Annotated in this window: 181 protein-coding genes, 1 tRNA gene, 4 pseudogenes and 3 CRISPR repeat arrays; of the genes and pseudogenes, 105 read left to right on the top strand and 81 right to left on the bottom strand. The window is 42.1% G+C overall.

Going from position 1 to position 215,443, the window contains the following annotated elements:
* Positions 1-398 precede the first annotated feature (398 nt).
* Both AACQ38_RS06840 and AACQ38_RS06845 read left to right on the top strand, forming a co-directional pair.
* A complete protein-coding gene (locus AACQ38_RS06840) occupies positions 399-1,340 on the top strand; it encodes a Kdo(2)-lipid IV(A) acyltransferase (RefSeq protein WP_109791487.1) in 942 nt (313 codons plus the stop codon).
* Positions 1,341-2,072: 732 nt separating this feature from the next.
* On the top strand, positions 2,073-3,611 hold the full coding sequence (locus AACQ38_RS06845; RefSeq protein ID WP_011146090.1) for a peptide MFS transporter: 1,539 nt from the start codon (positions 2,073-2,075) through the stop codon (positions 3,609-3,611).
* 207 nt (positions 3,612-3,818) lie between these two features.
* Here AACQ38_RS06845 and AACQ38_RS06850 read toward each other — a convergent pair whose 3' ends face one another.
* The 7 genes from AACQ38_RS06850 to AACQ38_RS06880 all read right to left on the bottom strand — a co-directional run bounded on the left by AACQ38_RS06850 (position 3,819) and on the right by AACQ38_RS06880 (position 7,285).
* The gene (locus AACQ38_RS06850; protein WP_041380796.1) at positions 3,819-4,142 is read right to left on the bottom strand and encodes a HigA family addiction module antitoxin; all 324 of its coding nucleotides are present in this window, start codon (positions 4,140-4,142) and stop codon (positions 3,819-3,821) included.
* A gap of 17 nt (positions 4,143-4,159) precedes the next feature.
* A complete protein-coding gene (locus AACQ38_RS06855; protein ID WP_036775804.1) occupies positions 4,160-4,447 on the bottom strand; it encodes a type II toxin-antitoxin system RelE/ParE family toxin in 288 nt (95 codons plus the stop codon).
* Between the two features lie 67 nt (positions 4,448-4,514).
* On the bottom strand, positions 4,515-5,222 hold the full coding sequence (locus AACQ38_RS06860; RefSeq protein ID WP_058589488.1) for a helix-turn-helix domain-containing protein: 708 nt from the start codon (positions 5,220-5,222) through the stop codon (positions 4,515-4,517).
* 56 nt (positions 5,223-5,278) lie between these two features.
* Positions 5,279-5,614, bottom strand: a complete 336-nt coding sequence (locus AACQ38_RS06865; protein WP_011146086.1) for a tRNA-binding protein — start codon at positions 5,612-5,614, stop codon at positions 5,279-5,281.
* Entirely contained in the window at positions 5,548-5,739 is a 192-nt protein-coding gene (locus AACQ38_RS06870; RefSeq protein WP_165577743.1) for a hypothetical protein, read from the bottom strand. Before AACQ38_RS06870 ends, AACQ38_RS06865 begins: the two co-directional genes overlap by 67 nt.
* 144 nt (positions 5,740-5,883) lie before the next feature.
* On the bottom strand, positions 5,884-6,240 hold the full coding sequence (locus AACQ38_RS06875; protein WP_232507908.1) for a hypothetical protein: 357 nt from the start codon (positions 6,238-6,240) through the stop codon (positions 5,884-5,886).
* Positions 6,241-6,451: 211 nt separating this feature from the next.
* A complete protein-coding gene (locus AACQ38_RS06880) occupies positions 6,452-7,285 on the bottom strand; it encodes a MurR/RpiR family transcriptional regulator (protein ID WP_011146084.1) in 834 nt (277 codons plus the stop codon).
* A 303-nt stretch (positions 7,286-7,588) separates the two neighbouring features.
* On the opposite strand from AACQ38_RS06880, the gene AACQ38_RS06885 reads away from it, so the two are divergent.
* From AACQ38_RS06885 to iolB, 9 genes are all read left to right on the top strand, one after another.
* On the top strand, positions 7,589-9,100 hold the full coding sequence (locus AACQ38_RS06885; protein WP_165577744.1) for a CoA-acylating methylmalonate-semialdehyde dehydrogenase: 1,512 nt from the start codon (positions 7,589-7,591) through the stop codon (positions 9,098-9,100).
* Between the two features lie 16 nt (positions 9,101-9,116).
* Positions 9,117-11,051 (top strand): 3D-(3,5/4)-trihydroxycyclohexane-1,2-dione acylhydrolase (decyclizing), encoded by a 1,935-nt coding sequence (iolD, locus tag AACQ38_RS06890; RefSeq protein ID WP_201742988.1) that lies wholly within the window; start codon positions 9,117-9,119, stop codon positions 11,049-11,051.
* 365 nt (positions 11,052-11,416) lie between these two features.
* Complete coding sequence (gene iolG / locus AACQ38_RS06895) at positions 11,417-12,403, top strand: inositol 2-dehydrogenase (RefSeq protein ID WP_011146081.1); 987 nt, start codon at positions 11,417-11,419, stop codon at positions 12,401-12,403.
* 115 nt (positions 12,404-12,518) lie between these two features.
* On the top strand, positions 12,519-14,222 hold the full coding sequence (locus AACQ38_RS06900; RefSeq protein WP_165577745.1) for a solute:sodium symporter family transporter: 1,704 nt from the start codon (positions 12,519-12,521) through the stop codon (positions 14,220-14,222).
* 436 nt (positions 14,223-14,658) lie between these two features.
* Complete coding sequence (locus AACQ38_RS06905; protein WP_278249228.1) at positions 14,659-14,781, top strand: hypothetical protein; 123 nt, start codon at positions 14,659-14,661, stop codon at positions 14,779-14,781.
* Positions 14,757-15,890, top strand: coding sequence for a Gfo/Idh/MocA family protein (locus AACQ38_RS06910; RefSeq protein WP_113026313.1), 1,134 nt, complete (start codon positions 14,757-14,759; stop codon positions 15,888-15,890). Before AACQ38_RS06905 ends, AACQ38_RS06910 begins: the two co-directional genes overlap by 25 nt.
* Positions 15,891-15,965: 75 nt before the next feature.
* Positions 15,966-17,870, top strand: a complete 1,905-nt coding sequence (locus AACQ38_RS06915) for a bifunctional 5-dehydro-2-deoxygluconokinase/5-dehydro-2-deoxyphosphogluconate aldolase (protein WP_112872198.1) — start codon at positions 15,966-15,968, stop codon at positions 17,868-17,870.
* 168 nt (positions 17,871-18,038) lie between these two features.
* On the top strand, positions 18,039-18,929 hold the full coding sequence (gene iolE, locus AACQ38_RS06920) for a myo-inosose-2 dehydratase (RefSeq protein ID WP_165577746.1): 891 nt from the start codon (positions 18,039-18,041) through the stop codon (positions 18,927-18,929).
* Between the two features lie 47 nt (positions 18,930-18,976).
* On the top strand, positions 18,977-19,804 hold the full coding sequence (gene iolB / locus AACQ38_RS06925; protein ID WP_165577747.1) for a 5-deoxy-glucuronate isomerase: 828 nt from the start codon (positions 18,977-18,979) through the stop codon (positions 19,802-19,804).
* A gap of 47 nt (positions 19,805-19,851) precedes the next feature.
* A CRISPR array of direct repeats spans positions 19,852-21,081; the repeat unit is 28 nt; unit sequence TTTCTAAGCTGCCTGTGCGGCAGTGAAC.
* Positions 21,082-21,210: 129 nt separating this feature from the next.
* Here the strand turns inward: iolB and cas6f are convergent.
* From cas6f to AACQ38_RS06975, 10 genes are all read right to left on the bottom strand, one after another.
* Positions 21,211-21,765, bottom strand: coding sequence for a type I-F CRISPR-associated endoribonuclease Cas6/Csy4 (gene cas6f / locus AACQ38_RS06930; protein WP_165577748.1), 555 nt, complete (start codon positions 21,763-21,765; stop codon positions 21,211-21,213).
* A gap of 9 nt (positions 21,766-21,774) precedes the next feature.
* A complete protein-coding gene (gene csy3 / locus AACQ38_RS06935; RefSeq protein WP_112872202.1) occupies positions 21,775-22,785 on the bottom strand; it encodes a type I-F CRISPR-associated protein Csy3 in 1,011 nt (336 codons plus the stop codon).
* A gap of 23 nt (positions 22,786-22,808) precedes the next feature.
* Positions 22,809-23,777 (bottom strand): type I-F CRISPR-associated protein Csy2, encoded by a 969-nt coding sequence (gene csy2, locus AACQ38_RS06940; RefSeq protein WP_165577749.1) that lies wholly within the window; start codon positions 23,775-23,777, stop codon positions 22,809-22,811.
* The gene (gene csy1 / locus AACQ38_RS06945) at positions 23,774-25,132 is read right to left on the bottom strand and encodes a type I-F CRISPR-associated protein Csy1 (RefSeq protein ID WP_165577750.1); all 1,359 of its coding nucleotides are present in this window, start codon (positions 25,130-25,132) and stop codon (positions 23,774-23,776) included. The genes csy2 and csy1 overlap by 4 nt, the downstream gene beginning before the upstream one ends.
* Before the next feature lie 679 nt (positions 25,133-25,811).
* Positions 25,812-26,072 carry a type II toxin-antitoxin system Phd/YefM family antitoxin gene (locus AACQ38_RS06950; RefSeq protein ID WP_165577840.1) on the bottom strand — a complete coding sequence of 87 codons (261 nt, stop codon included), beginning with the start codon at positions 26,070-26,072 and terminating at the stop codon, positions 25,812-25,814.
* A gap of 94 nt (positions 26,073-26,166) precedes the next feature.
* Positions 26,167-29,439 (bottom strand): type I-F CRISPR-associated helicase Cas3f, encoded by a 3,273-nt coding sequence (gene cas3f / locus AACQ38_RS06955; RefSeq protein ID WP_165577751.1) that lies wholly within the window; start codon positions 29,437-29,439, stop codon positions 26,167-26,169.
* Positions 29,436-30,410: a type I-F CRISPR-associated endonuclease Cas1f gene (gene cas1f, locus AACQ38_RS06960; protein WP_165577752.1), complete on the bottom strand. Its 975-nt coding sequence runs from the start codon at positions 30,408-30,410 to the stop codon at positions 29,436-29,438. Before cas1f ends, cas3f begins: the two co-directional genes overlap by 4 nt.
* A 210-nt stretch (positions 30,411-30,620) precedes the next feature.
* Positions 30,621-31,428: direct repeats of the CRISPR family, unit length 28 nt; unit sequence TTTCTAAGCTGCCTGTACGGCAGTGCAC.
* A gap of 734 nt (positions 31,429-32,162) precedes the next feature.
* Positions 32,163-32,591, bottom strand: a complete 429-nt coding sequence (locus AACQ38_RS06965) for a hypothetical protein (RefSeq protein ID WP_165577753.1) — start codon at positions 32,589-32,591, stop codon at positions 32,163-32,165.
* A 927-nt stretch (positions 32,592-33,518) separates the two neighbouring features.
* Entirely contained in the window at positions 33,519-33,758 is a 240-nt protein-coding gene (locus AACQ38_RS06970) for a DUF6538 domain-containing protein (RefSeq protein WP_165577754.1), read from the bottom strand.
* 60 nt (positions 33,759-33,818) lie between these two features.
* Positions 33,819-33,906 (bottom strand) — tRNA-Ser (locus tag AACQ38_RS06975).
* 184 nt (positions 33,907-34,090) lie between these two features.
* On the opposite strand from AACQ38_RS06975, the gene tusE reads away from it, so the two are divergent.
* Positions 34,091-34,420, top strand: coding sequence for a sulfurtransferase TusE (tusE, locus tag AACQ38_RS06980; RefSeq protein WP_165577755.1), 330 nt, complete (start codon positions 34,091-34,093; stop codon positions 34,418-34,420).
* Between the two features lie 13 nt (positions 34,421-34,433).
* Here tusE and yccX read toward each other — a convergent pair whose 3' ends face one another.
* Positions 34,434-34,712 (bottom strand): acylphosphatase, encoded by a 279-nt coding sequence (gene yccX / locus AACQ38_RS06985; protein WP_011146063.1) that lies wholly within the window; start codon positions 34,710-34,712, stop codon positions 34,434-34,436.
* A 223-nt stretch (positions 34,713-34,935) separates the two neighbouring features.
* On the opposite strand from yccX, the gene hspQ reads away from it, so the two are divergent.
* Positions 34,936-35,256, top strand: coding sequence for a heat shock protein HspQ (gene hspQ, locus AACQ38_RS06990; RefSeq protein ID WP_011146062.1), 321 nt, complete (start codon positions 34,936-34,938; stop codon positions 35,254-35,256).
* Positions 35,257-35,296: 40 nt separating this feature from the next.
* Positions 35,297-36,705: direct repeats of the CRISPR family, unit length 28 nt; unit sequence TTTCTAAGCTGCCTGTACGGCAGTGCAC.
* A 424-nt stretch (positions 36,706-37,129) separates the two neighbouring features.
* Here the strand turns inward: hspQ and AACQ38_RS06995 are convergent.
* Positions 37,130-37,543 carry a CoA-binding protein gene (locus AACQ38_RS06995; RefSeq protein ID WP_165577756.1) on the bottom strand — a complete coding sequence of 138 codons (414 nt, stop codon included), beginning with the start codon at positions 37,541-37,543 and terminating at the stop codon, positions 37,130-37,132.
* Positions 37,544-37,665: 122 nt separating this feature from the next.
* Between AACQ38_RS06995 and mgsA the strand changes: the two genes are divergently transcribed.
* Positions 37,666-38,124, top strand: coding sequence for a methylglyoxal synthase (mgsA, locus tag AACQ38_RS07000; protein WP_011146058.1), 459 nt, complete (start codon positions 37,666-37,668; stop codon positions 38,122-38,124).
* 122 nt (positions 38,125-38,246) lie between these two features.
* On the opposite strand, the gene helD is transcribed toward mgsA, so the two are convergent.
* A complete protein-coding gene (helD, locus tag AACQ38_RS07005) occupies positions 38,247-40,301 on the bottom strand; it encodes a DNA helicase IV (RefSeq protein ID WP_165577757.1) in 2,055 nt (684 codons plus the stop codon).
* Positions 40,302-40,394: 93 nt separating this feature from the next.
* A complete protein-coding gene (locus tag AACQ38_RS07010) occupies positions 40,395-40,517 on the bottom strand; it encodes a hypothetical protein (RefSeq protein WP_255562395.1) in 123 nt (40 codons plus the stop codon).
* A 23-nt stretch (positions 40,518-40,540) separates the two neighbouring features.
* Between AACQ38_RS07010 and yccS the strand changes: the two genes are divergently transcribed.
* Entirely contained in the window at positions 40,541-42,682 is a 2,142-nt protein-coding gene (gene yccS, locus AACQ38_RS07015) for a YccS family putative transporter (protein WP_165577758.1), read from the top strand.
* A 59-nt stretch (positions 42,683-42,741) separates the two neighbouring features.
* On the opposite strand, the gene AACQ38_RS07020 is transcribed toward yccS, so the two are convergent.
* A complete protein-coding gene (locus tag AACQ38_RS07020) occupies positions 42,742-43,344 on the bottom strand; it encodes a TfoX/Sxy family DNA transformation protein (protein ID WP_011146055.1) in 603 nt (200 codons plus the stop codon).
* Between the two features lie 248 nt (positions 43,345-43,592).
* Between AACQ38_RS07020 and sulA the strand changes: the two genes are divergently transcribed.
* Together sulA and ompA are read left to right on the top strand one after the other, a co-directional pair.
* A complete protein-coding gene (gene sulA / locus AACQ38_RS07025; RefSeq protein ID WP_165577759.1) occupies positions 43,593-44,126 on the top strand; it encodes an SOS-induced cell division inhibitor SulA in 534 nt (177 codons plus the stop codon).
* A 549-nt stretch (positions 44,127-44,675) separates the two neighbouring features.
* A complete protein-coding gene (gene ompA, locus AACQ38_RS07030) occupies positions 44,676-45,782 on the top strand; it encodes a porin OmpA (RefSeq protein WP_011146053.1) in 1,107 nt (368 codons plus the stop codon).
* A 149-nt stretch (positions 45,783-45,931) separates the two neighbouring features.
* Here ompA and matP read toward each other — a convergent pair whose 3' ends face one another.
* The gene (gene matP / locus AACQ38_RS07035) at positions 45,932-46,387 is read right to left on the bottom strand and encodes a macrodomain Ter protein MatP (protein WP_011146052.1); all 456 of its coding nucleotides are present in this window, start codon (positions 46,385-46,387) and stop codon (positions 45,932-45,934) included.
* Positions 46,388-46,593: 206 nt separating this feature from the next.
* Between matP and AACQ38_RS07040 the strand changes: the two genes are divergently transcribed.
* From AACQ38_RS07040 to AACQ38_RS07050, 3 genes are all read left to right on the top strand, one after another.
* Entirely contained in the window at positions 46,594-48,324 is a 1,731-nt protein-coding gene (locus AACQ38_RS07040; protein WP_011146051.1) for an AAA family ATPase, read from the top strand.
* An 83-nt stretch (positions 48,325-48,407) separates the two neighbouring features.
* On the top strand, positions 48,408-48,926 hold the full coding sequence (gene fabA / locus AACQ38_RS07045; protein ID WP_011146050.1) for a bifunctional 3-hydroxydecanoyl-ACP dehydratase/trans-2-decenoyl-ACP isomerase: 519 nt from the start codon (positions 48,408-48,410) through the stop codon (positions 48,924-48,926).
* Between the two features lie 425 nt (positions 48,927-49,351).
* The gene (locus AACQ38_RS07050) at positions 49,352-49,690 is read left to right on the top strand and encodes a hypothetical protein (RefSeq protein WP_058589311.1); all 339 of its coding nucleotides are present in this window, start codon (positions 49,352-49,354) and stop codon (positions 49,688-49,690) included.
* 569 nt (positions 49,691-50,259) lie between these two features.
* Here the strand turns inward: AACQ38_RS07050 and rmf are convergent.
* From rmf to rlmKL, 6 genes are all read right to left on the bottom strand, one after another.
* Positions 50,260-50,427, bottom strand: coding sequence for a ribosome modulation factor (rmf, locus tag AACQ38_RS07055; protein ID WP_011146047.1), 168 nt, complete (start codon positions 50,425-50,427; stop codon positions 50,260-50,262).
* Positions 50,428-50,673: 246 nt separating this feature from the next.
* Positions 50,674-51,237 carry a membrane integrity-associated transporter subunit PqiC gene (pqiC, locus tag AACQ38_RS07060; RefSeq protein ID WP_165577760.1) on the bottom strand — a complete coding sequence of 188 codons (564 nt, stop codon included), beginning with the start codon at positions 51,235-51,237 and terminating at the stop codon, positions 50,674-50,676.
* A complete protein-coding gene (gene pqiB / locus AACQ38_RS07065; protein WP_113026723.1) occupies positions 51,234-52,883 on the bottom strand; it encodes an intermembrane transport protein PqiB in 1,650 nt (549 codons plus the stop codon). Before pqiB ends, pqiC begins: the two co-directional genes overlap by 4 nt.
* A 20-nt stretch (positions 52,884-52,903) precedes the next feature.
* On the bottom strand, positions 52,904-54,151 hold the full coding sequence (pqiA, locus tag AACQ38_RS07070) for a membrane integrity-associated transporter subunit PqiA (protein ID WP_165577761.1): 1,248 nt from the start codon (positions 54,149-54,151) through the stop codon (positions 52,904-52,906).
* Positions 54,152-54,240: 89 nt separating this feature from the next.
* Complete coding sequence (locus AACQ38_RS07075) at positions 54,241-56,151, bottom strand: ABC transporter ATP-binding protein (protein ID WP_165577762.1); 1,911 nt, start codon at positions 56,149-56,151, stop codon at positions 54,241-54,243.
* A 5-nt stretch (positions 56,152-56,156) separates the two neighbouring features.
* Entirely contained in the window at positions 56,157-58,274 is a 2,118-nt protein-coding gene (gene rlmKL, locus AACQ38_RS07080) for a bifunctional 23S rRNA (guanine(2069)-N(7))-methyltransferase RlmK/23S rRNA (guanine(2445)-N(2))-methyltransferase RlmL (RefSeq protein ID WP_165577763.1), read from the bottom strand.
* A gap of 102 nt (positions 58,275-58,376) precedes the next feature.
* On the opposite strand from rlmKL, the gene AACQ38_RS07085 reads away from it, so the two are divergent.
* From AACQ38_RS07085 to AACQ38_RS07095, 3 genes are all read left to right on the top strand, one after another.
* On the top strand, positions 58,377-59,492 hold the full coding sequence (locus AACQ38_RS07085; RefSeq protein ID WP_165577764.1) for a YcbX family protein: 1,116 nt from the start codon (positions 58,377-58,379) through the stop codon (positions 59,490-59,492).
* A 277-nt stretch (positions 59,493-59,769) separates the two neighbouring features.
* Positions 59,770-61,068, top strand: coding sequence for a glycosyltransferase (locus tag AACQ38_RS07090; protein ID WP_165577765.1), 1,299 nt, complete (start codon positions 59,770-59,772; stop codon positions 61,066-61,068).
* 227 nt (positions 61,069-61,295) lie between these two features.
* Positions 61,296-62,591 carry a glycosyltransferase gene (locus AACQ38_RS07095; RefSeq protein WP_011146039.1) on the top strand — a complete coding sequence of 432 codons (1,296 nt, stop codon included), beginning with the start codon at positions 61,296-61,298 and terminating at the stop codon, positions 62,589-62,591.
* 392 nt (positions 62,592-62,983) lie between these two features.
* On the opposite strand, the gene AACQ38_RS07100 is transcribed toward AACQ38_RS07095, so the two are convergent.
* From AACQ38_RS07100 to pepN, 4 genes are all read right to left on the bottom strand, one after another.
* Positions 62,984-63,529: a cell division protein ZapC gene (locus tag AACQ38_RS07100; protein ID WP_011146038.1), complete on the bottom strand. Its 546-nt coding sequence runs from the start codon at positions 63,527-63,529 to the stop codon at positions 62,984-62,986.
* Positions 63,530-63,970: 441 nt separating this feature from the next.
* Positions 63,971-64,981, bottom strand: a complete 1,011-nt coding sequence (gene pyrD / locus AACQ38_RS07105) for a quinone-dependent dihydroorotate dehydrogenase (protein WP_011146037.1) — start codon at positions 64,979-64,981, stop codon at positions 63,971-63,973.
* 342 nt (positions 64,982-65,323) lie between these two features.
* On the bottom strand, positions 65,324-65,491 hold the full coding sequence (locus AACQ38_RS07110; protein ID WP_011146035.1) for a hypothetical protein: 168 nt from the start codon (positions 65,489-65,491) through the stop codon (positions 65,324-65,326).
* Between the two features lie 175 nt (positions 65,492-65,666).
* The gene (gene pepN / locus AACQ38_RS07115) at positions 65,667-68,279 is read right to left on the bottom strand and encodes an aminopeptidase N (RefSeq protein WP_165577766.1); all 2,613 of its coding nucleotides are present in this window, start codon (positions 68,277-68,279) and stop codon (positions 65,667-65,669) included.
* A gap of 345 nt (positions 68,280-68,624) precedes the next feature.
* Here pepN and pncB point away from each other — a divergent pair, with 345 nt between their 5' ends.
* The 6 genes and pseudogenes from pncB to AACQ38_RS07145 all read left to right on the top strand — a co-directional run bounded on the left by pncB (position 68,625) and on the right by AACQ38_RS07145 (position 76,376).
* Positions 68,625-69,839: a nicotinate phosphoribosyltransferase gene (gene pncB, locus AACQ38_RS07120; protein WP_165577767.1), complete on the top strand. Its 1,215-nt coding sequence runs from the start codon at positions 68,625-68,627 to the stop codon at positions 69,837-69,839.
* Between the two features lie 204 nt (positions 69,840-70,043).
* Complete coding sequence (gene asnS, locus AACQ38_RS07125) at positions 70,044-71,444, top strand: asparagine--tRNA ligase (RefSeq protein WP_011146032.1); 1,401 nt, start codon at positions 70,044-70,046, stop codon at positions 71,442-71,444.
* 336 nt (positions 71,445-71,780) lie between these two features.
* On the top strand, positions 71,781-72,926 hold the full coding sequence (locus AACQ38_RS07130; RefSeq protein ID WP_113049711.1) for a porin: 1,146 nt from the start codon (positions 71,781-71,783) through the stop codon (positions 72,924-72,926).
* A 504-nt stretch (positions 72,927-73,430) separates the two neighbouring features.
* Positions 73,431-74,606: a porin OmpC gene (ompC, locus tag AACQ38_RS07135; RefSeq protein WP_278249229.1), complete on the top strand. Its 1,176-nt coding sequence runs from the start codon at positions 73,431-73,433 to the stop codon at positions 74,604-74,606.
* A 221-nt stretch (positions 74,607-74,827) separates the two neighbouring features.
* A complete protein-coding gene (locus AACQ38_RS07140) occupies positions 74,828-76,018 on the top strand; it encodes an amino acid aminotransferase (protein WP_165577768.1) in 1,191 nt (396 codons plus the stop codon).
* Between the two features lie 34 nt (positions 76,019-76,052).
* Positions 76,053-76,376, top strand: a pseudogene (locus tag AACQ38_RS07145) (VOC family protein).
* Positions 76,377-76,444: 68 nt separating this feature from the next.
* On the opposite strand, the gene AACQ38_RS07150 reads toward AACQ38_RS07145, so the two are convergent.
* From AACQ38_RS07150 to ldtD, 3 genes are all read right to left on the bottom strand, one after another.
* On the bottom strand, positions 76,445-77,092 hold the full coding sequence (locus AACQ38_RS07150; protein WP_109791466.1) for an MBL fold metallo-hydrolase: 648 nt from the start codon (positions 77,090-77,092) through the stop codon (positions 76,445-76,447).
* Positions 77,093-77,137: 45 nt separating this feature from the next.
* Complete coding sequence (locus tag AACQ38_RS07155; protein WP_011146027.1) at positions 77,138-77,686, bottom strand: YcbK family protein; 549 nt, start codon at positions 77,684-77,686, stop codon at positions 77,138-77,140.
* Between the two features lie 92 nt (positions 77,687-77,778).
* The gene (gene ldtD, locus AACQ38_RS07160) at positions 77,779-79,503 is read right to left on the bottom strand and encodes a L,D-transpeptidase (RefSeq protein WP_165577769.1); all 1,725 of its coding nucleotides are present in this window, start codon (positions 79,501-79,503) and stop codon (positions 77,779-77,781) included.
* 233 nt (positions 79,504-79,736) lie between these two features.
* On the opposite strand from ldtD, the gene AACQ38_RS07165 reads away from it, so the two are divergent.
* On the top strand, positions 79,737-79,883 hold the full coding sequence (locus AACQ38_RS07165) for a hypothetical protein (protein WP_158536424.1): 147 nt from the start codon (positions 79,737-79,739) through the stop codon (positions 79,881-79,883).
* A 57-nt stretch (positions 79,884-79,940) separates the two neighbouring features.
* Here the strand turns inward: AACQ38_RS07165 and AACQ38_RS07170 are convergent, their stop codons facing one another.
* Positions 79,941-80,615: a TetR/AcrR family transcriptional regulator gene (locus AACQ38_RS07170; RefSeq protein WP_109791464.1), complete on the bottom strand. Its 675-nt coding sequence runs from the start codon at positions 80,613-80,615 to the stop codon at positions 79,941-79,943.
* A gap of 162 nt (positions 80,616-80,777) precedes the next feature.
* On the opposite strand from AACQ38_RS07170, the gene AACQ38_RS07175 reads away from it, so the two are divergent.
* Positions 80,778-82,091 carry an FAD-dependent oxidoreductase gene (locus tag AACQ38_RS07175; RefSeq protein ID WP_165577770.1) on the top strand — a complete coding sequence of 438 codons (1,314 nt, stop codon included), beginning with the start codon at positions 80,778-80,780 and terminating at the stop codon, positions 82,089-82,091.
* 661 nt (positions 82,092-82,752) lie between these two features.
* Here AACQ38_RS07175 and AACQ38_RS07180 read toward each other — a convergent pair.
* The 16 genes from AACQ38_RS07180 to AACQ38_RS07255 form a co-directional block, all read right to left on the bottom strand.
* Positions 82,753-83,844: a type II secretion system F family protein gene (locus tag AACQ38_RS07180; protein WP_339367035.1), complete on the bottom strand. Its 1,092-nt coding sequence runs from the start codon at positions 83,842-83,844 to the stop codon at positions 82,753-82,755.
* Positions 83,845-83,856: 12 nt separating this feature from the next.
* On the bottom strand, positions 83,857-85,419 hold the full coding sequence (locus AACQ38_RS07185; RefSeq protein ID WP_011146023.1) for a GspE/PulE family protein: 1,563 nt from the start codon (positions 85,417-85,419) through the stop codon (positions 83,857-83,859).
* A 21-nt stretch (positions 85,420-85,440) separates the two neighbouring features.
* Positions 85,441-85,983, bottom strand: coding sequence for a type IV pilus biogenesis protein PilP (pilP, locus tag AACQ38_RS07190; protein ID WP_011146022.1), 543 nt, complete (start codon positions 85,981-85,983; stop codon positions 85,441-85,443).
* The gene (gene pilO2, locus AACQ38_RS07195) at positions 85,970-87,262 is read right to left on the bottom strand and encodes a type 4b pilus protein PilO2 (RefSeq protein WP_011146021.1); all 1,293 of its coding nucleotides are present in this window, start codon (positions 87,260-87,262) and stop codon (positions 85,970-85,972) included. Before pilO2 ends, pilP begins: the two co-directional genes overlap by 14 nt.
* A gap of 3 nt (positions 87,263-87,265) precedes the next feature.
* Positions 87,266-88,870, bottom strand: coding sequence for a PilN family type IVB pilus formation outer membrane protein (gene pilN / locus AACQ38_RS07200; RefSeq protein WP_109791461.1), 1,605 nt, complete (start codon positions 88,868-88,870; stop codon positions 87,266-87,268).
* A gap of 4 nt (positions 88,871-88,874) precedes the next feature.
* Positions 88,875-89,216 carry a toxin co-regulated pilus biosynthesis Q family protein gene (locus AACQ38_RS07205; RefSeq protein ID WP_011146019.1) on the bottom strand — a complete coding sequence of 114 codons (342 nt, stop codon included), beginning with the start codon at positions 89,214-89,216 and terminating at the stop codon, positions 88,875-88,877.
* 103 nt (positions 89,217-89,319) lie between these two features.
* On the bottom strand, positions 89,320-89,844 hold the full coding sequence (locus AACQ38_RS07210; protein WP_011146017.1) for a hypothetical protein: 525 nt from the start codon (positions 89,842-89,844) through the stop codon (positions 89,320-89,322).
* A 70-nt stretch (positions 89,845-89,914) separates the two neighbouring features.
* The gene (gene pilV / locus AACQ38_RS07215) at positions 89,915-91,129 is read right to left on the bottom strand and encodes a shufflon system plasmid conjugative transfer pilus tip adhesin PilV (RefSeq protein ID WP_242685532.1); all 1,215 of its coding nucleotides are present in this window, start codon (positions 91,127-91,129) and stop codon (positions 89,915-89,917) included.
* A 39-nt stretch (positions 91,130-91,168) separates the two neighbouring features.
* Entirely contained in the window at positions 91,169-91,963 is a 795-nt protein-coding gene (locus AACQ38_RS07220; RefSeq protein ID WP_011146015.1) for a prepilin peptidase, read from the bottom strand.
* A 157-nt stretch (positions 91,964-92,120) separates the two neighbouring features.
* Positions 92,121-92,693 carry a type 4 pilus major pilin gene (locus AACQ38_RS07225; RefSeq protein WP_165577772.1) on the bottom strand — a complete coding sequence of 191 codons (573 nt, stop codon included), beginning with the start codon at positions 92,691-92,693 and terminating at the stop codon, positions 92,121-92,123.
* A gap of 692 nt (positions 92,694-93,385) precedes the next feature.
* Positions 93,386-93,841 (bottom strand): hypothetical protein, encoded by a 456-nt coding sequence (locus AACQ38_RS07230; protein WP_165577773.1) that lies wholly within the window; start codon positions 93,839-93,841, stop codon positions 93,386-93,388.
* A 131-nt stretch (positions 93,842-93,972) separates the two neighbouring features.
* The gene (locus AACQ38_RS07235; protein WP_165577774.1) at positions 93,973-94,266 is read right to left on the bottom strand and encodes a glycosyltransferase family 2 protein; all 294 of its coding nucleotides are present in this window, start codon (positions 94,264-94,266) and stop codon (positions 93,973-93,975) included.
* Positions 94,267-94,294: 28 nt separating this feature from the next.
* Positions 94,295-95,083: an ABC transporter permease gene (locus tag AACQ38_RS07240; protein ID WP_165577775.1), complete on the bottom strand. Its 789-nt coding sequence runs from the start codon at positions 95,081-95,083 to the stop codon at positions 94,295-94,297.
* A 1-nt stretch (position 95,084) separates the two neighbouring features.
* Positions 95,085-95,897 carry an ABC transporter permease gene (locus AACQ38_RS07245; RefSeq protein WP_242685533.1) on the bottom strand — a complete coding sequence of 271 codons (813 nt, stop codon included), beginning with the start codon at positions 95,895-95,897 and terminating at the stop codon, positions 95,085-95,087.
* A 36-nt stretch (positions 95,898-95,933) separates the two neighbouring features.
* A complete protein-coding gene (locus AACQ38_RS07250) occupies positions 95,934-96,911 on the bottom strand; it encodes an ABC transporter ATP-binding protein (protein ID WP_165577777.1) in 978 nt (325 codons plus the stop codon).
* Positions 96,912-97,666: 755 nt separating this feature from the next.
* Entirely contained in the window at positions 97,667-98,161 is a 495-nt protein-coding gene (locus tag AACQ38_RS07255; protein WP_207631803.1) for a WbqC family protein, read from the bottom strand.
* 169 nt (positions 98,162-98,330) lie between these two features.
* On the opposite strand from AACQ38_RS07255, the gene AACQ38_RS07260 reads away from it, so the two are divergent.
* The 61 genes and pseudogenes from AACQ38_RS07260 (at position 98,331) to AACQ38_RS07560 (ending at position 171,645) form a co-directional block, all read left to right on the top strand.
* The gene (locus AACQ38_RS07260; RefSeq protein ID WP_242685534.1) at positions 98,331-98,582 is read left to right on the top strand and encodes a hypothetical protein; all 252 of its coding nucleotides are present in this window, start codon (positions 98,331-98,333) and stop codon (positions 98,580-98,582) included.
* Between the two features lie 493 nt (positions 98,583-99,075).
* Positions 99,076-100,074, top strand: a complete 999-nt coding sequence (locus tag AACQ38_RS07265) for an Rpn family recombination-promoting nuclease/putative transposase (RefSeq protein ID WP_165577779.1) — start codon at positions 99,076-99,078, stop codon at positions 100,072-100,074.
* 109 nt (positions 100,075-100,183) lie between these two features.
* Positions 100,184-100,480, top strand: a pseudogene (locus AACQ38_RS07270) (ISNCY family transposase); the annotation flags it as partial.
* A gap of 757 nt (positions 100,481-101,237) precedes the next feature.
* Positions 101,238-101,687: a phage tail protein gene (locus tag AACQ38_RS07275; RefSeq protein WP_011145991.1), complete on the top strand. Its 450-nt coding sequence runs from the start codon at positions 101,238-101,240 to the stop codon at positions 101,685-101,687.
* 53 nt (positions 101,688-101,740) lie between these two features.
* On the top strand, positions 101,741-102,817 hold the full coding sequence (locus tag AACQ38_RS07280) for a phage tail sheath family protein (RefSeq protein ID WP_011145990.1): 1,077 nt from the start codon (positions 101,741-101,743) through the stop codon (positions 102,815-102,817).
* Between the two features lie 20 nt (positions 102,818-102,837).
* Entirely contained in the window at positions 102,838-104,286 is a 1,449-nt protein-coding gene (locus tag AACQ38_RS07285; RefSeq protein ID WP_165577842.1) for a phage tail sheath C-terminal domain-containing protein, read from the top strand.
* 48 nt (positions 104,287-104,334) lie between these two features.
* Positions 104,335-105,558, top strand: coding sequence for a phage tail sheath family protein (locus AACQ38_RS07290; protein ID WP_165577780.1), 1,224 nt, complete (start codon positions 104,335-104,337; stop codon positions 105,556-105,558).
* A gap of 13 nt (positions 105,559-105,571) precedes the next feature.
* Positions 105,572-106,030: a phage tail protein gene (locus tag AACQ38_RS07295; RefSeq protein WP_165577781.1), complete on the top strand. Its 459-nt coding sequence runs from the start codon at positions 105,572-105,574 to the stop codon at positions 106,028-106,030.
* Complete coding sequence (locus AACQ38_RS07300) at positions 106,027-106,206, top strand: DUF5908 family protein (RefSeq protein ID WP_165577782.1); 180 nt, start codon at positions 106,027-106,029, stop codon at positions 106,204-106,206. Before AACQ38_RS07295 ends, AACQ38_RS07300 begins: the two co-directional genes overlap by 4 nt.
* Entirely contained in the window at positions 106,193-106,876 is a 684-nt protein-coding gene (locus tag AACQ38_RS07305; protein WP_165577783.1) for a CIS tube protein, read from the top strand. Before AACQ38_RS07300 ends, AACQ38_RS07305 begins: the two co-directional genes overlap by 14 nt.
* Positions 106,873-108,474, top strand: coding sequence for a phage baseplate assembly protein V (locus AACQ38_RS07310; protein WP_165577784.1), 1,602 nt, complete (start codon positions 106,873-106,875; stop codon positions 108,472-108,474). Before AACQ38_RS07305 ends, AACQ38_RS07310 begins: the two co-directional genes overlap by 4 nt.
* A gap of 12 nt (positions 108,475-108,486) precedes the next feature.
* On the top strand, positions 108,487-108,948 hold the full coding sequence (locus AACQ38_RS07315; protein ID WP_165577785.1) for a GPW/gp25 family protein: 462 nt from the start codon (positions 108,487-108,489) through the stop codon (positions 108,946-108,948).
* Positions 108,945-109,361 (top strand): hypothetical protein, encoded by a 417-nt coding sequence (locus AACQ38_RS07320; RefSeq protein WP_165577786.1) that lies wholly within the window; start codon positions 108,945-108,947, stop codon positions 109,359-109,361. The genes AACQ38_RS07315 and AACQ38_RS07320 overlap by 4 nt, the downstream gene beginning before the upstream one ends.
* Positions 109,362-109,581: 220 nt before the next feature.
* Positions 109,582-112,284, top strand: coding sequence for a hypothetical protein (locus AACQ38_RS07325; protein WP_165577787.1), 2,703 nt, complete (start codon positions 109,582-109,584; stop codon positions 112,282-112,284).
* The gene (locus AACQ38_RS07330) at positions 112,281-115,187 is read left to right on the top strand and encodes a hypothetical protein (RefSeq protein WP_165577788.1); all 2,907 of its coding nucleotides are present in this window, start codon (positions 112,281-112,283) and stop codon (positions 115,185-115,187) included. The genes AACQ38_RS07325 and AACQ38_RS07330 overlap by 4 nt, the downstream gene beginning before the upstream one ends.
* Positions 115,188-115,386: 199 nt before the next feature.
* The gene (locus AACQ38_RS07335) at positions 115,387-116,610 is read left to right on the top strand and encodes a tail fiber protein (RefSeq protein WP_165577789.1); all 1,224 of its coding nucleotides are present in this window, start codon (positions 115,387-115,389) and stop codon (positions 116,608-116,610) included.
* Positions 116,611-116,673: 63 nt separating this feature from the next.
* Entirely contained in the window at positions 116,674-118,236 is a 1,563-nt protein-coding gene (locus AACQ38_RS07340) for a contractile injection system tape measure protein (protein ID WP_165577790.1), read from the top strand.
* A gap of 9 nt (positions 118,237-118,245) precedes the next feature.
* On the top strand, positions 118,246-120,312 hold the full coding sequence (locus AACQ38_RS07345) for an ATP-binding protein (RefSeq protein WP_165577791.1): 2,067 nt from the start codon (positions 118,246-118,248) through the stop codon (positions 120,310-120,312).
* A 24-nt stretch (positions 120,313-120,336) separates the two neighbouring features.
* Entirely contained in the window at positions 120,337-121,287 is a 951-nt protein-coding gene (locus AACQ38_RS07350) for a DUF4255 domain-containing protein (RefSeq protein ID WP_165577792.1), read from the top strand.
* Between the two features lie 89 nt (positions 121,288-121,376).
* Positions 121,377-122,369, top strand: a complete 993-nt coding sequence (locus tag AACQ38_RS07355; protein WP_165577793.1) for a hypothetical protein — start codon at positions 121,377-121,379, stop codon at positions 122,367-122,369.
* 191 nt (positions 122,370-122,560) lie between these two features.
* Positions 122,561-123,508, top strand: a complete 948-nt coding sequence (locus AACQ38_RS07360) for a hypothetical protein (RefSeq protein ID WP_165577794.1) — start codon at positions 122,561-122,563, stop codon at positions 123,506-123,508.
* Between the two features lie 619 nt (positions 123,509-124,127).
* The gene (locus tag AACQ38_RS07365; RefSeq protein WP_165577795.1) at positions 124,128-125,000 is read left to right on the top strand and encodes a cytotoxic necrotizing factor Rho-activating domain-containing protein; all 873 of its coding nucleotides are present in this window, start codon (positions 124,128-124,130) and stop codon (positions 124,998-125,000) included.
* A 953-nt stretch (positions 125,001-125,953) separates the two neighbouring features.
* Positions 125,954-126,403, top strand: coding sequence for a phage tail protein (locus tag AACQ38_RS07370; RefSeq protein WP_011145973.1), 450 nt, complete (start codon positions 125,954-125,956; stop codon positions 126,401-126,403).
* A 175-nt stretch (positions 126,404-126,578) separates the two neighbouring features.
* Positions 126,579-127,661, top strand: coding sequence for a phage tail sheath family protein (locus tag AACQ38_RS07375; protein ID WP_165577796.1), 1,083 nt, complete (start codon positions 126,579-126,581; stop codon positions 127,659-127,661).
* 11 nt (positions 127,662-127,672) lie between these two features.
* On the top strand, positions 127,673-129,058 hold the full coding sequence (locus tag AACQ38_RS07380) for a phage tail sheath family protein (RefSeq protein WP_165577797.1): 1,386 nt from the start codon (positions 127,673-127,675) through the stop codon (positions 129,056-129,058).
* 55 nt (positions 129,059-129,113) lie between these two features.
* The gene (locus tag AACQ38_RS07385) at positions 129,114-130,289 is read left to right on the top strand and encodes a phage tail sheath family protein (RefSeq protein ID WP_011145970.1); all 1,176 of its coding nucleotides are present in this window, start codon (positions 129,114-129,116) and stop codon (positions 130,287-130,289) included.
* 52 nt (positions 130,290-130,341) lie between these two features.
* Positions 130,342-130,800, top strand: a complete 459-nt coding sequence (locus AACQ38_RS07390; RefSeq protein ID WP_011145969.1) for a phage tail protein — start codon at positions 130,342-130,344, stop codon at positions 130,798-130,800.
* The gene (locus AACQ38_RS07395) at positions 130,797-130,976 is read left to right on the top strand and encodes a DUF5908 family protein (RefSeq protein WP_011145968.1); all 180 of its coding nucleotides are present in this window, start codon (positions 130,797-130,799) and stop codon (positions 130,974-130,976) included. Before AACQ38_RS07390 ends, AACQ38_RS07395 begins: the two co-directional genes overlap by 4 nt.
* Positions 130,963-131,646, top strand: a complete 684-nt coding sequence (locus AACQ38_RS07400; protein ID WP_011145967.1) for a CIS tube protein — start codon at positions 130,963-130,965, stop codon at positions 131,644-131,646. The genes AACQ38_RS07395 and AACQ38_RS07400 overlap by 14 nt, the downstream gene beginning before the upstream one ends.
* Positions 131,643-133,244 (top strand): phage baseplate assembly protein V, encoded by a 1,602-nt coding sequence (locus AACQ38_RS07405; protein WP_165577798.1) that lies wholly within the window; start codon positions 131,643-131,645, stop codon positions 133,242-133,244. Before AACQ38_RS07400 ends, AACQ38_RS07405 begins: the two co-directional genes overlap by 4 nt.
* A 12-nt stretch (positions 133,245-133,256) precedes the next feature.
* The gene (locus AACQ38_RS07410) at positions 133,257-133,703 is read left to right on the top strand and encodes a GPW/gp25 family protein (protein WP_165577799.1); all 447 of its coding nucleotides are present in this window, start codon (positions 133,257-133,259) and stop codon (positions 133,701-133,703) included.
* Entirely contained in the window at positions 133,700-134,116 is a 417-nt protein-coding gene (locus AACQ38_RS07415; RefSeq protein ID WP_165577800.1) for a hypothetical protein, read from the top strand. Before AACQ38_RS07410 ends, AACQ38_RS07415 begins: the two co-directional genes overlap by 4 nt.
* 76 nt (positions 134,117-134,192) lie before the next feature.
* Positions 134,193-136,895 carry a hypothetical protein gene (locus AACQ38_RS07420; RefSeq protein ID WP_165577801.1) on the top strand — a complete coding sequence of 901 codons (2,703 nt, stop codon included), beginning with the start codon at positions 134,193-134,195 and terminating at the stop codon, positions 136,893-136,895.
* On the top strand, positions 136,888-139,767 hold the full coding sequence (locus AACQ38_RS07425; protein ID WP_165577802.1) for a hypothetical protein: 2,880 nt from the start codon (positions 136,888-136,890) through the stop codon (positions 139,765-139,767). The genes AACQ38_RS07420 and AACQ38_RS07425 overlap by 8 nt, the downstream gene beginning before the upstream one ends.
* A gap of 142 nt (positions 139,768-139,909) precedes the next feature.
* Entirely contained in the window at positions 139,910-140,941 is a 1,032-nt protein-coding gene (locus AACQ38_RS07430; protein WP_165577803.1) for a tail fiber protein, read from the top strand.
* A gap of 188 nt (positions 140,942-141,129) precedes the next feature.
* Entirely contained in the window at positions 141,130-142,815 is a 1,686-nt protein-coding gene (locus tag AACQ38_RS07435; RefSeq protein WP_165577804.1) for a contractile injection system tape measure protein, read from the top strand.
* Positions 142,816-142,824: 9 nt separating this feature from the next.
* The gene (locus AACQ38_RS07440) at positions 142,825-144,909 is read left to right on the top strand and encodes an ATP-binding protein (protein ID WP_165577805.1); all 2,085 of its coding nucleotides are present in this window, start codon (positions 142,825-142,827) and stop codon (positions 144,907-144,909) included.
* Positions 144,910-144,933: 24 nt separating this feature from the next.
* Positions 144,934-145,836, top strand: a complete 903-nt coding sequence (locus tag AACQ38_RS07445; RefSeq protein WP_165577806.1) for a DUF4255 domain-containing protein — start codon at positions 144,934-144,936, stop codon at positions 145,834-145,836.
* 96 nt (positions 145,837-145,932) lie between these two features.
* Positions 145,933-146,088: a hypothetical protein gene (locus tag AACQ38_RS07450; RefSeq protein ID WP_165577807.1), complete on the top strand. Its 156-nt coding sequence runs from the start codon at positions 145,933-145,935 to the stop codon at positions 146,086-146,088.
* Positions 146,089-146,148: 60 nt separating this feature from the next.
* Complete coding sequence (locus AACQ38_RS07455; RefSeq protein WP_165577808.1) at positions 146,149-146,736, top strand: DUF4765 family protein; 588 nt, start codon at positions 146,149-146,151, stop codon at positions 146,734-146,736.
* A gap of 121 nt (positions 146,737-146,857) precedes the next feature.
* Positions 146,858-147,799: a hypothetical protein gene (locus tag AACQ38_RS07460; protein WP_165577809.1), complete on the top strand. Its 942-nt coding sequence runs from the start codon at positions 146,858-146,860 to the stop codon at positions 147,797-147,799.
* Positions 147,792-148,100, top strand: a complete 309-nt coding sequence (locus tag AACQ38_RS07465) for a hypothetical protein (RefSeq protein ID WP_165577810.1) — start codon at positions 147,792-147,794, stop codon at positions 148,098-148,100. Before AACQ38_RS07460 ends, AACQ38_RS07465 begins: the two co-directional genes overlap by 8 nt.
* A gap of 100 nt (positions 148,101-148,200) precedes the next feature.
* On the top strand, positions 148,201-149,151 hold the full coding sequence (locus AACQ38_RS07470) for an Rpn family recombination-promoting nuclease/putative transposase (RefSeq protein ID WP_165577811.1): 951 nt from the start codon (positions 148,201-148,203) through the stop codon (positions 149,149-149,151).
* A gap of 3 nt (positions 149,152-149,154) precedes the next feature.
* A complete protein-coding gene (locus tag AACQ38_RS07475; RefSeq protein ID WP_165577812.1) occupies positions 149,155-149,337 on the top strand; it encodes a hypothetical protein in 183 nt (60 codons plus the stop codon).
* 564 nt (positions 149,338-149,901) lie between these two features.
* Positions 149,902-150,351 carry a phage tail protein gene (locus AACQ38_RS07480; RefSeq protein WP_011145954.1) on the top strand — a complete coding sequence of 150 codons (450 nt, stop codon included), beginning with the start codon at positions 149,902-149,904 and terminating at the stop codon, positions 150,349-150,351.
* 53 nt (positions 150,352-150,404) lie between these two features.
* Positions 150,405-151,487 carry a phage tail sheath family protein gene (locus tag AACQ38_RS07485; RefSeq protein WP_011145953.1) on the top strand — a complete coding sequence of 361 codons (1,083 nt, stop codon included), beginning with the start codon at positions 150,405-150,407 and terminating at the stop codon, positions 151,485-151,487.
* A gap of 11 nt (positions 151,488-151,498) precedes the next feature.
* Positions 151,499-152,932, top strand: coding sequence for a phage tail sheath family protein (locus AACQ38_RS07490; RefSeq protein ID WP_165577813.1), 1,434 nt, complete (start codon positions 151,499-151,501; stop codon positions 152,930-152,932).
* Between the two features lie 47 nt (positions 152,933-152,979).
* Positions 152,980-154,215, top strand: a complete 1,236-nt coding sequence (locus AACQ38_RS07495) for a phage tail sheath family protein (protein ID WP_165577814.1) — start codon at positions 152,980-152,982, stop codon at positions 154,213-154,215.
* Between the two features lie 13 nt (positions 154,216-154,228).
* Entirely contained in the window at positions 154,229-154,687 is a 459-nt protein-coding gene (locus tag AACQ38_RS07500; protein ID WP_149617225.1) for a phage tail protein, read from the top strand.
* Positions 154,684-154,863: a DUF5908 family protein gene (locus AACQ38_RS07505; protein ID WP_165577815.1), complete on the top strand. Its 180-nt coding sequence runs from the start codon at positions 154,684-154,686 to the stop codon at positions 154,861-154,863. The genes AACQ38_RS07500 and AACQ38_RS07505 overlap by 4 nt, the downstream gene beginning before the upstream one ends.
* Positions 154,850-155,533: a CIS tube protein gene (locus AACQ38_RS07510; protein ID WP_165577816.1), complete on the top strand. Its 684-nt coding sequence runs from the start codon at positions 154,850-154,852 to the stop codon at positions 155,531-155,533. The genes AACQ38_RS07505 and AACQ38_RS07510 overlap by 14 nt, the downstream gene beginning before the upstream one ends.
* Positions 155,530-157,131 (top strand): phage baseplate assembly protein V, encoded by a 1,602-nt coding sequence (locus AACQ38_RS07515; RefSeq protein WP_165577817.1) that lies wholly within the window; start codon positions 155,530-155,532, stop codon positions 157,129-157,131. The genes AACQ38_RS07510 and AACQ38_RS07515 overlap by 4 nt, the downstream gene beginning before the upstream one ends.
* Positions 157,132-157,143: 12 nt before the next feature.
* Positions 157,144-157,665, top strand: a complete 522-nt coding sequence (locus AACQ38_RS07520; RefSeq protein ID WP_165577818.1) for a GPW/gp25 family protein — start codon at positions 157,144-157,146, stop codon at positions 157,663-157,665.
* Positions 157,662-158,078 (top strand): hypothetical protein, encoded by a 417-nt coding sequence (locus AACQ38_RS07525; protein WP_011145945.1) that lies wholly within the window; start codon positions 157,662-157,664, stop codon positions 158,076-158,078. Before AACQ38_RS07520 ends, AACQ38_RS07525 begins: the two co-directional genes overlap by 4 nt.
* A 42-nt stretch (positions 158,079-158,120) precedes the next feature.
* Positions 158,121-160,829: a hypothetical protein gene (locus AACQ38_RS07530; protein ID WP_011145944.1), complete on the top strand. Its 2,709-nt coding sequence runs from the start codon at positions 158,121-158,123 to the stop codon at positions 160,827-160,829.
* Positions 160,826-164,179 carry a hypothetical protein gene (locus AACQ38_RS07535; RefSeq protein WP_165577819.1) on the top strand — a complete coding sequence of 1,118 codons (3,354 nt, stop codon included), beginning with the start codon at positions 160,826-160,828 and terminating at the stop codon, positions 164,177-164,179. Before AACQ38_RS07530 ends, AACQ38_RS07535 begins: the two co-directional genes overlap by 4 nt.
* Positions 164,180-164,288: 109 nt before the next feature.
* Positions 164,289-165,506 carry a tail fiber protein gene (locus tag AACQ38_RS07540; RefSeq protein ID WP_165577820.1) on the top strand — a complete coding sequence of 406 codons (1,218 nt, stop codon included), beginning with the start codon at positions 164,289-164,291 and terminating at the stop codon, positions 165,504-165,506.
* Positions 165,507-165,569: 63 nt separating this feature from the next.
* Complete coding sequence (locus tag AACQ38_RS07545; protein WP_165577821.1) at positions 165,570-167,519, top strand: contractile injection system tape measure protein; 1,950 nt, start codon at positions 165,570-165,572, stop codon at positions 167,517-167,519.
* 9 nt (positions 167,520-167,528) lie between these two features.
* Positions 167,529-169,628: an ATP-binding protein gene (locus AACQ38_RS07550; protein ID WP_165577822.1), complete on the top strand. Its 2,100-nt coding sequence runs from the start codon at positions 167,529-167,531 to the stop codon at positions 169,626-169,628.
* Positions 169,629-169,651: 23 nt separating this feature from the next.
* Positions 169,652-170,554: a DUF4255 domain-containing protein gene (locus AACQ38_RS07555; RefSeq protein ID WP_011145939.1), complete on the top strand. Its 903-nt coding sequence runs from the start codon at positions 169,652-169,654 to the stop codon at positions 170,552-170,554.
* 104 nt (positions 170,555-170,658) lie between these two features.
* Positions 170,659-171,645 (top strand): hypothetical protein, encoded by a 987-nt coding sequence (locus AACQ38_RS07560; protein ID WP_011145938.1) that lies wholly within the window; start codon positions 170,659-170,661, stop codon positions 171,643-171,645.
* A gap of 467 nt (positions 171,646-172,112) precedes the next feature.
* Here the strand turns inward: AACQ38_RS07560 and AACQ38_RS07565 are convergent, their stop codons facing one another.
* The gene (locus AACQ38_RS07565; RefSeq protein WP_165577823.1) at positions 172,113-172,982 is read right to left on the bottom strand and encodes a hypothetical protein; all 870 of its coding nucleotides are present in this window, start codon (positions 172,980-172,982) and stop codon (positions 172,113-172,115) included.
* A gap of 188 nt (positions 172,983-173,170) precedes the next feature.
* On the opposite strand from AACQ38_RS07565, the gene AACQ38_RS07570 reads away from it, so the two are divergent.
* From AACQ38_RS07570 to AACQ38_RS07590, 5 genes are all read left to right on the top strand, one after another.
* Positions 173,171-173,866, top strand: coding sequence for a helix-turn-helix transcriptional regulator (locus AACQ38_RS07570; RefSeq protein ID WP_165577824.1), 696 nt, complete (start codon positions 173,171-173,173; stop codon positions 173,864-173,866).
* A 128-nt stretch (positions 173,867-173,994) separates the two neighbouring features.
* Complete coding sequence (locus AACQ38_RS07575; RefSeq protein ID WP_165577825.1) at positions 173,995-174,885, top strand: N-acyl homoserine lactonase; 891 nt, start codon at positions 173,995-173,997, stop codon at positions 174,883-174,885.
* 112 nt (positions 174,886-174,997) lie between these two features.
* Positions 174,998-175,120 (top strand): hypothetical protein, encoded by a 123-nt coding sequence (locus AACQ38_RS07580; RefSeq protein WP_278249230.1) that lies wholly within the window; start codon positions 174,998-175,000, stop codon positions 175,118-175,120.
* Positions 175,121-175,532: 412 nt separating this feature from the next.
* Positions 175,533-176,324: a tail fiber protein gene (locus AACQ38_RS07585; protein WP_165577826.1), complete on the top strand. Its 792-nt coding sequence runs from the start codon at positions 175,533-175,535 to the stop codon at positions 176,322-176,324.
* Between the two features lie 62 nt (positions 176,325-176,386).
* Entirely contained in the window at positions 176,387-177,436 is a 1,050-nt protein-coding gene (locus AACQ38_RS07590; RefSeq protein ID WP_165577827.1) for a fucose-binding lectin II, read from the top strand.
* Positions 177,437-177,557: 121 nt separating this feature from the next.
* Here the strand turns inward: AACQ38_RS07590 and AACQ38_RS07595 are convergent, their stop codons facing one another.
* The 3 genes from AACQ38_RS07595 to AACQ38_RS07605 form a co-directional block, all read right to left on the bottom strand.
* A complete protein-coding gene (locus tag AACQ38_RS07595) occupies positions 177,558-177,719 on the bottom strand; it encodes a hypothetical protein (RefSeq protein ID WP_435369087.1) in 162 nt (53 codons plus the stop codon).
* Positions 177,720-177,817: 98 nt separating this feature from the next.
* Positions 177,818-178,780, bottom strand: a complete 963-nt coding sequence (locus AACQ38_RS07600; protein WP_165577828.1) for an Rpn family recombination-promoting nuclease/putative transposase — start codon at positions 178,778-178,780, stop codon at positions 177,818-177,820.
* A gap of 146 nt (positions 178,781-178,926) precedes the next feature.
* Positions 178,927-179,166 carry a type II toxin-antitoxin system prevent-host-death family antitoxin gene (locus AACQ38_RS07605; protein WP_011145933.1) on the bottom strand — a complete coding sequence of 80 codons (240 nt, stop codon included), beginning with the start codon at positions 179,164-179,166 and terminating at the stop codon, positions 178,927-178,929.
* 243 nt (positions 179,167-179,409) lie between these two features.
* Between AACQ38_RS07605 and AACQ38_RS07610 the strand changes: the two genes are divergently transcribed.
* On the top strand, positions 179,410-180,030 hold the full coding sequence (locus tag AACQ38_RS07610; protein ID WP_165577829.1) for a DNA-binding protein: 621 nt from the start codon (positions 179,410-179,412) through the stop codon (positions 180,028-180,030).
* 38 nt (positions 180,031-180,068) lie between these two features.
* Here the strand turns inward: AACQ38_RS07610 and AACQ38_RS07615 are convergent, their stop codons facing one another.
* The 6 genes from AACQ38_RS07615 to AACQ38_RS07640 all read right to left on the bottom strand — a co-directional run bounded on the left by AACQ38_RS07615 (position 180,069) and on the right by AACQ38_RS07640 (position 188,567).
* The gene (locus AACQ38_RS07615; RefSeq protein ID WP_058589423.1) at positions 180,069-180,752 is read right to left on the bottom strand and encodes an RES family NAD+ phosphorylase; all 684 of its coding nucleotides are present in this window, start codon (positions 180,750-180,752) and stop codon (positions 180,069-180,071) included.
* Between the two features lie 307 nt (positions 180,753-181,059).
* Positions 181,060-185,508, bottom strand: a complete 4,449-nt coding sequence (gene mukB / locus AACQ38_RS07620) for a chromosome partition protein MukB (protein ID WP_165577830.1) — start codon at positions 185,506-185,508, stop codon at positions 181,060-181,062.
* A complete protein-coding gene (gene mukE, locus AACQ38_RS07625; RefSeq protein ID WP_165577831.1) occupies positions 185,505-186,227 on the bottom strand; it encodes a chromosome partition protein MukE in 723 nt (240 codons plus the stop codon). Before mukE ends, mukB begins: the two co-directional genes overlap by 4 nt.
* Complete coding sequence (gene mukF, locus AACQ38_RS07630) at positions 186,208-187,530, bottom strand: chromosome partition protein MukF (RefSeq protein ID WP_165577832.1); 1,323 nt, start codon at positions 187,528-187,530, stop codon at positions 186,208-186,210. Before mukF ends, mukE begins: the two co-directional genes overlap by 20 nt.
* A gap of 10 nt (positions 187,531-187,540) precedes the next feature.
* Positions 187,541-188,320: a tRNA uridine 5-oxyacetic acid(34) methyltransferase CmoM gene (gene cmoM, locus AACQ38_RS07635; protein ID WP_011145927.1), complete on the bottom strand. Its 780-nt coding sequence runs from the start codon at positions 188,318-188,320 to the stop codon at positions 187,541-187,543.
* The gene (locus AACQ38_RS07640; protein WP_125026223.1) at positions 188,298-188,567 is read right to left on the bottom strand and encodes a hypothetical protein; all 270 of its coding nucleotides are present in this window, start codon (positions 188,565-188,567) and stop codon (positions 188,298-188,300) included. Before AACQ38_RS07640 ends, cmoM begins: the two co-directional genes overlap by 23 nt.
* Positions 188,568-188,598: 31 nt before the next feature.
* Here AACQ38_RS07640 and elyC point away from each other — a divergent pair, with 31 nt between their 5' ends.
* On the top strand, positions 188,599-189,438 hold the full coding sequence (elyC, locus tag AACQ38_RS07645) for an envelope biogenesis factor ElyC (protein WP_058589017.1): 840 nt from the start codon (positions 188,599-188,601) through the stop codon (positions 189,436-189,438).
* 228 nt (positions 189,439-189,666) lie between these two features.
* Here elyC and kdsB read toward each other — a convergent pair whose 3' ends face one another.
* From kdsB to AACQ38_RS07675, 6 genes are all read right to left on the bottom strand, one after another.
* Entirely contained in the window at positions 189,667-190,416 is a 750-nt protein-coding gene (gene kdsB / locus AACQ38_RS07650) for a 3-deoxy-manno-octulosonate cytidylyltransferase (protein WP_109791441.1), read from the bottom strand.
* A gap of 3 nt (positions 190,417-190,419) precedes the next feature.
* Positions 190,420-190,599, bottom strand: coding sequence for a Trm112 family protein (locus AACQ38_RS07655; RefSeq protein ID WP_011145924.1), 180 nt, complete (start codon positions 190,597-190,599; stop codon positions 190,420-190,422).
* A 378-nt stretch (positions 190,600-190,977) separates the two neighbouring features.
* Positions 190,978-191,193: a cold-shock protein gene (locus AACQ38_RS07660; RefSeq protein WP_036781154.1), complete on the bottom strand. Its 216-nt coding sequence runs from the start codon at positions 191,191-191,193 to the stop codon at positions 190,978-190,980.
* A gap of 581 nt (positions 191,194-191,774) precedes the next feature.
* A complete protein-coding gene (gene lpxK, locus AACQ38_RS07665) occupies positions 191,775-192,770 on the bottom strand; it encodes a tetraacyldisaccharide 4'-kinase (protein ID WP_165577833.1) in 996 nt (331 codons plus the stop codon).
* Positions 192,767-194,515, bottom strand: coding sequence for a lipid A ABC transporter ATP-binding protein/permease MsbA (gene msbA / locus AACQ38_RS07670; RefSeq protein WP_041380022.1), 1,749 nt, complete (start codon positions 194,513-194,515; stop codon positions 192,767-192,769). The genes lpxK and msbA overlap by 4 nt, the downstream gene beginning before the upstream one ends.
* A 35-nt stretch (positions 194,516-194,550) precedes the next feature.
* The gene (locus tag AACQ38_RS07675) at positions 194,551-196,878 is read right to left on the bottom strand and encodes a ComEC family protein (RefSeq protein ID WP_165577834.1); all 2,328 of its coding nucleotides are present in this window, start codon (positions 196,876-196,878) and stop codon (positions 194,551-194,553) included.
* Between the two features lie 908 nt (positions 196,879-197,786).
* On the opposite strand from AACQ38_RS07675, the gene AACQ38_RS07680 reads away from it, so the two are divergent.
* Both AACQ38_RS07680 and AACQ38_RS07685 read left to right on the top strand, forming a co-directional pair.
* Complete coding sequence (locus AACQ38_RS07680) at positions 197,787-198,599, top strand: 2OG-Fe(II) oxygenase (RefSeq protein WP_011145919.1); 813 nt, start codon at positions 197,787-197,789, stop codon at positions 198,597-198,599.
* Between the two features lie 4 nt (positions 198,600-198,603).
* Positions 198,604-199,239, top strand: a complete 636-nt coding sequence (locus AACQ38_RS07685; RefSeq protein ID WP_011145918.1) for a LysE family translocator — start codon at positions 198,604-198,606, stop codon at positions 199,237-199,239.
* 306 nt (positions 199,240-199,545) lie between these two features.
* On the opposite strand, the pseudogene AACQ38_RS07690 reads toward AACQ38_RS07685, so the two are convergent.
* The 11 genes and pseudogenes from AACQ38_RS07690 to ansB form a co-directional block, all read right to left on the bottom strand.
* A pseudogene (locus AACQ38_RS07690) lies at positions 199,546-199,599 on the bottom strand (hypothetical protein); the annotation flags it as partial.
* Positions 199,577-199,795: pseudogene (locus AACQ38_RS07695) on the bottom strand (PAAR domain-containing protein); the annotation flags it as partial. The pseudogenes AACQ38_RS07690 and AACQ38_RS07695, both read right to left, overlap by 23 nt.
* A gap of 454 nt (positions 199,796-200,249) precedes the next feature.
* On the bottom strand, positions 200,250-200,534 hold the full coding sequence (gene ihfB / locus AACQ38_RS07700; protein WP_011145915.1) for an integration host factor subunit beta: 285 nt from the start codon (positions 200,532-200,534) through the stop codon (positions 200,250-200,252).
* A 65-nt stretch (positions 200,535-200,599) separates the two neighbouring features.
* Positions 200,600-202,273 (bottom strand): 30S ribosomal protein S1, encoded by a 1,674-nt coding sequence (rpsA, locus tag AACQ38_RS07705; protein ID WP_011145914.1) that lies wholly within the window; start codon positions 202,271-202,273, stop codon positions 200,600-200,602.
* Between the two features lie 181 nt (positions 202,274-202,454).
* Positions 202,455-203,138 carry a (d)CMP kinase gene (gene cmk, locus AACQ38_RS07710; protein ID WP_011145913.1) on the bottom strand — a complete coding sequence of 228 codons (684 nt, stop codon included), beginning with the start codon at positions 203,136-203,138 and terminating at the stop codon, positions 202,455-202,457.
* On the bottom strand, positions 203,138-203,326 hold the full coding sequence (locus tag AACQ38_RS07715) for a hypothetical protein (protein WP_158538117.1): 189 nt from the start codon (positions 203,324-203,326) through the stop codon (positions 203,138-203,140). The genes cmk and AACQ38_RS07715 overlap by 1 nt, the downstream gene beginning before the upstream one ends.
* 116 nt (positions 203,327-203,442) lie before the next feature.
* Positions 203,443-204,729, bottom strand: a complete 1,287-nt coding sequence (gene aroA, locus AACQ38_RS07720) for a 3-phosphoshikimate 1-carboxyvinyltransferase (RefSeq protein ID WP_165577835.1) — start codon at positions 204,727-204,729, stop codon at positions 203,443-203,445.
* Positions 204,730-204,978: 249 nt separating this feature from the next.
* Positions 204,979-206,067, bottom strand: coding sequence for a 3-phosphoserine/phosphohydroxythreonine transaminase (gene serC / locus AACQ38_RS07725; RefSeq protein ID WP_165577836.1), 1,089 nt, complete (start codon positions 206,065-206,067; stop codon positions 204,979-204,981).
* 171 nt (positions 206,068-206,238) lie between these two features.
* On the bottom strand, positions 206,239-206,730 hold the full coding sequence (locus AACQ38_RS07730; RefSeq protein WP_207631805.1) for a GNAT family N-acetyltransferase: 492 nt from the start codon (positions 206,728-206,730) through the stop codon (positions 206,239-206,241).
* 8 nt (positions 206,731-206,738) lie between these two features.
* Positions 206,739-207,014, bottom strand: a complete 276-nt coding sequence (locus AACQ38_RS07735; RefSeq protein WP_165577838.1) for a type II toxin-antitoxin system TacA family antitoxin — start codon at positions 207,012-207,014, stop codon at positions 206,739-206,741.
* 169 nt (positions 207,015-207,183) lie between these two features.
* Positions 207,184-208,227 (bottom strand): L-asparaginase 2, encoded by a 1,044-nt coding sequence (ansB, locus tag AACQ38_RS07740; protein WP_011145908.1) that lies wholly within the window; start codon positions 208,225-208,227, stop codon positions 207,184-207,186.
* Positions 208,228-208,365: 138 nt separating this feature from the next.
* Here ansB and ycaO point away from each other — a divergent pair, with 138 nt between their 5' ends.
* From ycaO to pflA, 4 genes are all read left to right on the top strand, one after another.
* Positions 208,366-210,129, top strand: a complete 1,764-nt coding sequence (gene ycaO / locus AACQ38_RS07745) for a 30S ribosomal protein S12 methylthiotransferase accessory factor YcaO (protein ID WP_165577843.1) — start codon at positions 208,366-208,368, stop codon at positions 210,127-210,129.
* Positions 210,130-210,448: 319 nt separating this feature from the next.
* Positions 210,449-211,306 (top strand): formate transporter FocA, encoded by an 858-nt coding sequence (gene focA / locus AACQ38_RS07750; RefSeq protein WP_011145906.1) that lies wholly within the window; start codon positions 210,449-210,451, stop codon positions 211,304-211,306.
* A 55-nt stretch (positions 211,307-211,361) separates the two neighbouring features.
* Complete coding sequence (pflB, locus tag AACQ38_RS07755) at positions 211,362-213,644, top strand: formate C-acetyltransferase (RefSeq protein ID WP_011145905.1); 2,283 nt, start codon at positions 211,362-211,364, stop codon at positions 213,642-213,644.
* Between the two features lie 73 nt (positions 213,645-213,717).
* Positions 213,718-214,458 (top strand): pyruvate formate lyase 1-activating protein, encoded by a 741-nt coding sequence (gene pflA / locus AACQ38_RS07760; RefSeq protein ID WP_011145904.1) that lies wholly within the window; start codon positions 213,718-213,720, stop codon positions 214,456-214,458.
* Between the two features lie 416 nt (positions 214,459-214,874).
* Here the strand turns inward: pflA and AACQ38_RS07765 are convergent.
* Positions 214,875-215,443, bottom strand: a 569-nt coding sequence (locus tag AACQ38_RS07765; protein WP_165577839.1) for an Rpn family recombination-promoting nuclease/putative transposase, incomplete at its 5' end; no start/stop codon positions are given.

A 215,443-nucleotide genomic window follows, 5' to 3' on the forward strand; every position in this document is an offset into this window, starting at 1 on the left:
GGACTAATATCTCTAATAGCCATTTTGATCTTATAGACAGGCATTGTTTTCTCCCTTTGTCACAATGATGATGAGGACGATCATATTAATTGATTAAAGGGATACCCCACAGTTTTTCATGCTCTCCTACATGCATAATTTTTCCCTCCACAAACAATACTGTTCATATAAACAGTAATATTATCTACATAAATTGTAAATAGCTCTGTAAAACTATTTTAATTTTTATTTATCAGTAAATTACGAGCTATCACTCTTTACCAATGACAAAAGCTAAGTGCACCAAAATCAAGATCATAAACATTTCATACTTGAAAACTTCGATATCCCGTCAAAAAATGTCACAATAAGGAAATTGTTTTGTCCATCTTATTGGAACTATAAAAACCTGAGAATCCATGATACAAGCGCCTTCTTTTCAACGTTCACTACTGCATCCCCGTTATTGGCCTACTTGGTTTGGTATCAGTCTGCTTTACTTACTGGTGCTGCTCCCCTATCCCATTATTTACCGGATAGGCACGCGTCTGGGCCGATTTTCTATGCACTTTCTGAAAAAACGTGCCAAAGTTGCCGAAAGAAATCTTGAGCTATGTTTTCCTGATATGCCACAAGAGGAGCGCAACGCGCTATTAATAAAAAACTTTGAATCCGTCGGAATGGGAATATTTGAAACGGGTATGGCTTGGTTTTGGCCTGACTGGCGGATAGAACGCTGGTTTAAAGTGACTGGGCAAGAAAACATTCAGAAAATTCAAACTACTGGGCAAGGAATTATTGTTATTGGTATCCATTTCCTGACACTGGAACTCGGTGCCCGCATTCTCGGTTTGCTCAATCCTGGCATTGGCGTCTACCGACCAAATGATAATCCAGTTATGGATTGGCTACAAACATGGGGACGACTGCGCTCCAACAAATATATGCTGGATAGAAAAGATGTCAAAGGCATGATCCGCTGTCTGAAAAATGGCGAAATTGTCTGGTACGCCCCCGATCATGATTACGGCCCACGAAAAAGTGTATTTGCACCACTATTTGCTGTAGAACACGCTGCAACCACCACCGGCACGTCGATACTTGTGCGCCTCGCTGATCCGGCAATGATCCCCTTTACTCCCCGTCGTCTGCCTGATGGAAAGGGTTATGAACTGATTATTCAACCAACAGTGGCAGGATTTCCAAAAGATGATGAAGTGAAAGCGGCTGCTTTCATGAATAGAGTTGTCGAACAGGAAATTTTACAAGCACCTGATCAATATATGTGGTTGCATCGTCGCTTTAAAACCCGGCCTAAGGGGATGCCTTCTCTCTACGGGCAAGCTGATAAAGTCCATTAAATCTATTCATGGCTGTTTCTTTATCCAGGAAACAGCCATAATCACTTTGGTATCCCTCAATAATTGACTATCTCATTTCAATGCTGATGCCATATTTTTTAATTTAATTTTTTTCCAATCTTTATATTTTATATAAGAAACAAGGATTCATTTAAAATTTCAAAATAAATACTAAATTGACAATCAAATCACGTTACTTTTCTTACCCTTCATTATTACCGTTAATATCTAGCCTTTGAAAAGATACCTTATATACCCGTTATCCTTCAAGTTGCCTCTTTGTTGGCTGCGCTCGCTCACCCCGGTCACATCGTTATCTATGCTCCCGGGGATTCACTCCCTTGCCGTCGCGATGCATCTTGAAATCCATTGAGTATATATTACCGTTATTATTTAATTTATTATTTTAAAATATTTTTTCCATAAAAAAACATCGAATATAAATAGAAATAAGTCAATAGGTTTTATCCTCATTTTAGCCTATTAATTATGAGAAATGAGATTTATGTCGGATTTTGCTCTGAAATATGGAATATAAAGTAAGAGATATCCTACTTGTTAATAAAATTAATCGAAAAATATGTTAAAAATATATTAACAAGATAGGACATTATTTAATAAAAACGTGGCTTTTTTGTTTGCTCTAAACCTAAATTTAAAAGAGCTTTTTAAAAGCTTTATTTGTCACACACACACTGCACTCTTAGAGTGTAGTCTTATAGGAAAACTTAGATGCAATCCTCCATTAACAATACGAAAACCAGAACTTTCTTTGGACATCCTTATCCATTAAGTTCTTTGTTCTTCACAGAAATGTGGGAACGTTTCTCTTACTACGGCATTCGTCCACTGCTGATCTTATTCATGGCTGCAACCATCTATGATGGTGGTATGGGTATTCCTCGTGAACAGGCCGCTGCCATTGTCGGTATCTTTGCAGGTAGTGTGTATCTGACCGCACTACCCGGTGGTTGGCTGGCGGATAACTGGTTAGGCCAACGTCAAGCAGTCTGGTATGGCTCAATCATTATTGCACTAGGGCACTTGTCTATCGCTCTTTCCGCTTTCTTCAGTCATTATTTGTTCTTTATTGGCTTATTACTGATCGTATTAGGTACAGGACTGTTTAAAACCTGTGTCACCGTGATGGTCGGAACTCTGTATAAAAAAGATGATCCACGTCGTGATGGTGGTTTTTCCCTATTTTATATGGGAATTAATATCGGTTCCTTCATTGCTCCTCTGACTACAGGCTTGCTGGTTCGTGACTATGGCTGGCACTGGGGTTTTGGTATCGGAGGGTTGGGGATGCTAGTTGCCCTATTGATATTCCGTTTCTACACGATCCCTTTGATGCGTCAGTATGATAAAGAAGGTGGTTTGGATTCAAGCTGGGACCACCCTACAGTGAAGCGTGAAAACGTCGGCAAATGGGTCTTTACCACTGTTATCGCTATCATTGCTATTATTGCTCTGCTAATCCTTGGTGTAATTCCATTCAATCCGGTAGCCGTAGCCAGCGCAATGGTCTATGTGATCTCATCCTGTGTAACACTTTACTTTGCCTATTTGTTCCTGTTTGCCGGCTTAAGCAGTAGTGACCGTTCGCGCCTGCTGGTCTGTTTTATCCTGCTGGTATCTGCTGCATTCTTCTGGTCTGCATACGAGCAAACACCAACGTCATTCAACCTGTTCGCCAATGATTATACTAACCGTATAGTGATGGGGTTTGAGATCCCGACAGTATGGTTCCAGTCAATTAATGCACTGTTTATTATCCTGCTGGCCCCCGTATTCAGTTGGTTCTGGCCCAGATTGGCAAAAAACAACATCAACCCGAGCAGCATTAGTAAATTCATTATTGGTATTCTGTTCGCTGCCGGTGGTTTTGGCGTGATGATTCTGGCTGCGCAAAATGTGCTGGCAACCGGTGAAACCGTTTCTCCTTTCTGGCTGATATCAAGTTCTCTGTTTCTGACACTCGGTGAGCTGTGCCTTAGCCCCATTGGGCTCGCAACGATGACAATACTGGCCCCATCCCGAATGCGCGGTCAGGTCATGGGCTTGTGGTTTTGTGCAAGTGCTTTGGGCAATCTAGCTGCTGGCTTAATTGGTGGACATGTGCGCGCTGACCAACTGGACAACCTACCTGATCTGTTCTCCCGTGTATCTTTGGCACTGGTTATTTGTGCAGCCGTATTAATGGTATTAATTGTCCCTATTCGCCGCCTGCTTAACAGTGCTGATAAATCAGAAGCGAAAGCTCAATAATATTTATACCCGTTATCTTTCAAGTTGCCTCTTTGTTGGCTGCACTCACTCACCCCGGTCACATAGTTCTCTATGCTCCCGGGGATTCGCTCCCTTGCCGTCGCGATCCATCTTGAAATCCATAGGGTATATCACTCACGTAAAGCTATCTCATCATAAGATGACTTTACGTATTTCAACGCATTCGTATTCTTAAAAACAAACACATTAGTGCATTGCCGCTGTAACTGATAGCTTAACTATCTGTTTTACATTCAGTGATTCCGCTTGATAAGCATGATTACGCACATCCCACAGTTCAACTGAATGTTGAATATTAAGCCAAAACTCCGCTGTATTGCCCAAAGCCGCTGCCAATTTGATCGCCATAGGAACGGTTAGCGAACCTTTATCATGCACAATTCTACTTAATGTATTGCGGTGAACACCCATAGCTTCCGCAAGCACATTAATTTCGATATTCAAAGGCACCAGAAACTCACTCACCAATATTTCACCCACTGTTGCAGGGCGACGTTTTGTATTCCTCATCATTTATTTCCCTCAGTTTAATAGTTATGAGGATCCAGATATGTATCAACCGCAATACCATCAATCCATTGAAAAATAAGCCTATATTGCTTATTTACTCTTATTGAGCACCATCCCCTCAAATAGCCATTCAAGTATTCAAAATGGTTTCCCGGAGGGATTCTTAAATCAGCCTCTTTAACCGAAGCATCCAAAATTTGTAGTTTTCTGTATAACGCACGCTGTAAAGATGCAGGTATGCATTTGTGCGGTAAATCTTGTTCATAAAATCTTTCTAGCCATCTATCCCTGAATTCAACAGCCATAACATCCTCGTTGTTTGTATATTACGCACAATCACATTGTGCATCAAGTCATAAAATGCTGAAAATATCATTTGCCTTTACGCAACCTGGCTGGAGTACAACCATAATGTTGACTAAATGCAAAAGTAAAAGCTGACTGGGAGGCATAACCAGACAGAAAAGCAATGTCAGCCAAAGTCCTATCACTGTAAGCCAACAAATTATAGGCAAATTCCATCCGGCACGTTTTCAAATAAGCCATTGGACTCATCCCTGTTGCATTAAAAAGTTTACGATGCAAGGTACTGGCAGATACTGCGCAAATATTAGCCATATCCATCACCGTCACTTTCTCATGCAGACGCCCAACAAGCCCCCGATGTAGTTTAACTATCAACGCTGAAGATGAACCTACTTGTGGTAGCTGAGCGAGCAGCAAACGGGCAGCATCAGCGTGATTAGCCGGTGGTTGCGGGTAATCATGTAACCACTTAATAAGAGCAAGCGCAGAATCAGGTAATGGTTGCCAGAAAGCATCACTATGTAATGGATTAAACAGTGCCGAAGGCAGCTCCAGCACCAATTGCTGATTTTCACCACTAGCGAAAAAGCTGTGTTTCGCATCCGGTGGGATCATCACAACATTTCCAAAACTAACGGTACGTTGTTGTCCTTCTACGTTTAACTCAAGTTGCCCGTTATAGCCAAAAACGAACTGCCATAACCCTTGGTGGCTATGGCTAATAGTTTCGGCAGAATACCGGCGTAAATGTAATGAAGGTAATTGAACAGCCATATTCATTGTCGCTGATTAAAATAAACTCTATTCATTCGACAACAAAATAGTGTGATTTACAATAACTTATGACCATTTGGGACAGGAAGAGTAAATTCTGCGATCACCACCGCACCATTTTCATCCACACTGCCGGTCAGCAATACTTCCGATTTGACACCAGCAATCCGCTTTGGTGGAAAATTGCACACACAAAGAACCTGACGGCCAATTAATTGTTCAGGTGTATAATGCACCGTTATCTGGGCACTTGAGCTTTTAACGCCCAATTCGCCAAGATCAATTTGTAATTTATAGGCAGGTTTGCTGGCTTGAGGATTCAATTCTACTGAAATAATTGTGCCAACCCGCATGTCGACTTTCTCAAAGTCAGTCCATTCGATCTTTTCCATATATTCTTCTCCTTTAGTGCGAAGTCATTATACCCGTCATCTTTCAAGTTGCCTCTTTGTTGGCTGCACTTATTCACCCCGGTCACATCGTTATCTGTGCTCCCGGGGATTCGCTCCCTTGCCATCGCGATCCATCTTGAAATCCATAGGGTATATACTCACATGCTAATGGAGGAAATTCTTTCGAAAGAGTGTCAATGATTATCGACAAACTGCCTATTTTTCCCGACCAGTCATTCACTTCACTGTCGAACTGCTTTAAGTCACGGTTATTCCCGATCAAAAAAGTTACTTCTGGTCATACCGTTATTCTCTTTAATACGCGCAGTACGCTCAAGATCCTGACGGATTTTCTCATTGACACGATCATTAAACTCTCGGCTCTTCCGATTAAGTTCATCTTCTTTCACCTGTCTTGCCAGTTCCCGCTTCTCCACCGCATTATTATCCGTAATGAGTTTATCCACATCCCAATGCTTAGGTTGAAGATTTTCCCGTTTCTTCAAATAGTCCGCAGATGGCTTATTATCAGCAGGAATATCACTTTTGTAGTCAAAATTTGAAGCAAATGCCTGGAAAGAAATTGCAGATAAAATGACAAAAATGTAACGCGATCCTTTACTCATCATATTGATCCCTTTTCAAAACCATAACTCAGAATAATTATTAAATAATTATCACCAATAAGAATCAACAACATTTATGTCTAACAAACCAGTTTCAATATCAGGTTTACACTCTATTTAAATTATGTGCTTTCTACTGACCTGATAAAGCATTAACCCGCCGGGATTCGCGGGTCAATAGTCATTAGAGGTTCATCGGGAATATACACAATTAAATCGTGTTTCCTTGCCGATAAGCCAGAGAAACAGCCAAAGATTGCACTAAACACAAAGTAGCAGACTGAGAACGGAATGCCTCCACCTGTGCTTCTTTAACCACAAAACAAACATCACTAAAGCTGGCAAGCGGGCTAATCTGGCTATCTGTAATCACAATCTGTTTTGCCCCGGCTTTTGCCGCCCGTTCACTGACCATCAGCGTCTCTTCTGCATAAGGGGTAAAACTGATTGAAACAACAACATCTTCTTCCCCAATTAAATTAATCTGTTCCCTGAACATTCCCCCCAAACCATCCACGAGTAAAGGACGACATTCCAGATGATTCAATGCATAAGAAAGATAAGCCGCCACACTAAAAGAACGACGCAGCCCAATAATGTAAATATTCTTAGCTTGAGCCAATAAGTCTACCGCGTTCCTTAAATCTTCAGGGGCTGTTCTGGCAGCTAACTGTTGCATAGCCTGCACATTTGAACGAGCAAATTCCTGCAAAATATGCTGAGGGTCTTCAGGCGGTTCCTGTTCGCCATCCAGTTCTCTAAATAATCTGGCCCGGTCTGCATAACTGGCGGTTTCTTCCACCATATGCATACGAAATAGCTGTTTCATTTCATTAAAACCACTGAAATCAAACGCATTAGCAAAACGAATTAATGTTGATGGAGGAACATCAGCTTCTCTGGCAATCACCGCAACAGTATCAAAAGCGACACTATTGGTATTATCCAGCACATATCGAGCTACTTGTTGCAGGCGTTTACTCAACCCACTATAACGTGAACGGACTTGTTCTTGAAATTCATTTAGATTCGATGCGACAGACATAAATCCCCCATAAAATTTATCGCCAGCAATTGTAATCGTTTTACCGTATAAGCTGAATCATATTTCATTTTTATAGTTAAAAATGAAACACATAATCCATTCATTGTAATGATTTATTATTACTAATATATTGATTAACATCTAATTAGTCACCGAATTATCGGTCATTCATAAAAACTTTACTCCGATCACACTAATTGCCTTTTATTCCAAATCATATTGAAAATAAAACATATATTTCATATATCTATTATCAACGTTTCCGATTCAGTACTAACATCAAATCCGCAAAAGAGGCTCAGAATGGAACAGGTACAGAATTATGTTAATGGGCAGCTTATTCCCAGTCATAGCACCCGTTTTTCGCCGGTTTTCAATCCAGCAACGGGAAAACAGATACGTCAGGTAGCACTAAGCACAGCCCATGAAGTTGAACAAGCAATTGAAGCCGCTCATCAGGCTTACAGGGAATGGTCTAAAGTTTCACCACTGAAACGTGCTCGTGTTATGTTCCAGTTCAAAACATTACTGGAAGCTAATATAGATAAACTGGCACGATTAATTTCAGAAGAACACGGAAAAATCTATTCAGATGCTATCGGTGAATTAACGCGTGGTCTGGAAGTCGTTGAGTTTGCCTGTGGTATCCCTCATCTACAAAAAGGTGAACATTCCGCGAATACCGGGACAGGAGTGGATAGCCATTCATTAATGCAGCCTTTAGGCGTTTGTGTTGGCATTACCCCTTTCAACTTCCCGGCCATGGTTCCTATGTGGATGTTTCCTGTCGCATTAGCGACAGGGAATACTTTCGTATTGAAACCTTCAGAAAAAGATCCCTCTCTCGCGCTTGAATTAGCATCACTACTTAAACAATCCGGTTTACCCAATGGCGTATTTAATGTTATCAACGGCGATAAAGAAGCCGTCGATATACTACTAACAAATCCACACGTGCAAGCTGTCAGCTTTGTGGGTTCAACGCCTGTCGCTGAATATATCTACACTACCGCCTCAGCTCACGGGAAACGCTGTCAGGCGCTGGGAGGCGCAAAAAATCACTGTATTCTAATGCCAGATGCCGACCTTGATATGGCGAGCAGTGCTATTGCAGGTGCGGCTTTTGGCGCAGCCGGTGAACGTTGTATGGCACTGTCTGTTGTATTGGCGGTTGGGGATGAAACGGCAGATGCGTTAATTGAAAAATTACGTCAACAGATCAACAAAATATCTGTCGGTCCCGGTATTGTCGCAACTACAGAAAACGATATGGGCCCCGTTATCTCCGCCCAACACCAAGCTAAAATCTGTGATTACATCGATAGTGGCGAAAAACAGGGGGCCAGCTTGTTAATTGATGGCCGTCAACTCAAAGTTCCGGGTTATGAAAATGGCTATTTTATTGGCCCGACGCTGTTCGATAATGTCACACCAGAGATGAAAATCTATCAAGAAGAGATCTTCGGCCCCGTTCTGTCAATTGTCCGCGTAGCCGATTATGCCACCGCGCTAACATTAATTAACTGCCATCAATATGGTAATGGTACCGCGATATTCACCCGCGACGGAGAAACAGCTCGCCAGTTTAGCGAAGATGTACAAACGGGTATGGTAGGCATCAATATCCCCATTCCGGTACCAATGGCCTTCCACAGCTTCGGAGGCTGGAAACGCTCAATTTTTGGTCCACTTAACGTTCACGGTAATGATGGCGTTCGCTTCTACACCCGGATGAAAACTGTTACCAGCCGCTGGCCAGCAAGTATCAGGTTAGAACATCATTCCAGCAATTTTGTGATGCCAACAATGGAATAAAATGGAGTTCTATAGCATGAACAAATCAACAATGACAACGGCTCAGGCATTAGTGAAATTCCTGAACCAGCAATATGTGGAAGCAGACGGAGAGCAATACCCATTCATCAGAGGAATCTTTACCATTTTTGGTCACGGTAATGTTGTTGGATTAGGGCAAGCGCTGGAGCAAGATCCTGGTCACTTGACCGTTTACCAAGGATGCAATGAGCAAGGTATGGCCCATATCGCCACAGGTTTTGCTAAACAGAAAAAGCGCAAACAGATTTTTGCCGTAACCTCCTCTGTTGGCCCTGGCTCCGCCAATATGGTCACCGCTGCGGCAACTGCCACCGCTAATCGCATTCCTCTGCTGTTATTACCCGGTGATCTCTTCGCCTGCCGTCAGCCTGATCCCGTCTTACAACAGGTTGAACAGTTCCACGACCATACTATCAGCACCAATGACTGCTTCCGCCCTGTTTCTCGTTATTGGGATCGTATCTCCAGACCAGAACAGCTAATGAGCGCTATGATTAATGCGATGCGAGTTCTGACCGATCCCGCCGATACCGGTGCCGTCACAATTTGCCTACCGCAAGACGTTCAAGGCGAGATTTGGGATTTTCCTGACTATTTCTTCCAAAAACGAATTCACCGCATTGAACGCCGCCCTGCTTCTGTCGCCATGATTAACGATGCGGTGGCACTCATAAACCGCAAGAAAAAACCTTTACTTATCTGCGGTGGTGGAGTGCGCTATTCAGAAGCTCATAACGCTTTTCGTCAATTCGCAGAAAACTTCAATATTCCTTTTGCTGAAACACAGGCAGGTAAAAGCGCCGTCATTGCCGACCATCCCCTTAATTGTGGTGGCTTAGGCACAACCGGCTGTCTTGCCGCCAACCTGATCGCCAAAGAGGCCGATTTGATTATTGGCGTTGGCACCCGGTTTACTGATTTCACCACTGCATCCAAATCGCTATTTCAGCATCCAGAAGTTGAATTTCTCACTATCAATGTAGCGGAATTCGACGCCTGCAAACTGGATGCAATCCCTGTTGTATCAGACGCCCAAGCAGGGTTAAACGCTATTGCAGAACAACTTATTCAATTGAATTATCGCAGTGGTTATCAAGGTGAGATTCATCAGGCACGGGAAACATGGCGAAAAGAGTTAAATCGTCTGTTCGACATTGAATATCAGGCAGATTTCACACCAGAAATTCCCGGTCATCTTGATGATAAATTGGAAGAGTACAGCCAGACATTACAAACCCGCCTGACACAAACCAGAATATTGGGATTATTAGACAAATATCTTGAGCCCGAAGCGATTATTGTTGGTGCATCAGGTTCCCTTCCCGGCGATTTACAGCGATTATGGCAACCCAAACAACCGGATACCTATCATCTTGAGTATGGCTATTCCTGTATGGGCTATGAAATAGCTGCTGCTATTGGCGCTAAACTAGCCTGCCCCAGCCAACCGGTTTATGCCATAGTCGGTGATGGCGCTTATATGATGCTTCATTCAGAGCTGCAAACCGCAGTACAGGAAAATATCAAAATCACCGTGTTGCTATTTGATAACGCGGGATTTGGCTGCATCAATAATCTGCAAATGAGCCAAGGAATGGGCAGTTTCGGAACAGAAAATCGTTATCGTAACCCAGAAAGTGGCAACATGGATGGCAAACTGATTAAAGTCGACTTTGCCAAAAATGCAGAAAGCTACGGTTGCAAAAGTTACCGAGTCCACGATGAGCAACAACTGCTTTATGCGTTACAGGAAGCCCAAAAACAGACGGTACCGGTACTGATAGATATCAAAGTGCTGCCTAAAACGATGACACATGATTATGAATCTTGGTGGCGAGTAGGCACAGCACAAGTAGCAGAAAACCCAGCGATAGAATCTGCCGCAAAAAAAATAAAGGAGATGGTTGCAACCAAAGTGCGTCAGTACTAGACGTTAGTGGCCTGCTATCTTGCAGGCCATTTTCCCTTTCCTCACCGCTTTCAATACCATTTTTGAAATTTTCATTCTGGAAATAAGTGACTCTTTTCCTTTCATTAATCTCTATAACCAAGCGTAACCATATAGTGAGTCGAATGCATATTATAATTTGTTTTTAAAGGACAAATTCTCCACTCCATCCAGTATCAATCTTACTTTACGTGATCTAATTAACACAAATTCAATATTGTTATTAACAAAATGCTACGCCACACTCAAAAATATAATTTCCAAATATTGATAAATTGAAATAAATGTTTTATTTGATATATTTTAAAGTATCTCATAAGCAGATACTTAGGTATCAAGGAGCATCCATGTTCAACATTGCATTATTTGGCGCTGGACGAATTGGGCAAGTACACGCAGCAAATATCTCTCATCATAAAGAAACTTCTCTTTATTCGGTTGTCGATCCCCATCAGAAAAGTGCTGAACTTTTAGTACAGCAATACCAAACAAAAAGACAAACTATTGAACAGGCAATGTCTGACCCTCAAATAGATGGTGTTCTTATTGCCTCAGCAACAGATACTCATGCAGACCTGATCGAACTCGCAGCAAAACATCATAAAAAAATCTTCTGTGAAAAACCGGTTCATCTTGATATTGAACGTGTTCGTCAGTGCCTTGCAACGATTAAACAGTATCAGGTTCCCTTATTTGTTGGCTTTAACCGCCGTTATGATCCGCAATTCCGCCGAGTAAAAACCCTGTTTGACGCCGGCGCGATAGGAAAAGCCGAATCTCTGCTGATTATTTCCCGTGATCCCTCTCCTCCTTCTGCTGAATATGTCAAAGGTTCTGGTGGTATGTTCCGGGATATGACAATACATGACTTCGATATGGCACGTTTCATTATTGGTGAGGAACCCTGCTCGATCTACGCCCAAGGCAGTAATCTGGTTGATCCAGCAATTGGGCAAGCGGGTGATATTGACACCGCCTTTATCGTTATGAAATTCCCATCAGGGGCAATGGCAACCATTACCAATAGCCGTCGCTCCGGGTACGGCTATGACCAACGGATTGAATTGCATGGTGAAAAAGGGCTGCTTAGCGCCGGCAACATCAAAGAAAACAGCGTTGAACTCTGGGAAAACAGCGGTTGTTTAACAGCCAAGCCAGAGCATTTCTTCCTGCAACGTTACCGGGAAGCCTACATTGCTGAATGGGACCATTTTGTCGATGTCATGGCGGGTCGTGCCACACCAGAATGTAATGGCACTGATGGCGAACAGGCACTTTATCTGGCTGATAAAGCTCTCGAATCCTTACATTCAGGTAAAGAAATCAGATTATAAAACAGCCCTACATTTCTAACTGACTCACATTTATTTTCACCCTAAAAACGGGAAAGGCCGCTTTCCCGTCAGCATATTGCTGCCTGAAAATAGTCAATCAGGCTTGGAGGATAGTATGTTAGCTTTTCTCTCATTTATTGGTTTTACCTTATTAGTGGCTGGCTTCGCTTATTACAAAACCCATAATGCTCGTCTGACAGAATCCACTGAAGGCTATTTTCTTGGCGGACGATCTCTCACAGGTGTTTATATTGGTAGCTCTATGTTATTGATGAACCTGTCCACAGAGCATTTAATCGGTTTAAATGGATTAGCATTCCGAACTGGCTTTATCGTTATGGCTTGGGAAGTGATAGCCGCGGTGACAATCGTTCTATTCGCTATCTATTTCCTGCCTAAATATCTGAAACTCGGTATTTCAACCATCCCGGAATATCTTGAACGCCGATTTGATAAAAATACGCTGCTTATTACCTCAATTCTTTTCCTAGCTATGTATATCATTTCACTACTCCCCATTGTGCTGTATACCGGCGCGATTGCATTGGAAAGTCTATTTCAGGTTTCCAATGTATTCAGGATTGATAAAACTACGGCATTATGGATTATGGTTTGGGGCGTTGGTGGATTAGGTGCGGTCTATGCCATCTTTGGTGGTATTAAAGCCATTGCCGCCGCGGATACCATTAACGGCATTGGCTTAATCGTTGGTGGGTTAATGGTAACCATTTTTGCTCTGCTCTATGTCGGCAATGGCAATGCCTGGCAAGGATTAGTTGAAGTTTATCAATCTAATCCTGATAAATTTAACTCCATCGGCAGTGAAGATTCTCTGGTTCCTTTCTCTACATTATTTACCGGCTTAATTGTTTCCAATATGTTTTTTTGGTGTACCAATCAATCCATTGTTCAAAAGGCTCTTGGTGCAAAAAATCTCGCCGAAGGACAAAAAGGCGTCATGTTGTGTGCTTTACTTAAACTCATCATGCCGTCTATTATTATTTTGCCAGGCATTATTGCTTTCCATATTTTCAAAGGACAAATAGATAATCCAGATAACGCTTATCCAGAATTAGTCCATTTAATTCTACCGGAAGTATTGGTTGGTTTCTTCGCCGCGGTGGTGGTCGGTGCGGTATTTTCCACATTCAGCGGCGGACTTAATTCATCTGTAACACTGTTTATCGTCAATATTTACAAACCGCGAATCAACCAAAATGCCACCGAAACTCAAACCGTCGCTATGAGTAAATATCTGGGGATCGGGCTAGCGTTAATCACTATGATCGTCGCACCATTAGTCGCTAATGCACCGGATGGTCTGTTCTATCTCATTCAACAATTACAAGGAATTTTTAACGCGCCAATTCTCAGCGTGGTATTAGTTGGTCTGATGACCAAACGAGTGCCGCCTATTGCCGCTAAACTTGGCCTATTATTCGGGATGTCTGCCTATATTATCTGTAATTTTATTTTAAAAATTGACCTGCATTTTTTTCATCTGGTTGGCATTTTATTTGTTCTCAATGTTATTTTCATGTTGGCTATTGGCTACTTTTTTCCAGCTAAACCATTTGCAGATGTTTATACCGAACAGGTAAATATTACACCTTGGTCTATGGTGAAACCCGTTGCATGGTTAATTACACTATGTTCAATCTCTATATACGTATTTCTTGCACATAACGTTCCCAAAGTAATCATGATTATTTATTACCTTTCTGCTGTATTAATACTATCTTATGCGCTATACCAGATAGGTAAAACGCTATTCAGCAAGCTTGCAATAAATAGTACACCAAAAAGAACAGGTAGATAAAATAAATAACTGACTTTATTACTCCAATATTATTATCAGAATAACTCACTGCCAGGATTTCCCTGCATCCCATATTTGAAAGAGGAAATCCTGGAGATTTGCTAACCAACACACACTCCATATATACCAAGCCATAAATGAAACAAAAATTCTAATATTCTATTTTTTCTGTTCTTACCTCTGAATGGTACCTAACTCGTTAGAAAATTAACCTTATATAACTAGATGTTACCTAAAAACCCTTATCAGATCACAACTTGGAACTAATGTTTTCATTTAAGTTGAAAATGAAACAAATATTTCCTATAACAGGTATACGACAATAACCAAGGCTAACTGGCAAACACTAAAGAATTGACTGCAACAATATACCCTATGGATTTCAAGATGCATCGCGACGGCAAGGGAGCGAATCCCCGGGAGCATAGATAACGATGTGACCGGGGTGAGTGAGTGCAGCCAACAAAGAGGCAACTTGAAGGATAACGGGTATAAACGACCTATCCGCTTCCTTCTATTCGGAGAAACAACTATATGGAAGAGATTCGTATCGGCCTAATCGGTACTGGTTACATCGGACGCACACATGCCATTGCTTACGCACAAGCACCTACGGTTTTCCCTCTGGCAGGAAAATTAGTTTGTGAAATGGTCGCCGAAGTTTCTGCTGAACTCGCGGCAAAACGGTCTGAACAGTTAGGTTTCCGGCGCTTTACTGGTAATTGGCGCAAATTAGTAGCAGATCCCGATATTCATGTTGTTGATATCTGCTCACCAAATTTCCTTCATAAAGAGATGGCTCTCGAAGCGATCAAACATGGCAAGCATGTTTATTGTGAAAAACCACTGGCACTAAATTCAACTGATGCAAAATTAATGGCCGAAGCCGCCAAAAAAGCCGGGGTAAAAACATTAGTCGGCTTTAACTATATGAAAAACCCTACCGCACAACTGGCTAAAGAGATCATTTCGAATGGTGAAATCGGTGAAGTCATTCACTTCTACGGCACTCATAACGAAGATTATATGGCTGATCCACGCATCCCTATTCACTGGCACTGCTTCAAAGATAAAGCTGGATTAGGTGCATTAGGCGATCTTGCTGCTCATATCATCAATATGGCGCAGTACCTGGTTGGTGATATCCAAACTGTTTGCGCAGACATGGCGACTATCATCGAACAACGTCCGGAAAAAACCGGCTCTAGCATTATGGTTGCGGTAGAAAACGAAGATCAAGCACATGCTATGGTGCGTTTCAACGGCGGAGCAATGGGTATTATTGAAACCTCCCGTATTGCCTGCGGCCGCAAAATGGGTTTGAGCTACACCATTACAGGAACAAAAGGTGCTTTGAGCTTCACACAAGAAAGAATGGCCGAACTAAAACTTTACCGTCACGATGAACCGGCAAACCGCCAAGGCTTTAAAACTATTCTTATTGGACCGGAACATCCTGACTATGCACCATTCTGTCACGGTGCAGGTCACGGCATCGGCTTCAATGATCAAAAAACAGTGGAAATCAGAGACTTGATCAATGGCATCGCCAGCAATAAAGAGATATGGCCGGATTTCACCGAAGGTTGGAAAGTCTCACGTATTCTGGATGCCATTGCTCGTTCTTATCAACAGCAGCGTTGGGTGAATGTCACTGAAATTAATTAATTATTTTTATCAATTATCCACTGTCGGAGCTCATCATAGCAACACTTGATGTTGTACTTAATAAGGAATGGTTCAATGGAGCAGCAAAAAAAATTTGATGTCATCTGCATGGGACGAATCGCCGTTGACCTTTACGGCCAACAAATCGGAGCACGTCTGGAAGACATGGGAAGTTTTGCAAAATATCTTGGCGGTTCTTCCGGTAATGTCGCCTATGGTACCGCTCGTCAGGGGCTTAAATCTTCCATGCTAGCCAGAGTCGGTGATGAACATATGGGACGTTTCCTTAGGGAAGAGTTGCAAAGTGTTGGTTGTGATACCAGCCATCTAACCATTGATAAAGAACGCCTTACGGCACTGGTGCTGTTAGGAATCAAAGATAAAACCACGTTTCCCCTGATCTTCTATCGTGATAACTGCGCCGATATGGCAATTACCCGTGATGATTTCAGTGAAGAATACATTGCATCAGCCCGTTGTCTGGCAATCACCGGAACACATCTTTCTCATCCTAACACTCGCGATGCCGTGCTGACGGCCCTCAACTACGCCCGCCGTAACCGTGTGAAAACCGTCATGGATATTGATTATCGCCCGGTACTTTGGGGATTAACTTCTCTGGGAGATGGTGAAACACGTTATATCGCATCGGAACAGGTAACAGCTCAGTTACAGGAAGTGTTATCACTATTTGACCTCATTGTCGGCACAGAAGAAGAGTTCCATATTGCCGGTGGTTCCACAGAGACTATCGAAGCACTACGCAACATTCGTAAACTCACGTCTGCTACATTGGTTTGCAAACGGGGATCACTGGGATGCTCTGTTTTTACCGCTGAAATCCCTAATGATCTGAATAATAGCATTACCATACAGGGCGTCCGTGTCGATGTGCTTAACGTACTCGGTGCAGGGGATGCTTTTATGTCCGGCCTGCTACGCGGCTATCTTAATAACGAAGGTTGGGAAAAAGCCTGTACCTACGCTAATGCTTGTGGCGCACTAGTCGTTTCTCGTCATGGCTGCGCCCCGGCAATGCCAGATAAAACAGAGCTCGATAACTATCTATCACGCGCCAATCAAATACTACGCCCTGATTTGGATGAAACACTTAATCACCTTCACCGTATCAGCGCCCGTAAAAATCAATGGGACGAACTGTGCGTAATGGCATTTGATCATCGTATTCAATTTATCGAATTAGCCCGACAAGCAAACGCCAGTATCAAGCGGATTTCATCATTAAAACAACTTCTATTACGCGCCAGCCGAGAAGTTGCCGCAGAAGCAGGGTTACAAGGAAAAATAGGCCTGTTATGTGACAGCACATTTGGTCAGGATGTTTTAAACGAAATTACCGGTCAAGGTTGGTGGATAGGCCGCCCAATTGAACTACCCGGCTCTCGCCCGCTTTGTCTGGAACATGGCAACATAGGTTCCCAGCTGATTGATTGGCCACTGGAACACATCGTCAAATGTCTGGTGTTCTTCCATCCAGAAGATGCTCACCCACTCCGCTTGGAGCAAGAGAAAAAAATTCGGGAAATTTATGCCGCATGTTGTAAATCTGGTCACGAACTTTTACTGGAAGTGATTCTACCTGCGGGAATGAAACACACTGATGAGTTCTATATTCGCGCACTTAGACGCTTTTATAACCTTGGCGTTAAACCGGATTGGTGGAAACTCCCACCTCTCAGTTCCGAAAGTTGGGATAACATTAACTCTCTCATCCAGCAGCGAGACCCCTATTGCCGTGGCGTCGTTATTCTTGGCCTTGATGCTCCACAAGAAGAGCTGGAAATGGGCTTTAATGCCGCAGCCGGCAAATCTATCGTCAAAGGTTTTGCTGTTGGAAGAACCCTATTTGGTCAACCATCCCTAAAATGGCTAAAAAACGAGATTGACGATAACCTTTTGATCCAGAAAATAAAAACCAACTATCACAACCTGATTAGCTTATGGCGTCAGCGCGGATAGCAACATAATATACCCTATGGATTTCAAGATGGATCGCGACGGCAAGGGAGAGAATCCCCGGGAGCATAGCAAACGATGTGACCGGGGTGAGCGAATGCAGCCAACAAAGAGGCAACTTGAAAGATAACGGGTATAAAATTATTTTATTCAATTAGTAGGAGCACCATCATGGCTGTTCAACTTGGTATCAACCCTCTGACCTGGACTAATGATGACTTACCCACCCTCGGCGCAGACACACCACTGGAAACCTGCTTAACCGAGGGCCGCCAAGCAGGTTTTACCGGTTTTGAATTGGGCAACAAATTCCCTCGTCAGGCCAACATATTAGGCCCAATCCTTGCCGCCCACGATCTCGTGCTGGTTTCTGGCTGGTACTCTGGCGAATTACTCACCCGTTCGGTAGCAGAAGAGATTAAAGTGGTAGAATCTCACCTGACCCTGCTACGCGAACTGGGGGCTAATGTCATGGTATTTGCGGAAGTGACAAATTGCATTCACGGCGATCAAAATAGACCAGTCCATCTTCGTCCTCAATTTCCAGCTAACCGTTGGCAAGAATACGGTGAAAAATTGACTGAATTTGCCCGTTACACCCAAAAACAAGGTGTTCAGATTGCTTATCACCACCATATGGGAACGGTTATTGAAACTGAGGAAGACGTCGATCATCTGATGGAAAATACCGGAGATGAAGTTGGATTGTTGCTGGATACCGGCCATTTGACCTTTGCCGGCGCTGATCCATTAGCTGTCGCAGAACGCTGGGCAAAACGCATTAATCATGTTCACTGTAAAGACATCCGTCCTGATGTGCTCGACGATATAAAAAATCGTAAAACCAGTTTCCTTGATGCCGTGCTGAATGGTGTATTCACCGTACCGGGAGATGGTTGTGTTGATTATCCGGCAATTTTTCAAGTGTTGAAAAAACAAAATTATGAAGGCTGGCTGGTAGTTGAAGCAGAACAAGATCCTGCTATTGCTCACCCATTCACCTACGCAACGATGGGTTATAACAATTTACGCAAATTTGCCAGAGATGCCGGATTGTTTTAATTAATCACAACCTGATTCATGCAAAAATAGTACTAAGGGTAGATAATATGTCCAAATTATTATCAAAATATCATGCACCGGATCAAAACAAACGAACTCAACATATCACGCCGGAATCAGCAAACTGGAAGTATGTCCATTTTGATGTTTATGAGTTGGCTTCGGGTGAAAAAATCACCTTACCCGCATCAGAAAATGAAACCTGTCTGGTTTTGGTGGCAGGAAAAGCCACAGTGACTACGCCACATCAACGGTTTGAGCATATTGGCGATCGCATGCAGCCATTTGAACGCAAAAAACCTTATGCTGTTTACATCACTGCGAGGGAATCTGTTGAAATTATTGCCGATACCGCTCTTGAACTCGCGGTATGCCAAGCACCGGGTAAAGGAATCTCCCCAACTCGACTGATTACGCCACAGGATATTGATGCAGAACAACGTGGCAATGGTTACAACCGACGCTATGTTCACAACATCCTACCGGATAATAAACCTGCTGATAGCTTGTTGGTGGTTGAAGTCTTTACCGATGAAGGCTGCACCAGCTCCTACCCTAGCCATAAACACGATACCGACAATGCACCACAGGAAACCTATTTGGAAGAAACCTATTACCATCGCCTGAACCCTTCTCAAGGGTTCTGCATGCAACGTGTCTATACCGATGACCGTTCACTGGATGAATCAATGGCTGTTTACAATAAAGATGTGGTAATGGTGCCCAAAGGCTACCACCCAGTGGCAACCATTGCCGGTTACGACAACTATTATCTCAACGTAATGGCCGGACCAACTCGTAAATGGCTATTTACCTGGGAAAAAGACCACCAATGGGTTAATAGTGAAGAATATGCACAAAAGCACAACAATTGATGCATATCGAGAAGAAAAAAGGTTGCTTTTTTAGCGCACTCAATCAAGTGCGCTGCTGCCTGTGCGGCAGTGAACATATTTATTCATTATTTATCTCCGGTGCTGATTTTCTAAGCTGCCTGTGCGGCAGTGAACTTGTTCAGAGAAATGCAAAATCAGAAAATATTTTTTCTAAGCTGCCTGTACGGCAGTGAACCTGATGGTGAGGGTATTTATGCAGGCTGTATTTTTCTAAGCTGCCTGTGCGGCAGTGAACCCAGATATTTGAGCGCGGGATGTCGATCTCATTTTCTAAGCTGCCTGTGCGGCAGTGAACGAATACGAAGATAATCCCCCACCCGTCCGTAATTTCTAAGCTGCCTGTGCGGCAGTGAACATGGGCGTGGAAGAATAACTATCTCTGAATATTTTCTAAGCTGCCTGTGCGGCAGTGAACGAAATTCAGGATGTTATCGATGGCGTCAGGTACTTTCTAAGCTGCCTGTGCGGCAGTGAACAGGTGTTCAAGCTCCGCCGAAAAATGTTGCTTTTCTAAGCTGCCTGTGCGGCAGTGAACATCAGGTAGCCAAACGACTACAATCAGCAGAATTTCTAAGCTGCCTGTGCGGCAGTGAACTCATCAATTTGACTATCATCAATCCACAACTCTTTCTAAGCTGCCTGTGCGGCAGTGAACTCAAAGATATAACTGACGGTTTCGATGATGAATTTCTAAGCTGCCTGTGCGGCAGTGAACTGGATGGCAACTTGTCATACTCAATTTCATCATTTCTAAGCTGCCTGTGCGGCAGTGAACGAAAGCGGCATATGTTGGCAACATCAGCCATATTTCTAAGCTGCCTGTGCGGCAGTGAACAAAATCACTTTGATACAGTCAGACAGGCTAACTTTCTAAGCTGCCTGTGCGGCAGTGAACATTTTATGCTCTTCTTTTTCAATAGCATCTTTTTTCTAAGCTGCCTGTGCGGCAGTGAACATGGATTTCTCAGATTGAGCGGAAAGAATAAATTTCTAAGCTGCCTGTGCGGCAGTGAACTACGGCGATAAGCAACATCTTCCTTCCAGGAATTTCTAAGCTGCCTGTGCGGCAGTGAACTTTTAGAAATGGATAAGAATTTCGTTGAGTGATTTCTAAGCTGCCTGTGCGGCAGTGAACGTTGTTTCTAAAGAAAATGCGGATAAGTTAATTTTCTAAGCTGCCTGTGCGGCAGTGAACAACACGAGCACATATACAATTTGCATTGGGTATTTTCTAAGCTGCCTGTGCGGCAGTGAACGGTTAGATACTACCTTTAATTTACTGATTATTAAAGAACATAATGATAAAAAGCAGAAAAACCCTTTTTATTAGCAGCGGCTAATCCCTTAAATAAATCAATAAGTTATAATTAGCCGCTAAAAAAGGGTCAAAACCAAGGGATGGTAGCTGATGAACTTAATCCATACGAGTTAAAAACTCCTGACGTCGGTTTGTCTTGTATTGGCCCTTGTTTGACAAACAACAGAAAACTTTGTCCTGATGACAAGCTCTTAAGGTACAGAAACGGTAAATGAGTGCGTTGTTCCTTGCTGATAGGAATGCGTTGCAAGGCTTGTTCCTCCGTTAACCATCCTTTTTTAATCGAACGACGGCGAATCCTATCAACATTGCTTTTTACCTGCACTCGGCTAACACGACGATATCGAGCATCCTTAGGTACCAGCTTGATATCAATCACCTCAGTATAATCCCTGAGTCCTTTTAACCAAGATAATGTTTGCAAGTCATTCAGCGCTTCGCTTGAACCGTGAATTCTCAGCGTATCCCCCAGTGTTTTTCTCGCACACGGAAAACTGACCCCAATACGTCCGTTACCTACTTGCCCCAAAGCCCGATGCAGTTTAGCAAATAACGCTTCCATAAGGTCTTGCTGGCTAAATTCAGGATCGGGAAGAACACGGATTTCAAAGTAATAATCCATCTGATCCCCTTATTCACCTTTTTCACCAAAAACACCGCCACGAATTAGCGTCGCCATAACATAGTGTTGTTGCTCTACTTCTGGCGTTTTTCCTTTAACAACCCAGTTATCTAACAAAGTATAAAAATCCATTTTTACTTTAGGTTGACGATAAGCCTTACCGCGACTGGTGACAGAACCATAGGGTTCAACCGCTATTGGGCCAAGACCTAATTCCGTAGCGTCTGGATACCATGTGTCAATGGTGCGGAGCGCATTACCCACTTTCTGCGAATGCAATGCAGCGATCTCATTGACCTGATACAACACTTTACTTTTTTTACTGTTACTGTCGAGAACCAACTCTTGAGAAGGGAAAATTTCCTGCCCATGCCCCAAACGAACAAAAGCCTCAACATTGAATAATGTTGATCTATCGCCTGCCAATCCTTCTTCAATTTCGGCAGCAAGTTCAGCTAAATCACCTTCTACCTTACCAAATTCACGTAAGCTGAAATCTTCGCAATCAAACTCCCACCATTTGCCACTCTTACCACTTACGCGAACCTTAATTTCTTCTGCTCCAACTCGGTTACGCCACAAAAACCGTCCATTAGCCAGATTTTCTGCATAACGTGCTGCAAGTGTTTTGAAACCATGTTCAGCGATATAACCGTTAATCACGTTTGCCAGTTCAGCTTGATAATCCTGATCATTACATACTGATGGTGTTGAAAGATTGCCTAAGACCCGTAATGTAAAACTGACTTTTAGGGTATCAGCATCAAAAGGTAATGCGGCAACATCAACACGTTGCAGGTTTGCTTTTTGAATCTCCGCATCCAGTTTGGCTGGATCGCTGGTTAATGCGTTTTTCAAGCGGTTAGAAATCGTACCTCTGACTGCTTTTTCCTGAATAGCAATAGGCTTCCATTCGCCACTGATCTGTTCCCAATTTCCAGCAAACATTAAAGCATCTGAGTTAGAAAGTTTACGTTCAAATGCTAGTACAGAAGCCGTTTTAATAGTTGATTTAGACATGTAGATATCCTTCTTTTAATTAATCAGTCGATTATTCTTACTTTCTTATTGGGTTTGGATTGACGGGAAATAGACTGTTGATTACCACACCTGTATACACCCTCTCCCTCTTGATAGTCATAACACCAGAGTAACTGGCGAATATCGTCAATACGGTGCGGGCTTTTCCATTCACCTACTCCGTAAATTGCTTCTACAAAACAAAATGGAGTATTAGGATCACGAGTTTTATCTACTTTCCCGGCGGGATATAGCGGCGATATTGCCTGATAACCTGTCATCACAGGAACTAAATATCCAGAATCCGGTTTTGGAACATATTCCCAAGATGCAGGATCACCAATTTCAGGTTGCTTATCATCCTGCTTAGGAATAGCCCGCATTTTAATAGTAGAAAAATCAAGCCAGGCATCAATCATCTCTGCTTGAGGGTTATCCTGTTTTAATTCTTCGTAGTGTTTAGCTAACAATTCAGAGCGATCTAGCAAAGCAAAACCCGGTAATAAACGCCGCATTAACTTACGGGTATCCTGTCCTTCTTGCGGAAAAGCAATAACATCCACTTTAGCAATTTCAGTGATAGTACCGCCTGCTAACCTCTGAGTTGGACATATTTCTAGTAAATATTGTTCCAATTCTTTAGCTTCTGTATCACCAGCAATTTCACCAGAACATTCTATTAATAAAGACACTGTCATATGCATTCGACCTTCTTCATTAATCGTTGCCGTTTTTGCTTCTTTGGTTAACGGATTGCGAGTTAATGCAAAAACTTTATCTTTAATTGGATCGGACCGATATGCATGAAGTTGATGGTTATGACAAATTACACCACAATTTTCCAGTTTTAGATTATAGCTTTTTTGTAGCTTACGTGAGATAGAATGAGTAAATCCAAGAAAGTGGGTAATTGCCGGAAAACCATAAGTTATACCCGTAATCGCATTCGCATTTTCTACTTTAATTTTACGCAAAATAATCAGATGGCTCATGGCATAACCTCCGGTAATTCATCTTCAAATTCACGTAACCGCTCTTTAAACACAGAAGCCCACTCACGACGTTCAGATAATCCCATTTCTAACCGCTCATGCTTTAAACTCTGATTCAGCCAGTAACTAAAATCTGCGGCTATCTCTTTTTTCCAGTCACCACCTTCGCGTTCAAATTTAAACGTTTCATCTTGCTGACAACGATAAGGATCAAGCCAGAGTTGTTGAGCACGTTTTAACGCACAATCTTCATTAGCACTCCAGCCTTTAAGCTCAATCAAATTTTGTATACCGACGACATAGTTAAACAAAACATCAATAATTTCATCAACATATTCCTGACGACATTGCTGAATCTCTAACGTGTTCTCATATTTTTGTACACTCAACAAATACCGTTGCATCTGCCAAACAGTGCTACGGACTAATGATACAAATTCACAGCCCAGATCAAAAATAGATCTGTGCTTCATAGGTGGTTTAGTTATATTTTTCCATTCAGGGGCTGAACATGGTAGAAGATAAACTCGTCCACCCCGCATATTGTTAAGATAAGAGGTAATTTGTGGCTTAGTGCTGCCAAAATACTGCACAGCAGTATTGGGATAAACCACGATAGTTTCAGGACGCCAAGATTCTTCTTTTCTCGCTTTGTTAATTTCTTTAGATAATTCACCAAAGCGTGCTTCAGTAATACGCTGATGCATGGTATGCGCTAGAGATGAAGAAAATAGTGGGCCTAATAAGTGGTATTTATCATAGCCGACAGGAAAATAAAGCTGTTTTGCTAGTCTATGTGAAGAAAGTCGTTTATCTGATAAAACTTGCCTAAACCCATTGATCCATAATTCAAGCTGCTGCTCATTTTTCGCCAGTTCAGCTAGTGCTGAATAGTCTGCCCGATTTATATTTGCAAGCAATGAATCACCTTCCCGATATTCTGTCAATAATAATTTCGCAATATCAAGAGCAGCCGCATTTCCTGCCGCATCTATAGCAGGTCTATCTAAAGCTGCCATGGAAAGATATTTAATATCTTCTTTTACATTTGCTTTTGATTGTACCGCGAAAATACTGCTACCTCTTGCATCAGTATGGACAAATTTCAGAACATGTGTCACTAAGCGGATTTGATCTACTCGGCTAACTGCATCATCCAGCCAATTTCTAACTTCATAGTGCTCTTCCAATTCCTTGCGTTGTTCAGCTAACTTTTGTTTAACTGGCGTAATATCCTCCATAGAGGTTAGTTTTGCCAATTTTTTTTCAGCCTCTTTATCAAAAACCTCCAACTTTGACTGTTTACGGCTTTCAATATAATCAACAATAAATCGACTCAATCCATTTTCATTCATAGGCTCTTACCTACCTTATCAAAATGATTATCTGGTTGTCTGCTAAATTTAGCTCAAAAACATGATCTTGTACATCATAAACTAATAAATACTCCAGCTTTGAACTCATCACCCTAACCAGTGTATTTTAATTTATTCTGTTCATTCGCTTTACCAAAATTTTGCCTCTGTGTATTTCACAACAAAATACCTAAAAATCATCCTATTTTCACCCCAAATTATTACAGTGGTAATGAGAAATAGGGTATCAATCAAGTCACGGTATTAAGCTTGTTTCTTCTGCCAATTCAAGATGAATATATCCATAAAACATCTCATCACCAATGACATATTCATTAGACAGTTTATTTCTTTAAATGTTCAATGTATCTTTAAAAAAATAATCTCCCTCCTTTAAGTGCTTTTGAAGGGTAATCCGCAATTTTATATAGAATTTTCATAGTACAGCTCGTTATAAATAGGCTCAATACAAAATACAGGCGTTATCCATAGGCATTAAACTCAGACGAGCATAAAGTCCTTCGGCTTCCATATGTGATAACAGGCAAATACATTTAGTATTTTCCACCTCTAGTCTCGATTCAAAACAATCAATCACATTAAATCACTTCTCACTCGAATCAGTGGATTTCGATCAGATCTCTTTGGACATCCGGTGTTAAACGATAGAGAATCGACATTAGTCGTATTTACCTGTCTCTAGTTCATCAAAAAACGATTCACCATCAACTAGGTTACCTTCTTCAATATCAGCTTTGGCTTGGATTGCTCTGGATTTCAAAAGCTGAATCTTAAGCGCTTCAATGTTTTCATATTCATCTATTGATAGGACAACAGCAACAAGCTTGCCGTTCTTATTAATCTGGATTGGAGCACGCTGCGCTCTTAGCAGCATATCACCAAAGTGAGTTTTAACTTCATTGGCAGAAAATACATACATATTTGTAGTCTCGCAAATATCGTTCGATTCGCTTAATTTGATCAAATCGAACGACAATCACCTCGATCATTACCTAAAAACACCACATATTAATTCAACTAACTTCTCTAAACACCCCTAAAAACGGGTGATAACACCATGCTTCTCCGTCATCTTTTTTCCTGAGGCAAATCTCACCAAAATGTTGGCTTACATTTTTTAACTCCATTTCATTTGTATCAGCCAAATTCTGGTAAATCGTCTCAGTATCAAGTTCAATCCAAGCACTCACACCAAGTGCAAACTCTAATTCTGGCACATAGTCAAACGTGTCGCTTTCTTTTATCCCTGCCTGACCGCTGTCCAGAGCCACAAACTTCGCTTCTTCACCCTCTTCTCCAAGCCACAAATAATGTAGTTCATCAGGTTCTGATTGACGAAATGGTTTATGGCGTTGCAATTCTGCACACCATGAAGCCTGTTCTCGCCACCAAAGAGCTGAGCAGTAACCGTGTTTATTATCAGAGACACCTTGAAGCTCTTCCCATAAACGTTGATGCTCAAGATCGACCAAATTTTCAAACGGTGAACTATCTCCAGCATTATCGCGTTCCTTTATTCTCGGCAATGCACTGATTAGTTCATATTGATAAGGTTCCAGTAATTCATGTAAATCATGACTAGCAAAAAGATAATCTTTCGACTCAAACCCTGGGCGACAATAAACCGGATGTTTTAAATCAGTCGCTTTAAGTGCCTTATAGTTTTTCGCCAGAATATGCAGATTAGGCTCCCGTGGTTCTTTTCGTCGATGACGTTGAATACGTCCGGCAAGTTGTATCAATGAACGCATTGAGCTAGGTTCAGCTATACTCCAGTCGTAATCATGATCCCGACCAACTTCAGCTACAGAAGTTGCCGCTACTACAAAAATATGATCCCTTTCCGATGTCTCTTCTAATACTTTGCGAATTTCCGCCACCTGCCACAACTCTTCTTCATCGTATCGTGTTAACGTTGAATCCAGCCGACGTTCAAGATGAGAACGTATCGCTAAAGGATGCTGGCTATGATAGACACAATAATGGATACGCACATTTTCAGGGGATGGCATTTGTAATAACCGCTGTGCAACAGCAACTAGTGGATTAATATTTGCCATACGGATTAAACCAATAGAGACGGTTTTACCCGATGAGTGGGTTTGATGATGTTCTTCATGCAACTTCAATATAGAGCGATTCATCACTTCGGCGATAGTATTAATAACATCATTAATCTTACGACTTTCAGAAATAATCGGCACAAGTTCAGCTTTACGCAATGGCACTATTTTTTTAAGCCTACCAATACGCTTATTAACGAAAATATTATGCTGTTCCTGAAACTGATATGCATCGACCACATCCTGTTGCGTTGTTTCATATTCATCAAACCAAGCACAACAGATATTCACCGGAGCACCAGGTTGACCACATGCTAATTGATAATCTTGGCGTCCGGCACGATAAGCATTGAACAATGCCTGAGTCAACGCAGGCGGTAATGTGGCAGATGAAAGCAATACCCGCGAACCTAATAGTCCTGCCCAATTCACTAATCGGCATAAAGCCGACAAATCGTTAATATCAAAATCATCAGGTTCATCTAACACGAGATCAGAAGTGAGTAACCTCAACATAGGTGCAATTTGCTTTCCACCACGAATACCTTCTGTAGCTGGAATTAAATGGTCGATGGTCGCCACCAGTACAGGTGCGCTAAGCAGCTTATTAAGTTTATTATCTTTACGTAACCAATGACTCAGACGCCCATCATCTAAGCTACCGTCATAACTAACATACTGGTGTTCAGCAAATAACGCTTCCGCGGATATGCTGCCCACATCAGGCTCAAGCGCCTTTTGGCGGAGTTGATGTAATTCTTTCACTGCCTGCGAGCCAATCAGTACCGCTAAATCATCTTCTTCTAAATGCAATCTTTTACGTAACGCATCACCGGTTTGTAACGTTAACGTTCTTAACCCCAAAGCGATAGAAAAACGGCATCCTTGTTTTTCATCAGCTAATCCATACATGATGCGTGCATTAGCAAAAGTTTTACCACAACCAGTAGAAGCCATATTAATGCCAAAAAAGCCCTGTTCTACTGAACGTTCGCGTAAAGCACATGCGACATCGAATGCCTGATCCTGCCAGCGGTATTTTTCATCTTTACTGCGTTGTTTAAATCCTTTATGCCGGGTAATCGCAGGCAGCGTTTTGCGGATATGCGGCAAACTTCTCCCTAGTAATAAAGCATTCTGCCCAACACCAATATTGTGTTCATCTAATCGCTGTTTGCACTTACCGGTGGTCTTATCAGTATTGGCAAACACATCATAGTTGACATCCTGCCAACCCAAAGTTGCAGGCAACGATGAATAATGATGATCGGCCAGCATTAAAACCAGTCGAGACATATGACTGGTGAAACGCTGGTTCAGATTGCCATGTTGCGATAATGACGTTGATTGCAGCGCTCTTCGCGCAAATTTTTGGGCTTTCTGACGCCAAGTCTGACTGCGGATAGGTGTACCATTTGGGAATGTCCAGACATCACGCTTATCCTGATCACTCCAGACCTTATTATCCATGTTGACTGAGTTCCATGACGGTTCTAACTGCTTAGTCAACCAATTATCAATGTATTCCAGTTGCGGTTCGCTTGAATAATTGGAAGGATAAACAGGAAGACGATGATGAGAGAGGATTAGCCAAGCAACAGTGGTTGCCAATGGCGGTAAATCAGTAAAAGGGTTCGTATATTTTTTACCAATACCATCTTTAACCAAACGGGAAAGAATCTTATCCTCATCACTAGGCTCAATCTGACTTAACGAAGTCAACCACTCCTTATCATTTTGATTATCAACAAATGCCCGAAATAACCGCAGAGATACCCATTCATGTCGATATGGTTGAAACCGCCCATCTCCTCGTAAACCTTGCTGGAACAATGCATTAGCTTTACCAAAATCATGAAATAACCCGGCAATCGCTGCCAATAAGCTGATAGCCTCTACACTATGCCAATGATTTTCATCCTGACTTTTCAGCACATCACGTTGTGTTGTATTAGTGGGTACAACTCCTCGTGAGTTAAAGCGCCGCAAATTCCCGACTATCCATAACAGCTCAGTTTGACCACCACTTTTTATCCAATGGCAAGCCACCGCCGTATTACGACGTGCCGTTTTACGCAATAGCTTACGCAAAGTATTTAAACCTTCCAGGGTGATAGCCGTTTGCCAAGTTCTATCACCTTTACGTTCAGCAAATTGATCCAAAATTCGGCGGGTTTCTGTTAGTGCGCGTTTGTTGCATTGAGAGACTAAAAGAATATTCATCGTGCCACCTGACTCAGTTGCTGAGCAGTTGTTTGCAAGGCATCAATCATAGTGTCCAATGCCTCAGCTTTTTGAAATCCACTAATACAGCGTTGGCGAAACTCCTGTTCATCTTCTCCAACCATTGCCGCAATAAATGCTTGTGGCAATACCAACGCATCTTTAATCAGATCAGCAACATCAAAAACCAAACCACCACGACGGGTTTTACCATGTAACACCGCCAAACCATGTGGTAAACCAATGACCCAAGTCGCAACAGCCGCCAATCCGTAAGCCAGATAATTACCATGATCAAGAAAACGGTTGGCCAAATCGACACCGCCGCCGCGTTTTGCCCGAACAAAATCGCCATAACTCACTGCATTTGCCGCCAGTTTGTATAACGCTTTAGTCATCACTGCTTCTTGTGCCATTAAGTCTTTATTATCGCGACAATTTGCAAGATTCTGCTCATAACGTGTGAGTAATGACAATAAACTCTCACTATTAAATATAAAAGCGTTATCTCGCAACATTCGACTACTTAGCCAATGTTCACGAATTTGTGCGATACGAATTTTTTGAAAAGCAATTGCTGCGGCTAATCGTTTTTCGTCATCAAACCAAAAACTCACCCAATCTTGTAAATACTCCGTAGGGCGATATTCGCTTTGCGGTGTCAGCCAAGATATATCAACTTCATTAGCCGCAAATAGCGGTGTACCTCCACCTCCACAAAAACCAACTAAAACACCCGCCTTAGCAAATTCACGCATTGCTGCCTGAGTAATAGAAGTACCCGTTCCCAACATAATAACGGTGGTATTTGCAATTGGGATATTCCAATACAGGGATTGCTTTCCCTCATCAGTGACATACTCAACGCGGCCACCATTAACTAATACTCGACAATATTGCAGGTAATAAATATTCGAGCGTTTGGAATGCAAAATAGTTTTAAGGTCACTCGGAGAAAAGTTGTTATCCATAATGTAGAATTACCTAACTAATTAATTTAACTTATGGTAAATACTATGTATAAATTTTACATAAGTAAAACATTACAGATGTAAATTAAAAATTTTTACAATTCTTTACTAACTCACAGAATAGTGCCTTCCCTAAACAGGAATGATTATGCTCTAAACTACCTGTGTGGCAGCATGCTCGATAATTTAGGAGAAGAGGATAATTTTCTATTTTTAAACTGCCTGTACGGCAGTGCACATGCGTCTCTATGTACTTCTGGATAACTCTCTTTTCTAAGCTGCCTGTACGGCAGTGCACTTCAGACTTCGATAAACAAGATATTTTAGCTTTTTCTAAGCTGCCTGTACGGCAGTGCACTTTTTGAGTATTAATATTTTCAGGAACTGACTTTTCTAAGCTGCCTGTACGGCAGTGCACTTTTACGAACTACAGTCACTGGACAGCAAACCTTTCTAAGCTGCCTGTACGGCAGTGCACCCGTTTACTCTGGAGAACTGGAAAGGCTATCTTTTCTAAGCTGCCTGTACGGCAGTGCACGTGTAACTACTCTTGTTCCAGCTTCTGTTTTTTTTCTAAGCTGCCTGTACGGCAGTGCACAGTTATGTATAATCTCCCAGCGATCAATAAGTTTTCTAAGCTGCCTGTACGGCAGTGCACACTTTGACAATAATTGTATCTCAGGAACATCTTTTCTAAGCTGCCTGTACGGCAGTGCACAGGTATGGAATGCTCAACCTTATGTTCCCGATTTTCTAAGCTGCCTGTACGGCAGTGCACTAGTAGAAGATACTCGTCCATTGGGTCCAGATTTTCTAAGCTGCCTGTACGGCAGTGCACCACTCCGTTCTCTTGGCGGTAGAACGATGTACTTTCTAAGCTGCCTGTACGGCAGTGCACTAGAAATATAATATAGCGAGAAAATTATGAAATTTCTAAGCTGCCTGTACGGCAGTGCACGGCTCATTAGACGTATAATAATTACATCGAAATTTCTAAGCTGCCTGTACGGCAGTGCACTGTTACATATTAACTTTAACCTGCTGATTTTTAAATAGCATAACTACTAAAAAGTGAAAAACCCTTTTTATAAGAGATAATTAATTTATCCATAAAATCAATAAATTACAACTCACTTCAAAAAAAGGGTAAAAATAAGGTAGCAGCAAAAATACCATCACATACTTAAGTCATCTGTTCTAAGCCTAAGATCTATCCAGTAAGTGAGAATTGTTGCCTGTAAAATGTTCAATGATACTGGAACCATTCACTGAATTCGGTCATCGACAAAAATCAGTACCTCTTAATCTCACAGCCCCTTTCAATAGTGACATCATCCAATATTCCAACAGTTTCATTAATTTCACCATGTACTTAAATATTGAAAAATTCAGTATTACCCAATTTAACAAGTATCCAATTCATATTTTCAGAAATATAATTAGCTTAATTAAAGATATAATCTATATTACATGTTATTATGAGAGCAAATATAAAAATTACAGATAAAAAATGATTCTTTATTATTAGCTAATAATCCTATAATGACTCACCTCCAGAATATACCGCCACCATATCAATATATTATACAAACCATTTTAGCAACCACTCCCATCATTAAATAAAAACATCAGGTTGTTTTCTCATATATCTAATATTCCATTCCATCTTAACAATGGTAGATTATCCTCTATCATTAAGGAAATGCTCTGAAAATATCAGAGCATTTTTTAAGTTAAACGCATTGCTTACTATTAGCGCCGTAGTATGGTGTAAGAAAATATCATGTTACGAAGATAATCGTTGTCAATTTTATTATCAATGATTTCACCGGTCTCAAGAATCAATCGGTGAGTTGGTTCTTTTGAGCAAAGAATCATGAGCCGCATTTTATCTTTTATAAGCCAGCTATCATTGCTCGCAGGACTAAGCCAATGAGATTTTAGCAAGATATTACCCTGACTATCACAAGGCATTTCATTCAATTTCACTGTCCAGTTAGCATCAATTTCCGCTTCTTTATTGATAGGTCCATTCTCACCTTTAATATCAACAGAACCATAAAATAAGAAGTCACCATCAACAAGGTGAACTTTACCGTTACTCCTAGAATATCCTAACCCAATATTTTTAGGGATATTCACTAACGTTTGATATTGAACACCTTTAACTGAATACATCATGTTTCAATCTCCTTTCGTTATATACCCGTTATCTTTCAAGTTACCTCTTTGTTGGCTGCACTCACTCGCCCCAGTCACATAGTTATCTATGCTCCCGGGGATTCGCTCCCTTGCCGTCGCGATGCATCTTGAAATCCGTAGGGTATAGCTACTATATAAAAATAGAATTTAACCACTCTGGATTTAACTAACATATGCAATATTATTATTCTATAAATAATTTCATATTTCTTTAAATAATCCATTGGATATTTTGCCATCCAATATTCTTCACGGTCAATTATTCAATCTATTTATAACTAAATTCACCTATCAATCAAAAACTTTATTAAAGTCTGATATTTTAAAAATGTGATTTTAAATAATCTATATTATTGCAGGTGAAAACCATTTAAATAAATCCATTTTTATGTAAAAATCAAATTAATAATTTATATTTAAAAAATCACAAGACCTTATTTTTAATTCTAAAAAACCACATACATTCCAATTAAAAAATAATCACGGCACTCTTTTCAATATTATTTGAAATTTACCTAACATAAGGATTAATAGAATTAACGGTTATCAAGCATCAATTTGTCATTATTGTTCATTATGAGGTAATTCAATACCTTTGGATACAATGTTCATATTCCACTATTAAATTATTTAATTAAAAGCTAATCAATTAAGCCACCAAATATTATATTTGCAAACTACTGAATATATTTCACATCCAATTACTTTACTAAACCATTTTCACATCACTAATAAACATAAGCATTTAACCACTCATAATAAATATTGATTTTACAGATAAAACCGCTTGTAACACATTCAGCCAAATAACTATAATGATAAAGAAATAATAGAATAAAGATTATATATAAAAACTCCGGTAAAACTTTTGAAACTTACAATGATAGTGAATTTGGCATCCCTACCTTACCCAAGACGCACTCCTGCAAACTTTAGGTCTAAATTTACATCAAGTTGACGAAGACGTATCAGCGCTTCAACCCTATTGGTTGTTTTAAGAGATTGAACTATTTCAGATTTGCTACAAACTTGTACCAAATCAGCAGGTATTCTCCGGCGGAAATAATACATTAGCCCACGACGATAAAGATGAGTACACATACGAATGAACTCTCCAGCACCGTTGGAACGATGTGGTACACTCATGTGCAACAGTAAGGTGTGAATCTTAGGAAAATTGTTTATAAACATAAAGTTAGAAAGAATTGGCGGAGGAGGAGAGATTCGAACTCTCGGATGGTTTCCCATCGGCGGTTTTCAAGACCGCTGCCTTAAGCCGCTCGGCCACCCCTCCGCAATGGCGTGCACTATAAACAGCACCGAGACAGATGTAAAGTATCCTTCTGTTCGATTGCCGTAAATTTACCCTTTTTTATGGTTTTTGGCTTACTTTATCGTCACATGTGCATACCATTCTTGGGTATGGAAGTGATTTTTGCTAAATTACGGCTACTTTTCTTTAATGGTTATTAATGATTATGCTGGTATTCGAAGGTCAAGAAATCGAAACCGATGCGCAAGGTTATCTGAAAAACAGTAGTGACTGGCAGGAAGCAATAGCTTTACTTCTCGCCAAACAGGAAGAAATCACTTTGACTGAACCGCATTGGGAAGTCATTCGTTTTATCCGGGAATTTTATAAGGAGTTTAATACATCCCCAGCTATCCGTATGTTAGTAAAAGCGATCGCACAAAAATATGGCGAAGAAAAAGGCAACAGCCGCTATCTTTACCGTCTGTTTCCCAAAGGGCCAGCAAAACAGGCAACTAAGATCGCCGGGCTACCGAAACCGGTAAAGTGTATCTAATCAATAAACTAGCTCAGTGGCGGACAATAAAATCTGCAATATCCTCCACTGCGCAGGATTGAGATGAAAAGTTATCTATTCGTGCTCCTGGAGGACCACCCTGCTCCAACCAATGGGTTAATGTATTTAGTTGTTCACTATCACCATAAGCTACGATTTTGACACTACCGTCATGCAAATTACAGACATAACCTGTCAGCCTATTAAGTTTCGCCCAACGAAAAGTTTGATAACGAAATCCAACTCCCTGAACCCGGCCATAAACATAAATTGTTACCCCATATTTAATCATAATTACCCCCTAATCAACCAGTCACCTTGCGGTATCGCTCACATATATAGTTAAGCACACGACTCTTGGTTGTGTTTTATATTTACTACAGCTAACCTGAAAATAGATGAAGCCACATTTGCAATTTAAAACAAAAAATGGCTTCAACTACCGGGTACAGCTCTTGTAATTCACCTTACTGCCCTTATATCAATGTCAATACAAGACTTCTTTGGAGGTGACTATGATTATCGCCAGCAAATTCGGTATCGGCCAACAAGTACGTCACAAACTTCTGGGTTATTTGGGAGTCATCGTGGATATTGATGTGGAATACTCACTGGAACAACCCCAAGAGGATGACATTGCATCCAATGCTACCCTGCGTTCCGCCCCCTGGTATCACGTTGTGATGGAAGATGACAATGGTCAACCTGTACATACTTATCTGGCCGAAGCACAATTAGCCTATGAAACATCCGATGAACATCCAGAGCAACCTTCTCTCGATGAGCTAGCAGAATCCATCCGCCATCAACTACTGGCCCCAAGACTGCGCAATTAACCTCCAATATTATACCTAACAACCTAAGGCAGTTATCGCGCTTCTAAGCTGCCTGTACGGCAGTGCACTCATCCTAGCTCTTCAATTGCTTATTATGAATTTTCTAAGCTGCCTGTACGGCAGTGCACTATTTAATTTTGAATGAGATTGCTGATAAATTTTTCTAAGCTGCCTGTACGGCAGTGCACAAAAAATCAGTAGGAGGGGTACTAGGTACAGTTTTCTAAGCTGCCTGTACGGCAGTGCACCGTATATTAAAAACGTTTTATCTGCTGTAGGCTTTCTAAGCTGCCTGTACGGCAGTGCACGCGCGTTCATCGGGCAGAAACAAAATTTGAGATTTCTAAGCTGCCTGTACGGCAGTGCACGAAATTCAGGATGTTATCGATGGCGTCAGGTATTTCTAAGCTGCCTGTACGGCAGTGCACATGACAAGTGTCAATATCGAACCAGCCGAAATTTTCTAAGCTGCCTGTACGGCAGTGCACACAAGCCCAACATAGAACTTTCTTGAGCTCAATTTCTAAGCTGCCTGTACGGCAGTGCACGATATCCTAAGTTAGCGCTAGCTTATCCTGATTTTCTAAGCTGCCTGTACGGCAGTGCACTTTTGCGAGTTGGTCCATTTCCCGTCCCCATCTTTCTAAGCTGCCTGTACGGCAGTGCACATCAAGTTCAAATATCCCGTAGGGGTTTACATTTTCTAAGCTGCCTGTACGGCAGTGCACTCATTGATATCGGCATGAGTATCGATAGAACGTTTCTAAGCTGCCTGTACGGCAGTGCACTTACCATCCGTTTCTTCATCAGCTCCCTGCTTTTTCTAAGCTGCCTGTACGGCAGTGCACTACTACCATAGGATTCTACTCGGTCTCCTAGTTTTCTAAGCTGCCTGTACGGCAGTGCACTTAATTTCTTCCCATCTAGCGTAGCAACAATATTTCTAAGCTGCCTGTACGGCAGTGCACATATTCCCAGTTTCCCCCCCATTGCCCTGAGATTTCTAAGCTGCCTGTACGGCAGTGCACGCTAACAACTGATAAATCCTGCCTTCCTCCAATTTCTAAGCTGCCTGTACGGCAGTGCACGAATGGGCGCTGTGCTAGAAGGTGCCGCAAACTTTCTAAGCTGCCTGTACGGCAGTGCACGATCTGGAAGCGCTGAGCACTCACTACCTTGTTTTCTAAGCTGCCTGTACGGCAGTGCACCTGAGGGCTGACTTGTGGAGGGTAGATAAACTCTTTCTAAGCTGCCTGTACGGCAGTGCACTTTATACGAAATGTGACACTGGCCGTCGGATTTTTCTAAGCTGCCTGTACGGCAGTGCACAGCCAGAACTATCACTCATCACTATTACGAACTTTCTAAGCTGCCTGTACGGCAGTGCACCGTGAACTCTGAAGTCATGCCACGAAAATTGGTTTCTAAGCTGCCTGTACGGCAGTGCACTGTTACATATTAACCTTAAGTTGCTGACTGTTAAAGAATATAGTGATAAAAAATGAAAAAACCCTTTTTTCAGGAGATATTTTATTTTTATTTTAAATCAATGGGTTATTTTTTGATGATAAAAAAGGGTCAAAACTAGGGCACAACAAAAGCACCATATCTTATAGCAATAAAAGTGTAGATTCTGGCAAAATCTAGCAGCAATAAGAGCAACTAAATTTTCCTTAAGATATTGTAATAACTGTAAAAATAGATTTTATAAGATGTCTAGAAAAGTAAACTCAATATCCAACTCAAACATTATTTTGAACACTTGGAACCCGGACACCGTTTCTCATCCAACGCCTTAAGTTTGCATTAGATATTGGTGCCAGGGTCCCTTCATCCACTAATTAGAAACCAAATAACTACAAGCTGAAAAATATTATTTTTCGAGTCCCAATCTTGGAATTTCAATTTTTGGGCAACGATCCATAACAACATCCAGACCTGCTTCCTCTGCCAATATTTTTGCTTGCTCATTAATAACACCAAGTTGCAACCAGAGCACTTTTGCTTTGATATCTATAGCTTCTCGCGCAATGTCATATGCAGCGTCAGCATTACGGAATACATCAACCATATCAACAGCCTGTGGAATATCTGCCAGTTGCGCATACACCCGTTGCCCAAGCAGTGTTTGTCCGGCAAGCTTCGGGCTGACAGGAATCACCTGATAGCCTTGTTCCAGTAAATAAGCCATAACTCTATAACTTGGACGAGCAGTTTTTTCACTCGCACCTACCAATGCGATAGTTTTTACTCGTTTTAGTATGTCTGCAATTTTCTGGTCACTCATTCACTCCTCCTTAAATCCGATATTTTTACTTTGTTTATTTATTACAATGTATATGATAAACGTTGTTATCAATTGAGTTCACTGCATTCGAAAACACAATAACGATTACCAAAGGCATCCTCATGGAATTGACAACCCGCACAATGGCAACCGCTAAAAATATAGCGCTTATTGCACATGACCACTGTAAAACTTCGCTGCTAGCTTGGTCCAAAAAACATAAAAGTTTACTCAAGAAACATCATTTATACGCCACCGGCACAACCGGTAATCTGATTCAGAACGAAACCGGATTATCTGTTACCAATATGCTTAGTGGTCCAATGGGTGGAGATCAACAAATTGGTTCTCTAATCTCAGAAGGGAAAATTGATGTGTTGATATTTTTCTGGGACCCACTTAATTCCGTGCCTCATGATCCTGATGTAAAAGCACTTCTACGCCTTGCTACAGTATGGAATATCCCTGTTGCAACTAATCTAGCGTCTGCGGATTTTATTGTTAGTTCTCCTCTATTTTCTGAATCAGTAGATATTCAAGTACCTGATTATCAACATTATCTGAATGGACGTCTGAAATAAGTCTTTACAACATATACCTACAACTACACGTTTCTCCAAGTCAAATACCAAGAAAAAACAGAGTGGGATTTCCAGGAAAGGTATCCCATGATAGCGTTGAATATTTCAGCCAACGCAAAACCTTAAGGTTTACGTTGAACAGGCACACTTAACTGCTCTAACTGACGTACAAACACCGATGGATTATTCTTGTCTTGCATCAACCACACCTGCTTCTTCGCCCGTGTTAATGCAACATAAAAAAGACGACGCTCCTCCGCATCCGAAAAATCTTCCGGCTGTGGCAATAAAACCCACTCCATCACAGATTCCCTTGCTGGTGCAGGAAAACCATCTTGCCCCTGATGCAGACCAAGAATAATCACATAATCCGCTTGTTGTCCTTTAGAAGCATGGATAGTCATAAATTCTATTTTCAATTTAGGCCAGCGAGTTGCTGCTTTTTTCAGTAATTCAGGTTTCAAATAGTGATAACGCGCCAGAAATAAAATCGTTTCTTGCTCAGTGACATAGCCACTCATTTTATTTAACAAAGGTTCAAGCTGGTCTTCTGGCAGGATAACAATTGATTTTTTATTACCTTTAGTCAAACCATTTAGTGATTTCCTTAACTGATTTGGATTTTGTTGCACAAACGCGTTAGTAATCTCACTAATCCTATCATTAAGCCGATAAGAGATATCCAGTACACATTCAGCACCTTTGCCAAAATAATTAGCAAATGCGCTAGTCAACATCCGCTCCGCGCCACTAAAACGATAAATTGCCTGCCAGTCATCCCCTACGGCAAATAGACAGCTTTGGCTATTTTGGGTTTGCATTGCAGTGAGCAATTTGGCCCATAATGGTGAAATATCCTGAAACTCATCGACCAAAATATGCTTCCACGGGCTGATAAACCGCCCTTTATCCAGAATATTCACTGCCTGATGGATTAACCCTGAGTAATCAACAGCACCTTCTGTTTTCAATTCAGATTTCCACGCCTTTAATAAAGGCCCCATCAGGCGAATACATTTTTGAAACCGATCCAGATACTCTTCCTGAACTTGCTCTATCATTGCTTTCTGACTACCACCATGCATACGCATCAACCCCAGCCAGCACTCAAGCCGATTTGACAGGCGGTTAGCAAGCTGTTCATCGTGCCAAAATTCACCTTCCGGCACTTCCCATTTCAACTCATCTGTCAGCCATTCCCGCCAACCTTTGGCCTGTGCTTTCTTCTCGCTACATTGTTGTTGCCAGTGTTTAATCAGAAAGTCTTTTCTTTTTTGTCCATCTGTTTCCAATACGCTGATTTTTGGCGCTTTATTACTCCCTTGCTGAATGATATGCAACGCCAAAGTATGAAACGTTTTTACTTTAATATCATTCACACCAAGACGACTCTGAATCCTCTCATTCATCTCATTGACGGCTTGATGACTAAAGGCTAACAATAATATCTGTTCAGGAATCGCCTGTTGGAGAAGTAATAACCAACCCGCTCTCGCTACTAACACCGATGTTTTGCCACTACCCGCGCCAGCAAGAACCAGAACTGAATTCTCACCATTAATAACAGCCAGACTCTGAGAACGGTTTAAAGGAGATGCTTCTATCCGCTGAAAAAAGTCACAGTGTTGCTCCAACATACGTTCTGTCCATTGCAGATTGATTTTTTCAACGCACTTTTCGCCATTCTCAAGCCAACGCAAACAAATTTGATACCCATCCCGGCAATGATCAAATTGTTCCAGACGCTGTAATGGCAACGGTAAAGCCTGAAATGTTGCTTGAATTTGTTGTTGTAATTGGAGTAAATCAGCTTTTTTCAACCAACGATTCTGTTGTCCAATTCTGTTGATTTCACTAACCTGAGCTGTCAGTACATTAACACTAATATCACTCATTTCCTGGCTCCATTTCTGCCATTCACCAAGCAGATAATGGTAAAAACGCTGAGTTTGCTGCCATTCAGTACCATGAAGGCGAACCGCTTGTCCATCGGATAGTTCAAACTCTAACTCACCCCAGATGATACCCCGTTTACACTGAATATTAATTAACTGGTTAAATGGGATCAGGTATTGATGCTTTTCACCACTGACTTCAATACCCGCATTCAGCAAGCGCACCCGATTATAAGGATGCTGAGCAAGGCATTGGCCAATTTGTGTTGCTTTAAGTTCCATTATCGAGCGCCGTACCTAAAAAATAGTTGAATTATGTCTTATAAGAGTTTTTTATCACTAATAAACCTTTTATCATAATATACCCGTTATCTTTCAAGTTGCCTCTTTGTTGGCTGCACTCACTCCGGTCACATCGTTATCTATGCTCCCGGGGATTCGCTCCCTTGCCGTCGCGATGCATCTTGAAATCCGTAGGGTATCGTTATTTATGACCATTATTATTACCTCAGAGGTATTTTGTGCTAACTGCTTTCTCTGGTCTGCGCCGTTTTCTTTATAACAGTCATTTTCTCTACTATAACCGTATCCTAATCGCCTTGGCGGGAACAACACTAGTGCCTTGGTTTCTGGATAAAGAGCCTAAAATAACTATCTCATTGACCTTGGGCGTTGTTGCCGCAGCACTCGCTGATCTTGATGATCGTCTGACTGGTCGTTTACGTAATCTAGTCATCACGCTGATCTCTTTCTTTATCGCTTCAGCCTCTATTGAATTACTGTTCCCTTATCCCTGGCTTTTTACCATTGGACTGGCGTTATCCACTTGCAGTTTTATCTTACTGGGAGCTCTCGGACAACGTTATGCCACTATTGCATTTGGTGCGTTGCTGATCGCAATTTATACCATGCTTGGCTCATCTATTTTCCCACTATGGTATCAACAACCCCTATTACTGCTGACAGGTGCAATCTGGTATAACCTGTTAACTCTAACGGGCCATTTACTGTTCCCTATTCGCCCATTACAAGACAATCTAGCACGTTGTTACCAACAACTTGCAGTTTACCTTGATGCTAAAGCTAATCTGTTTGATCCCGATATAATAGAAGAAGGATACCAGCAATCTGTCGTTAATGTGGCAATGGCAAACAGTGTCTTAGTTAACACGCTAAATCAAGCCAAAACCTCCCTACTGACCCGTCTGAAAGGCGATAACCGCCAACGCGGAACTCACCACACTCTGCATTATTACTTTGTTGCACAAGATATTCACGAACGGGCAAGTTCATCTCATGTGCAATATCAGAGCCTATTACATACTTTCCGTTACAGCGATATTCTGTTCCGCTTTCAACGTCTTCTCTCTGTGCAAGCCCGTGTATGCGAACAGATTGCTCAATCGATACTTTGGCACAAACCATACCAGCACAATCCGCGTATCGAACGTGCATTTAACTATTTGGAAAGTTCCCTGCAACAACTCAGTCAACAACAGAAACATAACCTCAAGATTACCGCCTTATATAATTTGCTGAAAAATCTACGCGCGATTGATGCACAATTAGCAAGTATGAGTTCTGGACGATACAATCTTTCCAAAGACAGAGAAGATGAGACTCAACTATCTGACGAAACGTTGACTGGCTGGCGTGATATCTGTCTAAGGCTCAACCGTCATCTAACCCCACAATCAGCCCTGTTCCGCCATGCAATCCGTATGTCTGTTCTGCTATGTAGTGGCTACACCATGATCCAGTGGTTAGATTTACAACATGGGTATTGGATTTTACTAACCAGTTTATTTGTTTGCCAACCCAACTACAGCGCTACTCGCCGCCGTTTAACACTGAGAATAATAGGAACCGTTGCCGGCGTATTGATCGGCTTACCAATCCTTTACTTTGTGCCATCCATTGAGGGGCAACTGGTGTTAATTGTCATTTCTGGTGTATTGTTCTTCGTCTTCCGTAACACCCAATATGCACATGCAACCCTGTTTATCACATTACTGGTATTATTATGCTTCAATTTGTTAGGTGAAGGCTTTGACGTCGCATTACCAAGAATTATTGATACATTAATTGGTTGTGGTAGCGCCTGGTTAGCCGTAAATTTCATTTGGCCAGACTGGAAATTCCGCCAGTTATCACAAGTGATAAACCGGACGATGAATACCAACTGTCGCTACCTTGATGCCATTTTAGTTCAATATTATCAGGGAAAAGATAATGGATTGACCTATCGAATTGCCCGCCGTGATGCCCATAATAGTGATGCAGAACTGGTATCCGCTATTTCAAACATGTCTGCCGAGCCGAAAAGTGACCAAACTTCTCAAGAAAAAGCATTCCAGCTATTGTGCCTAAATCACACCATGCTAAGTTACATCTCTGCGCTGGGAGCACATCGAGATAAATTGGATAATAAAGCTATTCTGGATATTCTTAATGATGCCGTTTGTTATGTCGATACAGCATTAAAATCGATATTAATAGACGACGATAGAATTAAGCAAATACCTGTCAACATAGTGAAAAGAATTGAGCAAGCGCCGGCAGAAAGAAATAGTAAAGAGCAACTGGTATTGCAACAAATCAGTTTATTAATAGAATTGCTACCTAAAATCACCAATATCATTAAACAAATTAATCAATTATAACCAGATTGACATACTGGGGCAGTTGACTGCCCCTTCTTTTAGCTGTTCACGATAAAGATCTAACAAGCCAATTCTTTGTGCCAGCGTAATAAATCATTACGGATCTGTACCGGTAAAACGGCTGAATGGCATCCTTCAATTGCACCAGCCAAAGCAAGTAACAAACTAACATTAGAATTTCTTTTATATTGATGCAGTTTTAAATAACTGGCTTTCGCACCTAACAACCGCAAATCTTCAACTTTACATATTCCGACTTTCCATAACTGACGTTCCAAAGACATTCCAAGATTAGGCAAATCCTTCAAACGCTCTGGTATCTTCTTTTTACCCGCCATTTCAATAAATGAGTAATGATAAGCCAAATACGCATATTGAGATAACAACTCTTGATCTTGCCAAAGTGACTCAACAACTTGATAATAACGCAAAGTTACAGGCACCCCTTTTTTCGAGTAAATATAGTTTTTCATTCCTCTGGCTTTAAATAATACTTCAGCATGGCCATTTCCTCTTAAATATAATTCTCCATCAGCAATAATAGCGAACATAATCCCATCAGCTAACAGGCTGTAACCGCCGAACTGTGGCTTCCTTGTCAGTGCCCCAAACGAAGAAAAACCATTTTTGAGTTGAGTAAAACGTACCTCAGACAAAAACATACAGATCACTCCATGAGTTTTGTGCAAATAAATCTCTTATCCATAGATTTGTTCCAGTTATTAGTAAAATAAATAACAGGAACAAGCAATTAAAAACATACGCAATCCAATTTTATCTGCCAATGGTTAAATGAGTTTACAGCCATTTACAGTCAATATTTGCGAAGCTCTTTGAAAAAATAGACTTGATCTTAGCTTGGCATGAAGATACTGTATATTAATACAGTTAATTATGGCGAGGTTCATTTATGGGCATTCAATCATCCTGGTTTTACCCTTCTAAACATCAGTCAGCCAAAAGAGAGGGTATGGTGAAAGAGGGTAAAGGAGGTATAGTGAGTGAATTGATTTATAGTAATAACCAATATAGTGATAACCAATATAGCGATAACCAAGCGGTCATTAATCGTATATTGCTACCTTTGTTACGCCAATCTGGAAATGAAGCCCGCTGGTTGCTATGGGTTAGTCCACATAAAAAACTGAGCCGCCAATGGTTAATTAACTCTGGATTACCTTTAGATAAGATTATCCAATTAAATCGCATGAGCTCCATTACAACGGTAGAAGCAATGGAAAGAGCATTGGCGAGTGGTAATTACAGCGTGGTGCTTGGCTGGTTACCAACGTTATCGGGAAAAGATACCGTGAGATTACAGGCTGCAGCACAAAAAGGTAATGCACTGGGCTTTATTATGCGCCCACAAGATGTAAGTAAAGAAACTAGCCGTGCTGAATCGCGATCGGATTTACTAAAAATCCACTCCATTCACTACCATTGACTAAAACCAAGCATTATCGCAATATTCATAACACAAAATAGCCAATTCAGACCAAGAACCACTGATCACAATTAAAATCAATTAATTAAGGTAAGATCAGTTGTAAAGAATAGTAAAGTTTTTTTGAAATCATACATTATCTTTTAAATTTTTTACTCTATTAATCAAGGGGCACTTGTAACTTTTTAACTTCGTTGTAGACTTTACACCATAAAAGGTTACTGCACTTACTACCTTTGTATTGTTTAGTCCATCGGTTTTATGGAAGTGCAGTATTCCTAACTGAGTTCTTTAATCAATATGGCTCAACAGCCTATCTTAGTAGATATTAAATTAGTGCAGGCCATTCTTATGGATAAACAGTGAACACGGAAATGCGTAAAATTCAAAGCGTACACACAATAATGGTACCGAAGAATTTGAACACAACTCAGTGTTCGCTTTTATTACAAAGAATGGCAAATGAAATAGCCTAATGGGGTAGGCAGTAAGTAAAAAGGCTCCCAAAGCCAATTGCCTATTGGGTGATGATAATAACGAGGCGTTAAAATGAAAAAGATAGCTATCGCGGTAGCAGTGGCAGTGGCCGCTTTCACAACTGCAACGCAAGCAGCTCCAAAAGACAACACTTGGTATACCGGTGGTAAGTTGGGTTGGTCCCAATACCATGACGTGAATTTCTACGGTAACGGTTATACCAGTGCAATCGGTAATGGCCCTACTCACAAAAACCAATTGGGTGCGGGTGCTTTCTTAGGTTATCAAGCCAATCCGTACCTAGGTTTTGAAATAGGTTACGACTGGTTAGGCCGTATGCCTTACAAAGGCAGCGTCAATAATGGTGCCTTCAAAGCCCACGGTTTCCAAATGGCAACCAAACTGAGCTATCCAATTATGGATGACTTGGATATCTATACTCGCCTGGGTGGTATGGTTTGGCGGGCAGATTCCAAAGCAACTTATAGCGCAACCAATACTCATCTGAAAAATCATGACACCGGTGTTTCTCCACTGGCAGCTATCGGTGTTGAGTATGCGATAACTAAAGACTGGGCTACTCGTCTGGATTACCAGTGGGTTAACAATATCGGGGATGCAGGTTCAGTAGGTGCACGTCCTGATAACGGTCTGTTGAGCGTAGGTGTTTCTTACCGCTTCGGCCAAGATGAAGCAGCAGCCCCAATTGTTGCTCCAGCTCCGGTTGTTGCTCCAACACCAGCTCCAGCACCCGTTGTTGAAAATAAACGTTTTACCCTGCGTTCTGATGTGCTGTTCGAATTTGCAAGTTCTGAGCTGAAAGCCGAAGGTAAGCACAATCTGGATCAACTCTATACTGAGTTAGCAAATATTGACCCAAATCAGGGCAAAGTACTGGTTTTAGGCTACACCGACCGTATCGGTAAAGATGTTTACAATCAGAAACTGTCTCAGAAACGCGCTCAAAGTGTAGTTGACTATCTGGTATCTAAAGGTATCCCTTCCGGCAGCATCAGCGCGGAAGGTCACGGTAAAGCAAACCCAGTCACTGGTTCTACCTGTGATAAGGTTCACAAACCTAACCTAATCAACTGCCTGGCACCAGATCGTCGCGTAGAGATCGAAATTCAAGGTACTAAAGAGGTTGTTACTCAAGCACAATCTCAATCTGCTCAATAATAGCCTTTCTTGGTTATCACTAATCATTAAAAGCTCAGAAAGCCCCATCGTCAGATTGGGGTTTTCTTTTACCGATAGTGAAATTTTATATCAAACTTATTAAGGAGCTTGTGGCGATACCAGCCTATAACAACCTATCACAACTGAAATTACTCTTTCTTACCCAGAATAGCTTCCAAGTCGTGTTTCAAGCTGGACATCTGATTAGCATACTTTTCTTTCCGCTCAGCATCTTCAATTAACTGGATAATAGTTTCAGACAGTGTATTACCCCGTCGCTGAGAAAGTGCAGATAAGCGATGCCACACAGGAAAATCTAAGTCGATGGATTTCTTGCGAGTATGCTGATGTTCCGCATTAAAATGCCGTTTACGCCGAGCGCGGATAGTTTGTTTCATCCGGTTGGATAAATCAGGATTCATATGCTGCTCAATCCATTTCAGTACCCTTACCGGTTCACTCTCAAGTTCAATGAGTTTATCAACGGCTGCATGAGCTGCACTGTTTTCAATATATTTAGTAATTAGCTCGCCTTCTTGATGTTTTTTCATCAGATAAGTCCACTTCCAGCCACATTCCAAATTTTCCAGTTGTTGATATTTCATCTTACTTTCTCAGTGACAGCGTAACTAAAAATAAGCATAACAACTATTTTAGTAAATTGCTTATAGCCAAACTGATTAATATCCGTTTTTTGAAAAAATGATTTTTTACATAAAGTGTCTGCAATAGCAAACATTCAAGCATGTTGGTTTATATCTTAATCTTGTATAATCGACGCTTTCCTACTTTACAACATACAGCGATCACTTTGACCACTAACAAACTAGACTGGCAGGCATTACTGCCGAATTGCGTTCCTTATGATGCGCTTTTTCATTCTGCTTCCCAACAGGCGTCTGCCAGCATGGAAGCCGTTCAATCACGGCTACATAGTGGTTTACAGCTTTTTTGCCGGATGGATTCCCGCCAGCCTTTTATGCTATTGAAAGCCGAAGAATGTGATATTTATTTGTCAGCATTAGCTGAGTCTATCCGTCCATTACTCACGAAAGAGCTTCCCCAAATTGGTGGCAATTATCACATACAGCAACAGAAAATTAGCTGGCAACCCTCAACAGCAGGCCATTTCACACCTGAGTTACGCGTCGCCTATCGTGAATGGATAGAAGCAGAGCAATTATTTGGCCGCTTCCATTCTCACAACGGAGAAATTCACTTACAACCCGGTCTGATTCATCAGGTAAATGGCGGTGTACTTATTCTACCGTTACGTACCCTACTGTCTCAGCCCTTAATGTGGGTTCGCCTGAAACAGATGATTATTCAGCAACGCTTTGAATGGTTGTCTCCGGATAGCAACAAACCGTTACCATTACCTATCCCTTCTATGCCATTAAAGCTACGTCTGATCCTGGTTGGAGATCGTCTAAGCCTTGAAGAGTTTCAGGCTACAGAACCTGAATTAGCAAAAAGCGCTCTATATGGCGAATTTGAGCTAGATATGCCATTTCATAATGAGCAGGATTTAAGCCTGTGGTGCAATTATATCAATGGGCTCATTCAACAATGGCAATTACCTCCATTGCATCATAATGCTTGGCCTGAGCTTGTCCAACAAGCAACCCGCCATGTAGAAGATCAACACCACCTGCCTTTGGATATGCTCTGGCTACAACGGCAACTGACTACTGCGGCACTCTATCAGCAAGAAAATCAGATTACAGCTCAATCAATTAAACAAGCAGAGGAAAATCGCCGCTGGCGTCACAATTATCTGCCTGAACGTGGTTTAGAAGAAATTCATAAAGGCCAGATTCTTATCCATACCCAAGGCATGGTCATTGGCCAAATTAATGGGTTATCTGTGCTAGAGTATCCCGGCCATCCTGATCCAGTAGGAGAGCCATCCCGTATCACTTGCGTGGCCCATATGGGAGATGGAGAATTTGTTGATGTTGAACGCAAAGTTGAGTTAGGTGGCAATATCCATGCGAAAGGCATGATGATTATGCAAGCATTTTTAATTTCCGAGCTAAAATTGGATCAACCACAACCTTTCTCTGCATCTATTGTATTTGAACAGTCCTATGGTGAAGTTGACGGCGACAGCGCTTCTCTTGCCGAATTATGCGCATTGATAAGTGCTCTTTCCCTGCAACCCATTGATCAACAACTAGCCGTCACAGGTGCAGTAGATCAATTTGGTTATGTTCAACCCATCGGTGGTATTAACGAAAAAATCGAAGGTTTCTTTGAAGTATGCCACCGCAGAGGGCTAACGGGTCAACAAGGTGTCATCCTACCAGCAGCGAATATCCATCATTTATGCCTTAATCAACCCATTGTAGATGCGGTAAAAGCGCAAAAATTTCATTTATGGTCAGTAAAACATGTTTCTGAAGCACTGCCTTTATTGACAGGTATCCCTTATTATGATCAACAAGAAACACACTTGTTAGCTATGATACAAGACCGTATAACACAGGCGAATAATCAGGAACGACCTAAATTCCCGTGGTTTCTTCGCTGGTTGGGTTAATTTAGAATGTCTGATCGGAGTTGTTCAGCGTACAAGTGTACTCTATTATTTACCCTACACTAAATATAAGGCTATCTGATAATATGGTTGATAAACTTAAATCCTACACAAAAGAAGATCTTATCGCGTCTGGACGCAGTGAGCTGTTCGGAGAAAATGGGCCGCCATTACCATCTGGTAATATGCTAATGATGGATCGCATCATTGAAATGACAGAAAACGGTGGTACCCACGATAAAGGTTACATAGAAGCCGAGCTGGATATTACCCCTGATTTATGGTTTTTCGACTGCCATTTTATTGATGACCCGGTAATGCCCGGCTGCCTCGGTCTTGATGCCATGTGGCAATTGGTTGGGTTCTTCCTTGGCTGGTTAGGCGGTGAAGGCAAAGGCCGTGCCCTTGGCGTTGGCGAAGTTAAGTTCACCGGCCAAGTATTACCAACGGCTAAAAAAGTCACTTACCGTATCAACTTTAAACGTGTCATTAACCGTAAATTGATTATGGGACTGGCTGATGGTGAAGTGTTAGTAGATGGTAAAATCATCTATACGGCAACGGATTTGAAAGTAGGCTTGTTTAAAGATACCAGCGCTTTCTAATCAATAATCAGTAACATATCGAAAAGGAAGGTGACTGGCTAATTGCTTTTCACCTTTTTTCACTAAAAGCATACTACCAAGTAATCAATATCTTAAAAAAATACCTGGTGCTATTTTTGCTCCCTCAAAGGTAATTCCGGTTATATCTCAGAGTATAGGATTCAATATTCATACAGAAAAAAATCAAATCAAGTCCTAACTTTGGCCTATCTCGACTAGAAATAACACAAATCCGCACCTGAATATCTGCATTACAAACACCCAATTGTCGCTGACCAATCAGTATACAATTGGCAAATTGTGCTATGATCAAATTGACCTGATATATCAAACAAGCTCACCAAAGCATACTGATAACAGGTAAAAGCATTAATAATGATTAAGATTGATGATTAATATTAACAAACACACCGAGGTAATATTATATGAACATCAGAAAAATACTGCTCATAATCATCGCATTGACTCTTACACCAACTGCCATTGCAAAACTCGATAGAATTGACGGTACCGTCGAAATGCTAAAAGCGCCTAACACAAATGGAGATTGCTATGGAAAAATAGCGACACCTACCCGTATCCAGGGATTTAGGTGGGTATGTACGATTAATGGCGGATCGACGCTATTATCATTGCTTCAAACAGCCTATACAAGTCATGAAACTATAACCATATCAGTCGATGGGATTGAAGAATATAGCCGTCTCTTTTGGGTTGAATTACATCATAAATGTTTATCAAACCCATCTTACTGCAATTATTGAATTACCATCATCTCTCGTATTTAGCAAATGGATTATTTAATGGCCGCAATTTCAGTCATCATGTTGAATAGGTTAAATAGGATATGTCACCTAGCGGCCACTCATTCACATATTACCTAATTCGCAAATAACAGCACAACAACATGAAAAAATTGTAATCCTGACATTGATAATACTTATCGATTTATTACATACAATGCATTAAATAACGTTTCATAATTCTGCTACACATAACCTTCTTCAACACATTGTTATACATGAAATTATTGGTGGTATAAAATGCGGCACTATTTTGGAATCTTATTTAAAGCTTTCATTACACGATGCTTTAATAATTTAATAAATAGCTGGTAAGCCATTGACGCCGGGAAAAACTTATTTTACACGGTACGAGCATTTTTACTTTAGTCACAACTGAAAGGAAATCTGGACAGAGAAAACTTACAGGATTCAATCTGACAGATATCTGTATAAACAATCAGTCACTGTCAGATTAAATTTGGGATATATACCACGTTGATAAGGAATGGAGGTTTTTCTCACCTAACCTATACCATCAGTTTGGCAGACTAAGCCATCATCGCCCTGTCTTCCATAGCCTGACGCCATCCTCCTAACCAATGAGAACGGGCATCTAATGAATAATAGGGACAATGCTCCCTTGGACGCCCCAAAATACCTGCATGGTACCCTCTCGATAATGCTCGTGCTAAACGATCTCGTTTCTGTCTCTTCATGCTTTTATTTACCTCATAAGCTAGATCAGTAGAAAGAAAACAGTGGTCATCATTTATCCAACCACAATTTAGAAATACCCCTATAAATTTTGAAAATCAAGTCAAGAAATTCATATTAATGTAATATTTGTTATATCAGTACAAAAAAAACGATAACGTATTAATAATAAAGAAAAATTTTTATCCTACTGATAATACCAATTTTCTCCGAGCGCAAAAGTTTTACACTCGGAGAATGACAGAGGGTTATGATTGGGAAATTAATTGACTGGCAATAGCTTGCACCAACTGACTCCATCCTTTTGCCAATGTGCGGACTAAATCATCGTAACCATCTTCTTCCTGTTTTAGCTCTAGATTAAAGGGCTGTTTAACGACACTCCCTTGATGAGTTAATGTCCAGTAACCTTGCAAAATCACCTTACCATCATAACGACCATGAAAACTGGTGACTATCACGTCTAGAGTATCGGGCTTATTAACCAATGGTTGAGCAGAAACTAAACGCTGAGGCAATGCCATAGTCAACTCAGCTACCAGCACTTGCTGTAACTGTTGTTCAAGTGGACTTGCCCACAAGTGATTCGCCGCACTGACATAACTAACATCACTACTTTGATACACCACACCGGAGGAGGACAGATAATCGGACAACATAACCCGTTGTACCCATAATTGGCGATCATGCTGCACAATAGCACTCTTTTGTGATGCTATTGTCACTACCGGCAATTGATAGTAAGTTTTTTCTGGCTGACGGCTACAAGCAGAAATAAAAATCACTAAAATTAATGCCAATCTTCTCATCATTTTTTAGCCTTTTTCGGTTCTGGATCTTCAATTGGCTTAGACTCAAAAACTAACGCATTGCTCTTATTATTCAACGTCCTCAGAACAGGTCGCAGTTCACTCAATACTTGATCTAATCGCTGCATATTATCCAACATCTTGTTATAAGCCGGTGAGCCAGGCTGCAAACCTTGCATACTGCGGCTAAACTCCTGCAATGTTTTCTGTATATCTTTTGGCAGATCTTTGGTTTCAGGATTCGCCAGCACCTTATTCAATTCATCAAGGGTCTGTTGTGCTTTTCTGATCGCTTTCTGGCTCTCTTCCAAAGTGCGAATAGCCTGATTAAACATTGGCTCAACCGGCATATTATTAATTTTGTCTAACGCTGCAATAACCTTATGTTGAATTTGAGCAAGGCCACCACTGATTGTCGGTAATAGCGGATAACCTGCAATTTCATACGGACCGGCCCACCCTTTTTCATTTGGATAGAAATCCAAATCAATAAACAGTGCCCCTGTCAGCAAATTACCTGACTTGAGGGACGCCCGCAGACCGCGTTTAGTTATGCTATTCAGCTCTTTCTCAACATCAAACCCTTCTCCCAACTCCTTCTCAAAGCGCTCCGGTTCAATCGAGATAAGTACTGGAATACGAAAATCGTTATCTAACCGCTGTCTCATTCCCTCTGAATAGAATGGTACTTTTGCCACAGTCCCCATACGGATACCACGGAACTCTACTGGCGCACCCGGCTGTAGCCCTCGAACGGAATCAGAGAAAAGCAACAGATAATCTTTATGTTCGGTATATAAAGAATCCTGAATGCTTCTTTGGTTGTCAAAAAGTTTATAAATAGCTTTTTCTTTAATTGGCTCTCCCAATTCCCAACCCTTAGGCACATCAAAACTGACACCACCACCAAACAGCGTTGATAACGAAGCCATTTCAACACGTACCCCCTGAGAAGACATATCAAAGGTAATACCACTCTCTTTCCAAAAGCGGACATTGCTTGTCAACAAACCATCATAAGGTGCATTAATAAATAGCTGATATCTCATCAGATGAGATTTCGGTTCAAACTCGCTGGTTTCAACAGAACCAACCCGATAACCACGAAACAACACCGGATCACCCGGATTGAGCTGGCCCGCTTTATCACTGATTAGGATGACGCGGATACCTTTTGCATCAGGTGAAGCCAATGGCGGTGAGTCCAACAAATTAAATTTATCTTCTTCATCACCATTTGTTCCCGGTTGAAGCTCAATAAAAGCCCCAGACAGAAGGGTACCAAGACCAGATACTCCATCACGGCCAATCTGCGGTTTCACTACCCAGAAAGCGCTGTCACTACGCAATAGGTTTTCCATGCCATCATTCAGCCGAGCTTTAATAATAACTTGACTAAGATTATCACTCAGCATGACCCTCTCAACTACGCCGACATCCACACTACGGCTTTTAATTTTAGTTTTTCCAGCTTCAATACCCTCCGCGTTGGAGGTAATCAACATCACTTCCGGCCCTTGGTGGTTGAAATGGTAAAACAATATCCAAGCACCAATAAGCACTGTCACAATTGGTACAATCCAAACTGGCGACCAACTTTTAATTTTATCGATTTTAGCCTGACTCTGGTCTTCAACTTTATCCGTCACCTTGACACCCCTTCATTGCCTTATAACGAATGTTTAACGTTGGCTCTATCCCAAATTAAACGCGGATCAAATGTCATTGCCGCAAACATAGTCAGGATCACAACTAAAGCAAAAATAACTGCCCCCATAGCAGGGTAGACACTCATCAATTTCCCCATACGTACCAGTGATGACAATATTGCGATAACAAATACATCAATCATTGACCAACGGCCAACAAATTCGACAACTTCATAAATAAAATGCATGCGGGAAGAATCCCGTTTACCGTGACCTTTGGCATCCCAACACAACCAGCCAATTGCCAGCATTTTCAGGGATGGCACCATAATACTAGCGATAAAAATGACTAAAGCGACCGGGTATGAACCGACACTCCACAGTAATATCACTCCAGCCATAATAGTGGAATCACTCTGGTTACCTAACGATTCTGTCACCATCATTGGCATGATATTAGCAGGAATATAAAGCATTAAAGCTGTCACTATCAGTGCCATTGTCCATTGCAGACTGTTGCGACGACGGGCATGCCCACGCGTATAACAACGTGAACATACCAATTGGTCTGCCGGTAAAATAGCCGTACAACACTGGCATAATCGAACACCCTGCACTAACCCCGATCTTCCTGCCTGTAACGGTATATTCACCTTAGGTGCGAGTGTTATCTGATTCCATAACCAGTGGCGATCCAAACATTGAAATGCTCTCACCTGAAGAAGGCAGAACAGACAATATGGCAAAAAACTTAAACCTAACCCAATATCACCATAAGCCATTAACTTAACAAAGCTGACTAACACCCCTGCCAGAAAGATTTCAACCATACACCAGCTTTTCATCTGAAATAACATTCTGGCCAACCAGACTTTTATCTTCTGAGAAATAACAACACCCTGGCACAAGAGAATAATCGCTACCATACAAAACGCAGGCACCAGTTGAACACAGAGCAAAAAGAATGTTCCCACACTGACGTAATTTTCATTAAACATCACCTGAGGGATTTGAGATAAGGTAATTTCACTGCTAATTCCCGCCACACTCATGCTGATAAACGGAAACAGGCAAGCCATTAACAGCATAAATAATGCACTGACTGCATAACCTGTTGGCTGATGTTTTGGTTCTTTCCACCATGTGACTAATGTCGTCTTACAACGAGGACAAATTGCCTTCGTTCCCTGAACCCATTCTGGCAATGTCACCAGCAAATCACATTGAGGGCACAATACCATTTCATGATGATGGTTAGCGGAACACAAGATCTTTCTCCTGTTAAGGAAATCGGGAATATCCACAGAATCATACTCAGAAGAATTTCGCAGTATGATTCTGCTAATTATGTTAACTATTAACTGTTTTTCAATGTTTCCAATTCCTGCCAGCGATCAAAAGCCGCTTCTAATACTTGCTCTTTTTGAGACAGTTCAGTCAATATTTTTTGGGTTATTACATGAGGCTGATTAAAAAATTCAGGAGCACTCACTTGAGATTGTAACTGATCAAGCTCTTCTTCCAGTTTCTCCAGCAATGATGGTAATTGCTCTAACTCTCGTAATAAATGGTAACTCATTTTGTTACGAGAGTTTTTTGGCGGTTCCTGAATCTTTTCTACTTTAACTTCCGTTTGAAGTTTTTTCGCATTTTTCTGGCGCAACGATACAACCTGTTCGCGCTGTTGCTGAGCATCGTAATAACCACCAACATAATTATTGATCGCACCATTACCTTCAAAAATCCAACATTCTGTCACGGAGTTATCAACAAATTGACGATCATGACTCACCAGCAATACAGTACCTGTATAATTCTCTACCAGCTCCTCCAGCAACTCTAATGTTTCCACATCCAGATCGTTGGTTGGCTCATCAAGTACCAACAGATTACTGGGTTTCAGGAACAGACGCGCCAGCAACAACCGGTTCCTTTCACCACCAGAAAGCGCTTTAACCGGTGTCATTGCCCGCTTTGGATGAAACAGAAAATCCTGCAAATAACCCAGAACATGACGAGGACGACCATTCACCATCACTTCCTGTTTACCTTCAGCCAAGTTATCCACTACGGTTCTTTCTGGATCAAGTGCTATCCGATGCTGATCAAAATAAGCAATTTCTAGTTTAGTACCACAATGAACACGGCCACTATCAGATTGCAGCTCACCTAACATCAGTTTCAGTAAAGTGGTTTTGCCACAACCATTTGGCCCTACCAGTGCAATCTTATCCCCACGCTGAATTTGCGCACTGAAATTATTGACCAGTTTCCTTTCACCAATTTGATAGTTAACATTTTCCAACTCAAAGACAATTTTTCCGGAACGACTCGCTTCTCCCATCTGCATTTTAGCGGTTCCCATTACTTCACGGCGTTGTGAACGCTCAATACGTAATGCCTTCAATGCCCTAACACGCCCTTCATTACGAGTACGACGCGCTTTAATCCCCTGACGGATCCACACTTCTTCCTGAGCCAACTTACGATCAAATTCAGCATTTTGCATCTCTTCCACACGCAACGCGTCTTCTTTGCTTTCAAGAAACTTATCGTAATTACCCGGCCACGATACTAACTTACCACGATCCAAATCGACAATACGGGTTGCCATATTGTGAATAAATGAACGGTCATGAGAAATGAAAACAAGGCTACCCTGAAAATCTTTCAGGAAATTCTCCAGCCATTCAATCGTATCAATATCCAAGTGGTTAGTTGGTTCATCAAGAAGCAAGATTTTTGGCGAACTCACCAGCGCCCTTCCCAAGGCTGCTTTACGCAACCAACCACCTGAAAGAGAAGAGAGCTTCGCTTCCGCAGGTAAAGAGAGCTGTTTCAATACGTCATTAATGCGGCTATCCAGTGACCATAATCCACGGATATCCAGTACCTCCTGCAATTCTGCCAGGCGGTTAAGGTTTTTCTCATTTGGCTCCTGCTCCACCAAGCGGGAGACCAGATGAAAAGATTTAATATATTCGGCCTGCTCCTGAACACCTTCGGCAACAAAATCAAAAACCGTCCCTTCTACATTACGCGGAGGATCCTGTTGTAAGCGAGCGACAACCAGATCCTGTTGGTAAATAACCTGACCATCATCCAACGGCTGCTCTTTTGCTAATACCCGTAACAAAGTAGATTTTCCAGCACCGTTACGGCCAACCAGACAAACCCTTTCATTTTCTTCTATATGCAATTCTGCATTATCAAGTAATGGTGCATCACTGAACGACAACCACGCACCAGATAAATTGATCAATGACATAGTAATTATTTTTCCTCACCAGCATGACGTAATAGCCAGCAGTTGTGAATCTGACGATTGCGGGCAAAATCCTGCGACTGGGTTTTACTGGTGATTTCCTCTGCCACCAAGCCAACTTTTTCCAGCTCAGCAAAATCCATTTTAAAACCACGTTTGTTATTAGAGAACATCAGCGTTCCGCCACGACGCAACAAGCGCTTAAGCTGTCTCATCAACATGATATGGTCGCGTTGTACATCAAATGTATCTTCCATTCGTTTAGAATTGGAAAAAGTCGGCGGATCAATAAAAATCAAATCAAACTGTTCATTGGCCCGTGCCAACCAAGCGAGACAATCTGCCTGAATCAGCCGATGCTGACGCCCAGTTAATTCATTAGCCTGTAAGTTCCGTTCAGCCCATTCAAGATAAGTGCGAGACATATCAACCGTCGTTGTTGAACGCGCACCGCCTAATCCAGCATGTACCGTTGCTGCTCCGGTATAGGCAAACAGATTCAGAAAATCTTTCCCTTCACTCATTTCACCTAGCATTTTTCGGGCAATACGGTGATCAAGGAACAAGCCAGTGTCCAAATAGTCAGTTAAATTGACCCAGAATTTTGCGTCATACTCATTTACCAGAAAGAATTCCTGTTTTTCTGCCATTCTTTCATACTGGCTTTTGCCTTTCTGACGCTGACGAGTTTTAAGTACTAATTGATTTGATGAGAGTCCAAGAACTTGCATCGTTGCACTGATAACATCGAATAAACGCTGACGCGCTTTATTAGCATCAACACTTTTCGGCGGAGCATATTCCTGAATCACTACTTTATCCGCATAGCGGTCAACAGCCACATTGTATTCTGGCAAATCAGCATCATACAGACGATAACAATCAATCCCTTGCTGTTTTGCCCAGTGAGTTAATTTCTTTTCATTTTTGCGCAGACGGTTGGCATAATCTTCCGCCACATTCACCTCTGATGAATGCGGTTTATCCGACAACAGATAATTTTTCTGTACGCAATCCAGTGGACCATTTTTAGCTTTAAACTCACGTTCAGCCCGTAATTGCAGACAACTCAGCAATTCAGGTGACGCACTGAATAGCGACAGACGCCAGCTAGGGAAACGGCTTTTCATTATCCGCCCAAACAAACTGTGCAGTGCAATCAATGCCGGCTCACTTTCCAAACGCTCACCATAAGGTGGATTACTTAATACTGTCCCAGCAGGGCCTTCTGGTAATGGATTTTCCAGACGACTGGCATCACCTTGCTGAAAAGTGATCAACTGCGCAACCCCAGCTCGACGAGCATTTGACCGAGCCATATCCAGCACTCTGCGATCAATATCAGAACCAACAAAACGGCAAGTTGTCTCCTGAAGACCTTTACGAAAGCGGATCTGCGCTTCTGTGATTACCTCACGCCAAATTGCTTCATCATGTTTTAACCAAGCAGTAAAGCCCCAATGATCACGATGTAAACCCGGAGCACGATCAGCCGCCATCATTGCAGCTTCAATTAACAATGTGCCGGAACCACACATGGGATCAACCATTGGAGTCCCTATCTGCCAACCTGAACGTTGGACAATCGCCGCAGCCAGATTTTCTTTCAGCGGAGCCTGACCAGCAAGATCGCGATAACCTCGGATATGCAAACCATCACCACTCAAATCCAATGCAACACTGGCTTTCTCTTTATTTAGGAAAACATTAATACGAACATCCGGCTGCTGCTTTGCCACATTCGGGCGTTGATCCAACTTACGAGTAAAACTATCGACAATGGCGTCTTTAACTTTTAGCGCCCCATATTGCGTGTTACGTATCTCTTCATTTGTACCACTGAAATGCACAGAGAAAGTGCTATGTACAGAAAAAACCTGGCTCCAATCAATAGACTGAACCCCAAGATAGAGATCTAAATCGCTATAAACATTAAATTCATTTAGCGGTAGCAAAATACGTGATGCCAGCCTACTCCACATCAGACTTTTATACATCACTCTGCCATCACCTTGAAAATGAACTCCACCTTGCACAATCTTGCATGATTGCGCACCCAGCATTTCCAGTTCGTTCTTCAACAATTCTTCTAATCCACGCGCCGTGCTGGCAAACAGAGAGTTCATATGACATATCACCAAAAAGAAAATTGTTACGCATTATAGCCAATCCGGATGACATGTCATAAAGTTGCGCATGTCAGAAAAATGTTTTGTGGAGATTAATGGATGATCACGCTGTCTCGCCTGTATACCCACCCAGTAAAATCTATGCGTGGTTTGCAACTTTCCCATGCATTAGTCAGTGAAAGTGGCCTCATATTTGATCGCAATTTTATGGTCACAACGACAGATGGAACTTTTATTACTGCCCGTAAATACCCTCAGATGCTGTTATTTACTCCGGCTATGTTAAATAATGGTATTTATCTGCGTGCGCCCAACGGAGAAAACGCCACGGTACTTTATCGTGATTTCCTGCCTGAACAGCAACCAACGGAAGTATGGGGCAACCATTTTACGGCTCTCATTGCACCAGAAACTGTTAACCAATGGCTAAGTAGTTTCTTTGACATTCCGGTGCAATTACGCTGGTTAAGCCATGAATTAACCCGCAGAGTAAAAAAACACCCCGAAATGCCATTATCATTTGCGGATGGTTATCCATTTCTGCTTATTAATGAAGTCTCATTTCATTTATTACAACAACGTTGCCCAGCCAGTATTAAATTAGAACAATTTCGCCCAAATATTGTCATTACCGGCGCAGAAGCATTTGCGGAAGATAGCTGGCAATCAATTCAGATTGGGGATGTTATTTTTGACTTACCCAAACCATGCAGCCGCTGTATTCTGACCACGGTCAGCATTGATAAAGGCATTAAAAATCCAAACGGAGAACCATTAACAACATTGCAATCATTCCGGACAGCAGAGAATGGTGATATCGATTTTGGTCAGAATTTAATTGCTCGCTCCAGTGGTATTATTCGAATCGGAGATAATGTCACCGTATTAGCTAAAAAAGACCCACGTCAATATGGCAGCAATGAAAAAGCTGAGAATATTGATGTACCAAAAACAAATGAGCAATCTGTCATTATCGAATATAACAGGCAAACTTTTACAGGTAACAATCAACAAACTATTTTAGAGCAACTGGAACAACAAGGAATAAGAGTCCCTTATTCATGTCGGGCAGGCATATGTGGATGTTGTAAAATTGCTTTAATTAAAGGAGATGTTTTTCCTTTAAAAGCCACAGCAATTAAAGAAAATGGCCACATTCTGGCCTGCTGTTGTATTCCAAAGAATAACCTTATTCTTAATAATATGACGCGTTAGCAGAAATATCTAACCATGTAGAACAATTAATTTTTCAACAAAGAGGCGTTATCTAAATCCTGATTCCGTTATCATCCTCCCCATGTTGGCACTAACATGGCCTAAGGGGAGGAAATTAATGGACCCTTTTCATAACTTCACCAAAAAATCAATCATATTGATTATTGCAATAATGAATTAACTATTACGATAATGAATTTATGTCTACTGTCATAAAATGATTACACTCTAATTAGGAGCTAAAGCAACTCAACCAAAACACAGAAAGGAATAAGTCATGGCACGTATCATCATTGCAGCGCTCGCAACCCCTGGACATGTCTATCCAATGTTAAAGATCGCTCAATCACTGATAGCACAAGGACATCAGGTAACCGTATTCACCGGTGCATTATTTCGCCAACAGGTAGAAGCTTTAAGTGCACAATTTGTCCCTTTTGATGAACAGGTAGATTTTGACTACCGCCATTTAGAACAGCATTTTCCCGACCGTGCTCAACTTCCTCCGGGAAATGTACAAATGGCACTCGCATTCAAGAATTTCTTCTCCACCCCAATCCCATTTCTCGACCATCAACTGCGACAAATTATTCGTGAACAACAAGCGGAATTACTGATAGCCGAAAATTGCTTTTATGGCATATTACCTCTGTTGCAAGAAGAAAAAACCCATCGTCTTCCAGTCATAGTCATTGGCATAACACCTCTGGCTTACTCTTCGAAAGATTCCATTTTCTGGGGACCACGTATCCCACCTGCGGTATTACCACCTGAATTAACACATGAACAGCTCGTCGATAAAGCCGACCAACAACTCATAGCCGAAGTGCAGGATAGCTTCAATAATTCATTAGTCCAGTCAGGAGGCTCCGCATTAACCAGACTTTTCAACGATGAAGTCATCTTTGGTGCTGATCGCTTTTTGCAACTCTCAACTCTGGCATTTGAATATCCACGAGAAGGATTGCCTGATACAGTCCATTTTATTGGACCACTTCCCAACCCTGTACCGACAACAACATCACCTCAATTATGGGAAGAAGATGATCCACGTCCATTGGTTATAGTTACTCAGGGTACTATTTCCAATGCCGATTTAAATCAGTTGATTTTCCCCACATTGCGTGCACTGGCTGCATTACCGGTACGTATATTGGCAACCACCGGTGGCAGATCAGTAGAAACACTGAGTAAAGATCTACCTGAAAACGCGCGTGTCGAAGAATTTATTTCATTTGAGCACTGGCTGCCGAAAGCTTCATTGCTGATATCCAACGGGGGCTACGGAACCATCAATTACGCTCTCAGCCACGGAACACCATTACTTATTGCCGATGCAGGAGAAGGCAAGCAGGAAGCAGCGTTTCGTGTTGTATGGGCTGGATGCGGTACTAATCTGGATACAGCACATCCCACTGAATCTCAACTTAAGCAAACAGTGGAAAATATGCTGAGTACAGACTTGTTTAAACAACGTGCGCAAATTGTCCAAAAAGATTACGCAAGACATGATGCATTAGCAGCAATATCCCGTCACGTAGAACAATTAATTCTTGCACAAAGCCACATTCACTAAACCCTAGATACCTTCTTCTTTCCTCTCCGTTTTGGTGCTAACACAGACCGACAGGGAGAGGAAACCAGCATATTTCATCACATTATGAAAAAATAAATCAAAGTTATTATTGTCATAATTAATTATTATTTTTGTAATGAATTTATAACCGTAGTCATAAAATAATCACACTCTGAGTCAGGAGCTAACTAGCGTAATTAAATCAAAACAGTACAAAGGAGCAAATTATGGCACGAATTGTCATTGCAGCGGTTGCAACACCCGGGCATGTCTATCCGATGTTAAAGGTAACTCAATCACTGATAACACAAGGACATCAGGTAACTGTCTTCACTGGCGCATTATTTCGCCAACAAGTAGAAGCTTTAAACGCACAATTTATCCCTTTTGATGAGCAGATAGACTTTGATTACCGCCATTTAAAACAACGTTTTCCCGACCGAGCGCATCTGCCGCCAGGAAATCTGCAAATGGCACTCGCGTTTAAAGATTTTTTCTGTAGCCCAATCCCATTCCTCGACCGCCAACTACAACAAATCATCCATGAACAACAAGCAGAATTACTGATAGCCGAGAATTGCTTTTATGGCATATTGCCACTGCTGCAAAAAGAAAAAGCTCATCGCCTTCCTGTGATCATCATTGGCATAACACCTCTGGCTTACTCTTCGAAAGATTCCATTTTCTGGGGGCCACGTATCCCACCCGCACTATTACCATCAGAATTGACACATGAACAACTCGTAGACGAGGAAACCCGACAACTCATAACCGAAGTACAGGATAGCTTCAATGACGCATTAGCTCAGTCAGGGTGCACTACGTTAACCAGATTTTTCAACGATGAAGTTATTTTGGGTTCTGATCGTTTTTTGCAACTTTCAACCCTGGCATTTGAATACCCACGAGAGGAATTGCCTGATACTGTCCATTTTATTGGCCCTCTCCCTAACCCTGCTCCGATAACAGAATCACCTCAATTATGGGAAGAAGATGATCCACGCCCATTGGTTATAGTCACTCAGGGCACCATGTCTAATACTGATCTAAACCAGTTAATTTTCCCCACATTACGTGCATTGGCTAAATTACCTGTGCGTGTATTAGCAACCACCGGTGGTAGTTCAATAGAAATACAGCCAGAGAACATACCTGACAACGCACGTATCGAAGAATTTATCTCATTTGAGCACTGGCTACCAAAAGCTTCATTGCTAATATCCAACGGGGGTTACGGAACCATTAATTATGCCCTTAACCACGGTACACCGGTGCTCATTGCCGATACAGGAGAAGGCAAACAGGAAACAGCGTTTCGCGTCGTATGGGCTGGATGCGGTATTAATCTGGATACAGCACAACCGACGGAATCTCAGCTTAAGCAAACAGTGGAAAATATGCTACGTACAAACTTATTTAAACAACGCGCACAAATCGTTCAAGACGATTACTCCAGTCATGACGCATTAGCAGCAATATCCCATCACGCAGAACAATTAATCTTCGAAAATCGTGCTAATTAACTTCAATATCCCCCCTCCCCATCTCGGAGCTAATGTTATCCAAAGGGGAGGAAATTATTAAAATATTTCTTATCTATTTTTCACACCAACTCCAAATGAACAAGCTATAGCTATCACATATAATAGGCAAGTCTCTGTGATAATAGCCAACAGGAAACAGGAAACAGGAAACAGGAAACAGGAAACAGGAAACAGGAAACAGGAAACAGGAAACAGGAAAAGAGTGACTTACTCATAATCAGATGGGAAGATGTAAATGCGATAAAATTTCCTCAAATGATAAAGAACAATTTTCTTAATTAAAAACGGTGATTATCTTCTGACTTGTCGCTCTATTTTCAAAAAGTCTCTTTACTCTTGAAATCACAGAACAATGGGATCTTAAACCCAAATCAAATCGCAGTGCCATAAATTGGCATATAAATAGATTCCACAAATGGCATCAATCGATCATTCATAATCTTAATGGGATCACAAAAGTTCATTACCCGATCGGATAATGTTAATTGTGGTTGAGCTAGCAGACAAAGGCTCGCACTATCCCCGGCCTCTACGACCAAGAATATAGCATCTGTCCCGCAATCCTGGAGCCGTACCTGAATCAGTTCTCCTTGTACCGGCTTCTCTATCATGGCAAAACGAGAAAAATACCAGCTTCTTGGCATCTGTGGCTTAATAAAGCGGAAAGCCACTAACGCATTAAGAACTAATTCAGCTCTGGATTCATCTGAAATATTAATTCGGCGTGTCTGTTCTTCAAAACAATAATAAAGCGTCGCATCTTCTACAGAAAATGAAGTTTCTCCCATTGCATAGGGTATCAACATCTTAGCAGGAAAACAGGAACGAAAAACCATACCATTAGACAGATCGAGCATTACACGGTCATGGTTAACATCAAAATACCAGCGCCATTGGTCATCGGGTTTAATATTCATGAATTATCCTTTTATACCCGTTATCTTTCAAGTTGCCTCTTTGTTGGCTGCACTCACTCACCCCGGTCACATAGTTACCTATGCTCCTGGGGATTCGCTCCCTTGCCGTCGCGATGCACCTTGAAATCCATAGGGTATATACCCGTTATCTTTCAAGTTGTCTCTTTGTTGGCTGCACTCTCTCACTCCGGTCACATAGTTATCTATACTCCCGGGGATTCGCTCCCTTGCCGTCGCGATGCACCTTGAAATCCATAGGGTATATGCCAGGAAAGTTTACATCGCCAAACAGATTGTAAATAACTTGCCAGCTATTCAGTGAAATAAGCCCTGCCATAATTAAAAGATATGCGAAGATACAGATAAAAATTAGGTGATCAGAGTGAATATAGACGAGTTGGGGGCAAAAATAAACCCCCAATGATAAATTAACAGCAAGATTTAGATATGATTGACGATATCTTTGATTAATTTTGGACCATGATAGATAAATCCAGAGAAAATCTGTATTAAAGAAGCCCCCGCTGCTATTTTTTCTCTGGCTGCGGTGAGTGAATCTATTCCACCAACACCGATAATAGGAATTTTATCTCTTAATTCTTGGGAGAGCTGACGAATAACTTCTGTACTACGTAACTGAACCGGTCGGCCACTTAACCCACCAGCTTGTTGGCAATAGTTAAGCCCTTCAACTAAGCGCTTATCTAACGTTGTATTAGTGGCAATAGCACCATCGATATTATGACGAATTAAACTATCTGCAATTTGAATCAACTCTTCTTCAGAAAGATCCGGGGCGATTTTTACCGCAACAGGGACATATTTTTGGTATTTTTGCTGAAGTTCACCCTGTTTATTTTTAATCGCCGATAATAGATCATCCAACGCTTCGCCGTATTGCAATGTTCTTAAGCCCGGCGTGTTGGGCGAAGAAATATTAATCGTGATATAACCAGCGTGAGGATAAATTTTATCCATGCAGATTAAATAATCATCTTTTCCATGCTCTACTGGGGTATCTTTATTTTTGCCAATATTGATCCCAATCACTCCACCATATTTTGCCTTTTTGACATTCTCTACCAGGTTATCAACACCAAGATTATTGAAGCCCATACGGTTAATTAACCCTTCTGCTTCGACGATACGGAATAATCTTGGTTTATCATTTCCTGCCTGAGCACGTGGGGTTACGGTGCCAATTTCAATAAAACCAAACCCCATTGCACCAAATGCATCAATACAATCGCCATCTTTATCAAGGCCGGCAGCCAGACCAAGGGGATTTTTAAATGACAGGCCCATACAAGTCACAGGCTTTGTCGCAATTGACTGGCGGATAAAAAACTCGAAAGGAGTACCGGTAATACGTTTGAGCTGGCGGAAGGTTAATTCGTGGGCGTGTTCTGGATCAAGCTGGAACAACGCTTTCCTGGCTAGTGGGTAGCACATAATTCTAAACCCATTAATTAATTTATAAACATTAAATTACAAAGATAAAGCTACACATGACACATTCAGATACCATTTGGAAGTTTCTGAGCTAAAGAACGCCCATTTTCAACCCCCAATATTTCGGCAGATAGGGTAACCGAATAACATGGGCTGAATCTACAGAAATATACTCACCAGAAGCAAATTTTTTCCAAATGTTGCGCGTGAAACAAGAATACACTGGTGACTACAATCGTTGACATTTTTGCCCAAGATACTTAGCTTCTCTCGAACAACTACAAAGGGGAGCAAACCAATGGATGCTCTTTAATATCTTGAGCAATTTTCATACTACAAGCATCAACCAATAAAAATGTATTTCAATGCCGCAATAACAACAGCAATACCAACTGCTAATGTCAGTTTCTTAATCCAATCTAAATCTGTTTTTATAGTACCAATATCCGTTTTAATGCTCTCAGTAGCAACTGTTAGATCTGCTTTGGTGACAACACTTATATCCGTCATCTTTCAAGTTGCCTCTTTGTTGGCTGCACTCGCTCACCCCGGTCACATAGTTTGCTATGCTCCCGGGGATTCACTCCCTTGCCGCCGCGATTCATCTTGAAATCCATAGGGCATAAATTGGAAAAAATATCGGGCTAAATCACCATTAGCCCGATAACCTGATAAAAAATAGCTATCAGCTTTCTAATGCCTTGGTAATTTTTTCAAATAGATCACCAGACAGATTTTCCAATGCTTTCAACTGTTCCAACGCACTACGCATCATGTTTTGACGTTTTTCATCATAACGTTTCAGGCGAATCAACGGTTCAATCAAACGAGAAGCAACCTGTGGATTACGGCTGTTAAGATCAGTCAAAATCTCCACCAAGAATTGATAACCACTGCCATCTTCAACATGGAATGCAACCGGATTGTTAACAAATGCCCCAATCAGAGCACGCACCCGGTTTGGGTTGCTCATACTAAATGAACGATGATTCAGAAGATGGCGTACATTAGCCAAAACATCTACCGCCGGGCTACTTGCCTGCAAGCTAAACCATTTATCCATCACCAGGCCATCCTGATGCCATCTACCATCAAATTCCGCCATGAGTTGATCACAGCAAGGTAACTCTGCCAGCACCGCGCCAGATAATGCCGCCAACGCATCAGTCAGATTGTCAGATTGATGATATTGATTTGATACCACTTTATCAGCCTGCTCTTGATGACCAAAGGCCAGATAATATAGACAGATATTACGCAGAGAGCGCTGAGCAATATCCTGATGAGCGACGCGATATGCACCGATATTGATAGCGTTATAAACCACCGCGAATTCATTAGCCATTTCCTGAGCCAAAGTACGGGTGATTGTATCCAAAACTTCATGAATCGCTTTAGGATCAATAATCGTAAACAGTTCTGCTATCTCACTCTCTGATGGTAAAGCCAGAATATGAGCAGCCAGAGCTGGATCAATCTCTTTATCCAATAACACCGCGCGGAAAGCATCCACCACATGCATTGGCAGTTCGATCGGCTGCTTCTGCTGGTAACGGATAATATTCAGTTTGATATAGTTTGCCATCAATGACTGAGCCGCATCCCAACGTGAAAACGCATTGCGGGCATGTTTCATCAAGAATGCCAATTGCTGATCACTGAATGTGTAATCCAGTTTCACTGGTGCTGAGAATTCCCGTAATAAAGAGGGAACCGGCAGTGATGGCACATCATCAAATACAAACGTCTGTTCTGCATTAGTCACATTCAATACATTGTGAACCGGTTGACCATCATAACGTAACGGAACCACATGACCTTTGCTGTCATAAAGCTCAATATCCAGGGGAATATGCAGAGGCTGCTTCTCTTTTTGATCGGCGGTAGATGGTGTCATCTGACTGACATGCAACTTATATTGCTGCTTTTCTGCATCATATTCATCGCGGACTGTTAATACTGGTGTACCAGACTGGCTATACCAACGACGGAAAAGTGACAAATCCACATTTGATGCATCTTCCATTGCCTGAACAAAATCATCACATGTTGCGGCACTACCATCATGACGATGGATATAAAGCTGCATCCCTGCCTGGAATTGCTCTTCACCTAGCAGGGTATGAATCATACGGATAACTTCCGCGCCCTTCTCATACACAGTCAGGGTATAGAAGTTATTCATCTCAATCACTTTATCCGGACGAATTGGATGGGCCATTGGGCTGGCATCTTCCGCAAACTGTGCCGAACGCATAACACGCACATTATTAATACGATTAACAGAACGAAAGCCAAGATCAGAGCTAAATTCTTGATCACGGAATACCGTCAATCCCTCTTTTAAACTCAGTTGGAACCAATCGCGACAAGTAATGCGATTCCCGGTCCAGTTATGGAAATATTCGTGGCCGATCACAGCTTCTATATTAAGGTAATCTTTATCAGTCGCAGTTTCAGATTTTGCCAGCACATATTTGGAGTTAAAGACATTCAGCCCTTTATTCTCCATAGCGCCCATATTAAAAAAATCCACCGCAACAATCATATAAATATCAAGGTCATACTCAAGACCAAAACGGCTTTCATCCCACTTCATAGCATTTTTCAGGGAGGTCATTGCCCAATCAGCCCGATCGAGATTGCCACGATCAACAAACAGCTCCAATGCAACTTCACGGCCACTACGCGTCGTAAAAGTATCGCGCAACACATCAAAATCACCCGCGACCAGAGCAAACAAATAACATGGTTTTGGGAATGGATCTTGCCATTTCACCCAATGACGTCCATCATCGGCTTCTCCCTGTTCAACCCGGTTACCGTTTGAAAGCAGATACGGATACTTGGCTCTATCGGCTGTGATACGCGTGGTAAAACGAGCCAATACATCAGGCCGATCGAGATAGTAAGTAATGTGGCGAAACCCTTCTGCTTCACACTGGGTACAAAGCGCATCACCAGAAACATACAAGCCTTCCAGCGCCGTATTTTTCGATGGATGGATCTCATTGACAATTTTCAAAGTGAACTGAGCCGGCAACTGCTCAATGATCAGCGCCCCCTCCTGTTCATAGTAATGCACCCACGGTTGACCATTCACATGAAGACTTTTCAGTGTCAAATCTTCACCATCCAACACTAATGGCGTTATTTCGTGACTCAGACGTTTTATCTGGCTGATTGCGGTGATTTCCGTGTTATCGGCATCAAGATTAACATCGAGTTCAATATCAGAAATCGTATAGTCGGGAGCGCGATAATCCCGGCGGTACTTAGCTTGTCGCTGTTGTGTCATAAGAAACCTTTTGTTTCATGCCTGATGGAATTAATTCAATACTAGACCTTACGCTGCCATAGAAAGAGGTTGAATTTCAAGAGTGAATAACGCACCTTCTGGCGTTTAACATTCATTAAGAACGAGTATGATGTTATGTAAGAAATTTGTTTACTCTTTGGTGCTGGTTATCACTTAATGATCAAATAACATGATAACATTTAACCAAAGGCCCTGTTTAGCTTCGATATTTTGGTGAACTATATGACATTATGTGACTTCAATAACAAAATAATCCCGGTATACTCTTCCAACTTTATCGATTTAGCTAATACGAATACGCTCCGTGAGGATGCATAACGCGCTATGACACTAGACGCTACCCCAATTATTAAATCACTGCTTGATACTGACGCTTATAAACTTCATATGCAACAAGCAGTGTACCACCGCTACAGACACATGCCTGTTGTTGCAGAGTTTCGCTGCCGCGGCGACGAACTGCTAGGTGAATATGCCACAGAATTACGTCATCAAGTTAATATGATGGCTGATCTGGCATTAACCGATGCTGAATTTAATTACCTTTCCAGCCTGCCTTTTTTCAAGGCTGATTATCTGGACTGGTTAAAAACCTTTCGTTTTAACCCACAGCAAGTCAATATTTCTGTTACAAATGGCGGCCAATTAGCTATCCATATTTCAGGATTATGGTATGAAGTGATTATGTGGGAAGTCCCATTACTGGCGTTAATCAGTGAATTAATTCATCGTCATCACTCACCAGATAATACGGTGGAAAATGCCGTCAACCAGCTACGCAAGTTGATCAAACTGTTCTATCAACATGCTGAAAATGAAGGAATCGATCTCTCCAGTTTTAAACTGATGGATTTCGGTACACGCCGTCGTTTCTCACACCGTGTTCAACACGCTGTCGTCAGTGAGCTGCAACAGCATTTCCCTTATCTGATTGGCACTAGTAATTACCAACTTGCACAACAGCTTGGGCTCCCTCCTGTTGGAACACAAGCGCATGAGTGGTTTCAAGCTCATCAGCAAATCAGCCCGGATCTGGCTAGCAGTCAACGAGAAGCATTACAGAGTTGGCTGAAAGAATATCCTAACCAATTAGGTATTGCCTTGACTGACTGCATTACAATGGACGCGTTTCTGCGGGACTTTGATGCCCAGTTTGCCAAAAATTATCAAGGCTTACGCCATGATTCGGGTGATCCCGTTCAATGGGGTGAAAAAGCGATCGCCCACTATCAAAAATTGGGTATCGACCCAATGACAAAGACCTTAGTGTTCTCTGACAGCTTGGACTTTCAAAAAGCACTAGCGCTCTATCGTCATTTCCACAACAGAATAAACCTGATTTTCGGTATCGGTACACAGCTCACCTGCAATATCCCAGGGGTTAAGCCACTGAACATCGTCATCAAACTTGTCGAGTGTAATGGCAAACCGGTCGCAAAGCTTTCAGACAGCCCTGGCAAAACCATTTGTGAAGATAACGAGTTTGTTAACAGGCTACGCGCCGCTTTTGATATACCCCAGGTTAAACAAGCTTGTTAACTCAAGTTTCATTAAAAAATACCACTGTGCTGCTGGCAGATAAAGCAGCAGCACATCTGAAAAGTGCGCTTTCCCCTCTATTTCACCGTTTAAATTGATGATTTCCCCTTGTTTCCTGAAACAGGGCAAGTAACATAGAATAAGTTGCCCCTTGTGGGGATATTCATTTTCATAAACTTGAACTGATAAAGAAGAGAGAAATCTATGAGCGTAGCGCCTGTAGTCGACGTACTGCAAGGCCGGGTTGCGGTTGATAGTGAAGTCACCGTTCGCGGCTGGATACGTACAAGGAGAGATTCTAAAGCTGGCATCTCTTTCCTCGCCGTCTATGACGGTTCCTGCTTTAATCCATTACAGGCCGTCGTTAATAATAATTTGCCCAATTATCAGGATGAAGTTCTGCATTTAACTACCGGTTGTTCTGTCGAAGTGACAGGGACAGTCGTTGCTTCCCTTGGTCAAGGGCAGAACTTTGAACTGCAAGCGACGAAAATCGTCGTGATCGGTCTGGTTGAAGATCCTGACACCTATCCCATGGCCGCTAAACGCCACAGCATTGAATACCTGCGCGAAGTTGCTCACCTGCGTCCACGTACCAACCTGATTGGTGCCGTTGCTCGTATGCGCCATACCCTTGCTCAAGCACTACACCGTTTCTTCCATGAAAATGGTTACTTCTGGGTTTCCACCCCGTTGATCACGGCGGCTGATACAGAAGGTGCTGGCGAAATGTTCCGCGTCTCTACGCTGGATCTACAAAATCTGCCTTTAACTGACAAAGGTGAAGTGGATTTCAACCAAGATTTTTTCGGCCGCGAAGCTTTCCTGACTGTATCTGGACAATTGAACGGTGAAGCATACGCTTGTGCATTAAGCAAAGTTTACACATTCGGCCCGACTTTTCGTGCTGAAAACTCTAATACCAGCCGCCATCTGGCAGAATTCTGGATGCTTGAACCAGAAATCGCCTTCGCTAACCTCAATGATGCCGCCACATTAGCTGAAAATATGTTGAAATATGTTTTCAAAGCCGCATTGGCAGAACGTGCTGATGATCTGCAATTCTTCGCTGAACGCGTGGATAAAGATGTTATCACCCGCCTGGAAAAATTTATTAATTCTGACTTTGCTCAGATTGATTACACCAGTGCCATTGAAATTCTGCAAAACTGCGGCCAGAAATTTGAAAATCCAGTCTTCTGGGGAGTTGACCTTTCTTCGGAACATGAACGTTATCTGGCAGAGAAACATTTCCAAGCTCCGGTTGTCGTGAAAAACTATCCAAAAGATATTAAAGCCTTCTATATGCGAATGAACGACGACGGTAAAACTGTCGCGGCACTGGATGTACTTGCACCAGGCATTGGCGAAATTATCGGCGGCTCACAGCGTGAAGAGCGTCTGGATATGCTGGATAAGCGTCTGGAAGAGATGGGGCTTAATAAAGAAGATTACTGGTGGTACCGTGATCTGCGTCGTTATGGCACCGTTCCTCACTCTGGGTTCGGACTGGGCTTTGAACGTCTGGTTGCTTACGTGACTGGCGTGCCAAATGTACGTGATGTCATCCCCTTCCCGCGCACACCAAGAAGCGCAAACTTCTAATGATTGCGTAAAACAAACATTAAAAAATCATTATGTATAAAGCCAGCAAAAGCTGGCTTTTTTTATTCTTCCAATTCAAGACACGATCAAAAATCCTATTTCATTTACATTTTGCAATATATTATTTTCACTTTATTACAAAAATCGTCACTTTGTATCAATTAAATGATAGATAAAATCCACGGCTAATGAAAAACTGTGCCCCGACTCGGACAACACGATATTTTCATAAATAATTTCAACGAGTTTCTTAAAGGAATTATTTATGTCAGTAACAGTATCCGAATAACACCAATGATGGTCATTAACGATAGTAATTAAATGAAGGTAACAATAATGAAGGGTAGTATCTTTTCCGCGGTCATCCCAGTGCTGTTGACTGCTGGTGTAGCAAATGCCGCTGAAATTTATAACAAAAACGGTAATAAACTGGATTTTTATGGCAAAGTTGATGTACGGCATCAATTCGCTAAAATTACCCAAAAATCAGATATATACCCTATCTATAGTGAAGATGGTGATGCAAGCTACGTCCGTCTGGGTTTCAGAGGTGAAACCCAAATCAATAACCAACTGACCGGTTATGGTCGTTGGGAATACAATATTCAGGCCAACCAAGTTGAGGCAAATGATTCCGAAGGTAATCAAACCCGTCTAGGTTTCGCGGGTCTAAAATTGGCTAAATATGGTTCTCTAGACTACGGTCGTAATTACGGTGTTCTCTATGACGTCAATGCCTGGACTGATGTACTGCCAGTATTCGGCGCTGATTCCATGTCGCAAGCTGACACCTACATGACTAATCGTGCTACCGGTGTCTTGACTTATCGTAATACGGATTTCTTTGGTCTGGTTGATGGTCTGAACTTCGCCCTGCAATACCAAGGTAAGAACGACGAAGACAGCAAAAACAGCCGCAATTCACACAGTAAATACGGTAGTCGTAGTAAGCCCAATGGTGGTAGTAATGGTGACGGCTTCGGCCTCTCTGTTACCTACGATATAGGCAATGGTATCAGCGTAGGAGGAGCCTACTCCAATGCTGACCGCCCTATTACACATGAAAGGCTCGTTACCTCTGTCGCTCGTGGTGAAAGGGCTGAGGCATGGAACGTTGGTGCCAAATATGATGCAAACAACCTATATCTGGCTGCCATGTATGGCGAAACTCACAATATGACCTCTTTCGGCTACCAAGATACTGTCTCTGCAAAAACGCGTAATATCGAATTAACGGCCCAATATCAGTTGGATTCTGGTCTGCGCCCATCTCTGGCATATATTCAATCCAAGGGAACAACTTTTTTCACTCATCAAGACTGGGTAAAATATATCTCTATTGGTTCTTATTATAACTTTAACAAAAATTTGTCTGCCTATGTTGATTACAAAATCAACTTAGTACATGACACCCCCTTCACCAAATATCTCGATGTCAACACGAATAACGCTGTGGGTATAGGTTTGGTATATCAATTCTAACAGTCTGAAATAAATTAGGCGGATTAATAAAAAACCCAATTAACATGTTATGGTGCTCACTAAAAGTGAGCACCACTTCTTTCAAGAATAATCATTATCAGGTATCTGTTAAAAAATGATATACAACACATCAATAAGCATATCAGCAAGTTACATATAAGAAATATGATTGATGAAATAAACACCACATTTTACTCTTTTTATTAAGATCAACAGGTAATTTTTCTCCGCCACTGACTGCGAGTCATTTTTCACTTTTTTGATCAACTGGACCAACCAGAGATTAAAAAATAATCTCTCATTTACATTTTGAAACACTTTATTTCACATTTTTACTAAATTTTCTTTTTTATAGCATTTTGTGAGTGGATAAAAATAACAACCAATGAAACACTTGACAGCGAAACAGACGACACTAAACTCTCACAAATAGTTCCGTAAATTTTTAAAGAATTATTTTTGGCAGTGGCAGGTGTCCGAATAACACCAATGAGGGTAATAATAATGATGAAACGCAATGTTCTTGCAGTAGTAATCCCAGCTCTGTTAGCTGCTGGCGCAGCAAATGCAGCTGAAATTTATAACAAAGACGGCAACAAACTGGATCTATACGGTAAAGTTGAAGTTCAGCACAAATTCGCTAACAACAAAAGCGGCGAAGATGGCGATAACTCCTTTGCTCGTCTGGGTTTCAAAGGCGAAACTCAAGTTAATGACCAACTGACCGGTTTTGGCCGTTGGGAATACAATATCAAAGGTAACCGTGCAGAAGGTACTGACGAAGAAACTAAAACTCGTCTGGCTTTTGCTGGTTTGAAACTGTCCGACTACGGTTCAATGAACTATGGCCGTAACTACGGTGTGGTTTATGAAGTCAACGCTTGGACCGACGTGTTGCCAGTATTCGGTGGCGACTCAATGGCGCAGACTGATAACTTCATGACTGGCCGTTCTACTGGTCTGTTGACTTACCGTAATACCGATTTCTTTGGTCTGGTTGATGGTCTGAATTTTGCTCTGCAATATCAGGGTGAGAACAGTGACAACACCAGCAATGGCCGTGCCGACCGTAAAGACAATGGTGATGGTTACGGTTTCTCCGCGACTTATGATGCAGGTTACGGCATCATCTTCGGTGGTTCATACTCTAATTCTGCCCGTACTTCTGCGCAAAAAACTGCTTTTAACATTGTTGAGGAAAAAGGGAAAAAAGACAAACCTACTGGCTCTACCGCCTTGGGTGATCGCGCTGAAGCATGGAATATTGGTGCCAAATACGATGCCAACAACATCTACCTGGCGGCCATGTACGGTGAAACCCGTAACATGACTCGTTTCGGTGGAAATGTTGACGGTGTAAACTGGGAAAGTATTGCTAACAAAACCCAGAACATCGAATTGACTGCTCAATATCAGTTCGACTTCGGTTTACGTCCATCTCTGGCATACGTTCAGTCCAAAGGTAAAAATCTGCTTGGTGACCTCGATCATGACGGGAAAGAATCCAGCAGCCGCGATCTCGTTAAATATATCTCGGTCGGTACTTTCTACTACTTCAACAAAAACTTGACTACCTATGTTGATTACAAAATCAACCTGCTGGATAGCAATGAATTCACCAGAGAATCGGGTATCAACACTAATAACGTTGTTGGCGTAGGTATGATTTACCAATTCTAATTACCGTTGGTAAATAGATTTAGCTGAACAAGTTAAACATCATTAAGGGAAAGCAGCGCTTATGTGCTGCTTTTTTAGTCTTATGTTTTCTTTCTTTTTCTCACTCCGCAAACTGCCTCACAAGATTATCTTCTTTTTACGACAAATAGTTGGCAAACTGTTTTAGCAGCGTTAACCTGACTGCCCTTTTGGGCTTAACTCTGAGCTTTGGAATTACAAACATGTTTGAGAAAATTACCGCAGCGCCTGCCGACCCTATTCTTGGCTTAGCCGATAGTTTCCGTTCTGATCCTCGTACAAATAAAATCAACCTTGGTATCGGTGTCTATAAAGACGAAACAGGAAAAACCCCGGTTCTGACCAGTGTTAAAAAAGCTGAACAATATTTACTGGAAAACGAAACAACAAAGAATTATCTGCCGATTAGCGGCTTAGCCGAATTTGGCCGCGTAACTCAAGAATTACTGTTTGGCAAAGATCACCCAGTTGTCACAGATAAACGCGCCCGCACAGCACAAAGCCCAGGCGGTACCGGTGCTTTACGTATTGCTGCGGATTTCATTGCCAAACAGACTAATGCTAAACGAGTTTGGATCAGCAACCCAACCTGGCCAAACCATAAAAACGTTTTTTCCGCTGCTGGCCTGGAAGTCTGTGAATATAAATACTATGACGCTGAAAAACACGCGCTGAATTTCGAAGACATGCTGGCAAGCCTGTCCGAAGCTCAGGCTGGTGATGTTGTTCTGTTCCACGGCTGCTGCCACAATCCGACAGGCATCGATCCAACCCCGGCACAATGGGCTAAACTGGCAGACATATCTGCGGAGAAAGGCTGGCTGCCTATTTTTGATTTCGCTTACCAAGGATTTGCCAAGGGCCTGAATGAAGATGCAGAGGGCCTACGTATTTTTGCGAAAAATCATAATGAACTGATTGTTGCCAGCTCTTACTCCAAAAACTTTGGCCTGTACAATGAACGTGTCGGTGCCTGTACTATTGTTGCTAGTGACAGTGATACAGCAGAAAAAGCGTTCAGCCAAGCTAAAGCGATTATCCGTGCTAACTATTCCAACCCACCCGCTCATGGTGCATCTATTGTCACTACCATTTTGTCAAATGAAGACCTGAAAGCAGCTTGGGAACAGGAACTGACCACCATGCGCGAACGTATTCAGCGTATGCGTCAACTGTTTGTCAATACCTTGCAGGAAAAAGGGGCAAAACAGGATTTCAGCTTTATTATTAGCCAAAATGGTATGTTCTCATTCAGTGGCCTGACAAAAGAACAAGTAGAACGTCTGCGTGATGAGTTTGGTATATACGCTGTCAGTTCCGGTCGTATTAACGTCGCTGGCTTGACGTTAGAAAACATGGCTCCACTATGTGAAGCCATTGTTGCAGTACTCTAAATTAACATTTACCTCACGATGAAAAGTCGCTGAAATTCAGCGGCTTGATCACCTCGTGTTGACAGTTAACAACCTTGAAACCAGCAGCTACTTTTATCAACGCGTTCTTGGCATGTCGATTTCTACATGAATATGGGCGGGAATTTGAACCTAAAAGTTCAAACGCCACTGCCCAATTCTGCTGATTTGTGTTTTATCAGCCTATCGTCTATTGGATGAGATTATTCAACATCTGCAACAACATAAAGTTGAAATCCTTGAAGGGCCGGTTAAACGCACCGGAGCAAGCGGAGCTATTATGTCCATTTATTTCCGTGATCCGGATCAAAACCTAATTGAAGTCTTCAATCAGTTATAGTTGCCATCAAACAACTATCAGCCAGCCCTCAGATTGACACTATTATTAAATATAAACGCTACACTACATCACCAACTTGGTACTTCATCCTGTAAAAATGGATTAGTCTGCCGCTCATGACCTAGCGTCGACATTGGTCCGTGCCCCGGAATAAATTCATAATCATCACCAAGTGGCAGAAGTTTATCTTTAATTGAGTTAATTAACTGCCGGTGATTACCGCGTGGAAAGTCACTACGCCCAACTCCTCCTTTAAATAGCACATCTCCCATGTAAATCAGCTTATCTACATGATTCACAAACACAACATGCCCTGGCGTATGTCCCGGACAGTGCAATACAGATAAGTCAACGCCCCCCACCCGCAGCTCATCACCTTCATTTAACCAGCGATCAGGTTCAAATGGTGGACATTCTTCAATGCCAAACATCCGACTTTGAGCTTGCAAGCCTTCGATCCAGAAAGCATCTTCCTGCTGTGGCCCGTAGACCGGCGCATTAAAATGTTTAGCGACCTCCGCTGTTGCACCAACATGGTCAAAATGACCATGAGTCAATAAAATCTGGGTCAATTTCAGACCACGACGTTCTATCTCGGCGATCAATTTTTCTGCTTCACCGCCCGGATCAACAATTGCCGCTTCCTTACTATCTTCATTCCAAATAAGGGTACAATTCTGCATAAAAGCAGTAACAGGAATAATTTGGTATTTCATTATTTCATTTACTCCATAGTCAAAACAAAATAGTTACTCACCAGATTACCACGTCCTGACGGGACCTGTATCAATATGAACGAAATTACTGTGTGGATAGTATCCTACCCCTCCCGCTTTCATTTTCAGAGCAGCCTTGCAGATACGACTAAGCTCAATACCTTCAATATGAAAATCCATCGCCCGCCCGCGAGTATGGTAACTCTGTTTAGCCACGCCTTTACTTTGCTTGCGCAACTGATTGTTGGTTACCAGTGAACGGTAACCAGAAATAAGTTGTACAGGCTTATTAATCTCTATCATCATTTGCAGCAAATAAATCTGATCAAATAATTTAGGATCGATAGTCTTAACGCTATTTTGACGGTAATCTCGAAACAGATGATCCAAGCGGGCCAGCTCTTCTTTGTTGTAACGATAGCCGTCAAAAAATTCGGCTTTAATCGTTTCACCCGTATGTAAGTTGTCAAAACGTAAAATTCGTGGGCGTGGAGTGGCCAGAGTGGCAAAAGTATGCCCCGGCAACAAACTCAAACCTAAAGCAGCGGCTCCCGCACTAAGCCACTTACGGCGATTATGATCGATAATATCCATGAAGAAACATCTACCCAAATTATAGAAAAAATAGGCCAACAGGCAATTGGTCACTGGTCAATATGACAATTAATAACAAAAATTAGTTGCATTTAGTTTTGTAAAGGTAACAACTTTGACAAAAACTGGGCACCTTGTCTCACACTATTGTCGTAATCATAAATATCGGTACGGTACTGAGGTACCCCCTGCTCATCTACCCAAGCAGTTAAATAATGCAAATAAACTGGAATACGCTGTGGGATGTTAACATAAACGGTATTGCCCTGTTTCAGGGTATTATTCACTTTACTCTGATGCCAACCTACATCTTCCAATAACATACTTGCTAATTCTGAAGCCTTGTTAACCCGTACACAACCAGAGCTGATCGCTCGGATGTCTTTGTTAAACAAGTTATGGTTCGGCGTATCATGCAAATAGATAGCATCAGAATTTGGCATATTAAATTTATAACGGCCTAATGAGTTAGTCGGCCCCGGAGCTTGCCATATTCGATAAGGAAAGTTAGCAGGCGTAATCACGTTCCAATCAATAGTGTAAGGATCGATTACACTGGCATCAGCACGCCAATTTGAAAAGATAACGTATCCTCGCCGTTGAAAATATCCGGGATCATCAACTGCTCGTGGTGCGATATCTTTTCTTGCCAGGCTAGTTGGCACACTCCAGGGAGGATTAATCACCACATTATTCAGCACACTACTCATAATGGGTGTCTTCCGGCTTGGGCGACCAACGATCACTTTCGAGTCCAACACTTCCTGATCATTAAGATAATAATGCAATGAATAATCGGGAATATTGACCATAATTCCTGTGGACACATCTCCTGGGATAATACGTAAACGCTGGATATTAAGCGCCATCAATCCTGCTCTGGTTTGAGGCGAAGTATTTAGCCAATCTCTTGTGCGTTTACCGATTACACCATCCGGAGCCAACCCTTGCCAATGCTGAAAATTTTTTACCGCAGTCACCAGTTCAGGATTGTAGATATGATCTGATTGAGCTGTCAGTTCGTTCAACATACCAAGACGAATAAGTATTTCCTTCAACACAGCAACATCAGCGTTATTCTGTCCCGGTTTTAGCACACTTTTACCAGAAAGCTGTGGCCACGGTTTACTATCAGCCAGTTGTTTCATCATCTCCTTGCGCATATTTTCATATTGCGGATGTTGTGGTGCCAGTGCAGCGACATAAGCGGCCACATTATGATCGATAATAGCTTGCTGCCACTGATCTATAACGACTGGTGAAGGTAATACAATTTTGTATGGTATTTTGTATGGTACAGTGCGATAGAGCCAGCGTTGGCCCTGGTGGCCGACATCTGAGACAAATTGTAAATAACCTAGCATAGCATCCGATAAGATGAGATCACGTCCCATCTGACTCAATTGAGCATCATTGAGTTCAATCAGCCATTGACCAAATTGAGGCTGAAACCCAGCCAATGCCAGTTCTGAAAGTTGCTGTTCAAAGCGTTGAACCGCGATTTTATCTTGCCACAAAGGTTGCATCTGGTTAGAGGAGTACAAACTAACCAATCGGTCAAAGAAAACCGGCTTAATTTTTGCCGGTAACCAGCTTCGCAGCATTTTACGGCGTTCTGTTTCTGAAATTGTAGCAGTTTGAATTTGTACGCGTTCAGGTGTTGTTGTCTCAGATATCTTTTCAATCTGCATCTTTGGCAGATTTTGAATATCACCTTCAATAAGCCTATTCTGATGATTAGCTAAAGCATATCCAGCTATTATCGATATGCTACAAATAACCAAAATACACAGTGGCTTTATCGCTCTTTTTACCATATCAACATCCCCACCTTCAGAACATTCTCATGAGTTAATTTTAATTATGACAAACTCAAACTCTAATCAAAGAAAAACAACAAGTTATTTACATTGTAAACTATTTACCTACAAAGGAAATATAATAAGCCATCGCCAACCCACCAAACCAAAAAGACGCCAAATCACCTCGTCTATACCTTATATGCATCGCGACGGCAAGGGAGTGAATCCCCGGGAGCATAGGTAACTATGTGACCGGGGTGAGTGAGTGCAGCCAACAAAGAGGCAACTTGAAAGATGACGGGTATATCCAAAGCATTCAAACCGCTTTCTTAATTCAGCAGAAAGACCTACCTGATAACAGGCAGGCCCTTAATTCAACGCTATTCCTACGATAATTTCTGATTTACTACATCTGCTTACTACAACCTGACTGGTTTCCTACAGCGCGACTATCATGATGAAGAAGTGCTATCACATGAGGAAGTACCATATGCAGCGAGAAATGACTGAACAGCGATAGCAATTCGCTGAGATTTCTCCTCTGGAGTAGGTAAACCAATGCCCAAAGTAGCCTTAAGCCTTGGCGTTCCAATGATGCCATCGATAAACACCTCCGCGGAGATTTTCGGGTCTACTATGCTCAATTTTCCTTCCTCCATCTTTCGTACCAGATATTCAACAAGAAAATTTACTATCTTTTTGACCCCTTTTTCATAATAGATTTTACCTAGTTGCGGAAAACGTTGGGCCTCCAGAGTGACTACCCGATAATTCGCAATCATTGTTTCTGAAAGAATTACCGAGAAAACTTCCTCTGCAAAAATGGTTAACGCTTTCCCAATATCGGGTTCGGGATTCATGGTCTTGTCAAGACCGCCTTCAACTTCTTCTATTCTCTGCCTAACAACAGCGACTAACAGCTCTTCTTTAGAAGGAAATCGACTATAATAGGTTCCCTTCGAAGCATTAGCACGTTTCGCCATCTCATTGATACTGGCACCATCAAAACCCCGTTCTGCAAATACTTGAGCAGCAATTTTTAACAGCTCGTTAACTCGTTCTCCTGAAATTCTAGAGTACGAACGGGTTCTTTTGTGATCTGTTTGGGCTTTAGGTGTATTTGTCATGTAAAAAAACCTAAATTTTTATTGGTACCGAACGGTACGGTATACTATTATTAAGACTATAGCAGTAACACAACCCGATGGCTGTGATCAAATGGTCCTAGCCAGCTACAGTCACCATGATTCTTTCAGAATCACATCGTACTACTTATGGAGAAAAAAGAAATGAACGTTGGAATAATTGGCTCAGGGATTGGTGGAGCATGCCTGGCACATGGCTTGCGCAAAAACGGAATAAAGGTGAAAGTCTATGAACGAGGCTCTGCTACATCATCCATACTTCCCGGTTATGGAATTTACGTCGATACATTCGGTCAGCAAGCAATGCAGGAATGCCTCCCAGAAACCAACTGGCTAAGCTTTAAAAAGATTTCAAAGCCTGTTGGTGGACAGACAAGATTCTATGATGAACATCTGCATCTTCTTCTCGCAGCTCAGAGAGATATTTACCAAGAAAATGGGGAAATCATTACCGAGGATCGGATGTCAATTAGCAGATCTGAACTTCTAGAAGTACTCAATGAGGGACTCTCAGATACCGTTCAATGGAACAAAACGTTCGAGCGTTATGAACACATGCCAAGCGGTAAAATCAGGCTTTTTTTCACAGATAAAAGTCACGAAGATGTCGATGTTCTTATCGGTGCAGATGGAAGCAATTCAAAAGTACGCAAGCAGTACCTCCCCGCGATAAAAAGGCTGGATATTGGCGTCACGCTCACCGTTGGACGTGTGCGCCTTACCCAAGCTCTTGCTGACTCATTGCCTCCCTATTTGCTGGATGGTTCGCCCAACAATATTGTGCCGAAAAGCCCCGGTGGATTGTTTGTCTCTCTATGGCGTGCTCCAATCAATACTCAGGTAAAAGCCACATCGACAGAAATTGGCGATTTTGTCATGTGGGCCTATGCAGCAGCAACGAACAGCTATCCGAATACGATTACTGATTTTCCTGCGAAATCTCTGTGTGATCTGATCTGCTCCCGCATTGCTTCATGGGACCCAAATCTGCATACCCTGATTAAGCAAAGTGATATGGAAAACCTCTCTGTGATTCCGTTACGCAGTATGGATCACCTCTTACCCTGGCGTTCCAGCGCTGTCACGCTACTTGGTGACGCTATTCACAACATGACGCCAATGGTCGGAATGGGAGCAAACATAGCGCTTCGAGACGCACTTTTGCTCACACAAACCCTGACTCGGGTAGCATCCGGTCATGAAGATTTAATCAAAGCGATTTCAGATTATGAACAACAAATGCGGACATATGCGAATGAGGCGGTTGAGATTTCATTACGTACCGCGTTAAATGCAGCCGATCGTTCGATGATCAAGCGAATACTATTTCGAACTGTACTTCGGGTTGCACAAACTTTACCGCCAATAAAGCGAGTGCTATTCCCGATAACAAAATCTGCGCAACACCAGGGAAAAATAAAATTAGGTACTACACACTCTTTGAGTAGTACGCAATAAAGAAGCTTTCACTTTACCGCCAGACAACTTGAATAAACGATTAGCAAAGCATTTGCGGTAATATTGCGTCGGCTCAAGAATAGCGTCTGGTTTTGGTAAACCAGTGAGAACCTCTTTTTGAAAAATAAAGACTTGATAAGGCAGAATCGATTATTTACCATCGTATCGGCCGGAATATCTTTGTCTAAAAAATATAATAAAAATCCACGCCCGGATTATTTGGTAGGTTTTTGCCAAATTTACAATGGCTTAACCCTATACTATCCGGGCCATAAAAACTTAAGGGAATTATGCGTTTGTAAATCTATTAATTCTGTCATTTATAATATCCAGATAATTAATGAAAATAATTAAAAATCAATTATCATTCTTAGCTACAAACATCAATGTTCAGCAATATTTAATCATTTAACCTGGAATATCATTATCTTAAAAATAACAAACATTCCATTAATAGAATCAGATAATGAATTATAGATAAATTTATTATCATTATTATTCTTATATTTTCATTATTATTTCCATCACATCTTTGTCATTAAGCGCTCAGAGGATAATCGGCCCGCAAGTTTTTCTTAGCTCATTCAACACATTCTCACGACATGTATCACACGTTTCTAGTTTCCATATCCCGACTGATTTTCATCAGTTAATCCCAACATTAAACAGAGGGCATAGATAACGACTGCTCAATGGCATTCTCAATGCCAGACACCGCGGTAACCACCAGCATCAACATACCACCGATCATGAGGATCGAAGCGAACAGAAACCCACGCGTCACGATCTGGACTTTAATGATCGTTTCATCCAGCCAGTGCCGGGCGAACTTTGCCATTGATTGATCAAATCCCTGTAGCCGCGACAACAGCCGCAGATAACTGATCGCCTCGTTATCAGGAAAACGGTAACCGGTATCGCGCAACGCCTCACCAAAACCGGCTCCCATTGAGATGTGTTCAAGCGTGGCCGCGATACGCACATACAACCAGCGTGAACCCGCCTGTTCCAGCAACAATTCTAACGCAGATTGCAACATCATCCCTGAGCGGATCAACAACGACACATTCAGTATGAACATACTGCCATGAATCGTTCGATACAGTGACCACGGTGGAAACCGGTCAAGCCCCGTTCGCAATCGCCCCCCAAGAAAAGGTAACGATAATGCTACTAATATGAACAATATCACCAGAAATATCAGTGAATAGAGCCCATAGTCATTAACAAATGTCCCCATCAAATATAGGGTATAAGCCGCACCATCCCAGGTTTCTGGCTTAGAAACCGCAGCCAATTTCGGTACCAGACTGCCTGCTACAATGTGCAACAATACACATATCATCCCAATGAGCACCGCAGGATAAATAGATGCACCAATAACCGCACTACGGATCTTACTACCCGCTTCGATCATGGCGATCGCATCCATGAAAGCACTACGTATATCACCGGAGCGCTCACCCGCGGCAATCACCGCCACTTCATTAGGACCAATCCATTGCAGCAAACTCTCTGACAAAGTGCTGCCCTGGCTCACAGATTCATAGCAACTACTCAACACCAACGCATAACCACCATTAGGCTTATGGCCTTCGTCGCTGGCAATATTGTACATTTCACGTAATGCATCAATCAGCATGACACGATTCTCTAGCATCATAATCAGATGCTCATAGAAACGGACCCGCACTTTCTTACTGAACTGTATCTTCGCCATTCGATAATTCAGTCTGGCAACAAAATCGGTCATTGACATAGCGTTTTACTCGATTTGATAGCTCACCGGGACAATCGGCCCCATCACACGCTCTCCGGCACGGGGATCAATCATTCCGTCATTTATTTTGCGAATAAGTGCATCGATCTTACTGATACCGCCCATCTCCATAATCCAATATCGGGTTGCCTCATGATGATGACCGGTTCGATAAGCTTGCATTAAGCCAGGAGAAGTCTGAACCACTTCCGCCACGACGGTTCGGCCCACAGTGCCACACTGTTTGCAATAGTCACAGCCCTCCCCCTGTAGACAAACCGATTCCGGCTGACAATAAAGATTCAGCCGTTTCAGCAAACGCTCGGAGACTTCTTGCTCATGCCCTTGCAGGGGAACTTTACAATGAGGACATAACACCTGAATCAGCGCTTGGCTGACCAAACCAATCACCAGCCGCGAATCCATTAATAGCGACGCCATCACCGCCTCATCCTGCAAGCGGGGCAAAATCGCTAAAGCATCGTTTGCATGTATCGTGGTCCAAATAAGATGGCCGGTCATGGCGGCTCGGAAAGTCATCTTTGCCGTCACTGCATCGCGTATCTCACCGACCATAATGACATCAGGATCGAGTCGCATTGCATCAGCGATTGCCATTGCCCATTCTTGCTCGATAACCACGCTATCACCCCGATCGCCGGTGATGGGCGATTGATTAGCCCCTTCAATCTCATATTCGGGAGGGTCTTCAAGTGTCAGCAGATGAATGCCGGCCTGCTCGGTTATCATCTTCTGCATCACGACTTTCAAAGTGGTGCTCTTGCCGCTACCCGTCGCGCCGGATAGCAGCACCACACCGGCCCGATGGTCCATCAGCTCTTCCAATATCTGACACTGTTCCGGCAAATAGCCAAGATCGCTTAGGGTGCACACGGTACCGGGGCTATCCGCGTACAGCAATCGCAACACCATTAACATGCCACGATCAAGGGGACGTGTGTTAATCCGTGCCCCAGAAAGCCCGCACTCGGCAAGAAATTCATCCTTCATTCGCGCACGCTGTGCTTGCATCGGCTTAAACGTCGGCTCCGCCACATCACACATACTTTGGTAAATCGTCGCACACAGCCGCAATCCTTCCTCCGGGCGCAACTGTCCCACTGGCCGTAAATAACCATCAATACGGCAACGGATCTCACAATAATTATGACGAGCGACAATATGTAAATCCGACGCGCGTTCCTCAGTGGCTTCGCCAATTAAGCGAATGATATAACGCTGAACATCGGATTCCGTTCCGCCTAACCCATGACTATGATTGTGGCTTTTGTTAAGACGGTATAATTCCAATATGCTCCCCATTCCACAGGTGACAATCTGATAGATGAAACCGTGTCTTTTAACCGTTTCCTCATAGGCCAGCACATGGGGATCAAGGCGATGGGAAGCAGACACCGCCAGCACACACTGCCCCTTTTGCAGAGGCAACTCAATCAGACAGATCAAACTACGGTTCGCTAACTCGATTTCAAGTGCACCGCTCAGGGCGGATAAAACTTTTGCGCCCTGCCTGACCATACACAGCAGATCGGAGCTTGTTATTTCCATAGGAAACCGCCTACTCAGCAATTAACGACTTAACGGCAACGGTGGCGCTACCATAAAATCAAGACTATCCAACAACGATGCATCGTTAGTTGCGGTAAGGCCCACGTCATAGCATCGTCCTTGTTTAGCAAAAGTCACCACCCCCGTATTAATGCGGATCACCTTATAACCATTCGGTAACCAATCACCCGCTTTCACATCCATAATGCCCCCCAAACGAAACCGGAGCGTGGCAATCAACCCACCGTTACGTCCAAAGATTGACTTAACTAAAGGCAAATCGTTATTAACAGCACTGCCTCTATTCACGATTCTGGAAATTTTATCGAGTTCAGCCTGCGCATTTGCCCTTGCAGTTTCGGCTCTAAGTAACATCAAATCTGTCTGTAATTTCTCCAACTGCGCCGCAACGCTATTGTTCGCCGTCACCTCTGACAATACCGGTTTCTGTGCAACAGGTTTCGCTTGAATTGCTGAACGCTCAGTGGATGATACTTGTGCATATGCCAACGAAAATACCGGCACCATCAACAGACTGATCATAAACTGACTAATTTTTTGCATAGAAAACTCCATTGAGTTCCCACTGAGGAAAACCATCAGCTAACACCACTTTGGCACTAGTGACCCTCAATCCAGGAAAAGGCTTACCTGAAAACAAAGCATCTGGAGGTAACTGAGAAGAGAGCGTCCAACTATAAGTCTGCCAATCGGGATTGGCCCACACCTGTGTCTCTCCCTCTGCTCTGGGAGGCGGTGGTGGTGGCAAAACGGAAGCACTCTCAGTCAAAACCGGAGGGGGCAAATCTAGCGCCTGAAAATAAGAGATCAATTCAATCAACGCCTGATCGGACGACTGCAATACATCATCATTATCTGCCTGATCCTCACTCTGCTGCTCAATCGGTATCAATACCTGTGCCTGTTCTCCCCCATTGGAGATCACCGGACCAGCCCGGAAAATATTGATGGCAGCAACCTGAAAAATATTGATCGGCATGCCTTCATGACGTTGATAACTCACGGAAACTGTATCAGTATCCAAACTTATCGATTCAACCTGCCAACCTGCCAGCGACAAGGGCACTCTGGCTAACACTCTCTTCCATATAGAGAATTGCCGTGCCATTTGCGGTTGTGCAAGCCACGGATGCGGTGGTAGGGTTTCCACCACCTCACGGGGTAAATCCGGCACTTCCACCACCCTATTCTGCTTATAGGTATGCCACATCCACCAACCGCCCCCCAACAAAAGTGTTAAACCGGTGGTCATGGCAAAGAGCTTAATTTGATACTTCGACATTTCACCGGTTAAACTTTCTAGCTGACCGACAGACTTTTTCAATATCGATTTCGATAATAGCTGCTCTAATGGCATCTCCGGCCACAGCGATTCAAACTCCTTCGGTGCATAGATGGCATGCCACACCCCATTAGCGTCCTCTACTAACTGCACCGTCTCACGCAACTTCGTCTCGATCTCTTCGCGCGTTCCGATCAAATCACGTCCAGCCATGATTGCACCCTGATGTACTGCCACTAACGCATAACACGCATCAGACAAACGAAACGCGCCGATCCAGTTAGATTTATCCACCACTTTAGCCAAAACAGCAGCCAATGAATAATAACCGGGTTCTCCTGCCTCCTTCGGCGCATAACCAACCTGAACACCTCGTCCAACACGATGGCGAACGGCCAGGGTAAACCCCGCTGCAATCCCATTTCTGCGCATGTTAGCCCGCGCCAGTACAGCTACCGGTGGCCGCCAGATGATGCCAGCCACCAGAGTCTTACCATATAACTTGATTTGCATGACATGCTCCACGCCTATTTCGGTCATCTTTTAATCTACCACTATAGGCGTAATCATGACCACGATCACATTATGATTCCTTTTACCCTGACGGCTCCCTCCCAAGAGCTGATTATCCGGGCTACCTAAACCACTGCGATCACTGGTATCTGACTGTTGCTCGAACCCTGATAACACCAGCGTTTCACCTGAATGCAGCCGTACCTTCTGACTGAATGCGCGTAAATCTATCGTCGGCAACTGCACCTGACCGGTCTCTTCCTTGCCAAATTTCTCCAGCCTCTTTAAATCGCTCAAGCTAATGTTGTACTGCAACAATATTTGCTTATCAGCCATAGCATAAGGCAGCATCAACATATTAAAACCCGTCGTCACTGTTGCGGGCTCAATCCCCACCGAAGTACCGACTTGTGGCGTTGAAGTATTGGAAATGGATGCAACATAACCGGTCTGAGTTGCCACCTGCATCGGTACTGCCTGCAAATTCAACGTAGTCACCGAGGGTTGAGTCACTATGGATACTTTGCCTTGCGCTGATAACGCCTTAATTAGCAAAGCGCTGTCACTGAATGGTCCTTTGAGGATATGAATATTGGTACTGACTCCGCCGTCATCAATAACACTATTCCCACTCTCATTACTCAATCCTATACGAGCACTTTTATAAGCTAGCGACCAATCGACACCATACTGATCAGCACGATCGAAAGTCAGATTCAGGATCTTGACATTAAGCACCACCTGCGTGGTCAGCAATTTATTCTGTTGATCAATGTAATCCTTAATCCTATCGAGTACTTCGGGCGAATCGGTTACCGCCAGCGATGCTGTCGCCATTGATAGCGTTAGCTTACCTTCCCCCGGCGTCAGCATGGCTGATACCGTTTTTTGGATCTCATCCATCACCGAACGGGTCAAAGAAGTTGCCAGGGTTTGAGTACTACCGCTATTACCACTATCGCCCTCACTTACGCCACTACCGAACGTCGCACTCGTCGTCGCGGTCACGCTGGAAGACAATGCATCCGTACCCGGCAATGCATATATTTGAAACACCCGCGTCTCTGTTTTGAAAATATGCACTGCACCATTATGTACTTTCCAATGCAAACCGGACGACGAAACAACCGAATCGAGCAACCCCACTAGCGATCCATGCCAATTCACATGAATTTTCAACACTTCCGGCTCCCCCTCTCCAGATACCGGCTGTGTGCCTGAATTGACCACCACAACACCTCGTTCACTCCCTCTTTCACCCGATGCCGAACCGGGATAGACAGCAAGCCGGGCATCGGCGCTGATCACCACCGGTACACCGCAAATACGTTTGATCTTATCTGCAAACTCACCCAAGGTAATTGGCTCAGCTTCCTCAAGGGTCAACCGGCAAGAGACGGTTTCACTCTCCTTCTTCGAGGGGATCTCCTTAGTTGACACCCAATAACCATGTTCATGCACATGTACCGACATTGCGGCGGCACTATTACGTAATCCTTTAATAATCTCAGTCGCTTGCGCCATCTCGGTATCTGCCTGCTGATCGACCTTCTCGATTGCTGCACAACCTGACAGTCCAGCGGCTACGCAGGGCAACAACAACCATCTGTAAAACGTCAAAAACTGAATAGCCATGTTATTACCCCTGAGCCTGTACATGGACAAGCCGCTGTTCCTGATAAATATCGACGCTGAAAGGACGATTCGCCATTGTGTAAGCGTCGAACAACGCACTCACCGCCTGAATGAACGTGCCACTGAAACGCAGATTAGCCCGGATCGGAAAATCATAGGAGGCATCCCACACCACCTCATAACCGGACCTACTGGCCCACACTTGTATAACATCACGCAGCGTTTGCCCCGACGTTGCTGTCCACACTACCGCCAGAGGAACCGATGTTGGCACTGGTGTGGCGTAAACGGCGACATTTGACAGAGAGACAAGCGCCATAAAAACAGATGCGATTAATTTATTCATCGATCTTTCTCCAAAGGAAAATCAGCAGCCAAACAACCCATTAATGGGTCAGTTGCCCAAAGAAAGCCCGCTTGCGGAATAGCAACCACAATATTTCCACCAGCTACAATATTTCCACCAGCGCCCCGTCAGAAACAAATTCCCGAACATCACCCGGTAATCGTCTGGCAAGTTGGTTTTCTATGCGTTTTCCCTTGCCATCGATAAGCCAAGAGCCACGCTTGAAACCGATTTGATCGGGTTCTGCTCCCCATCTCAGCAATTCCGCGAAAGCCCCGTGCAACAACACATTGTCACCGGCACTGATATTTTTGCGGAAAATATAGACATGAGCCCCTGAAATAAATCCCCCCCAGAGACATTGACTGGAAAAATTGTCACACCAAGCATCGGTGTTTACCCACTCCATATGCAAAGTGGTTAATGCCTGCTGCATATTCCGACGCCTGACCTTTCCTTGAGCATGATGATCAAGTAATTGCACACCGGCTGAAGCATAACTACGAAACAGCGCTGCGACATCGGTCCTGGCACGCACTGACTGCACACGCACTTCATGCAACAACTGACCAAAAATCAATTGCATAAAAAACACAACGACAACGCTAACAATCGCTAATGGCCACATTCTCGTTCTCCTGCAAATTTAAAAACGTAAAAATCCACCCACCAGAAAAATCAACATTGAACACAGCCAATCAGCCGTTCCCTATACCCTGTATTCCGTACTCTATTTTCCGTCCTCTATCTTTCCATACTCCGTCCTCTGCCTTCTGCCCTGCGGCATCTTTCCATTGCAAAATTGGGATACCAAAACCCGCATGCTGGCAAATCAACAACTCTCCCTGTTTACTCATGGATACACTACCTAACGCTGGACATCCCCCACCGGCAAAACTGCCTGTTTTCGTACTTATCACCAAGTTATTACCAACAACCACGTTTTTATCTGCATGAACATCACCGGCAGCCAAGGTGCCTTTCCTCGCGGGATTAGCATTACCATCCAAAATAAACAACGTGCCATGTGTTGGATTAACAACCATTGCACCATCATTACCTTGCGCGATATAAGATTGTTTTTGCTGAAAACGGGAAGCGAAAGCGACCTTATTCACCCCCTCAACCATACCGGTTCCTTGCATCGACAGCGTATCGACCTGATCAAGGCGATTGCCACTCATGTTGATGCTGGTCTCCATCTTATTCCACTCTGGATGCCCATCTATTTTTTGCCGATGAAGCAAATCACCGGCCAAAGTACCGGGACCATAAGTTGATGTATCTCTAACAAATGGGGCGTAAAAAATGCGCCCAATTTCAGTAGGTTGTTGATTGAAAAAACCGGCAAAAGATTCCGGTACATTGACCTGACCATAACTGTTCCAATAAGTGACTGGATTGTTACTGTCACGATCTTGGTAATCGAGATAGAGGCCGCCAACGCCAATCAATTGCACGATTTTCATTGCATGTTCCGCCACATCCGGCTGTTTTCCGCCTTCTATTGCTGGAACGGTGTAAATCAGCGGATCGATGCGTTTTTTGCCATTAGGCAGCACAACGACACGTAATACGCCATCATATTTCTGACCAAGCGGATTGACCGTATTTTGATCCAATCCGGGTGGCAAATAAGGGCGCATCTCCGCCCAATGGATTGGTGCCGACGTGGGCCCATGAGTTAAAGCGGTGTAATTATTATTGACATAATCCACCACGGCATCGCCGAGGTGCTGGATTTGCCCGGCTACCACCTGATTTACCAACATGTCACTCTGCCTATTCAGATAAATCACACCAACCACCATCATTGACGCCAGTACCATGAGTGCAATCGTCACTTCCAACAGAGTGAAACCGGCATTACGGCGGCGTATCATCAATACAGATACAGACTTACCATCATGCATAAACAGCCCTTCTTATTTATAAAGCAGCACCACGGCTAGCTACCGATGACAAAGCGCGACAATTAATCCAGCCACTGCCAGACCCGGCCCGAAAGGTATCTGTGGTGTTTTAATTCTGCGTAACCACCGCATTGCCAGATAACTTACCAGCGTGAACTCCACCGCCAGCAAAATCACAACTGGAAGCGCTTCCAACCCCAGCCAGGCACCGAGCGCCGCCAGAAACTTGGCATCTCCCATGCCTAATGCATCACGCCGAGTCAATCGCCGGGCGATCCACTCAACCAGCCGGAAAAACAGATACCCACAAACTGCGCCAACGACAGCCAAAGGCAGCGCGACAAAACCGGCGGATGGCAAATTAAACAGCAACCCTAGCCATAACAAAGAAAGTGTCAGTTGATCGGGCAGCAGCAGATATTCGAAATCGACTACCGCCAGTACGACCAACATCGAACTGAGCACTAAAAACCCCAACAACGAATAACTCCACCCCAACTCCAAAGCCAGTAAGGAAAAGAGCACCGCTACCGCGCCTTCAACCAGTGGATAACGTATAGAAATCACACCTTTACAGTATCGACAGAGCCCTTTTTGGTGCAAATAGCTCAACAGGGGAATGATATCGCGGGCCGCTAACACGTGGCTGCAACGTGGACAATGGGAACGGGGAAAACAGAGATTAAAGCTGGCAACCTCATTATTGATTTCAGAGAAAATCATCATCGGCAGGCGACAGATCACCACATTAAGAAAACTTCCGACGCACAACCCTAGCAACCCTGATGCCAGCACCAAACACCCAGTAGAAGATTGCAACCACCCTATCATCATGATGATCTCCCGGCAGATTCAGCACACAACGATTGGATAAGGGAAACAACAACAGAACCAGAGAAACCAGCTACTTCCCTCACCAAGAAAATGCAGCTTGAAAAGCCTTCACTAAGCTTGCCAAGCCACACGTCATATCAAGACATCAATCAACGTCCTAACTGGCAGAAACCAGCGTCACGGTATTCTCATCATTGGCATTACATGCCGCTTCAATTTGCGCCAAAGTCGAATCTGATTTAATTTCCGTGGCTGACTGTTGCCCTTTCCCACCTCCACCACCCACGGTCATTTTCGACCAACCCGCCACTCGCAATTTCAGCGAAAGTTGCTGGCAAGCCTCATCAGGCACATTTTGATACTCAATCTTAAAAGTCTGAGCGGTGGTATCTCCCGGAGAAATGGTTACCTTGCCATTCCAACTATTAAAAATAATCCCGGACTTACCATCCTGAGTCATATTGGTCGGCACCACTTTGTAATTAATAGCAATTTTGTTATCCAAACTGTCATAGCCTTTGGCACCATTTTTAATTGACTTCAAATTTGCGGCCATCTGAGTAATATTCGACGATTCTGTTGAGATTTCCGAAGCCCGAAACAACTTACCAATCCCCGCGGCGGCGGCGGCTAATATCACAATACCAACAATCATCACAACTAATGCTTCAATCAGCGTAAAACCTAATTGACGCTTGGCACCACGCAATACATTGACTTTCTTATTCATGCTGACAACTCCAAAATCGAAAAATAGATGTGTTACAACTCGTTCTTAAGAACTTTTGCCGATGAATCACTCACATACTTACAAAAGAAATAAAACATTTACGTTATGATTTCGTTGATAAAAATATTTATAAAACTTTAATATTTCATTATGAAATTAATACTATAAGTTATCATTTAGAAAATAAAATTGTTTAAATCGTTCAAAAATCACGCAATTGATCGATAAAAACTATCAAATTTATTAATTTAGATCGCAAACATCGATTAAAACTAATGATACAGCTCATTAAAAAATCAATGGATTTTATTCTGCCAATCAGCGGAAAATAACAATTTGTAAATATTTTTTATATATAAAATTAGCTTGTTGTTAAGACTTACTGTTGTACCAAGCTGTCACAGATCACATTTTCGTAAAAATAGGACATACAACAGCGTTCTTTGCTAAAGAAAAACACCTTTCAATAACCAAGGCTTTTTTAAATGCCGACAAAGAATTTTTGCTAGTTATTTATCCAGAAAGTCTATCGAGAAAGGCAATAGGGAATTAAATATTCAATTAAAGCCAAATAACACTAGCTCATCTTTTAAATAACAGAACAAAATACACATCATGATCATAAGTTGATCAGATAAATAGAAAATAACGCTATTAATTACCTAACCTGAATTACAAAAACAATATATATCCTATGATCGCGACGGCAAGAGAGTGAATCCCCGGGAGCATAGCAAACTATGTGATCGGGGTGAGTGAATGCAGCCAACAAAGAAGCAACTTGAAAGATAACGGGTATATTTAGTGTGATCTGCTTTCTGATAATAATCCAATTCATTTGGAAAAAAATATGAATTGGATTCTAAAATAAAAAGTTCATTTAGTGGAATTTCATTTAACTCTTGTAAATAATATACATTTGTTTCTATATGAAAAAATTCTCGTAAAAACATGAAAAATATATGTGGTTCGGCACTTCCAGAAAAAATTCCTGTTGGCGAATGATAAGAAATATCCAAGTTAAACGTATGAAGCTCATTAGTACATATATTATGATATTCCATCCAATAAACAAGTGCATTAAAGAAACAATCATATGGACCTAAATGTTCAAAATAATTACCTATAAAATCAATATGTTTACTCATCTATTCACCTTTAATATTTATTTAATTCTGCTAAATTAACATACACTTGATCATATAATCTTCCCATTATATGACGATCAAACGTTACTCCGCGCTTTTTGGCATTCTCTCTCATTTTCATACGCAGAATTTCATCTTGAATAAGAAGCTGACAAAAATCTCTTGCTTGTTGATATCCAGTACACAAAAAACCTGTTTCTCGCAACAGCAATTCCTTGATGTACCATTTTTATATATTGAATTGCCAGATGATTTACAAATTTATCTGTTATTACACGTAAGTCAATATCAGAACCATCATCAATAATAACTACCTCAAATGGAGCTTCCGTTGCCTCTTGATTTACAAGGGATTGTAACGTAATCTCAAGACGTTCTGGCTTATTCCTCGTAATGATAAGAACACTTGCATATACCTGATACATTATACATCCCTCCTTTCTCAACCTTCTCTCAACTACCAGTGCTGGAATATGATTTTAATCCCAATTGCCAAATTATCCTTGATAGGATTAAGAAAAAAATCGAAATGAAAACTGATATTATCCCTAATTCCCATCCAACATTTCCAATTAACGCCATAGCAGCAGGATTCGCAATTAATGCCAGAGGAACCATCATCTTAAAAATAAAACCGAACCCTCCATTAAAGATATCAATAGGAAAACGCGCAATAATAATATTATTTAAAAACAAAGAATCTCTGTGTTCGTTGCTAGGCCACCAAAACGAAGTAGCAGTCCAAATAAACCAAATACTATAGTACGTTATCATTCCAGTCAGTAAAAACAAAATATACAGAAGTAAATTGATAAAATGAAAGCTGAATGAAGCAGAATAATATCCATACATAACAATAAACACACCGCTGATTGTGTTTGTTAATTGTGGGAAGTCAATTCTCCTAAAAGATGCATAAAATTGAGAATCGATTGGCTTGGTCAAATAAGTATCAAGCTTTCCTTCTATAATATCATCTTGAAGCTCCCCCATATTGTTTATCAATAATCCCATCATCACAGAATCAATAATGACGTAAGTACCCAGTAATATAATTATATCTTCCCATGCCCAGCCTGCAATACTATCAACATGCCCATAAATGGCTTTAAAAAGAATAATAGGGACCAAAATCCATAATAATGACGAAAAGACTGCTGCGATAAAATTAGGACGAAATTCCATATCTTGTTGCAGACTTAACATCAGAATTTTTTTCATAAGTTTTAGATATCGAAACATGTTACCCTCCTACCTCTACATACTTTTTCAATCCTTGTTTCCAAACTATCCTTCCTAAAAAGAAGAATATAAGACACCAAATAGCCTGTATGATTAATCCAGATATCACATTGATCTCATCCATATCAGTAAGTAATACTCTTAACGGGAAATATGCAAGATATGGAAAGGGAGTTTTATCAATGACTGCGACAATATTTGAGGGAAGAATATCTATTGGGAAAAATATTCCAGCCAAGCTCATGATAACTATTTCCTTCACAAATAAAATCATATCTGCCTTTTGAGTCCAAAAGACATAGCAACCAATCGTCCAAGATACTAAAAACCACAAGATACAAGACAGGATAATAGACAAGAAACCCAAAAATAGATTATAAACAGATAGTTGGAAATCAAAATAACTTCCAAATATAACCGTCAACAATACGAGTGGAACAGCGCCTAAGATAACATTAACCAATCGATCTCCGATCATTTCCCAAAAATAATAGATTTGCACATCTACAGGTTTTAGTAATAGAGTACTAAGGTTTCCTTCATGAACTTGCTCATGCAACTTCCAATCAATTGCATACCATACAAAATAATTAATAAGCCTGGCACCGATAAAATACATAACCAACTCAGAAAATGTATATCCCTCCAACGTATCACCATTTACATAAATGGCCTTCCACAAGAAAATCATTGCAATCGCTGGAATTAACGCTTCAATAATCATATAAAATACACTAAAACGATATTCAATGCCCTTTTGCCAAGTGATATAAGAAACATGTAGATATTTTCTTATCGACAACTTATTAACCATATAGACCTCCATCTCAACTCTTGAGGTTTTTTATTTTTATTCGTCTTTCGAATACACCTTAGAAATGATATCTTCCATTGATAACTCTTCCACATTTAGATCTTCGACTAAGAATTTTTCTAGAATATTTGCTACTGTTTGTGGTACTCTTTCACGGTCAATTCTCAGTGTAACTTCTAAATCATCTTGATTCGTAATTTCACCGAATAGTTCAAGTTCCCCATTAGTGACCGCATTCTTTAATTTCATCTTTATATATTTATAGCGACTAAATGAATTAATGATATCAATCGTTTTTCCATCATAAATAATAACGCCCTGATGAAGAATGATCAATCGATCACACAATTCTTTTATATCTTCAAGATAGTGACTTGTTAACAAGATCGTCGCTTGATAGGTCTTATTATACTCCCGCAGAAAAGCTCTAATATTTTTTTGAGCAAAAATATCTAAACCAATCGTTGGTTCGTCCATAAACAAAATTTCCGGATTATGCAATGTTGCACCAATTAATTCCATTTTCATTCTTTCTCCTAACGATAGCTTTCTCGTTTGAACCTTCAACAAATCTGTAACATCCAACAATTCTGAAAGTTTATTTACTCTGTTATTAAAATCATTTTTGGAAATATTATAGATATCTTTAAGCAGGCCAAAATAGTCCATAGGTGGCAAATCCCATATCAATTGAATTTTATTCCCCATCACCATAGAGATTTTGTTCCGGTATCTCAAAGAACGCTCCCAAGGTACTTCCTCCCAAACTATAGCCGTTCCACTTGTTGGTGTAAGTAATCCACTTAACATTTTAAGCGTGGTTGTTTTTCCAGCCCCATTGAGACCAATTACCCCTACGAATTCACCTTTATTAATTTTTAAAGAAATATTATTAACAGCACTGTTATATTCATATTTCCTATTAATTAATGACTTAATTGAACCCATAAAACCGGGTTCTTTTTCATGATATTTATACACTTTGGTTAAATTTTTTACATCTATTATTTGCATGATTTTTATAATGAATGCCTTCCGTTTACAAAGCTTCTGTTAATGTTGACATTGACGGGTAGATTACAACTTTATCATCTATGATACGACCTTCCACGAACCTTGATGAAATCCGCTGACTCACACCTTTATTTGTCTGACGAATTTTAAACCGATCAGAAGCAAACCCCGTTCTTACCTATGTTTAACATCATTTACTGCTGCTCATAAAACTTTTCTACATTCACCCTTTATTAAGCGTTAATGTTTACCTGATATCAGATTAAAAGAGTCTGACACTGGCGTAATCTTTCTGGTACATCTAGAGTTATGGGCAAGGATCCTCCACATTATCCGCCCCAACTTATTAACCATCCCCACTACACTAATAGTAACACTGATTGATTCACATTCTCTAAATTCCGCATTTATTCACTAACACACAATAACTTTACTCTTCTCCAATTAATTATTGAAGATAATACCCCAACATGCGCCAATATTGTGAGCTATCGCAGATTATATCGATTAAACAAGAGTCCTCTGTTAGCAAAACGGGCTAAATAGCTATTCAAAATAATAAATCACATGAAGGGAACTCAGTCTGAATTGAGCGATCTGATTAATTACCAGATCAAAACAAATCTCTAACCGGAAATAATGCAGAAAACGACTCACAAAACATGGGATAAACATCATGATGATGTCCTGTGCCAGCGCAGTTTTGCTGTGAGGTAACCGTACTGGGCGACTGTAGCAAATACTACGTAAGACAATTACCCTGAATCATCGGTGTCGCACCGTGTAACATGTTCCAATGTACCACCTTGGAGCAAGATGCTTTTTGAATCCGAGCCATAATTCATAAGTAAATCAAATATCGATAGATTAGGAATAAAACCTTCATTTTCATAACATTGTGTATAAATAGGACAATTCCATTCTATTGGCCTTATACTTATATCATTCTTTTCAAAAAGTTGACGATCTAAATAATTTTCATACCCATATTTACCAGCAATATACTCTGTTGCTCCTATGATCTTGCAAATATCAATTAACAAATCGTTTTTCATGCTACATAATCCCAGCACTGAAGACTTTATGACCATTACATCTGACTTCAAAAAATTAATAACCCACTTTAGCATGATATAATTTATTTCAGATACGTGTATCCACTCTCTTCGGTATACCTCCTCTAAAAATGGGAATATATCATTAAAATACATTGCTGAATTATAGTTATCATAAAATCCCTTTATACCCAATAGATTTCAAGAAGCATCGCGACGGCAAGAGAGCGAATCCCCGGGAGCATAGATAACGATGTGACCGGGGTGAGTGAGTGCAGCCAACAAATAGGCAACTTGAAATCCATAGGGTATAGAACATAATGTTATCAGGCATGGTCCTCAAGTAAGCTATCCTGCTTTTGCGATGGATAAAGAAAAAAAAGAGATAAAGGAACGCGGGGGAATTGTTAAAGCCGTTGCTGAACCCGGCGAATTTCCGGTTGCTATCGTCAGTAAAGGGAAATGGACAATTGCCAATAATATCGATGAACTGGAGCAATTCTATAATAGTATTGGCGCAAAAATGAAAGCAAGCTGGAAACCCGGCGCTGGAAATCCCGGATTCGTTTCCAATCCACAAAAACCAGGAATGGCCCGATTTAGCCGGAAAAGATAAAATAAATTATTATTACGTCAACAACATCCTGCAAAATAAAGAGGATTTTGGCCTATTTTATGTCACTCAACATTACACATGGGAAATCTTTAATACATAAAGATCTAACAGAATTTCCTGAAATTGAAGCAGAGATTTTGTTGCTGCCTAAATAACACTTCAAAATAAGTAATCATCTGGAAAGAACTCAGACAAATTTTTGCGATCTGAACATCCAAGATTAACGGAAATATAAGTAATCGATATTTTGACAAAAGGATTATCATTATTCGAATGCAAGTTAAAAACTGATTGAAATGAATGGCTTTCATAAAGTAGTTGTTGTAAATATAATATTTTCTCGTTTTTCCTTTTCTGATATTTGATTCTTTAGGCTCTTCTATTAATGCATTCGGTAAAGATTTGCCTGAGAAAATATGGGAAGATGTTTTTTGTAGCTTGGTAGAAATACTATAAATGGTAATGACTAACTAATAAGACAGAGAAACAGATTGTGGCAAAGAAAGAAAAACGGCCTCACCATGACGGATTATTCAAATATTTTTTAACGCAGCCTGAAACGGCCAGAGAGTTTCTATCCCTTTATCTGCCCGAAGAAATCCAGTCGTTGTGTGACTTAGCTACATTGAAACTGGAGCCCGGCAGTTTTGTGGATGAGCATTTACGTCAACTGCACAGTGATGTGTTGTACTCGGTCGAAACGGCCCGGGGACAGGGCTATATCTATTGCCTGATTGAACATCAGTCCACCCCTGACCCGTTAATGGCCTGGCGGCTGATGTATTATGCCATGTTAGCCATGGCGGCTCACCTGAAAAAAGGCCATACTGAACTCCCGTTGGTGGCACCTCTGCTGTTTTATCATGGTGAGATTCGGCCGTATCCTTACTCAAACCGGTGGCTGGATTGTTTCACGCTCCCCGAACAGGCGGCTCGCTTATACCGTCAGGCGTTTCCGTTGGTGGACGTCAGTGTGCTCAGCGATGAAGAGATCCTGACGCATAAAGGGGTAGCCCTGATGGAGCTGGTGCAAAAACATATTCGCTGCCGGGATATGCAGGAATGGCTCCTCCAATTGGTGGAACTCTTGAATGCGGGGTATAATACAACTGAGCAGCGCAATGTGGTGTTACGCTATATTTTACTGAATGGACATACGCCGGATCTCTCACAATTTGTCCATCAACTGATTGAACAATCTCCGGAGCATGAAACGATGTTGATGACTATTGCAGAACAGCTTGAACAAAAAGGGCTTGAGCGAGGTATCAAGCAAGGCATTGAGCAAGGTATTGAGCAAGGTATTGAGCAAGGCATTGAGCAGGGTATTGAACAAGGTATTGAGCAGGGTATTGTGCAAGGCCGAGAGGAAGGCCGAGCGGAAGGTAAACTGGAAACGGCTCGTGCCTTATTACGGCATGGCGTGAGTTTGGACATTATTGTCACCAGTACCGGACTGAGCCGGGATAAAATTGAAACGTTAAAGCATTAAATTAATCTTCTCTTTGTACAGCAAAATGCCGATATTTAAGATCGGCATTTTTGTTCTTATTCAGGATGATGGTTACTTTTACGTTTGCCCGGCGAAGCTGAAACCGGTCAGACTGAAACAGCAATCTCCGGAGCATGAAACGATGTTGATGACTATTGCAGAACAGCTTGAACAAAAAGGGCTTGAGCGAGGTATCAAGCAAGGTATTGAGCAGGGTATTGAGCAAGGTATTGAGCAGGGTATTGAACAAGGTATTGAGCAAGGTATTGTGCAAGGCCGAGAGGAAGGCCGAGCGGAAGGTAAACTGGAAACGGCTCGTGCCTTATTACGGCATGGCGTGAGTTTGGACATTATTGTCACCAGTACCGGACTGAGCCGGGATAAAATTGAAACGTTAAAGCATTAAATTAATCTTCTCTTTTACAGCAAAATGCCGATATTCAAAATCGGCATTTTTGTTCTTATTTATACCCAATAGATTTCAAGTTGCAGCGCGGCGGCAAGAGAACGCATCCCCAGGAGCATAGATAACTATGTGACTGGGGTAAGTGAACGCAGCCAACAAAGCAGCAGCTTGAAAGATGAAGGGTATATAGGGAGAGAAATGACACCTTAAAAGTATGGGGAATGCGATTAGGTGAGCTGTTTGCGGAAACAAAATAACTTGTTCTGTTTCGTCAAAACCTTGATGTTCATGCGCCTGATGTAACCGTTTATTATTGATTTTTGCATCCGAACAGAGTTCATAAAAAAGCAAACCATAGGCTCAATACGATCTTTTCCACTCACTCTTTTGATCATCAATTAATCGACAAAATAGAAAATAATCATTCATTCATAATTTTCCTATCCCCAAAGCCAAATAAAACCGCGCTTAATATCTAAAATGAGTAACTCCTACCATACCAATTAATAATTATCACACACTATTAATTAATATTCCCTAAAAATATTCATTACTTATAATCAGGCCGCTTTATTAAATGCGAACTAAATAATCGCGAAATAAATCTTTTCAGCATAAATAATAACCGCCATAAGGCAGGTTGCTGCGGTAGCTATAGCCATAGCTCGGAGCGAATCAAAACCTCAGTATTAATCAAAACAAGGCTATAACGCTTTGTTTATCTTTTAAACGTAAATAACCAATCAAGGAATAAATCATGTCTACAACTCCAGAACAAATCGCTGTTGAATATCCAATCCCTACTTATCGGTTTGTTGTCTCAATCGGTGATGAGAAAGTCCCCTTTAACAGTGTTTCCGGGCTCGATATTTCTCATGACGTCATCGAATATAAAGACGGCACCGGTAATTATTATAAAATGCCCGGCCAACGTCAGGCGATCAATATTACGCTGCGTAAAGGTGTCTTCTCCGGTGATACTAAACTTTTTGATTGGCTTAATTCTATTCAACTTAATCAGGTCGAGAAAAAAGATATTTCAATTAGTTTAACCAACGAAGCCGGCACTGAAATCCTGATGACCTGGAGCGTGGCAAATGCCTTCCCAACTTCATTAACCGCTCCTGCTTTTGATGCCACCAGCAATGAAGTCGCGGTTCAGGAAATTAGCCTGACCGCAGATCGAGTCACTATTCAAGCGGCTTAAGACTCATTTATAAAGCTGTTTACTAAAAATATTGCACAATAATTGGAGGCAACATGCCAACATATTCCTATCCCGGCGTTTATATTGAAGAGGACGCTTCACCCGCACTCTCCGTTCGTTCCAGTGCAACGGCAGTACCAGTCTTTGCTATTACAAACAACAGTTCATTAATATCAGATAAACCCTATATTCGTGTTAGTAGTTGGATGAACTATTTAACACTAAAAGGCGAACCATTTGATCCCAAGAATATCCTTGATGTTTCACTGCGTGCCTATTTTATTAACGGCGGTGGATATTGCTATCTCGTCAAAACTAAAGAGTTAGAAACACAAGTGCCAAAACTTGACGATGTGACATTATTGATTGCTGCCGGAGAAGAGATTAACGAGGTGGCAGGAAAACTTTGTCAGCCGGGCAAAGGGTTATTTGCCATTTTTGACGGCCCACAAAGTGATACCGATATAAAAGAACCAGAAAAAGCTCTCAAGCCTTATTCCCCTACGCCTTATGGCGCAGTTTATTACCCTTGGCTAACCGCTGAATGGGGAGAAAATAAAGCCGCCATTGATATTCCACCCAGTGCAGTGATGGCCGGTATTTATGCCAGTGTCGATAACAGCCGGGGGGTCTGGAAAGCGCCCGCTAACGTTGCTATTCAGGGCGGCTTACAACCTAAATACCCAGTAACCGATGATCTGCAAACGCAATATAACCAAGGCAAGGCATTGAATATGATCCGTACCTTTCCTAAGAGCGGCACGCTGGTTTGGGGTGCCCGTACACTTGAGAACAGCGATAACTGGCGTTATATCCCGGTCCGCCGCCTGTTTAACAGTGCAGAGCAAAATATTAAAAATGCCATGAATGCTATGGTATTTGAGCCCAACAGCCAACCCACTTGGAAAGCCGTCCACAGCGCTATCGATAACTATCTCCATACTTTGTGGCAGCAAGGCGGGTTGATGGGCAATAAAGCCGAACAAGCTTATTTCGTCCAAATCGGTAAAGGTCTCACCATGACCGATGACGATATCAAGCAGGGCAAAATGATTGTCAAAGTGGGTCTGGCGGCGGTTCGTCCAGCCGAGTTTATTATCTTGCAGTTTACGCAAAACATCGCTCAATAATCGGAGGCAACATGCCAGCTATACCAACTACATCAACTTATCCTGGCGTCTATATTGAAGAAGATGCCTCACTGGCTCTCTCCGTTAGCCAAGGGAACACGGCAATCCCGGTTTTTATTGGCCGTTTCTCACCGAAAAAAATCAGCGCAACACCTGAAATAACACGCGTGAGTAGCTGGTTGGATTTCACTAATCTGTTCAATGTGGGTTGTATTAGGTCGGTAGCAATCAAATCAACTGAGTCTACTCCACCCCCTTCCCTTTCTGTTCCTGAGAAAAGCGAAGGTAATGAAAAAACCGAAAGTAATATAAAAGATAAGGACGATGCAGAAACCGAAAACAATACAAAAGCCAAAAGCAATGTAGAAATTTTTGCCGCCCCAAATATTACGCTTTATACAGACGATAAAAATAACCGTGATTCTTACAATATAACTATCGGCACCTACACGACAAGCAGTGATGCCTTAAAGCTTTATTTCCAAAATGGTGGCGGACCTTGTTATATCCTGCCAATTTCTAATTCAGAAGATACCAACACGCTGGCATTAATCCCTGAGTTAATTGAGCAGGCTTTAGAAATTACCTTGATCGTCTGCCCTGAACAGGATCCTGCTTATCAGAGTGCAATATATGGCAACCTGACCCCTTTATTAAAGGCAGGATATTTTCTTATCGCGGATAATCCGAATAAAGAAACTGCACTTAGCGTTAGCCTGCAATCACAAACCGCGACTTATTATCCCGCAGTAAAAGTCTCACAACTTATTCAGGTGGAGGAGAATACCGTCACGGTTTCAGGTTATCAGGATGCAAAAGTTACCCATCTGGCAGAACTCAAACAGCAAAACTCAGGACTCTATAAGCAAGTTATCGAGGCAATAAAACAAAAAATTGCTGATAACAAAAAACTCATTCCCGCCAGTGCAGTGATGGCTAGTGTCTATTGTGCTACCGATGCTCGTCGTGGCGTCTGGAAAGCACCTGCGAATGTGGTTCTCAGCGGGATTAGTGATGTAGCGGATCGACTCACGGAAGATGAGCAAGGCACCATGAATCAAAAAGGTATCAATGCTATTCGCTATTTCACCAACAAAGGGTTTGTCGTCTGGGGCGCACGTACTCTGCAAGATGATGACAACTGGCGCTACATTCCGGTTCGACGCTTATTCAATGCGGCAGAACGGGATATCAAGCAAGCCATGCGATTTGCCGTTTTTGAACCCAACAGTCAGCCCACCTGGGAACGGGTCCGCTCAGCGATTGATAACTATCTCCATCAACTCTGGCAACAAGGGGCACTGGCCGGTAATAGCCCGCAGGAAGCCTATTTTGTCCAGATTGGTCAAGGTGTCACCATGTCCGACATTGACATTAAACAAGGCAAAATGGTGGTTAAGGTTGGGATGGCGGCGGTCCGTCCGGCTGAATTTATTATCCTGCAATTTTCGCAAAATGTAGCACAGTAATCGTACTGAGGCGCGGTTCGCCGCGCCTATTCTGGCAAGGAAATGAGAATGGAAATAAAACAGCCGGGCGTCACCATTACGGAGAACCTGATATCCCAGCAACAAGATGAGGCGTTTATCGGTGTACCGGTTTTTATCGGCTATACTCAACAACCGAGTAAAAACAATCGTGCTAAAAACAATCATGTTAGTGACAAAACCGCCGTCAAGCTCCACAGCCTGACCGATTTTACCCTGTCATTTGGTGAATCAGGATTAACATACTATTCCGTGCGTCACTTTTTTGACAACGGGGGTCAACAAGCCTATGTACTGTCGTTAGGATCGGATAAACCACGAGGCGATTTTCACTCATTGACCACCACCCTACAACAAGATTGGGTTAAACAAGCGATCTCGGCACAGAGTGCTATCACGCTGATTGTGGTCCCCGATATTGTCTATCTGAATCAGATGGATGATCCCGATTCAGAAATCGATCAATACGACAAAATCCAGTTCTGGCTACAATTTTGGCAATCAGTACTTAGCCTCTGCCAGTGCCGACGCGGCATCATGGGATTGCTGGATGCCCCCGATGATCCCGCTCTGGCCGAGAAATGTTTAACGCAGCTCTCTTCCAATGATCGGCAATGGGGCGCGGTATACTGGCCAAGATTGAACAGTGCTTATCAGGAACAAAATCAGCCTGTTGTTCTTTCGCCGACCGCCGCAGTGGCTGCCATCATTCAGCGTAACGATAACCAAATGGCGGTCTGGCATGCCCCCGCGAATGTCGCGTTATCCAAGGTGATAAGCCCAATACGCTCTCACATTGAAGCCGATACCCTGTTTAACCAGAATGGCCCTTCGTTGAATCTGGTTCGCAGCTTTCCCGGCAAAGGGATAAAGATCTGGGGATGCCGCACGCTGGACAATACCCCCGATTCTCCCTGGCGCTATATCCAGACACGCCGTCTGGTTTCCTATATCGAAGCCCATATGACTCAACTGGGCCGGGCCTTTGTGTTTGAACCGAATAACGCCATCACCTGGATGAAGTTTAAAGGTCAGGCTTACAACTGGTTACGTCAGTTATGGCTAAATGGCGGACTGCGCGGTACGCAGGAAGATCAAGCATTTGAGGTGTTGCTGGGGGTTGGCGAATCGATGAGCGAAGCGGATCTACGCGCCGGGAAAATGATCATGAAGATCAAGCTGGCGTTACTCATTCCGGCGGAATTTATCGAGTTGAATCTGACATTTGATACCCGTACCGGGATCACCCATTAAGCAGGGGAAAAATATGAACAATTTATACACCCCGTCGGTGTCACACCGTTTTATCGCCAGTTTTCTGTTTAACAATATCCCCAGTCCACTCGACATTGCCTTTCAACGGATATCGGGACTGAGCCGTGAACTGCAAACCACCCAACACAGCCAAGGCGGAGAAAATGCCAGAAACGTTTGGCTAGCGGAGAAGATCCAGCACGGTAGCTTGGTACTGGAACGCGGGGTTATGACCGTCACGCCGCTGACTTGGGTGTTTGATCGCGTCCTGCGCGGCGAGAAAGCCGTGTATGCCGATGTGGTCATCATGCTACTGAATGAACATTCAATTCCTGTGGCAAACTGGACATTAAGTAACGCGCTGCCGGTTCGCTGGTCCACCGGCGACCTTGACGCCAATAGCAATACGGTGCTGGTGAACGCTCTGGAATTACGTTATCAAGATATGCGCTGGTTAGGAGTGAAAGCATGACTGTTGAAATTAAAGAGCTGATTATTCAGGCTAAAGTGACCGATTCAGCCAGTCATTCGGTCACTCCACGAACACTGGCGCAGGGAGTGCTGGATAACGCCGACCTGATTGAAAAAGTGAAACAAGCAGTATTAGATGCCTTGCGCGAAACAGGAGGTCATTATGAGCTTAATTGAACGCAGCCTGTCCAAACTCACCTTCACCGCTTTCAAAGATCGTGAGGGAAAAACCTCGGTAGGCAGTTTACAGGCAATGTATAACCCCGATACCATCCAGCTCGATTATCAAACCCGTTATCAGCAGGATGAAAGCGTTAACAGTGCCAACCAAAGCAGCCGCTATGTGTTATCCCAACCGGCGGGCCTGTCATTAGTCCTGTTATTTGACGCCACCATGCCCGGCCATAACACCCCGGTAGAAACGCAATTAGCAACGCTAAAAGCCTTGTGTGCCGTGGATGCCAGTACTCACGTTCCCCACTTTCTTAAAATCAAATGGGGCAAAATGCGTTGGGAAAACAAAGGCTATTTTGCCTGTCGGGCCAGTGGTCTCAGCATTCATTACACCCTGTTTGACCGAGACGCCACACCGCTGCGGGCCAGCGCTACCCTATCTCTGGTGGCAGATGAAAGCTTTGTGATTCAAGCTACCGAGCAGCAATTAAAATCGCCCCCGGCTACTGCGGTTAACGTCACGGATATGCTCTCCCTACCGTTGATCGCCTTAGGTGCCGGCGCTTCTTTGGCGGGGGGTATTGATTATCTCTCGCTGGCTTGGCAAAACGGCCTGGATAATCTTGATGACTTTACCCCCGGACAAATGTTGCAAGCACAGGGGAAAGCATGAAGATACCGACGATAACGATCAAAATAGACGGCAAAGTCCTCAATCAATTTACGGTTATCACTCTGACCGTTAACCATCATATTAATGGCATCCCCTCGGCCAATATCACCTTGGGTATCGCCGGTGATGCCCGCCATATTTTTGATGCCAAGGCACAAGCTGAACTGGCAAGTTGCCGCCCTAATCATCAACTTAGCGTGCAGATCGAAAAAGCCGTGGTGTTTAAGGGGATCATCGTTCGGCAAACATTGGGGCTTAAAGGTCAGGACAGCATCATTACTCTGACCGCCAAACATGCGTTGCAAAAATTAACTCACAACTTCCACTCGCAACTGTTCAACAAACAGAGTGATGAGGCGATTATCAAGAAGTTGTTTAGCCAAGCGGGTATCCCTGTCACGATAAAACCAGCCCCTCAGCTTAAAACGGTGCATGAGCAAATGGTGCAATTTCGCTGCAATGACTGGGCTTTTCTAAAAAACCGACTGTTCGCGACCCATACCTGGCTGCTGCCCGGCAACGATAGTGTGACACTGGTCACCCCGGAATCCCTGAATCGGTCAACCGTGCATACTCTCCACCAGCGAGCCAACCCTCAGGATGCGGTGTTATTTGAAGCGAATCTGCAATGGGATAACCAACGCAACCCCAAAACAGTGAATGTACAATCTTGGGATATCGCCCAACAGAAGCTGTCTCCAGCCCATCAGGTAAAAAACAGCGGCCTTGGTCGCAATCAACTCGCCACAGACAACCTGACATCATTGACCAGCCAACCATGGCAGTGGGTTTTCAGCTATCCGTTGGACAATGAACAGGCCAAACAGCTTGCTCAAGGCATCCTGAATAACCGCCGAAGTCACAACGTCTCCGGTAATTTTGAGGTCGAAGGTGATAACCGTTATCAAACAGGGGATGTGCTGGCGTTAAACGGCTTTGGTCAAGGGATGGATGGTCAGGCGATTATCACCGGTGTCAGTCAGACCCTCAATCAACGGCAAGGCTGGCGTACCCGGCTAACGCTGGGGCTATTACCGGAAACAGAGCAAGTTGTACCGCAGGCAAAAGAGCTGCATATCGGGATCGTGGAAAAATACCAGCGAGATAGCCAATCATTGGGCCGTATTCCGGTCAAAATCCCGGCGTTAAACTTAACCAACGGCACCCTTTTTGCCCGCCTAAGTAAACCTTACGCCAGTCATGAAAGCGGTTTCTGCTTTTACCCTGAAGCGGGGGATGAGGTGATTATCGGCTTCTTTGAATGTGATCCTCGCTTCCCGGTGATATTAGGCTCGATGCACAATCCTAAAAACAAAGCGCCGTTAGAACCGAGTGAAAAAAACCCGGTGAAAACCTTAGTGATTAAACAGGGAGAAAATCAGCAAGCATTACTCTTTAATCATAAAGATAAAACCCTCGCATTGAATAGCGGAAAACATACCTTATCTCTGCAACAGGATAAAGATATCACGCTTAATTCCGCTAAGAATCTTATTACCCATGCTCAGGAAATTAAAATAGAGGCGCAAAAATCTCTGTCCGCCGCCGGTAAATCTGGCGTAGATATTAAAGGTGCGAAGATTAATCTAACCCAATAATAAGGTAATAAGATGACAAACAAAGTATTAGCCGATATTTACGGTCGGGGTTGGGCCTTTCCGCTGCAATTTTCTATTAAAGATGCTACGTATAAAGATAGCACGCATCCTGAAATAGCAACCGGCGTCACCATGGCGGAAGGGGCCGAAAATGTCCGCCAAAATATGAAAATTCTTTTTCTCACCGAACCCGGCGAACGAATTATGCGAGAGAATTATGGTTGCGGCCTGAATGATTATCTGTTTGCCAATATCCGTGACGAAATGATGGCAGAAATTCAGACTCGAATTGAAGAACGGGTATTGCGTTATGAACCCCGCGCCGATATTAGCGAGATCCAGGTCAACCAGAGAACTAACCTGCCCAATACCTTGCATATTCAGGTCACCTACACGCTGAGAGGCAGCGAAATCAGCCAGCAAATTGAAGGTGCCCTTGAAGTGAATGAAGGCCGGGTACAGGTGAGTTTATGAGCAAACAACTGGTGGTGGATGGCGACACTTTGCTGTTCGAGCCGTTATTTGGCAACCGACAAGTCACCATTTTGGGGCCGGCAACCATCCGCGGTAGCGGACACCCCCAAATTCAGGGCAAAAAGATTGTCATGGTCGGTGATGAAAAAAAGGTGCAACTTCAAGCGCAATATATCACTCCAAGCCACCCGGTTCCCGGCATGGGGATGGTCACCATTGCTCAATTGGATGCCAGCCAGCAGGTAAACTTCTGCCGTAGTCCAGTCACGGTAATTGTTGTCGGGCAACAATTTATCGCCCGATTTACCCCGACACAGCCAGCCAATAATCCATCGAGCGGCCCGGATGTGACCGCCCCCAGTATGGGCAAAGGCCGGTTTATTGCCAGCCAATATGCAGTCACTGCCGGATAATAACCTCTTCAACTTTATTTTAAATATACCCGTTATCTTTCAAGTTGCCTCTTTGTTGGCTGCGCTCACTCACCCCGGTCACATAGTTATCTATGCTCCCGGGGATTCGCTCCCTTGCCGTCGCGATGCATCTTGAAATCCATAGGGTATAACAATATTTTCAAATAATCATGATCCCTGAAAATTTATCGGGAATAATTACATAACAGGTGGTAAAAATATGGGACAAGCCGAGTTAGAAAATAAACTCTCTGCTATTGTGCCGGATACTGTATTTAGACTTGATGAAAGAAGTACGCTAGATATTTTAAATTGGCTTAAAGCTTACGCTAAAGAAATCCCTTTCGATCAAGAGAAAAAACAGTTCTGGGATAGTTTCTACTTTATTCAGGAAAATAATCCTCAACAATTAGCGGATATTTATCAAAACGTAAATCAAGCCGATGGCCGATTACCCGCTCATCAAGCTTTTGTTTTAGCTTTTTTAAAATTATTAGAAACAACTAATCGATTATTAAATACCTTTCCGGCCCGGCACCGTAATCTTTATTATCGGGAATTATTAGGGCTGAAACCCAAAAAAGCGCAAGCAGATAAAGTTGCGATAGGAATTACCCTCAATCCCGACAGCACAGAATCGCTGATAGCTCAAGGCACGCTATTTGATGCTGGGCAAGACAGCGCCGGCAATCCATTACACTATGCGTCAGATACAGATTTATTGGCGAACCAAGGGGAATTAACCGACTTACGTTGGTATCGGAAAAAAAATAATGGTTGGTTATCGGCAATCGCATTAAATCTTGCAGATAACATGGCATTGCCTGAAAACGGTATTCGACTTTTTAGCCCAACGGCCAATGATGTTCCGGTTCTATCCGGTTACCTGATCACTTCTCCTTTATTTGCCATGTCAGCAGGAGAGCGCACGATTAAAGCCACATTAGCCCGCGAATGGACAGGTAATGCTGAGAACATCACCGCTAAAATGAGTTCGGGCGATCACTGGCTTTCTTTATCTGCAAAAAAAGGACAGAGCAACAATACCCATTATCTTACACTTTGTTTATCAGCTAATAATGACCCCATCAGTTCCCCTGATGGCTTGGATAATATGGCGTTTGATATACCGGTGTTAAAGCTAGGCACCACTCAAGGCCCGACTCTACCCAAGATTACCGACATTGAAGTCAGCATTAACGGTAACCGCAGTGTGCACTATGCCTCTGATGGCGGTATTGAACAGACGGATACCACCAGCTTCCCGTTTGGTCAATCACCGTCGTTAGGCTCCGGTTTTAATCTGATTGCCCCAGAATGGTATGGCTCTGAAAACGCAACATTGACGATTACGCCTCAATGGGTGGGATTACCTCAACAAAACTTTTCAAAATGGTATGGAGGATATGAAACTAAGCCCGACAATAGTGCCTTTAAAGTACAGGGTTACTTAATCACACCTCAAAAGAGAGAAAAGCTTAATGAGGTGCAAGCATTATTCGATGGAAAAGAGGCACCACAAGGGCAAAGCCTGACATTTACCTTACCGGCAATGCATTATCCCCTTGCAGACAGCCCATCGCCCAACGAATGGCCGGCATCCGTGCGCATAGAACTGGCCGGACAAGATTTTATGCACGCCCAATATTGGCAAAATCCCACGGGTAAAAATGTCCCCTATACGCCACAAATCAGTGCATTGCAGATTCAATTCAGCGCTAAAGCTAAGCAATTTTCCATCTATCCACTGACGCCTTTTGGCCAAGGCGAGGCAACAGCAGAAACACCTGCATTAACCCATGAAGCCTTCTATTTAGGCTTTACGGGCGTATCACCGGGACAAACTCTATCTCTCTATTGGCAATTAGCAGGCATTAAATCGCTCGCGTTATCTTGGTTTTATCTCAACAACAGCAATAGCTGGAGCAAATTAGACAAATTAGTTGACGACCAAACCCATAACCTGTTTGACCGGGGTATCTGGCGCACTTTATTGCCACAGGATGCGGCAAATCAGGCGGCCTTGATGCCGACAGGACGCTACTGGCTGAAAGCTGAGATAACGCAACAAACCGATCCGCAAGATTACCCACGCATTAACGGTCTACTGTATAACGCTACCACCGCGACGTTGATCAACGCAGAAGCCGTTGAGCAGACGCACTTTATCAACGGATTAGCCGCCGACAGCATTAAACAGCCGGTAAACACGGTTGTTGCCGTCAGCAACATCACCCAACCTTGGGCCTCTTGGGATGGTCATCCGCAAGAAACCGAGCAAGCCTTCCTGACGCGGCTCCCACCTCGGTTATCTCACCGTAATCGCGCGCTGAGTTGGGGCAACATTGTCACCTTATTAAAAGAGCAATTTGTCAGCCTGTTTGATGTCAAATACCCGTCTGCCAGTGAATTAACCAAAATCCCGGCACCGGAAAAACAGCAACTGATTGTGATCCCTGACAGCCGTTATAAAGATAACGACGATGCGCTGCGCCCAAAATTAAATCCCGCTCGGCTGGCAGAGATGGTCGAGTGGATCAAACAACTCAGCAGCCCTTGGGCAACCCTTGAGATCAGCAATCCCACTTACATTGACGTTAATGTGAACTATCAAGTGACCTTTATCGCAGGTGTTAACCCCGACTACGGATATCATCAGCTACAACAGCAATTAAGCCGAAAATATATGCCGTGGGGCGAAAATGCCGCTATCGGCGTGACAACCGGTAATCACATTGATTACTACCCCTTGTTAGCCACGATCCAGCAATCTTCTCTGGTGGAACGCGTCACTGATTTAAGCCTAACCATTGCTAACCGAACCACCGGTGCCGTACGTAAAAGTATCGAAGCCGCCGATAATGAAGTGTTGATTTTAGTCTGGCCAGAACAGCGTCCCTCAAACCAAGGAGTTAACCCATGAGTCATCAGGATGCCCTGTTTCCCATCGTCAAAGACGATATTACCTTCGATGCCTTACTCGCTCAGGCCAAAACCGTGATTGAGCAGCAATCCGGCCAATGCTGGAGCAATACCAGTGAAAATGATCCCGGCATCACCTTATTGGAAGCCTGTTGTTATGGTGCCTCCGATCTGGCCTACCGCCACACATTACCACTGAGAGACCTTCTAACTCCAAAACCAGAAGACCAAACATCCGGCGACGGTATTTTTCCTCAGGAGTTCGGCCCACAACAAACACTGACCTGTGGCCCGATCACCGCGGAAGATTATCGCCGGGCTTTATTGGATTTACATAGCAGCGACACGATTAATAACACCAGCGAAGGTTATTTTTTCTTTAATGATGTCCAATTAATTCGTGAACCTGAAAACGAACGCTATGAATATTGGTATAACAAACAGAAACGTGAATATAGCTTTAAAAACTCCGGCTCAGATAGCCAATTAGCACTAAGAGGAAATTACTGGCTCTATTTACTGCCTAGTCGGGAAACTGAAACTAATAAAACACTGGCTGAGGAGAGGCTGAAAACTTTCCTAAAAGATAACCGTAATCTGGGGGAATCCGTCAGCAAAATTATCTGGCTGCAACCTGCCGATCTCCCCTTGCAGATTGATATTGAACTTGAAGATAACGTCATCGATCTTCCTGATATCTTCGCTCAGGTTTACATGACGGCGGAACAGATGGTACTGCCCAAGCCCGAACGTTATACCACTCAGGCCATGAAAGATCAGGGTTACCATCATGAAGAGATATTTGCCGGCCCTTATTTACATCACGGTTGGATACCGACCTTACCTCAAACCAAAGATTACACCGGCGATACGGTATTAAATCTCAGCCATCTGGTTAATCGATTATTAGCGATTAAAGGTATTCAGAGTGTAACCCGGCTAGCATTAGCTCATCACGACACAACTATTACGCCATTGTCGAACGATAATTGGTCTTGGGAAATCGCTCAAAAATATTACCCCAGATTATGGGGGAGTGATCCACTGGCATTAATTACCTCAGCAAACAGCCCGCTTACCATTACCGCCAAAGGGGGCGTTAAAATTGGTGTTTCTAAACAAGATATCGAAGAAAAGCTTATTGCAGAACCACTGATTGATATACAGCCGGAATTACTGCATTGGGGTAAATATCGTAAAGTTCTGGATTACTATCCGGTAAGCAATAAATTACCCACTTGCTATGGATTGCAGACCTATGCCAGCAACCAACAGCAAATACAGTTACACCAATTTATGCTCCCTTTTGAACAAATGTTGGCTAACGGCTGTGCCGAACTCGCCCTTTTACCAAAACTATTAGCCTTTAAACAACGGGGAGAAACAGTACACGGTGTGCAATGGCCTTTTAAAACGGGTACAGTCAATCATCGTGTTCATCAACAGATCATTCCTGATTTAACCGCAAAACTAAACTACGATTCACAAATCTATATTGATAACCATATTCAGAAACCAAACTATATAAAAGAGGCGACAATTCTGAATTATCTGTTGGGCTATTTTGGCGCTCAACTTGCCGCCAGACCACTTACATCGAACTCACTACTGGGTTTCAAAGACTTTCTGTCTACTCAGCGCGGCTATCTGGCTCAACAACCGGAACTGACCTATCAACGTAATAATATTCGGATTGATAAAGTGTCGGCACTGCAAAAACGGATTGCCGCCCGATTGGGTTTAGGCGGGGAATGTTTCAGTAAAACACCTAATCTGGATGACCTGCCTTTTTATTTAATTGAACATCGTCAACTTTTGCCGATAAAACCCGACACGAAATTCGACGATAAACAAAAACCTGACGATCTAAAGGTAATTGAAGAGAATTCAGGCTCTAAAAATCATCAACTCATCATCACACAACAAGGTATTGCAGGTCGGTTATTACAAGGTCAGGTGATTAATCTGATTATTATTGAAGATGATAGAGAGTTTATATTACGGAGCCAAATGATCACCGAAGTGACAGGAGATACCTTTTCCCTTAGTACCCGTAACAGCAGCGATTTGGAACGCAATCTGGACAGAATAAGACAGAAATTTAATGATGGTAATCTGCGCTGGCAAAATAGCCCAGTGTGGCTGGAAGATATGGATTATCAATTGGTTTATGCCGATGAGACATATAAAAATGCTACCGACGATCAACGTTGGATTACTTCCAGTGCTCAAAGCCCCTTCCCTGCTATGATTGAAGAAAATGACGAAATCACCCTGAAATATGTGATTACTCCCTCTGGGCCAGATCTAAAAATATCACCTCGTACAGTTATCCCTGAACCGAGAACCGAATATGAACTCAAAGCACGAGTCGTTAAATTTGATCGTATTCAAGGCAAGATATTAATTAAATGCAACCAAGACTCACCGAATAAAGACTTTCCAAAAGAGGCCGAAGCATGGCGCTATCGTTGGTATTTCTCCAGCGAAAAATACGCTTTGGCTGACCGCTTTTCATTTGTGGTTAGCGTAGTAGTGAATCGTCAGTTAATTGAGAATGACAAAGTTGATCCTTATAAGTTGGAATCTTGGGTGAAAACAGAAATATTAGCTGAATTCCCCGCACATATTTCAATGATTATTCACTGGTTATCACCAGAACATTTTAAAGATTTTGCCAACACCTATAAACGTTGGCAAAACAATGACGCCCCTTTAGGAGACGAAGCATACCATATTTTAGAGACCTTAACCTTGGGACGCCTGCCTTCTGATGCAACCGGTATTGGTAATATGCGAATTGCTACTAAACAGCAACGTACCGAGGTCATTGGTGAATCTGGCAATCAATGGAATGCAACAGTCATAACAAGTAATCAATTATTATATGTGCCTAAGCCGTAAGAATAGCTAAACTCAATGCAATTATTAATAAAGACAGTAGCAAAATATAAACTAATTTATCCAATATAAAAACAAATTAATATAGCATCATAAAAGACTTATTTTAATATTAAATATTTTTTATGCTTAATTATACATAAATATCTATAAGATATTTAAATCATAATAATTTAACACCATATAATATAGGATGATAAAAATGGAAAAAAAATCTAATCTATCTAATGCAAAATCCAATATGGAAAACATTAAATCAAATGGCCCATCAGCAGATGATTTAAAAAGGCGCTTTAAAGAAGGCAGTATTCCATTACAAACCGATTATGCCGATCTGATTAATATTGCTGATATGGGTCGTCGGGCTGTTGGTAAAGCGCCCGGTCAAACGGATAACCCAAATTCAGCCCTGAAACTGGATAATGACGGTGAATTAGCGGTAAAACTTAACGACAAAGGCGGTTTAAAGACAGATAACGATGGATTAAGTGTAAAAATCAAGAATAAAAGCCTGTTGGCTGATAATAGCGGATTAGCAGTCAATGCCGGCAGAGGATTGAGAATTAGCAACGACAAGCTTGAATTCGATAATCATCATGGTATTGAAATAGTTAATGAAGGGGTAAAAGTTAAAGCTGGTGAGGGAATTAAGGTAGACGATAAGGGTGTCAGTTTGAAAATGGGAAAACCTATCAACGTAGCCTATTCTCCATTAATATTAGAACCTAAAAATGATGTTTTATCTGTAAAGATGGGTGATGGTTTGGTTGACAGAGACAATGGAATATCAATTTGCCATGGTAATGGCATTGATGTAGGTTACGATTATGTGGCTGTCAAAGCAGGTAATGGTATTACCGTTGATTCCAATGGTGTCAGTATTGATCCCACTAAAGTACTTCCCAGAGGAATGATTGTGATGTTTTCTGGTGATAGCGCTCCTACTGGATGGGCTTTCTGTAATGGTAATAATGGAACCCCAGACTTAAGAAATCGTTTTGTCATGTGTGGAAATGATTTTTCTGATAAAGGAAAAAGCTATTATTGTGCCGGAGGTAGAGGTGATAAAAAAGAATATCCCCAAAATACAAAATCAACTCAAGTTTCTGTCACTGTTAATGTGCAAAATACAACATTAACAGAGTCACAAATACCTAGTCATAAACATATTGGAGGTATGGCTTATCGGTATGGTGATGGAATAAGATATAATTATTCACAATGGTGGAGCCAAACAAAAGAAATAAATAATCACATTAATTCTGGAATAATGACTGAAGATAGTAATCCTTATTACGCATACACATCAGACACAGGGGGAGGACAAGGACATAATCACCAAGCAACAGCATCATCCCCTTCACATTATCATAGCGTTGATGTAGTTCCGCCTTATTATCTATTAGCCTTTATTATGAAACTTTAATTTCATTCCACGAACACAGATTTAAATTACCTATTATTTACTCATTACCAAGGATATATTAATATGACTTCGGAGCCAAATCTGTTAAACCGGATTACCATTACTATTTCAGCTAATAATCAACAGCTAGCTAAAAAAGTATTGCATGGCTCCGTGCTTAATCAGGCCAATATAAATCAATTACTTAATTCATACTTTGATGAATATAACATTTATCAGGATATCTCTTTAGAGAAATTAACTCTGGACCTTGGTGAAATAAGTTTCCATGACTTTAATTCATTATTCCCTGCTCGCCTCAAGGTTGAGCTGAATAAAGCACTTAACCAATATCAGATAAACAACCATCAGGAAGAAACTCTACTGAATAAACCAACATTTAATAAATTTACCGATAACTCTTCCGCATTCTGCGATAATAATTTAATTGATGCGGAGAACTTCATTCACTCTTTATATCAACAAGATTCCCAACCAAATACACTAGAGACAATAACACATAATAAAGACATTCATATTAATAAACTTACTCATCAATTAACACAGATAGAGAACAAATGGATATTGCTATTAGCAAAAAGCTGTCTATCTGAACACGGTATACAACGACTTTTGGCTATCAAACAACCCGCTTTATTCATTGCCATTAATCGCAGATTATCCGAAAAAGTAAACAAACCACAACATCAGGAGGAGCTTGTCTCCTCCACACAACTGATACTCAACGCACTGGAATATCTACAGCGGCATAATATTCAGGAAATACCTAAACCCAATACGAAAATCATTTCACGGATTACCACTGAACTCAATAGCGGTGTATTTAATGCCACATCTGTTATTAAATTATTTCGCCAAGTTATTAACCAAAATACTCCATTAAATAATTGGCTAAAACAACTCTGGCAAACCGTTTCTATTTCACGGCTTTGCCAAAAACATCTGCCGGTTAAGGAGTACCAATATCTATTGGCATGCTTTATGCCAAACCATATAGATAAAAATACATCCGGTAAAAAATCAGCTACGAATAACATTAATTTTTCCGATGTTCAGCAACATCAACCTCTGGTAAATCAGAAGGTCATGACCGAAGATCAGAAAATACTATCAACATCAAACTCTCCATGCCAAGTCAATAATGCCGGCATATTAATGCTCTGGCCGATGCTACCCGCATTGTTTAATCAACTTGGCCTACTTGAGGGGAAAAAGTTTATCCATCGTCAAGCCCAATACCATGCTGTTAATTTCCTTGACTATCTAATTTGGGGAACCGACGAAACACCGGCAGAACGTAAAAGACTCAATAACATTCTGTGCGGACTTATGATCAATGAAAATACCGAATCAATCTCTGTTGAACCAGAAAAACAATTAATCACCACGCAATGGCTGGATAGCGTTATTGCTCAGCTTCCCGGCTGGAAAAAATTAAGCTGCAATGACGTCCGCCAATTGTTCTTACAACGACCGGGTGAATTATTGGTAAACGAGCAAGAAATCAAAATCACCATCCAGCAACAGCCATTTGATGCATTGTTGGCTGACTGGCCGTGGCCATTAAATATCGCCAAACTTCCCTGGTTGGATCGCTCTTTATTAATCGACTGGAAAAATATTTAACAGGTTTATATGAACGCTTTACTTAAAAACAACCATGATATGGCGACAGAATTTCACTGGATTTATCCCCATCTGGAACGTATTGATCTACGATTACAACATTACTATTACCAACATGGAGAAAAATACGATTATTTACCGGAGAGTTTTCTACTTACCGAAGATGAATTAAACCCGCGGATGGCAAAACCACAAGGCATTCCTCATTGGGTCACCAAACAAGATGATATTATTAATTCCCCTGAAATCGACGAAAACCCCAATGCATTATCACAATTAATTGAACGTTTTGAACTGACTGAATTTGAACGAGATGTTTTATTATTAGGTTTATTACCCCATTTCGATAGCCGTTATCATGCGTTATTTGCGGCTCTGCACGGTAACAGTAGAAAACAGTGGCCTAGCTTTGACTTAGCCATTGAATTATTTAGCCAACGCCAAGGTGATCGGCCATTACGACAAAATAGCTTTCTACCGCAAACACCATTAATCAGTCATCAACTATTACGGCTTAATAACCACGAAGAATCTATTTGGTTACAAACTCAATTTCTAACTCACAGCGCTGTCTGGCATTTCTTATCAGGCCAACGGGTTATTTTACCGCCGCTGACAACTTGTGCTTATTGGCACTCTTCTGCCTCACATCGTTGGTATCCACAATCCCTTTACCCTTCACTTGAAAAGATATTATTAAATAAAACTGACGAAATACGCCCGCTGGTAATACTCAGAGGAAAACAAGATAGCGCCAGAGAATTAGCGGTAAGCAATATGATGGCGTTTCATGATATCAGTACATTAACTCTAGACTTAGCTCAACTGCCGGAAGAAAATAACCCTAACTTGCTAATAGATGCAGTCCGGGAAGCACGATTACATGATGCCTGTTTATTAATTCGCAATTTTTCTTTGCTCAAAGATGAAAAGAAAATATTACACAGTGAATTTTCCACGTTATTGAACCAAGCAAAATTACGCGTGGTTTGTCTGGCAGAACCACAAGATTCATTAGTGTGGATTAAACACTTGCCAATAGTGCAAATTAATATGCCAGCCCTGACTCTGGCAGATAAAAAAGCCATGCTGGAAGCCAATTTATCGGATAATATCGCCCAGAAAATAAATATCACTCAATTATGCCAACGTTTTTCATTTACCGCAGAAACATTACCGCAAATTCTTCAAGAAGCAAATCAATACCAAATACTCCGACAACCGGAAGGTCAATTGGAAGAAACCGATCTGCGTAAAGCATTAAGTTTCCGTGCTCAACAGAATTTCGGTAAATTAGCGCAACGAATAACCCCCAAACGCAGCCTTAATGATTTAGTTATTTCAGACGTATTAACGCAACAATTAAAAGAAATTATTGCCGCCATTCATTACCGTGACCAAATTCTGGCTACCGGCTTTCAGGAAAAAATCGGTTATGGTACCGGCATTAGTGCGCTATTTTATGGCGAATCCGGTACCGGCAAAACCATGGCCGCCGAAGTGATTGCCGGGCATCTTGGCGTTGATCTGATTAAAGTGGATCTCTCTACCGTGGTGAATAAATATATTGGCGAAACGGAAAAAAATATCTCCCGTATTTTCGATCTGGCCGAAGCCGATTCCGGTGTACTGTTTTTCGATGAAGCGGATGCCTTATTTGGCAAGCGTAGTGAAACCAAAGATGCTCAAGACCGACATGCCAATATTGAAGTTTCTTACTTATTACAACGATTGGAAAATTATCCGGGATTAGTGATTTTAGCCACCAATAATCGTAGCCATTTAGACAGCGCCTTTAATCGCCGTTTTACCTTTATTACCCGTTTTGCTTATCCCGACGAAATGCTACGTAAAAAAATGTGGCAAGTCATTTGGCCGGAACAGATTAAATTATCCGATACCATTGATTTTACCCATCTGGCTAAACGCGCTGATTTAACCGGGGCTAATATCAGAAATATTGCGCTATTAGCCTCAATGTTAGCGAAAAATGACCACTGTGACCAAATCGAAAATAAACATATCAATCGAGCCATTACACTCGAATTAAATAAAACTGGCCGATTGGTTTTCTAAACATTTAACAAAATTGGAATAAACATGACAATCCTAATTGCTTCTGACAATGCGATTATTGAAGTAAATAATGCATTAAATACTATTTTATCCCAGTATCTGAATATCAATGGCAATAAGATTGATATCCGTTTTGATCTACCAGAAATTAACTCCATTCAATCGGAACCGACAGTCAGTGTATTTCTTTATGACATCAATGAAGATTTACAATTACGTTCTGCCGAACCAAGACGTTATAACCCGATGACCAGCACATTATTACCGGGATGGGTCAATATCAATTGTAACTATTTAATTACTTATTGGGACGCTAATAAACCATCAAGCGACAGTTCAAGCCCGGATAGCCAACCCAATAATCAAGCTGCACAAGTGATGACTCGTGTTCTAAATGCATTAATTAACAACCGTCAATTAACCGACATTCCCGGTGCTTATACCCGAATTATTCCCCAACAGGAGAATTTAAACAGCTTGGGTAATTTCTGGCAAGCTCTCGGTAATCGCCCTCGCCTCTCTCTAATGTATTCCATTACCGTACCGATGAAACTGCAAAATATTAAAGACAATATTACACCCATTAACCAAATTTCCGCTTCTGTGGAGCAGAAACCCAACCTAAATAACTCACAAATCAATCAAGCTCTGGTAGATAAATTATGTGCCGATTTAGGTGGTACAAAAGATGCTCGTCTTGCTTTGGCTAAAGTCAATCTGGTAACAGAACCCGACACAGAAAATAACCAAAATCAAGAAAATAACAGCATTATTGTTGAAGTTTCCGGCATGACCAACGCAGCTTATTTAACACAAATAAAAGATACACTTAAAAAATGGAAAAACAGTCAAGAGATTATCATTAAAATAAATGGTTTTGATATTATTGTTTCTAAAGAAAATTCTGACAGGTTAATTGGGGTTCAAAATCAAACCTATATTAATACAACGAACAATCACTCACCTAACAAATAATTATTTATTTGATTTTTCCACGTTAATAATCCATATATTATTTTCGATTCAAAATTCATAGATATACAAGATATACAGGTGGTAATATCATGCCAATAAATAGCCTTATAAAAAAGTTTGAACTTAATACCCAAAAAGATCAATCTATTGTTTTTCCTGCAAGATCAAACAGTCATAAACAAACTGAGCATCTTGAATTAAAGACACCTAAAAATAGAGGAGATAGAGAAGACTTAAATGCACAAACCACCCCAAATCAACAGTACACCAGAAAGCCAGACACTGAACTAAAGAATGATGATAATAAAAAGAAATTACAGGAACATACACCAGATTTGGAGGTAAAAAAAGAAAGTTCAGTAACACCGAATACCCGTAATAATCTAAATGAAAAAGTCAAAGCTGAAGATATTTTCAACCGATTTAAAAGTAAATTTGATTCTTATGATAGAGAATTACCTTTCGACATAATGAATAAAATAACCAATAATGAAATAAAATTTTCTTCTGAAAAATCGAAAGATGATTATTTAGCTAAAGTAAAAGACAAGAAATTCACACTGAGACATTATACTGCCGGCACTGGGCAAGAAAAACCTACATTTGATGAGATTAGCTCAAACTTTAATTTGGTAAATAAGGGAATAAAAACATTAAATCGTACTCAAGGAAGTAACACCAATGAAGATGATTGGAACCGTTTAGGAAATACGGCGTTTACTTTCTACTTGCTAGCAATAGATGGAGAAGTATCCAATAGAAAATTCTTATCTAATACAACTCATTTTGCAGAAATTAATATAGAAGATTCAGAAGAACTTAAAGAACTTGGCTTAGATCAAGCTGAATTCTTTGCTTCTCCTGATTTACTTCACGAAAAAAATCTTTCACAAGCCCCTGCGGTAAAAGGAAAACTGTCTGATTTGAAATCATTATTATTAAAACGATCTGGCATAAGTTCAGTTCAATTAGGGCGTTTAGATGCGAAAGCAATTTTAAAAAGCATAGACAATGAATTTGGGAATAGTCTCGAAATCAAAATCCCAGGGAATGTTAAAGTGAACAAATGGAATAAAATTTAAAAGTAAATATATAATCACTAATATTGATATTACATTAATATTTTCATTATCAGAGGTAATAATATGCCGACAAATAAATACAGTAAAAATAAAAGCCCAGAGAAAATCAAACAAATTGCAGGTCTTAATCCGAGTGATCTGGAAAAAAACTATTCCAGTAGATTTATTACAAAAAATTAACAGGTAATAATATGCCAAACAGCAAATATAGTGAAAAAGTTAACCACTCAGCAAATGGAGCGGAAAAATGCTCGATACATTCTAACCAATATAATATAAATAACTGTACATTGGGGTTAGGATTGGATTTAAACAAAAAATTAAGAACAGGGAATGAACGAAATATAGAAGGTGCACAACCTTTTATTCCATCCCCTTCGAAACAAGAACAATATAGTACCAGCCCCATAGCAATGGCTGATATATTAAATGAAAACGCACTGACTTCACAACCAATTATTACCGATTTAATTAATCCGCAAAAGATAAAAATGTCAGACGGCGTAAAAAATATTTTAAATAACAAAGAAGGAGGCGGAGATCTAGTGTTCAAGGCACTACAGATTAAACCATCGGATGAAACTCTGCCATTCAATGCATTAAAAATTGTCGATACCTATCAAGAAGAAATGCCGAATAAAGACATGTCTATTTCAGCTTATTGGGCCCCACAAGGAGGATATGTTGATATCCCGGCCCAACCCGATATCAGCCGCCATCCACAGTATGTATTTACCCCAAATTTCAGTGGATGTTCATTTGTAGTTGATAAAATGAATGAAGACACTCTCCGGGTTCGGCACGTACAAGGTGGTCAAGAAGATGTTGAATATAATAACCAAAATATTGATCACGGAATGGGTATGATTACGGCAATGGAATTCCGCGATTATGGATATCACGAGGCTGATGACAAAGTTATAAAAAATACCTATGGTTTTGCATTCTTAAAATTTAACCAAGAGAAAAAACAGTGGCAACTTCACTATCAGAAAATAGCCGCAGCCCCTAATATTATAAATATAAAAACTAAATCTAGTTGGTTGCCATTCAGTAAGCCTTCAATTGAAGCCGATACCTTTACCTTCAAAAATATGAAAGTCCCTGGATATAGTAGGAAGAATATCAATAACAATTAATATATACCCAATAGATTTCAAGTTGCAGTGCGGCGGCAAGAGAACGCATCCCCAGGAGCATAGATAACTATGTGACTGGGGTAAGTGAACGCAGCCAACAAATCAGCAGCTTGAAAGATGAAGGGTATAGATAACTATGTGACCGGGGTGAGTGAGTGCAGCCAACAAAGAGGCAACTTGAAAGATGACGGGTATAGACGTTAAATAGTATTTCATAACTTATATGTAAAACCCGGGGGCTATATTTAATAATATAGCCCTCGTTATTTCCAATGATAATTAATTTTTCAAATCCATGCATTTTGTTATTTTTCTGATTAATCAGATAATTATTGCACCAAAACGTTGATAGTAAAAACAAGACAAATCTGAAAATAGATCTTAGTTAAATACCTATTATTCAACTTTATGATTAAATACACATACAAAATAAAAACGGATAACATTATGCGGTAAGCTAAAACTATTGCACTAAAGAAACATCTATGAGAGTTTGTCTCTCAATCTAAAATAGATGAACTATTTAAATATTTATACTCGTGGCATCACAATTATCTTAATAATCATTCTCAGACAAATCTTAAGCATAAAAAATTTAATTATTATAGAGGACTTATCAATGTTCAAACACTCTACTGCGGACAAAGAACTTAATAAAGGACATATTTCTCCGCTCAAGAAAAAGGGATTATTAGTGGGTAGCGATCATGCACCAATCGACATACCAGTGATAGCGCATCGTTATGATAGCAATAATCAGCTTGCACAAGCGAGATCGTTGAGAAATAGTGACTCTGGTCAGGAGATCCCTTTTCATGATGTTATTACGGGATTTCGTGGTGATCAAGTAACCTCTTTAGAATCTGGCTCGGGAGCTATAGGAAAGCATTGGGGGAAAAATAGATTAGGCCACAATATTACCGGTATTAATGTGGTTAATGGCGCATCGGGAACTGTGGGAATAAAAATTAACTTACGAGATATTCGGCCCGGGTATCCGGTCATTGTCACTTCAGGGGCGTTAAGCGGTTGTACTATGGTGTATGCCGTGAAGGATAATTATTTCTTCGCCTATCATACGGGCCAAAAACCGGGCGATGATGAATGGAAAACCGGTCAGGACGGCGTTGTCACTACCGGTCAGAGTCATAAAGCCCTTTTCTCGGATGGCAAACCAATTGCGGTTAATAAAGAAAATAATGATTTAGTGAATATTTTTGCAGAGTATGATCAGAGTGTTATTACCTATATGGGAAAACAGGCCGTTGTGATTGATAATACCGCAGAAAATGTCAGCGTTTTTAACTATGATGAAATCAAACTTGGAAAACCGGCTATTAGAGCCGGCTATAGCTATGCCCTGTTAGCTAATGATAACGGCAAGGTGAGCGTCAAAGTATTATCGGAGGACGCTATCGTTTCACCTGGCAAGAAAGTCAATAGTATTGAGGTTATCAATTCACTCAAAAAACGGTTGTTATATACCTTATAGATTTCAAGATGCATCGCGACGGCAAGGGAGCGAATCCCCGGGAGCATATACCCAATAGATTTCAAGTTGCAGTGCGGCGGCAAGAGAACGCATCCCCAGGAGCATAGATAACTATGTGACTGGGGTAAGTGAACGCAGCCAACAAATCAGCAGCTTGAAAGATGAAGGGTATAGATAACGATGTGACCGGGGTGAGCGAATGCAGCTAACAAAGAGGCAACTTGAAAGATAACGGATATATCAATAGATTTCTGATTCTATTTCACTATTGCAATACTCAAAATACAACACGGTCATTCCCATAGATTAAATACGTCATTAAATAATCAAAATAATCCATCCCTACCAAATAAACATTTTAATTTATTTTTATGATAATCATTAGTGTGATTACCCTTTCACTTTGCTATTAATTTATCGGTAAAATCATAAATAGAGAAATCAAACCATCCTATTTACCCCAATCAATTACCTTGACTTTATCATCCGCAAAACAAAAAAACCTAAAAAAATAAAATACAAATAGTTACCAAAAAAATATTTTATAGATGTGAAATATCATTTAACATTAAAATTACATTTCGTCATTTATTCTTCCGCGATAGAAAGCAGTAAAAGATTGTTGATAAATAAAATCATTACAATCTGCTATATCAATTAAAAACCACCATTATTATTAATTGATAATCCGTATAAAAATTCATTATCTATAATCAATTCGTTTTACGGAAAACAATTTAGATAATCGTAAAATAAACTATTTAATATAAACAATAACCTCTATAAATCAGGTTGTTGCGGTAGCTATACCCAATTGTTAAGTAATAAGAGAAGCAAAATAACAGACATTTTTATTATATTTCACATGTATACCCTATGGATTTCAAGAGCGAGTGCAGCCAACAAAGAGGCAACTTGAAAGATGACGGGTATAAACAATAAAGGAAAAAACCATGACTATAACTCCAGAACAAATTGCTGTTGATTATCCTATCCCTGCTTATCGATTTGTTGTCTCGGTTGGTGACGAGAAAATCCCTTTTAACAATGTTTCCGGGCTTGATGTTCACTATGATGTTATCGAATATAAAGATGGCACCGGTAATTACTATAAAATGCCGGGTCAACGTCAATCGATCAATATTACCCTGCGTAAAGGAGTCTTCCCTGGCGACACTAAACTGTTTGACTGGATTAATTCTATTCAACTTAATCAGGTTGAGAAAAAGGATATTGCCATTAGCCTGACCAACGAAACCGGCTCTCAAATTCTAATGACCTGGAATGTGGCAAACGCCTTTCCAACATCATTCACCTCCCCCTCTTTTGATGCCGCCAGCAATGATATCGCTATTCAAGAAATAGCACTGGTCGCGGATCGAGTCACCATTCAAGCACCTTAATAGGTCCACAATAACGAGCTATCTCGATGTTTATATTGAAGAAGATAATTATCTGACGGTATTAATTACCAATATGCCAACCCATGATGATCAACATTGTCATGGTTCATCCATCCAACTGAATTCATCATCCCACAGTTTACATAGAATATCGCATCATAACTCGGAGACAATAATGCCAATAACCCCAACTTATCCCGGCGTTTATATTGAAGAGGACGCCTCACCGTCCCTCTCCATTCGCTCGGGTGCAACGGCAGTGCCTGTTTTTGCCGTCGCAAATAACAATTCATTAATACCAGACAATTCCTATATTCGTATTAGTAACTGGTTAGAATATTTAACACTAAAAGGTAAGCAATTTGATCCCACTAATACACTTGATATCGCACTACGCGCCTATTTTATTAATGGCGGTGGATATGCGTATCTCGTCAAAACCACAAATCTAGAAAGTCAGGTCCCAAAGCTTGACGATGTGACACTACTGATCGCCGCCGGAGAAGATATTACGACCGCTGTAGGAACACTTTGCCAATTAGGCAAAGGATTATTCGCTATTTTTGACGGCCCAACAACCCAAATAGCCTCAACACAAGCACCAGATGATGTACTTAAACCTTATCCAGCAACTCAATATGGCGCAGTTTACTATCCCTGGCTGACTGCTGAATGGGGAGAAAATAAAGCCTCCATTGATATTCCACCAAGTGCCGTCATGGCCGGTATTTATGCCAATGTCGATAACAGCCGAGGCGTCTGGCAGGCCCCCGCGAATGTCCCTGTTCAGGGCGGATTACAACCTAAATATCCGATGACCGACGACCTGCAAGGGAGATATAACCAGGGTAAGGCACTGAATATGATCCGTACCTTTCCTAAGAGCGGGACGCTGGTCTGGGGAGCCAGAACCCTTGAGGACAGCGATAACTGGCGTTATATCCCGGTTCGCCGCCTGTTTAACAGTGCAGAACGAGACATTAAAAACGCCATGAGTTTCGCGGTATTTGAGCCTAATAGCCAACCCACTTGGGAAGCGGTGCGCCGGGCGATTGATAACTATCTCCATGCCCTCTGGCAACAAGGCGGATTGATGGGTAACAAAGCTGAACAGGCTTATTTTGTGCAAATCGGTAAAGACGTCACCATGACTGATGACGATATCAAGCAAGGCAAAATGATCGTCAAAATCGGCATGGCGGCAGTGCGTCCGGCCGAATTTATTATCTTGCAGTTCACCCAGAATACCGCTCAATAATTGGAGGCATCATGCCAACAACACCGACCTATCCCGGCGTTTATATTGAAGAAGATGCATCATTATCGCTCTCTATCAGCCACGGGAACACCGCAATACCTGTTTTTATTGGCCGCTTCCAGCCTAAAAAAGCCAGCGCAACTCTAAAAGCGATACGTGTGAGTAGCTGGCTGGATTTTACCAATCTGTTTAATGTCGGTTGTATTACGTCAATCGCCATCACATCGACTAAACCAACGCCAACGCCACCGCCTCCCCCTTCTCCTTCCGGGAAAGTTGCAGGCGATACAGCCACTGCCGATATTGCTCTTGACGCCGACGATACAAACACAGATTACACTTACGCTATAAATACAGTTACCTCTACAACCAGCAGTGATGCGCTAAAACTTTATTTCCAAAATGGCGGCGGACCTTGTTATATCCTGTCCATTGCCGATTCGGGAAATAGTGAAACTACAGCATTACTCCCTGAATTAATTGAACAAGCTTTGGAGATCACCCTAATCGTCTGCCCTGAACAGGATTCTTCTTACCAGCTCGCGATATACAACAGCCTGCCCCCCGCATTATTGAATGCCGGCTATTTCCTGATCGCTGACAGCCAGGGTAAAACAACTAAACCTACAGTTAATGTGCCATCACAAACTGCGACTTATTATCCTGCGGTTAAAGTCTCACAACTTATGCAAACGGAAGATAGCCTGATCGCAGTTTCAGGTTATGAAGATGCAGCATCAAACGAAGTCAAAAATCTGGCACAACTCAAACAGAAAAACTCAACTGTCTACCAACAAGCTGTCCAAGCAATACAGGGCAAAATGAAATCCAGCAGCAACACTATTCCCGCCAGTGCGGTCATGGCGGGGGTCTACTGCGCCACGGATGCCAGCCGTGGTGTCTGGAAAGCCCCGGCGAATGTCGTGCTAAGCGGAATTAGTGATGTCACTGAACGACTTAATGACGATGAACAAGGCACCATGAACCTGTTAGGTATTAATGCTATTCGCTATTTCAACGGGCGTGGCTTTGTCGTGTGGGGCGCTCGGACGCTGCAAGATGATGACAACTGGCGCTATATTCCGGTTCGACGTCTCTTTAACAGCGCAGAGCGGGATATTAAGCAAGCTATGCGCACCGCCGTCTTTGAACCCAATAGCCAGCCTACTTGGGAACGGGTGAAGTCAGCCATTGACAACTATCTCTATTCCTTATGGCAGCAAGGGGCATTAGCGGGAAATAAACCGCAGGAAGCCTATTTTGTCCAGATTGGTAAAGGCATCACCATGTCCGACGACGACATTAAACAAGGGAAAATGATTGTCAAAGTGGGCATGGCCGCAGTACGTCCGGCTGAATTTATTATCCTTCAGTTTTCACAAAATGTAGCACAGTAACCGTGCTGAGACGCGGTTGAACGCCGCGTCTATTCAGTCTTACAAGGAGACGATAATGGAGATAAAACAGCCGGGTGTCACCGTCACCGAAAGCCTGATATCCCCAGAACCGGATGATGTATTCATCGGTATACCGGTTTTTATCGGTTATACCCCCTCGCCGGTCGATAAAATCGCTATCAAGCTCAACAGTCTGGCCGACTTTGCCCGGTCATTTCCTGAATCAGGATTAATGTACTATTCCGTGCGCCACTTTTTTGAAAATGGCGGCCAGCAAGCCTATGTGCTGTCACTGGGTACGGAGCAACAATTAAGCGATTTTTCGTCATTGATCACCGCACTGCAACAAACGTGGATTACCCAAGCGATTTCCGCGGAGAACGACATTACGCTGATTATCACCCCGGATGCTATCCGATTTAATCAAACAGAGGTTTCCTATATCCAACGTGATCTCTGGTTACAATTTTGGCAATCAGTGCTCAATCTTTGCAAAAGTCGGCGTGGCATTATGGGGTTATTGGATGCCCCGGACAATCCCACATTAGCCGCAGAGTGTTTAAAGCAGTTTGCTTCCGCAGATCAACAATGGGGCGCCGTATACTGGCCGCGGCTAAAAAGCGCCTATCAGGACCAAGCGCAAAACCCTATTGTGCTTTCACCTACTGCCGCGGTCGCCGCCGTTATCCAAAATAACGATAACCAACAAGGCGTCTGGACCGCCCCTGCCAACGTTGCGTTAGCCAAAGTGATCAGCCCGGTACACTCTTATATTGAAGCAAATGCCCTGTTTAACCCGAGTGGCACCTCGCTGAATCTGGTTCGCAGTTTTCCTGGCAAAGGCATAAAAATCTGGGGATGCCGAACGTTAGAAAATACCCCCGGTTCTCCCTGGCGCTATATCCAAATCCGCCGTCTGGTTTCCTATATCGAAGCTCATATGACTCAACTCGGCCGGGCCTTCATCTTTGAACCCAATAACGCTATCACCTGGATGAAGCTTAAAGGCCAAGCCTACAACTGGCTGCGTCAGTTATGGTTAAACGGCGGGCTACGGGGTACTCAGGAAGATCAGGCGTTTGAATTGCTACTGGGTGTGGGTGAATCAATGAGTGAAACCGATATCCAGGCCGGAAAAATGATCATGAAAATCAGCCTCGCCGTGTTAATTCCAGCGGAATTTATTGAACTGAGCCTGACATTTGATACCCGTACCGGCACCACCCGCTAAGTTAAACAGAAACAAAAGTTAAACAGAGGCAAAAGTTAAACAGAGGCAACATATGAGCAACCTCTATACCCCGTCAGTGTCACACCGTTTTATCGCCAGTTTTCTTTTTAACAACATTCCCAGTCCATTCGATATCGCCTTTCAGCGGATATCGGGCCTCAGCCGTGAGTTGCAGACCACCCAACACAGCCAGGGCGGGGAAAATGCCAGAAATACCTGGCTGGCCGAGAAGATCCAGCATGGCAGCCTGTTGCTAGAGCGTGGCGTGATGACGGTGACGCCGCTCACGCTAGTGTTCGATCGCGTCCTGCGAGGCGAAAAAGCGGTCTATGCCGATGTCGTGATTATGTTACTGAATGAACATTCATTACCCACGGCAAGTTGGACATTAAGCAACGCGCTACCGGTGCGCTGGTCCACCAGCGACTTTGACGCCAATAGCAATACCGTCTTGGTGAACTCGCTGGAATTACGTTATCAAGATATGCGCTGGTTAGGAGTAAAAGTATGACCGTCGAAATTAAAGAACTGATTATTCAGGCCAAAGTCACTGATTCCACGAGTAATTCTTCCTCACCACCAACCTTAGCCCAAGAGACGCTGGATAATGCCCGCCTGATTGAAATAGTGAAACGGGAAGTGTTAGAAGCGTTGCGTGAAGCAGGAGTCCATTATGAGCCTAATTGAACGGAGTCTATCCAAACTCACCCTGACCGCCTTTAAAGACCGAGAAGGGAAAATTTCCGTAGGCAGTTTACAGGCGATGTATAACCCTGATGGGATTCAGCTCGATTATCAAACCCGCTATCAACAGGATGAAAGCGTTAATAATGCCAGCCAAAGCAGCCGCTATATGCTATCGCAGCCCGCCGGTTTGACATTAGTTCTGTTGTTTGATGCGACTATGCCGGGCAACAACATCCCGGTAGAAACACAATTGGCAACCCTGAAAACCCTGTGTGCGGTGGACGCCAGCACCAGTGTGCCCCACTTCCTTAAAATCAAATGGGGCAAAATGCGTTGGGAAAACAAAGGCTATTTCGCTTGCCGAGCCACTGGTCTCACCATCCATTACACCCTGTTTGACCGGGACGCCACCCCGCTGCGAGCCAGCGCCACTTTATCACTGATCGCGGATGAAAGCTTGGTTATTCAAGCCACTGAACAGCAGTTACAATCACCTCCGGTTATCGCAGTCAACGTGACCGATATGCTCTCTCTGCCGTTGATTGCATTAGGCGTCAGTGCTGCTCTAGTTGGTGGTATTGATTATCTCGCCCTCGCCAGACAAAACGATTTGGACAATCTGGATGATTTCACTCCCGGGCAAACGCTACAGGCACAGGGGGACGCATGAAGATACCGGCAGTAGACATTAAAATAGCGGGAAAAACCCTCAGCCAGTTTTCTGTGATAAGTTTGACCGTCAACCATCAAATCAACGGTATTCCCTCAGCCAAGATCACTCTCGGCATAGCCGGTGACGCCAACGCAATTTTCGCCCCCCAAGCTCAGGCTGAACTGACAAGCTGTCGGCCCAACCAAGAACTGATCGTGCAACTGCAAGAAACCGTGTTATTCAAGGGGATCATTGTTCGACAAGCGCTTAAGTTCAAAGGTCAGGACAGTCTGGTTACCCTAACGGCAAAACATTCACTGCAAAAACTCACTGACGGTTTCCATTCACAGCTATTCAGCCAACAGAATGATGAAGACATTATCAGAAAGCTATTCGATCAGGCAAAGATAACTGTCACGATAAAACAGGTGCCTCAGCTTAAAATTAAACATGAGCAAATGGTGCAGTTTCGCTGTAATGACTGGAAATTCTTAAAAAGCCGACTGGCCGCCGCCAATATCTGGCTGTTGCCCGGTAATGAGGCCGTCACATTAGCGACGCCGGAATCACTTAATCAGTCAACCGTGCATACAATTAAACAACGTGCCGGCGATCAAGACATTGTGCTGTTTGAAGCGGATCTGCAATTTGATAATCGACACAGCCCCAAAACGGTGAGCGTACAAGCCTGGGATATCACACAACAAGAACTGTCTCAGGCCAATCAGGCAGAAAACAGCGGGGTTGGCAGCGGTCAACTCGCGTCAGACAGTTTAGCGACGTTGACCGATCAGGCATGGCAGTGGGTTTTCAGCTCTCCCCAAGATAATGAACAAGCCAAATACCTTGCTCAGGGCATCCTGAATAACCTGCGAAGTGATAACGTTTCCGGCAATTTCGAAGTTGCAGGGGATAGCCGTTATCAGCCGGGCGATCTGCTTGCTCTAAATGGCTTTGGTCAAGGGATGGATGGTCAAGGCATTATCACCGGCGTCAGTCAGACCATCAATCAACGGCAAGGCTGGCGCACCCGGTTAACTCTGGGTTTGTTGCCGGAAACAGAACCGGTGGTCCCGCAGGTTAAAGAGCTGCATGTGGGGATTGTGGAAAAATACCAACAGGACAAGCAGTCACTGGACCGAATTCCGGTCAGGATACCGGCGTTAGATTTAACCAACAGCGTGCTTTTTGCCCGACTGGGTAAACCTTATGCCAGTCATGAAAGCGGGTTCTGTTTCTATCCTGAACCGGGGGATGAGGTGATTATCGGTTTCTTTGAATGCGATCCGCGCTTCCCGGTGATATTAGGCGCTATGCACAACCCAAAAAATAAAACACCAATCGAACCCAGTGAAAAAAATCCAATAAAAACTCTGGTCATTAAACAAGGGGATAATAAACAAGCATTAGTGCTCAATCATCAAGATAAAATCGCCGCCATTAATAGCGGAGAACATTCGTTATCATTGCAACAGGATAAAGATATTACGCTAAAGTCGGCGAAGAATATTATCGCCACAGGTCAGAAAATTAATATACAAGCTAAGGAATCCCTATCAGCCACTGGAGAATCCAGCGTCGATATTAAAGGTAAGGAAATTAACCTAACACAATAATAAGGCAACCAAATGACAAATAAAATATTAGCCGATATTTATGGTCGGGGCTGGACATTTCCGCCGCAATTTTTTGTCAAAGATAATTCTCATCCCAAAATACAAACCGGCGTAACAATGGCAGAAGGTGCAGAAAATGTTCGCCAAAGCATGAAAATTCTTTTTCTCACCGAGCCAGGCGAACGGATTATGCGTGAAGATTATGGGTGCGGTCTAAATGATTATCTATTTGCTAATATCAATGATGAATTGATAGCTGAAATTAAAACCCGGATTGAAGAGAGCGTACTGCGCTATGAACCGCGCGCGGAAATCACGGTGATTCAGGTCGATCAGAGAACAGACTTGCTAAATACCTTACATGTCCAGGTGACTTATGCCCTGAGAGGTAGCGATATCAACCAACAGCTTGAAGGCGTCCTTGAAGTGAATGAAGGCCGGGTACAGGTGAACCTATGAGCAAACAACTGGTGGTGGATGGCGACACTCTACTATTTGAACAGTTTTTCGGCAACCGACAGGTGACAATCTTGGAGCCGGCAACTATCCAGGGCAGCGGGCATGCACAAATCCAGAACAAAAAAATTGCCATTGTGGGCGATGAAAAAGAGGTAAAGCTCCAAGCGCAGTATATTACTCCCGATTACCCAACGCCCGGTACAGGCATAGTCACCATTGCCCAGTTAGATGCCAGCCAACAAGCAAATTTTTGTCACAGCCCGGCCGCGGTGATTATTGTCGGTCAGCAATTTACCGCCCGTTTCACTCCGACACAACCGGCGAATAATCCATCGAGTGGCCCGGATGTCACCACACCTAGTATGGGAAAAGGCTATTTTATTGCCAGTCAATATATCGTCACCGCCGGATAAATAACGCCTTTAACCTTATTTTTAAATAATAACGATCTCCTGAAAAACTATATTCAAACCACAGGTGGTAATAAATATGGGACAAGCCGAGTTATATAATAAGCTCTCTGCTATCGTGCCGGATAATGCATTTAAACTTGATGAAAGAAGTGCACTGGATATTTTAAACTGGCTCAAAGAGTACGCCGCAATTATTCCTTTCGATCAAGAGAAAAAACAGTTCTGGGACAGTTTCTACTTTACCCAGGAAAATAGCCCTAAGCAATTAGCGGATCTTTACCAGAACGTTAATCAAGCGAATGGTCTTTTACCGGCACATCAAGCTTTTGTTTTGGCTTTTTTAAAACTGTTAGAAACACCCAAGGTATTATTTAATACCCTCCCGGCACGACACCGTAATCTTTATTACCGGGAATTATTAGGACTGAACCCCAAAAACGCTCAGGCGGATAGCGTTGCTATCGGCATTACCCTGAATACGAATAACACGGAATTTCTGGTCGCACAAGGCACGCTATTTGATGCCGGGCAAGATAGCGCCGGTAATCCGTTACACTATGCATCAAACACGGATTTACTGGCGAATCAGGGAGCATTAACCGACTTGCGTTGGTATCGAAAAAATAACGATGGTTGGCAATCGGCAATACCACTTAGCCTCTCAGATAACATTAAATTACCGAAAAACGGCATCCAGCTTTTTAGCCCAACAGCCAACGATACCCCGGTGCTATCCGGTTATCTGATTACCTCCTCTTTGTTTGCTATGCCCGCAGGAGAACGTCATATTACATTAACGCTGGAAAATGATTGGCAGGGTAAAGCTAAAAATATCACCGCTAAAATCAGCGCCAAAGATCACTGGTTATCGTTGTCGGTAAATCTTATCGACAAAAAGAATATCAAACTGGTTTTACTATCCACTGATGATCCTATCAGCCCGCCAGATAACCTTGACGGCATGACATTCGACGTACCGGTATTAAAATTAGGCACCATTCAACAACCCACTTTATCCAAAATTATCGGTATTAAAATCAATGTTAACGGCAACCGCAGTGTGCGCTATGCCTCTGATGACGGAACTGAACAAACAGATAAAACCAGTTTTCCCTTCGGCCAATTGCCATCGTTGGGTTCCGGTTTTAATCTGGTCGCCCCTGAATGGTATGGTTCTGAAAACGCGACGCTTACCTTGACGCCACAATGGGTTGGCTTGCCGACAAAGAGTTTTAAAGCGTGGTATAAAGGGTACACCCCTGAACCCGATAACAGCGTATTTAAAGTACAGGGTTATTTAGTCACACCTCAGGAAAAAAAGACCATTGATGGCCTCCAGTCATTATTTGGCGGAACCGATGCACCACAAGGACAAAGCCTGACATTTACCTTACCGGCAATGAACTACCCTGTTGCAGACAGTCCATCCCCCAATGACTGGCCCGCGTCAGTACGCATAGAATTGGCGGGGCAGGATTTTATGCATGCGCAATACCGGCAAGATCCGACCGGTAAAAATTTACCCTACACTCCGCAAATCAGTGCATTACAAGTTACATTTAACGCCACAATGAAAGCTGAACAATATGCCGTGTATCCTCTCACCCCTTTTGGTTGGGGAAATACGAACGCTGAAACGCCTTCATTCGCTAATGACGCACTCTATTTAGGCTTCACCAATGTGTCACCGGGACAAACCTTATCCCTATACTGGCAATTGGTCGGTATTCAAGAACTTGCGCTATTCTGGTCTTATCTGAATCAACAAAACACCTGGCAACCATTAAACCAACTGGTTCACGATCAAACTCACAACCTGTTTGACCGGGGGACATGGAGTACGCTGTTGCCACAGGACGCATCAAATCAGGCAGCCTTGATGCCGATAGGGCGATATTGGCTGAAAGCGGAGATAATTCAGCAGACCGCCCCTGAGAATTACCCAAAAATGCAAGGCATACTGTATAACGCCACCACGGCCACACTAATCAACGCAGAAACTGTTGAAAATGATCACTTTATCAATGGATTGGCCGCCGACAGCATTAAACAGACCGTCAGCGCGTCCGACGCCATCCGTCATGTGACGCAACCCTGGGCATCCTGGAACGGTCGTCCGAAAGAAACAGAACCCGCGTTTCTCGCGCGAATTCCACCTCGGTTGTCCCATCGTAACCGTGCTTTAAGTTGGGATAACATTGTCACGCTACTGAAAGAGCATTTCATCAGCATATTTGATGTCAAATATCCCGACGCCAATAAATTAACTAGAATCCCGGCACCGAAAGAACAACAACTGATTGTGATCCCTAACAGCCGTTACAAAGATAACGATGATGCGCTGCGCCCAATGCTCAACGCTGCCCGGCTGACAGAAATGGCCAAATGGTTAAGCCAGTTAAGCAGTCCCTGGGCCACGCTTAAAATTGACAATCCCAGCTACACTAACGTGCTGATCAGTTATGAACTGGTGTTTGCTGCGGGGATTAATCCCGATTTTGGTCATCATCAGTTACAGCAAGAACTCAGCCGGAAATATATGCCGTGGGCAGAAGACGCTGCAATTAGTGTAACCACCGGTAATCGCATTGATTACTACCCGTTATTAGCCACGATTCAACAGTCGTCTCTAGTTGAACGAGTCACCAGCTTAACGTTGAAAAAATCCACCCAAACCACAGAAGCAGTGGGTGACAGTGTAGAAGCTGGTGATAATGAAGTGCTGATTTTAGTTTGGTCAAAAAAGAATCCATCAAATAGAGGAGCTGACCATGAATAATCAAGACGCCCTGTTTTCCATCGTTAAAGACAATATTGCCTTTGATACTTTACTCACTCAAGCTAAGACGGTGATTGAGCAACAATCCGGCCAACTTTGGAGCAATACAGGTGAAAGCGATCCCGGTATAACTTTATTAGAAGCCTGTTGTTATGGCGCGTCTGATTTGGCCTATCGCCTCTCGCTGCCTCTCATCGATCTCCTTACCCCTGAACAGCAAGAACAGACACCGGGCGACGGCATTTTTCCACAAGAATTTGGCCCACAACAAATGCTGACCTGCGGCCCAATTACCGCGGAAGATTATCGCCGGGCCTTATTGGATTTGCATAGCAGCGATAATATTAACAACAAAAGTGAAGGTTATTTTTTCTTTAACGATGTACAGCTCGTTCGTGAACCTGAGAATCAACGCTATGAATACTGGTATAACAAAGAAAAACGTGAATACAGTTTCACTCAAACTCCAAACAGTCAACAGTTGACACTAAGAGGAAACTACTGGCTTTATTTACTCCCGAACCGGGAAACTCAGGCTGACAATACACTGGCTCAACAAAATCTGGCCACTTTCTTAAAAAACAACCGTAATCTGGGGGAATCTGTCAGTAAAATTATCTGGCTACAACCGACGGATTTCTTATTACAGCTTGATATTGAACTAAATGATGATGTTAAAGATACCGCTGACATCTTTGCCAAAGTCTATATGACAACAGAACAGACGGTATTAGCAAAACCATTACGTTATACCACCCAAGCCATGAAAGAATCAGGTTACAGTAATGAAGAAATATTTGCCGGACCCTATTTACATCACGGCTGGATACCTGAATTACCCACAGCCAAAGATTACACCACGGCTACAGAATTAAAACTCAGTCACTTGGTTAATCGCTTATTGGCTATCCCAGGGATACAAAATATTACCCGGTTAGCATTAGATAACCACGATAACAACATTTCCCCGCTGTCAAATGACAATTGGTCTTGGACAATCGCTCAGGGCTATTACCCCAGATTATGGGGTAATGATCCATTAAGCTTAATAACTTCACCAACAAGCCCGCTCATTATTACTGCCAAAGGGGGAATAAAAGTCTCCATTTCTAAGCAAGATATAGAAAATAAGATCATTAAAGCGCCATTAATTGAAACACAGCCAGAGTTATTAAACTGGGGAAAACATCGTAAGATCCTGAACTACTATCCGGTCAGCAATAAATTGCCGGCTTGCTATGGATTACAAACCTACGCCGAGACCCAACAACAAATCCACTTGCATCAATTTATGCTGCCTTTTGAACAAATGCTAGCTAATGGCTGCGCTGAACTTGCCATCTTGCCGAAACTGTTAGCCTTTAAACAACGGGGAAATGCGGTATATGGCGCACAATGGCCTTTTAAAGACAATACTGTTGGTTATAAAGTCCACCAGCAAATCATGCCTAATTTAATCAAACAGCTAAATAATGATGCCCAAATCAATAATGATGACGGTATGCATTGGCAAAACTATGCAAAAGAATTGTTAATCCTGAATTATTTGCTGGAGTATTTTGGTACCCATCGCGCAGCCAGGCCACTTACCATAGACTTTCTGGATTTTCTCTCTACTCAACGTGGTTATTTAGCACAGCAACCCGAATTAACCTATCAACGTAATAATATCCGTATTGATCAAGTGTCAGCACTACAAAAACGGATTGCCGCCCGTATTGGTCTGGGAGGAGAATGTTTCAAAGAAAAACCCAACTTGGCTAATCTACCTTTCTATCTAATTGAACATCGTCAGCTATTACCGGTCAAACCTGACAATAAATTCGATAGTGAACAGAAGCCCGATAAGCTGGAAATAAAAAGCGTACCCAATTCTAAAAACCAACAATTAATCATTACCCAAAATGGGACAACGGGCCAGCTATTGCATGGTCAGGTCATTAACTTGATTATTATTGAGGGTGACAGAGAATTTACACTACGAGGCCAAATGATTACCGATATTACGGGAGATACCTTCTCGCTTGACACTCTCAATAGCACTGATTTAGAGCGCAATCTAAATCGAGTAGAACAAGCATTTGAGCAAGGTAATTTACGCTGGCGCAATAGCCCAGTATGGATGGAAGATATGGATTATCAACTGGTTTATGCCAGTGACACATATCAAACTGGCGCAAGAGATGAACGCTGGATCACCTCTAGCACCCAAAGCCCCTTTCCCGCCATGATCGATGTGAATGACGAAATTACGCTGAAATATATTATTTCACCCGATGAGTCATCCACAAAAATATTGGCTAATAGTAATTCTCCCACCGATTATCAGCTTAAAGCACGCGTAGTCCAATTCGACCGAATTAAGGGCTGGATATTAATTAAAAAAATATCAGGGCAACAATATGATTTCCCAAAATCAGAAGACGCATGGCGTTATCGTTGGTACTTTTCCAATGAAAAATACGCATTGGCTGACCGCTTTTCATTTATAGTCAGTGTAGTGATTAATCGTCAGCTTATTGAGAATGATAAGATCGACCCTTATAAACTGGAGGCGTGGGTAAAAGTGGAGATCTTAGCTGAATTCCCGGCACATCTTTCCATGATTTTCCATTGGCTATCACCGGAACAATTCAATAATTTTGCTGATACTTATAAGCGTTGGCAAAACAATGGCGCGCCTCTGGGTGATGAAGCCTATAATATTTTAGAAACCTTAACGTTAGGGCGTTTACCTTCAGCGGCAACCGGTACGGGTAATATGCGAATTGCCACCGAACAGCAAAGAATAGAGGTAATTGGTGAGTCAGGTACCGAATGGAATGAAAAGGTAATAAAAGACAATCAGTTATTATATGTTCCAAAAATCTAACCTAAGATTATATAGCACCACAAAAATAGTCATCAATTTCATTGTTAAATAAAATATCCTCTCTGATTGCCATTTTGTGATGTGGCAGTATTTAAATGATATTTGAAAAAAATCAATCAATATTATATACAAGGTAATTAAAATGGAAAAAGAATATAATCTATCCAATATAGAAAACACCAATCCTGAATCAATAGGACCTTCAGTAGATGCATTAAAAAATCGCTTTAAAGAAGGCAGTATCCCCCTACAAACTGATTATTCAGACCTGATTAATATTGCTGATATCGGTCGCCAGGCAGTTGGTAAAGCACCCAATCAAATCGATAATCCAAATTCAGGCTTAGTGCTGAATAATGATAGTGGATTAGCCGTAAAGGTTAACACTAGCGGCGGTTTACAAGCGGATAAAGATGGTGTCAGTGTAAAAATCAAGGATAAAAGCCTATTAGCTGATAATAACGGATTATCAGTAAATTATGGCAAAGGGTTACAACTTGATAAAGATAATGACAATAAGCTTACAATCAATAGTCATGACGGTATTGAAATAGTTGCCGGAGGTGTAAAAGTTAAAGCTGGGAATGGTATCACGGTTAATTCAAGCGGCGTCAGTATTGATCCTAACACAGTACTCCCTAAGGGAGTAATCGTGATGTTTTCTGGCAATAGTGCTCCTACCGGATGGGCTTTTTGTGATGGCAACAACGGAACGCCAGATTTAAGAAATCGCTTTATCATGTGTGGTGAAACCATTTCTGAGACAGGAAAAAGCAATAGTAAAGCAAATGGTAATGGCAACGAAAAAAACTTTTCCCAAAGTACAACATCAACGACGGTTTCTGTTAGTGTTACTGTGCAAAATACGACATTAACAGAACAACAAATACCTGCTCATAAACATATTGGTGGTATGGCATATTCTAATATCCACGGAATACAATATGATTCTGTGCAGACTCCCCAAAATAAATATCAAATAAATGTCAATGATAGATCACCAATATGGGCAAATCCACTATCCGCTAAAGATTACCATTTCTACACATCAAATACAGGAGGAGGACAAGGACATAATCACCCAGCAACAACACAGGTAGATCCCGCATCACATAACCATAGTGTTGATATTATTCCGCCCTATTTTTTATTAGCTTTTATTATGAAACTTTAATTCCATTCCACGCAGATAAATTTAAATATTCTATACCCTATGGATTTCAAGATGCATCGCGACGGCAAGAGAGTGAATCCCCGGGAGCATAGATAACTATGTGACCGGGGTGAGCGAGTGCAGCCAACAAAGAGGCAACTTGAAAGATAACAGGTATATTACTTTCTCATTACAAAGGATACATTAATATGCCTTGGGAGCCAAATTTATTAAACCGGATTACCATTAATATTTCAGCTAATAATCAAAAGGTAGCTAAAAGTGTATTACATGGATCCCTGCTTAATCAAGCCAATATAAACAATTTATTTAATACATTCTTTACTCAATATCCCATTAATCAGGATATCTATTTAGAAACATTAACTCTGGATCTTGGTGAAATAAATTTACATAATTTCAATTCACTATTCCCTGTAAGACTTAATATTGCACTAAATAAAGCATTAAACCAATATCAAATTAATAATCAGGAGAGAAAAATATTCCTAATAAAATCACAATCACAATCACAATCACAATCACAATCACAATCACAAGAAATAACCAACAAACCTTATTTATTATATGTCAATAACTCAATTAATATTGAAGTTTTCATTCATTATTTAAATCAAAAAAACTCCGCATTCAATTTAGTAGAGATTAAAAATAATCATAAAAATATTGATATCAATATTCAACAATTAATTAATCAATTAGCTGGAATAGAAGATAAATGGGCTTTGTTTTTAGCAAAAAGCTGTTTATCTGAACCAAGTCTGCAACGGTTATTAGCGCTCAAGCAACCCGCCTTATTAAGCGCTATTAACAACAGACTATCCGAAGGAGTAAACAGATCACAATATTTGGGGGAGCCTGTCTCCCCCGGAAAACTGATACTCAATGCGTTGCAATATATACAGCTAAATAATACACAGGAGATACCTAAACTGGATGCGAAAGTGCTATCACATATCACCTCTGAATTAGATAACGGTACACTTAATGCAACATCTATTATTACGTTATTTCGCCAGATTATTACTGACAAGATTCCATTAAATAATTGGTTAAAACAGATCTGGCAAACTATTACTGTTGCAAAATTTAGTAAAAAATATCTATCAGCTAAAGAATATCAATATTTATCTGAGCATTTTATTTCAGACCATGCAGATAAAGATAAATCTAGCAAGAAATTAGCCGTAACTCATGTTGATATTAAAAATGTTCATAGATATAAATATTCAATAAATCAGGAGACAATATCAGAGAACCAGAAAATATTTTCAGCATCGAATAACCTACATATTACAGGAAATAACGCTAACCCATTACAGACTACCAATAAAGCACGCGATAAATCGGTTTTATTATCCGAACAAACTCTTCCCTATCAGGTAAATAATGCGGGGATATTGGTTTTATGGCCGATGCTACCCGCATTATTTAATCAACTTGGCTTACTTGAAGAACAAAGATTTATTCATCATCAAGCCCAATTCAATGCGGTTAATTTCCTTAATTATCTGATTTTTGGAGATAAAGAAGTACAGATAAAACAAAATATATTGAATAACGTTCTGTGTGGATTAATGGCTGACGAAGTGATTGAATTAGCCCCCACTGAACCAGAAAAACAATTGATCATAGATCAATGGCTAGATGCCGTTATCAGCCAACTTCCCGGCTGGAAAAAATTAACCCGCAATGACGCTCGGCAACTGTTTTTACAACGGCCCGGTCAGTTACTAATAGACGAAAAGGAAATCAAAATCACGGTACAACATCAACCGTTTGATATTCTGTTAGCCGATTGGCCGTGGCCATTAAATATCGCCAAACTTCCCTGGCTGGATTGCCCTTTAAATATTGACTGGAAAAACATTTAGAAGGTTTATATGGACTACCTACTGACAAATACCCCCTGTATTGTGGCTGAATTACACTGGATTTATCCCCATTTGGAACGTATCGATCTACTATTACAGCAATACTATTATAAAAAGAGCGACCAGTACGATTCATTACCGGAAAGTTTTTTATTGACCGAAGATGAAGTCGAACAATGTTTAATATCACCGCAAGGAGTTCCTCATTGGTTAACTAAAGTAAATAATCCTATTTGTTATCCAGAAATTAAGGAAAACCCTTCCCTTGATGCATTATCATTGTTGGTCGAACGTTTTGAACTGACTGAATTTGAGCGTGATGTTTTATTATTAGGTTTATTACCCCATTTTGACAGTCGGTATCATGCGTTATTTGCCGCGCTAAATGGCAATAGTAAAAAACAGTGGCCCAATTTCGCATTGGCGATTGAGTTATTTAGCCAACACCAAAATGACTGGCAATTACTACAAAACAGCTTTTTACCGCAAACACCGTTAATCAATAACCAACTATTACGGCTTAATAATCACGAAGAAGTTATTTGGCTACAAACACAATTCTTAACTCATAACGCTATCTGGCATTTTTTATCGGGACAACGAACACTTTTACCACCTTTGATAAGCTATGCTAATTGGCATACTCCCGCCTCACATAATTGGTATCCACAAACTCTTTATCATTCACTGGAAAAGATATTATTGAATGAAACCGATAAAATACGTCCATTGGTCATACTCAGAGGAAAAGAAGGCAGCGCCAGAGAATTAGCGGTCAGTAATATTATGGCATATCATGGTATTCATACCTTAATCCTTGATTTAGCCTGCCTGCCCGATGAAGAAAACAGTGTCAAAATATCCAGCTTATTAGCGGATGTAATACGGGAAATTCGGTTACATGATGCCTGTTTATTAATCCGCAAATTCTCTTTGCTTGCAGCGGAAAAGAAAATATTACACCCCGAATTATCTATTTTACTGAATCAGCCAAAATTACGCGTGGTTTGCCTGGTAGAATCGGGAAATGGATTAGCTTGGCTTAAACATCTACCAATGGTGCAAATTGACATGCCAGTAATGACTTTAGCAGAGAGAAAAACAATGCTGAAAGCAAGTTTACCGGAGAATGTCGCTCAGGAAATCAATATTACTCAGCTCTGTCAGCGCTTTTCCTTTACCGCGGAAACATTACCGCTCATTCTTGCAGAAGCTCATCAATATCAAATAATTCGGCAACCAGAAGATCAAATAAAAGAAATAGACCTGCGTAAGGCATTAAGTTTTCGCGCCCAACAGAATTTCGGTAAATTAGCCCAACGCATAACCCCAAAACTCAGTTTCAATGATTTAGTGGTTTCAGAAACATTAGCGCAACAGTTAAAAGAAATTATCGCTGCCATTCATTACCGTGACCAGATTCTAAGCGCAGGATTTCAGGAAAAAATCAGTTACGGTACCGGTATTAGTGCATTATTTTACGGTGAATCAGGTACCGGCAAAACGATGGCTGCTGAGGTCATTGCTGGTTATCTTGGGGTTGATTTGATTAAAGTGGATCTCTCTACCGTGGTAAATAAATATATTGGTGAAACGGAAAAAAATATCTCTCGTATTTTCGATCTGGCCGAAGCGGATTCCGGGGTGCTGTTTTTCGATGAAGCGGATGCTTTATTTGGTAAACGCAGTGAAACCAAAGACGCTCAAGACAGACATGCTAATATTGAAGTTTCTTATTTATTACAACGTCTAGAGAATTATCCGGGGTTAGTGATTTTAGCCACCAATAACCGCAGCCATTTGGACAGCGCGTTTAATCGCCGCTTTACCTTTATTACCCGTTTTACTTATCCCGATGAAGCATTACGTAAGAAAATGTGGCAAAAAATTTGGCCTGAACAACTGACATTATCCGATGAAATTGATTTTGAACATCTGGCTAAAAGATCTGATTTAACCGGAGCGAATATCAGAAATATCGCCTTATTATCATCCATATTGGCAGCAAATGACAATATTGGACAGATTGAAAATAAATATATAGAACGTGCCGTGATACTTGAATTAAATAAAACTGGCCGATTGGCATTTTAAAAATTAAATAGAATTGGAGTCAATATGACAACTATAATTGCTTCTGACAATGCGATTATTGAGATTAATCAAGCATTAAATGATATTCTAATTAAATATTTAGACATTCCCGGTCAAAACATTGATATTCGTTTTGATCTACCCGAAATTAATTCCATTCAATCAGAACCGACAGTCAGTGTATTTCTTTATGAAATACATGAAGATCTACAATTACGCTCTGCCGAATCAAGACGTTATAATCCAGCAACCAATACATTATTACCGGGATGGGTAAATATTAACTGCAATTATTTAATGACTTACTGGGAGCCGAATAAACCATCGAACGACAGCGCCAGCCCGGACAGCCAGCCAGATAATCAGGCGGCACAAGTCATGACGCGTGTTTTAAGAGCATTGATTAACAATCGCCAATTAACCGGTATTCCCGGTGCTTATACCCGGGTTATTCCCCAACAGGAAAATTTAAATAGCTTAGGTAATTTTTGGCAGGCTCTTGGTAATCGCCCTCGCCTCTCTTTACTTTATTCCATTACTGTACCTATGAAACTGAAAAATATTGAAGACAATGTAATCCCAGTCAGTAAAATATCCGCTTCTGTGGATCAAAAACCCAGTCTGGATAATTCACAAATAAACCAAGCTTTAATAGATAAATTATGCGTGGAATTAGGCGGTACAGAAGATGTACGTCTTGCCCTTGCTAAAGTGAATCTGACAATTGAACCTGATACAGAAAATAATCAAAATCAGGAAAACGAAAACATTATTGTTAAAGTTTCGGGTATTACTAGCGTAACTTATTTACCACAAATAAAAGATACACTTACCAAATGGAAAAGCAGTCAAGAGGCTATTGTTAAGATAAATGGTGTCGGCATTGTTGTTTCTAAAGAAAATGCGGATAAGTTAATTGGGATTTAAAATTAATTTTTATACTAAAATAACAAACAATCATTCACCTAATAAATAATTATTTATTAAAATTAATTATTTTTAACATGTTTATTTGAGCTTTACATGTTATATACCCTATGTATTTCAAGATGCATCGCGGCGGCAAGGGAGCGAATCCCCGGGAGCATAGAGAACTATGTGACCGGGGTGAGAGAGTGCAGCCAACAAAGAAGCAACTTGAAAGATGACGGGTATAGAATTAATCCATTAATAATATAAATATCAATTGGTAATTCCATAAAAACAAAGTTTTCCCTAATATATTAAGGAGCAGCGATTATGCCTATATACAAAGACCAAGAAAAAATTGATGAATCTGATAAGAATAAATGGCTAAAAGATAATTCACAGCAACTCTTAGCTTATAATCAACTTCCTGACGATGATGATAATTATGATTCAGATGAAGACGAAGATGGCCCACTACCAGACGACATAATTTCTGGTCAATTTAAGACGTTAGAATATCACGCAGTAGCCAAAGCTATTAATGAAGCAATAGACCCAGAGGCATCTTTCATTTTATATCGTGGAATAAGCAGCAAAACAGCCTTCAACATGTATAAGAATAGTAGTGCTGGAGGAGAACCCGCCAATATTAATACCCCGCCTCCCACAATAGAAAATGTTCGCCAACAAGTCGGAAAAGGCGCATATTTGCCAGAGTTTTCAGTAGATGAAAGCGTATTTGATCGTTTCTCAAGGAACAGATATGGAGTAGTTGTTAAAATAAAATCAAAATATTTATCACCAGGTAGTGAAAGTGAATCAGGCTTTGTCGCAAATAAAGATGCGCCTATAGAAATTTTAAAAATATATGACAGGACATTTGGCAAGACTGAGAAATCTTTACCAAACGCATCATAATTCAGGATAAAAAACATCACCAGCTCTTAATAATTCTTGACGGAGCAACCAATAAATTCAAATAGTTAGATTACAAATTTAAAATATATTTATCACATCAACATAATAAATAGGTGATAACATGGAACACGAATATAGCGAAAAAGAGCAGAAAAAAAGACATCCATTATTACAGTCAAAAAATTCGGCTCATCATGAAAGCAGCTCATTAGGTTTAGAACTAGGGAGAGATTCTAATTCTGTGCCCCACACCGCTGCGGACAGCAAATATAGTAAATGGTTTACTTATGAAAATGATATAGAAGTTGAACTCTCTACAGAAAAAGTAAAAGAAATATTCTCAAATAAACAGCCTAAAATCATTATTGCTGGTGATGGTCATAATAAACCACCATTTCAATACGCAAAAAATATACCTGATGTTAATAGTAGTTTTGATGCTGGCACACTTCAACTTTATATTGAGGCAACAGATGAACAGATAAATAAAAATAAAGCAGAGTATATACCAAAAGATTTTATGGCAAAATCATGGCCATTCATGAATAAAAATAGGCGAGCTGAAATTGTTGGGTGGGAGGATTCAGCGTTATCCAACGCCATGAAGGAAATGTTTGATCTATCGATGACATCAATAAGTGAACCAACGAAGTTAACGGAAAAAGATATTGCTTCATTTTATGAATTCTATATGACTGCTATTCAGAGCTTTTTCCCTAATTTCGAAAAATTAGGTAATGAATTGAATGAAATTATGGAGAAAGCCGGCAGTAAAGGGGATCTGGAAAAAGTTGCGCCAGAAATGCTCCGTTTTACTTCTGGTACATGGCGCGATGAATATATCAACCCAACATTAGCAGAGAAAATCGCAAGGCATGCCGCTGAAAAAGAAAATCATACATTTGTTGTCTCCATAGGAGATGCCCACCTAAGTATTAACCCTATGCAAGAACATTTAAATAAAATGAGGGAAAAATATAATTTCAAACACCAAATTATATTTACCCGAGATAAGACCCCTATACTTTCCGATAAAATAAAAGGCGGTAAGAAAAATGGGTAGATATATAACTCACGGAGATGCTTTTGGGTTCAATTGGGATGCTAATACTAATGGAGTCAGAAGAAAAGACTTACGTGAAAAGCTATTTTTTAATGAAGACAAAGATGATAGAAAAGGAAGTTATTATAAAAGTAAGCCAATACATATCAAAGATGTCAGAAAAATGACCTATCAGGAGATGGAAGAAATTATTAATTCCCCGGATTATCATGTTATTTTAGGCTATTTTTTTAGTCGCAATGATCAGGCTTTGCGCTTTTATACCAATACAAATCCAGTAACAAGTTATGTTGATAATTAACCTGAACTTCGATTAAGAGGGAAATTCAAGACATCACAGTCCGCTCAGTTTCTTGCTTAATATTCATTCAATATAAAAGAAAGTATGCTATTATTCACCTATGAAGAAAAAAAACACACCAACGCCACATGACGCTATTTTCAAACAGTTTTTAAGTCATATTGATACGGCCAGAGACTTTCTGGAGATACATTTACCTGCGACATTACGGGCAGTTTGTGATCTGGATACATTGCAATTAGCATCAGGGTCGTTTATTGAAGACAATCTGCGTGCGCATTATTCCGACATTTTGTATTCACTGAAAACGGTGCAAGGTGACGGTTATGTGTACTGCGTGATCGAACACCAGAGTTCCCCGGACAAAATGATGGCATTTCGATTGATGCGCTATAGTATTTCAGCCATGCAACGGCATCTGGAGCAGGGACATGAAAAATTGCCGCTGGTCATTCCGGTGTTGTTCTATCACGGGAAAATACAGCCGTATCCCTGGAGTACCAATTGGCTAGACTGCTTCGATGATCCAGCTCTGGCGAAGGAGCTCTATTCCGGTCCATTCCCGTTGGTAGATGTGACGGTAATTCCGGATGATGAAATCCTGACGCATAAACGGGTCGCGCTACTGGAAATGGTACAAAAGCATATCTGGCAGCGTGATATGATGGGGTCACTGCAAAAACTGTCCATATTGCTGGCGTATGGTTACCATACGGAAGAGCAGCTAAAAAGCGTGCTAAACTACTTATTACAGGCGGGAGATACCGCCGATCCAGAGGGTTTTATCCGGCGACTGGCAGAGCAGTCCCCGAGGTATGAGGAGGTACTGATGACAATAGCGCAAAGATTGGAACATAAAGCACGTCAGGAAGGACGTCAAGAAGGACTCCAGGAAGGACACCAAGAAGGACGCCAAGAAGGGCGTCAGGAAGGACGTCTGGAGGCAACGTTAAAAATTGCTCATGCATTGCTGAACAGCGGAATCGATCATGAAACAGTGATGAAAACCACCGGTCTGAGTCAGAACGAACTTGAGCAAATACGCCACTAACTCGTGCTGGGAGTTCTTAATCAGTATTCAACGATTCGTGTTAAAAGAGAATCTTACGGTGACTGGCAAAACAGTCACCGAGGTATGAATCTCGACCGTGAAACGGTGATGGAAATCACCAAGGTGAACTTGAACAAACGTCTGACAAACTTACTATTGATACGTTATCGGCATAAAAATGCTTGAGTCAATGCACAAAACGCATAGAAGCGGCACATTTACATGCCAAACGAAAGTCTGGGTTTAAATCCACGTGCTTCTGAAATCGCTGTTCTCTCTTTTCACCCCAATAAGCATTCTAACTCATTTCACTAGCAATCATTTTCATGATTATATTTTTATTCAACAATTAATTTATCGTTGAAATTATTAAAGAATAAAACTACCTGTCAATGAAAAACCCCATAATCGCGTGATATTATTCAACATGAAAATCACACCTGTTATTTACTTTCATGTTTACAGAAAGTAATAAATTAACGCTGATACACAAAATCATCAAAACCCGCCACATCAATTAAAAATAAATATCATTATTAATTGATGCTACCGCTTAAAAATCCATTCTCTATAATCACTTCGCTTTATCAAATGTGATTTAAATAATCATTGAACACATTCTTTAATACGAACAAAGACCTCTATAAATCAGGTTATTGCGGTAGCTATACCCAATCGTTAGATGCTAAGGAAAACAAAGTAATAGATGTTTTTCTTATATTTCAAATATAAACAATCAAGGAAAAAATCATGTCTACAACTCCAGAACAAATTGCTGTTGAATATCCCATTCCTACTTACCGATTTGTTGTCTCGATCGGTGATGAGCAAATCCCTTTTAACAGCGTTTCTGGCCTCGATATTTCTCATGATGTCATAGAATACAAAGATGGTACCGGCAATTACTATAAAATGCCCGGTCAACGTCAGGCGATTAATATCTCACTGCGTAAAGGGGTATTCTCTGGCGATACTAAACTTTTTGACTGGATTAACTCTATTCAGCTTAATCAGGTTGAGAAAAAAGATATTTCAATCAGTTTAACCAACGAAGCCGGCACTGAAATTTTAATGACCTGGAGCGTGGCAAATGCCTTCCCAACCTCATTAATTTCTCCTTCTTTTGATGCCACCAGCAACGAAGTTGCCGTGCAGGAAATTACCCTGACCGCAGATCGAGTGACCATTCAAGCGGCTTAAGATTCATTTATCAAGCTGTCTACTCAGAATATTGCACAATAATTGGAGGCAACATGCCAACGGTACCAACCTATCCCGGCGTTTATATCGAAGAGGACGCCTCACCCGCACTCTCTGTTCAGTCCGGTGCAACAGCAGTACCTGTCTTTGCCGTCGCAAAAGACAATTCATTAATAACCGATGATTCTTATATTCGTGTTAACAGCTGGCTGGAATATCTTTCGCTCAAAGGGGGACAATTTACTGCCACCGATAAGCTTGATATCGCACTACGCGCTTATTTTATTAATGGCGGTGGATATGGCTATCTGGTTAAAACCGCAGAGTTAGAAAAACATGTGCCAAAACTCGATGATGTGACATTGCTGGTTGCTGCCGGAGAAGAAATCATCACTGCCGCAGACGCCCTTTGCAAATCTGGCAAAGGATTATTCGCCATTTTTGATGGTCCAATCGCTCAAATAACCCCAGACCAAAAACCCGATGACGTACTTAAACCCTATACCGCTACAGCCTATGGCGCAGTTTATTATCCCTGGCTGATCGCTGAATGGGGAGAAAATAAAGCCGCCATTGATATTCCACCCAGCGCCGTCATGGCCGGTATTTATGCCCGTGTCGATAACAACCGGGGTGTTTGGCAAGCGCCAGCAAATGTCGCTGTTCAAGGCGGATTGCAACCTAAATATCCGATGACTGACGACCTGCAAGGGAAATATAACCAGGGTAAAGCCCTAAATATGATCCGCACTTTTCCTAAGAGTGGGACGCTGGTCTGGGGCGCTCGCACACTTGAGGACAATGATCATTGGCGTTATATCCCGGTTCGCCGCCTGTTTAATAGCGCAGAACGGGATATTAAAAATGCCATGAGTTTCGCGGTCTTCGAACCCAATAGCCAACCCACTTGGAAAGCGGTCCACCGTGCTATCGATAACTATCTTCACACCCTCTGGCAGCAAGGCGGCTTGATGGGCAGCAAAGCTGAGCAGGCTTATTTTGTTCAAATCGGTAAAGACGTCACCATGACTGATGACGATATTAAGCAGGGCAAAATGATTGTCAAAGTGGGTCTGGCGGCGGTTCGTCCAGCCGAGTTTATTATCTTGCAGCTTACGCAGAATATCGCTCAATAACCGGAGGAAATATGCCAACAATACCAACTTTTCCTGGCGTCTATATTGAAGAAGACGCATCACTGGCACTTTCTGTTAGCCAGGGAAATACCGCAATACCCGTTTTTATTGGGCGTTTCTTACCGAAAAAAACCAGCGCAACACCTGAAATAACCCGCGTGAGTAGCTGGTTGGATTTTACTAACCTATTTAACGTAGGTTGTGTTAGATCAATAGCAATCACATCAACCGAACCCACGCCTCCCAAACCAGAACCGACTCCTCCTGAAAAACCTCAAACAGTCGAAGACGATGTATCAGTCAAAAACAACGAAGGAGTTGAAAACGATACAGAAGTTGCGGCCACGACACAGGCCACAACACCCAATGCAGATGAAACTCCTCCCGGCTACACTTACCAGGTCGCCGTTGATATCTACACAGTAAGCAGTGATGCTTTAAAACTTTATTTCCAAAATGGCGGCGGACCTTGTTATATCCTGCCAATTGCTGATACCAGCAAGGCTAACACGCTGGCATTAATCCCGGCGTTGATTGAGCAGGCTTTAGAAATCACGTTAATTGTCTGTCCTGAACAGGATGCTGATTATCAGAGCCAGATATATAACAACCTGACCCCTTCATTATTAAATAACGGCTATTTTCTTATCGCCGATAACCAAGATAAAGCAACCGCTATCAGCGCTAATGTCTCCTCACAAACTGCAACGTATTATCCCGCCGTGAAAGTCTCACAGCTGATGCAAACGGAAGAGGCTCTCGTCGCTGTTTCAGGCTATAAAGATGCCAATACAACCCCAGACAAAGTGACTAATCTGGTACAGCTCAAAGAGAAAAATCCCGATGTCTATCAGCAAGCGGTGATTGCAATACAGAACATAAGTAAAACGATTCCCGCCAGTGCAGTGATAGCCGGTGTCTACTGCGCCACCGATGCCAGCCGGGGTGTCTGGAAAGCACCCGCTAATGTTGCGCTGAGTGGGATTAGTGATGTAGCAGACCGGCTCACGGAAGATGAGCAAGGTACCATGAATCAAAATGGTATCAATGCGATCCGTTATTTCAGTAACAAAGGTTTTGTCGTCTGGGGTGCGCGTACTCTGCAAAATGATGATAACTGGCGCTACATTCCAGTTCGGCGTTTATTTAATGCGGCAGAACGGGATATCAAGCAAACCATGCAATTTGCCGTGTTTGAACCCAACAGCCAGCCCACCTGGGAACGCGTCCGCTCAGCGATTGATCACTATCTCCATCAACTCTGGCAGCAAGGGGCACTGGCCGGTAACAGCCCACAGGAAGCCTATTTTGTCCAGATTGGTCAAGGTGTCACCATGTCCGACGACGATATTAAGCAAGGCAAAATGGTGGTTAAAGTTGGCATGGCGGCGGTCCGTCCGGCTGAATTTATTATCCTGCAATTTTCGCAAAATGTAACACCGTAACCGTATGAGGCGCGGTTCGCCGCGCCTGTTCTAGTGAGGAACCGAGAATGGAAATAAAACAGCCCGGCGTCACCATCACGGAGAACCTGATATCCCAGCATCAAGATGAGGCATTTATCGGTGTACCGGTTTTTATCGGCTATACCCAACCGGCTAAAAACAATCATGCTAAAAAGAATCATGCTAAAAACAATCGCATTAGTGACAAAATCACCGTCAAGCTCCACAGCCTGACCGATTTTACCCTGTCATTTGGTGAATCAGGATTAACATACTATTCCGTGCGCCACTTTTTTGAAAACGGGGGTCAACAAGCCTATGTACTGTCGTTAGGATCGGATAAACCACGAGGCGATTTTCAATCATTGACTACCACCCTACAACAAGATTGGGTTAAACAAACGATTTCGGCACAGAGTGCTATCACGTTGATTGTGGTTCCCGATATTGTTTATCTGAATCAGATGGATGCTCCCGATTCAGAAATCGATCAACACGATAAGATTCTATTCTGGCAACAGTTTTGGCAATCAGTACTCAACCTTTGCAACAGCCGACGCGGCATCATGGGATTACTGGATGCCCCCGATGATCCCGCCCTGGCCGCTGAATGTTTAGCCCGGTTCTCTTCCAATGATCGGCAATGGGGTGCCGTATACTGGCCAAGGTTGAACAGTGCTTATCAGGAGCAAAATCAGCCTGTTGTACTTTCACCTACCGCCGCAGTGGCCGCCGTCATCCAGCGTAACGATAACCAAATGGTCGTCTGGCATGCCCCCGCGAACGTTGCGTTAGCCAAAGTCATCAACCCGATACGCTCTTATATTGAAGCTGATGACCTGTTTAATCAGAACGGCACTTCGTTGAATCTGGTTCGCAGCTTCCCCGGCAAAGGGACAAAGATCTGGGGATGTCGCACGCTGGACAATACGCCCGGTTCTCCCTGGCGTTATATCCAGACGCGCCGTCTGGTTTCTTATATCGAAGCCCATATGACTCAACTGGGCCGGGCCTTTGTGTTTGAACCCAATAACGCCATCACCTGGATGAAGTTTAAAGGTCAGGCTTACAACTGGTTACGTCAGTTATGGCTAAACGGTGGACTGCGCGGTACGCAGGAAGATCAGGCATTTGAGGTGTTACTGGGGATTGACGAGTCGATGAGCGAAGCAGATCCACGGGCCGGGAAAATGATCATGAAGATCAGGCTGGCACTGTTAATTCCGGCGGAATTTATTGAGCTGAATCTGACATTTGATACCCGCACCGGGATCAGCCATTAAACAGGGACAAAATATGAACAATTTATACACCCCGTCGGTATCACACCGTTTTATCGCCAGTTTTCTGTTTAACAATATCCCCAGCCCACTCGACATTGCCTTTCAACGGATATCTGGCCTCAGCCGTGAGTTGCAAACTAGCCAACATAGTCAGGGGGGAGAAAACGCCAGAAATACCTGGCTGGCCGAGAAGATCCAGCATGGCAGTCTGGTACTGGAGCGCGGCGTTATGACCGTTACGCCACTCACTCTGACGTTTGACCGCGTCCTGCGTGGTGAGAAAGCCGTGTATGCCGATGTGGTTATCATTCTACTGAATGAACATTCAATTCCCGTGGCAAGCTGGACGCTAAGTAACGCTCTGCCAGTCCATTGGTCTACCGGGGATTTTGATGCCAATAGCAATACGGTGCTAGTCAATACCTTGGAGTTACGTTATCAGGATATGCGCTGGTTAGGAGTGAAAGCATGACCGTAGAAATTAAGGAGCTGATTATTCAGGCTAAAGTGACCGATTCAGCCAGTCACTCCAGCACACCACGCACACTGGCGCAGGAAGCGCTGGATAACGCCCAACTGATTGAAAAGGTGAAACAAGCCGTGTTAGATACCTTGCGTGAAACAGGAGGCCATTATGAGCTTAATTGAACGCAGCCTGTCCAAACTCACCCTCACCGCTTTCAAGGACCGCGAGGGGAAAATCTCGGTAGGCAGTTTGCAAGCCATGTATAACCCCGATGCCATCCAGCTCGACTACCAAACCCGTTATCAGCAAGATGAAAGCATTAACAGTGCCAGTCAAAGCAGCCGCTATGTATTATCCCAACCGGCGGGTCTGTCATTAGTTCTGTTATTTGATGCCACCATGCCCGGCAACAACACCGCAGTAGAAACGCAGCTGGCAATTTTGAAAGCCCTGTGTGCCGTGGATGCCAGTACCAACGTTCCCCACTTTCTTAAAATTAAATGGGGCAAAATGCGTTGGGAAAACAAAGGCTATTTTGCTTGCCGCGCCAGTGGCCTTAGCATCGGTTACACCCTGTTTGACCGAGATGCCACGCCATTGCGGGCCAGCGCTACCTTATCCCTAGTGGCAGATGAAAGCTTTGTGATTCAAGCCACCGAGCAACAGTTAAAATCACCACCCGTCACCGCAGTCAATGTAACCGATATGCTCTCCCTGCCGTTGATCGCCTTAGGTGCCGGCGCTTCTTTGGCTGGGGGTATTGATTATCTCTCGCTGGCCTGGCAAAACGGTCTGGATAATCTTGATGACTTCACCCCCGGGCAAACACTGCAAGCGCAGGGGGAAGCATGAAGATACCCGCAATAATCATCAAAATAGGGGGTAAAGCCCTCAGTCAATTTACGGTTATCAGTCTGACAATTAACCATCAAATCAATGGCATCCCCTCGGCTAACATCACGCTGGGGATCGCCGGTGATGCCAGCCATATTTTTGACGCCAAAGCGCAAGCTGAACTGGTAAGCTGCCGTCCGAATCATGAGCTTAGCGTGCAGATCGAAAAAAACGTGGTGTTTAAGGGGATCATCGTTCGGCAAACATTGGGGCTTAAAGGTCAGGACAACCTCATTACCCTAACCGCTAAACACTCGTTACAAAAATTAACTCACAACTTCCATTCGCAGCTGTTCAACAAACAAAGTGATGAGGCAATTCTCAAAAAACTATTCAGTCAGGCTGGTATCCCTGTCACGATAAAACCAGCCCCTCAGCTTAAAACGGTGCACGAGCAAATGGTGCAATTCCGCTGTAATGACTGGACGTTTCTAAAAAATCGGCTGCTCGCGACCCATACCTGGCTGCTGCCCGGCAACGATAGCGTGACGCTGGTCACCCCGGAATCCCTGAATCGGTCAACCGTGCATACTCTCCACCAGCGAGCCAACCCTCAGGATGCGGTGTTATTTGAAGCGAATCTGCAATGGGATAACCAACGCAGTCCCAAAACCGTGAGTGTGCAATCCTGGGATATCGCCCAACAAAAACTGTCTCCAGCCCATCAGGCAAAAAGCAGTGGTCTGGGTCGCAATCAACTTGCCACAGATAGTCTGACATCATTGACCAACCAAGCATGGCAATGGGCTTTCAGCTATCCATTGGACAATGAACAGGCCAAACAGCTTGCTCAAGGTATCCTGAATAACCGCCGAAGTCACAACGTCTCCGGTAATTTTGAAGTCGAAGGCGATAACCGTTATCAAACGGGGGATGTGCTGGCGTTAAGCGGCTTTGGTCAGGGGATGGATGGTCAGGCGATTATCACCGGTGTCAGTCAGACCCTCAATCAACGGCAAGGCTGGCGTACCCGGCTAACGCTGGGGCTATTACCGGAAACAGAGCAAGTTGTACCACCGGTTAAAGAGCTGCATGTCGGGATCGTGGAAAAATACCAAAAAGATAACCAGTCGCTGGGGCGTATTCCGGTCAAAATCCCGGCGTTAAACTTAACCAACGGCACCCTTTTTGCCCGGCTGGGTAAACCTTATGCCAGCCACGAAAGTGGTTTCTGCTTCTACCCTGAAGCGGGAGATGAGGTGATTATCGGCTTCTTTGAAGGTGATCCACGCTTCCCGGTGATATTAGGCTCGATGCACAATCCTAAAAACAAAGCGCCATTAGAACCGAGTGAAAAAAATCCGGTGAAAACCTTAGTGATTAAACAGGGAGAAAATCAGCAAGCATTACTCTTTAATCATAAAGATAAAACACTCGCATTGAATAGCGGAAAACATACCTTATCTCTGCAACAGGATAAAGATATCACGCTTAATTCCGCTAAGAATCTTATTACCCATGCTCAGGAAATTAAAATAGAGGCGCAAAAATCTCTGTCCGCCTCCGGTAAATCCGGCGTAGATATTAAAGGTGCGAAGATTAACTTAACCCAATAATAAGGTCATGAGATGACAAACAAAGCACTAGCCAATAAAGCATCAGCCGATAAAGTATTAGCCGACATTTACGGTCGGGGTTGGGCCTTTCCGCCGCAATTTTCTATTAAAGATAGTACGTATAAAGATAGTACGTATAAAGATAGTACGTATAAAGATAGCACGCATCCTGAAATAGCAACCGGCGTCACCATGGCGGAAGGGGCCGAAAATGTCCGCCAAAATATGAAAATTCTTTTTCTCACCGAACCCGGTGAACGAATTATGCGAGAAAATTATGGCTGCGGCCTGAATGATTATCTGTTTGCCAATATTCGTGACGAAATGATGGCAGAAATTCAAACCCGGATTGAAGAACGGGTATTGCGTTATGAACCCCGCGCCGATATCAGCGAAATCCAGGTGAACCAGAGAACCGACCTGCCCAATACCCTGCATATTCAGGTCACCTACACGCTGAGAGGCAGCGAAATCAGCCAGCAGATTGAAGGCGTCCTCGAAGTGAATGAAGGCCGGGTACAGGTGAGTTTATGAGCAAACAACTGGTGGTGGATGGCGATTTCTTGCTGTTCGAACCATTATTTGGCAACCGGCAAGTCACCATTCTGGGGCTGGCAACCATCCGCGGTAGCGGACACGCCCAAATCCAGGGCAAAAAGATCGTTATGATCGGTGATGAAAAAAAGGTGCAATTTCAGGCGCAATATATTACTCCCAGCCACCCGGTGCCCGGCATGGGGATGGTCACCATTGCTCAATTAAATGCCAGTCAACAAGTCAACTTTTGCCGCAGCCCTGCCACGGTAATTGTTGTCGGGCAACAATTTATCGCCCGATTTACCCCAACCCAACCCGCTAATAATCCATCGAGTGGCCCGGATGTAACGGTCCCCAGCATGGGTAAAGGCCGGTTTATTGCCAGTCAATATGCGGTCACTGCCGGGTAAATAACCTCTTCAACTTTATTTTAAATAACAGGTGATATAAATATGGGACAGGCCGAGTTAGAAAATAAACTCTCTGCTATTGTGCCGGATACTGCATTTAAACTTGATGAAAGAAGTACGCTGGATATTTTAAACTGGCTACAAGAATACGCTAAAAAAATCCCTTTCGATCAAGAGAAAAAACAGTTCTGGGACAGTTTTTACTTTATTCAAGCAAATAATCCGCAACAATTAGCGGATATTTACCAAAATGTAAATAAAGCCGATGGCCGATTACCCGCTCATCAAGCTTTTGTTTTGGCTTTCTTAACGTTATTAGAAACAACCAACCGATTGTTAAATACCTTTCCGGCCCGGCACCGTGATCTTTATTACCGGGAATTATTGGGGCTGAAACCTAAAAAAGCCCAAGCGGATAAGGTTGCGCTAGGAATTACTCTCAATCCTGACAGCACAGAATCGTTGATAGCTCAAGGCACGCTATTTGATGCCGGGCAAGACAGCGCTGGCAATCCATTACACTATGCATCAGATACGGATTTACTGGCGAACCAAGGGGAACTGACCGACCTATATTGGTACCGAAGAGATAAAGATGGCTGGCAATCAGCAACCCCACTGAACCACTCAGATAATTTGGCATTACCCGAAAACGGTATTCGACTTTTTAGCCCAACATCCCATGATACTCCTGTGCTGTCCGGTTACCTGATTACCTGCTCCTTGTTTGCCATGCCGGCAGGAGAACGCCGCATTAAAGTGACTCTGGCAAGCGAATGGGCGGGTAATACTGATCACATCACCGCTACAATCAGCGCTGGAGATCATTGGCTCTCCTTGTCAATAAAATCTATCGACAAAACCACGATAGAGCTTGGATTATCATCCAGTGATGCCGCTGTCACTGCCCCTGATGCCCTGGATAATATGGCGTTTAATGTACCGGCATTAAAACTGGGTACCACTCAAGGCCCTATTCTGCCGGAGATTAAAGGCATCGAAGTCAGTGTTAATGGCAACCGCAGCGTGCGCTATGCCTCTGACAACGGTATTGAACAGACGGATACCGCCAGCTTCCCGTTTGGTCAATCCCCGTCGCTGGGTTCCGGTTTTAATCTGGTTGCCCCGGAATGGTATGGCTCTGAAAACGCAACATTAACGATTACGCCTCAATGGGTTGGCTTACCGACAAGCAGTTTTTCAACATGGTATGACAAATATAATCCGAAACCTGCCAGTAATGGGGTGTTCAAAGTACAAGGTTACTTAGTCACATCTCAAAAGAGAGACGCTCTCAATAACGCTAAATCTCAGTCATTATTTGGTGGAACAGGTACCCCACAAGGACAAAGTCTGACATTGACCTTACCGGTGATGAATTATCCCCTTGCAGACAGCCCATCCCCCAACGAATGGCCGGCATCCGTGCGCATAGAACTGGCTGAACAGGATTTTATGCACGCCCAATACTGGCAAAATCCCACGGATAAAAATGTCCCCTATACCCCGCAAATCAGTGCATTGCAGGTACAGTTCAACGCTAAAGCCAAACCTGAGCAATTCACCGTTTATCCTCTGACCCCTTTTGGCCGGGCCGAGGCAACAGCAAAAATGCCGACACTCACCCATGAAGCCTTCTATTTAGGCTTTACAGGCGTATCACCGGGACAAACTCTATCCTTATATTGGCAATTAGCAGGGATTCAAGCCCTCGCTTTATCCTGGTTTTATCTCGACAAGAGCAATAGCTGGAACAAATTAGATGAATTAGTTGACGACCAAACCCATAACCTGTTTGACCGGGGTATCTGGCGTACCTTATTGCCCCAAGATGCGGCAAATCAGGCCGCTCTGATGCCGCCGGGACGCTACTGGCTGAAAGCTGAGATAACGGCTCAGACCGATCCTCAGGATTACCCCAGCATTAAAAGTCCGCTATATAACGCCACGACAGCGACTTTAGTAAATGCCCAAGCCATTGAACAAGCTCATTTTATCAACGGATTGGCCGCTGGCAGCATTAAACAGCCAACCAGCACATTAGTCGCAATCAGCAACGTCACCCAACCTTGGGCCTCCTGGAACGGTCGCCCGCCAGAAACCGAGCACGCTTTCCTGACACGTCTGCCTGCCCGGTTATCTCACCGTAATCGGGTACTGAGTTGGGGCAACATTGTCACCTTATTAAAAGAGCAATTTGTCAGCCTGTTTGACGTCAAATATCCTTCTGCCAATGAATTAACCAAAATTCCGGCACCAGAAATACAACGACTGATTGTGATCCCTAACAGCCGTTACAAAGATAACGATGATGTACTACGACCAAAATTAAACCCTGCCCGGCTGGCAGAGATGGTCGAATGGATCAAACAACTTAGCAGTCCCTGGGCAACGATTGAAATTAATAACCCCACCTACGTTGACGTTAATGTGGACTACCAAGTGACCTTTATCTCAGGGATTAACCCCGACTACGGCCATCATCAGCTACAACAGCAATTACGCCGAAAATATATGCCGTGGGGCGAAAATCCGACTATCGGCGTGACAACCGGTAACCATATTGACTACTACCAACTGTTAGCCAACATCCAACAATCCCCGCTGGTGGAACGTGTCACCAATTTAAGTATAACCATTGCTAACCGGACCACAGGTGCCATAGGTGAAAGTATCGAAGCCGCCGATGATGAAGTGCTGATTTTGGTCTGGCCAGAGAGGCACCCCTTAAACCAAGGAGTTAACTCATGAGTCATCAGGATGCCCTGTTTCCCATCGTCAAAGATGATATTACCTTCGATGCCTTACTCACTCAGGCCAAAACAGTCATCGAGCAGCAATCCGGCCAATGCTGGAGCAATACCAGTGAAAATGATCCCGGTGTCACTTTATTGGAAGCCTGTTGTTATGGTGCATCTGATCTGGCTTACCGTCATTCATTACCGCTGAAAGATCTTCTAACCCCCAAACCCGCGGAACAGATACCCGGCGACGGTATTTTCCCTCAGGAGTTCGGCCCACAACAAACACTGACCTGTGGCCCGATCACGGCGGAGGATTATCGCCGGGCTTTATTGGATTTACATAGCAGCGACACAGTTAATGAAACAAACAACGGTTATTTTTTCTTTAATGATGTCCAACTGATCCGTGAACCTGAAGAACAACGCTATAAATATTGGTATAACAAACAGGAACGTAAATATACCTTTAACGATTTGGGTGCCGACGGCAAATTAACCTTGAGAGGAAATTATTGGCTTTATTTACTTCCTGGTCAGGAAACTCAGGCCGATAATAAGCTGGCTCAGCAGAAGCTCAACGATTTCCTAAAAAATAACCGTAACTTGGGGGAATCCGTCAGCAAAATTATCTGGCTGCAACCCATCAATTTCCTCTTGCAGATTGATATTGAACTTAATGATAACGTCATCGATATTCCTGATATCTTCGCTCAGGTTTATATGGCGGCGGAACAGATGGTGCTGGAAAAGCCCGGGCGCTATACCACTCAAGCCATGAAAGATCTGGGCTACAGTAATGAAAAGATATTCTCCGGCCCTTATTTACATCACGGCTGGATACCGACATTACCTCAAACCAAAAATTACACCGGCGCTACGGTATTAAATCTCAGCCATCTGGTTAACCGATTATTGGCGATTAACGGTATTCAGAGTGTCACCCGGCTGGCATTAGCTCATCCCGACAAAACCATTACGCCATTGCCGGAGGATAATTGGTCCTGGGAGATTGCTCAGGGATATTACCCGAGATTATGGGGTAACGATCCACTGGCATTAATTACCTCACCAGATAGCCCACTGACTATTACCGCCAAAGGCGGCGTTAAAATTGTTGTTTCTAAACAAGATATCGAGGAAAAGCTTATTGCAGAGCCGCTGATCGATACACAGCCGGAATTACTGGACCGGGGTAAATATCGTAAAGTTCTGGATTACTACCCGGTGAGTAATAAGTTACCCGCCTGCTATGGATTACAGGCCAAAAAACCTACGCCACAGCAAGTACAACTGCACCAATTTATGCTTCCTTTTGAACAGATGTTGGCTAACGGCTGCGCTGAACTTGCCCTCTTACCGAAACTCCTAGCTTTTAAACAACGGGGGGAGACCGTATATGGTGTGCAATGGCCTTTTAAAGCGGGCACGGTCAATTACAACGTTCATCAACAGATCACCTCTGACTTAACCGCAAAACTAAACTACGATTCACAAATCTATATTAATGATGACATTCAGAGGTCCAACTATATAAAAGAACTGGAAATCTTAGATCATCTATTGGGTTATTTTGGCGCTCAACTTGCCGCCAGACCACTTACCCTCGATTTTCAGGATTTTCTGGATACCCAACGCGGTTATTTAGCCCAACAACCGGAACTGACCTATCAACGTAATAATATTCGGATTGATAAAATATCGGCACTACAAAAACGGATTGCTGCCCGGTTAGGTTTAGGCGGGGAATGTTTCAGTGACACGCCTGATCTGGCTAATTTGCCATTCTATTTAATTGAACATCGCCAATTACTACCGGCAAAACCCGATATCCAATTTAATACTAAGCAAAAGCCTGATTCTCTGGTGGTTGAAGATGATCAATTAAGAATCACCCAAAAAGGGACAGCAGGCCGCTTATTGCAAGGGCAGGTCATTAACCTGATCATCACTGACAATGATAGAGAATTTACCTTGCGGGGTCAGATGATCACTGAAGTGTCAGGAGAGACATTCTCCCTTAACACACGCAATAGCACGGGTTTAAAGCACAATCTGGAAAGAATACTGGAGGCATTTGAGCAAAACAAATTGTTCTGGCAAAACAGCCCAGTGTGGTTGGAAGATATGGATTATCAACTGGTTTATGCCGATGCCACATATCAAAATGCTACCGAAGATCAACGTTGGATCACCTCCAGCGCCCAAAGCCCCTTCCCGGCCATGATTGAAGAAAATGACGAAATCACCCTGAAATATATCATTACGCCATCTGGACCATCCCAAAAAACATTAGCCCGTACAGTTCAAGCTGAACCGAAACCCGAATATGAACTCAAAGCACGTGTCATTAAATTTGATCGTATTCAAGGCAAGATATTAATTAAACGCAACCAAGAGTCACGGGATAATTTTCCTTCCGAGACAGAAGCATGGCGCTATCGCTGGTATTTCTCCAGTGAAAAATATGCCCTGGCTGATCGTTTTTCATTTGTGGTTAGCGTGGTAGTGAATCGCCTGTTAATTGAGAGCAACAAAGTTGACCCTTATAAACTGGAAGCTTGGGTAAAAACGGAGATTCTCTCTGAATTTCCCGCACATATTTCGATGATTATTCACTGGTTATCACCGAAACATTTTGAAGATTTTGCCAATACCTATAAACGCTGGCAAAACAATAATGCGCCTTTAGGGGATGAGGCATACCATATTTTAGAGACCTTAACCCTGGGAAGATTACCTTCCGCTACAGCCGGTATTGGCAGTATGCGAATTGCCACCGAACAGCAACGTATTGAAGTCATTGGTGAATCGGGCGATCAATGGCATGAAGACGTGATAAAAGATAATCAGCTATTATATGTTCCTTATACTAAAACGGTAGTATTGGTAAATATTGACTTCAATAAAGAGAATAATAAAGAAACGACTGTTTCAGAACTTCTGTATCAACCGGTAGATAATAAAGGAAAATTGGTATTTTTAACTGATAACAGTCAAATAGGACCTGAATATGCCGTACTGAAATCAGATAATGCATGGACAGATTACCATATCAAAGTGAAAAAGAATAAAAATGGGGTTATTACCGATGAAATATTGCATATTAAAGGAAGAAAAAAAGTTGGACTTAATTTATCATGGACAGCAATGAATTTATATGATCTTGATGCAGATAGTCGCTGGTCATTCTATTATGGATTTGTATTAGGCGATAACCCAGATCTGTCTGGTGCATTATTCCACACCGAAGAACCGCTTATTTTATCACTCAATTACATATCTGACCCTAATGACCTTAAAGGAGAAATACGGACAAAATTCAGCTTTAATTTTACTTATGATGGCAATAACCCCTAACAATATAAAATAAATATCTCACTGATTAACACCTCAAAACATTTCAATAATCTCGCTATTATTTGAATATATTTTAGTATAATAGCAAACATAATATAAGGTGATAAAAATGGTAAAAAAATATAACCTATATAGTTCAGACGCTAATCTGGAAAGTACGAACATTCAATCAACAGGACCTTCCGTCGGTGATTTGAAAAACCGTTTTAAAGAGGGCAGTATTCCATTACAGACCGATTATGCCGATTTGATTAATATTGCCGATATCGGTCGTAAAGCCTGTGGTCAGGCACCACAACAAAATGGGCCAGGAGCAGGATTAAAACTGGCTGATGACGGTACACTGAATTTAAAAATGGGCACGCTTTCCAGCCCAGACTTTTCTCCATTAATACTCGAAAAGGATATTTTATCTGTAGATCTTGGTAGCGGTCTGATTAATAAACCCAATGGAATATGTGTTGGTCAAGGTAATGGTATTGTTGTCAATAATGATAATGTCGCGGTCAAGGCGGCTAACGGTATTACCGTTAATGGTAGCGGTGTGGCAATCAAACCCAATAATGGCATCAATGTTGATACTAATGGTGTCTCGGTAAAATCAAAAAATTCCACGATTAAAGTCGAATCCTCGGGGATATCGGTAGGAATTGGTTGGGGAGTAAAAATAGGGGGTGAAGGATTAGATATTAAAGCCAGTAATGGGATTAAAGTCGATGGTAATGGTGTTTCAGTCAAAGCCGGTTTCGGTATCACGGTTAATTCAGACGGTGTTAATATTGATGCCAATAAATTACTCTCCAAAGGAATGATTGTGATGTTTTCTGGTAGCAGTGCTCCTAGCGGCTGGGCTTTTTGTGATGGTAATAACGGAACCCCAGACTTAAGAAGCCGTTTTATCATGTGCGGTGAAACTGTTTCTGAAACAGGGAAAAGCAGTAATAAAGCCAGTGGAAGTGGGAGTGGAAAAAACGTTTCCAGAAATACAACATCAACTGCGGTTTCGGTCAATGTTAGCGTGCTAAACACAACATTAACAGAATCACAAATACCCAAGCATAAACACATTGAGAGCCTGCCTTATTATACCACTCTGGGATTCGCATATGATCATACGACTATAGGAGCAACTAACAACAAAATAGATAACTCAGTTAACGGACTTATATGGAAAAGGACATCTGGGCCAGACTATCATCCATACACATCAGATATAGGAGGTGGACAAGGACATAATCATAATGCATCAGCATCATCGCCTTCACATACTCATAACGTTGATGTCGTTCCGCCTTATTATCTTTTAGCTTTTATTATGAAACTCTAACTTCATCCCACACAGAAAGACTTAAATTATCTATTTTTTACTCATTACCAAGGATATATTGATATGACTTCGGAGCCAAATCTGTTAAATCGGATTACCATTACTATTGAAGCTAATAATCAACAGGTGGCTAAAAAAGTATTGCATGGCTCCCTGCTTAATCAGACCAATATAAATAAATTACTCAATTCATATTTTGATGAATATCATATTCATCAGAATATCGCTTTAGAGAAATTAACGCTGGACCTTGGTGAAATAAGTTTCCATGATTTTAATTCATTATTCCCGGCTCGCCTCAAAATTGCGCTGAATAAAGCGCTCAGCCAATATCAGACAAATAACCATAGGGAAGAAACTCTACTGAATAAACCAACATCCAATAAATTTACCGATAGGACCTCTTTATCCAGTGAAAATCATTTAATTAATGCAGAGAATTTCATTCATTTCTTATCTCAAAAAGGTCCACAATTCAATCCAATGGAGGTCATAACGGATAATAAAAATAGCGACATCAAGATTAAGCCATTAATCAATCAATTAATGCAGATAGAAAACCAATCAGCATTATTATTAGCGAAAGGCTGTTTATCTGAACAGGGTCTACAACGGCTTTTAGCTATCAGACAACCAGTCTTATTACTCGCCATTAACCGTAGATTATCCGCAAGAATAAACAAACCACAACATCAGGAGGAGCGTGTCTCCTCCGGGCAACTGATACTTAATGCACTGGAATATATACAGCGGCATAATACTCAGGAAATACCTAAACCTGATGCGAAAATCATCTCGCGTATTACCACTGAACTCGATAACGGTGTACTTAACACGGCACCTGTTATTACATTACTCCGCCAAGCTATAACCCGCAATATTCCATTAAACAATATCCCATTAAATCGTTGGCTAAAACAACTCTGGCAAACCGTTTCTGTTTCACAGCTTTGCAAAAAGCATCTGCCCGCTGACGAATATCAATATCTATTGGAATATTTTACGCTAAACCACACGGATAAAAATATATCCGATAAAAAACCAACCATTACTCCTGTTGATATTTCTAATATTCAGGCATACCAACACTTGCCGAAATATTTTACTGCAAACAATGCAGGCAAGAATAAATCTGATACAGAATCAACCATGAATAACGTTAATTTTTCAAATGTTCAACAACATCTGACCAATCAAAAAATAGTATCAGCACCCGATAAGACACCTATTATAGGCAATCATTATAACCCACATCAAACCAGCAATAAGTCACACTCTGGATGGGCTTTATTAACGGATAAAAATACATCCGATAAAAAATCAACCATTACTCCCATTGATATTGCTAATATTCAGACATACCAACATCAGGCTAATCAGCAAGTCATCACCGATGATCAAAAAATAGTATCAGCACCGGATAAGACACCGATTACAGGCAATCATTATAACCCACATCAAACTATCAATAGGCCATACTCTGGACGGACTTTATTATCGGAACAATCCCTGCCATACCAGATAAATAATGCCGGCATATTAATTCTGTGGCCGATGCTACCCACACTATTTAACCAGCTTGGTCTACTTGAGAAACAGAAATTCATTCATCGTCAAGCTCAGCTCAATGCTGTTGATTTACTTGACCATCTAATTTGGGGAACCGAGGAGAAACCAGCAGAAAGAAAATTACTGAATTATGTTCTGTGTGGGCTAATAGCCGATAAAGATATTGAATCAATCCCTATCGAGCCAGAAAAACAATTGATAGCAGATCAATGGCTGGATGCGGTGACTGGCCAACTTACCGGCTGGAAAAAATTAAGCCGTAATGATGTCCGGCAACTGTTTTTACAACGACCGGGTGAATTATTGACAGATGAGCAAGAAATCAAAATCACAATACAGCAACAGCCATTTGATGCGCTACTGATTGATTGGCCGTGGCCATTAAATATCGCCAGACTTCCCTGGTTGGATCGCCCTTTACGCATCGACTGGCAAAATATTTAGAAGGTTTATATGGATTACCTACCTACCCATAACCACCATATAGTGGCAGAATCACATTGGATTTATCCCCATTTGGAACGTATTGATCTGCGGTTACAGCATTATTATTACCAAAATAGTGACAAATACGATTCCTTGCCGGAAAGTTTTTTACTTACCGAAGATGAATTAGATCAGCGCTTGAAAAAACCACAGGGCATTCCCCATTGGCTAACTAAACCAAATAATATTGTTATTCCGCCAGAAACAGAAAAAAGCCCAACTATTGATCCATTATCAATTGATCTATTGTCAATATTAGTTGATCGTTTTGAACTGACTGAATTTGAGCGAGATGCCTTACTATTAGGTTTATTACCCCATTTTGACAGCCGCTATCATGCGCTATTTGCTGCTCTGCACGGTAGCAGTAGAAAACAGTGGCCTACTTTTGCTTTAGCAATTAACCTATTCAGCCAACGCCAAAGTGATCGACAATTACTGCAAAACAGTTTCTTACCGCAAACACCATTAATCAGTCATCAACTATTACGGCTCAATAATCACGAAGAATCTATCTGGCTACAGACGCAATTTTTAACTCACAACGCGGTCTGGCATTTTCTATCAGGCCAGCAGGTCATTCTACCACCGCTAATAACCTGTGCTTATTGGCATTCTCCTGCCTCACATCGTTGGTATCCTCAAGCCCTTTATCATTCATTCGAAAAAATATTATTGAATCAAACCGACGAAATACGTCCATTGGTGATACTTAGAGGAAAACAGGACAGCGCCAGAGAATTAGCGGTAAGCCATATTATGGCATCTCATAACATAAGGACTTTAACTCTTGATTTAGCCCGCCTGCCAGACGAAGACAATATAACGGTAATAACTCACTTACTGACGGATGCCGTGCGGGAAACCCGGTTATATGATGGCTGTTTATTAATTCGCAACTTTTCTTTATTCACAGAGAAAAAGAAAATATTAAATAACGAATTATCCACTTTACTAAATCAACCCAAATTACGCGTGGTTTGTCTGGCAGAACCACAAGACTCATTAATCTGGATTAAACATCTGCCAATGGTACAAATTGATATGCCCGCTGCTACTCTGGCAGACAAAAAAACCATGCTGGAAGCCAGTTTACCGGATAATATCGTTCAGAAAATAAATATCCCTCAATTATGCCAACGTTTTTCATTCACCGCAGAAACATTACCGCTCATTCTTAAAGAAGCACATCAATACCAAATACTCCGACAACCAGCAGGTCAATTGGAAGAAACTGATCTGCGTAAAGCATTAAGTTTCCGTGCTCAACAAAATTTCGATAAATTAGCTCAGCGAATCACCCCCAAACGCCGCTTTAATGATTTAGTCATTTCAGATGCATTAACACAACAATTAAAAGAAATTATTGCCGCCATTCATTATCGTGACCAAATTCTTAGTGCTGGCTTTCAGGAAAAAATCGGTTATGGTACCGGTATTAGTGCGCTATTTTATGGCGAATCCGGGACCGGCAAAACCATGGCCGCCGAAGTGATTGCCGGGCATCTTGGCGTTGATCTGGTTAAAGTCGATCTCTCTAGCGTGGTGAATAAATATATTGGTGAGACAGAAAAAAATATCTCCCGTATTTTCGATCTGGCCGAAGCAGATTCCGGCGTACTATTTTTCGATGAAGCCGATGCGCTATTTGGCAAGCGTAGTGAAACCAAAGACGCCCAAGACAGACACGCTAATATTGAAGTTTCTTACCTATTACAACGACTGGAAAATTATCCGGGATTAGTCATTTTAGCCACCAATAATCGCAGCCATTTAGACAGCGCATTTAATCGTCGTTTTACCTTTATTACTCGCTTTACTTATCCCGACGAAATGTTACGTAAAAAAATGTGGCAAACAATCTGGCCTGAACAATTGCAATTATCTGATGAACTTGATCTTGAACATCTGGTTAAACGCACTGATTTAACCGGTGCTAATATCAGAAATATTGCTTTATTAGCATCCATGTTAGCGAAAAATGATCATTGCGAACAAATCGAAAACAAACATATAGATCGAGCGGTTACTCTCGAATTAAACAAAACTGGCCGGCTAATTTTTTAAAACCTAACAAGATTGGAGTCAACATGACAACGATAATTGCTTCTGACAATGCTATTATTGAAATTAACCAAGCATTAAATACTATTTTATCCCAGTATTTAAATATTAATGGCAATAAAATTGATATCCGCTTTGATCTACCCGAAATTAACTCCATTCAACCGGAACCGACAGTAAGCGTATTTCTTTACAATATACATGAAGATTTACAATTACGCTCTGCTGAACCAAGACGTTATAATCCAGCAACCCGTTCATTATTACCCGGCTGGGTAAATATCAATTGTAACTATTTAATTACTTACTGGGATGCGAATAAACCATCGAGCGACAGCTCCAGTCCAGACAGTCAACCCAATAATCAAGCCGCACAAGTCATGACACGGGTTTTAAATGCCTTGATAAATAATCGTCAATTAACCGGCATTCCCGGTGCCTATACCCGGGTTATTCCACAACAGGAAAATTTAAATAGTTTGGGTAACTTCTGGCAAGCGCTTGGCAATCGCCCACGCCTCTCTTTATTATATTCCATTACCGCCCCCATGAAACTCCAAGACATTAAAGAAGATATTACACCAATTAGCCAAATTTCCGCTTCTGTGGATCAGAAGCCAAACCTGGATAATTCACAAATCAATCAAGCTCTGGCAGATAAATTGTGTACCGATTTAGGTGGCACCGAAGATATTCGCCTTGCGCTGGCTAAAGTTAATCTGATCACCGAACCAACAACAGATAATAATTATAATCAGGAAAATGAAAATGTTGTTCTTGAAGTCTCCGGCATGACCCTTTCAACCTATTTACCTAAAATAAAAGATATTCTCTCAACCTGGAAAAATAGTCAGAGTGCCATAATTAAGATAAACGGCATAGGTATTATTATTGTTGAAGAAAATGCTGATAAATTAATTGGAATTTAGCATTATCCAGCCTATTGTGATAGGTAAAACGCACTATATCACAATCATTTCCATACATTAAACATTCAATTTCCATACATTAGATATTCAATAAAGGTGATAATATGCCAAACAAAAAATACAGTGAAAATACTCATCAAGGAAAAAATCCTCTAATGAAATCAGGGGCGAATAATGAACATGATCTACAAGATTCCCCATTAGGCATCGGATTGGATTTAAATAGCATGCTGGTAAATAGCTCTACCAGTTTAAGTCAAATCCAGGATTATTCATTTTGGAAAGAAAACATTTCCGAATATTACAAATGGATGGTTGTCGTTGAATCTCATTTAAAACAATTGGACTGGACCTTAAAATCAATGGATTCGCCTGAATCTGCCGGAACTAACGTAGCCAAAAATATGGGTGTTACTGCACTGCAATCTCTATTAAATACCGGAAGCAGTATAGCCGGCGGCGCTATTGGAGGAGCCATAGGGAGCGCGATAGCACCGGGTGTTGGCACTATAGCTGGCGCGGGTATTGGTGCATTAGCCGGAACCGGATTAAATTACCTTAATGACACCGCTATGAGTAAATTAAGTAAGAAGCTTGAAATCGCTCATCCTTACCCTAAAACAAGAAACATGATACTTGATATCAATAATTACGATAAAAACCCGATCATTAAAGCAATCAAAAAAAACGTCAACAAAGACAACTTAAAAGTCACGGCGGGCAGTTCATTAACATCGAAACTTGTAGGAACAGTCACCTCACCAATAAAATTTCCTGCCTATAAATTTGCTGAGCTGGCTGTATCACATCATAGGGCATTAGAAGGATTGAGTGACGATAAAGCCAGACATATATTAGATTTCACCAATAGTATCCGTGAAGTTCTTAAGGAAAGCCATTCTGATGCCGTTGCATTTATGCGTAAGAATTATGGCGATAATGCAATGGGTCTTTCTGGATTTTCTTCTAAAATAAAGAGAGAAAAATTAACCTTGAATACATTAGCAAAGACAAAAAATGAAATAGAAAATAGAATTAATAGCATCAATAAACAAACATTGAAAGTTTCTTCAAGAAGTCGAAATGAATAATTAATCTGTATTAACTCAGATTTACCAATACCACAGAGTTAAGCTCGTTAATCCTCTTAACGAGCTTATACCTGTTATCTTTCAAGTTGCCTCTTTGTTGGCTGCACTCTCTTACCCCGGTCACATAATTTGCTATGCCCCCAGGGATTCGCTCCCTTGCCATCGCGATCCATCTTGAAATCTATTGGGTATATTATCATTCTGTTGCCAGTAAAAATAATCCCGCCAGCAATTCTTCCCCCTCTTTTACCATTTCCAACAATAAGTTACCTTTAAAATTCACCTAAAATAAACCTGATAAACAAGCGCTATACAGAAAATAATATATACCCGTCATCTTTCAAGTTGCCTCTTTGTTGGCTGCACTCTCTCACCCCGGTCACAGAGTTACCTATGCTCCCGGGGATTCACGCCCTTGCCGTCACGATGCATCTGAAATCCATAGGGTATATAACTAAGATATTATACTACTGACTCACAACTTGATCTTTAGGGTTAAATGTAAATACAGCATCTGTTGCCTGTTTTACATTTATACCTTTAGGTAATTTGATTTGAACAATAGGTAAAAATTTACCTGTCGCATCTTTATAATCACGTTGATCTTTTTGTGCATTAACTAAACCTGGATTTTCTGAATAAAAAAGGGCTTCAATAGGTATTGTTTGTGGCTTATTCTCATCCCAAGGTTGAACGACTATCTCATTATAATTTAAACCATTACCATGATAAGGCATTGCAAGCAATGTTTGATAAAAAGCATCTGCTGGATTTTTGGCCGTCGGTCTAACATCAAATGCACAGATTCCCCCTGCCGATTTTCTTGCAATCGCTTTATTTAATTGATGAGCGGTGAAAACACCAAAATCTTGGCATGATTTCCCATCTGAAGGTTTAGGCGGTGCACCACAGTAATTTCCCTGACGCGCCCAAGTATTGGCATCAAGAACATAGGAGCATAATACAGGAACTTTAACCTTATCTTCAGGGGCCATCTGTTCAGGAAAAAGAATAAAACCATTAATGCTAGCAAACGTATTGCCAAATTTAGCATCTTTTCTTAAATATGAAAAAGAAACTCCATTATTTTTTATAGAAGATGGATTTAACTTCCAAAATTTAAATCCAGGCCGAGTCCCTCTCATCAAAACTCCAGAACAAAGAAAAGCAGGTGATTGGGCATCACCACAATCTTTAACGGTATTATTATATTGTTGAGTTAATATATTAGAAATATCGTTTTTTCCATCAGTTTCATTTCCCGTTTGAGTGAAAGCCAAAGTATTTGCTGAAAAAAAGGCAATACTAAGGAGCAAACCTACGATAGGCTTTTTCATAAAATCCTCACTTAATTTAAATTAAAGTATGATAATTGAAATTAAATTGTTTCTTATTCACTTCCTAGTAGAGTTTTTCACTATTTTTTTTATATCACAACTATCAAATTTGATAGTTGTTCTAGTCAATTATTGGACTAGTCTTAGTATTAACGTTTTGAAATACTTAACAATACTCAGGTTAAATTATGATTAATTTATATGAATTTTATTCGGATTGTGTTGTTGAGGAGTTTAATGATCTTCATTTTGTTATTAAAACTATTCAATCTATTACTGATATAGAATGGTACTCTCTCTTTTACTCTTCAACTAAAAATAATATTAAAGAGGCAAATTTCATTACCAATAATGATCAATTAGCCTTGAAATATCAAAAAGAAAAGTATATCAATAAAAATCCCGTTTTTGAATATTGCATAAAAAATACTATCCCTTTCATATGGGATTGCAATAAAATAGAAAAAAAATCACTTTTTTTCCATAAAATTAAAAATTATGGAATAAACCATGGTATATCTTTTCCCATGCATGGTATTAATCATGAGTTTGGAATTTTAACTTTATCCTTTTATTGCAACGAAGAGGGCTATATAAGGACAATAAATAAAAATTTCAATCAACTAATGGCATTAAGAGATATAATACTAAATTATTTAATTATTTTAAAAAACAAAAAAAACAACATTAAATTAAGTGAAAGAGAAAAAGAAGTTTGTTCTTGGTATTTAATTGGAAAAACAACATGGGAAATATCACGTATACTTAATTGCTCAGAAGCAAATATTAATTTTCATTTTAAAAGAATTAGAGAAAAATTTAATGTTAACTCTAGAGGTGCAGCCATAATAAAGGCCATTGAAAATGGCCAAATAGAGTTATGAAGCCTTGTTTTACTATCAAATCTGATAGTTGTGATATAAAAAAAATAGTGAAAAACTCTACTAGGAAGTGAATAAGAAACAATTTAATTTCAATTATCATACTTTAATTTAAATTAAGTGAGGATTTTATGAAAAAGCCTATCGTAGGTTTGCTCCTTAGTATTGCCTTTTTTTCAGCAAATACTTTGGCTTTCACGCAAACGGAAAATAAGACCGATGTAAAAAATAATATTGCCAATATATTAACCCAACAATATAATAATACCGTCAAAGATTGTGGTAATGCTCAATCACCTGCTTTTCTTTGCTCTGGCGTTATATTACGGGGCACTATACATTCAAATGATTATAAATTTTGGCAACCTAGCCCATCATCTATAAAAAGTGGTGGTGTCTCTTTTTCATATTTAAGGAAAGACGCTAAGTTTAAACGCTTAGCTTATGGATATAAAAATGGATTTATTATTTTTCCTGAACATATCGCACCTGAAGATAGAGTCGACTTTTCTGTATTGTGTGCATTTCCTATTGATGGCTATACAAATGAGAGGGCGAATCAAGGTTGTGGTGAAAATATTACTAAGGCGAAAGATAAAGGTAAATCTTGCCAAGAACAAAATGTGACGAATTCCGATGATTGGATAAAAAATTATAGGAAAGTAAACTCTCAAGATTTTTTTCAATGTGGATTTAATGTTACTAAAGATGTCAATAATCCGGCTATAGCTTTCTATCAAATGTTAGAAAGTATCAAAAAACTTCCACGTACTCCTAATACTCCACCAAAACAGAATGAAATCAGAATTTCAACCTGGGAAGAAAGTGATCCTAATAAATTACCTATTGAAGCCCTTTTTTATTCAGAAAATTCAGGTTTAGCTGATGCCCAAAAAGATCAGCGTGATTATAAAAACGCAACAGGTAAATTTTTGCCTATTGTTAAAATGCTACTACCAAGAACTTTAAATGAGGATGCATTATTCAAATTTAATATTAAAGATCAAGTTATTAATCCATAAACGATTATTGGATTACTGTAAGCTCTATTTTTCATACTGAGCTTATACCCTATGGATTTCAAGATGCATCGCGGCGGCAAGGGAGTGAATCCCCGGGAGCATAGCAAACTATGTGACCGGGGTGAGCGAGTGCAGCCAACAAAGAGGCAACTTGAAAGATAACGGGTATACATGTAATCCACCTTCACTCTTCATGATAAAACAAAACTCCACTTTGACATCCTCCTCATCCTAAAGAAAATGTCACAAAAGGCCAGCATTGAAAATAAAACCAATCCACTTATCCAAGTAATAAAAATAACCCTATTCATTATCCCCGACTTGCCATACTTGAAATTGAATAATCAGAGAAAATAAACATCCATTAACAATCTCTGTTATTAATTAATGTTGTATATAAAAATCCCCCGCCCATAATTGTTTTGTTTCATTGGAAATTATTTAAATAACCATTGGTTAAATTTTTAAATATAAACAATAACATCTATAAATCATGTTATTGCGGTAGCTATACTTTTCAATAAAAACTAATGAAGGTAAAGAAATAAACGCTTTTTATATTTTAAATGCAAATAGTAAATAAAGGAAAAAATCATCAATTTCATTGTTGAACAAAACAACTCAATATCATATACAAGGTGATAAAAATGGAAAAAGAATATAACCGGTCCACTTTAGAATCCAATATAGAGAATACCAATACTCTGGATCGCCATGAAATTGGTAAAACGCCCGGTCGGACTGATAACCCACATTCAGCACGAAAACCGGGTGATGACTATACACAGGCAATAAAAATTAACCCTGACGGCGGCTTAAAAGTAGATAAAGATGGACTAAATGTAAAAGCGGGTAATGGTATTAAAGTAGACAGTAACGGCATCAGTATTGATCCCAATAATATTCTGCCAAAAGGAATGATTATGATGTTCTCCGGTATGGATGCTCCTACCGGCTGGGCTTTTTGTGATGGTAATAATGGAACCCCAGATTTAAGAAGTCGTTTTGTCATGTGCGGTGAAACTCTTTCTGAGACAGGAAAAAGCAATAGTAAAGCCAATGGTAGTGGCACCGGAAAGAACTTTTTCAAAAATACAACATCAACTGCGGTTTCGGTAAATATTACTGTGGGAAATACAATATTAACAGCGTCACAAATACCCAGTCATAACCATATTGGGGGTATGGCTTATCTTGCTCCTATTGGAATGAGATATGGCTATTTTAGCCCTAGCCCTGGTGGCGGTGATGCTAAACAAATAAATAATAGCTCTGACACAGTAATGAATTTTAACCACTCGCCTCTTTACGCATATACATCAAACACCGGGGGAGGACAAGGACATAATCACCCGGCAACAGCATCATCCCCTGCACATAATCATAATGTTGATATTATTCCACCTTATTATTTACTGGCTTTTATTATGAAACTTTAATTCCGATGCACCAAAAAGATTTAAATTACCTCTTATTTTCTAATTACAAAGGATATATAACAATGAATATATCTAGTTATTTCTTCCTGAATGAAGAAAACATTAAGTTCAATAATCAATGTTTAAATACATACATTGGTTATCCCCAACCCATCAGTAAAGATTGGCCCAACCTGCCTGCCGGGTTTCAAAGATATATTGACGATATTATTAATTTAAATGGTTTTTTATATTTTTTTAAAGGTTCACTATATCTTAAATTCGATATCGCGAAAGCACAGGTCGTTGATGGACCGAACTTCATTATAGATGGCTGGCCTGGATTAAAAGGAACAGAGCTGGAAAATGGAATAGATGCCGCCATAGAATTGACTACCAACACCGTTTGTTTCTTTAAAGGCAGACATTGTATAGATTACACCATCGATTTACACACAATTAAGACCAACACTATTTCAGAACGGTGGGGAATGACTGAGAAATATGTAGCATTTAGTAGCAATCTGGATGCCATTATTTCATGGCCAGATATCGATGGAAATTTTATTTATTTTTTCAAAAATGATTCTTTTATTCGGTTCGACCCAAATTTGAATGCACTTGATGCCGGGCCAATCATCATCTCCAGCGATAATGAGGGTTGGAGAGGGTTAACCTTCAAAAATATTCAAGCGGCAGTATCGGTCGATACCGATTTATTAGGCAGTCACCGAGACAATAGTGGAGGCAATAGTAAAGTCTGTAATGGAACATGTGGTACTAATGACACGGGTAAACATTGTTTCCAGTTACCTTTAAGTATTAGATTCGGCCTGATAGCCTACGCTAATACAAATATTCCGCAAACTGTAAAAGTATATATTGACGATCTTCTGGTAGATACATTAACCGGTACCAGTAAAGGACAAAATAATTTAATGGCGACTAAAGCCTACACATCAGGTACAGGAAAAATCTGTATTGAGATTGAAGGGGATGGCAAACCATGCAAGCTTCGTTATTTCGATAATATATTTGATGGAAAACCGGGAACAGCTATTATCAGCGCTGAAAATGGTACCAATAGTCATTACAATGATAGCGTAGTGTTCTTGAATTGGCCTCTGACATAAACTAAAAATACTCGGTTTCGAATAATTATTGCGCCCTCCGTGGCGCATTTTTTCCTACTCATATGACTACCGTAAAATAAATAGTAGTATTTGGAAGAAATACAGTAATTTTGCCGGACATTTATTCAAGCTCACTCTGGCTCAGACCGGTGGTTTTCATCACTGTTTCACAATCGATTCCGCTGTTCAGCAATGCATGAGCAATTTTTAACGTTGCTTCTTGACGTCCTTCCTGACGCCCTTCCTGACGTGCTTTATGTTCCAATCTTTGTGCTATTGTCATCAGTACCTCCTCATACCTCGGGGACTGTTCTGCCAGTCGCCGTAAGATCCTCTTCTCACACGAATCGTTGAATGCTGATTGAGAACTATCAAGACGAGTTAGTGGCGTATTTGCTCCAGTTCGTTCTGGCTCAGACCGGTGGTTTTCATCACTGTTTCACAATCGATTCCGCTGTTCAGCAATGCATGAGCAATTTTTAACGTTGCTTCCTGACGCCCTTCTTGACGCCCTTCCTGACGCCCTTCTTGACGTCCTTCTTGACGTCCTTCTTGACGCCCTTCCTGACGTCCTTCTTGACGTGCTTTATGTTCCAATCTTTGTGCTATTGTCATCAGTACCTCCTCATACCTCGGGGACTGTTCTGCCAGTCGCCGAATAAAACCCTCTGGATCGGCGGTATCTCCCACCTGTAATAAGTAGTTTAGCACGCTTTTTAGCTGTTCATCCGTATAGTAATCATACGTCAGCAGTATAACCAACTCTTGCAGCAGCTCTGCCATATCTCGCTGCCGGATATGCTTTTGCACCATTTCCAGTAGCGCGACCCGTTTGTGCGTCAAGATTTCATCATCCGGGATTACCGTCACATCTACCAGCGGGAATTTATTGGAATAGATTTCCTCCGCCAGGGCCGGATCATCGAAACAGTCGAGCCAATTGGTACTCCAAGGATACGGCTGTATTTTACCGTGATAGAACAACACCGGAATGACCAGCGGCAATTTTTCATGTCCCTGCTCCAGATGCCGTTGCATGGCTGAAATACCGTAGCGCATTAATCGAAATGCCATCATTTTGTCCGGGGAACTTTGGTGCTCGATCACACAATACACATAACCGTCACCCTGAGCCGTTTTCAATGAATACAAAATGTCGGAATAATGCGCCCGCAGATTGTCTTCAATAAACGACCCTGATTCCAACCGCAGTGTATCCAGATCACAAACTGCCCGTAATGTCGCAGGCAAATGTATCTCCAAAAAGTCTCTGGCAGTATCAATATGACTTAAAAACTGTTTAAAAACAGCGTCATGTGGCGTTGGTGTATTTTTTCTCTTCATCGGTGAATGGTAGCATACTTTCTTTTATATTGAAGGAATATTAAGCAAGAAACCAAGAGGACTGAGATGTCTTGAATTTTCTTTGACAAAAACTTTGATCGTATCTCAGATACTTTAATTTCCTTCTTAAGCGAAGTTCAGGTTAGTTACCTTTCCTGCAAATTTCCGCTATTTACCTGCTCCAATGATTTAAGTAAATGTTTTGCATTAGCGGATGAACGTAGTAAATAAGCAGTTTCTTCAAGGCTTGCATATTCTGCACTTGAAATAATAACGCAATCACCGCCGTTTTGTCTGGTAATCAATATTGGTGTACAATCCTGAACAACTTGATCCATTATCGAAGCAAGATTTCCCTTTGCAACGCTATATATTGTCTTCCGCATAATATGCCTTTTTCACCGTAGTATAAATATCATACAAAGATTGTATGACAAAATAGTATAATATCAAGCTAAACATCTATATGTGCCATCCGTGGCGCACTCTCTTTATTCGCACGATCCCTATCCGCCCATATGTAAAAGTTGATAGCTTTATCTGATTGCAAATCACCTTTGATTTGCACTATGTTACTTGACCAATTCTAGTTAAAATAATAAAATAATGGTCAATAAATAGGAGGTTTTATGAACACCGCAACCAAACAACGTAATTTGAATGAGCTACAGGTGTTACTGCAAAAACGCTTTGACATAATATTCGGCTCATTGATGCCTGAGTTTGCTGAAAAGGCGAAGGCCAGCAATGCTCTTGTTCTTCCGGATAGCGAACTTTTTGGGCTGCTGTACTCAACCGTACTTGAAAAGAGTGCCAGGACTCCCGATCGCGAACTCCGCAAACTAAAGCGTCGCGCTGAGAACCTGTCCAATTTTTATAAGGAAATTGAGCGCATGGGTGGCGTAATTAAAGCAGTAGATGTTGCTGATATTCTCGGTATCACGCGTCAGGCCGTTAATTTGCGAGTGAAGGGAAATAAGCTGCTCGCTTTCAAGAAGAATAGTGATCATGTCTTCCCGCTCTTTCAATTCAAAGAGGGGGGACTGTTACCTCACTTTGAAGACGTCATGAAAGCAATGAGCAATGATATCGGGCCTATTTCCAGAATATCGTTTTTGACTACCCCCTTGAGCGACAAGAACGGTAAAGGGAAAACCCCTATCGAGATCATGAAAGAAGATAGCAGCATTGATGATGTTTCAAAAATGCTTCGTGCAGCGAAACAGATGGGCGAACAGATCGCCAGTTAAAAGCGTGTCCTTTCGAAAAGGACACGCCTAGTACAAACTTAAAGCGGGACAACCTTGAATCGAAGCACGTCTTCGAGCAGTTCTTCAGCCGTGATGCTGGAGTATTTCCAGTTCGATGGCATGTATTCTGAATCGTGGTATTCCGCGAGATTCTTCATTCCTACATCTTCAAACCTTTCTTCATCCGATTCCCAGACTGCATAGCAGAAATCAGTGGAAGGAAAATGCCTCGATAAGTAACAAACACCGTCAAACTTATCTCTGGCGAGCTTGTAGAGGCACGCAATTACTCTCTGTGTCACCGTGTAGTCATCTCCGACTGAGACGTCTAACGTAATGTGCAGCATTCCCAGAAGTTTCCCCACATCGACAAAAACGAGTGGCCGGAGTGGGCGAATCAGACACATTCGTGAGTTTTCAATAACAGACTCCTCAACGAATTTCCGCCCATCTTTATGTATCAGGCGCCCAAAACTTTCAGCAAGCGCTGAAACGGCCTTGTCTGCCATGTAGCAAACACCAAAAGTATCATCAGGAGCGTTATATCGACCGTCACCAGTGGAGAAATTTATAGCCGATGGCCATTCTTTCCTCTGCCAGCGTTTTAAGTCCCCATTACCAGGTGAATGCGTCGGTAATGAATCATCTTCAAAGATTGCCGTAATTTCTTGATCTAAATTTGGATAGTCAAACTTTGAAAGAGAAGTCTCCTTTGTTTGCATTGTGAGGTACCCCCATAAATAAGTTTCGCCATAGGCTTTTCCTTAATGTTTTTTTGAAATGGTGCCGTGTGCTTGCCCACTGACACCGCTATACCGTGATTGGCTCGATAATTATACGACAATTAAGGTGGTTTTAAATTGATTGATTTTTTGGGGTTTATTAGACCACTACATTTCTCGTATTAATAATACCGAATCTAATAAGCAAAAAATAACGGTACAACCTCAAGCTAAATATCCATTGCGCCATCCGTGGCGCACTCTCTTTATTTTCCCTACTTACAATTACCGAAAAGCATCCATTTAATTAAGCGGTAGCATCTGAAATCAATTGGGTTGCCGGCACATCCTGTCCAAATCCTCGCAACCCTACCACATGCACATGTTCGTGGTTTTTAAATACCTTACGCACCAGTTTATAGGTGGTCCCTTTTTCAGGACTGATATTTTCCGGGGCAGCGATAATCAATTGCATTTGCAGACGCTCACATAATTCAAACAAAGTAGCGATAGATTTAGCATCCAAACGCGCCGCTTCATCAAGGAATAACAATCGACAAGGGGAAATATCTTTACCACGCAAACGGCGGGATTCTTCTTCCCAACTCTGCACCACCATCACCAAAATCGACATGCCGGTACCGATCGCTTCACCTGTCGATAGCGCCCCACTCTCTGCTTTTAACCAGCCATCCGATCCACGGTTAACTTCAACATCCAGTTCCAAGTAGTTACGGTAATCCAACAACTCTTCACCTATAGTTTGCGGCAAGCGCTGTCCCATATCCACTTGCGGATTCAGACGCTGATAAAGTTTTGCCATTGCTTCCGAGAAGGTTAATCGCTGGCTGTTAAAGAGATCCTGATGCTGTTCTTGCTGTTCAGAAAGCACATCCAGCAATAGCGCGTGGCTTTCACGCACATTGACATTCAACCTCACACCACGAACCTGTCCGAAGGAAACAGCTTGCAGCCCTTGGTTTAGCATGCGGATACGGTTCTGCTCGCGCTGAATGGTTTTGCGGATAATATTCGCCACACTCTTCGAACTGATGGCGAGTTTTTGCTCGCGAGCGGTCAGCTCTTCCGTCAGACGGGCCAGTTCAATTTCCATCTGTTCAATGGCATCAACCGGATCGTCAGTGCGGATAATATCTTGACGAATGCGTTCACGCAGGTGCTGATAAACCGCAATGAAAAACTGAATCTTACGTTCCGGGCGTTTTGGATCTTCAGACAAACGCAGCGCATCGCGTAGATGTTCGTTATCGGACACCGCCAGACGCAACGCACCCAGTGCCTTATCCGACATGGAACGTAACGCGCCACCCTCCATATACGCCAGTTCACGGCGATGCAGACGACGCTCAACGCCATTGTCTTTCACCATGCGCATCACCGCACACCAACCCGCTTTGGCAGAAACCACCTGTTCACGGATTTGATAGTAATCACGTTCCAGCTTACGCAGTTTTTTCTGCAAGCTATCCATTTCCGCTTCGCAAAAGGCGATCTGTTTCTCAAGTTGGTTGACTCTGGAACGGTTAGCGCTAAGTGCCTCATGCAGTTGATCACGACGCTCGCGGGCGCGCATTTCTGCATTGGCATCCGCCCGCACACCAATCTCTTTCATCTCTTGGTGCAACTCTTTCAGCATATCCTGTTTGGTTTCGTAAGAGCTTTTTAGCGATGCCAGCACTTGGTTAAATTGGGAATACTGCGCTTGCTGTTGACGCAATTGTTCGCGGGCGCGACTGCGGTCCGATTCTGCATGTTCCAGACGCTGACGCAGTTTATCATTCAGATCCGCATTTTCACTGAGCATACCGGCAGAATCGCTGTAGCTAAAATGCGCACGGCGCTGCACCACTTCCACCAGCGCAAAAGCCTGTTGTTTAACCTGATGCTGACTCTGTTTGGCTGTTTCATAGTCCTGTTGCAACTGTTCATGCTGCTGTGGATCGCTTTGCAGAACCGCAACCATCGGCTCCAATTTCGCCAGTGCCGAGCCATGTTGTTGCAGGAAACGAGCTGCTTCTTGCGCTTCATCCAGCTCTTCACGTATTTCTTCTACGCGATCGATTAAGGTTTCATCCAGCAATAGCGTAACTTGAGGGATCAGGCGATTTAATGTCGTCAGGCTCTCTTTAGCCTGAGTATATTGCTGACGCTGTTGTTGGGTCTGCTCTTCAAACCGGGATAGTTCACGTTCCAGTTCCGTGTGACGCTGCCTTAGTTCACGGATTTCCGCTTCCGGATCGGTATCAAATGCCACAGAGAGGTGTTTACCCACAAACTGGCTGAATGCCTGATGCGCACGCTGAATTTTCTGCACATCAAAAGAGAGCGTGGCATAACGCTCTGCCAAGGTATCTCGTTCCAGATTCAAGGCTTCCAGACGGTTTTCTCTGGCGGCACGACCAAACAATGGCAATTCAGGATAACGGGAATAACGCCATTGACGATCAGACGATTTGACCAGTACCGCATTCGCCTGCTCTTCGGCATTAAATACGCTGTCATCAAAGGATTGTGGATCACCTTCTATTAAGTAGAGATCTTCCGGGCAATCTTCCAGCGTTTCAAGATGTGGACGTACTAAGGAAAGATCGGGCACCACAATGCCATGTCGAGCTGGCCCATACAAGGCAGAGAAGTACGGTGCATCATCAATGGTGATGTCGTCATAAATTTCTGACAGCAAAACTCCACCGAAACGTTCCGCCAGCGCAATCATCCGGCTATCTTCCGCTCCGCTCGGTTGACTGAGGCGCTCGATCTGCTTTTCCAACTCACGTTTTTGCGCCGCAACTTCATCTCGCTCTACCGTTGCCTCACGTTCACGTTCAAGCAACTGCTGCATATATTCCGTCACGTCATTACTGCTCGCCAGCGCTTCACCATTCTGTTCACACAGTTGGCTCAGGGTATCCTGCGCAGCCAGCCAGACCGGGGCACGGGCAGTCAGTGACTGAATTTTCTGTTTCAGTTGTTCAAGCGCCTGACGCATCTCCATACGGCGTTCACCGCTTTCATTAACGCTTAAGCTTAGTGCTTCCTGCCGTGCTTCAAGTTCACTCTGTAACCCTTCTAGATCTTCGGCCTGATATTGCTGCCCCTGACGTTTACAAAATTCGTTTAATAAAAACTCTGCATTTTGTTGGTTGGTCAGGCGTTGCTCCAATTCAGCCAATCGCATCCGCAATGGTTGCACCCGATCCGCCAGATGTTGCTGTGACGACCAGTCACGCAGCAATTCACGAGCACTCTGCCACGCTTCACTGCGGCTGATTTCACCCACCATGTTTTTAACCAGTTGATATGCCTGCTCAAACTGGCTATGAGCCGCATCTGCAACACTTAATTTCTGTTCCAATGTCAGCAGGGATTCTGTCGCCTGCTGCTCTTTAGCCTGAAAAGTTTCCAACCATGCTTCTGCATTATCAGCGGCAAGATCCGGTAGCCGACAAAGCTCACGAGCACGTTCCAGCGCTTGTAACGCCTGTTGATACTGAATAGCGCGGGTTTGCTGAACATCCAGTGCTTGCTGGTAATCTGCCAACTGGCTTTTCAGCTCATCGACTTCCTGTTCTGCCGCTTCCGCTCTGGCTTCATATTCAGCTTGAAGTTCCGCTGCTTCTTCAACAACCTCAGTCTGCTCTTCCAGACGGTAGGAGAGTTCTTCCAGATCTCCCTGATAACGGTCAATTTTTTCCTGCTGGCGCATGGCTGTCTGCACCAGATTCAGGTGATCACTGGCGGCCTGATGATCAGCTTCTAAATCAACAGAAGCTCCACTCTGTTCCTCCAGTTCCCGCGCCATTTCGACATGACGATACCGTTCGGTTGCCAGTTGCCTATGGCTACCAAATAGCTCTCCACGCAATGCCAGTGCTTGATCCAAATAAGTACGCCGCTCATTGGCGTGGCGCATATAGTCAGCAGAAACGTAAGCAGTTGCTTCGGTGATCAAGTGTTTGAACAGATCGCGATCAGATTGAGTTACCCGGATAGCTTCCAGCGTTATACGGTTTTCACGCAGTGCCGCTTCCATATCCTGAAATGCCTTGCGAACACCACTGTTTTCCGGCAACAGGTAATCACGCAGGGAACGGGTAATGGCGCTGGAAATACCGCCGTACAGGGAAGCTTCGATCAGACGATAGAATTTACTACGGTCACTGGCTGAACGCAGGCGTTTGGGTATCACCCCCAAATCAAACATCAGCGCATGATAATCGGTAATAGAGTTAAATTGTTTGAACTGCACGCCTTCCATTTCATCAAGGCGATCTTTCAGTTCATTCAGTGGCAATACACGTGCCTGTCTTTCACCCACATTTTCAGTTAATAGCTGCGTAGGTTGCATAGCAGTTGGCAAGCCTTGGATCATAAAGGGTTTGATGTCAACCTTACGGTCACGTCCCGCCACCTGTTGCAATCTCACCCCGACCACCACCCGCTGATGGCGGGAGTTAATCACATCCAAGGTTGAGTAACAGACCCCCGCCCGCAATTTGCCGTGCAAACCTTTATCACGAGAACCGGAAGTGGCACCGGCTTCGGTGGTGTTACGGAAATGCAACAAGGTTAAATCAGGGATCAGCGCGGTGACAAAAGCCGCCATCGTGGTAGATTTACCCGCCCCATTACCGCCTGATAAGGTTGTGACTAATTCATCAAGATCAAATGTTCTGGCAAAAAAACCATTCCAGTTAACCAGCGTCAGTGAACGAAATTTACCGCGTTCAATCATGGTTGTTCATCTCCCGCATCTTCTGCTGAGTTATCCGGTGTTTCATCATTTTCACTATCATCAAGCGACAAGCCGCCTTCAATCGGCATTGCCTCACCGTCACGGATCATCCTCAGTTGTACTTCACGAGGATCGTCGCCACTGCGCACATCCGCACCAAAACGGAATACCGCCTCAGTAATGGTAAATTTGTTGTTGTCATTTGGCAGGATATAGACCATCCCCAGACGACGCAGACGGTTCAGTGTCGTGCGCACTTTTTCCTGCAATTTCTGTTTATCCAAATCGGAACCGGAAGAGCGCTGGTTGACAAACTTCATCAACTTGCCCTCATCGGCCAGTGAGATCAGCTCTTCGTACAGCTCTTGAGCAGTAAAAATCCCCTGATTAGCCAGCCGTTCCGGGCTGAGATAGAGATAACAGAGAATTTTTCCTACCATCATATCCAGCTCTGATAATACCGAGCGCGGGATCAATGTGGTCGAACGGGGACGCAGATAGAAGAAACCTTCTGGCGCACGGATCAACTCCACATTATAGCGGGCGTAAAATTCCTCCAATTGCTCCTGAAAATCCATCAGATAAGCATGATTATCAAGATCATCTATCCCGATATGACGACCCGCACGAAGTTGGCTATCCAGTTCCGGGAAAAGTGAATTGGCTAACGCCTGTGCCAGTTTAACTGGCATAAATTGTTCAATATGTGTCGATGACATGTGCCTGTACCTTGGCTCCGTAATCATTAATCGCTAACCATTCCGCTGGCAACCCAGAGAAATCCGCTTCTGCCACACCCAACCGCACAGCCTGATCCACCAAAATACGCGCCACATCAAAGTGACGAGAGAGCGGATGCTGAGCAAGGTAATCCCTTAACACTGCACCTAAATCCAGTGGGCGCTGTTCTTGCCGATATATCAACAGCGCTTTTTCAATCATTTCTGCCAGTTGTTCGTTTATTTCACTGAATTCTTCATATTCCAGTGCTAATGGCAGTTCACCCGTCACCTCTTCATTACGTAACGTTAATTCTTCGGCCCGCATATCGAGCAAACGTTCGGCGTTAGCAATGGTAAGGGTCCACGGGTTATCAAAATAGTGTTGAACTGATTGACGTAAACGCTGAGAGAAAATACGGTTTTTATCCATATCAATCGCCGTACGGATAAATTTGTGAACGTGACGATCATAGCCAATCCATAAATCAATCGCCTGCTGACCCCAACTGATAATACGGTCCAGTTTGCTTTGCAGATCAAATACCAGTTTATCAACCAGTTCTGATCCACCACTGTCCATATTGGCTTCCTGAATGCGCAGCAAATTAGCCTGTAGTTTATCTCCAGCCGCTTCCAGTGTGTCCTGGAGTTCCCGCAACGTACCCGATGTTTCGGATAACAGTTGCTCACAGTTGGCAATCGCGGCTTGCCAATCTTGATTCAGCAACGCCGCAATATCTTCCTTAACCGAGCTTTGCTGCTCGTCCATTACGCGCTGAGACATGTCGATGCTGTCGAAAATTTCTGCAACAGAATATTTCAGCGGCGCAAAAACATTACGGTGCCAATGAAATTCATCTCCCCCTTCTTCTGCCGCTTCTGCTGCCCGGTGCAATTCACTCGCCACCACCGAAAGTTGCATCGAAAGACGTAAGGTAGAAAATTCCCGCTGACGAATGTAATAGTCACTGATACCCATCCCAAGCGGGGTTAAGCGATAAATTGCATTGTTATCGGCCAATTCACTGGTGAAACGGTTAAGAAGTTTCTGACGCACCATATCATTGATGGCATTGTTGGCCCGCACCGCGACCGATTCTGTGGTCTGCTCAAACCCTTTGCAAACTTCACGAAAGGCATCAACCAGCTCGCTTTCGCTCATTTCGCCATCCAAACGCTCGCTGTTCAACACCGCAATTGCCATCAGAAAAGCCAGTCTTTCTACAGGCAAGGAGATGGAAAAATCGTTTTTCCTGGCCCAAGACACCAGTTCCGGGACAGTCTGGGAATATTCACTCATAATTTGTCCTTTAAACTGTTAAAGCGGGCTTGCGTGCCATGACATGAATGTAGCGCCCCAAGCTGATATAAGGCTCCTGTCGGCAATAACGCTGTTCCAATTCCAGCAACGCCGGAAAGTTTTCGTTCTGTAATTGGCGATTTTGCAAATAATCGTGAAAAACACGCACGCCAGTTTTGCCGGTAATCGTCATATTTAATTCATCAAGCCATTGATATACCTGTTCAGGTGCCAACGGATTCTGAGGCGATAATGAACGTTTTCTGCGGCGTTGTATATTGGGCGTCGCCAAATGAAAATTACCTAAAATAGCATTGCGCATTACTAAGCCATTGGCATTGTAAAACATTAAAGATAGAGCGCCACCCGGATTAATGATATTCATTAGCACTTCTATTGCATATTTCTGATCGGTAATCCATTCCAGTACTGCATGAAATAATACCAAATCTACCGGCTGCTCTATATATTGGCTAATTTCTTGTACCGGACTTTGTATAAATTGCATATTTTGGCTGACCCCTTTCTCTTCTGCGGCCAGCCTTGCTCGCTGGATCATCTCTTCTGATAAATCACACAATATCACTTGATGACCCAATTCAGCTAATTGGCATGCCATATTTCCCTCTCCACCACCCGCATCTAAAATACGCAGTGGACGTTGAGGTAATTGAGCCAGTAATTCGCTAATATCCTGCCAGACAACGGCTTGCCTGATTTTACCTTTGGTTGTGCCGTAAATATTACGAGAGAATTTGTCTGCAATATCATCGAAATTGCGATCCCGCATGAAAAACTGCCTCACTAATGGAATAGATCTGATTTATCTGTTGAGATTTCATTATGCTGAATGCTATTTTGGCACAGCATTCGTTGATATACCCGTCATCTTTCAAGTTGCCTCTTTGTTGGCTGCACTCACTCACCCCAGTCACATAGTTCGCTATGCTCCCGGGGATTCGCTCCCTTGCCGCCGCGATCCATCTTGAAATCCATAGGGTATATAACCACTTTTGACGACAAACTGTGAACCACATGGCTATAATTCAACCAAATTAAGGCAAATAGATGCAATTTTTATTTAAAAAGTACCTCGGTGCAATGGTGATGCCTCTGCCATTAATATTGCTAATTTCACTTGCTGCTTTATTACTACTGTGGTTTACCCGCTGGCAAAAAACAGGAAAAACAATTCTAACATTCAGTTGGCTCACGCTACTTCTGCTAAGTTTACAACCTGTTGCCGATAAGCTGCTGTTACCGGTGGAATCGGTTTATGCTAACAGCGACCAATCTGATACCAGTCATATCAATCCACCGGTTGATTATATCGTTGTTCTTGGCGGCGGCTTCACTTATAACCCAAATTGGGCACCCAGTTCAAACTTACTTAACAACAGTTTGCCACGAGTGACAGAAGGTATTCGTTTATATCGCCTGAACCCCGGCTCTAAAATGGTCTTTACCGGTGGTAAAGGGGCAAATGTTAAAAGCAGTGCTGAAGTCGCCGCTATCGTAGCCCAATCACTCGGCGTGCCCGCAGAAGATACAATTGCACTGACAAAGCCAATGGATACTGAGCAAGAAGCCAATGAGGTTGAGAAACTGATTGGTAACCAACCCTTTATTTTAGTGACTTCCGCCAATCATATGCAGCGAGCAATCACTTTCTTTCAACAGCATGGGTTGAACCCCATCCCCGGCCCGGCTAACCAATTAGCGATCACTTCACCATTACATCCTTGGGAAAAATATCTGCCCTCAGCTTACTATCTGTCTCATTCAGAGCGGGTATGGTATGAAACTTTAGGCACCCTCTGGCAACGCATTAAGCCATCAAAAGATCCAGAACAGCCACAAAAATCAGAACATTCTCAGCCGCTAAATAATCCTCAAGCGACTTCTTGAAGCAAAGCAGCAAGATAGATGGAAAAACGAAAGCGCAATGGAAATAAACAGCAATAAATAAATGATGCGCTTTCGTTAATCTAAAATATACCCGTCATCTTTCAAGTTGCCTCTTTGTTGGCTGCACTTTCTCACCCCGGTCACATCGTTATCTATGCTCCCGGGGATTCGCTCCCTTGCCGTCGCGATCCATCTTGAAATCCATTGGGTATAAGTTCAAACAATCAATCAGATTTCAGTAAACACTTTTCTAATTGCTGCCAAATCTTCCGGCGTATCAACGCCTACTCCCGGTGCTTTTAATGCAATCCCCACATGAATTTTTTCGCCGTACCAAAGTACCCGCAGTTGTTCCAGCATTTCAATTTGCTCCAACGGGCTCGGCTCCCATTGCACGTAGCGACGGATAAAACCCGCGCGATAGGCATAAATACCAATATGACGCAGAAAATTATCACCAATCGTTTCCCGTGATTGAATAAAACGGTCACGCTCCCAAGGAATAGTTGCCCTGGAGAAATAGAGCGCATAACCCTGTTTATCCATAACGACTTTCACAGCATTAGGGTTAAAAGCTTCCTCTGCATCATGAATCTGCACGGCCAACGTTGCCATTCCCGCTTTACAACCTGCCAAATTCTCTGCAACCTGTTTAATAATCTCTTCGGGAATCAGTGGTTCATCACCCTGAACATTAACGATAATTTCATCATCGGAAAATTGATATTTGTTGATAACCTCAGCTAATCGTTCAGTACCAGAATGGTGATTTTCGTTGGTCAGACAAGCCTCTCCACCGGCAGCCACAACGGCATCAACAACGTCGTGATTATCTGTTGCCACAATGACACGTCCAGCACCTGAACGTTTCGCCCGCTCCATAACACGAACAATCATTGGTTTGCCGTGAATATCGGCTAAAGGTTTACCGGGTAAACGGGTTGAAGCAAAGCGAGCAGGAATAATAACAGTGAACATGCCTTATTTTTCCTCATCCAGAGGTAATTCGCGGGCTTCGTGCTCTAACAGGACGGGAATACCATCACGTACAGGAAACGCAAGTCGATCCAACTTACAAATGAGTTCAAAATTCTCTTTATCGTAACTGAGTTTTCCGTTACATACAGGACAGGCAATAATTTCGAGTAAACGGTGATCCATACATCCTCCAATTATGGAGCTTTAATTTAATGCAACTCAGAATAACATAAGCTTGGTATCATCGTTAACTCTTGTTATTTGATCTTTCGATCCTTTTCCCAATATTATCCACTGAAAAATCAGGTAAGTTGGTGAAAGTCCAAAACTATCTCGGTAGGCGTAATTGGCACAATCCCTAATTGCCAATAAATCATCAATATAGATAACAAACAAAAACCGGAGAGTAAACGCTGTTGTCAAAAATGACTCACTTCGCTACCCTCCGAATTTTACCAAAAGTGCGTTCAAAAAAACGATTACCTCTGTTTGCACATGGTTCAATGCTTCCTCTTTACCATTTAAAGAATGGCAATAAAATAGCTTGATTTTGATAGGGTTTTAGAATGCTATCACATCTGCTGCGGTTAAATCATAACCTTTGCGAATAATTGAAAATTCCACATCCTGCCCTTCTGTGAGTGACTTGTTTTTTGTATTCGCAATCGCTTTTCTATTGACGAATATGTCTTGTCCCCCATCCTGTGGAGAAATAAAACCATATCCTTTATGCTCATCAAACCATTTCACTCTACCCATCTTTAATTGTAATGTCATAATAACTCCCCCATTTGTCCATCTCACAATAATTTAATTTATTGTTTTTGATGTTTTTTTACCCTTTATTCAATTTTCGAATAGAACCTCATCTCAGTTTCAATACCTTGACCTTGAAATACATTTCATTCGAGTAGTATACCCGTCATCTTTCAAGTTACCTCTTTGTTGGCTGCACTCACTCACCCCGGTCACATCGTTATCTATGCTCCCGGGGATTCGCTCCCTTGCCGCCGCGATGCATCTTGAAATCCATAGGGTATATATCGTTTAAGTAACAGATACGAGCGGATATCCTACCAGAATCGTACATGTTTGACTCAAGAATACACAATGGTTGTTTATCCAAAATGGATAGTTTTAATATCAGTTAGCAATGGCGAAAAATCAAATAAATCTGAAAAATTACTGAAATTGTACGCTTTGACAAGGAGCAGAAAGGCAATCTCCCGGTTAACTATCATCGGCTTACTATCGGCTCACAGAGGCCATTTTGATTAAAACATAATATACCCGTCATCTTCCAAGTTGCCTCTTTGTTGGCTGCCGTCGCGATGCATCTTGAAATCCATAGGGTATGTTTACTTACTATTTTTATTCGCCTCCAATAACGAACAAATCTTGTTCAGCATTATCTCTCCCTTTTCCTGGGGTAACCGAGCATCTACCGGTAAATACCACCAATTTGGCTGAGCAAAATTAAAACACTTAACCGCATCTTTTTCTGTCATCAGTAAATTCTGGTTGGTGTCAGCCAGATGACACAATTGATCTTCTGTGTACAGTTGATGGTCGGCAAATGCATACTCCTTTTTTAGGTCAGCACCTAACTGTTGCAAGGTGGCAAAGAACCGCGGTGGATGCCCAATTCCAGCCATCGCAACAGCGTGAGGTATCAGATTCACTGCGCGTTTTTCACCGCTCACCATATTCACAGCTAACTCGCCAGCTAATGTCATGGATAGTTCGCCTGGCTGAGGAGTACCACCGTTAGTGATAATGGTATTAACCCTGTTCAACCGCCCAGATAGTTCACGCATTGGACCTGCTGGAAGCCACCAACCATTACCAAAACGGCGCACGCCATCAATAACCGCAATTTCAAAATCCCGCTGCAAAGCATAGTGCTGTAAGCCATCATCAGTCACGATGATATCCAGTGACGTGTTTGCCAGTAATGCTTTCACTGCTGCAACCCGTTTTGGCGCAACAGCCACTGGTGCGCTGGTACGACGATGAATTAATACCGGTTCATCACCGGCTTGAGCCGTAGTGACATTTTCAGTCACCAACAGAGGATAACTTTCCGCTTTACCTCCATAGCCGCGGGAAACAACACCAACCCGATAACCTTTTTTCTGCAACTGCTCCACCAGCCAAATAACCACCGGCGTTTTACCATTACCGCCAGCAGTGAGATTACCCACCACCACAACAGGTACAGGCGCTTTCCAGGATAGCCTCAACCCTGTTTTATAACTCAACCACCGTAAGCCACTTATCAGCCCGTAAAGGGCTGAAAAAGGTAATAACAGCAAATAAAGCCATGAGCGGCCTGACCATATGCGCTCAATCATTGACCAAATTGCATCCGATGTAGTTGTGAGTAAACACCATTTCGCTCCAGCAGAGAGAGATGGTCACCCCGTTCAACAATATGCCCATCTTCAACCACCAGAATTTCATCCGCGTTTTCAATGGTTGATAGACGATGTGCAATAACCAGCGAGGTTCTGTTTTTCTGCAATTCATCCAGTGCAGCCTGAATTGCCCGTTCAGATTCCGTGTCCAGCGCCGAAGTTGCCTCATCAAGAATCAGAACCGGAGAATCACGCAACAAGGCACGTGCAATAGCAATACGCTGGCGTTGACCGCCAGAAAGCAGCACACCATTCTCACCGATCATCGTATCCAAGCCGTTATCTAACTTCCTGATGAAGTCCATTGCATAAGCCATCTCAGCGGCTTTCTCAATCTCTTCACGGCTGTATCGGTTTTCACTGGCATAAGCAATATTATTCGCTACCGTGTCATTAAATAGATGCACATTCTGCGATACCAGTGCAACCTGCCCACGCAAGGAAGAGAGCTTATATTCCCGCAAGTCATGCCCATCCAGAAAAATATTACCTTCGTTGACATCATAAAAACGGGTCAGCAAATTCGCTATTGTGGATTTACCCGAGCCAGAGCGCCCTACTAAAGCAACAATTTTTCCCGCCGGGATATACATGGAAATATTTTGCAACGCCGGTAATTCCTTGGTTGGATAGCAGAAAGTCACATTACGGAACTCAATATCACCGTTCGCTTTTTTAAGCTCCAGCTTACCGTCATCTTTCTCCTGTTCCATATCCAGAATCGAAAACAGAGTCTGACAGGCGGCCATGCCTCGCTGGAATTGCGCGTTAACATTAGTCAACGATTTCAATGGACGCATCAGCGCAATCATTGATGAAAATACGACCGTAATTTTACCCGCTGTCAATGTTTCCATAATATCCGGGAAACTTGCGGCATACAGGACAAAGGCCAAAGCAAACGAGGCAATAAGCTGAATGATGGGATCAGAAATTGATGAAGCAGATACCATTTTCATGCCTTGCTGACGCATATGGTTACTGACTTTATTAAAGCGCTCAGTTTCTACGTTCTGCCCACCGAAAATGAGCACTTCTTTATGCCCTTTCAACATCTGCTCAGCACTGGCTGTGACTTGCCCCATGCTATTCTGCATATTTTTACTAATACTACGAAATCGCTTCGATACCACGCGAATCACCAATGACACGATCGGCGCAATCACAATCAGGATCAGAGATAATTGCCAGCTATAGTAAAACATCAAAACAAACAGGCCGATAATGGATGCCCCTTCCCTGACCACGGTAATCAGTGCACTGGAAGAGGAGGAGGCCACTTGTTCAGAATCATAAGTGATACGGGAAAGCAGCGTCCCTGTAGATTGTTGATCAAAAAATGACACCGGCATCCCCATCATATGGCTGAACAGACGACGACGCATCTGCATTACCACTTTACCGGAGACCCAAGAGATACAATAACTTGATACAAACCCGGATAGCCCTCGCATAATCATTAAAGCAATCACAATCAGTGGCATCCATTTCAGTACATCACTGCTTGCTTTGCCGAAACCTTCATCAAGTAAAGGCTTAAGCAACGAAAGCATTAACGTATCACCGGCAGCATTAAGGATCAGTGCAACCGCAGCAACTATCAGCCCAATCCTGAACGGAGAGACAATTGGCCATAGTCGGCAAAACGTCTGCCAGGTAGAAAGGTCTTTATCATTCATTATTGAGTTACCAACACAAAAAGAAATAGCGGGTTATTCTACTCATGATCACTACGAATACCAAACCACTGATGATACCAACGTGACATAATTTGTTGCCTATAGCTCATCATTTCAACATGATCGCCATAAAAATAACCCGTTATCTGCCCGGATACCGCGGTACTACGCCATTCTGCCCCAATTTTACGATAGCGTCGCTGCACTTTAACCGAAGGAAGTCGCCACGGGCTATAACGTGCAACAGAGGCCAGTGCATATTGTGGTGAGACAGTATGAATAAAAGCGGCTGTAGATGACGTGTTACTACCATGATGTGGAACCTGCAATACGGTCGATCTTAAATTCTCTTTTTCTATTCCCAATAGCTTATATTCCCCTTGCTTTTCCAGATCTCCGGTCAAAAGCAAGCTATGTTTACCATCTTCTACCCGAATGACACAAGATTCGTCATTACCTGCGCGTAATGATCTTACCGGCGGCCATAATACACGGAAGCTCAACCCCTGCCAGAGCCACTGTTCACCGCGTATACATGGAAGATGTTGCTGATTGATTAAAGAACTTCTCACCGCAATACCTGGATATTTTTGTTGTAAGAATGCTAACCCACCGGTATGGTCAAGATGATCATGACTGATAATAATCTGCTCTGGCATTAATCGATGCCAACGCAAATAAGGGATTATCACCCTTTCAGCCATACTGCCAGTTTCCCAACGATTAGCGGTATCAAAAATCAGCGCTTTGCCATCTTTTTCAATGATAACCGCAAGCCCGTGCCCAACATCCAGCATAGAAAATCGCCACAAATAGTCTTCATTGCGCCTCAGATAGCAGAGCATTATCCCTAAAAAAATAGTAATCAGTAATTTATATGATTGCCACCAAGCGAATCGCCAAATAATGACAACAAACCAACCAATAAACGTTATTAATGGGGAAAAACGACCCGTTTCACTCCATGACTGTTGCAAAACTGGCAAAGGGATTAAAGAGAGGGTTACAGAGTAATCAACTAATTGCCATAATAAAGCGTGAATAAAAGAACAAAAGTTGCTGATTAACGCCAGCATAATCAACGGCACAGTAATAAAAGAGATGATTGGCACGGCCCAGAAGTTAGCAAATAAAGCGGCAAAATTGACACCATGAAATAATAATAGCTGGAGAGGAATAAGCATCAGCATCATACCCATTTGCATATATAACCCTCGCAGCCATAACCATTTCCAACCATAACGAAATGGCTCAATTAACGGCGCCCAACAGAACCAAAACATTAGCGCCATCACAGCAAAGAAAGAGAGCCAGAAGCTGTCAGAAAGCACCGTCAGGGGATCAAATAAGAGAATTATTGCGGCTGTCCACAATGCCCACTGCCAAGGGAAACAGAGAATATTTCTATAACGTAAATATAACCAGATCGTTAAACCCAGTAATGCACGAATAGCCGGAATACCCCAACCCGATAGCCAGACGTAATTTATTGCCACTATCCAACCGGCAATCAATGGGAATCTGTGCCCTATCCAGTGCACGGGAAAGAAGAGTTGTAATAATCTTGCCATCCACCAACCAAACATACTGGCAACCGTAATATGCAACCCTGAAATAGCCATAAGGTGAGCCGTACCTGTTTGTTGTAATAATAAATTATCCTCCTTACTTAACCACTGACGTTCTCCGAATGCTAATGCCATCGCAATGCCACTATGCTTCAATTCACGAATATCCGGTGCAATATGACTGACCAATCGCTGACGTAAATTACATTTCCCATCAATTAATTCAGCGTGAATGACTTTTCCTGTTAAAGGTCGGCGGATAGCTAATGCCCTACGCTGGCTATCATATCCACCTTGATTTAGCTGACTATGAACTGGCCGTAATTTCATTTTCAGCCGCCATTCTTGACCAGCACACAGAGATTCAGGCGAAATATCCCAATAAGCGGAAACATACAGTGGCGGAAAAATAACTTTGTTTTCATTCTCAATAATACGCAGGATAACTCTGCCATTCTCTTCATTATCTAATGATAAACTTTCAATAATAACCCGTGATAAATGCGCTTTTTCACTAAAATAGATTATCTGTTCGAGCAGATGATTTCCTTGCCAGCACCCAATAAGAAATGCCAGTAACGAAATTGAAACCATCCGACAAAGACAAAATGGCAAGAATAAGTAGAATAGAGCCAGTAATAGCAATGCCATCATCTGCCATTTCTGTGGTAACTCAGGCAGAAAAAACAAGGGTACAATACCGACAATAATAGCTATTGCAGCCTGATTCACGCTAATAATTGGTATAGGTTGTTTCCAATTTATTGTTATCTTATTTATCACAACTGAAAACCACATCCTTATTCATCCTTACCCTTTTATTTTTCCAGCAGAGTATTGCTTATTTTTTACAAAGCAGCCAGAAGCACAAGAAAAATCATCAAACACCTTCGCAGATTAATTTCAGGCTAATAATCATTTTACAAATATATGCGAACAGCTTCGCAAATACAGAAATTTCCACCTGCTAATTACCCAACAAATGTTATATTGGTTGAAAATGTAACATTGCGATACTGATATCAAATAAAATATCTCGTAAGGTTTTGTCCGTATCTTCATTACAGACATAAATATACCCTATGGATTTCAAGATGGATCGCGACGGCAAGGGAGCGAATCCCCGGGAGCATAGATAACGATGTGACCGGGGTGAGTGAGTGCAGCCAACAAAGAGGCAACTTGAAAGATAACGGGTATAAACATTCTAAGAGCCTATCTCAATAGGCGTAATTGTTGCAGGCCATTCTTATCAATGAACAGTGAACACGGACAGCGCGGAAAAACCGGAGCGTACACGTAGTACGTGAGGATTTTGAGCACTGCCCAGGTTCGCTCTTTATGGCAAAGAAGGGCAAATAAAATAGCCCTATTGGGATAGGCAGTAAGTCATTATGAACTTACGAGAAGTTACATTATCCACTTATTATTATAATTAAATATTAAATTCATTTTTGAAATTATTAACCATGCCTATGAATTAATAGAACAATCAATCTAACCATATGTAAAAAAATAATTATTATCAGACATTACCTCAGTTATTGAGCACTAAATTAGTGAAACTACTTAAATGACTGTCCACTTTTTGTTTTGTGATTAAGATCGCATTGATTAAATTTAAATAATATTAAATTAATATTTCCATTCTATTTTTATATGGAAAGTAATCAAAAAATCATGTTAAATACAATAAGGTGGTTTTTATGAAAAACAAAATAATTGTATCTGACTCTCTGCAAGAACATCATCTTACTAAATTATTTAATGATGAAGTGTTAGCAATCCATATAAAGAAATATGTTGATATCTCTCTTGCAGACAAGCTCTCTGATTTTTTCCTCTCTCACGAAAATCTAGAATGTCATCCTCATGATTTGAAAAAAGGAGATGAAGTTGTTTTAGTTGATTATGGTGTTGATAGAATTGGCCCGTCTTACAACACAACTTTTGGCAAATCCAAAGATAGCGATAGCTATAAAAAATATTTTGAAAATGCGTTACCTGCCATCAGAAACGTCAGAAATTTCTGTGCTCCCATGTTAGCCCCTTTCGATAAATTTCGTTTAGAACTGGATGAAGTATGGTCTGCCGGGGCTAGCATTGCCAACTTTGAAGGTAAAAAGATGCATGCGGGGATTGCCAGAGTGATGAACAGACCAGAACGTTCTTTCATGGTTGAAAAACAACCCCATTTCGATGGTCTTCAACAACAATCTGTCAATTTGTTGGGGCAATTCTCAGTGAATATCTATATAAAAATGCCTGCAACTGGAGGAGAGCTGGAACTGTGGGATGTTCCTGAAATCCCTATCACCGAGTTAATTGAAGATAATGCAGAAAATGATTGGCGAGGCACGCTTCCGCCATCTGTCCTTATTAAACCAGAACAAGGAGATTTAATTATAATAAACACCAGGAAACCCCATGCTATTCGTAGTTTCCCCGAGGGGGGCAGAATATCATTACAAAGCTTCATTGGATTATCACTAAATAAACATCTCATGTTATGGAATTAATTATATGGTTGATGTAATCAGTACATTAGGAACATTTTTTCTTTTAGGATTGGGAGCTGCGGCTCCCGTTGGCCCTATAAATATAGAAATTATGCGTAGACACTTGAATATCAGTTGTCTTCACGCAGTCGTTTTTGGTTTAGGTGCTTGTTTTGCCGATATAATTTATTTATTACTTTTAGGTTTTGGTATATTGCAATTTTTTTCCAATACTATTTTTATGCCTATTTTGGGTTTTTTAGGCGCATTAATGGTCATTTGGTTTGGTATTACCAGCTTCATAAATAAGAAAAATGAGGAAAATATCAATATCATATCCAAACCCTATCATAGGCAATTTTTTGATGGTGTATTGTTGACACTATTAAATCCATACAATGTTATTTTTTGGCTGTCTGTCAGCGCACAACTCAACAATATTGCATCAGGTAAATATAGTTTAGCTATTGGTGCAGCAGGGACAATTATTGGCGTTATTGTTTGGGTTGCCTTTATTAATACTGTGATATTCTTCTCCAGGAAAATGCTCAGTCACCGTGTTATCAAATTTATTAATTACACCAGCGGCGTCGTTCTTATTATGCTTGGAATCTATTTCTTTTCATATTCAATAACACTATTTAATCTGAAATTTTCTTAAGTCAGGAAATGCTATGCCTGAGGGTCCAATAACGTTTTGAATCAAACGAAATTTCATGGAGATCCTTAGGCATAATTAAAATAACTTCTCTGTTTTCATTACTTATTGTTAATTAAACGAGAAAGACTATATACCCTATGGATTTCAAGATGGATCGCGGCGGCAAGGGATCGAATCCCCGGGGAGCATAGATAACGATGTGACCGGGGTGAGAGAGTGCAGCCAACAAAGAGGCAACTTGAAATCCATAGGGTATATAACTTTAAGAACACCTTCTGGGTTATCTTCAATGCCTTCCTCAGGATAAAATATTAAATCACCACCAGAGGCGGTATTCTGATATTTTATCCAATGTGCCAGCCAACTTACGCCCCATGTCAAACATATCTGTTACACCACCGACAATGATGTAAGTGCCGGGATGTTTACCACAAGTAACCTTATCTCCTTCACGAGCCGTTGCTCGCCCATCAAATGTCATGGTGTGGTCACCAGTAATAATCTGGCCGCCACACGTTGTTTTATCACCAACCAGCAGGAAATACCCTATTGCCACCTATTCACTTCTCCATTGATTTATAGCATGAAGAGTGGTTCTAACTGAAATCATCATGTTTTCACCACTTATGGATTAATAAATATTCAATGATGCAATGGATTTCACCTAAAAATATATAGGAATATTCCGAAATTTATCGAAATTAAGTGGCTTGATGCCGGTATTACCTTATATTTTTAACAACTTTTATACATTTATTTATCAAAAGCGAATATCACGAATAAATTTAAAACCAATGACGATATTAATTTTGCATACGAGTGATTTCTGGGGACACAACGTCAGATTGACAGGATTATGGGGAAGGTTTTCTAAGTATAAAAGTTAGCTCTTTTTATATGAGCCTTGATTAGATCAAAAAAGCGCTGACCAAAAGGCCAGCACTTTGTTATGAATCTAAAACAGCATCGAAACACTGTTTAGAATAAGCAATAACTTGTTATCTTCAAACTTAATCGTAGATATTCACGCGATCACGCAACTCTTTCCCAGGTTTAAAATGGGGAACGTATTTACCTTCCAGCTCCACTTTATCACCGGTTTTAGGGTTACGACCTACGCGCGGAGCACGGTAGTGAAGAGAAAAACTGCCGAATCCGCGCACCTCTATACGTTCACCATCTGCCAATGTTATTGCCATATGGTCGAGTATTTCTTTCACTGCATCTTCAACGGTTTTGGCCGAAATATGAGATTGCTGGCCAGCAAGTCTTTCAATTAATTCAGACTTGGTCATGAGTACCTCCCTAAACTACCGCACTTGGATAACACTTACGTGTTATCCACCGTTATTCACTTGAATTATTCGCCTTTCGCTGCTTTGAAAGCTTCAGCCATCGCATTGTTTGCAAAGTTTGCGTCTTCTTGTTTGTTCACAGAAGCGATAGCGTCTTTTTCGTCAGCTTCGTCTTTAGCGCGAACAGACAAGTTGATAACGCGGTTTTTGCGATCAACTCCAGTATATTTAGCTTCAACTGCATCACCCACGTTCAGAACCAGCGTTGCATCTTCAACACGGTCACGAGAAGCTTCTGATGCACGCAGGTAACCTTCAACGCCGTCAGCCAGTTCTACTGTCGCACCTTTAGCATCAACTGCGGTAACTTTACCAGTAACAATAGCACCTTTCTTGTTCACGGACAGGTAGTTATTGAATGGATCTTCTGCCAGTTGTTTAATGCCCAGAGAGATACGCTCACGCTCTGCATCTACTTGCAGAACAACAGCCGCGATTTCATCGCCTTTTTTGTATTCACGAACGGCTTCTTCTCCAGCAACGTTCCAGGAGATGTCAGACAGGTGAACCAGGCCATCAATGCCGCCATCCAGACCAATGAAGATACCGAAGTCAGTAATAGACTTGATCTTACCTTCAACGCGGTCGTTTTTGTTGTGAGTCTCAGCAAATAACTGCCAAGGGTTAGCTTTACACTGTTTCAGACCCAGGGAGATACGACGACGTTCTTCGTCGATATCCAGAACCATAACTTCCACAACGTCACCAACGTTAACCACTTTGGATGGGTGGATGTTTTTGTTGGTCCAGTCCATTTCTGAAACGTGTACCAGACCTTCAACGCCTTCTTCGATCTCTACGAAGCAGCCGTAATCAGTCAGGTTAGTTACGCGACCAGTCAGTTTAGTGCCTTCTGGATAACGCTTAGCGATTGCTACCCAAGGATCTTCGCCCAGTTGTTTCAGGCCCAGAGATACACGGGTACGCTCACGGTCAAATTTCAGTACCTTAACTGCGATTTCATCGCCCACATTGACGATTTCACTTGGATGTTTAACACGTTTCCAAGCCATATCAGTAATGTGCAGCAAGCCATCAACGCCACCCAGATCAACAAATGCGCCGTAGTCAGTCAGGTTCTTAACGATACCTTTAACTTCCATACCTTCTTGCAGGTTTTCCAGCAGTTGATCACGTTCTGCACTGTTTTCAGATTCAATAACAGCACGACGAGAAACCACGACGTTGTTGCGTTTCTGATCCAGTTTGATGACTTTAAACTCAAGCTCTTTACCTTCCAGGTGAGTTGTATCACGAACTGGACGAACATCAACCAGAGAACCAGGCAGGAATGCGCGGATACCGTTCAGTTCAACAGTAAAACCGCCTTTTACTTTACCGTTGATGATGCCGGTAACTGTTTCTGCGTCTTCGTAAGCTTTTTCCAGCATCAGCCACGCTTCATGGCGTTTTGCTTTCTCACGAGACAGAACAGTTTCACCAAAACCATCTTCAACAGCGTCTAACGCAACATCAATTTCATCACCGACCTGGATTTCCAGCTCACCCTGAACATTTTTAAACTGTTCTACAGGAATTGCGGATTCTGATTTCAGACCTGCATCAACCAATACAACGTCTTTATCAATAGCAACAACGATGCCGCGAACGATAGCACCTGGACGAGTTTCAATAGATAGCAGGGATTCTTCAAAGAGTTGAGCAAAAGATTCTGTCATGTTAATGATCTTCAAGATTTTAATTTAACGTCCATTTAGCTTCCCGCCGAATGGGGTTGTTTTACATGCCCTGCTACTATTTCCCTGTAACAAGGTTGTTTGGTTTGCGAAAAAATTTGATACCCACGTACCTAATTTTTAGTACATCGTCATCAATTATAAGCTAAAAACTTAAAATCGCTCAGGTAATTGAGAGAATTTTTTTCGCATAATTTAGCGCCTTGTCGATGACTTCTTCGATAGACATACTGGTTGAATCCAATATTAATGCATCTTTAGCCGGCGCTAACGGCGCAACTGCCCGGTTACGATCACGGTAATCACGCTCCTGTATCTCGGACAAAAGACATTCAAAGTTAACACTAAAGCCTTTTTCCTGCAACTGTAGCATACGTCTGCGTGCACGTTCTTCTGCGCTGGCATCAAGAAATATTTTCACCGGAGCATCAGAAAACACCACGGTTCCCATATCACGGCCATCGGCAATCAAGCCCGGTGCAACCCGAAAAGCACGCTGACGCCGTAACAAGGCTTCACGAACCCGTGGGAAAGCAGCCGCCTGCGAGGCAGTATTGCCGACCGCCTCGGTCCGGATCTCATTACTGACATCCTCGCCCTCAAGCATCACACTGAGCTTCCCTTTTCTAGGGACAAAACGCACATCAAGATTAGCAGCCAGAGGAACTAACGCGTCTTCAGACTGGATATCCACCTGATGATGAATCGCGGCCAGTGCCAACACTCGATAAATAGCACCTGAATCAAGCAGTTGCCAGCCTAAAACCTCTGCCAGTGCCTGGCATAATGTTCCTTTACCTGCACCGCTTGGCCCATCAACAGTTATTACTGGGGCTATCGCCACCATTATTGTTCTCCTTTAGCATGGCAAGTTAACACGTCACCAGATGCTGAATATTTACTCGATAAAATAATCAATATCTGCCGTTGATTATACGCACTCACAGAGTGAACGAAATAAGCGCATGCCATGTAGATATACCCGTTATCTTTCAAGTTGCTTCTTTGTTGGCTGCACTCGTTCACCCCGGTCACATCGTTATCTATGCTACCGGGGATTCACTCCCTTGCCGTCGCGATCCATCTTGAAATCCATTGGGTATAGATTTTGATCAAAGAAATACGCTTTATTAAATCATAATAATCGATAATTATGACTTTCGCTGGCTTAATCTCTCCAATTGATTGAAATAATCAGGAAAGGTCTTTGCTGTACAACCTGGATCGAGAATGGTAACCGGTGTATCGGACAACGCCACCAACGAGAAACACATCGCCATTCGATGATCATTATAGGTGCCAATTTCAGCAGGTAATAATCTTGGTGGCGGTGTGATGCGAATGTAATCAACCCCCTCTTCCACCCCTGCACCGACTTTACGCAATTCAGTTGCCATCGCATGCAGCCGATCCGTCTCTTTTACCCGCCAGTTGTATATATTGCGAATGACGGTCTCCCCTGCCGCAAACAACGCAGTGGTTGCAATGGTCATAGCAGCATCAGGGATCTCATTCATATCCATATCAATGCCAGTGAGAGTGCCACGTTCGCATTCAACAAAGTCATCACCCCAACGAATTTTCGCCCCCATTTTCTCCAGCACATTGGCAAATTTGGTATCCCCTTGCAGGCTATTTTTACCAATTCCAGTCACACGCACAGTGCCACCTTTAATTGCTGCGGCCGCCAGAAAATAGGAAGCAGAAGAGGCATCACCTTCAACCAAATAGTGCCCCGGAGAAACGTATTGCTGTCGGCCTTTAATGTGGAAAATCTGATATTGATCGTGATTTACGGTAATACCAAAACTTTTCATCAATGCCAGAGTGATATCAATATAGGGTTTGGAAACCAATTCCCCCTGAATATGAATCTCAGAATCATTTTCCGCCAATGGCGCAGCCATCAGCAATGCGGTCAGAAATTGGCTGGAAACCCGGCCATCTACCATCACTTTGCCGCCAACAAAACCCCCTTTGACGTGTAACGGCGGATAATTTTCCTGCTCCAGATAATCAATTTCTGCCCCCCCCTGACGCAAAGCATCCACCAGATGACCAATCGGACGCTCTTTCATCCGAGGTTCGCCGGTAAGAACGACGTCATTTTTGCCCAAGCATAACGCGGCGGTTAGGGGGCGCATTGCCGTACCGGCATTACCCAGAAACAGTTCTATCGGGCCTTGATGGGTAATCAATCCACCAATACCGTCAACTTCACAACAGGTACGATCATCAGATAAACGATAACTGATACCCAACGCAGCCAAAGCATTGAGCATATGACGAATATCATCACTGTCCAACAAGTTAGTTAAACAAGTAGCACCTTTGGCGAAAGCCGCCAGTAATAGCGCACGATTAGAAACACTTTTTGACCCTGGCAGGTTAATAGTTCCGTTAATGTAGGAAATAGGTTGTAGCATCAGGGATTGCATAAATAACGGGCTCTCCGGTTCTCGATTACATTGTTTTAATTATATACCCGTCATCTTTCAAGTTGCTTCTTTGTTGGCTGCACTTACTCACCCCGGTCACATCGTTCTCTATGCTCCCGGGGATTCGCTCCCTTGCCGTCGCGATCCATCTTGAAATCCATTGGGTATAAGTGAGTCATTTTTACGTTTGAGGAAATATTTTTTACTTGAATGAGCCGGGAACCATTGTTCCCGGTAATGATTGACAAATTAGCCGTTACGGCGCTCAAAATCAGCCATAAAATCAACTAAAGCCTGAACCCCTTCTATCGACATCGCATTATAAATAGAAGCGCGCATACCACCGGAAACCCGATGCCCTTTCAGTGCCTGCAACCCTTGTGCATCAGCCTCCGCCAGAAACTTGCTATCCAGTGAGGCATCCACCATCTGGAACGGTACATTCATCAGAGAACGATTTTCAGGGGCAATCTGGTTGCGATAAAAATCACTCTTATCAATCACATCATAAAGCAGTTCAGCCTTAGCTCGGTTGCGCTTTGCCATCTCTTGTACTCCACCTTGCTCTTTCAGCCATTTGAAGACCAAACCAGAGAGATACCAGGCAAACGTTGGCGGTGTGTTGAACATGGAGTCATTCTCTGCCAAAACAGCATAGTCGAAAATGGACGGGGTTTCTTTACGGGCTTTGCCCAATAAATCTTCACGCACAATAACTAATGTGATACCAGCAGGACCAATATTTTTCTGCGCTCCCGCATAAATCATACCGTAACGGCTAACATCCAATGGCCCGGAAAGAATAGAGGAAGAGTAGTCAGCAATAATAATTTTATTATCGCTAAAATCCGGCTGTTCATGAATAGCGATACCATCAATAGTTTCATTCGGGCAATAATGAACATAAGCCGCATCATCACTCAATGACCATTCACGCATTGGTTTAACGCTTTTCAAGCCATTAATTTCGGTTTTGATATTAATCACATTCGGCGTGCAGTATTTTTTGGCTTCTTGAACTGCACATGCCGCCCAATAACCGCCATCAATATAATCGGCTTTAACCTTGTCACCCAATAGGTTCATTGGGATAGCGGCAAATTGACCGCGGGCACCACCATGACAGAACAATACTTTATAGTTTTCAGGCACTGATAATAAATCCCGCAGATCATTTTCAGCTTCCTTTGCCACTGCGATAAATTCCTTACCCCGGTGACTGATCTCCATAATTGAAGTCCCAATACCATGCCAGTTACAGAGCTCCTGTTCAGCTCTACGCAATACTTCAACGGGTAACATAGCGGGACCTGAACTGAAATTATATACCTGATTCATTTACCTCACCTTATTCTGACGAAATAACAATGATTGATAACAATAAATAATCTGATATACCGGTTGTACCATTCCCATTTCATTGCTGCAATGGTTATTCAAACGTTGAACAAAACTATCGCAAAAATAGCCAATAAACTTGTTCATTCAGCGCTATTACAGGTGAACCGCTTATTTTTTACCTTTTTTATCTACAGCGATGAGAGGAAGGAATAATGTGAATGGCGAATCGGGTAAAGCAATAAAACCATGATGTCGGTAAAATTGCACTGCATTATCATCTTTTGCGTCAACAAGCAGCGCATAAGATGCAATTTCGGCACGAATGGTCCTCTCAATAGCATCAGCTAGCAATGCTCCACCGAGTCCCTGATTTCTAAATGCCTGATCAACGGCCAACCTCCCCATCCGTACTGCCGGCACTGTTGGGTATCGTGGCAATTTCTTAATAGTAGCTGTCGGGAGGTTGGCCAACTGGATACCGGCAGCAGCCAGAGTATAATATCCCGCTACACGGTAATCATGAAGCGCAACAAAACAAGCTGCTACGCGGCACCTAACATCCTGACCAACCTGTCTCTGAAAGTAACCATCTAGAAATTCTGAACCACTGTAGAACGAATCACGATCGTGTTCTTCGTTGAGTTGCATAACATCAAACATCGTGGAACTCATTCTGATCGTAACAAAGAGCGGTGCCGTGCAAATGCACGTTCAAGCGCCGGAGCCGATTCCGGTGGATTCAGCAATGCCTGCGCAAAACATTGCTGATCGGCCAGAGACAAACGGAGTACTTCTGACTGCTCAATTGCGCGTTGCGCCGCATCCTGTGCAGCAGACACAACAAAATCAGTCATAGTACGTCCTTGAATTTCAGCGGCCCGTTTAATCAGGGCATGTAGTTCAGGATTCATACGCGCCTCAAAACGCGCGGTGGAAGTAGCCATAATAGACCTCGACTAAAATTATCCGGCAAATTTCCGTACAAATAATATCTTAGCTACTTTTTGAGCAGAATGCTACTTTCAACTGCTAGTTTTAATCAGCGCGTTTCCTCGCTATAGAGCTCGAAACTCCGTCACCCGCACGCCCTATTTGTTATCTCTGAATCACGAATCAATATTTCACAAACATCTCGTGAATTTTCACCGGATTACGTGTTTCAGTCAGAGCTAATTGTAAAAGTACTCTGGCCTTTTGCGGATTCAAACGTTCAGAAGCGACAAAGCCATGTTTGCTATCGTCTACTTCCGCATCCTGAGTAACATATCCCACCGGTACACGGCTTGATCTGACGACCACAACCCCATCTTTAGCCGCCAAGGCCAGAGTATCGAAAATCGCCTTGTACATATTACCGTTGCCCACACCAGCGCTGACAATGCCTTGGTAACCATCTTTCAACAGAGCTTTCGCCGGCAGATCAGACGCATTGGCATAGTTATAAACAATACCTACTTTCGGCAGCTTATCGAGTTTACTGACATCAAAAATAGCCTTATTGGCTCTCGGCTTCGCGTCAGCATAATAATTGACTTTGCCATTATGAACAAAGCCCTCAGCACCCGCATTAACTGGCTGGAACGCCTGAACTTCGGTGGTGCTCATTTTCACCACGGTGCGCCCACTGATAACCGCATCATTCATTGCCATCAACACACCGCGTTTGGCTGATGCTGTATCACCGGCAACGACCACAGCGTTATACAGATTTAACGGGCCATCAGCACCAAGCGCTGTAGATGGACGCATCGCTCCAACCATGACAATGGGTTTCTGGCAGTGGGTAGTCAGATCGAGGAAGTAAGCGGTTTCTTCCATCGTGTCAGTACCATGGGTGATAACAAAACCATCGGTCTTGTCACAATCAGCGTTGATTCTTTTCGCTAGCGTTAACCACACCTGATCATTCATATCTTGCGAGCCAATACTCACCACCTGTTCACCTTTTAGGTTGGCGATATTTTTGATCTCAGGAACAGCATTGACTAATTCATCAATGGCAACCCTTCCAGCAACATAGTTGGATTGGATTGCAGACTTCCCGCCACCCGCGATCGTCCCTCCCGTCGCCAAAAGTGTAATATTTGGTAAAGCAAAAGCAGAACCACTAATTAATGCCAATAAACTGGCTAAAGCTGTGTGTTTCATCTTTTTCATGCTTCTTCCTTAATAAAAAATATCCTGTTAAATTATGGATGATGATAACAATAAATCTGTGATACATACCAGACTTTAGCTACTGAAAAAAAACTCGTATGATGAGCGCCCCATAACGAGCACTCATAAGTGAATACCATGATGCAAACCTTTATTCCCGGCAAAGATGCCGCACTGGAAGACTCAATCAACCGTTTTCAGCAAAAACTGCAACACCTTGGTTTTAATATCGAAGAAGCCTCATGGCTGAATCCGGTTCCTCATGTCTGGTCGGTTCATATCCGTGACCGCGATTGTCCTCTCTGTTTTACCAACGGCAAAGGTGCTAGCAAAAAAGCCGCTTTAGCTTCTGCTTTAGGGGAGTATTTTGAACGCCTGTCAACCAACTATTTTTTTGCTGACTTCTATTTAGGCGAAGCTATCGCTAACGGTGATTTTGTCCATTATCCGAATGAAAAATGGTTTGCTTTACCGGACGATAATTCTTTGCCAGCAGGCATTCTGGATGACCGGTTACACCAATTTTATAATCCTGAAAATGAGTTATGCGCCAGTCAGTTAGTCGATTTGCAGTCAGGTAATGAAGAGCGTGGTATCTGCTCACTGCCGTTTACTCGTCAATCTGATCATCATACCGTCTATATTCCGATGAATATTATTGGCAATCTTTATGTTTCCAATGGTATGTCAGCCGGCAACACGATGAATGAAGCCAGAGTTCAGGGATTATCTGAAGTTTTTGAACGCTATGTGAAAAATCGTATTATCGCCGAAGGCATCAGCCTGCCAGAAATTCCCCAGGAAGTGATGAATCGTTATCCCGACGTTGTTGCCGCAGTCAGCAAATTACAGGATGAAGGTTTCCCACTCTATTGTTATGACGCCTCTCTCAGTGGGCAGTTCCCGGTTATTTGCGTCGTGCTGTTTAATCCTAATAACGGGACTTGTTTCGCCTCTTTTGGTGCACATCCTGAATTTGGTGTAGCACTGGAACGTACTGTGACCGAATTATTACAAGGACGCAGTTTGAAAGATCTGGATGTGTTCAATGCGCCGACTTTTGATAATGAAGAAGTGGCAGAACATACTAATCTGGAAACTCACTTTATCGATTCGAGCGGTTTAATCAGTTGGGATTTATTCAAACAAGATGCTGATTATGCGTTCGCTGACTGGAGTTTCAGCGGCACGACCGAAGAAGAATTCGCCACTTTGATGGCTATCTTCAAACAATTGGATGCCGAAGTTTATATTGCTGACTACGAGCACCTTGGTGTTTATGCCTGCCGTATTTTGGTTCCGGGAATGTCTGATATTTATCCTGTGGAAGATTTACATCTTGCTAATAACACGATGGGAATCCATCTGCGGGAAGCTTTATTAGCATTACCGGATAGCCAGTGGCAAGCCGAAGAATATCTGGCGCTGATTGAGCAATTAGATGAAGAAGGTTTGGACGATTTTACCCGTATCCGTGAGTTACTTGGCATTGCGGTAGGTAAAGATAATGGCTGGAGCAATTTACGAATTGGTGAGCTGAAATCCATGTTGGCGCTGGCGGGCGGTGATTTGGAGCAGGCTTTAATTTGGGTAGAATGGACCCAAGATTTTAACACCTCAATCTTTACGGCCGAACGCGCTAATTATTATCGCTGTTTGCAAACACTGCTTTTACTTGCTCTGGAAGCGGATAAAGCGCCTGCACAATATTATCAAGCATTCATAAAAATGTATGGGCAAGATGCTGTTGAAGCAGCATCAGCAGCTATTTCTGGTGAACACTGTTTTTATGGCCTGTGGTCAGTCGATGCAGATTTAAAATCACTGCCCGCTCATCAGGCTTTATTGGCTGCTTATGAGAAGCTGCAAAAAGCAAAATGCGATTTCTGGAACGCAAAATAAAATTGTAGAAAAGACAATTCATAATTAAAAGTAAAATCCAGGTTAAATTAAATTTATTTGCAACAACAAATAAACAACAATTTGACCTGTAATTTTACTTACCAAACGTCCTACTAATGGGTTAAATAAAAAAATATTATAATTTTTAAAATTTTTTTATTTTATTAAAATCAATAGGTTAAATTGAATTTAAACCGTTTTCACTCCCCAAAACAGAGTCCACTCTTAGGGAATTATGATCTATATCAAATTCTCCCCTTCACGCCTTTGTTACTATCATTACGTACCGTAACTTATTAATGATAAAGAGAATGTTGGTATGAAAGCTGACACCCCCTTTAACCTATTACCCCCTGCGATAATGACACAAATCGCCAATGACATTGGTGTTTATAAAACGACTAAACCTGTTGCCATTACCTATCTGTCAGCAATAACTGCCGGGATTTTTATTTCCATTGCATTCGTCTTTTATATTACCGCGACTACAGGAACCACATCTGTCCCTTATGGGCTAGCTAAATTAGTTGGCGGCATCTGTTTTTCCCTTGGATTAATGTTAGTCGTCGTTTGCGGAGCAGATTTATTTACTTCCACTGTGTTAACGATTATTTCCAAAGCCACCGGGCGTATAACCTGGTATCAAATGATGATAAACTGGATTAACGTTTATTTCGGTAATTTGATTGGCGCACTATTTTTCGTCGCCATTATCTGGTTTGCCGGTCAATACCATGTTGCCGATGGATTATGGGGCCTGAATGTCTTGCAAACAGCAAACCATAAAATACACCACTCTTTTATTGAAGCGCTATTTTTAGGCATTCTCGCCAATTTAATGGTTTGTCTCGCTGTTTGGATGAGTTATGCCGGACGTAGTTTAATGGACAAAATATTCGTCATGATTTTGCCAGTAAGTATGTTCGTTGCCAGCGGCTTTGAGCACAGTATTGCGAATATGTTTTTAATCCCACTTAGCATTGCTATTAAGCATTTCGCACCAACTGAATTTTGGATTAACGTGGGAGCAACACCTGAACAATTTTCTCAACTCACCATTTCACACTTTATTACTAACAATTTAATTCCAGTCACTATTGGTAACATTATCGGTGGCGCTATTTTGGTGGGTTTAACTTACTGGTCAATTTATCTGCGTAGTGAGCAAAAACATTAATTAGCTCTCTCGCCTGATTTCTTAAAAGTTCGATTATTACAAAGGTAGAAGTATCATGACTGAATTAAATAAAAAGTTCTCTGTAGCATGGCAAGATTTTAACCAAGGTGATTGGCAAAGCGAAGTCAATGTTCGTGACTTCATCCAAAAAAACTATACGCCATATGAGGGTGATGAATCTTTCCTGTCAGGTGCGACAAAAGCGACCGATACCTTATGGGAAAAAGTCATGGAAGGTATCAAAATCGAAAACCGCACTCATGCGCCAGTTGATTTTGATACTGATGTTGCTGCTACTATTACCTCCCACGACGCAGGTTATATCGAAAAAGATCTGGAAACCATTGTTGGCCTGCAAACGGAAGCTCCATTAAAACGTGCCCTAATCCCATTTGGTGGCATCAAAATGGTGGAAGGCTCATGTAAAGTTTATGGTCGTGAACTCGATCCTAAATTGAAACAGATTTTCACTGAATACCGCAAAACGCATAATCAAGGCGTTTTCGATGTTTACACACCAGATATTCTTAAATGCCGAAAATCTGGTGTTCTGACAGGTCTGCCTGATGCCTATGGCCGTGGTCGCATTATTGGTGACTACCGTCGTGTTGCAGTATACGGTATCGATTTCTTGCGTGATGATAAATTAGCTCAGTTCAATTCATTGCAGGAAAAGCTGGAAAACGGTGAAGATCTGGCAATGACTATTCAATTGCGTGAAGAAATCGCTGAACAGCACCGCGCTCTGAGCCAAATTAAAGAGATGGCGGCTAAATACGGCTATGATATCTCTGGCCCCGCCACTGACGCTAAGGAAGCAATACAGTGGACTTATTTCGCTTATCTGGCGGCGGTTAAGTCTCAAAATGGTGCCGCAATGTCCTTCGGTCGCGTTTCCAGTTTCCTGGATATCTACATCGAACGTGACCTGAAAGCGGGTAAGCTGACAGAAGTTGAAGCTCAGGAATTAATTGACCATCTGGTGATGAAATTACGTATGGTTCGTTTCCTGCGTACCCCTGAATATGATGAACTATTTTCCGGTGACCCAATCTGGGCAACAGAATCGCTGGCAGGTATGGGGATAGATGGTCGCACGCTGGTGACTAAAAATAGTTTCCGTTTCCTGAACACCCTATACACAATGGGCCCATCACCAGAACCCAACATGACCATCCTATGGTCCGAAAAACTGCCGACAAATTTCAAAAAATTCGCGGCAAAAGTTTCCATCGATACCTCATCTTTGCAATATGAGAACGATGATTTGATGCGCCCTGACTTCAACAACGATGATTACGCTATTGCTTGTTGCGTCAGCCCTATGATTGTGGGTAAACAGATGCAATTCTTCGGTGCCCGCGCAAATCTGGCTAAAACGATGCTGTACGCCATTAACGGCGGTGTAGATGAAAAGCTGAAAATGCAGGTTGGCCCGAAAGAAGAGCCAATAAAAGATGAAGTGCTGGATTACGACAAGGTTATGGCCCGCATGGATCACTTTATGGATTGGCTGGCAAAACAGTATGTTACTGCACTAAACATCATTCACTATATGCATGATAAGTATAGCTATGAAGCGGCACTGATGGCACTGCACGACCGTGATGTTTACCGTACTATGGCCTGTGGCATTGCCGGTCTGTCTGTCGCTGCTGACTCATTGTCTGCCATCAAATATGCCAAAGTGACACCGATCCGTGATGAGGATGGTTTAGCGGTTGATTTCAAGATTGAAGGTGAATATCCACAATTCGGTAACAACGACTCGCGTGTTGATGATATCGCCTGTGATTTGGTTGAACGTTTCATGAAAAAAATCCAGAAACTGAATACTTATCGCAACGCGGTACCGACACAATCCGTTCTGACCATCACTTCTAACGTGGTATATGGTAAGAAAACCGGTAACACCCCTGACGGACGTCGTGCTGGCGCACCATTTGGGCCCGGAGCCAATCCAATGCATGGTCGCGATCAAAAAGGTGCCGTCGCCTCTTTGACCTCTGTGGCTAAATTGCCCTTCGCCTATGCAAAAGATGGTATCTCTTATACCTTCTCTATCGTACCAAACGCGTTAGGCAAAGATGATGAAACACGCAAAACTAATCTGGCTGGTTTGCTGGATGGTTATTTCCATCATGAAGCAGAAATTGAAGGTGGTCAGCATTTGAACGTCAATGTGATGAACCGTGACATGCTGCTTGATGCCATGGAAGACCCTGAAAAATATCCTCAACTCACTATCCGGGTATCAGGTTATGCCGTACGTTTCAACTCACTGACTAAAGAGCAACAACAGGATGTAATTACCCGTACTTTCACCCAATCTATGTAATAATTTGTTAGCACAGGCCCTGAATTTTAGGGCCTCTATTCGTTTATCCTGCCAGTTTTGGAGTAAACCTGTTATGTCCGTACTTGGTCGTATCCACTCTTTCGAATCCTGTGGCACCGTTGATGGCCCCGGTATCCGGTTTATTGTTTTCTTTCAAGGTTGCCTGATGCGTTGTCTCTATTGCCATAACCGCGACACATGGGATACCCACGGCGGCAAAGACGTGACCGTTGAAGAATTGATAAAAGAAGCAACAGCCTATCGTCATTTTATGAACGCATCCGGTGGCGGGGTTACTGCATCGGGTGGTGAAGCCGTTCTTCAAGCTGAATTTGTACGTGACTGGTTCCGAGCCTGTCATGCCGAAGGTATTCATACTTGTCTTGACACTAATGGATTTGTCCGCCGCTATGGTCCAGTTATTGATGAATTGATGGATGCAACAGATCTCGTTATGCTCGATTTGAAGCAACTTAATGATGAGATTCATCAGAAATTAGTCGGTGTCTCCAATCATCGCACCTTGGAGTTTGCCCGCTATCTGGCTAAACGTAACCAGAAAACTTGGATCCGTTACGTTGTAGTTCCCGGCTGGTCCGATGATAATGAATCCGCTCATAAGCTAGGTGAATTTACCAACGATATGAAAAATATTGAAAAAATAGAACTTCTGCCTTATCACGAACTGGGTAAACATAAATGGACGACTATGGGGGAAAAATATCAGTTGGAAGGTGTAAAACCGCCTGCAAAAGAGACTATGGAGAGAGTGAAAAACATTTTGGAAAGTTATGGTCATAAGGTTATCTATTAATTAAATTATTTAACTTTTATCTCTGAAATAAAGTCGCAATAACACCTTCAGAATATCAATGGCTTTTAATCATTGCATTATGTGGCAAGTTCCCCGGTACTAGAATTTTTAAGCTTTGATACCTTACAACAAAGGGGTTCACGAACTCTGTTCGGATGCCAAAATCAGTAATAAAAGGTCACATCAGGCACATGAACATTAAGGTTTTGACGAAACAGAACGAGTTATTTGTTTCCGCAAACAACTCACTTAATCGCGTTCCCCATGCTCTTATGGCCCCTATAAAGCTGCTTCCGTCTGATAGGTTTCAGCTTCGCCGGGCAAACGTAAAAATCCCTTGTATAACCATCATCCTGAATAAGAACAAAAATGCCGAACTTGAATATCGGCATTTTGCTGTGAAAGAGGAGATTAATTTAATGCTTTAACGCTTCGATTTTATCCCGGCTCAGGCCGGTACTGGTGACAATAATGTCCAAACTCACGCCATGCCGTAATAAGGCACAAGCCGTTTCCAGTTTACCTTCCTCTCGGCCTTCTTCTCGACCTTCCTCTCGACCTAGCTCAATACCTTGCTTGATACCTCGCTCAAGCCCTTTTTGTTCAAGCTGTTCTGCAATAGTCATCAACATCGTTTCATGCTCCGGAGATTGTTCAATCAGTTGATGGACAAAGTGTGAGAGATCCGGCGTATGTCCATTCAGTAAAATATAGCGTAACACCACATTGCGCTGCTCAGTTGTATTATACCCCGCATTCAAGAGTTCCACCAATTGGAGGAGCCATTCCTGCATATCCCGGCAGCGAATATGTTTTTGCACCAGCTCCATCAGGGCTACCCCTTTATGCGTCAGGATCTCTTCATCGCTGAGCACACTGACGTCCACCAACGGAAACGCCTGACGGTATAAGCGAGCCGCCTGTTCGGGGAGCGTGAAACAATCCAGCCACCGGTTTGAGTAAGGATACGGCCGAATCTCACCAT

The organism is Photorhabdus sp. RW14-46 (assembly GCF_963887965.1).
In the GTDB taxonomy this organism is placed as follows: domain Bacteria; phylum Pseudomonadota; class Gammaproteobacteria; order Enterobacterales; family Enterobacteriaceae; genus Photorhabdus; species Photorhabdus laumondii.

Coding starts and splice junctions, on each gene's coding strand:
- AACQ38_RS06840 (WP_109791487.1), top strand. CDS start 399: ATGATACAAGCGCCTTCTTTTCAACGTTCACTACTGCATCCCCGTTAT.
- AACQ38_RS06845 (WP_011146090.1), top strand. CDS start 2,073: ATGCAATCCTCCATTAACAATACGAAAACCAGAACTTTCTTTGGACAT.
- AACQ38_RS06850 (WP_041380796.1), bottom strand. CDS start 4,142: ATGAGGAATACAAAACGTCGCCCTGCAACAGTGGGTGAAATATTGGTG.
- AACQ38_RS06855 (WP_036775804.1), bottom strand. CDS start 4,447: ATGGCTGTTGAATTCAGGGATAGATGGCTAGAAAGATTTTATGAACAA.
- AACQ38_RS06860 (WP_058589488.1), bottom strand. CDS start 5,222: ATGGCTGTTCAATTACCTTCATTACATTTACGCCGGTATTCTGCCGAA.
- AACQ38_RS06865 (WP_011146086.1), bottom strand. CDS start 5,614: ATGGAAAAGATCGAATGGACTGACTTTGAGAAAGTCGACATGCGGGTT.
- AACQ38_RS06870 (WP_165577743.1), bottom strand. CDS start 5,739: ATGGCAAGGGAGCGAATCCCCGGGAGCACAGATAACGATGTGACCGGG.
- AACQ38_RS06875 (WP_232507908.1), bottom strand. CDS start 6,240: ATGAGTAAAGGATCGCGTTACATTTTTGTCATTTTATCTGCAATTTCT.
- AACQ38_RS06880 (WP_011146084.1), bottom strand. CDS start 7,285: ATGTCTGTCGCATCGAATCTAAATGAATTTCAAGAACAAGTCCGTTCA.
- AACQ38_RS06885 (WP_165577744.1), top strand. CDS start 7,589: ATGGAACAGGTACAGAATTATGTTAATGGGCAGCTTATTCCCAGTCAT.
- iolD (WP_201742988.1), top strand. CDS start 9,117: ATGAACAAATCAACAATGACAACGGCTCAGGCATTAGTGAAATTCCTG.
- iolG (WP_011146081.1), top strand. CDS start 11,417: ATGTTCAACATTGCATTATTTGGCGCTGGACGAATTGGGCAAGTACAC.
- AACQ38_RS06900 (WP_165577745.1), top strand. CDS start 12,519: ATGTTAGCTTTTCTCTCATTTATTGGTTTTACCTTATTAGTGGCTGGC.
- AACQ38_RS06910 (WP_113026313.1), top strand. CDS start 14,757: ATGGAAGAGATTCGTATCGGCCTAATCGGTACTGGTTACATCGGACGC.
- AACQ38_RS06915 (WP_112872198.1), top strand. CDS start 15,966: ATGGAGCAGCAAAAAAAATTTGATGTCATCTGCATGGGACGAATCGCC.
- iolE (WP_165577746.1), top strand. CDS start 18,039: ATGGCTGTTCAACTTGGTATCAACCCTCTGACCTGGACTAATGATGAC.
- iolB (WP_165577747.1), top strand. CDS start 18,977: ATGTCCAAATTATTATCAAAATATCATGCACCGGATCAAAACAAACGA.
- cas6f (WP_165577748.1), bottom strand. CDS start 21,765: ATGGATTATTACTTTGAAATCCGTGTTCTTCCCGATCCTGAATTTAGC.
- csy3 (WP_112872202.1), bottom strand. CDS start 22,785: ATGTCTAAATCAACTATTAAAACGGCTTCTGTACTAGCATTTGAACGT.
- csy2 (WP_165577749.1), bottom strand. CDS start 23,777: ATGAGCCATCTGATTATTTTGCGTAAAATTAAAGTAGAAAATGCGAAT.
- csy1 (WP_165577750.1), bottom strand. CDS start 25,132: ATGAATGAAAATGGATTGAGTCGATTTATTGTTGATTATATTGAAAGC.
- AACQ38_RS06950 (WP_165577840.1), bottom strand. CDS start 26,072: ATGTATGTATTTTCTGCCAATGAAGTTAAAACTCACTTTGGTGATATG.
- cas3f (WP_165577751.1), bottom strand. CDS start 29,439: ATGAATATTCTTTTAGTCTCTCAATGCAACAAACGCGCACTAACAGAA.
- cas1f (WP_165577752.1), bottom strand. CDS start 30,410: ATGGATAACAACTTTTCTCCGAGTGACCTTAAAACTATTTTGCATTCC.
- AACQ38_RS06965 (WP_165577753.1), bottom strand. CDS start 32,591: ATGATGTATTCAGTTAAAGGTGTTCAATATCAAACGTTAGTGAATATC.
- AACQ38_RS06970 (WP_165577754.1), bottom strand. CDS start 33,758: ATGAGTGTACCACATCGTTCCAACGGTGCTGGAGAGTTCATTCGTATG.
- tusE (WP_165577755.1), top strand. CDS start 34,091: ATGCTGGTATTCGAAGGTCAAGAAATCGAAACCGATGCGCAAGGTTAT.
- yccX (WP_011146063.1), bottom strand. CDS start 34,712: ATGATTAAATATGGGGTAACAATTTATGTTTATGGCCGGGTTCAGGGA.
- hspQ (WP_011146062.1), top strand. CDS start 34,936: ATGATTATCGCCAGCAAATTCGGTATCGGCCAACAAGTACGTCACAAA.
- AACQ38_RS06995 (WP_165577756.1), bottom strand. CDS start 37,543: ATGAGTGACCAGAAAATTGCAGACATACTAAAACGAGTAAAAACTATC.
- mgsA (WP_011146058.1), top strand. CDS start 37,666: ATGGAATTGACAACCCGCACAATGGCAACCGCTAAAAATATAGCGCTT.
- helD (WP_165577757.1), bottom strand. CDS start 40,301: ATGGAACTTAAAGCAACACAAATTGGCCAATGCCTTGCTCAGCATCCT.
- AACQ38_RS07010 (WP_255562395.1), bottom strand. CDS start 40,517: ATGGTCATAAATAACGATACCCTACGGATTTCAAGATGCATCGCGACG.
- AACQ38_RS07020 (WP_011146055.1), bottom strand. CDS start 43,344: ATGTTTTTGTCTGAGGTACGTTTTACTCAACTCAAAAATGGTTTTTCT.
- sulA (WP_165577759.1), top strand. CDS start 43,593: ATGGGCATTCAATCATCCTGGTTTTACCCTTCTAAACATCAGTCAGCC.
- ompA (WP_011146053.1), top strand. CDS start 44,676: ATGAAAAAGATAGCTATCGCGGTAGCAGTGGCAGTGGCCGCTTTCACA.
- matP (WP_011146052.1), bottom strand. CDS start 46,387: ATGAAATATCAACAACTGGAAAATTTGGAATGTGGCTGGAAGTGGACT.
- fabA (WP_011146050.1), top strand. CDS start 48,408: ATGGTTGATAAACTTAAATCCTACACAAAAGAAGATCTTATCGCGTCT.
- AACQ38_RS07050 (WP_058589311.1), top strand. CDS start 49,352: ATGAACATCAGAAAAATACTGCTCATAATCATCGCATTGACTCTTACA.
- rmf (WP_011146047.1), bottom strand. CDS start 50,427: ATGAAGAGACAGAAACGAGATCGTTTAGCACGAGCATTATCGAGAGGG.
- pqiC (WP_165577760.1), bottom strand. CDS start 51,237: ATGATGAGAAGATTGGCATTAATTTTAGTGATTTTTATTTCTGCTTGT.
- AACQ38_RS07075 (WP_165577762.1), bottom strand. CDS start 56,151: ATGTCATTGATCAATTTATCTGGTGCGTGGTTGTCGTTCAGTGATGCA.
- rlmKL (WP_165577763.1), bottom strand. CDS start 58,274: ATGAACTCTCTGTTTGCCAGCACGGCGCGTGGATTAGAAGAATTGTTG.
- AACQ38_RS07085 (WP_165577764.1), top strand. CDS start 58,377: ATGATCACGCTGTCTCGCCTGTATACCCACCCAGTAAAATCTATGCGT.
- AACQ38_RS07090 (WP_165577765.1), top strand. CDS start 59,770: ATGGCACGTATCATCATTGCAGCGCTCGCAACCCCTGGACATGTCTAT.
- AACQ38_RS07095 (WP_011146039.1), top strand. CDS start 61,296: ATGGCACGAATTGTCATTGCAGCGGTTGCAACACCCGGGCATGTCTAT.
- AACQ38_RS07100 (WP_011146038.1), bottom strand. CDS start 63,529: ATGAATATTAAACCCGATGACCAATGGCGCTGGTATTTTGATGTTAAC.
- pyrD (WP_011146037.1), bottom strand. CDS start 64,981: ATGTGCTACCCACTAGCCAGGAAAGCGTTGTTCCAGCTTGATCCAGAA.
- AACQ38_RS07110 (WP_011146035.1), bottom strand. CDS start 65,491: ATGACGGATATAAGTGTTGTCACCAAAGCAGATCTAACAGTTGCTACT.
- pepN (WP_165577766.1), bottom strand. CDS start 68,279: ATGACACAACAGCGACAAGCTAAGTACCGCCGGGATTATCGCGCTCCC.
- pncB (WP_165577767.1), top strand. CDS start 68,625: ATGACACTAGACGCTACCCCAATTATTAAATCACTGCTTGATACTGAC.
- asnS (WP_011146032.1), top strand. CDS start 70,044: ATGAGCGTAGCGCCTGTAGTCGACGTACTGCAAGGCCGGGTTGCGGTT.
- AACQ38_RS07130 (WP_113049711.1), top strand. CDS start 71,781: ATGAAGGGTAGTATCTTTTCCGCGGTCATCCCAGTGCTGTTGACTGCT.
- ompC (WP_278249229.1), top strand. CDS start 73,431: ATGATGAAACGCAATGTTCTTGCAGTAGTAATCCCAGCTCTGTTAGCT.
- AACQ38_RS07140 (WP_165577768.1), top strand. CDS start 74,828: ATGTTTGAGAAAATTACCGCAGCGCCTGCCGACCCTATTCTTGGCTTA.
- AACQ38_RS07150 (WP_109791466.1), bottom strand. CDS start 77,092: ATGAAATACCAAATTATTCCTGTTACTGCTTTTATGCAGAATTGTACC.
- AACQ38_RS07155 (WP_011146027.1), bottom strand. CDS start 77,686: ATGGATATTATCGATCATAATCGCCGTAAGTGGCTTAGTGCGGGAGCC.
- ldtD (WP_165577769.1), bottom strand. CDS start 79,503: ATGGTAAAAAGAGCGATAAAGCCACTGTGTATTTTGGTTATTTGTAGC.
- AACQ38_RS07170 (WP_109791464.1), bottom strand. CDS start 80,615: ATGACAAATACACCTAAAGCCCAAACAGATCACAAAAGAACCCGTTCG.
- AACQ38_RS07175 (WP_165577770.1), top strand. CDS start 80,778: ATGAACGTTGGAATAATTGGCTCAGGGATTGGTGGAGCATGCCTGGCA.
- AACQ38_RS07180 (WP_339367035.1), bottom strand. CDS start 83,844: ATGACCGATTTTGTTGCCAGACTGAATTATCGAATGGCGAAGATACAG.
- AACQ38_RS07185 (WP_011146023.1), bottom strand. CDS start 85,419: ATGGAAATAACAAGCTCCGATCTGCTGTGTATGGTCAGGCAGGGCGCA.
- pilP (WP_011146022.1), bottom strand. CDS start 85,983: ATGCAAAAAATTAGTCAGTTTATGATCAGTCTGTTGATGGTGCCGGTA.
- pilO2 (WP_011146021.1), bottom strand. CDS start 87,262: ATGACCGAAATAGGCGTGGAGCATGTCATGCAAATCAAGTTATATGGT.
- pilN (WP_109791461.1), bottom strand. CDS start 88,870: ATGGCTATTCAGTTTTTGACGTTTTACAGATGGTTGTTGTTGCCCTGC.
- AACQ38_RS07205 (WP_011146019.1), bottom strand. CDS start 89,216: ATGAATAAATTAATCGCATCTGTTTTTATGGCGCTTGTCTCTCTGTCA.
- AACQ38_RS07210 (WP_011146017.1), bottom strand. CDS start 89,844: ATGTGGCCATTAGCGATTGTTAGCGTTGTCGTTGTGTTTTTTATGCAA.
- pilV (WP_242685532.1), bottom strand. CDS start 91,129: ATGCATGATGGTAAGTCTGTATCTGTATTGATGATACGCCGCCGTAAT.
- AACQ38_RS07220 (WP_011146015.1), bottom strand. CDS start 91,963: ATGATGATAGGGTGGTTGCAATCTTCTACTGGGTGTTTGGTGCTGGCA.
- AACQ38_RS07225 (WP_165577772.1), bottom strand. CDS start 92,693: ATGAATAAGAAAGTCAATGTATTGCGTGGTGCCAAGCGTCAATTAGGT.
- AACQ38_RS07230 (WP_165577773.1), bottom strand. CDS start 93,841: ATGAGTAAACATATTGATTTTATAGGTAATTATTTTGAACATTTAGGT.
- AACQ38_RS07235 (WP_165577774.1), bottom strand. CDS start 94,266: ATGTATCAGGTATATGCAAGTGTTCTTATCATTACGAGGAATAAGCCA.
- AACQ38_RS07240 (WP_165577775.1), bottom strand. CDS start 95,083: ATGTTTCGATATCTAAAACTTATGAAAAAAATTCTGATGTTAAGTCTG.
- AACQ38_RS07245 (WP_242685533.1), bottom strand. CDS start 95,897: ATGGTTAATAAGTTGTCGATAAGAAAATATCTACATGTTTCTTATATC.
- AACQ38_RS07250 (WP_165577777.1), bottom strand. CDS start 96,911: ATGCAAATAATAGATGTAAAAAATTTAACCAAAGTGTATAAATATCAT.
- AACQ38_RS07260 (WP_242685534.1), top strand. CDS start 98,331: ATGGATAAAGAAAAAAAAGAGATAAAGGAACGCGGGGGAATTGTTAAA.
- AACQ38_RS07275 (WP_011145991.1), top strand. CDS start 101,238: ATGTCTACAACTCCAGAACAAATCGCTGTTGAATATCCAATCCCTACT.
- AACQ38_RS07280 (WP_011145990.1), top strand. CDS start 101,741: ATGCCAACATATTCCTATCCCGGCGTTTATATTGAAGAGGACGCTTCA.
- AACQ38_RS07290 (WP_165577780.1), top strand. CDS start 104,335: ATGGAAATAAAACAGCCGGGCGTCACCATTACGGAGAACCTGATATCC.
- AACQ38_RS07295 (WP_165577781.1), top strand. CDS start 105,572: ATGAACAATTTATACACCCCGTCGGTGTCACACCGTTTTATCGCCAGT.
- AACQ38_RS07300 (WP_165577782.1), top strand. CDS start 106,027: ATGACTGTTGAAATTAAAGAGCTGATTATTCAGGCTAAAGTGACCGAT.
- AACQ38_RS07305 (WP_165577783.1), top strand. CDS start 106,193: ATGAGCTTAATTGAACGCAGCCTGTCCAAACTCACCTTCACCGCTTTC.
- AACQ38_RS07310 (WP_165577784.1), top strand. CDS start 106,873: ATGAAGATACCGACGATAACGATCAAAATAGACGGCAAAGTCCTCAAT.
- AACQ38_RS07315 (WP_165577785.1), top strand. CDS start 108,487: ATGACAAACAAAGTATTAGCCGATATTTACGGTCGGGGTTGGGCCTTT.
- AACQ38_RS07320 (WP_165577786.1), top strand. CDS start 108,945: ATGAGCAAACAACTGGTGGTGGATGGCGACACTTTGCTGTTCGAGCCG.
- AACQ38_RS07325 (WP_165577787.1), top strand. CDS start 109,582: ATGGGACAAGCCGAGTTAGAAAATAAACTCTCTGCTATTGTGCCGGAT.
- AACQ38_RS07330 (WP_165577788.1), top strand. CDS start 112,281: ATGAGTCATCAGGATGCCCTGTTTCCCATCGTCAAAGACGATATTACC.
- AACQ38_RS07335 (WP_165577789.1), top strand. CDS start 115,387: ATGGAAAAAAAATCTAATCTATCTAATGCAAAATCCAATATGGAAAAC.
- AACQ38_RS07340 (WP_165577790.1), top strand. CDS start 116,674: ATGACTTCGGAGCCAAATCTGTTAAACCGGATTACCATTACTATTTCA.
- AACQ38_RS07345 (WP_165577791.1), top strand. CDS start 118,246: ATGAACGCTTTACTTAAAAACAACCATGATATGGCGACAGAATTTCAC.
- AACQ38_RS07350 (WP_165577792.1), top strand. CDS start 120,337: ATGACAATCCTAATTGCTTCTGACAATGCGATTATTGAAGTAAATAAT.
- AACQ38_RS07355 (WP_165577793.1), top strand. CDS start 121,377: ATGCCAATAAATAGCCTTATAAAAAAGTTTGAACTTAATACCCAAAAA.
- AACQ38_RS07360 (WP_165577794.1), top strand. CDS start 122,561: ATGCCAAACAGCAAATATAGTGAAAAAGTTAACCACTCAGCAAATGGA.
- AACQ38_RS07365 (WP_165577795.1), top strand. CDS start 124,128: ATGTTCAAACACTCTACTGCGGACAAAGAACTTAATAAAGGACATATT.
- AACQ38_RS07370 (WP_011145973.1), top strand. CDS start 125,954: ATGACTATAACTCCAGAACAAATTGCTGTTGATTATCCTATCCCTGCT.
- AACQ38_RS07375 (WP_165577796.1), top strand. CDS start 126,579: ATGCCAATAACCCCAACTTATCCCGGCGTTTATATTGAAGAGGACGCC.
- AACQ38_RS07380 (WP_165577797.1), top strand. CDS start 127,673: ATGCCAACAACACCGACCTATCCCGGCGTTTATATTGAAGAAGATGCA.
- AACQ38_RS07385 (WP_011145970.1), top strand. CDS start 129,114: ATGGAGATAAAACAGCCGGGTGTCACCGTCACCGAAAGCCTGATATCC.
- AACQ38_RS07390 (WP_011145969.1), top strand. CDS start 130,342: ATGAGCAACCTCTATACCCCGTCAGTGTCACACCGTTTTATCGCCAGT.
- AACQ38_RS07395 (WP_011145968.1), top strand. CDS start 130,797: ATGACCGTCGAAATTAAAGAACTGATTATTCAGGCCAAAGTCACTGAT.
- AACQ38_RS07400 (WP_011145967.1), top strand. CDS start 130,963: ATGAGCCTAATTGAACGGAGTCTATCCAAACTCACCCTGACCGCCTTT.
- AACQ38_RS07405 (WP_165577798.1), top strand. CDS start 131,643: ATGAAGATACCGGCAGTAGACATTAAAATAGCGGGAAAAACCCTCAGC.
- AACQ38_RS07410 (WP_165577799.1), top strand. CDS start 133,257: ATGACAAATAAAATATTAGCCGATATTTATGGTCGGGGCTGGACATTT.
- AACQ38_RS07415 (WP_165577800.1), top strand. CDS start 133,700: ATGAGCAAACAACTGGTGGTGGATGGCGACACTCTACTATTTGAACAG.
- AACQ38_RS07420 (WP_165577801.1), top strand. CDS start 134,193: ATGGGACAAGCCGAGTTATATAATAAGCTCTCTGCTATCGTGCCGGAT.
- AACQ38_RS07425 (WP_165577802.1), top strand. CDS start 136,888: ATGAATAATCAAGACGCCCTGTTTTCCATCGTTAAAGACAATATTGCC.
- AACQ38_RS07430 (WP_165577803.1), top strand. CDS start 139,910: ATGGAAAAAGAATATAATCTATCCAATATAGAAAACACCAATCCTGAA.
- AACQ38_RS07435 (WP_165577804.1), top strand. CDS start 141,130: ATGCCTTGGGAGCCAAATTTATTAAACCGGATTACCATTAATATTTCA.
- AACQ38_RS07440 (WP_165577805.1), top strand. CDS start 142,825: ATGGACTACCTACTGACAAATACCCCCTGTATTGTGGCTGAATTACAC.
- AACQ38_RS07445 (WP_165577806.1), top strand. CDS start 144,934: ATGACAACTATAATTGCTTCTGACAATGCGATTATTGAGATTAATCAA.
- AACQ38_RS07450 (WP_165577807.1), top strand. CDS start 145,933: ATGTTATATACCCTATGTATTTCAAGATGCATCGCGGCGGCAAGGGAG.
- AACQ38_RS07455 (WP_165577808.1), top strand. CDS start 146,149: ATGCCTATATACAAAGACCAAGAAAAAATTGATGAATCTGATAAGAAT.
- AACQ38_RS07460 (WP_165577809.1), top strand. CDS start 146,858: ATGGAACACGAATATAGCGAAAAAGAGCAGAAAAAAAGACATCCATTA.
- AACQ38_RS07465 (WP_165577810.1), top strand. CDS start 147,792: ATGGGTAGATATATAACTCACGGAGATGCTTTTGGGTTCAATTGGGAT.
- AACQ38_RS07470 (WP_165577811.1), top strand. CDS start 148,201: ATGAAGAAAAAAAACACACCAACGCCACATGACGCTATTTTCAAACAG.
- AACQ38_RS07480 (WP_011145954.1), top strand. CDS start 149,902: ATGTCTACAACTCCAGAACAAATTGCTGTTGAATATCCCATTCCTACT.
- AACQ38_RS07485 (WP_011145953.1), top strand. CDS start 150,405: ATGCCAACGGTACCAACCTATCCCGGCGTTTATATCGAAGAGGACGCC.
- AACQ38_RS07490 (WP_165577813.1), top strand. CDS start 151,499: ATGCCAACAATACCAACTTTTCCTGGCGTCTATATTGAAGAAGACGCA.
- AACQ38_RS07495 (WP_165577814.1), top strand. CDS start 152,980: ATGGAAATAAAACAGCCCGGCGTCACCATCACGGAGAACCTGATATCC.
- AACQ38_RS07500 (WP_149617225.1), top strand. CDS start 154,229: ATGAACAATTTATACACCCCGTCGGTATCACACCGTTTTATCGCCAGT.
- AACQ38_RS07505 (WP_165577815.1), top strand. CDS start 154,684: ATGACCGTAGAAATTAAGGAGCTGATTATTCAGGCTAAAGTGACCGAT.
- AACQ38_RS07510 (WP_165577816.1), top strand. CDS start 154,850: ATGAGCTTAATTGAACGCAGCCTGTCCAAACTCACCCTCACCGCTTTC.
- AACQ38_RS07515 (WP_165577817.1), top strand. CDS start 155,530: ATGAAGATACCCGCAATAATCATCAAAATAGGGGGTAAAGCCCTCAGT.
- AACQ38_RS07520 (WP_165577818.1), top strand. CDS start 157,144: ATGACAAACAAAGCACTAGCCAATAAAGCATCAGCCGATAAAGTATTA.
- AACQ38_RS07525 (WP_011145945.1), top strand. CDS start 157,662: ATGAGCAAACAACTGGTGGTGGATGGCGATTTCTTGCTGTTCGAACCA.
- AACQ38_RS07530 (WP_011145944.1), top strand. CDS start 158,121: ATGGGACAGGCCGAGTTAGAAAATAAACTCTCTGCTATTGTGCCGGAT.
- AACQ38_RS07535 (WP_165577819.1), top strand. CDS start 160,826: ATGAGTCATCAGGATGCCCTGTTTCCCATCGTCAAAGATGATATTACC.
- AACQ38_RS07540 (WP_165577820.1), top strand. CDS start 164,289: ATGGTAAAAAAATATAACCTATATAGTTCAGACGCTAATCTGGAAAGT.
- AACQ38_RS07545 (WP_165577821.1), top strand. CDS start 165,570: ATGACTTCGGAGCCAAATCTGTTAAATCGGATTACCATTACTATTGAA.
- AACQ38_RS07550 (WP_165577822.1), top strand. CDS start 167,529: ATGGATTACCTACCTACCCATAACCACCATATAGTGGCAGAATCACAT.
- AACQ38_RS07555 (WP_011145939.1), top strand. CDS start 169,652: ATGACAACGATAATTGCTTCTGACAATGCTATTATTGAAATTAACCAA.
- AACQ38_RS07560 (WP_011145938.1), top strand. CDS start 170,659: ATGCCAAACAAAAAATACAGTGAAAATACTCATCAAGGAAAAAATCCT.
- AACQ38_RS07565 (WP_165577823.1), bottom strand. CDS start 172,982: ATGAAAAAGCCTATCGTAGGTTTGCTCCTTAGTATTGCCTTTTTTTCA.
- AACQ38_RS07570 (WP_165577824.1), top strand. CDS start 173,171: ATGATTAATTTATATGAATTTTATTCGGATTGTGTTGTTGAGGAGTTT.
- AACQ38_RS07575 (WP_165577825.1), top strand. CDS start 173,995: ATGAAAAAGCCTATCGTAGGTTTGCTCCTTAGTATTGCCTTTTTTTCA.
- AACQ38_RS07585 (WP_165577826.1), top strand. CDS start 175,533: ATGGAAAAAGAATATAACCGGTCCACTTTAGAATCCAATATAGAGAAT.
- AACQ38_RS07590 (WP_165577827.1), top strand. CDS start 176,387: ATGAATATATCTAGTTATTTCTTCCTGAATGAAGAAAACATTAAGTTC.
- AACQ38_RS07595 (WP_435369087.1), bottom strand. CDS start 177,719: ATGACAATAGCACAAAGATTGGAACATAAAGCACGTCAGGAAGGGCGT.
- AACQ38_RS07600 (WP_165577828.1), bottom strand. CDS start 178,780: ATGAAGAGAAAAAATACACCAACGCCACATGACGCTGTTTTTAAACAG.
- AACQ38_RS07605 (WP_011145933.1), bottom strand. CDS start 179,166: ATGCGGAAGACAATATATAGCGTTGCAAAGGGAAATCTTGCTTCGATA.
- AACQ38_RS07610 (WP_165577829.1), top strand. CDS start 179,410: ATGAACACCGCAACCAAACAACGTAATTTGAATGAGCTACAGGTGTTA.
- AACQ38_RS07615 (WP_058589423.1), bottom strand. CDS start 180,752: ATGCAAACAAAGGAGACTTCTCTTTCAAAGTTTGACTATCCAAATTTA.
- mukB (WP_165577830.1), bottom strand. CDS start 185,508: ATGATTGAACGCGGTAAATTTCGTTCACTGACGCTGGTTAACTGGAAT.
- mukE (WP_165577831.1), bottom strand. CDS start 186,227: ATGTCATCGACACATATTGAACAATTTATGCCAGTTAAACTGGCACAG.
- mukF (WP_165577832.1), bottom strand. CDS start 187,530: ATGAGTGAATATTCCCAGACTGTCCCGGAACTGGTGTCTTGGGCCAGG.
- cmoM (WP_011145927.1), bottom strand. CDS start 188,320: ATGCGGGATCGCAATTTCGATGATATTGCAGACAAATTCTCTCGTAAT.
- AACQ38_RS07640 (WP_125026223.1), bottom strand. CDS start 188,567: ATGTGGTTCACAGTTTGTCGTCAAAAGTGGTTATATACCCTATGGATT.
- elyC (WP_058589017.1), top strand. CDS start 188,599: ATGCAATTTTTATTTAAAAAGTACCTCGGTGCAATGGTGATGCCTCTG.
- kdsB (WP_109791441.1), bottom strand. CDS start 190,416: ATGTTCACTGTTATTATTCCTGCTCGCTTTGCTTCAACCCGTTTACCC.
- AACQ38_RS07655 (WP_011145924.1), bottom strand. CDS start 190,599: ATGGATCACCGTTTACTCGAAATTATTGCCTGTCCTGTATGTAACGGA.
- AACQ38_RS07660 (WP_036781154.1), bottom strand. CDS start 191,193: ATGACATTACAATTAAAGATGGGTAGAGTGAAATGGTTTGATGAGCAT.
- lpxK (WP_165577833.1), bottom strand. CDS start 192,770: ATGATTGAGCGCATATGGTCAGGCCGCTCATGGCTTTATTTGCTGTTA.
- AACQ38_RS07675 (WP_165577834.1), bottom strand. CDS start 196,878: ATGTGGTTTTCAGTTGTGATAAATAAGATAACAATAAATTGGAAACAA.
- AACQ38_RS07680 (WP_011145919.1), top strand. CDS start 197,787: ATGAAAAACAAAATAATTGTATCTGACTCTCTGCAAGAACATCATCTT.
- AACQ38_RS07685 (WP_011145918.1), top strand. CDS start 198,604: ATGGTTGATGTAATCAGTACATTAGGAACATTTTTTCTTTTAGGATTG.
- ihfB (WP_011145915.1), bottom strand. CDS start 200,534: ATGACCAAGTCTGAATTAATTGAAAGACTTGCTGGCCAGCAATCTCAT.
- rpsA (WP_011145914.1), bottom strand. CDS start 202,273: ATGACAGAATCTTTTGCTCAACTCTTTGAAGAATCCCTGCTATCTATT.
- cmk (WP_011145913.1), bottom strand. CDS start 203,138: ATGGTGGCGATAGCCCCAGTAATAACTGTTGATGGGCCAAGCGGTGCA.
- aroA (WP_165577835.1), bottom strand. CDS start 204,729: ATGCAATCCCTGATGCTACAACCTATTTCCTACATTAACGGAACTATT.
- serC (WP_165577836.1), bottom strand. CDS start 206,067: ATGAATCAGGTATATAATTTCAGTTCAGGTCCCGCTATGTTACCCGTT.
- AACQ38_RS07730 (WP_207631805.1), bottom strand. CDS start 206,730: ATGTTTGATGTTATGCAACTCAACGAAGAACACGATCGTGATTCGTTC.
- AACQ38_RS07735 (WP_165577838.1), bottom strand. CDS start 207,014: ATGGCTACTTCCACCGCGCGTTTTGAGGCGCGTATGAATCCTGAACTA.
- ansB (WP_011145908.1), bottom strand. CDS start 208,227: ATGAAAAAGATGAAACACACAGCTTTAGCCAGTTTATTGGCATTAATT.
- ycaO (WP_165577843.1), top strand. CDS start 208,366: ATGATGCAAACCTTTATTCCCGGCAAAGATGCCGCACTGGAAGACTCA.
- focA (WP_011145906.1), top strand. CDS start 210,449: ATGAAAGCTGACACCCCCTTTAACCTATTACCCCCTGCGATAATGACA.
- pflB (WP_011145905.1), top strand. CDS start 211,362: ATGACTGAATTAAATAAAAAGTTCTCTGTAGCATGGCAAGATTTTAAC.
- pflA (WP_011145904.1), top strand. CDS start 213,718: ATGTCCGTACTTGGTCGTATCCACTCTTTCGAATCCTGTGGCACCGTT.